This is a genomic window from Bacteroides neonati (assembly GCF_000499785.1).
Taxonomy (GTDB): domain Bacteria; phylum Bacteroidota; class Bacteroidia; order Bacteroidales; family Bacteroidaceae; genus Bacteroides; species Bacteroides neonati.
Genome location: NZ_HG726028.1, coordinates 1 through 179,504, shown reverse-complemented (window position 1 = coordinate 179,504; position 179,504 = coordinate 1). Strand labels below are relative to the sequence as shown.

Below are 179,504 nucleotides of genomic sequence, written 5' to 3'. Positions count from 1 at the left end.
TGGATGCGCTTTTTTATTGAATGCCGGCAGGTATCGTATCAGCCTTCCATGTTTTGTATTTCGACATCTTTTACTTTTCGAAGCAAATCGGATGCAAATATAAAATCGTTTAATCGCTTATTGGTAGAAGTAAAGATATCATCTTTGGTGCCCTCCCACTCTTTACTGCCTTCGTATATATAAATGATTTTCTCACCGATACCCAATACCGAATTCATGTCGTGGGTGTTAATGATAGTCGTCATGTTATATTCTCTCGTGATGTCTTGTATTAACTCATCAATCACAAGAGAGGTTTTGGGGTCTAATCCGGAGTTGGGCTCATCACAAAAGAGGTATTGAGGGTTTAGTGCAATAGCACGGGCTATGGCCACACGCTTTTGCATACCGCCACTTATTTCGCCCGGGAACTTGTCGGCAGCTTCGGTCAGGTTAACACGGTCAATACAGAAACGAGCACGCTGTGTACGTTCGCGAAGTGTATCATTGCTGAACATGTTCAGTGGGAACATCACATTGTCGAGTACCGACATCGAATCAAAAAGTGCTGCACTTTGAAAAATCATTCCCATCTCGCGACGCAATTGTTTCTTTTCGTTTTTGCCCATCGATAGGAAATTGCGTGTATCATAAAGCAGTTCTCCCTTTTCGGGTACCAATAGGCCAACAATGCATTTCATCAACACGGTTTTCCCCGATCCACTCTGTCCGATAATCAAGTTGGTCTTTCCATTTTCAAAAGTGGCATTGATATCCTTTAATACTGCTTTGCCATCGAACGATTTATAGAGTTTTTTTATTTCAATCATCCCATTAAAAGTTTAGTTAATACGAGGTCGGCAAATAAAATCAATACACTACTGGATACAACTGCGTCCGTCGACGCTTTTCCTACTTCTATCGAACCGCCACCTACGGTATAACCGAAGAAAGCCGATACACTAGAGATAATAAAAGCGAAAAAGAGTGATTTGATAATTCCACACCAAACGAACCATTCCACAAACATATACTGCAAACCGTATTCAAGATTGGTTGCTGTCATGATTCCTCCAAACCAACAAGTGGCAAAGGCTCCTATGATTCCGGCAAAGATGCTAAATGTAACCAGGATAGGGATGGTGGTGACCATTGCTGCTATTTTAGGGAGGATTAAGTAATTGGCCGAATTGACTCCCATGATTTCGAGTGCATCGATTTGTTGTGTTACCCGCATAGTGCCCAACTCTGAGGCAATATTCGATCCAACTTTACCGGCCAAAATTAAACACATGATGGAGGATGAGAACTCCAATAGCATAATTTCACGTGTTACATAACCTACAGTCCACCGGGGCATCCATGGGCTTTCGATATTCAGCTTGATTTGAATGGTGATAACTGCTCCGATAAAAAATGAAATCAATAGTACAATTCCAATAGAGTTTACCCCGAGTTGCTCTATCTCGTTTAGGTATTGCCGGAAAAACATGCGCATTCGCTCAGGACGCGAAAATGTACGTCCCATGAGCATCATGTATCGCCCGACCGTTCTTAATGCTTTAATCATATCCTTGTATTTTATCTGCAAATGTACATTATTTCGGCTTATTTGTGCTATATTTGCCGCAAAATAACAAAGATATGGAAGAAAGCAAGATGGTGCTTCGTACCGAAGACTTGGTGAAGAAGTACGGTAAGCGTACTGTAGTAAGCCACGTTTCCATCAATGTGAAACAGGGTGAAATCGTAGGATTGCTGGGGCCGAATGGTGCCGGTAAAACCACTTCATTTTATATGACGGTGGGCTTGATTACCCCTAACGAAGGCCGTATCTTCTTGGACGACTTGGAAATAACTCATTATCCGGTATATAAGCGAGCTCAAACCGGTATTGGTTATTTGGCGCAAGAGGCATCCGTTTTCCGCCAAATGAGTGTGGAGGATAATATCGCTTCTGTGCTCGAGATGACCAAGCAGTCGAAAGAATATCAGAAGGATAAGCTTGAAAGCCTTATTGCCGAGTTCCGTTTGCAAAAAGTACGTAAGAATAAGGGAAATCAACTTTCGGGTGGTGAACGTCGTCGAACCGAGATTGCAAGATGTCTGGCTATCGACCCTAAATTTATTATGCTCGACGAACCCTTTGCCGGTGTCGATCCAATTGCCGTAGAAGACATTCAGCAGATTGTGTGGAAGCTGAAAGATAAAAATATTGGTATTCTGATTACCGACCACAATGTGCAGGAAACACTGAGTATTACCGATCGTGCATACTTGTTATTTGAAGGGAAAATTCTTTTCCAAGGAACCCCCGAAGAGCTATCAGAAAATAAGATCGTTCGAGAGAAGTATTTGAGTAACAGCTTTGTACTTCGTCGTAAAGAGTTTCAATTGTAAAAAGGTGTGTTAGTCGATAAAATCATTTTGTTCCGTCGATAAATGGGTGTTTGATATAAGGTGCTTTATATCTCTTTCTCCGTGAAATAATTCCCCCCGTTTTTTTGATAATTGAAAGATTAACACTAATTTTGCGTCCTCATTATAATTATAGAATAGTATAAATCAAATAAATAATTGTCAGAATGAACGTTTCATTACAAAACATTGACAAAGTAAGCGCGTTGCTTACAGTAAAGCTTGAAAAGGCAGATTATCAAGAGCAAGTAGATAAATCGTTGAAGTCATTTCGCCAGAAAGCTCAGATTCCGGGCTTTCGTAAAGGAATGGTTCCAATGAGTTTGGTGAAGAAGATGTATGGTAAATCTGTTGTTGCCGAAGAGGTAAACAAGCTGCTTTCAGAACAAGTATACGGATACATCAAAGATAATAACTTAAACATTCTGGGCGAGCCGTTGCCTAACGAAGACAAACAACCCGAAATCGACTTTGACACTATGGAAGAGTTCGAATTCTTGTTTGATATCGCTTTGGCTCCTGAATTTAAAGCTGAAATCGGTGCTAACGATGCAATTGACTTCTACGACATCGAAGTGTCTGACGAGATGGTAAACAACCAGGTAAAGGCTTATACTCAACGTAACGGTAAATACGATCAGGTGGCTTCTTACGAAGATAGAGATATGCTGAAAGGCTTGATCGCAGAACTGGATGAGAATGGCAGCACGAAAGAAGGTGGTATTCAAGTAGAAGGTGCTACATTGATGCCTGCTTACATGAAAAGTGACGAGCAAAAAGCAATCTTTACCGGAGCAAAGGTTAATGATGTATTGGTTTTCAATCCGTTCATCGCTTTTGATGGAAATGCTGCTGAGATGGCATCATTGCTGAAAATCGAAAAAGATGCAACAATGGGTGTGAAGGGTAACTTTAGCTTCCAGGTTGAAGAGATCACTCGCTTCGTTGAAGGCGAATTGAATCAAGAAATTTTTGACCAAGTATTTGGCGAAGGTGTAGTAAAGACCGAAGAAGAGTTTCTTGCTAAAGTAAAAGAGGGATTGGCTGCTCAGTTAGTTGCCGATAGCGACTATAAATTCTTGATCGATGCTCGTAAGGCGTTGGTAGAAAAAGTGGGTAAGCTGGAATTCCCCGAAGCATTGCTTAAGCGTATCATGCTTCTTAACAACAAAGAAAAAGGCGAAGAATATGTAGCTGAAAACTTTGATCGTAGCATTGAGGAGCTGACTTGGCACTTAATTAAAGAGCAGTTGGTTAAGGATAATGAGATCAAAGTAGAAGAGAGTGACGTGATCGCTATGGCTAAGGACGTAACTAAGGCTCAATTCGCTCAGTATGGTATGATGACCGTACCCGATGATATTCTTGAGAACTATGCCAAAGAGATGTTGAAGAAGAAAGAAAGCATCGATGGTCTGGTAAGCCGCGTGGTTGAAGTGAAACTGGCTGCTGCACTGAAAGATAAAGTCAAATTGACTCACAAAACGATTTCATTGGAAGACTTCAATAAGATGTTTGAATAATCTTTCGACTTGATAAGGACATAAAGTCACAGAAACACAGAGTTTTTATAAAATTATAACTCTGTGTTTTTTTGTGTCTCTGTGTTCTTTTTTGTTTCTTTGCATTTGCATAATTAATTAAATAAGAAAAGACCCTAACAATGGAAGATTTTAGAAAATATGCAACCAAGCATTTAGGAATGAATAGCATGGTGCTTGACGATGTGATCAGATCGCAAGGCGGATATTTGAATCCTTATATTCTTGAAGAAAGACAACTGAATGTAACCCAGCTGGATGTATTCTCACGTTTGATGATGGATCGTATCATTTTCCTCGGTACGCAGATCGATGACTATACCGCAAATACTTTGCAGGCACAGTTGCTTTATCTTGATTCGGTAGATCCAGGTAAAGATATCTCCATTTATATTAATTCTCCCGGTGGTTCGGTATATGCCGGATTAGGTATCTATGACACCATGCAGTTTATCAGCAGTGACGTGGCTACTATCTGTACAGGTATGGCTGCTTCGATGGCTTCTGTTTTACTGGTAGCAGGAACCGAAGGTAAACGCTCGGCTCTTAAGCACTCTCGTGTGATGATTCATCAGCCGATGGGTGGTGCTCAGGGGCAAGCTTCGGATATTGAGATCACAGCGCGTGAGATTATGAAGATCAAGAAAGAACTTTATACAATTATTGCCGATCACTCTCATACTGATTTTGATAAAGTGTGGGCCGATTCGGACCGTGACTATTGGATGACTGCTGAAGAAGCGAAAGCATATGGCATGGTAGATGAAGTGTTGATTAAAAAATAAAAATGGCAGATTCAAAAACAAATAAAAATAAGTGTAGCTTTTGTGGCCGTTCAGAGAGTGAGGTAGGCTTCCTCATTACAGGAATGAATGGTTATATTTGTGATAGCTGTGCTACACAGGCTTATGAGATTACTCAGGAAGCTATGGGCATAGGCCAAAAGAGCACAGGCAAAGGCACTAACCTAAACCTGAAAGAGTTGCCTAAACCGGTTGAGATCAAGAAATTCCTTGATCAATACATTATTGGGCAAACCGATGCAAAACGTTTCCTTTCCGTTTCGGTTTACAATCACTACAAACGACTTTTGCAGAAAGACGGAGGTGATGATGTCGAGATTGAAAAATCCAACATTATCATGGTAGGAAGTACAGGAACCGGAAAAACATTATTGGCACGTACTATTGCTAAGTTATTGCATGTTCCGTTTACAATTGTAGATGCAACAGTGCTTACGGAAGCTGGTTACGTAGGTGAAGATATTGAAAGTATTCTAACCCGTCTGCTACAGGTGGCCGACTATAATGTTGCTGAAGCCGAACAAGGCATTGTGTTTATTGACGAAATTGATAAGATAGCTCGCAAGGGCGATAACCCTTCTATTACGCGTGATGTAAGTGGTGAAGGTGTGCAGCAAGGCTTGTTGAAGTTGCTCGAAGGGTCTGTTGTCAATGTACCCCCTCAGGGAGGGCGTAAACATCCCGATCAGAAGATGATTCCCGTCAATACAAAGAATATCCTCTTTATTTGCGGTGGTGCCTTCGATGGTATTGAAAAGAAAATCGCTCAGCGCCTCAATACTCATGTGGTGGGTTACAATGCATCTCAAAAATCAGCGGCTATTGATAAAAACAATATGATGCAATATATTGCTCCGCAAGATTTGAAATCATTCGGCCTAATACCCGAAATCATTGGGCGTTTACCTGTATTGACTTATTTGAATCCTTTGGATCGAATGGCTTTGCGTGCTATTTTGACTGAGCCCAAAAACTCAATCATCAAACAGTATGTGAAACTGTTTGAGATGGATGGTGTAGCATTGACTTTCGAAGACGCCGTTTATGAGTATATTGTAGATAAAGCTGTAGAATATAAGCTTGGTGCTCGTGGCCTGCGCTCAATCGTGGAGACGATTATGATGGATGTCATGTTCGAAATACCTTCAGAAGATAAGAAAGAGTACGAAGTGACGTTGGAATATGCAAAAACTCAACTTGATAAAGCGAATCTTGCGAGATTGCAAACAGCTTAAAATCAAATGGTAAGAGTAACGGTGATGTGTGTGCTTATTTTTTCTTGAAAAATATTAGTCGGATTATGCTTGATATTTAAGAAGTTGTTTCTAACTTTGTTAGAGCACTACAATAAAGCTAGTGTTCTTCTTTAGTTAAAATCAGAAACTGAACCAAACAACCTATAAATTAAGATGGCGGGAAAGATTAATTTGACAGAACAACTGAAAAAGTATTTTGGATTTGATAAATTCAAGGGAAACCAGGAAGCAATCATTCATAATCTGCTTGACGGCGGTGATACTTTTGTGCTGATGCCAACCGGTGGAGGAAAATCTTTATGCTATCAGTTGCCCTCATTGTTGATGGAAGGTACGGCAATTGTTATCTCTCCATTGATTGCTTTGATGAAGAATCAGGTAGATGCGATGCGTAACTTCAGCGAAGTAGACGGCATAGCGCATTTTATCAACTCCTCATTGAATAAAGGAGCAATCGATCAGGTGAAGTCGGATATACTGGCAGGTAAAACAAAACTGTTATATGTGGCTCCCGAATCACTGACTAAAGAAGAGAATGTCGAATTCTTGCGATCGGTGAAGATCTCTTTTTATGCTGTCGATGAAGCTCATTGTATCTCCGAGTGGGGGCATGACTTCCGTCCGGAATACCGCCGGATTCGTCCGATTATTAATGAGATTGGGAAAGCGCCACTTATTGCATTGACTGCTACGGCAACCCCGAAGGTTCAGCACGATATTCAGAAAAATCTGGGAATGATTGATGCCAAGGTATTTAAGTCATCATTCAATCGCCCCAATCTTTATTACGAGGTACGTGCCAAAACAGCTAATGTGGATCGAGATATCATTAAGTTTCTTAAGAGTAACCCGGAGAAATCATGTATTATTTATTGCTTGAGCCGGAAGAAAGTAGAAGAGCTTGCTGAAATTCTTAAAGCTAATGGCATTAATGCCCGTGCCTATCATGCCGGTATGGACTCTGCAACAAGAACTCAAAATCAGGATGACTTCCTGATGGAGAAGATTGATGTAATTGTAGCTACCATTGCATTTGGTATGGGGATTGATAAACCCGATGTGCGAACAGTAATTCACTATGATATTCCGAAGAGCCTGGAAGGCTATTATCAAGAAACAGGCCGCGCCGGCAGAGATGGGGGCGAAGGTCAATGCATCACCTTTTATACCAACAAAGACCTGCAGAAGCTAGAGAAGTTTATGCAAGGTAAACCTGTGGCAGAACAGGAAATTGGCAAGCAGCTTCTGTTGGAAACAGCTGCCTATGCCGAATCCTCCGTTTGCCGCCGAAAGACGTTATTACACTATTTCGGAGAAGAGTACACGGAGGAAAATTGTGGAAATTGTGACAACTGTTTAAACCCTAAAAAACAAGTGGAGGCTCAAGAATTATTGTGTGCTGTGATTGAGGCAATCATAGCGGTGAAAGAAAACTTTAAGGCAGATTATATAATAGATATCTTACAAGGTAAGGAAACTTCCGAAGTGCAGGCGCATTTACATGAAGATCTGGAAGTATTTGGTTCAGGAATGGGCGAAGAGGATAAAACCTGGAATGCTGTGATTCGTCAGGCATTGATTGCGGGTTATCTGAGTAAAGATGTTGAGAACTATGGACTGTTAAAGGTAACGGATGAAGGACATAAGTTCCTGAAAAAGCCGAAATCATTTAAAATTACCGAAGATAACGATTTTGATGAAGTAGAAGAGGAAGCACCGGCCCGAGGCGGAGGTTCTTGTGCGGTCGATCCTGCACTTTACTCTATGTTGAAAGATTTGAGGAAGAAGCTTTCTAAGAAACTGGAAGTTCCCCCTTATGTGATTTTTCAAGATCCGTCACTTGAAGCTATGGCGACTATCTATCCGGTTACGTTAGACGAACTGCAGAATATCCCGGGTGTAGGTGCCGGAAAGGCCAAACGTTATGGCGAAGAGTTCTGTAAACTGATCAAACGTCATTGTACCGAAAATGAGATAGAACGTCCCGAAGACTTACGGGTACGCACGGTGGCCAATAAGTCGAAAATGAAAGTGTCTATCATTCAGGCAATTGACCGTAAGGTCGCGCTCGATGATATTGCCCTTTCAAAAGGAATTGAATTTGGCGATTTACTCGATGAAGTAGAAGCAATCGTTTATTCGGGCACAAAGCTCAATATCGACTATTTCTTAGATGAAATCATGGACGAAGATCACCTGTTGGATATTTATGACTATTTCAAAGAATCGACTACCGATAAGATAGAGGATGCGCTCAGTGAGCTGGGCGATGAGTTTACCGAAGAAGAGGTTCGGTTGGTTCGTATCAAGTTTATCTCGGAAATGGCTAATTAAAAAAGCGAAAAAAACTTGCGTGCAAGTATACGGAATGAATAAAAAAACGTATATTTGCACGCAATAAATTTTAAACGCATAGCCCTATGTCATTTATTGCTGATAAGATTGTAATGGACGGATTAACGTATGATGACGTCCTTTTGATCCCCGCTTATTCTGAAGTATTGCCCCGCACTGTCGAACTCTCGACAAAGTTTTCAAAAAACATTGAGTTGAAGGTACCATTCGTGACCGCTGCTATGGACACTGTTACCGAAGCTAAAATGGCTATCGCTATTGCCCGTGAAGGGGGAATTGGGGTCATTCATAAAAACATGTCTATTCAGGAGCAGGCAAAGCAAGTTGCCATCGTGAAGCGTGCCGAAAACGGTATGATTTATGATCCTATCACAATCAAACAGGGATCTACTGTACGCGAAGCCCTCGCTTTGATGGCCGAGTATAAAATTGGTGGTATTCCTGTAGTCGATGACGAGCGTTATCTGGTGGGCATTGTGACCAATCGTGACCTTCGTTTCGAGCGCAACATGGACAAGCATATTGATGAGGTTATGACCAAGGAGAATTTGGTTACGACCAATCAATCGACCGACTTGGAGGCTGCCTCGCAAATACTTCAGCATTATAAGATAGAAAAACTGCCTGTACTTGGCAAAGATGGCAAACTTATCGGATTGGTTACCTATAAAGATATTACCAAGGCAAAAGATAAACCGATGGCGTGCAAAGATGCCAAAGGCCGTTTGCGTGTGGCTGCCGGTGTGGGTGTAACTGCCGATACCTTCGAACGCATGCAGGCATTGGTTGATGCAGGTGCTGATGCCATTGTTATCGATACTGCTCACGGACATTCTAAGGGAGTGATCGATGCTTTGCGTGAAGCTAAGAAGCGTTTCTCGCATATCGATATTATTGTAGGCAATATTGCTACCGGCGAAGCTGCCAAGGCTTTGGTCGAAGCAGGTGCCGATGGTGTAAAGGTGGGTATCGGTCCCGGTTCTATCTGTACCACTCGTGTTGTTGCCGGTGTTGGTGTTCCTCAACTGTCTGCCGTATATGAAGTGGCAAAGGCATTGAAAGGCACAGGCATTCCATTGATTGCCGATGGTGGTCTTCGCTATTCGGGTGATGTTGTTAAAGCACTTGCTGCCGGAGGATATTCGGTGATGATCGGTTCATTGGTTGCCGGAACCGAAGAGAGTCCCGGCGAAACCATCATTTTTAACGGACGTAAGTTTAAATCTTATCGTGGCATGGGATCGCTCGAAGCGATGGAAAATGGTTCGAAAGACCGTTACTTCCAAAGCGGTGAGGTCGATGTAAAGAAGCTTGTTCCCGAAGGAATCGCTGCTCGTGTCCCCTATAAAGGTACGTTGTTTGAGGTTATCTATCAGCTAACCGGTGGTTTGCGTGCAGGTATGGGCTACTGTGGTGCCGCGAATATCGAGAAACTGCACGATGCTAAGTTTACGCGTATCACCAATGCCGGTGTGATGGAGAGTCACCCGCACGATGTAACGATTACTAGCGAATCGCCTAACTATAGCCGTCCCGAGTAAGCATACGGCTCTTTTATACTTTTAGGCACGGATTGTTCAGATGTACGGAGATTCTTTAACGAAGCCGTTTCTTGTCTGTGCAATCCGTGCCTATTTACTTTATGTTTGATACAATTTTTTTTGCTTTCTGTCGTTTAGTAACCATATTATCAAAAGAAATAGCTGCATGAAAATAACCTTGCTTTTATTGATCACCTGCTTCTCGAATTTATTTGCTTCTGCGCAACCAGATCCTGTACTGATGCGGATTAACGGCAAAGACATTCTCCGTTCCGAGTTCGAATACAGCTACAATAAGAGCCGTTCGCTGTCCGCTTTATCCCCCCAACCATCGACTGAGTATGTCGATTCCTTCGTCAACGCTAAGCTGAAAGTAGATCAAGCTCAGAAAATGGGAATTGATACCACCGATGCCTTTCGTCAGAAACTGGCAGGCTATCGTGCAAAACTGGTTCGAACCTATCTCACTGATACAAAAGAGGAGGAGCAAACTGCCCGTCGCCTTTATGATGAAATGAAAACCAATGGGCGTGCCGAACAAGTACAACTCATGCATATATTCAAGTATCTTCCACAAACACTTACACCCAGTCGCATTCGTGAAGCAGATCTGTTGATGGATTCGCTTTATAAGGCGTTGACAGCTCCTGTTCCCGTTCGCTTTTCGGATTGTGTTGCGAAATATTCCGACGATAAGAAACCCTTCTGGGTGGGTTGGTTAGAGACTCCCGAGGAATTTGAGAAAGTCGCTTTTTCTTTGCCAAAGGGGAGTATTTCTCAACCCTTTTATACGCCTCAAGGGATACATATTGTGAAAGTTCTTGACCGGAAAGAGATGCCTTCGTTTACAGAGATGCGCAGTGATATTGAACACCGTCTGGCTTATCGGCAGGAGCGTGATAAAGAGGTTCAAGCCTTGATCTCAAAACTTAAAAGCACATATAATTATACTCCCGTTAATGCTGCTATTGAAGAACTCTTTTCGAAAGGCGAAACGACTCAACCCCTTTTTGCACTCAATGGAAAAACCTTTACCGGGAGTGATTTCAAGCACTTTGCTATCTCTTATCCACGAGCTATTCAAAAACAGTTCAATGCCTTTGTTCTAAAAACAATTCTTGATTGCGAAAACGATCAGCTCGAGCAAAAATATCCCACATTCAATCTTCTCATGCAAGAATACAAAGAGAGATTGCTGTTGTCCGAAATACGGAACCGCGAAGCATGGAATCAAGCGCCCACCGATGAGGTTGCTTTAGCTGCTTATTTCAAAGCACATCAATCGCACTACCACTGGGATACTCCCCGGTATAAAGGCGCTGTGCTTCACTGCATTGATAAGAGAAGTGCGAAATATGTACGCAAAAGACTAAAGAAGTTGCCCCAGAATAAATGGGCTGAATGTGTTGAACAAACCTTTCGAACTTCTTCGGGGATGAATGTGCGGATGGAACAAGGCGTTTTTGCTTTGGGCGATAATCCTTTTGTAGATAAACTGGTGTTCAAGAAGTCGGTTAATTTACCCTCTGTAGAGTCCTATCCTTTTACCGTGGTGGTAGGCCAGAAACAGAAAGGCCCCGATAGTTATAGGGAGGTCTATGAGCAGTTATTAGCCGATTACCAAAACTTCTGCGAGAACCTTTGGATCAAGCGTTTACGCGCATCTGCTAAGGTTGAAATAAACCAAGAGGTTTTAAAAACAGTTAATAATCACTGATGCAATCAATTATTACACTATCTTCGTACCTTAAAACTTAAGTATAATTCAGTTTGACAATGCGAATAACAGGCTTTCTACTGATTTCTCTTCTTTGCTGTGTGTCGTGTGCCGAGAAACAGGATCATGGCGGGCAGACTCCTTTGGTAGAAGTTGATGGAAACTTTCTCTACAAAGAAGACCTGCAAGCAGTGCTTCCGGTAGGGATATCCAAAGACGACAGTCTTCTCTTTGCCGAGCATTACATTCGTAATTGGGCCGAGGAGATGTTACTTTATGCGAAAGCCGAAAGCAATATTCCCGATAACGTTGAGATTGATCGCTTGGTTGAAAACTATCGAAAAGCATTGATCATGCATACCTATCAGCAGCAGCTTATCAGCCAGAAGCTTTCCGAGGAGATTCCGGAACAGGAACTGACCGATTTTTATAATAACAACCAAGAGCTGTTCAAACTTGCCCATCCGCTTGTCAAAGGCTTGTTTATTAAAGTACCGATTACTGCTCCGCAAATAGCCAATGTGCGCAAATGGTATAAGAGTGATGCTCGCGAGGCGGTCGATCATCTCGAGAAGTACAGCCTTCAGAATGCCGTAAAGTACGAGTACTTTTATGATAAATGGGTGCCTATAGCCGATGTGCTTGATCTTCTTCCAATGAAGGAGCCCGATCCCGAGGCTTATGTAAACAAGAACCGACGTATAGAACTGAAAGATACAGCTTTCTACTATTTCCTTCATGTGTCCGATTATCGGGCAAAGGGAGAACAAGAACCGTACGAACTTGCCTTATCAAAGGTAAAAGACATGTTGATCAATAGAAAGCAGATTGATTTTATGAAGCAAGTAAAAAGCGATTTGTATCAACGCGCGATAGATAAAAAGAAGATTATATACAATTATTAAATACAAAGAATGAAGAAGTTTGTGAACTTTAAATTTGTTGTTTTATTTGCCTTAACACTGGCTGCCAGTGTGGCAACATACGGACAGGACAATGTGATTGACGAAGTAGTTTGGGTGGTAGGCGACGAAGCTATTCTGAAATCGGATGTAGAAGAGGCTCGTTTGGCATCTCTTCAGGAAGGGCGTAAATTTGACGGTGATCCGTATTGTGTGATACCCGAAGAGTTGGCCGTACAAAAGCTGTTTCTTCATCAGGCAGTGCTGGATAGTATTGAAGTATCCGAATCGGAGATTCTTCAGCGTGTTGACATGATGACCAATCAATACATTCAGGCCATCGGTTCTAAAGAAAAGATGGAAGAGTATTTTAAGAAGACGTCAACTCAGATTCGCGAAACACTACGCGAGAATGCTCGCAACGGACTCATCATTCAGAAGATGCAGCAGAAGCTGGTAGGCGATGTCAAAGTAACACCTGCCGAAGTGCGTCGTTACTTCAAAGACCTTCCCCAAGACAGTATTCCTTATGTGCCTACTCAGGTAGAGGTACAGATCATCACACAGCAACCCAAGATTCCACTTTCCGAAATTGAAGACGTGAAAAGCCGCTTACGTGACTATACCGAACGTGTGAACAAAGGTGAGATTGACTTCTCTACCCTTGCCCGTCTCTACTCTGAGGACAAAGGGTCGGCTCTGCGTGGCGGTGAACTCGGTTTTATGGGAAAGGGGCAGTTGGTGCCCGAATATGCCAACGTGGCTTTCAACCTGCAAGATCCTAAAAAGGTATCTAAGATTGTTGAGTCTGAATTCGGATTTCACATCATTCAGTTGATCGAAAAGCGAGGCGACCGTATCAACACCCGCCACATTCTTCTTAAGCCCAATGTTGCTTTCAAAGATTTGGCTGCTGCCAGTGCTAAGCTCGACTCTATTGCCGATGATATCCGTGCCGATAAGTTCTCTTTCGATCAGGCTGCATCCGTACTCTCTCACGATAAAGATACCCGCAACAATCATGGTTTGATGCCTAACCCCGAGAATGCTACCTCTAAATTCGAGATGCAACAACTTCCGCAAGAGATTGCCAAGGTGGTCGACAAACTAAACGTAGGCGAAATATCCAAAGCCTTCACGATGGTTAATCAGAAGGATGGAAAAGAGGTTTGTGCCATTGTGAAGTTGAAAAACCGTATCAACGGCCATAAAGCCACTATCTCTGAAGATTATCAGAACCTGAAAGAAATCGTAGTCGACCAACGTCGTGATGAGATGTTGCAAAAGTGGATTCTTGATAAACAGAAACACACCTATGTGCGCATCAACGAGAACTGGAAAAAATGCGATTTCAAATATCCGGGTTGGATTAAGGATTGATTTCTACTAACAGCTTTATAGTTTATATGCTGAAGAAAAATAAGAAAACAAGTTTCCAAAACAGGCATAGATTCCTCCTTGTGGGGTGTCTGTGCCTGTTTGGCGTATGTCTTTTAGGGGCGAGAGATCAGAAACCTACCGATAAAAAGACAAATAAAAAGACCAAAGTCGACCTCTTGCATGCCGATCGCGGACAAGCCGACAAGGCCGCTCGTCCCGATGTTCAGGTATTGATTGGTTCGGTCAAGATGCGTCATGACAGCATGTATATGTATTGTGATAGCGCACTGATTTTTGAGAAAACCAACTCCTTCGAGGCGTTTAGCAACGTGCGTATGGAGCAAGGCGATACGCTGTTCATCTATGGCGATTACCTCTATTATGACGGTATGACCCAGCTTGCCCAATTGCGAGGAAACGTAAAGATGATCAATCGCAACACCACTTTGCTTACCGATAGCTTAAATTACGATCGTCTGTACGATTTGGGTTACTATTTCGAAGGCGGTACACTGATGGACGAAGAAAACGTGCTTACCTCCGATTGGGGCGAGTACAGTCCGGCAACCAAAGTATCGGTGTTCAACCACGACGTGAAGTTGGTCAACCCGAAGTTTATCCTTACCTCGGACACGTTGAAGTATAATACCGACACGAAGTTGGCTACCATCCTTGGCCCTTCGGATATTATGAGCGATGCCAATCATATTTATTCCGAACGCGGCTTCTATAACACCACTACCGGGCAGGCCGAATTGATGGATCGCTCGGTGCTTACCAACGAAGGAAAAAAACTTGTGGGCGATAGTCTTTATTACGACCGTACCGCCGGTTATGGCGAAGCTTTCGAAAACGTGGTGATGAACGATACCATTAATAAAAATATGCTTACCGGCGACTATTGCTATTACAACGAACTCACCGATAGTGCTTTTGCCACGAAGCGTGCCGTAGCCGTTGATTATTCGCAAGGCGACAGCCTGTTTATGCATGCCGATACGCTGATGATGGTCACTTATGCCATCGATACCGATTCTATGTTTCGGGAGATGCGAGCTTACCACAAGGTACGCATGTATCGTACCGATGTGCAAGGCATTTGCGACTCGCTTGTCTACAACTCCAAAGACTCCTGCATGACCATGTATCGTGATCCTGTACTTTGGAACGAAGGTCAGCAACTGCTCGGCGAGGAGATCAAAGTATACATGAACGATAGTACCATTGATTGGGCACATATCATCAATCAGGCACTTACCGTCGAGATGAAAGACTCGGTTCATTACAACCAAATTTCCGGAAAGGAGATCAAAGCCTTTTTCGAAAATGGCGAGATGCGCAAGGTAGATGTCATAGCCAATGTGTTGGTTGTTTTCTATCCTGTCGATGAGAAAGACAGTACGATGATCGGTATGAATACCTCTGAGACCAGTTTGCTCAATATGTATCTGAAAGACCGTAAGATGGAGAAAATGGTGATGAGCCCCAAATCCAACGGCGTGCTTTATCCGATGGATCAGATTCCGCCCGATAAGATGAAGCTGCCTACGTTTGTCTGGTTCGATTATCTTCGGCCGCTAAGTAAAGAAGACATCTTTGTCTGGAAGGCGAAGAAAGCCGGCGAAACATTACGTAAGTCCAGCCGAAAACCAGTATCTTCGTCCAAACGAGAATTAATTAATAAAGGAAAGTAGTTTATGGGAATGTTTAGTAGTATGAAGAAACCGCGTCGTTTCAACCATCAATATATTTATGTTGACGAGCGGAAAGAGAAACTCACCAAGATGGAAGAAGACGCCAAGCGCGATCTGGGCATGCTTCCCGAAAAGGAGTTCTCGCCCGAAGATATTCGGGGCAAGTTCATCGAAGGCACTACCCACCTTCGGCGTCGCAAACAGAGTGGACGCCGCCCGGTTCACTTCGGTGTTATCCTGATCATTATTGGGCTGCTTCTCTTTCTCTGGCATTATCTCCAGACCGGAAGCTGGAGTTTTTAAATTCGATTATTTATGAGCGATATCATTCATTTGTTGCCCGATTCGGTTGCCAATCAGATTGCAGCCGGAGAGGTCATTCAACGTCCTGCCTCTGTAATTAAAGAGCTGGTCGAGAACGCTATTGATGCCGATGCACGTAGCATACATGTATTGGTTACCGATGCCGGTAAAACCTCTATTCAGGTGATCGACGATGGCAAAGGCATGTCCGAAACCGATGCTCGTCTTTCGTTCGAGCGTCATGCCACCTCAAAGATACGCCAGGCAGCCGATCTTTTTGCATTGCGCACCATGGGCTTCCGTGGCGAAGCACTTGCTTCTATTGCTGCTGTGGCGCAAGTCGAACTCAAAACACGTCCCGAAGACGAAGAGCTCGGAACCAAGATTGTCATTGCCGGTTCTCAGGTAGAGAGTCAGGAAGTGGTCTCTTGTCCGCGCGGAAGCAATTTTTCAATCAACAATCTATTCTTTAATATCCCTGCGCGTCGTAAGTTTCTCAAGGCAAACTCAACCGAACTGAGCAACATCCTTGCCGAGTTCGAGCGTATTGCGTTGGTGCACCCCGAGGTCGCTTTATCGCTCTATAGCAACGACTCTGAGTTGTTCAATCTACAACCGTCGAATCTGCGTCAGCGTATTCTGGCTATTTTCGGTAAGAAACTCAATCAGCAATTACTCATGGTCGAGGTCAATACCACTATGGTACAGGTTTCGGGCTTTGTAGCCAAACCCGAAACAGCCCGTAAGAAAGGAGCGCATCAATACTTCTTTGTCAACGGTCGCTACATGCGTCATCCCTATTTTCATAAAGCAGTGATGGATGCCTATGAGCAACTTATTCCTAGCGGTGATCAGATTTCTTACTTTCTATATTTCGAGGTCGATCCTGCCAATATTGATGTCAACATCCATCCAACGAAGACCGAGATTAAATTCGAAAACGAGCAGGCCATCTGGCAAATTATTTCCGCTTCCGTTAAGGAGTCATTGGGCAAATTCAATGCTGTGCCCTCTATTGACTTCGATACCGAAGATATGCCCGATATTCCCTCTTTCGAGCAAGAAACCCTGCCACCACCACCTACGGTACATTATAATTCCGATTTTAATCCCTTCAAGCCAACTTCAAGCAATCCGCGTAGTGGCAGTGCGTCGAGCGGTTTCGGTGGAGGAGGCTTTTCGCATGCCAAAGTCGACTGGGAAGATCTCTACGGTGGGCTCGAGAAAGCCAGTAAACTCAATCGTCCCGAACCTGAAGCAACCGAAGACCCAATTATGGAACCCCTCTTCGAAGCTGCTTTCGAGCCGGTGGTAGAGCGGGAGGTTTCTCCTTCTACTACTTTTTATGCCGGCGAATCGGTGGTTGAGAAGAGCGGACAGCATCTACAGTTCAAGGGTCGGTTTATTCTTACCTCGGTCAAATCGGGGTTGATGCTTATCGATCAACACCGTGCTCATATTCGTGTATTGTTCGATCGCTACATGGCTCAAATTCGCCAGAAGCAAGGTGTATCGCAAGGTGTTCTTTTTCCGGAGATTTTGCAATTGCCTGCTTCCGAAGCTACCGTTTTAGAAGGCGTTATGGACGAATTGGTTGCCGTTGGCTTCGATCTTAGCAACCTAGGTGGTGGTAGCTATGCCATCAATGGTATTCCCTCGGGTGTCGAAGGTCTCAACCCTGTGGAGTTAGTGCACAACATGCTGCATACAGCCATGGAAAAAGGTAATGATGTGAAAGATGAGATTCAGCAGATTCTGGCTCTCACGTTGGCTCGTGCTGCTGCTATCGTCTATGGTCAGGTACTTTCGAACGAAGAGATGAATCGCTTGGTCGACGATCTTTTTGCATGTAGTGCTCCCAACTATACCCCTGATGGCAAAGTAGTGCTCACTACCATTAAGGAGGACGAAATCGAAAAGCTTTTTAGATAGATACTTTCCTATTGCATACGATCTAGTCGTTTGATGATAAAATTATTGTACGTTTAATGATTTAATCGACAAGCGTTTCAAAAGTACGTACTCTTGTATGCCAAGAGTACGTACTTTATCATGCATTGATATACTAGTTATTGGTCGATTAACTACGTACTCTTTGATAGCACGTAATACTCCTTGTCGGTCGCGTCTGTAATGATGCTATAGGGACAATCTATTTCTGCAAGAAGTTTATTTACTCTGTTTATGGCTGTTGTCATGTTACTTAATTGATTCACAGACTTTGGCCATAGTTCTTTAATCTCATTTTTCTTGATTCGATATTGCTCTGCTTTTAAGAATAGCTGTATTATCTGCAACGGCTGCCGAGTGAATCGGACACATCTACTGTTATATCTCACGTATTCATCCTCTATCACCGGGTACTCCGTTTCTTGGTAATTATTGCTTATTTTCATGATAGGGGTAGCCGCTAACAACCTCTTTGCTGCTATTCTTTGGTGTATTTTATAGGTTAATAGGGCGAAACAGATAACGCATGCTAGCAGTATGCCATAATAAAATTCCTTTTTAGAAATGCTATTCCACAGTGTGGGAAACGGATAGTGTACGTAAGCTATATATTCAATTTTCTCCAGTCCATCGTCCATTATATAATTTGTGCGACCATGGATTACCATTGAAGTTGTATCATTTGTTTGTATCGTACATTGCTTAAAATATCCAGATGCAACTATGCGGATAATGCTATTAGCCTTAATGTTTCTTGATAGCAAAAGACTGTCAAATAGTTGTTGAATATGCTCGCTTTTAAGGCTGTCGGTTAGTAGTAAAAAAGATTGTTGAGTTTGAAGTATAGCTGTTGCGGCATCAACAACCTTATATTTATAAGTAAATGTAGTATCTGTTGTTTGAAAAATACGTGTTTCGGTTTTTCCTATATAGTTTGGACGTTGCTCAATTCCTGTAATAAAAATATTTTTGGTTCTTGTTTTCGCATTTTTAGTAACAGCCTCTTCTAAAATGTTACTAATATATTCATTCATAACCACTTTTCTTTTTTGCATATTCACATTAAGTCTATATGCAACACTAGTCCCTATCACTAATAATGCGATGAGAGAAATGATATAAAATAGATATTTTTTGTAACCTTTCATAGAAAGTAGTACAATGAGTTGTTTGACTCTGGCAAAAGTACAAATAATATATTAAAATCCAATTTCTTAATCCATGAATCCAACAGAAACTACATTATCTGCTATTTTCTATCTTTGTGACGTGTTTTGTGACGCTTTTTTTATTTTGTGACGTATCTTGTGACGTAAATGTTTTTTTTAATTGAACTCTTTGCTATATATTTGCCCTCAACAAACTTAAATAATTTATATATTATGAAGACAAAAGTTATTTTCTTATGCGTAGTGGTTTGTGCTGCTTTTTCTATTTATTCTTATGTTGCTAACAATAAGGAAGGTGCTTTGGGAGATTTGGCCTTAATGAATGTAGAGGCCTTAGCAAATGGGGAAATTGGGATGGCGATATGTGTTGGTGATGGATCAGTTGACTGTCCACATTCGAATGTTAAGGTATTATACTACAAATGAAAATATACCCAATCCTTTTCCTCTTACTTTTAGCGTCTTGTGTTTCTTCTCATAAAGACAATGAAACGGTATATAGCTCTTTTCCTCGCGAGAAGAAGTTATATGCGCAGACGATCGAAATTGATACAGCTTTATTTCGTTATCCGTTTCGGGTACGAATAGAGGGTGATAAAGCGATTGTGCTCGATTTGCACGGAACGGATCATTATTGTCATGTTTTTCAATACCCTGAGTTTACCTATTTAAATTCGTTTGGAAAGCGTGGCGATTCTCCCGAAGAGATGTTGTCGGTAGAAAATGTGCGTTATGGTAAGGATGGCTCGGTATGGATATTAGATGCAAATAAAGGTGAACTAGATAGGTTTGTTTTCTCTTCGTCCGGCGATTCACTTCTTCTCGATGAGGTCGTATCGCTGGACAAGAGTTTGCTTCGTGCACTCGATTTTGCACAGCTCGATGAATCCACCTTTGTTATTCCCGATTATTCCGGCGAAACTCGTTTTTGCAAGGTCAACCAAAGGGGACGTCTCGTTGGTAAGAGTGGCACCATTCCTACAACCAATGACGAGGCTTTGTCTAAAGCCCGTCCGGCACTGGCTCAGGCATGGCGTAGCTTTGTCGATTACAACCCCGATAATGGTGTTTTGGCTGCCGTTACTCAGTTGGGCGAAGTGCTCGAGATTTACAACCTGAAAGATAGTACGCACGTTGTTTGTGTCGGTCCTAACGGAGAGCCCGAGTTTAAAATAGCCGATGGCTATGGTGTGCCTACCGGAATTATGGGGTTTAGTGATGTAAAGGTGACTAATCGTGCTATTTATGCCGTTTTTCATGGGCGTACGTTTAAAGAGATCGCTCAGCAAAAAGAAACAATTGTCGACGGTGGTCAATACATTTACGTCTTTAGTTTACAAGGTGAACCCATCTGCAAGTATACGTTAGACCGATATGTCTATGGTATTGATGTGGACGAAGATAAGCAACGCATCACAGCTACCGATGTAAATAATGATCAACCGATCATACAGTTCTACTTCGATTGACTTTAGCAAATATAAACATAAACTGGAGGGAGTGAATGGTGATTTCTCGTATTTGAGGATTGCCTTCACCCCTTTTCTTATATCAGTGAACAGTAATCTCTGCTTTTATGAAAAGAATGATTGGATTCCTTCTTTTAGGAATAATGCTCTTATCCGCCTGCCGCTCTTCGGTGGACGATCGATTAGAAAACGCTCTTGACTTTGCCGGTGATAATCGAGCAGAACTTGAAAAAGTGCTCGTGCATTATAAAAACGACTCCTTAAAACTTCTGGCGGCGAAATTTCTTATCGAAAACATGCCTGCTTATTATACTTATAAAGGCACTCTCTTAGACTCGATGTATATCGCATTGGCTCAATATGCCGATTCTTCGCGCTATGATGAGCATCGTTTTGCCTACCTCAAGCAATTCTCTTGCAAACAATTAGAGCAAGAGTTTGACGCCAAGGTTATTACAGCCACCTATCTCATTGAGAACATCGACTATTCCTTTAAAGTCTGGGAGCAACGCCCTTGGGGGAAATACATTTCTTTCGACGATTTTTGTGAGTTCCTCTTGCCCTATCGTGTCAGCAACGAGCCGCTTACCCATTGGAAGAAAGAGTTGTACGAACGCTTCACCCCTGTGCTCGACTCTTTGTATACGGGTACCGACGTAGTATCGGCCTGCGATGCAATGAACACCTACCTGATAAGGAAAGGGTGGAGTTACTTCTCCGGTTTCAATGGCCCTCATGTATCCGCTCCTTTTCTGGTTGATAAGCGCGTGGGCAGCTGCAACGATCTATGCGATTATACGGTCTATGTGATGCGCTCTGTCGGCATTCCCGTATCTACCGATATTTATCTGTACTCTCCCGAGCTGGCCTATTATCATGCTTGGAACGCTGTTTTAGATACCACCGGGGTAACGACCTCATTCTCTTTCGACGAGCATACCCCCATACGTGGCAAAAACCTGATGCGTAAAAAAGGAAAAGCCTATCGGCTTTGTTATGGGCTGCAACAAACTTCTTGGCATCATTATCTCAAGGATGTATCAGCCCAATATTTCCCGTCCAATCAGGCAAATGTAGCTTGTGAGTTTGTAGAGAACGGAGATCAACGCCCTGTTTGGCTGGCCATCTTTACGGATCATGGTTGGAAGCCCATTGGTGGAGGAGAGTATCTTAACGGAATAGCCCTCTTTCGCGATATCGAACCCGGACTTATCTATATGGCTCTGTATAGCAAAGACGACCGACTTACTACGGCCGGATATCCTTTTAAAATCGATAAAGGAACGGGCAATGTTGTTTATTACCGCCCCGATGGGCAAGCCTCTCGCATAATCCTTACGCGCAAATATCCCTTGACGAAAAACGTCAAAACTTTTATGAAGCGCATGGCTTATGGCCGCTTCGAGGGAGCTAATCGTTCAGACTTCAGCGATGCGGAGTTGCTATATCAGTTGGGAGACGGTGTGAATAAGATCTTTAATGAAGTCCCTATTCAGTCAGCTAAGAAGTATCGCTATGTACGATACCTTTCGGACAAACGCTATCCTGCCGATATTGCCGAAATGTGCTGGTACGAAAAAGGGGGCGACGGGCATAAACTGCCAGGTAAGCTTTTCCATACGGCTGCTTACAACAATACTGATTGTGCAGCCATTCATGCTATAGACGATAATCCGCTTACCTATTTTTCGAGTGCCAAAACCCAAGGATGGATTGGGCTTGATTTGGGGGGAGCTAAGTGCATTGAGCGTATTTCGTATGTTCCTCGCAATGATGATAATTTTATTCGTGTCGGCGATCGTTATGAACTGTTTTACTTTTCGAGCGAGGGTTGGAAGTCACTGGGTTGCCAACGTGCAGATAGTGCCGAACTGATTTATGATAATGCTCCCCGCCATGCTGTTTTCTGGCTTAAAAACTTAACTCGGGGCAAGGAAGAACAGCTGTTTTCGTATTACGACGAAAAGCAGCATTTCAATTATGATACCTATTGAATATGGGTTGAACGGTACGTATAGACACACACACACATATAAACAGACAGATAATGAAACACAAACGTACAATAAGGATTTCAATGCTGATGACTGCGATAGTCGCTTTTGTCTGCTGGGCTGTATTTTTCTATCATACCGGGATGGTAGAACTCAATGATCGTGCAAAGGTTGCGTTTGATCAAGCACTCGAACAGGAGTTGGTCAAGAGGCATACAGAAATAGGAACCATTGATATACATAGCCGCATAAGTCCCGATAAGGTCGAACAGATACCCGAAATCGTTTCTGTACAAAAAGGAACGAATAGAGTGGAATACTCCATTACGCCCGAGAAGCATGCTCGCAATATAACGAAGTCTGCCGATATGCGTGTTTTGCATTCTATTGCTTTAGAGAAAGCACCGATTATTCCCGATTCGCTAAATCGCATCTGGCAGCAAACCTTAACGAAGCTGCATTTAAAGGGTAAAACTGCATTGAAGATTGTTTTTACCGACGAAAACAAGCGCGAAGTGCCTCTGCAAACGAGCAACTATGCCGCTTGGTCACTTACGGATTCTCCGCTATTTCTCTGTTATATAGGCTATGGATGTGAAACAGAGATAACCGGTTTTATTCATTTTTCTTTCCGGACGCTCATCGGTCGGTATGTAGGTGTGCGTATATTGCTCTGTTTAGGGCTTTGTGCTATTTTGTTGCTTTTGACCGATCGTGTGTTTCTGTTGTTCTGTCGCTCTACCGGGTTTAGTTTAAATGCCCGCTACTCGACGGATATCCCCGAAGCGGGAAAAAGAATCTATGGATTCAAAGATGATGTTTTTTATGATGGAGTACAAAGAATCTTGTTTGTAGGTGTAGAGCAAAGGCATTTAACAAAACAAATAGGTTTTCTCTTTGAGGCTTTTTTAAATGCAACTGATTATCAATTGACGAATGATGAATTAATGACGCTATTGTGGCCCAATCAGTCGGGCACTCCCGACAGGCTACATCAAGTTCTCAGCCGAATGCGAAAAGTGCTTATCCCGGTCATTCATATAGAGAGGATATCTCCGAACGGTTATGCATTGATTATCTTATAAAGAATGTACTCCCGATGGAATGGGCTGTTTTTGCATAAATATCTCTTTTTCAGCGTTTGTCAGCCATTTTGTTTGGTAGAATAGGCTCATGCTGTTATCTTTGCTGAACGACTTCTAACCAAATACACTGACACGATGAAAAACTATTTATTTATAATTTTGTATTGCATTCTTTTTTCGTCCTGTGGAGCGAAGAGAGCTCACGATTCATTTGCCTTGCAAGCAACCGACACTTATTTGGATTTCCCTATTGACGAGGAGACGCGTTTGCCTAAGTTCTGTCTGTGGACTTTCGAGGAGAATGGAGTAGAGTACTTAACTTTTAATAGTTATGGAAACCATGTGTTGTTCTATGAGATAGCCACCGGACGATTGGTGAAAAAGGTGAAATACGAAACCGAAGGGAATCATGGTGTCGGATTTATTTATAGCTTTTCCGCAACTGATTTTAATCATATCTATATAGCCGATACATCATTGCCCATAATTTACGTAACAGATTCGACCGGACAGATCTGTTCCAAGATACGATATGACAAGACAAGTCAGGGGATACCGTTAATTCCCACTTTTGCCCATACTATCACGTATTCTCCGATGTGCTTTTTGGGCGACAGCTTGTATCTTTCTCAAGATGGTAATAATCAGTTAGGAGATGATTTTATGCCTAAAAGTCCTCTTGGAGTGATGATTGACAGACATACTCACAAAATCACTTCCACTCCTTTGAAGCACATTGTCACTACTCGCGATGCGAAAGCCCTTCCTTATTCAACCGCAAGCGGAGACAAAGTGAGTGTATGCTATAATGGAACCGATTTCGTTTATTCTAGTGAGTTGACCGATTCCATTTATACACTATCGCGTGATTTTTCAAAGATAGCTAAACACCCGGCAAAAAGTCGCTATATCAAACATCCCGAATTTGAAGTTCTACCATCCGATACCGATATCGACCAATTGATTAAACGAAAGTGTGAGTTGCCATCTTATGGTAATTTAATTTACGATCCGTATCGCGATGTTTATTATCGCTTTGCCTTCCCTAAAGCGGAATTTGGAGCTGAGAAAAACTTTATGGATATCTATCACAATGGGCGCAAACAGTTTTCCATAATTATTTTAGATAAGGATATGAATGTGGTTGGCGAAACGCTTTTTCCCGAATATACGTACAATGCTTATTTGTTGTTTGTGCGTAAAGATGGTTTGTATGTAAGTGCCACCCATTTTAAGCGTCCCGATTTTGATGAAAACAGATTGCGCTTTCAAAAGATTGCATTAGTAAAATTATAGCTTATATGAAAAACAGACATGCTTCACTTCTCATTTTATGTTGCCTACTTCTGTTTGCTTCATGCCACTCGCATCAGGGTGATGATAACAGAGGAGTAACTTATCCCCAATACGTGGCGATATTGAATATTAATCAATCTTTGCAAAAAAAAGAGGCTGTTTTCGAAAAGAGATATCCTTTTATGGACGATGCCAATAAATCCATCTTTGCTGAATCAAATGCCGCTTTTCTGATAAAAGATAATATTAAATGTATTTCTATTGACGAGTGCAATGGCTTGTTGTACGCAGTGTTAATGAATGACCGTATTGTAAAATATAACGTGCAGGTTTTTCTCTCGATTGTTTAACTTTATAATATCATGCCTATGAAATTCGTATATGCATTGGCTGTTTTTTTTCTTCTTTCTTGTAAAGACTCAAAGACTACTGTGGGCAGCACCATTTTAAAAGTCGATTTGAGCGAAAAGAGTGTTGCTATGAGCGAACTGTTCGATAAGATCGTAGTTGTGCCGTTAGAGACAAAAGACAGTTCGTTTATTATTCGTCCCCAAAAAATCATTGTTGATAAGAATGAATACTTTGTTTTTGACGAAGGCATCCCTGCCGTACTCGTTTTTGATGATCGTGGCCGGCTTTTACGCAAGATAGGGAAGAAAGGACAAGGTCCCGGCGAATATCGCGAAATTTATGATGCAGTAGTCAATAGAGCCGATAACCGGGTCTATATGTTGTCTCCTTTTGGTAGTATTTACTGTTATACATTGGCAGGAGAGTTTATTAAAAAGATCGAACTGCCTATGAAAGCTAATTACCAAACGATGGAAGAGTTTGACAAAGAACATTTTGTAACATGGACAATCCCTTCCAGCCTCGAAGAACCGGGAGTTAGCCTTGTTTCGAAAGATTCGGTCAAGGAGGTAAAAGGATTTTGGTACGAAAACCGTATTCTGAATTCTCAGAATCCGAGAGTCTTTTATCAATACGATAAACGTACGTATTTCTCTACTCCGTTTCACAACGAAGTGTATACGATTGGCAAAGATAGCTTGCAGGTATCGTATCGATGGGATTTCGGCAAAGATAATATCGATTTAAAGAAAGCAGGATTTACGTTAACACCCGATAAAGAGCAAGAGGAAGATAAATTACTGCTTCAATACCTGCTTGATTCGACTATTCCTTATATACTAAGCCGGCAACAGCAGAATGATAAGTTTTATTATGCTAAGTTGACCTTCGGTTTCCGGATATGGAAGAATCTTTTTTATCGAAAGAAAGACGGAAAGAGCTTCTTTTTTGAGAAAACAGCCGAAGGCATACCGTTGCGGCCATTGGCATTCAATAATGATTATTTAATTTGTCTTGTCAATAATGACGATTTCGAGAACTATAAACAGGTTCTTCCGGAGGAAGAGTATCGAAAACTCGAGCAACGCCTGGAGGATGATAACCCGTGTTTAATTAAATTCTATTTCAAATAAATAAACAGACAATATGAAGACTAAACCCCGTATGTGCATATACCTACTTCTCCTTTGCGTATGCGCTACCTCTTGCTTTCGTGCAAATAATGGAGAAAAGCGTAGTAATGTCTATGCCGATAGTATTGGGCTTGTGGCGGAAGAGGTATCCATTCCTCCGTCAGATGTGCTGTTGCTGAAATCTTATCCTTTATCTTCTTCCTATCGTGCCGATTCGACCCTTGTTGTAGTGGGTTATAATTACAAAGAGCATGCGTTGGACTTCATTGAATTGAATAGCAAGAAAACGGTTCAATTGAAGTTAAATCAAGAAGGACCAAGTGGAATCACCCGAAGAATCGGTGGGTTATATGTGCATAACTTAGATTCGATTTGGCTTTGTGATGATACCCAGCAAGCCTATTTGATAAACAGCAAAGGAGAGATGAAAAATAAAATAGCCTTGAATGATGGAGAATCCGATGGGGTAGTTGCCGTAATGGCAAACTATGCAATGTCTGTTATCAAATTATATTATAATGAACGGCGACAGTCATTGTTCTATGCTGTCGAGATCGTGGTAAACGATATTCCCAAATTAGTTGTTAAAGAGAGGGCTTTAGACCAACAAAAGCCGGTTGATAGCTACGGACTTACACCGTCTGTTGTCGAGCCGAATATCACCGTCAAAGACTACGGCTATATCTATCGCCCCAATATCAGTTTTACAGACGATTTGATTGTTTATAATTACCCGATAGAGTCTTCAGTATATACGATTGATCTGGATACCGGAGAGCGAAAGACGATTTCGGGTGAGAGCAAATTTACCCCCAACGTAGTTCCTAAGTGCGTCTCAGCACCCACGTATGAGGCAAGAGAATTGTTTGCACTCGAAAATGTATGTTTTCATGAAATAATGCACCTATCTGCATCTGATTTATATGCCCGATTGCATGTGAGTGGAGTCGATACTGCCGATGAAAAAGATCCGGGAAAGTTGAATGCCGGCCGAAAGCTATTGCTAACTCTATTTAACCGTGACTTTGAGATAGTGAACGAGTTGGAACTGCCCTCGCGCAGATATAGTTACTATACCGGGTGGTGTGCATTGGATGAGGGTATACTGATTTTTGTCGATAACATACTCTCCGGTTCAGACGCCTCCGAGGAGTTGATTTTCGATGTTTATAGACCTGTTTAAAATAAAACTATCTTAATACATAAAGTTATGATAAAACAACTACCTAAAGTTCTCTCCCTGTTATTGTATATAAGCATATTGGGAGCCTGTAAAGAAGAGAAACCTCGTACGGTTTTAGAGCTATTCCCTGAATCGCAGTTTTTGACTCAAAAGAAAGATTTTGCGATAAATGAGGACTCTTTGGTGCAGGTAGCGGGGTTGGCATGTGATGGCAAAAACTTGGTTGTCTCCGATGCTCATTCGGGGCATAGTTATACTTTTTTCGATGCCCATTCTGGCGAATACATCGCCCCCTTTGGAGTGATTGGGCAAGGGCCTGCCGAAATACCGGCCAACTCTTATGGCTATTTGTCGAGCCGATGCTTCACGGTATTTAACGACCAAACCGGAGTTGTGATGAAATACAGCCTTGATTCTTTACGCAGTGGCCAGCCAAATGCTTCTCCTGTATGCCTAACCAGATACACTCTTCCTGATGCGCAAATTTCACGACTGATAGCTATTGATGATAGTACTTTTTTGGGGGCAGGAACGTATCAATCTCGCTATCAATACCTGCTCTTCGATAAAAACAGCACTGTAATGGATTGTGGCGTCGATGTATATAATTTGGCCGATAGTGCCTTTAATGTATATACTAAATACCTTGCTAACCAAGGCGTGCTGATTATGCATCCGCAGAAGAAACTATTTGCTTATTCCGTAAATTTCTCGTCGAATATCGACTTCTTTACCATCAAAAACAATAAGATAGAACTGATTGAGTCGTTGCGGTTGGCCGACCCGATCTGTGAGCCCCAAGTGGGAAAGATAGGAGACAATACATTCTATAGTGTAGGGCGTACAGAAAATAGCCAAACCGGTTATATACAGCTTTGCGGCACCACGAAGTATGTCTATGCCTTGTATTCGGATAAAAAGGTGAATGAGAATGGTTGGAAATCAGATACGGTGTTGGTCTTTGACTGGGCCGGCCACCCGGTTAAGAAATATACATTAGATACCACCGCCTATCATCTGGCAGTAGACGAGGAGCGTCAGAGCCTGTTTGCTGTAGTGAAAAATAGCGATGATGGTTGGAGTATCGTATCTTATGCTCTTTAGGCTATCAATTTATTTATTCTTGAAAATACAAAAACACATGAAAATTCAATTATTATCCTTGGCACTGCTACTGGTCGGTTGTAGCGAATCACAGAAAAGAGTATCATTTAGTGAGAGTACCGCAGCCAAATCTACCATTTTCACCGAAGCCATTATCTCCATCCCAATGGATATAAAGAAGAGGGGGGATATCCTTTATGTCAGCGATTTTAATGGCGATAGCCTTTTGTACTGCTACAGTCTTAGCCAAGAGCGTTTTGTAAATAAGATGCTGCCGCAAGGCCAAGGGCCGGGTGAGTTCTTAAGCCCTGTCGAATTCTTTATATCCGATTCGTCTGTCTTTATACATAATCGCTGGCATTTTACGGCACAAAACTATACGTTCAATGCAAATGACTTTTCCATTCGGCCGCAAGGAGAATTGATACATCTGCCCATGAATTTTGATAGAATCTACCCGCTGAGCGAATCGCGCTTTGTAGCTTCGGGTGTTTTTGACGACTGTAGATTCCTTATTTTAGACAACAAGGGCAACGTCATATCCAAATGTGGCAGCTTCCCGAACTATCAAAGCGAAGAAGAAGCCGTACCCAATACGGCTAAAGCCATGTTTCATCAATCGCAGTTCGGCTACCATACCACGCGTAAACGTTTGGCGTGTGCTACAAGCAATGTGCTTGAACTCTGGGACTATGCGCCCGACACCTTAACGCTCCACAAAAGGATGCTATTGGCACCCTATCATTATCTGTTCGAATCCACTCCCGATGGTGTTTATGCCGAAAGCGATAATCCGGATGCCGAACTGGGGGCACGTGGCATTGCTGTTTCCGATAAGTATGTTTATGTATTGTATAATCCCAATACGCATCGCATGCACGAAGAGCACAAAGAAACGCAAAAGAGTGAGATTTGGGTTTTCGATTGGGAAGGAGAACCTGTACGAAAGATTTTAATAGACACTCAGGTACAGTGCTTCTGTGTTGATGAAACGGATACTGCCTTTTACTGTGTTCTGGCTGCACCCGATCATTGCATTGGAGTAGTTCTAATTGCTGGTGAATGAGGTGCAGAAAATACATCTACACTATTGTCGGTTTTTTTAAAATCTTAATCTTATGCATAAAATTAGTTCTGTTTTCTTTTTTACTTTAGCTTCACTCTCTTTGCTCGTTTCCTGCGGTTCTGTTGAGCGAGATTCGTATGTGTTGCAGCCCGGCAAGGACTCATTGGTATTTTCATTGAATCCGCAAACGTCTGTATTCATTAAAGCACTTTTTCCGTATACCGATGAGAAGGGGAATGAGTTTTTGACATTTCAAAATAATGTCGAACCACAGATCTTGGTCTACGATATGAATACGCAACAATATGTCAAGACTATCGCTTTAGAAAAAGAAGGCGCCGATGGTGTGGGTGTTTTCTGTGGCTATTACATTCAATCATGGGATGAGATTTATATTCCCTGTATGATGAGGCATGAGATAGATGTAGTAGATAGCAAGGGGAAAATTCGCCGACGGATACAGTATTCGAAAACCGTTGAAGGCAAACAAACACTTCCGGTTTTAGCATTATCATTTCCATATACTCCTTTGTCTATAATCAATAAGAAGATGTACTTAAGCCAACAAAGCCCGAATCTTAGGTTGGGTAGCCGGACGGTAGAAGGCAGCCCGGTAACCCTTGTTTTAGATACGATCAGCGGTGAGTTAAACGAATTTTCGTTGAGGTTTCCCCCTATTATGACTTCCGAACGTATGCAAGGCAATACGTTGGGTGTTGAGTTTAGCTATAGTCAAGTACTTAATGATACGAATTTCGTCTACTCTTTCTTTTTTGATGAAAAGATTAAAGTTGTCTCTTTGTCGGGCGATGTTTTGCGTACTGTTTCTGCCAAAAGTCGTTATATGGATCAACCGGATCTTTCCAACCAAAATGTTGACTTGGCCTCTCTCCCTAAAATATTATGCCAAATTCCATTTTATGGCAATTTGATTTATGATAAGTACCGGGATGTTTATTATCGGTTTGTGTATCCTGAAACAGAAGTACAACCGAATGACAATGCTATGGATATTTGGCAGTTGGGGCGCAGTAAGTTTTCGATCATGATTTTGAATAAAGAGTTCGAGGTGGTAGGTGAGACTTTGTTTCCCGAAAACACCTATGCCTCCAACCATTTCTTTATTCGCGATGATGGTTTATATTTGAGTACGAGCTTCGTTAAGAATCCCAATTTTAGCGATGATAAGCTTTGTTTTAGACGTATTGAATTGGTGAAACAGCCAACAAATTGATTATTTTCAGATTTGATATTTGCTAATCTAATTAAAACTGAATCAACATGAAAGGATTTTTATTATTTGTATTTTTCTTGCCTCTATTCGGATGTCAGGACAATTTAAAAACAGCAACGAATTATAATGATGCTTCTGTTGTTAAGCTCCAGACAGACTCAATATGCATACCATTAGATTCTGTATCTTTGTCGTCTTACCCCTCTGCTACCTTTATCTATTCTACAAAGGAGAATACGGCTATGTATGCTTTTAATACAAAAACCTGGGCAATTGATGTATTTGATTTTAATAAGAAAGCATTGTCCTATCATAATTGAGTTGGAGAGAGAAGGTGCGAATGGAGTTCCCTATATTGATAATATGCAGGTGTTGTCATCCGATTCTATTGTTTGTTTTGCCGACAATGGATTCTTGATATTAAATAGTAATGGAGAGGTCTTGAAGCGGGAAACGATGAATTATTCGGGAAGTGATTATATCGCGAATTTTGACGTAGGAGCGTTTGCTCAGCCATTTTATAATCGGAGTCAGAATCGTATATATGGTCGACTCATTACATCGAAAGAACCCTATCCGTATCCCGAAGGTCAGCAACTGTTTGCTGAATATAATATCGAAAATCAAACGTGGCGCTTATTACCGATTTATCTACCTTCTTATATGCAGGAGAATTGGCAGCGTATGGGGCAAAATCGTAATTTGAATATGTGGATTTCCGATGACCGTATTTGTTATAACTTTACCTGTTTGTCAGATATTTTTGTTTACAATATTCTAAAACAAAACGGTAGGGTAGCAGGTGGTGAGAGCCGTTTGATACACAGTAATGTGTCTCCTTATAATGGTAATCCACAAAATGAAAAAGCTCGTTGGGAACATTGGATAGAGAATCCTGTGTTTTATACTCCCATTTATGATAAATATAAAGATCTTTATTATAGAATACAGATTGGTGAGCTTAAAGAACAGCTTTCTGAAGCACCGACTCCTTATGATAAGAAAATAGTATTGGCTGTATTTAATAGTAAACTCGAAATAATAGCAGAGCATCAATTGGATAATTACAAATATAACTTTCTGTTTTTTGGAGTTGATAAGGAGGGCTTGATTGTAGGTGGAAATAATCCGAAAGATACGACGGTTGATTTTGAGACTTTAAAATTATATAGGTTGCGAGTTAGTTGACTTTCGGAGAAAATACCCTTCTGCTGATTTATTCGATGAAAAAATAACTTTATGATTAAAAGATCAATCTTATGCATAAAATTAGTTGTGTTTTCTTTTTGACTTTAGTTTCGCTCTTTTTGCTCGTTTCCTGTGGTTCTGTTGAGCGAGATACGTATGTGTTGCAGCCCGGCAATGATTCATTGGTGTTTTTATTGAATCCGCAAACGTCTGTATTCATTAAAGCACTTTTTCCATATACCGATGAGAAAGGGAATGAGTTTTTGACATTTCAAAATGATGTCGAACCACAGATCTTGGTCTATGACATGAATACGCAACAGTACGTTAAGACTATCACTTTAGACAAAGAAGGCGCCGATGGTGTGGATGTTTTCTGTGGCTATTACATTCAATCATGGGATGAAATCTATATTCCCTGCATGATGAGGAATGAGATAGATGTAGTAGATAGCGAGGGGAAAATTCGCCGACGAATACAGTATTCGAAAACCGTTGAAGGCAAACAGACACTTCCGGTCATGGTATTATCATGTCCATATACTCCTTTGTATATAATCAATGAAAAGATATACATAAATCAACAATGTCCGAATCGTAGGTTAGGTAATCGGGCAGTAGAAGATAGCCCGGTAACTCTTGTCTTAGATACGATCAGCGGTGAGTTAAACGAATTTTCGTTGAGGTTTCCCCCTATTATGACTTCTGAGCGTATTCAAGGTAATACATTGGGCTCTGAGTTCGATTATAGTCAAGTTCTTAATGATACGAATTTCGTCTACTCTTTCTTTTTTGATGAAAAGATTAAAGTTGTCTCTTTGTCTGGAGATATTCTGCGTACTGTTTCTGCCAAAAGTCGTTATCTGGATCGGTTCGATCTTTCCAACCAAAATGTTGACTTGGCCTCTCTTCCTAAAATATTATGCCAAATTCCATTTTATGGCAATTTGATTTATGATAAGTACCGGGATGTTTATTATCGGTTTGTGTATCCTGAAACAGAAGTACAACCGAATGACAATGCTATGGATATTTGGCAGTTGGGGCGCAGTAAGTTTTCGATCATGATTTTGAATAAAGAGTTCGAGGTGGTAGGTGAGACTTTGTTTCCCGAAAACACCTATGCCTCCAACCATTTCTTTATTCGCGAAGATGGTTTATATTTGAGTACGAGTTTCGTTAAGAATCCCAATTTTAGCGATGATAAGCTTTGTTTTAGACGTATTGAATTGGTTAAATCGAACGATTGAATACTGCAATAAGACTTTGTAACATGTTTTGTGACTGTTTTTTTCTTTTGTGACGTGTTTTGTGACGTTATAAGTAATTTAAAATAGAAATCTTTATTCTACATTTGCCAAAAGAGGACTGAGAAAACAGAAAGACTAATGAAAATGAGAAAAACGACACGACTTTTAGGTATAGGGCTGATAACGATTTCTTTATTGTTGATTGCTATTTATTTCTATCAAAGAAACGAGGTGGCAATGTGCGCAACGGCAGAAAAACTCTTTGTGCAGGTACTAAAAGAGGAGATACAAAGAAAAGGAAAAGCGTTAGGGCTATTTGTCACCTCCTCGGGTGTATTGACCGATACCCTTCCGCTGATTCTTCATATCACAACCCAAGAGGGGGTAAGAACGTATCGGATAGATCCGAATAAAAGTAAGAAAAATATTTCGCAGCACCTTCAGGAGCGGTCGTGCCATTCGGTTGTTTGTGAAGAAAGCGGCTTTTCTTCCGACACGCTTAATCTGCTTTGGACAAGTAAGCTCGAGGAGCAGTTTGTGTTGATCAAGAGTGCTATACGTGTTTCGCGGACTAATCTAAATGGCCGAGCCTTTTTTGCTGAGACCAAAATGCATGATACTTATCAGCCACCTATTTCCTTTATAGCCTATTTGGGAGATCGATGTGAGATTGAGGTTTGCGGTTTTTTCTTTTATTCATGGTTTACGGTTTTCTTGTTTCATCTTTTCCCGTTTGTGATGATAGTAGGTATAGCTATCACCTTGACGATTCTTTTCTGTTTTTTGTTCCGGGCAAAGAAACGTTTACTTCTGGCACAAATATCGGCGGAGTGCTTAATGGCAGAGCGGGAGCGAGAACAACAGGAAAAATTAGTAAACACGGAAGAGGAAGAAGAAACAACCTCATTGGTCTACATATTAAGTCCGGAACTTGTTTTTGATGCAAGCCAAAGGCAACTGATTTTCAACGGCGAAGTAAGACGGCTTTCTCCTCAAATTTGTACTTTGCTATCTGCCTTTTTGATTGCTCCTGATTATACACTCACTCGTAGTGAGATTAGCGAGCATTTATGGGGTAGTAAGTATAGTGCGAAAGAGAGCTTCCGCACAACTCTTTTTCGCTTGCGCAAAGCACTGAGCATAGATACATCCATTTCTATTCGTAAATTAGATTCGGATCATTTTCAGTTACAACTAGCAAAGTGTAATTATGATCAAATTACTAAGCTGTAACGCTTTGTAACGCAAAAAATGATGCTTTATTGAATCTTTTCTTTAGATTTGTGCTGAACACTTAAACACAGATATTATGAAAACGTTTTTAAAAGTCACTTTTTTCTTGATTGCTGCTGTTTCTCTTAGTTGCTTCTGTGGGCATTGGAACTCCGTGGTAGAATCTTACAATTTAAGCACTGAATTATTGCAAAATGTGGAAGCGTTGGCTAATGGCGAAACTCCTTCTCAAACTGCTTGTATTGGTTCCGGCTCTGTTGATTGTCCGATTATGTCTGATAAGGTAAAATATGTAAGTCAAGGTTATGGCTTTATGTATTAACAGAGTTAACTAACGAGTAAAAAAGGAGTGGAGCGATCCATGTAGGTCTAAAACAGAAGATCGCCCACTCCCGAAAAACCAAAAGAAAGGAGGTTTCTCAAATACAAAGGTAATTATTTTAAGACTTAGAACGAGCGAATGTAGCATTTTCTTTTTCTACGGAACAAGTGGCTTCCCGAAAGAGAGTCACGAACTAATAATTAAATAATTATTTATCTCATAAACAAAACTAAATTATGAGCAAGAAATTTTTTGCGACCCTGATAGTCGCTGTAGTTGCAACGTTTGCAGGCTATAATATATATCAATCACAGAGAACAGTAACTATGTCGGATTTGGCGTTGGCGAATGTGGAGGCATTGGCCAATGGTGAAATTGAGGGGACTAATTGTGAAGGGACATGGAATCAAGAATGTTGTGTTTGTTTTGGTTTACATCATACATATGCAAGACCCCAAACCTCTACAGGAGCTTGTGAACATAGAACTAATTGCTCGCATTATAACTAAAAGTTAATCTTGGATGTATCAGTATTAATGCTGATACATCCGTTTATGAAAGGTTTAAAATATTATGAAGAATACATTACTTATATTGGCCATTTTTTGTTTATTGCCGAGTTGTATCGGGCACTCGAATTTGAAGTATGAAAAAGCTTTGCCTGAATTGCTCAATGAAGATTTAATGACTACGATGCCTGGTAAATTGATTGTCACCGATCAATTTTTGGTATGGGAAGATCCGTTTGCGCGAGATTATTTTGTGCATGTTCATGATAAAATGAGTGGTAATGTAGTGGGGAGTATGGGGGCTGTAGGTGAAGGACCGGAGGAGTTTATAACAGGTGGCATCAGTCTTTCTTGCATTGACAATCGCTTCTTTGCCACAGATGCCAATGGCAATACAAAGGGCTATTTATCGTTAGATAGTTTGATAGATCAGCGAAAGACATTTATTCCTTTAACTGCTCATGAAAAAGAATCGCGACCAACTATGGGAGAGTGGGAAGAGGGTGTCTTTGTAGGAGTGACAGAGGATGGCGACGACTCCTATTGCAAAGCTAATATACAAGGGCAAGAATCGACCTTTGGAGTGTATCCCATTTCTGAGATCAAACAACACTTGGGAGGTGACAAAGCCTATGATGCAGTCGATGGTTTGTTTCTCTACTCTTCTTATTCTATCCCATATCTAGCTCTATATAAAAAGATCGGAAACACATTTGTATTGCAATGGGAGGTTCACCCAGATATTAAAACGTACGAAATAAGTGCGGACAAGATCATATTTGACCGTAAAATTCAAGGAATTAGAGGTGTCTGTATGAGTAAAGATTTCATAATAACATTACAGCGTGATCAATCGATCGACCCCATGGATGAAACGACTGTTGGCAGAGATGCGAGTAAATGCCCTCATACCGTTTTTCTTTATGATTATGAAGGGCATCTGATTAAAATTGTAGATTTAGGTATGCCGATTATGCGCATAGCCGCTGATAGAACAAGTAATGTGCTTTATGCCATTGGTGCGAATCCCGAGTTTGTATTAGTAAAATATGAATTATGAATAAATACGGTTTGATGCTGCTTGTCGGTGTTTGTTTCATATCTCTATTGGGATGTCAATCAGTCAGTGAACCGCCAGAGGTTCGTTATTGTAGCTCTTTCCCTCTCGATACCACTGTTTGTGTGACGGAAATTCCTTTCGCGGAAAATAAAGCCAGCCATACAGTAGTGCAAATGGGAGATAAAGTGATGTCGCATGGCGATTATGGTATGGTTAGCATTTATCGTTATCCGGGACTGCATTTTTTGTATAAGCGCTCTATGGAATGTGATCTTTCTTTTGTAGAGAATGGTCACTATTGTAGTGTTAAGAATGGTGTGGCTGATGTCTTTGAATGGAAAGGCGACTCTTTAGAACAGACTTCTTCTTTTGTATTGTGTAAGTGGTTGCCACGCGCTACAATAGAAAGTATTGGGGATGGAAATTATATTTATGTTGACAATTACGAGTGTAAGGGATTGAATGAATTTCATCTACTAAATAGCCGTACTCAACAGCAAAAATCTAAAGGAGAATACCCGGAATCTCCTAATCGATTTAAGCGCCTCAAGGATTTTAAGATAGCCTATGCACATAGTTTACGAATGAAGCCGGATAAAAGTCGGTTTGTACTGTATTATTGCTTGAATCGCCGTTTTCGTATTTACGAACGAAATGGAACGTTGCTTCATGAGGTTTTTCTCGACTATCCACCGGCCAATGATAAAGTTGTCGATTTATCTTATGAAAGACAATATATACATTTTAGTGGTGCATATACTACCGAAAAGCATATCTACCTTTTGAGTCCGGATACACGTGGACTAAGTAAGGCGAAACCCGAATGCTCCATTTTAGTTATTGATTGGGAGGGCAATCTGGTAGCTAGGTATCGACTGAATACTTATTTATATAGCTTTTTTATAGATGAGGATTCTAAAAAATGTATCGGAGTAGGCTGCCAAAAAGGAGGGGTTTACAGTTTTTTTTCTTTTAAGTTGTTGAACTAGTTTATTTATAATATGAGATATATATGCTCTTTTCTTATTCTAGTATTTTTTTCATGTACTGATACAAGAAAAAATGAAATTGCGACCTTGCTTAATGAGTGGATGCAGAAAGAAATCTTATTTCCTCCTAATCCAACTTTTACTTTACGAGGAAAGGATACAGTAGATAATTTAATATTAAATAAATATAAAATAATAAATTATGTTGATTCGGCTGGATGCACTAGTTGTAAACTTCGGTTGTCTGATTGGAGTCAATTGATGTCTTATGTCGATTCGGTGAGTAATCAATCGGTCCAATTTTTATTTTTCTTTTTCCCGAAAAGTGGGGTGGAAGTTTACCATACACTCAGAACTGAGCGGTTTGCGCATCCTGTTTGTATCGACGAAAATGATTCATTCAATAAACTAAATCATTTCCCGTCCGATATGATGTTTCAAACCTTTCTGCTCGATAAAGAGAACAAAGTAGTTGCCATTGGCAATCCTATTCAGAACCCTAGAGTGAAAGAGCTGTATCTCCAAATCATTATGGGCGACAAAGCCCCCAAAGAAACGGCAAGGATGCAAACAGTCGTAGCGTGCCCTATAGCGATGTTGGATATGGGCGAGTTCGATTGGCGGCAAGAGCAAACGGGAAGTTTTGAACTCACCAATACGGGCAATCACCCGTTGGTGATTATCGATGTGGTTACCTCTTGCGGCTGCACCTCGGTAGTTTATGATAAAGCTCCCACACCGCCCGGGAAAAGCACGGAACTAAAAGTTCGCTATAAAGCCGATCATCCCGAACATTTTAATAAAACGATAACGGTGCATTGCAATGCTGAGGCTTCGCCCGTGAAGCTCTCGATTAAGGGCAACGCTCGATAACCTTCAAAAAAAGATATGCTATGAAATTTAATTGGTTTGCTTTATTCGGTATCATGTTCTTGTGTAGTTGTTGTGTTAACCCACCTAACACTAATAAGACGGAAGAGGCCACTGTTGACTTTGGAAATTTGAACCCGACAAATGCTTCCAGTCTTATGGCTGATTATTCTTATGTTGCCTTAGAGTCGCCCGAAGGTGCCTTGTTTGGCAATATGAATCAAATTGAAATTTATAACGATAAAATATATATACTTGATAATAATAAATCGAATGCGTTGTACGTGTTTACAACCGATGGAAAGTATATCACTAAATTGGAGGGAGTGGGAGATGGTCCCGGCGAATTTATCTCTCCTCACTCCTTTTGGATCGATCGGAGTGGGTTTATCTTTATCTTAGACAGGCAACTAAATCGATTGCTGAAATATCAATTGAGCGATCTGCACTTTCTTGATAATATAGTACTTCCTGCTCCGGCCCCTTTATCTTTTGCTTCGATACCCAATCAGGATTTATATATTTACTATTATCCTTTGAGGAAGAATGATGTGTTCTCAGGGAAGCAGGTCATTATAGCCGATGGCGCCGGCAATGTGGTGCACCAATGCTATGACGGCCTCCCATCGGGCAAAATACTTCACGGTAGTGCTACTAATTTTTATTTATTCAATGATCGTATCAGAATTTATCCGCACTTTAGTAACGAAATCTACGAATTAAGTAATGACTCTTTGAACCGTTGCTATGCTTTTGCATGGGGTGATCTTACACTTCCTCCTGCCGAACTGTTCGAGAAATACACCTCTGATGATATTATGAAAGAAGTGTTGACAGGAGAAAATGACTGGATTAGACTATTGTATGTTTATGAGCTCGAAGAACAGTTGGTTGTGAAATATTATATCAAGAGGGAATTCTATTTGTCTGTCTGGCACAAGAAAACGGATAAAACAATGAATGTGAAGAGCGAAAATATAGTGGATGATTTGGGTATGGGAGGTCGTTTTCCGCTGCCTGTGGCAATTCATCAAGATAAGATTATTGGAGCGATTTATCCGTTTGACGTGGATCGGGAAAAGGTAACTGATAAGCGGTTAATCGCTTTACTGGATAATAACCCTGAAGATAGTAATCCTATACTTGTTTTTTATAGGCTAAATTAAATAGGTGATAATATGTCGAAGCTGTCTTTTTATGTGTTGGTGTACTTGGTCTGATATTAACAATCGTCTCTTGTCAATCGGCAGTGAGTGATGGAGCTGTTTTGAAACCAACAGGCGATTCCATAACCTTTTCGTTGAATCCGAAAACAACCGTTCTGATAAGAGCTCTGTTCTCGTTCGAGGATGAAGAAGGACGTGAATACTTAACTTTTCAGAACGACGAAGAGCCGTGAATTGCGGCTTCCTCCCATACTTAGTTCTTAAGTCGGGGCACTTGAAAGGTGTAGGTTTCTATAAAAAGAATCTGTATCGTTTTGCTTTAGTCAATAAACATTTAAAATAGTTTGTATGAAAAATGTATATTATTTAGTATTAGTTGTATTACTATGTACCTCGTGTAGAAAGAGTGGGGTGGTGTCAGGTAATTATCCAGTGGTAGTGGTCGATTTACGTACTAAAGACGTGCAAAAGGATTCGTCAGCCTTTACGAGTTTTTCGACAGTTAAGTTAGAAGTCACGGATGAATCGCTGTTAGCCGATATCGCTAAAGTAGTATGCCATAATGATAGGGTATATGTATTATCTATGCTAGAGCCAACACTCTTTATTTTTGATAAATCAGGAAAGTATCAATCGAAGCTAGCAAAGGGGCAAGGGCCTGGAGAAGTTACTTTTGTTTCTGATATGGCGGTTTATCATGATACATTATATGTTTTAGATGGGTATCGAAGTATAAAGTCTTATGACTTAGATGGAACTTATATAAAAGAAAAAGCACAGTTTGATTATCCTTATTTTTCGATGTCTTTGACTCCATCTGGAATTTATTTATTGGATCCTAATATCAATAGGAAATCAAATCATAACCTACATTTTATAACTTCTAACGGTGAGGAAAAAACGTTCTTGCCAAAAAATAAATGGTTTAAGGATGTTAGTATTGCTACATACAATTCTATGAGAGATGGGTATATCGTGTGGCCGTTATCAAATATAGTTTATAAAGTGGAGAAAGGTAGTGATGACCTTATCCCTGCTTGTCTCATTGATTTTAAAGGAAAATGGATTGATGGGCAGGAGTATAAGTCGGCTGTTACAAATGAAGAGATGTGGGGAGGGAGTCTTGATAAATATGCTCGTTGGCTGAAGGATTTTATCCCATTGAAGGATGGAGGATTCTTTTTTAGCTTCAAATATGATCAAGATTATTTTGTGAAATATATAAATGGAAGCGTATCGATATACGCCAACTTATTAGCTGGGTTGCCTAAGATGAAACAAGCTGCGGTGGGATCGGTAAATAATTCTTTAATATATACCTATACCCGAGAGGAGTTAAGGGAGTATAAGAAAGAGTTTCCGAATCAAGATAAAGAGATTCTGCGGAATTTATATACATCTGTCGAAGAAGAGGATTTGAATCCAATCTTATTTTTTGTACCAGTTAATTGATGCCTATTCACTCTGTCTGGTTTGATAGTGGATATAAATACGTGTACTGGCCACAGCACGGAGACGTTAATTATGGATATACAAAGTGTGTGGCGGTGATAATTTTTGAATTATACTAATAAAATATGTATGGATTTATGAAGTATCTGTGTGTAATATGGACTTTGATTCTTTGGGTATCTTGTCAAAGAGGAGAGAATATAAAATCTCTTGAGGAGATGTTTGTAGATTCGCAAGAACTTACTCACGAGCGTCCACTATCAGATGATATGGTTTGGGGCAGTCCTGCCTTTTTGCATTATGTTGATTCATCTGTAGTGGTATATGATAATACGCTCGATAGTATCTTTACACTTATTGATGTAAGGAACTCTTACGAGTTCCTTCGGTTTGGCAAAAAAGGGCAGGGCGTGAATGAATTCCTCCAACCATTTTCCTTTCAGAATATTGGTGAAGGATATAGAATGGGAGTATATGACGTTTTTAAGCACTCTTTGTTCTCAATTGATTTAAATGCTGTAAAGGCTAGGGGGAAAGAATCGTTTCCTCTAATTGTTAGAGATAGTATGAATAGTATAAATGTAATTCCTACTATATACAACACTTTCATTGGCATTGGATTTTATGAGAATGAATTATTTAGATTGTTTAATGACAAAGGTTCTCTCAAATCTTTCTTTGAATACCCCTATAGAGATGAGGTGGAGAGGAAGATTCCTAATCGCGTTAGAGGTATGGCTTATCAAGGAACTGTAAAATCTAATCCTGCTATGACTAAATTGGTCTATGCCGTACGTACGGCTCCAATTGTTTTCTTTTATAATATTAATGAAGATGGTATAAACAAAAGATGCCAATATGCATTTGCTTATCCCGAATATAAAACAGAGGTATCACAACATTCCATGTCTGCACCTCAAAGTGCAGAAAACAAAATGGGGTTTATTGACTCTTACGCTACGGATCAATATGTTTACTTATTATACTCCGGAAAGAGCTATAAAGATATGAAGACAAAAGCTTTTGAGGGAAGTGTTATTTATGTATTTGATTGGGATGGAAAACCTGTAAAACGATTGATCTTGGATATCCCAATAAAAATCTTATGTGTGTCGGCCGATAATTCTATTATTTATGGGTTTGCAGATATTCCTGAACCTACTTTCTTAGAGTTTAAAATAAATCAATAATGAATGTTTGGTATACTAACAGTGTTGCCTTGATGAATAGAAAAAGAAGTGGCGCGATCCATGTAGGTCTAAAACAGAAGATCGCTCACTCCCGAAAAACCAAAAGAAAGGAGGTTTCTCAAACACAAAGGTAATTATTTTAAGGTTTAAAACGAGCGAATGCAGCATTTTCTTTTTCTACGGAACAAGTGACTTCCCGAAAGAGAGCCACGAATTAATTACTAAATGATTACTAACCTCATAAATAACTAAATGAGCAATTTTTTTTGCAACTCTGATAGTTGCTGTAGTTGTAATGTTTGCAGGCTATAATATATATCAGTCACAGAGAGCGGTTGCTATGTCGAATTTGACGTTGGCTAATGTGGAAGCATTGGCAAGTAGTGGCGAAGGTGTCTCAAATACCGCTACAGGGTATAAGTTGACAAAATGCTATGACGGTAAAGGAAACTTGAAGGTGCTGTCAATAGTCCTGATGATAAGTGCAAATATAGCAGCGAATGGGGAAAATGTACTCCTTGGTGATATTTCTAAACTAACAATGGATGCTTATAGTGGTATAATACCATAATAAGCATCTATTTAATCAAGAATAAGATGGAAAGATATGTATATGTGTTATTGATTCTTGTTTTGGGAGCATGTCACAAAGGTAAACAAAGAGTTGAAGATAATATTATTATTGATTTGACAGCAAATGTGCAAGACACTTTGCTTTATTCATCGTTTGTAGATTCGCTTAATTATATTAATCTTGAAACGACAGAAAAGTGTTTGATCGGTAAAATTAAAGATGTTATTATAAGTTCTGACCGTATTTTGGTATTAGATGGTAGATTGCCTGTAGTTTGGATTTTCGATAAAGAAGGGCATTATTTATCCAAGATAGATAAGAAAGGAAGTGGACCGGGCGAGTATATGGTTCTTAAACAATTTGATTATGATGAGGAAAATCGTCTGGTTTTGCTACTAGACGTATGGACAAAAAGTATTCTATCGTATGATTTGAATGGAAACTTTGTTAAGAAAATATTTTTAGATATGTACCCGTCTGATTTTGTGAGGCTAACCGATCAAAACTATCTTCTATCACGAGCTTGCGAAACGGATAGTACGGCTGGCTTTTATCTTGTAGACTCTTTGGGACATACGAAAAAGAAATTGCTTAGTAGAAATAAAGACTATTTAAGTTCCTGTAATTTTGATTGGGAGTTTTCTGTTTTTGATGATACAATTTCTTTGATGGCTCCCGACTTGGATAATGAAGTATATCGGTATGTGTCGGGACAGTTCTCACTTGCTTATCCAATTACAATTAAACCCGAACCTACAGAGAAATACAACTCAGAAACTTCTAGTCAGCATATCAAGGACTTTATAAGAACCAATTATATAGAATCATCTAAATGGATCTTTGCATCTTATTGGTCGAGTGAGCGTGGGTTAAGGATATTATTTTATTCGAAGGAATATCATAAGGCTTTAGTTGGTAAAAATACAAAGAATGATATAGATGGTGTTGAGTATAATGGTAAAACGTCGGCATCTGGTAATAATACGCTAACCTTCTGGTGTAAAAATGAAGTGGATGATTTAAATCCGATACTTCAAATACTTTATTTGAAGTAAAAAATATGTAGTAATTGAGGTGCATAAAGATTGAGGAAACGTTAGCAGCATTTTCTTTTTCTACGGAACAAGTGACTTTCCGAAAGAGAGTTACGGACTAATAATTAAATAATTATTTATCTCATAAACAAAACGAAATTATGAGCAAGAAATTTTTTGCGACCTTGATAGTCGCTGTAGTTGCAACGTTTGCAGGCTATAATATATATCAATCACAGAGAACGGTAACTATGTCGGATTTGGCGTTGGTGAATGTGGACGCATTGGCTCAAGGAGAAGGCAGTGATAGCCGCTCCTGTTATGATACATGGAGAAAGGCACCCGATGATGACTCATTGGCTTATTGGGCTTGGATTTGCAGTGAGTGTGAGGCATATTGGTTGTTGGAAGCAAGTAACAAATCTACCTGTTAAAGATGAGAAACAATAGCAATTGGGGAATACTCTTGATATGCCTATTGATAAATGGGTGTATATCGAAAGGGAAGCTGGGTGACCAGCTTCCTAAATTGGTCTCATTAACGGCAGATAGTATTTCGATTCCTCCTGTTTTGCTATCGGTTACACGTTTGTTTGTTGCGAATGATATGTTGGTGACTTATGAACAACGCCGAGATACCTTGTTCTCATTCTGGAGTTTGCCACATTGCGACTATTTGTTCAGTGCAGGAACCAAAGGACAAGGCCCCTACGAGTTCTTAATGCTTGATCGGACATTCAGTGAAACTTCGCAAGGCTTTAAGCTTTTTGAATTGGCATCCAATAAAGTAAAAGAAGTTGTAGTCGATGCGGCTGGTACTTTTAAAGTAGTTGTTGACAAACAACTGAATGTCGAAGAGCGCGGATTAAACCGTTTTCTCTTTCTAGAGAATGGACGTTATTGCTTTATTTCTGATAAGGAAGAGTCTGAGTTTGTTTTATTGGACGAAGAAGAGAATCTAACTTATTTTGGAATCTATCCAGATGGCATTTTGGCGAAAAAAGACGGTGAGTTGAATCGATTTGTTTATAACAAGTTGACCGTAGCTAATCCTAAAGGGGATAAGTTTGCTTCTTTTTATTCTTATATGAAATGTTGTAGAATTTATAATTCGAAGGGTGATATGTTGGCCGAAACGATGGTGGAACGACCTAAAACAATCGAATCAGGCGAAAGGTATGTCTATTATTCTTCTTTCCCTTATGCTGATAATGAATCTATTTACCTTTTAACGAATGAAAAGGATAGCACTGTTTTAGAAGGGTGGAATTGGGAGGGAGTTTTGACTGCTCGTTATTTGCTGGATAAGCCAGTCTATTGTTTGGCGGTGCAATCTAAGCAGAAAAAAGTGTATGCTTTGTGTAAAGATAAGGAGAGTGTAATTTATACGTTTGATATTCCTTGATGTTCTTGTTGTATGAATCCATGCTAAAGTAATAGAAAACCATTAAACGATTATTTATCTCATAAACAAAACTAAATTATGAGCAAGAAATTTTTTGTGACCCTCATAGTCGCTGTAGTTGCAACGTTTGCAGGCCATAATATATATCAATCACAGAGAACAGTAACTATGTCTGACTTGGCATTGGATAACATAGAAGCACTGGCAAGTGGAGAGATAAATCCTAATAAATAAAACGATTACTCTTTTGATTTAGGCAATGAAAAAAATATTGTATTTGTTATTTATAACTATTTGTTGTGGCTGTATGCGTAATTCTGAAACAGAAAAATATCAGAACAAGCGTAATAATATTGTTGATATTCGAGATAGGGTGGAAGAAATAAAGATTGATGATGTTTTGATTGGGGGAAACGCTCAGCTATACTTGATTAATAATTATTTGATAATTAGTGATCCAAGTTCAAATGATAAGCTGATCCATTTGTTTAATAAGAAGAACTTTGACTATTTAATTAGTACAGGATTTAGAGGCGAGGGACCTGAAGAAATTACAAATATCGGACATATCGGAGTTGATGAGGTTCACCGAAAATTTTATGTGAATGACCATGGCAAACAACTTATTTTTAGTTATGATTTGGATAGTGTTCTTCTCGCCTCCAATTATAAGCCCATGATAAAAATGAAAATGAATGAAAAGCAGTTTCCGGATCGGTATCAATATATTAGTGATACTCTATGTTTTGGGCTTATTATTAATACTATAGGCGATTTTGACTTCAAACCAACTGTAGCAGAATGGAATATGTCTACAGGAGAAATAAAGCCTATGAGATATGAGCATTCTGAGATAGAGAAGAAGCGTATTTGTTTTGCTGCATCCATAGAGCATGAAATATATGTTGAATGTTATCATTATCATGATTTAATGACAATTTGCGGATTGGATGGAAACTTGAAATATAATATATATGGTCCGGATTGGGATAACAGAAAATCGAACAGAACACTTTACTATGCAGATATTCTTTTTTGTGGGGATAAAATATTAGTCTCTTATTCAGGAGAGGATACTTTTATTAAGAATCAAAATGGAGGGGTAAAATCCAAATGTCCTACTAAATTTATGATTTTTGATGTGAATGGTAATTATCTTCAGACTTTAGAAACAGGATATGGTATAAGTGACTTTTGCTATGATGATGAAAACAAAAGAATTATAATGAGTGTGGATGATGTAGCTATACAGTTTGCTTATTTTGATATAGATGGGATTATATAGAGATGTTTTGAAATGAAAAGAGAATAAAATCTTATTGTTTTTTTATTGAAAAATGACAAAATGAAAGAATTCTATTTGAAGATTATTAATCTCATAAAACAACTCATATTATGAGCAAGAAATTTTTTGCGACCTTGATAGTCGCTGTAGTTGCAACATTTGCAGGCTATAATATATATCAATCACAGAGAACGGTAACTATGTCGGATTTGGCATTGGCTAATGTGGAAGCATTGGCTTGGAGAAAAATCGGTAGAACACCTATTGTATGAATAATCGTACTGGAATTTGTGCATGGGGCAATGGAGCTGGCTGCTATTGCGGTATGTAATAGTCATTGCTCCGATATATTAATAATGCTGACAACAATCACGCGCCATATAAAGTCTCGGATTGTTATTAGTTTTTTAAACGTTAATCTTATGTGTAAAATTAGTTGTGTTTGCTTCTTTACTTTAGTTTCGCTCTCTTTATTTTTTTCCTGCCGTCAGGAAGAACGAGATCTGTATGTACTGCAACCTAGTACTGATTCATTGGTGTTTTTGTTGAATCCGCAAACGTCTGTATTCATTAAAGCACTTTTTCCATATACCGATGAGAAAGGGAACGAGTTTTTGACTTTTCAAAATGATGTCGAACCACAGATCTTGGTCTATGATATGACTACGCAACAGTATGTTAAGACTATCAGCTTAGACAAAGAAGGTGCCGATGGTGTGGGTGTTTTCTGCGGATATAACATTCAATCATGGGATGAAATTTACATTCCCTGCATGATGAGGAATGAGATAGATGTAGTAGATAGTGAGGGAAAAATTCGCCGACGGATACAGTATTTGAAAACTGTTGAGGGCAAAGAAACGCTTCCGATTATAGCATCATCATTTCCGTATATGCCTTTGGAGATAATCAATAAAAAGATGTATATAAACCAACAATGTCCGAATCGTAGGTTGGGTAGCCGGACGGTAGAAGACAGCCCGGTAACTCTTGTTTTAGATACTGTGGCCAATGAATTAAGAGAGTTCTCGTTGAGGTTTCCGCCTGTTCTTCCTTCCGAACGTACTAGAGGCAATACGTTGGGTGTTGAGTTTCTTTATAGTCAGACCTTTAATGATACGAATTTCGTCTACTCTTTCTTTTTTGATGAAAAGATTAAAGTTGTTTCTTTGTCTGGAGATGTTTTGCGTGCTGTTTCTGCCAAAAGTCGTTATCTGGATCGGTTCGATCTTTCCAACCAAAATGTTGACTTGGCCTCTCTTCCTAAGATATTATGCCAAATTCCATTTTATGGCAATTTGATTTATGATAAGTACCGCGATGTTTATTATCGGTTTGTGTATCCTGAAACAGAAGTGCAACCGCATGACAATGCTATGGATATTTGGCAGTTGGGGCGAACTAAGTTTTCTATCATGATTTTGAATAAAGAGTTCGAGGTGGTAGGCGAGACTTTGTTTCCCGAGAATACCTATGCTTCTAACCATTTCTTTATTCGCGAAGATGGCTTATATTTGAGTACGAGCTTCGTTAAGAATCCCAACTTTAGCGATGATAAACTCTGTTTTCGGCGTATTGAATTGGTTAAATCGAATGATTGAATACTGCAATAAGACTTTGTGACGCTATGTGACGTTAGCAATAGCTTGAAAAAAGTTCTTGATTTTGAAAAAACACCTTCGATGGAATGGGCTATTTTTGCATAAAATTCTATTTGTCAGTGTTTGTCAGCCATTTTATTTGGTAGTAAAGGTCTGTGCGGGTATCTTTGTTGCAAAGCTTTTAAATTAAATACAATAACACGATGAGACAAACCATTTATCTCTTTTTCATAGGAATAGTGGCAATTGCCATTTATACTTCCCCAATTAATTATGGCAGTGTTTGTTTACTTGTAGGTAGCAATTGTAATTGGCTATAATAAAATATCCGGGAAGTTTCTAAAACTTTCCGGATACTTTATCGTAAATATATTAATTGTTTGATGATGAAAAAAATAATTGGATATAGTATAGTTTGCTTACTCCTCATTTCATGCGTTTCTTCTCGAAAGGGTGAATTGAGTGAATTTACTTTAGTTGAGAAAATTGCTTTTCCGATTGATGAGAAGACGTATTATTTCAGTAAGTCTATTTCATCATTCGTTGATGAGAATACAGGAAATGAATATTTCTCATTTGAAAATAGCGAAAAGGGACAGCATGAGATTTTGTTTTATGAAATGGGCTCTCAGCAGTTGGTGAAAAGGATTGAAATACAAGAAGTCGGTCCTAATGCTATTGGAATGTTTGGGCATCGGGTGAAAGATTTGAATCATATATATATCACTTCCTCTGGACAACATGCTATAAGCCTTGTCAATGATAAAGGGGCTATTATGCAATCTTATAATTATACTCAGAGTGATGAGGGTAAACCATTGTCTTTAGTTTATGCAGTAAGCTATTGTCACATGCCCCTAATAATAGATACCTCTTTACTTTATCTACCACAAAGAGTGTTTGGTAATGAAATGAGTGGTGCCGATTGGTTATCTACCCCTTTATGTGCAATCATGGATACTCTTAGTTTCAACATAAAAATACTTCCTCTTAAATACCCTGTGCTGTTTAAACAAAAGTCTCCTATAACTTCATCTGCTGATGTTGGGTATAGTTTCGATTTTGACGGTCAAAATTTTATTTATTCGTTTATGAAAAGCGATAGTATTATTGTCACTTCAGATCATATTCAATCTCGAAGTTATATCTCCAAAAGCCGTTATTTGAATCAGGTAAAATGTATTCCTTATTCCGGGGATGATATTATAACCTGCCAACGAAGTATGTGCGAACAGGAGATGTACTGGCACTTCATGTATGATAAGTATCGGGATGTCTATTATCGATTCGCTCTTTTTGCTTGCGATGTTGATGCTAGAACTGATGTAATGGAATTAGATGGCGTTCGTCAAGAATTTTCTGTTATGGTGCTCGGTAGAGACTTTAAAGTGATCAAAGAGGTGAGATTTCCTAAAGACCGTTATTTGCCTAAAATGTGTTTTATCGGCAAGAAAGGATTATATATCTCGGAAAATAATCCGGCTAATCCTGATTTTGATGAAAATAAATTAGTATTTAGCTGCTTTAGGTAGTAACGATATTTACGAATTAAATAATACTTTTTTTAGATTAAACTTAATATTACCTTAAATCCGCAGTCATATTATTTTCAGAGAATCCAAACACTTGAGGATGAATAACATCCTCAAGGTTTGGTTATGTCACAAGATTCACCTAAATTAGTGCTACCAAACAAACCATAAAGGTACTTGTGCATATGACAACAAAAATAGCCATAAAATCAGATAATATCACTCCTTTTGGGGGTATATTTTACGCAATGGATGAATTTTCTCGTTTAGGACTGAATTCCGTGATCGATAAATCTTTAGGATTACGTTCTTCCTACGCCGGTTACCAATATAGCGAAATTATTTCGAGCCTATTTTGGATCTACTATTGCGGCGGTGACCACATCGAAGATATCGGCAAACACCTTGGCAAACATCTTGAATTACGCCCGGATACTGAAATCCCCAGTCCGGATACTTTATTGAGAGGCATAAAAGAACTCGCAGAATTGGATATCCACTATACTTCCCAAAAAGGAGCAAGCTATGCTTTCAATAAGGCGGAACAGCTTAATAGTTTGATGCTCGATATGCTCCTTCAAACAGAACAACTCAAGCCAAACACGCTTTATAACTTGGACTTCGACCACCAGTTTATTCCCACAGAAAAGTATGACACTCAGTATTCTTACAAGAAAAAACGTGGTTATTTCCCCGGCACGGCAACTATTGGTGGTAACATTGTTGGTGTGGAAAATCGGGCCGCAAACGCAAATGTCCGTTTTCGTCAAGCGGATACGCTCCAACGGACTTTTCGTCGTTTGGCCGATAGGGGAATATTCATAGACCGTTGCCGGATGGACTGTGGTTCTTATTCGGAAGAGATTATCCGTATGACACATGGCTACTGCAACAAGTTCTACATACGAGCCGGCAAATGTCAGTCTCTGTATGAAGAAATGACGAAAATCACAGATTGGAAAAAAGAAGAAATCAACTTCGAGAATTATGAAGTGACCTCCATACCTTTTACTTCCTTTTTGCAAGAAGAAAACTACCGACTTGTTATTCAAAGGCAAAAGCGTAAGGACAACCAATTGGACCTATTTGATGGTGAATACACCTATCGGTGCATCTTAACCAATGACCATGAAAGTTCTGAAAAAGACATTGTACTCTTCTACAATGCTCGTGGAGCCTGTGAAAGAACATTCGACATGATGAATAACGATTTCGGGTGGAGTCATCTTCCCTGTTCATTCCTCAAAGAGAATACAGTATTCCTGCTACTTACAGCCATGGCTAAAAACTTTTATGCTTACCTTATTGAGAAGGTTGCAGCCGTGTTTGAAGATATTGAACCGGTAAGCCGAGTCAAACGATTTATCTTTCGATTCATTACAGTTCCTGCGAAATGGGTAAAGACAGGCAGACAATGGGTACTCAATATTTATTCCGACAAACCATACAAGTTGCTTTGGAGTCCGTAAAAACAACTTTTCGTGGGATTACTTATGCCTTCAGCTAACTGGGGAAAGGGGAAGCTATGCCCTATAACCTGAAATCAAGGAGAAAAGCAGGGGGAAAAGCTACGAGTAGGAACTATTAGGTGAATTAAATCGCTATTTGAATCAGTTATAAATTAGCTGCGGATTTGAGGTATTATGAATATGTGTAGATTAATATACTTTCTTGCTATATTGCTGTTTATCTCTTGCAATGTAGGTGATAAAAAAGTAGAGCTTGTGACAATTGACTTTTCTGGAGAAAGTACACTTCCTGCATCCGATTTATTATCTGTTTCATACGTAAAGTTAGAGACAAATGATAGTTGTATGCTGGGAGTTGTCAGTCAATGCATTGAAATGGGAGGACGTTATTTTCTGTTAGACAACATGATGGCAAAAACTCTTTATGTTTTTGGCTTGGATGGACACTTCTTGCAGCAAATCGGTAAAAAAGGAAATGGATCGGGTGAGTATGTTACCCCCTTTGCGTTTGCTGTTAATGAGCGAGAAAAGACTCTCTCTGTGATTGATATAGAGCAGCAGAAACTAATCTTTTATAGTTTGGACGATTTTAGCTTTTTGTCAGAAAAGAAACTTCCGTTTTATAGTGATAAAATGGAGCAACTCACTAATGGCGATTATGTTTGGTATAACAAGATGGCATCGGATGCTTCGAACTCCTATGTTTTTATAACTGATGGGAACTTTAAAGTAAAGAAAAACTTTCTGCCGATTGATTTTGAAAGCGGCTACTCTATAGGTACTACCCGCAAGTTGTATAAGCAAGGAGATGAGGTTACTTTGTACACCCCTTTCAGCCCTGTATTGTATCGTGTAGAAAGCGATAGCCTATTGCCGGCATATCAGTTTCGGTTTGGAGACGATACGTTGGCGCCGATTGATTTTCTAAAAGAAAAGGCTGCCAATAACTCAAACTATATACCTGCTTTAATGGAATCACATTATGTTGCATTTTATGAGGTGTACGAAAGTGAGCGGTTATTGTGCGTACCCTATTATGTGGATAAACAAATGTATTTTGGGTTTTACGACAAAATGAATCATACTTCGTATCTCTTTACTCAAGATAAAATTCAAACCGACCTTCAGGTAGGTGCCTTTAGCTCGCCAATAGGAGTGAGTAGTGAGGGAGGTTTTATTTCTTTGCTTCGTCCGGGACTCTTGTTGCAATTAATGGAACAAGGCAAGAGTCTGGATGATAATTTGGTAAAGCTGTTGAAAGAGTCTACAGAGGAGGATAATCCTATCTTGTTGCGTTATGAAAGAAGTGTTGACAGGAGAAAATGACTGGATTAGACTATTGTATGTTTATGAGCTCGAAGAACAGTTGGTTGTGAAATATTATATCAAGAGAGAATTCTATTTGTCTGTCTGGCACAAGAAAACGGATAAAACAATGAATGTGAAGAGCGAAAACATAGTGGATGATTTGGGTATGGGAGGTCGTTTTCCGCTGCCTGTGGCAATTCATCAAGATAAGATTATTGGAGCGATTTATCCGTTTGATGTGGATCGGGAAAAGGTAACTGATAAGCGGTTAATTGCTTTACTGGATAATAACCCTGAGGATAGTAATCCTATACTTGTTTTTTATAGACTAAATTAAATAGGTGATAATATGTCGAAGCTGTCTTTTTTATGTGTTGGTGTACTCGGTCTGATATTAACAATCGTCTCTTGTCAATCGGCAGTGAGTGATGGAGCTGTTTTGAAACCAACAGGCGATTCCATAACCTTTTCGTTGAATCCGAAAACAACCGTTCTGATAAGAGCTCTGTTCTCGTTCGAGGATGAAGAAGGACGTGAATACTTAACTTTTCAGAACGACGAAGAGTCTGAGATTCTTGTGTACGACATGAACACTCGGAGACATGTTAAAACAATTACCTTAGATAGGGAAGGAGCCAATGGAGTAGGGGCGTTTAGTGGCTATTACATTCGGTCTTGGAATGAAATCTATATTCCATGCATGATGAAGAGTGAGATAGATGTGGTAAATGAAAAAGGGCATATATGGAAGCGTTTGCCTTATTCTGAAACGGATCAAGGGAAAAGAGCCATGCCATTTGTTGCAGGTACGCGTACTCCCTTAACTACTATAAATCAGAAAATATATATACCTCAATCTCCTAACCTGAGTTTGACTGATAAGGTAATGGAGGATAGTCCGGTAACTCTTATGCTCGACACTGCTACTCGGCAATTGAGTGAATTTGAATTACGGTTTCCTCCCGTACTTAGTTCGGAAGAGTTAAGTCGGGGCACTTTGAGTGTTGAGTCGGCTTATGGGCAGTGCTATGACGGAACTAATTTTTTGTATTCATTCTTTTTTGATGAAAATCTCTTTGTAGTATCTCCCGATGGAAAAATGGAGCGTAAAGTAAAAGCCAAAAGTCGCTATTTAGACCGTATTTATGCAGATAAAAGAGTGCCTTCTGATTTGGGCGATCTAGCAAAAACGTTGTGTGAAATACCTTTTTATGGGGCTTTGATTTATGATAAGTATAGAGATGTATACTATCGCTTTGTGTATCCCGCAACAGAAATGCTTCCGACGGATAAATGCGTCGATGTATGGTTGTTAGGACGGTCTCGCTTTTCTATCATTATTTTGAATAAAAACTTGGAGGTGATAGGGGAAACCTTATTCCCGGATAATGTTTATGCCTCAAAACTGTTTTTTATTCGCAAAGATGGTTTGTACTTAAGCACTTCATTTGTAAAGAACCCCAACTTTAGTGATGATGAATTAACTTTTGAGAGAATCGAAATGATACAATAGTAAAGTATAAATTCTTTTTGTTTGTACTTTTTTATTCTGATTGTCTTGTCAATCATTAGTAAGAGGAACCTTCTAAGGGATAGGGGGATTATGATAAATACCGTATTGGATTATAAATGTTTGAGTCTTGCATATATCGATAATCGTTTCAAGAGAAAGATCTATTTCTATTCGTAATTTAGATTCGGATCATTTTAGTTATAACTAGCAAAGTGTAATTATGATCAAATTGCTAAGCTGTAACGCTTTGTAACGCGAAAAAGGATGCTTTATTGGATATTTTCCTTAGATTTGTGTTAAACATTAAAACACAGATATTATGAAAACGTTCTGAAGAGTCACTTTCGGTTCCGCTCTGTTGATTGTCCTATTATGTCTGATAAGGTATGTAAGCCAAGGTTATGGCTTTATGTGTTAACAAAGTTAACTGACGAATAAAAAAGGAATGGAGCGATCTATGTCGGTCTAAAACAGAAGATCGCCCACTCCCGAAAAACCAAAAGAAAGGAGGTTTCTCAAACACAAAGGTAATTATTTTAAGATTTAGAACGAGCGAATGCAGCGTTTTCTTTTTCTACGGAAGAAGTGACTTCCCGAAAGAGAGTCACGAACTAATAATTAAACGATTATTAATCTCATAAACAAATAAATTATGAGTAAGAAATTTTTTGCGACCCTGATAGTCGCTGTAGCTGCAACGTTTGCAGGCTATAATATATATCAGTCACAAGGAACAGTAACTATGTCGGACTTGGCGTTGGCGAATGTGGAAGCGTTGGCTAGTGGTGAAGGCGGCGGTGTTAAGTGTTGCCCTGATCCAGGTGATGAGTGTAAACTGTCTTCTGGAGATATTTTATCAGATCAAGATGAGTGTTAATACTTTATTTTATTGATAATTGGCTAAGAATGGATGGATATTTATTCTTAGCCAAAATTTGAATATATATACTATGAAGAATTATTTTTTTTATTGTTTTTTTCTGATTCTTACATCTTGTTGGAATACGACGTCTAATAGTTTAATAGAAATTGATGATATTGACTATTCTTTTACAGATAAGGAGTTTGCTAACGTAAAAGAAATCCGAAGTACTTTGTTGAATGACTCTATGGTACATAGACCAGTTAGAATTGCATTGCATGATTCTGTGTTGTTCTCAGTCGACGCGGCTTATTCGGATGGTTTTATTGTTCGTGTATTTTCGGCTGATAATGGGGCGTATCAGGGTTCTTTATTCCACAGGGGTAATGGACCAAACGAAGTTTTATCTGTAGATGATATAACATTCTCAAATGATTACTTTTGGGCGTATGATATAACTAGTCAGAAATGGATCGGAAATGACTTTGGTGATATATTCAATAAAAAAGCGAATACAGATAAAAGAGTTGTAGATTTTAAATCATTATCCTATATGGGAGTTAATGACCCACAATGGATACAAAAAGGTTTTGTTGCAAATAACCTTTTCCAATATAAAGAGCGTTTTAGCTTTTACACTTCTAAAGGTAAAATCATCAATTCGGTGTTTAACCCAAAGTTTCATTTTAAAGAGTCTTTTCCCCCTGCTGTTTTGTCTGATATCTTTTCGACCCATTTAACGGTTACGCCAGATCAGAAAAAAATGATACTTGTCGGAAGATACTTAGATGTTATCGAAATTTATAACACCGACGGACAGTTGATTAAATTACTGAAGGGACCTAAAGAAAATCTTGATTTTAAATTTGACGAGGAAAAATCCATGCAGAATTCTGTGTTGATTAAATCACCCGAAAGTAGTAGGGCTTATTTGAAAGTGAGAGCCACGCAAGAAAGAATTTATGCTTTATATTCGGGAAAAGAAAAGCGTGATAAAGAGCATTATTCTTACTCTAAAAACCTTTATGTCTTTTCGATGGAGGGGGAACCCATTGTTAAGTACTCTCTTGATGTACCAATCATCGATTTTGTAGTCGATGAAGCAAGGCATAAGATTTTTGCTGTGGCGGGTAGTCCGGAATCAGAACTTGTTTCTTTTGCTATGCAGTAGTTTGATATTTTTATTACCTAAGGACGCATTAAAGCGGAGTCTTAGCTTCTCAACACTTCTGACGTTGCATTGCACTAAGCCTATCTGTTTCTTTGTGTTTCGGAATGATTTATATGTGACGAATCATAAACGGTGTAGAATGTTTAGTGATAAGCTGGATAGTCTCTGGAATGACTCTCTACGGCTTGCGATTATTCAAGATGTTTTTATATATGATAAATCATAATAATTTGTAAAATAATGTTTTGTCTATACACCATTGTTGATAAATTATTATTTTTGATTACTGTAGTGCTAATTTAAATAAAATGCATAATGAAAGAAAACCTGATTTGTCTATTATCTTTGTTGTTATTGTGTTCGTGCGATAACAAAAAGCTGGAAGATAACAGAATAGTTGAATCTTTATCGGTGCCGCTGGAACCTGTCTCTGACCATGAAAAACTGTCGGAGATAGCTTCGGACGTACACTATATTTCTCTCGAAACGAATGATAATGCATTAATTGACGCTATTGTTAGGGTGATTCAACAAGATAGTTTAGTCTATGTGGCCGATAGATCAAGGGTCTATAAATACAATCAAAATGGAGGCTTGATTGCCACGTTGTCTAAATCGGGTGCAGGTCCGGATCAATATACTAACATATCCGATTTTGAAGTAGATGCAGCAGGTAATGTTTTTGTGCTAAGCCGCAGCGATAGACGTTTGTATAAATATGGAGCAGAGAATAATCTGCTCGATAAGATCGATTTTGACTGCTGGGTAAGTAATATACGCTTGGCAGGCGAAAATACAATTTTTTTATATGTAGGAAACGAAACTGAAGGCAGTAATAATAGGCAGTTGCAGCAGTTGGATTTATCAACCCATAAAATATCAGCATCGTTCTTAGAGATTGATTCGCGCAAGAGTAAATATATGCACGTGAAGTCTGATAACTATTTCTCCGGAGGTGGTGGAGATACTTGTTCGTATTTTTTTCAGCAGTTTAATGATACCATCTATAAGTTGTCTCCTCACACTGGCCTATCTCCGGCTTTTTATATGGATATAGCGAATAATAATATTCCTACTTCCTTTTTTAATAGAGAATACCGTGATATAATGGACTTCTTTCAGAACGTATCGAAGAATGGCTATGCGTATGGCAGCAGCTTGTTTGCTGAGAATCCCACATCATATTTGTTCTCTTTTTATAAGTTAGGACAGTGTTATATGGCTCTAGTTCCCAAAGGCAGAGAGAATAAAAGCCATCTGTTTAAAGGAATTAAAGATGATGTCCGGTTGTTTGGGTATCCGATTGAACTGAACGACCTGAAAATGTTTATGCAAAGAAATGGTGATCTTATGGTCGTTTTATCGCCTTCCGAAATCTTTGCATATGCAAGTGAGAGATTAAGCAACGAAGATAATGTATTGTTAAATAAGATGTTTAAAAGTAATGATGAAGATCAAAACCCAATCTTACTATCCATTCGGCTGAAATAACAGGGCTGATTGAGGCTTTGTTGTTTTGATTACGGAGTGAAGAATAGGTTTAGTAAATAAAGATAAATTACGATGAGGAAATTATTATTTTTATTAATGATGTGTTGTCTCTTCTCTTGCAAGGAGACAGACAAAGACAGAATCAATCGCTTGGTAAGCGAATGGAGCGGTAAGGAAATTGTCTTTCCCAATGATATGGAGTTTACCTCATTGGGAAACGATACGAATTACTTGTTTAAAAATGAGTATACGGTTATGACGTATGTCGACTCTATCGGCTGCACCGGTTGCAAACTTAAATTGCCTCAGTGGAAAGAGTTAATAAACGAATTGGATTCGATCGGAAATACGTCTGTGTTATTTTTCTTATATCCCAAGAATGAGAAGGAGTTAACTTATCTCTTAAAGCGAGATCGCTTTACACACCCTGTTTGCATCGACGAAACTGATTCGTTCAATAAACTAAATCATTTCCCGTCCGATATGATGTTTCAAACCTTTCTGCTTGATAAAGAGAACAAAGTAGTTGCCATAGGCAATCCTATTCAAAACCCGAAAGTGAAAGAGTTGTATCTCCAAATCATTATGGGAGATAAGGCTCCCCAAAAGACGGCAAGGATGCAAACAACCGTAGTGTGCCCTATAGCGATGCTGGATATGGGTGAGTTCGATTGGAGGCAAGAGCAAACGGGAAGCTTTGAACTCACCAATACGGGCAATCATCCGTTGGTGATTATCGATGCGGTTACCTCTTGCGGTTGCACCTCTGTGGTTTATGATAAAGCTCCCTTACCACCCGGGAAAAGCACGGAACTGAAAGTTCGCTATAAAGCCGATCATCCCGAACATTTTAATAAAACGATATCGGTGCATTGCAATGCTGAGGCTTCGCCCGTGAAGCTCTCGATTAAGGGAAATGCTCGATAAACTTTAAAGAAGATATACTATGAGACTTAACCAATTGCTAAAATATCGATTGAACGACCTGCATTTCATGAATAAATCGTTGTATCTATTGCTATGTGCCTTTTGCTGGGGTTGTTCGCAGACCTCTAATGTAGAGAAGCATCAAAATAAGCGCGACAACATCATCAATGTGCGTGATAAAGTAAATGAGATCGTTATAAATGATGTTTTGATAGGTGGTGTTTCACGTTTCTATTTAATGGATAAGTACTTACTCATAGGCGACTCCCGATCTGTAGATAAAAAAATACATATCTTCGATAAAGAAAATTTTAGCTATTTGCGTAGCGTTGCTGATATGGGGCAAGGTCCCAATGAAATCACTATTATGGGGCATATAGGAGTTAATGAGAGTCGTCGTGAGTTCTATGTATCAGATCATGGGAAGCTAAAGATTTTTAGTTTTAACTTAGACAGCGTATTGGCTGACCCATTCTATACGCCACAAGTGAAAGTGGAAATGAACGAACGACAGTTCCCTGATGATTATGTGTATATAAATGATTCTCTATGCATAGGTCGTATCATTGAACCCATCGGGAATAATAATTTTAAGCCTTCTGTTGCCAAATGGAACATGGCTACAGGAGAAATAGTTCTTATGAAGTATGAGCATCCTGATATTAAAAAAAAGCGTATGTCCTTTGCTATCTCCGTGGAACATGGGCTATATGTTGAGTGCTATTCTTATCACGACTTAATGAGTATTTGTACGCTTGATGGAGAACTAAAACATAACATCTATGGTCCGGAGTGGGATAGCGAAAGAGGTAGGATTAGTCATTATGAGGCGAGTGTTTTTTGCGGTGATAGGATTGTGGCGGCTTATTCCGGTAAAGAAACGTTCATAAAGGGCGTGAATGGTGAAATCAAATCAAATTTACCAACTAAACTTCTAGTTTTTGATCTCAATGGTGATTATATCAAAACCTTAGAAACTGAATACCATATAAGCGATTTTTGTTATGATGAGGAGAATCATCGTCTCATTATGGGGTTCGATGATGAGATGCAGTTTGCTTATTTAGAATTGGATGGATTAATCTGAAAACGATGGTTGCAAAATTGAAATCGAATGAATAGAAAAAGATTGATGCGTATGAAGGGTGTAAAGTGGAAACGAATAGTAGATCGGGTACTGGATAAGGGATTGACCTTGTTCTGCTGGGCAGGTGGATTGTTTCTGCTGTGGAGTGTGATGCAGGTGTTCTGCTTTACCTCTTTCAAAATACCTTCGGACTCCATGGAGCCGGGATTGATAGCCGGAGACTTTATTATCGTCAATAAGCTAAGCTATGGAGCGCGACTTTTTAATGTATTGGATGCAATAGATAAAAAAGAGATAAAGATCCGCCGCCTACCGGGAATAGGAGAGATTGAACGAAATGATGTGGTGGTGTTTAACTTTCCTTATCCGGCACGTTGGGATAGCATTGGTTTCGATGTGATGAAGTATTACGTGAAGCGTTGCATTGCACTGCCCGGTGATACGTTCGAAATACGAAAAGCTCAGTATAGAGTGCGTGGAGTCGAGATGCCCTTAGGAAAAACAACGAGTCAACAAGAATTGTACAGAAGGCTTGTTTCAGACCGGGAATCTTTGCCCTTAGAGTCTATTTTGAAGGGATACCCTTACGACTCGATTATTGGCTGGGATATTCAGGAGTTTGGTCCGATGTATATCCCCAAGCAGGGAGCAGAAATAATGATGAACCGAACCAATACTGTTTTGTACAAGAACCTCATTGAATGGGAACAAAAACAGAAATTGATTTGCAGAGAGGGAGCTTTCTTTTTGGGAGACAAGGAGATTAAGACCTACCGCTTCTGCCGGAACTATTACTTTATGGCGGGAGATAAAACAGTGAACTCGCAAGACTCTCGCTATTGGGGATTGCTGCCCGAAGAGTTTATCGTTGGAAAGGCCTCGTTTGTGTGGAAGTCGAAAGAACCGGATACGAGCCGTATGAGATGGAACAGAATAGGGAAAAGGATAGAATAGGAAAGATGAAGATACAACGAATACATATACTGGTGCCTATAAAAGACAGCAAGCAAATGTTTATGGAGAAGTGATGTAAGCAGTTGTTTCTGTTAAAGCAAGAAAAGTATAAACAGGTTTGAAAGGAGCGGATAGTGCCAATCTGTCTAAAATATAACGACTTCCGCTCCTGGAAAACCTCAACACGAAAGGAGGGAGATCCGATGCAAACTTAAGAAGAAAAAATGAAGGTGGCAAATCTATTTGCTTTTCCGTTGAAAGGATATATACGGATAAAAAGAGTTAACTAATAGAATACTAACCCATAAAAAGAAAAAGAAATGGGAAAGAAATCTTTTGCAATACTATTTGTTGCTGTAGTTGCAATATTTGCAAGCTACAATATTTATCAATCACAGCGGGCCGTTCATCTGTCTGATTTGGCATTAGCTAATGTGGAAATGTTGGCATATGGAGAAATGTTACCTGAGGTAGATATTACTTGTGATTCCGGGTCCTCAGGCAGATGTTTCAAAATGGGCTATCAGAATGGGTTATATGGAGTGTGTTATTTTTACTGTAATCCTACAGGGTATCAAAGCGACTATTGTAGCTCATTCTATGTGGGTCTTGTCAACTTCTGCACTGCTATAGGTGGGTATAGACATCAAAAATCGTAATGTGTTGACACTTTATGCTTACAATGGTTATTTAAGTATAGCCATTGTAAGCGTTAAGCGCGATTGAATCATTATTTTATATAAAATCAGAATATATGTTGAATGAATATCATAAAATTGGAGTAAAGCGGCTTATAATATCCACTTTGTGCGTATTGTCTTTATACGCCTGTAAATCTCCAGGTTTGCAGCCTATATATGAGGACTGCAAAAGGGAACGTATTGATTTAGACCAAAAGCAGGAGTTGTCAATGTATGAGTTGTTTTCGGCTATGGAGATTATCCCTTTGGAAACGACTAAAGCGTCTGTATTAGGAAATCCACTCAGAAAGATAGTAGTAAATAAAGGCTTGTTCTATGTTTTAGATTATAAGCAAGACGCTATAGTCGTGTTTGATTCTCAGGGTAAGTATCTCAGAAAAATAGATAAGTATGGTAATGGCCCCGAAGAATATACCCTTTTATATGATTTCGGATTCAATCGTTTTGATGGTAATTTGGAACTCATGTCTGCTGCAGGTTATATAAATGTATATGACAGTTTGGGAGTTACTTATAAACATACCATAAAAGTACCCTCTTATATTCGTGCTGTAAGCTACTTTGCCAATATGGCTCCTGATAGATATTTGTTTTTTAGTACACGGAAAAAAGAAGAGAAAAAGCTGCTGATTTATGATCGAAAAGAAGACAAAATTGTTTCCGAAACCTATAGTATCCCCGAATTTATATTTTTTAATACACCTTATCATCATTCATACAGTCCGTTTTATGTATATGCAGATACGGTTTGTTTTGTACAAAGTTACAATGGAGATGTTTTTTCGATGGGTCAAGACGGAGAGTTGACACCTCGATACTTCTGGGATTTTATGGATTATAATTTTGATATTTCTACTCTTAAAGAAGAACCTATTGAGTTCTATGTAAAGCATCAGAGTACAGTTGGAGCAAACTATGCCACTTCTTTTTTATCGTATGGAGAGAACTCGAAATACTACATAACCAGTTTTAGATTAAGAAAGAAAATACATCACTTAATCATTGATAAGGCAAATGGGAGGCATTTTGTTTTTAATACCTTTAAAGAAGGAGGAGTTTGTTTTCCTCTTTCCATGGACGAGACTGCTGTCTATTTTTATGCAAGTCCGTCAGAGTTGGATATTGCGGTTAATCCCAATACACTTAATATTGAGAATAAACAGAGGTATGATGCAGTTCAACCTGATGATAATCCAATTATAATAAAATATACCTTTAAATGATGGAAAATAAAATATTGAAAACCGGAGAGTTTGTAATTGTGGTGCTTACTTTTATGGTAGTTGTACTAATCTTGTTTTTTTTGTTGAGTAATAGAACAGAGCAGGATACGTCGAACGAATCTCATCTTCTGATGGAGAGAATGTATATGGAAGATAATGTACGCGAATCTATATTGAATAATGACTTGTCTGTGCAATTGCAAACAGTAAATAGTGATGTGCCCATATTGATTTGCAGTTTCTCTTCACAATCTTGTGGTGGTTGTGTCGATTTTGCCACTAATAAAATAAAGGAGAGTTTTCCCGATTTTGAAAAAAACAATCAGATACTTTTTTTAGCTTCCGGATTTAATACGAAGAAGCATTTTGATGAAAAAAAAATAATGAATCTTGGTGCTGAAAAGTTGGGATTAGAAATTGATAATTCTCTGTATGTGTGCTATTTTATTCTATTTAAAGGTAAGGTGTCACATCTATTTATTCCAGAGAAGAGCTTTTCTAATTATACCGATATTTATTTGGATGAAATAAAAAAACGATATTTTAATAGATAGGGGATCGATACTTGTTATGAAGCAAACGATTAATATACTGTTATTAGGAACCTTGATTTTGTCCGGTTGTTGCTCTTCTGCTAATAGGCGGCTTGATGCTGCGTTGGAGTTTGCCGGTGATAACCGATCGGAACTCGAACAGGTATTGGAGCATTACAAAGACAGTGGCGAGAAGTATAATGCTGCCCGGTTTTTGATCGAAAATATGCCTCGTTACTTTAGTTATGAGGGTGAACGGTTGGATAGTGTAAAGGCTGTCAAAGCCGAAATCATTAAAAAGGGATTCTTGACCGATGAGCAAAAAAACAAATGGAAGGGATTCTCTCCCAAAGAACTGATTCGGGTTTACGATGCAAAAGTGATTAAAGCAGCCTTTCTGATCGATAATATTGATTTGGCATTTTCTGTGTGGAAAGGTAAACCATGGGGGCGGTCGGTCTCTTTTAATGACTTTTGCGAATTTATTCTGCCTTATCGACTGGCAGACGAACCATTGGAGAACTGGCGAAGAACTTATTATGACCGTTTCTCGGCTCTGTTGGACTCTTTGTATCAAGGCAATGATCCGGTAGTGGCTACCGACTCATTGTATGGGGCATTGAAGAAAATTACTTGGAAATACAATCTAAGCTTTAATTTACCGGCTTTGGGTGCTACCTTTTTGCTGAACAACCCGATAGGAGGTTGCAAGGAAGTGAGTGATTTCACTGTTTATGTAATGCGTGCTCTAGGATTTCCGGTGGCTATTGATGCGTATTTGTACTCTCCGGTCAATCGGTATGCCCATTATTGGAATGTATTGCAGGATACCACCGGAATAAATATACCTTTCTGGCTTCTGGATACGAAAGTACAACGAGGCGGAACGGATGGAAGAAAGAAAGGGAAGGTGTATCGTTTGTGCTATGGACTGCAAAAAGAAAAGCTCAAAGGTCTTTTCGCTTCGGAAGAAACTCCTGCGTCTCTGCGAAACGGATATGTAAAGGATGTGACGCATGAGTATTTTGGTAAAAATACATCGGAGATAGAAGTTGATAGCCGGTTATGTGGCGAATTTGTATATCCGGCTGTATTCAGAAAAGAGGGGTGGTACCCCGTAGATGTAGCCGAACATCATAACGGGAAGGCAACGATACGCAATATTGAACCGGACGTAACCTTTATACCTTTGAGCAGTAAAGATAGACGTGTAAGGGCAGTGGGGTATCCCTTTCAACTCACTGCTTCGGGGGTACGCTCCTTCCGGCCCGATCAACAAAAAACAGAGCGAGTAACGTTGCGACGTAAATATGCACTTCGACGAAAAATAGAGGCTTCTTTAAAGTCGGTAAAAGGAACTTGTATAGAAGGTTCTTCTACGCCGACCTTTCAGCGTGCGGAGCTGCTGCATACCATTACATCTGTGCCTTATCCGTATATGGATAACAACGTGGTATCGCTATGTTCGGCTGCTCCTTACCGCTATATCCGATATTCATCTGCACCCGATGAGCCGATTGACATGGCCGAACTCTCGTTTTACACTGCATCTGCACCGGATGAAAAGATAGAGATGAAGGTATACAGTGCAAGCGATATTCATTTGGATAAAGACCGGGCTAAAGTGGCTAAAATGATCGATGGGGAGCATTTAACCTATTATACCTCGGCTATGAAAGGTGCGAATGTGATTTTTGATTTAGGTCGGCCTCAATCGATAAAGAAGATGGTCTATACACCGCATACCGATGGCAATTTTATCTATCAGGGCGATGAGTATGAATTGTATTATCAGAATGGTGCGCATGGTTGGGTGTCGTTAGGTCGAAAAACGGCAGTCGAGGCTCAGTTGGTTTATGAGAATGTTCCTGTCAATGCATTGTTGTGGCTTACTAACTTGTCGCGTGGAAGAGATGAGCAAGTCTTTTATATAGAAGACGGAGAACAAGTGTTTGTGTTAAATGATAAATAAGTATAAACTGGGTTGAAAGCAAGAAAACCCAATCCAAACTTAAGAAGAAAAAATAAAGCCAGCAAATCAATTAGAATAATATGTCTCTAATTCTAACTAATAAAAATGAAAAAAAATATTCTTTGTTTTGTGATATACGGTTTGTTTGCCGTATTTTTCAACTCTTGCTTGGAATCAGCAACTCCTAAGCTAGATTGTACGGTGGTTAAAGCTATTGATATGTATCCAGATTCGTCTTATTTTTCTCAAATTCAATGTATGCAATTCTATAATGGAAAGGTCTATTTGCTTGATTCAAAACGGAGAGATATAGCTATCTTAGACTCTACTTTACAAACAATTGAAATGATAGGTAGAATTGGTGATGGACCTGAGGATTTTCAAATGCCATTGAAGTTTTATATGGATAAAGATACCTTGTATCTGTTGGATGGGGGGAGTGGAAGTATTAAACTCTTTAATAACAATCAATATATTACTCAATACAAATTACCTTCAGGACTTGACGAACGGTTTGCAAAGAAACAGAACGAACTATACATTCCTAGTGTTACTGATTCTTCTTCAATATTATCGGTTCGTATTCAAAACTCAAACTCGAGTTTTGAATATTGGGGGGAATTAACGGCTTTTGAATCGGGAAAGCAAACCCGTTTAAGAAATAATCGTGAGCTATTACAAGAAGGAAATTTTCTATATGCTGTTTCTGATAATAAGTTTATAGTGGAAAAATATGATTTGAATAATAAAAAAGTGTTTGAGTGTTATGACTTTTCGGAAGTTGAGTTGATTAAAAGAAATATAAATTTTATAAATTCTCATTCTATTGAAAATTCTTATTATGTATCCATTGAGGATGCATATATAGAAAGAGAGAATCTTTATTTGTTATATTCTACTTTTGTAGATAGCTATAAAACAAATACATTATTGAAAATATCTCTTATGCCCTCTATGAAAATGGTGGGATTATATACTTTACCAAACAAGTGCTATCGCTCTATCTGTGTATCTCCGGATAATTTTCTGTATGCGTTTAGTACAGACTGTATTATAGAAAAGATTAAATTAGATCATTTTTGAATCTATAATTCTAACTTTTAAATAAAGCCAATGAAAAAAATAATAGAACTTAGAACCTATCTTGCATATAGTTTAGTGGTTATAGCCATAGCTTTGGTGCTTGGGGGTGTTTGTGTAGAGAATACCGGGTTGCCTGCCGGAGAGATGGCTGCGCAATGGGATTGGTTTGCCAAAACCGGGATACTGTTTACCGTATCTGTCTATCTTGCGTTCATTGTCTATTCCAAAGAACGTAACCTATCTGTTGATTTTTACCTAGCTGTAGTCTGGGTGCTTATTCTTTTGGGAGCTTGGGAGGCATTTGTGGGCATACGTCAGTTATATGGATTTTCTTATTCCAATCATTCGTTATATAAGATGACCGGAAGTTTCTTTAACCCCGGACCCTATTCTGGATATCTGGCCATGGTGTTTCCACTTTGTTTGAGCGAATGGCTGAGGCTGAAAGAGAAGAGTAAACGGATGTGGTTCGAAACAGGGCAGCTCTACATAGCCGGTAGCACGATGGTGTTGATTCTGTGTGTGCTACCTGCGGGAATGAGTCGATCGGCTTGGTTGGCTACTTTTCTTTCGAGCCTTTGGGTATGGGGGATGCACTGCGGGTGGTTAAGCAAATGCAAACGGCTCTGGAAAGAGCATCCCAAGCGGATGGTCGGTTTGTGTGTGCTTGCTCTGTTCTGTGTGCTGTTGGCTATGGGAGGTACGTTTTACCTCAAAAAAGACTCGGCAAACGGTCGGCTATTTATGTGGAAGATAAGCTGTAAGGCTATTGCACAACAACCGATTACGGGTTATGGACAAGGACGTTTTGCCGAAGCTTACGGTACGGCACAAGAGGCTTACTTTGCCAAAGGAGGCTATTCGGAACAGGAAGAGCTGGTGGCAGGTAGTCCCGAATATGCCTTTAATGAATACCTGCAACTAGCGGTGGAACATGGTATACCGGTGTTGTTGTGTGTATTACTTTTTATTGGATTTTGTTTGTGGCGAGGTATTGCACAAGGAAGAGTCGGTACGTGTAGTGCAGTTTTTTCATTGCTGGTGTTTGCTTTTTCTTCCTATCCAATGCAATTGCCGATTTTTATCATTACATTTGCTTTTCTACTAGCAGCTTGTGTAGTAGGACGTTCGCGGATCGCATTGGGGGTATTTGCATTAGTGATTGGGCTTGCTGCCACCGTATATTATAGACAGAATGGGTACGAGGCTTCCAACGAGTGGGCACGTAGCCGGATACTTTACCACTCCGGAGCCTATGACGGAGCAAAGGCACAATACACCAAGCTATATCCCGAACTCAAAACAAGACCCACATTTTTGTTTGAATATGGGCATTGCCTGCATAAACTCAACGAGTACGAGGCCTCGAATAAAATATTGAAAGAAGCGGCTACCCGAAGTTGTGATCCGATGATATTTAATATCATAGCCAAAAACGAGCAACTGCAAGGACGGTATGCAAGTGCCGAGGGGTGGTTAAAGCGATCTGTCAATCTGCTACCGGGGCGGATTTATCCATACTATTTGTTGGCAAAACTCTATGCTGAGCCTACATTCTACCAACCGGAGAAAATAAAACAGATGGCAACTGTGGTGCTGACGAAAGAACCGAAAGTACAATCCACTGCAGTAAAGGAGATGAGAGAAGAAATGAAGAAATTGCTTAAAGATGTGGGTATTTGAGATAAGGGCTATATTGATTAAAGACACATTAAATGTAGAGTATTATGAAAAGAGTTTTATTTGTAATTTTATTATTTATTCTGATTGGCTTTGCTGCTTTGAAAGGTACTATGCTTCAAGTGAATAGCACTTTGACCTTAGCCAATATAGAAGCTCAGGCTTTTGGAGAAGGTGGGGGAGAAGCTGGTGGAGATGAAAACTGTAGAACTAGTGTCTCCTATAGTGAAATGACTCAGAAATGTGATAGACGGGAACAAACTATTAGAATCACAATGACTTACAGCTGTGAAGGAAGTGGCTCTGGTATTTGCAATAGTGGAAGTGTTCATTATTATTATGATTGTAATGGTGTTGAAATAGGAAAAACTGATAATGTTGGAGTAAAATCCTGTAAATAGATGCCTTATGGGATATGAAAAACTCTTTCGGAAACTGTTGTTACTATTATGTCTCCTTCTATGCTCTTGTGCTACGGAGAGAAGGAGCAAATTAACTAGTGGAACTGGGTTTATAATAGATCTTGATACTGTTTTGTCAGTTAAAGAATTACGTACTTCCGATGTCTTTAAATCAGTTAAGGCTGTAATTCTGAAAAATGATAAGACTCTACTTGGGAATATAGATAAAATGCAGACGTATGGAGATAATCTCTTTATTTTGGATAAAAATATAGCTAAAGGAGTATATGTTTTTAATAAGAATGGAGATTTTATTCGTAAAATAGGAAGTATAGGCATTGCACCGTCTGAATACATGTCATGCGATGATTTTGCTGTTAATTGCATTGATAATGAAATTTATATTTATGATTCTTATCAAAAAGAGTTGCACAAATATGATTTGGCATCAGGTTTATATTTAACTTCTACTAAACTAGCTAGAAATATATATTTTGATCGGATATTATTTAATAGTGGTCGTTTGTATGCTACCAATGTTTCCTTTGACCCTAAAGTAAGTAAAGATTCATACTTTTTGTTACAACAAATAGATACATCTACCGGAGGTTTAGTTGATCAATGGATGGATGTTGCCCAATACAATAGAGGCTGGAAAGGTGGATTCTTTCATGTGAATGCATTTTATTATGTAAATCAACACACAGATTTATTTATACTAGGATTTATGGATTCTATTATGTGCATTAATGATGGTATTATTGCACCATATCTTACTATAAAGAGTAAAGATGTTATCCAAAAAGAAGATTTGCAGCAAGATATCAATCTCTCTATTGACCCTATTGCTAGAGGCAATGATTATATGCGCTTGATACGACGGTTCAAAAAGGAGAATAAGATTTATAAGATAGACGAAATCTTCGAGTATAGAAATACGTTGCATTTAAGTTATAGTAAACAGATAAGATATAGCATACAATATAATAAAATATCGAATACTGTTTCTGTTTTTGATAGGACTAAAGATGACCTATTATTTAAAAAAATACCTATGAATTACCAAAGTCCTGTTTTCTTGGGAGCTGATGAACAAGGTGTTTATTATTGTGTCAACCCAGACAATTTGCAGGAAATGAAACATTTTGCTTTAATGGGAAATACTTTGTCAGAACGTTTGGTTAATCAAGAGCAATTGGTTACACTTAATGAAGACTCGAATCCTCTAATTCTATATTATGAATATAAAGAATAACCATTGGATATTGGGGCTAAATATATGTATTATTGCTCTAATACTGTTTGGCGCTTATAAACAAGCCCAAATAAAAGAGTGTACTCTACGGTTATCTTTACTCCAAGAACAGTCAAGAGAAAATTTGAAAAGATTAATAAACCACATGAGTGTGAATGTTGGCGTATCTATTGATTCCTTAGAAGGAGGCCTTCATCCTTATAAAAATAAACTAATTTATCGGTTTTCTGAGGATATGTGTGATGAATGTATAAATGAAGATATAAAGGCATTAATGAGATCAAATATAGGGAAGGATAATGTTTTTATGCTTCCGACTTATCATTTGAGTCGAAGTAACGCCATTTTATTAAATAATAAATTGGCTCATTTTAGTCATGAGAATATTTTGTTCTATAAATGGCGGTTTCCTATTCATCGGGAGACAGGACTTGAGCAACGTTATTTTGCTTTTGTAAACTCAACTGGAAATATGACATCTGTATTCTTTCCAATTAAGAATGGAGAATTGTTTACCGATTTGTATCTTGAATTGATAAAAGAAAAATTAAAATAGTAAATATAAAATAGAATGAAGACACATACCAAAATCTATCTGCTATGCCTATCATTGGCTATGCTGACATCCTGTTCAGAGAATAAAAAAGGAGAGACAACAGAAGCCGGAGTATCTACAGTACTGCCTGACGCAAAGAATGAGGTTGCAGTTGTAACCCTAAAAAAGCAACCTTTTCATCACGAACTGGTGAGCAACGGCAAGGTAACAGCACGGGGGCTGGCCGATCTGCGCTTTGCCAGTAGCGAAGTGGTAGCTCATATCTATGTGAAGAATGGTGATCGGGTACAGCGTGGACAAAAGCTGGCGGAGTTAGACAAATTTAGGCTGAGCAATAAATTGGCGCAAGCAAAAGACGGGCTCGAAAAAGCACGATTGGAGTTGCAGGACGTGTTGATTGGACAAGGCTACTCGATGGATGAGGCAACCAAAGTCCCTGCTGAAACCATGCAACTGGCCAAAGTGAAGAGCGGATACGACCAAAGTAAGATACAATATGAACTGGCAAAATACGAAGAAGAACATGCTACGCTCGTGGCGCCGTTTGATGGTACGGTAGCCAACTTGTTTGCCAAACCGCACAATATAGCTTCGACTGCCGATGTGTTCTGTACCATTGTAGATACACAGGGAATGGAAGCCGACTTTACAGTGCTCGAGAATGAATTGGCACTCATCCAAAAAGGAGATAAAGTAGTGATTACGCCTTATGCGAATGCACAAGAGATGTATGAAGGCAGTGTATCGGAAATAAATCCGCTGGTCGATGATAAAGGCATGGTAAAGGTACGTGCACGAGTGAATGGAAAAGGAAAGCTGTTTAGCGGAATGAATGTGAGGGTGAGTGTGCGCAGATCGTTGGGCAGTCAGTTGGTAATACCTAAAAGTGCGGTGGTGCTACGTTCGGGCAAACAAGTGGTGTTTACACTCAAAAATGGAAAATCGATGTGGAACTATGTACATACGGGGTTGGAAAATGCAACACAATATGTAGTCTCGAATAAAGCCGATACCGGAGTAACCGACGGACTATTGGAGGGAGATACGGTGATTGTAACAGGAAACCTCAACCTGGCACACGAAGCAAAGGTACAACCCACTAACCTGTAACACACCTATGATTAAATTTCTAATACAACGGCCCATCGCGGTACTGATGGCATTCACAGCTTGCTTTATTGTGGGGCTGCTGACTTATTTTACCTTGCCGATATCACTGCTACCCGATATCGCTATTCCGGAAATAACGGTTCAGGTATCTGCTACTCATACATCGGCACGCGAACTCGAAAACACAATCGTAAAACCCATTCGGCAACAACTCATTCAAGTGGCAAGTCTCAAAGACATGACAAGCGAAACGCGTGACGGAACGGGTATCATCCGGTTGAAGTTTGACTATGGAACGAATACCGATCTGGCGTTTATCGAAGTCAATGAGAAGATCGATGCGGCTATGAATTATTTGCCCAAAGGCGCAGACAGGCCGAAGGTAATCAAGGCGAGTGCCACGGATATACCGGTCTTTTACCTGAACCTGACACTGAAGAGTGACAGTGCGTATGGTACAACCGACCAACAGGCTTTTTTGAATCTCTGTGAGTTCTCGGAGTCGGTGATTAAGCGACGCATCGAACAACTTCCCGAGGTAGCTATGGTAGATGTCACGGGAATGATTGAACGTCAACTGCAAATAGTACCCGATGCCGATCGATTATCCATGTTGGGATTGTCGATTAAAGATATTGAAACAGCATTGGCGCAGAATAATGTAGAGCCCGGCAGCATGACCGTGCGCGATGGGTATTACGAATATAACATCAAGTTCTCTACCTTATTGCGTACGGCAGAGGATGTGGAGAATATCTATATTCGCAAAGAAGGGCGCATCATTCAACTGAAAGAGTTTTGCAAAGTGGCCATTGTACCTGCAAAGGAGAAAGGAGTATCGGTCTCTAACGGTAAGCGGGCGGTAACGCTGGCTATCATAAAGCAGGCCGATGAGAATATGGACAATATGAAGGAGGCCCTCACACAAACAATGGATTACTTCAAGCGGATATATCCCAATATTGAATTCAGTGTGAGTCGCAACCAGACGGAATTGTTAGATTTTACCATCTCGAACCTAAAACAAAACCTATCGTTAGGATTTCTCTTTATCTGTATCGTAGCTGTGCTCTTTCTAGGCGATATAAAATCGCCGCTTATCATCGGACTGAGCATGGTGGTATCCATTGTAATTAGCTTTCTCTTCTTCTACTTCTTTAAGATGTCGCTCAATATCATCTCGTTATCGGGGCTCATTCTAGCATTGGGAATGATGATCGATAGTTCGATTATCGTGACCGAAAATATTTCGCAATACAGGGAGAAAGGGTATTCGCTGCGAAGAGCCTGTGTGGCGGGTACAAGCGAAGTAATAACCCCCATGTTGAGTTCTTCGTTAACAACGATCTCCGTATTCATTCCTCTGGTGTTTATGAGCGGTATTGCGGGAGCCATCTTTTTTGATCAGGCTTTTGCGGTAACGGTGGGCTTGCTGGTCTCTTATTTTACGGGGATCATGCTGCTGCCCGTGCTTTATATGCTGGTATACCGCACAGGCATACGAACGAGGAGGTGGAAGATTTTCTCTGTGAAAAACTATAATCCGATTAAAGAGCATACACTCGACCGCTTTTATGACAGTGGAGTCAATTGGGTGTTCAGACACAAAGTGCTGAGTGTTGCCTTTTGCTTGATATCATTGCCGCTTTGTGTTTTCTTCTTTTTCTTCATTGATAAGGAACGAATGCCGGAGATTGATGAGAACGAGTTGATTAGTCGTATTGAGTGGAACGAGAATATTCATGTGGCAGAGAATCAACGACGGGTAGATAACTTGTTCAGGGAGCTGAAGGGGAGTACCGTTGAGCAAACTGCTTCGGTGGGACAACAGGATTTTATTCTCAACAGAGAACAGGAATTATCATCATCCGAGGCCGAGTTGTATTTTAAGACGGAGACAGCCAACGAGGTGACTCCTTTGCAAAAGGAGGTTTTTCAATGGTTGAAACAGAACTATCCTACCGCTGTAGTTTCATTCTCACCTCCCGAAACGGTATTTGAAAAACTCTTTGTAACGGGAGAACCCGATATAGTCGCCGAACTTTATGCCCGTGATAAGAACCATGCTCCTCAAGCCGATTCTTTACGTATATTGGAGCAAATGCTTGCCCGACAGGCAGGTATTTCTCCTACCGGTATTGCTTTCGAGAACCAATTGGACATGAGCATCAATAAGGAGAAACTGCTACTGTACGGAGTATCGTACGATGAACTGTATCGCATACTGAAAACAGCTTTTAAGGAGAACAGTGTGGCCATGCTACATTCCTATCAGCAGTACTTGCCTATCAATATTGCCGGTGATGAGAAAACCGTCAACCGGGTGTTGCAGGAAACCTTGATACAGACGCAACCCGGTGCTGGCGGACAGGTGAACCACATACCGCTTAGCGAACTACTACAGGTAAGACCTGCCGAAGACTTGAAGAGTATCACCGCCGGACGAAACGGAGAGTATATACCGTTTAAATTCTATGATGTAACGGCGCCCGAGGCATTGATGAACCAAGTGAAAACAGAGATCAATGCTACAGGCAAGTGGGATACGGGCTTTTCGGGCAGCTTCTTTTCGAATCGGAAGATGATGGATGAGCTGGTGGTGATTCTGTTCGTATCGCTTCTGCTCATGTACTTCATTCTGGCAGCACAGTTCGAGAGCTTTCTGCAACCGCTGTTGGTGTTGGTCGAGATTCCCATCGATGTAGCCTTTGCATTACTGCTCTTGTGGCTATGCGGGCATACATTGAACTTGATGTCGGCCATTGGCTTGATTGTGACGTGTGGTATCGTAATCAACGACTCCATCTTGAAACTGGATGCCATCAACGAACTCCGCAAACAGGGAGTACCACTACTCGAAGCCATTCATGAAGCTGGTAAAAGGCGGTTGAGACCTATTATAATGACCTCGTTGACCACCATTTTTGCTATGGTGCCACTGTTGTTCTCGTTCGATATGGGTTCGGAACTGCAAAAGCCCCTCTCCATAGCGATGATTGGTACGATGGTCGTCGGAACTGCGGTGAGTCTGTTTATCATCCCGCTATTGTATTGGTTTATTTATAGAAAAAAAGAGATGTTATGAAGAAAAGATACGGAATAATAGGGGCAGCCTTGTGCTGCTGCCTGATGATGCAGGCACAACAACGGATAAAACTTGATTTGCAGGAAACCATTGTGCTGGCAAATGATAGTTCGTTGGAATCGTTCAGAAAACAAAATATGTATCTGTCCGGTTACTGGCAGTATCGCACGTATAAGGCAAATCGGTTACCGAGTTTGACGTTGAACATGACGCCTGCTCAGTATAACCGCGATATTACCAAACGTTATGATTCGGAACAGAATCTCGATATCTACCGGAGCCAACAGTCATTTTATGCTCGCGGCAATCTGGCCATACGGCAGAACTTCGACCTCACTGGAGGTACGTTCTTTGTAGATTCCGAACTGGGCTATATGCGTAGCTTCGGAGAGCGGGCTACTACTCAATTTACCAGTGTGCCGGTGCGACTGGGTTATGCGCAAAGTTTGGTAGGCTATAATGCCTTTAAGTGGGAGCGGCGCATCGAACCGTTGAAATACGAAAAGGTGAAGAAGGAGTTTATCTACAACGCAGAACAGGTATCGGAGCAGGCTACTACTTATTTCTTTGGATTGGCTATGGCACAGGCAGAGTATAATTTGGCGAAAGAAAACAGTGTTTCGAGCGATAGGCTTTATCGGATTGGAGTACAACGACATAAGATTGCTGCCATTTCGCAAGCCGACTTGTTGACACTGAAGTTGGATGTGGTCAATGCACGCAACACCCTGCAACATAAAGCGAGTGCCTTGAAGCGCGCTATGTTCTCTTTGGCTTCTTTCTTGAACTTGGATAAAAATACGATCATTGAGCTGGAATTGCCATCCCGCCCGGGAGAGATAATGATACCTGTCGATGAGGCTGTAGCATGGGGGCGTGATAACAACCCTAAATTACTCGGATTGAAGCAACAAGTGTTGGAAGCCGAACAAACGGTAGATAAAACGAAGAAGGAGTCGCGCTTCAATGCCAGTGTGAATGCCAGTATCGGATTCAATCAAGTGGCCAATAGCTTTGGAGATGTCTATCATAAACCCATGCAACAAGACTTGGTATCGATCAGCCTTGCCATTCCATTGATTGATTGGGGCGTGCGTAAAGGGAAATACAACATGGCCCGCAACAATCTCAACATCGTTAAGATCTCTTCGCGGCAAGATGAAGTAAGCATGGAAGAAGAGGTCATTATGACGGTGAACGATTTTAATATTCAGCAGAGTTTAATTTCGAGTGCGGAAGAGGCACTCGACCTCTCGATATTGGCTTATAATGAAACCCGGCAACGATTTATCATCGGTAAGGCCGATATCAACAGCCTCACCCTTTCGCTCAACAGGCAGCAAGAGGCGCAGCGCAACTACATCTTGTCGTTGCAAAACTATTGGCTGAATTATTATAAGATACGAAAACTAACCTTGCACGATTTTGCAACGGGCGTTTCGTTGGTCGATAAGTTTGATTTTAACGGAGGAAGGTTGGTGAGATGAAAGCTTCGTCCTTTACATTGATTGTAGCCTTTATCTGCGTAGCCTTGGTAGGGTTGGCATTGATACCCCTGCTTCCTGTTAAGCTGAACCCTTCTCGTACGTTACCCGGCTTTACGGTCCGCTTCGGTATGCCGGGCAATTCGGCACGTGTAGTAGAGATGGAAGCTACCAGCAAACTAGAGGCTATGTTGGCTCGTATCAAAGGTATCCGAAATATATATTCTACCTCGGGCAATGGGTGGGGAAACATAACGATTGAACTCGATAAGCATGCCCGTCCGGATGTAGTGCGTTTCGAGGCATCTACAATCATCCGGCAGACTTGGCCGTTGCTACCCGATGGGGTGACCTATCCTTATATTCAAATGAAACGTCCCGATGAAAATGCTTCGCGTCCTTTCATGTCGTTTACTTTGAATGCACCTTCTACACCGATCCTGATTCAGCAGTATGCCGAAGAACATATCAAAACCCGATTGGCACAGATACCGGGTATTTATAAGATTGAGCTGAACGGTGCCACTCCGATGGAGTGGAGGCTAGAGTATGATAGTGAGCAGTTGCGCCACTTAGGTGTCAGCATAAGTGAGATTCAACAGGCAGTGAGTCGCTACTACCAGAAGGAGTTTCTGGGTACTTATGATACAGAGTCGGGGGCAGGTACGAAGCAGTGGATACGCTTGGCTTTGGTACCGACCAGTCAAACCAATGAGTTCGATGCAGCGGACATAGCCGTTAAAGTAACGGATGGGCGAGTCATTCGACTGAACGAGCTGGTACAGGTAACACGTGTTGAGGAAGAGCCACAAAGCTATTACCGTATCAATGGTCTCAATTCCATCTATCTGTCGCTGACTGCCGAGGAAACAGCCAATCAACTTCAGTTAAGTAAGCAAGTCAAACAGGAGATAGACCAATTGCAACGAGTGCTTCCGGCCGGATATGAGATACATGCCAATTATGACGCAACCGAATTTATTCATGAAGAACTCGATAAAATTTACTTGCGTACGGGGCTTACCGTACTCATTCTACTTTTATTTGTACTGATTATTACGCTCAACGCACGCTATCTTTTCCTTATCGTAGTGAGTCTGAGCATCAATCTGGCCATTGCCGTGATCTTTTACTATCTGTTTGGTTTGGAGATGCAGCTTTATTCGTTGGCAGGTATTACCGTATCACTCAATTTGATACTCGACAATACGATTATGATGGCCGATCATTTGTTGCATCGAAAGAACCGAAAGGCCTTTCTCTCTATACTGGCAGCCACACTAACCACGGTAGGCGCATTAGTAATTATCTTTTTCCTGGATGAGAAGATACGCCTGAACTTACAGGATTTTGCTGCCGTAGTGATTATCAATTTGATTGTCTCCTTATTTGTAGCCCTGTTCTTTGTACCGGCTATGATTGATAAGATGGGGCTGAGGAAAAGGAAACGACGGTTTAGCCACAAGCGGTGGGTAGCAGCTATGCGACGATTTATACGGCGGTTTCCCGTTTATTTTACCCGGTTCTATGGCTGGTTGATCGGTATTCTTTGTCGGTGGCGGTTTGCCGTGTGCATACTGCTACTACTTTTGTTCGGTTTGCCTGTATTTCTACTACCCGAGAAGCTCGAAGGTGAGGGAGAGATGGTAGCACTCTACAATAAAACAATCGGGTCGTCTACTTATAAAGAAAAGGTAAAACCGATCGTTGATAAAGCCTTGGGAGGCAGTTTAAGGCTGTTTGTGCAGAAAGTATATGAAGGAAGCTACTTTACGCGCAATGAAGAGGTCGTATTGTATGCCAATGCCAATCTGCCCAATGGAAGCACGTTGGAGCAAATGAATACACTGGTGAAAAAGATGGAAACGTATCTGAGTGAGTTTAGTGAAATAAAGCAGTTTCAAACATCGGTTTACAGTGCACGCCGTGGCAATATCAGTATTACCTTTAAGAAAGAACATCAAAACAGCGGCTTCCCTTATACCCTGAAAGCGAACATTATCAGCAAAGCACTTCAATTGGGAGGTGGTAGTTGGGGCGTTTATGGCTTGCAAGACCAAGGGTTCAGTAATGATGTGCGCGAAGGGGCCGGTTCATTTCGGGTGAAGATGTATGGTTATAACTACGACGAACTGTATCAATGGGCCGAGCGGTTGAAAGAGAAACTGTTGACGCACAGACGAATCAAAGAGGTAGCCATCAACTCCGAATTCTCTTGGTGGAAGGATGATTATCAAGAGTTTTACTTTCAGCTGAACAAAGAACGAATGGCACAGGAAGATATTGAAGCCAATACGTTATTTAGCCTGATGCGACCGATCTATGGTAAGAATATGGAGATTGGTGCGGTCGTGGCCGAGAATGGAGTAGAGAAGATCAAGCTCTCTTCGAAACAGTCTCACGAGTATGATATATGGGCCATGCAGTATTTTCCTTATGGCACAACGGATAAGCAACATAAATTATCGGGTTTGGCAACTGTCGAGAAAGGGCAGATGCCCCAGCAGGTAGCCAAAGAAAATCAGCAATACCGGTTGTGTTTGCAATACGAGTATATCGGATCTTCCGAGCAAGGTAATAAAATACTGAAACGTGATTTAGAAGAGTTTAACACCCTTCTGCCTATGGGGTATAGTGCCGAGTCGGATAGCCAGAATTGGTCGTGGGGGCAAAAGGATAATAAACAATACTTGCTATTGCTGGTTGTTATCGCCATCATATTCTTTACAACCAGTATTTTATTTAACTCATTGAAGCAACCATTGGCTATTATCGGAGTTATTCCGGTGTCGTATATCGGAGTGTTTCTTACCTTTTATTGGTTCAAACTTAATTTTGACCAAGGAGGTTTTGCCGCGTTTGTGTTGCTTTGCGGTATCACGGTGAATGCCAGTATTTATATACTGAATGAGTACAATTCCATTCGCAGACGTTTGCCCCGAATGAGCTCAAGACGCGCATATACCAAGGCTTGGAATGCAAAGGTGATCCCAATTTTCCTAACGGTCGTTTCCACTATTCTAGGTTTTATCCCTTTTATGGTGGGAACAGACAAAGAGGCTTTCTGGTTTCCATTGGCGGCAGGTACTATTGGTGGGCTATTGATGTCTATCGTTGCTGTGTTTATCTTCCTACCGGTATTTGTACTAAAAAGGAAATAGACGAAACCATTTTTTTTAATATTTTCAGAACCTTTTAGTGTAGCTCGTGTTATTTAAACAGTTACAATAGTAAAAGACATAATAACAACTTAACTATTTTAGGTATATGAAAAAAATTTTAATGCTGCTGGCGTTTGCCGGCGTTGCTTCTGCTGCAGCTGCGCAGCAGGCTACTGTTACCGAAGTTGAAGTTATCCAAGTGAAGGATAAATATCAAGTGATAACCAATCCATTCTGGGATAATTGGTTTATTTCTCTTGGTGGTGGTGCTTCTGTTTTGTTCGGTCACGAAGATCATGCTGGTAAGTTTACAGATCGTATTAGCCCCACATTAAATGTTGCCGTTGGCAAATGGTTTACTCCGGGTCTTGGTTTACGTTTACAGTATAGCGGATTACAAGCAAAAGGCTATACCTATAACAAAACAGCTCCTTATGTAACAGGTGGTGTTATTGGCGATGGTTATTACAAGCAGAAGTTTGATTACATGAATCTTCACGGTGATGTAATGTTTAACCTCAATGCCTTATTTGGAGGATACAACTCACAACGTGTATACGAAATCATTCCTTATTTGGGTGCAGGTTTTGTTCATAACTACACCTCTCCAGAGCGTGAAGCATTTGCTGTAAATGTAGGTTTGATTAACCGTTTCCGCTTGTCGAGTGCTCTTGACCTTAACCTAGAGTTGAGCGCTATGGGTACCGAAAGCAAATTTGATGGCGAACCTATTGGCAAGCACGATTTCGACGGAGTTGTCAGTGCAACACTTGGTTTGACCTATCGTTTCCCTGCTCGTGGATTCAATCGTCCTGTACCACAAATTATCTCCGAGCTTGAACTTAGCAATATGCGTCAGATGATGAATCAGATGGCAGCTGCTAACCTGAGCTTGCAACAACAACTGGCCGATGCACAAAACAAGCCTACTGCAGTTGTAGAACAAGAGAATGTAACTGTTGATGCCAATATTGCTCCTCGTACTGTATTCTTTACGATCGGTTCGGCAGCACTTTCTCCTCGCGAAGAGATGAACATTAAGTTCTTGGCCGATAGAATGAACGAATTCCCCGACATGACTTACACAGTATACGGATATGCCGACTCTGCAACAGGTACTCCTGCTTTCAACAAAGAGTTGAGTATGAAACGTGCACAAGCTGTTGTTGATGTATTGGTTAAGAAATACGGAATTGCTGCTAACCGCTTGAAAGTTGATGCAGGTGGTGGTGTAGATAAATTCGGTAAACCGGTTTACTTGAACCGCGTTGTATTGGTTGAATCTGCTAACTGATAAGTAGACACTATAATCTGAGAAAAAGAGGGTTCACTTCATTGCGAAGTGAACCCTCTCTCTTTTTTAAAATTTCCGAATCTCTTTTAGTATGTGCGGAAACCGATGATTTCGCGTACTTCTTTGATCGTTTTGGCTGCACTCTCATGTGCTTTCTCGGCACCTTGGCGGGCAATCTTGTCCAACCATTCCGTGTTGGCCGAGTACTCAACAATGCGCTCGCGTATCGGAGCATTGAAGGCGGCAATATCTACAGCTAACTGTTTCTTCAAGTCTCCGTAGCGGATAGAGCAATCGTTCCACTTTTCGTTGAAGAAGTCGTAGGTCTCTTTTGACGATACAATATCAAGAAACGTGAAGAGGTTTTGTATCACCTCCGGTTTCTCGCTATTAGGAGCGGTAGGACCTGCATCGGTCACTGCTTTCATCACTTTCTTACGAATGGTTTCTGCATCATCCATCAGGTAAATACAGTTTCCTTCAGATTTTCCCATCTTGCCCGATCCATCCAATCCGGGTATTTTAACTGCTTTGGCAGCCAGCGAGAAAGAGGCCGGTTCCGGGAAGAAGTCTACCCCGTATACCGTATTAAAGCGACGGGCAAACTTGCGAGCCATTTCCATATTCTGCTCCTGATCCTTGCCTACCGGTACTTTGACCGCTTTATGAATCAGAATGTCGGCAGCCATCAGTGTCGGATACGTCAGCAAACCTGCATTTACATTATCGGGTTGCTTGCGTGCTTTCTCTTTGAAGGTGGTACAACGCTCCATCTCTCCCAGATAAGCATTCATATTCAAGTAGAGGTACAGTTCGAGCACCTCTTTCACATCGCTCTGTATATAGATAGTGGCTTTATCGGGGTCTATTCCGCAAGCCAGGTATTCGGTCAGAATGGTGCGTGCACTGTTCACTATGTTTTCAGGTTTGGGGCGTGTCGTTAAAGAGTGCCAGTCGGCAATAAAGAAATAACAATTATATTCGTTCTGCATTTGCAGAAAACTTTTCACTGCTCCAAAATAATTGCCCAAATGCAAATTGCCTGTCGGGCGAATTCCACTAACAACTGTTTCCATAAAAATTCTGTTCGTTAATAATTTCGTGCAAAATTACACAAAATGATTCGAATATCTTTGCTATGTTCAAAATAAGTCTTTACTTTGCACAAATTTTAAAGTAGCAATGAATCAACAGGAAATCAGAAGTCGGTATTATCTTCAATCGGATGTCTTTCATCCCGAATCTGCTGGCTTCTTCCCCTATTTCCCAAAAACGATATTTTGTTCTTTGGTAATGCGTTAGTCCTTTTTAAGGGTAACGCATTTTTTTTGTGTGTATACGAAAACAACCACTTATTATAATATATAAAAGAAGAAATGGAAAAGGAAATGAAAAAAGTCCTTGTCTTAGGTTCAGGAGCACTTAAGATAGGACAAGCCGGAGAGTTTGACTACTCTGGTTCGCAGGCACTGAAAGCCTTGAAAGAAGAAGGTATCAGTTCGGTATTGGTCAATCCGAACATCGCAACCATTCAGACTTCCGAAGGAATTGCTGATAAGGTTTATTTCCTTCCCGTTAATACCTATTTTGTGGAGGAGATTATCAAGAAAGAACGTCCGGATGGTATCTTGTTGGCCTTTGGTGGACAAACGGCGTTGAACTGTGGTACGGAACTCTACATGCAAGGCATTCTTGATAAATATGGTGTGAAGGTGTTGGGTACCTCGGTGGAGGCTATCATGTACACCGAAGATCGCGACCTTTTTGTGAAGAAGCTTGATGAAATTGACATGAAGACTCCCGTCAGTCAAGCGGTAGAGACCATGGCCGATGCCATTGCTGCTGCCGAACGTATCGGCTTCCCGGTTATGGTTCGCTCGGCTTATGCCTTGGGCGGATTGGGTAGTGGTATCTGCGAGAACAAAGAAGAATTCCTGGCATTGGCCGAAAGTTCTTTTGCTTTCTCAAAGCAGATCCTGGTCGAAGAGTCGTTGAAGGGATGGAAAGAAATCGAATTCGAAGTGATTCGCGATGCCAACGACCACTGTTTTACGGTGGCAAGCATGGAGAATTTCGATCCGTTGGGTATTCACACCGGAGAGTCTATTGTAGTTGCTCCTACCTGCTCGCTCGATGATGTAGAGTTGACCCTGTTGAAAGAATTGTCTACGAAATGTATCCGTCACCTAGGCATTGTGGGCGAATGTAACATTCAGTACGCGTTCAACTCCGAAACCGATGACTATCGTGTGATTGAGGTCAATGCTCGTCTGAGCCGTTCGTCTGCCTTGGCATCCAAAGCAACCGGCTATCCGTTGGCGTTCGTAGCTGCCAAGGTGGCTTTGGGCTATACCCTCGATCAGATTGGCGAGATGGGTACTACCAACTCCGCTTATGCCGCTCCACAACTCGATTACTATATCTGTAAGATTCCCCGTTGGGATTTGACTAAGTTTGCCGGTGTATCGCGCGAGATTGGTTCGAGCATGAAGTCGGTAGGCGAAATCATGTCTATCGGTCGCTCCTTCGAAGAGATTATTCAGAAAGGATTGCGTATGATTGGCCAAGGCATGCACGGTTTCGTGGGCAATGACGATCTTGTATTCGACGATCTCGACAAGGAACTCTCTTGTCCTACCGACCTGCGTGTGTTTGCCATTGCTTCAGCCATGGAGGCGGGATACAGCATCGACCGCATTCATCAGCTAACTAAGATCGATCCTTGGTTCTTAGGCAAATTGCAGAACATTGTCGATTATAAAAATAAGCTCTCGCAATACAACAAGGTAGAGGAGATTCCTGCCGATGTATTGCGCGAAGCCAAAATACTTGGTTTCTCCGACTTCCAGATTGCCCGCTTCGTACTTAACCCCGAAGGTAATATGGAGAAAGAAAACCTGATGGTACGTGCCCGTCGCAAAGAGTTGAACATCCTGCCCGCAGTGAAACGCATCAACACCATCGCTTCCGAACATCCCGAACTGACTAACTACCTCTACATGACCTATGCTACCGAGGGTTACGATGTAAACTACTACAAGAACGAAAAATCGGTCGTTGTACTCGGATCGGGTGCTTACCGCATCGGTTCGTCGGTAGAATTCGACTGGTGTTCGGTCAACGCTGTGCAAACGGCTCGTAAGCTGGGATACAAATCGATCATGATCAACTACAATCCCGAAACGGTATCGACCGATTATGATATGTGCGACCGCCTTTACTTCGACGAACTATCGTTCGAGCGTGTGCTCGATGTGATCGACCTCGAACAACCCCGTGGTGTGATCGTATCCGTAGGCGGACAAATCCCCAACAACATGGCCATGAAGCTGTATCGCCAGTCGGTGCCTGTATTGGGAACCTCTCCACTCTCTATCGACCGTGCAGAGAATCGCAATAAGTTCTCGGCTATGCTCGATCAGTTGGGCATCGACCAACCCGCTTGGATGGAACTTACCAGCTTAGACGAGGTGAAAGGTTTTGTCGAGAAAGTAGGCTATCCCGTCTTGGTTCGTCCGTCGTACGTGCTTTCGGGTGCTGCCATGAATGTTTGCTACGACGACGAGGAGCTGGAAAACTTCTTGCGTATGGCTGCCGAGGTATCTAAAGAATTCCCTGTAGTGGTTTCTCAGTTCCTCGAAAACACCAAAGAGATCGAGTTCGATGCAGTGGCTCAAAACGGCGAGGTGATCGAATACGCTATTTCCGAACACGTAGAGTTTGCCGGCGTACACTCGGGCGATGCTACGTTGGTGTTCCCCGCGCAGAAAATCTATTTTGCTACGGCTCGTCGCATCAAGAGAATCAGTCGCGAGATTGCCAAAGAATTAAACATCTCGGGTCCGTTCAACATTCAGTTCCTGGCGCGTAACAACGAAGTAAAGGTCATTGAGTGTAACTTGCGCGCATCGCGTAGCTTCCCATTCGTATCGAAGGTACTGAAGCGCAACTTCATCGAAACAGCTACTCGCATCATGCTCGATGCACCGTATACCCGCCCCGATAAGTCAGCATTTGATATTGACTGGATCGGCGTAAAAGCTTCGCAATTCTCTTTCTCACGCTTGCACAAAGCCGACCCTGTACTAGGTGTCGATATGTCTTCTACCGGCGAGGTAGGTTGTATTGGCGACGACTTCTCCGAAGCACTGCTCAATGCAATGATTGCTACCGGCTTCAAGATTCCCGAGAAAGGTGTGATGTTCTCTTCGGGCGCAATGAAGTCGAAAGTCGATCTGCTCGAAGCCAGCCGCATGTTGTTTGCCAAGGGATATAAGATTCATGCCACTGCCGGAACCGCTGCTTTCCTTAACGCACATGGGGTAACTGCACATCCGGTGTACTGGCCCGATGAGAAGCCCGGTTCGGAAGACAACGTGATGCAGATGATTGCCGATCATAAATTCGACCTGATCGTGAATATTCCGAAGAATCACTCGAAACGTGAACTGACGAATGGCTACAAGATTCGTCGCGGAGCCATCGATCATAATATTCCATTGATTACCAATGCTCGTCTGGCAAGTGCCTTCATCGAAGCATTCTGCGAGTTGAAGCAGGAGGATATCCAAATCAAGAGCTGGCAGGAGTATAAGTAATTGCTTTTTTACATACTGTAAATACAAGAAGCCCGAACATTCAGTAATGAGTGTTCGGGCTTCTGCATTAGGTACACTTGCGGTTATTCTTGTCTTGGAGTGCATGATGGGTGTATGCTTGTGGCATGAACATATATCTTTTGCTTGTACAACATGGGGATGTTGTTGTATATAACATGCGGATGTTGTTGGATGAAACATGGGGATGTTGTTGAAGCCAAATAAGTGCTCTTTAAGGTGAGTCTGTTATAAATTATATCATTTAACTATTTGTAATCTTTTAATGATAAGGTTCTTAGATGAGTGGACTGTCTTTGAAAATGAAGTGAAATTTAAAAAGCAGTATTGATGTTTGCGAGGATGGTTTACTGGAACGAATAGAAAAAAAGCCATTGTCAACAAGATATATTCCCGATCTTTTTGTAATATTGCAACAGACAGGTGAATGGCAACTTTATTTGGATAAAGTGCTTGTTATTTATACTTAATTGTATGGGATAGACCAATGACACACGACATTTTCTGGGTAAGCTTAATCTAAGTGAAATATGAAAAGACTAAAGTACATTATTTTATGGCTGTTGTTGATTGTGATGGCCGGTTGTCAAAACAACAAAGGAGATCGCTTTTGGTTGTCTCAAGCAGCATCTTGTATAGAAACCTATCCGGATAGTGCGTTATTGCTTCTCAAGAAGATTTACGATCCTAAAGTGCTTTCTAGTCGACAGCAAGCAGATTATTGCTTGTTGCTGACTCAGGCTATGGATAAGAAAAATCTGCCTATAACAACCGACTCATTGATAAAGGTGTCAGTAAGTTATTACGAGCGGCAGGCTGAGTCTTTGAATAAGGGTAAAGCCTTTTTCTATTGGGGGCGTTTCTATAGTGAGGCGAAAAAGGTGGTCGAAGCCCAGCGCTGTTTTCAAAGAGCAAAAAAGGTGCTTGATGCCACCGAAGATTATAAATACCGAGCATTGTCACGTGCGCAGTTGGCTCGATTGTATCTGTATCAAGATTTGTATCAAGATGCACTGCGACTGAACAGGGAGTCTTTATCTTTGTTCAGGTTATTAGGCGATTCTTCTATGCTACCTTATGCACTACGTGATGTGGGTAGATGCTATCTTTTAAAAGGATCTTTAGATAGTGCGTCCTTTTATTATCAGGATGCTATTGATGTAGCACTTCAATTGAATGACCATAAGAAGTATTCGGGTATCAATGCTGAGTGGACAGGTGCTCTCTGGCGCATGGGAAAATCAGATAATGTAGAGAAGGTGTTACTTCAATCATTATCTTCCGTAAGTGATAAGTATCCGATTTACTTTAATTTAGGCAGCTATTATCTTAGTAATAATTCATATCAGCAGGCTGAGTTCTATTTACTGAAAGCAACTAAAAGTTTCCAGCCTTATACACGGTTGGCAGCTTATAAAAAGCTGCGGGATTTAGAAGTTCGTGACTTCAATTTGCCTTATAGCCGTCAATATGAAATAGTGTCAGACTCCTTGACTAACATCCGATTATCTTCTGAAATGAAGGAAATCGAAGAAAAATACAAAAATGAACGCTTGTTGAAGGAAAACCTACTGTTGTATAATGCGAAACTTTATACTACAGTACTGAGTCTTAGTGCGATTTTGATACTCATCGGTCTATTCGTCTTTGTGTATTGCCTCTATCGTCGGGAGAAGCGTATAAGAGGTAATAAAGAGAGAACTTTTGCGCGACAAGTGAATGAAAATGAGTATCAAATAAAGCAATTGCTTGATGCGCGTAAGGTTGCTTTGCAGAAAATAAGTGCGTTGCAGCAGTCGGTCGATGGTAGCTCTATTGAATTGCAGAAAGAAGAGAAGCGAGTTTGTGAGTTAAAGATTCAAATAGAGCAACTTCAATCTCAAACTGAAATATATATTAACAATAATCGGAATCTTTTCCATGCTAACAAGCAAATGAAGCATGCGCTATCTCTTCTCAAGATTTCCGATCCGGATAAAAATTTAAATTACCACAGTGCTTTGCATATCCTTATTTTGGTATTAACCGAGCCTAATTACAGTGCGTGCGACCAGTTAACATCAGAGGATTGGTGCTCTTTCTTTGACCTTATTGATTTAATACAAGGTGGCTCTTTGCGAAAGAGGCTTCCGGCGAAGGAAGCCTTTTCTGATATTGAATTATGTCTTTGTTATCTGGTTCTTATAGGGGTTAAGCAATCCAATCAAACATTGTTTTTGGGTGTTACCATGGATGCGCTTGTCAAGAGGAAACAGCGATTAAGGGCTAAAATTGGTTTTGATAGCTCAACACCTTTTGATAAACTGATTCTTAATCTTTAGTTTTAGCTCGCTTTATAGTCTCATTTGTCCACCTTTTTTATAGGCTTTTTTTGCTAATAGTTAGATTGCCAGTTATTTATGTTTTTGTTATTTGTCCAGCTTCTTTTTTGATTTTATTGCTTTAAAGACGCTATCTTTGTTTAACCAAACTTTAAAAGGACATGCATTATGAAACACTTTATTTTTGTATTAACCATTTTGTTATTGATACCTTTGCGCATCTTTGCGTTATATAGTATGGTTGATTTTGCTACAGTGTCAGTTTGTTCACCAGATAACTGTATTAATGTAGAATTGAAAAGAAGTTTTGAGAATACAACGAATAGGTCACTTCCAGTAATGCCGATCATTGCATCTATTTCTGAAAACAACTTACTTAATATTGAGCTCACATCACTTTCTAGCGATGTTTCTATACAGATAATAACCAAATTCGGTGTGATATATGATGAGTTTATTCATGCTGGCAACAGTCTTTTTCATCTATATCCCTTGTTGATTCTGTTCATGGAGATTATAAAATAGAATTTAAAGATTTAACAGGAGGTTTTATGTATGGATATTTTGCGATTTTTTAATGTTGGGTGTAGCTTCTCTTGGTTCGGAACTTTCAGAAGCTTGGCTAGAGGCTACGAAAGAACGTGCTTACATCTGAAAATATGATTTATGTCGATTTTATTTGTCTGATTTTTAGGTGATTGTGATTGATGTTTTTAAGTAGTATCTAAAATCGTTTGTATTTTTTTGCAGACCATACGTATGGTTTGAATTCCAGATAAAAAGCCCTCCCTTGCCAGGAGAGCGATTTTTCCGATGAGACCAATCAACACGATGTATCATTAAATTGAATAAGAAAAGGCAACGCAAAAAGACTAAAACACGGTAGCTCTAATTTCTAACGGGTTTAGATTCTGTAGTTATCGGAAGTCTTCTGAAAATACAATAATATGAGTAAGGAGATGTAGCTGTCGAGCTATATGAAACTAAACAAAAAAAACTTATTGTTAACTTTCTATCTTCTTTATGCAGATGGATTTAAATTATACAACTATGTTAGAAGTATTGAATTTACAAGAAATGAATGAAATCAAAGGTGGAGTTTCAAAAGAAGAGTATTGCCAAACTTTGATTAATATTGTAATGAGCAACGATTTAAGTGAAGGTGCAATGGAAGGGGCTCGTCATGGCTATAACAAGCATTGTCGTTAAAATAGTTTGAGGGGATGTGTCGAAATGATGCATCCTCTTTTATTAAACTTTTTCAAAATATGAAATATTACTTATTCATAGTGATAGTATGGTTTGGTTTTCATGATTTATATAGTCAAAAAAGACTGGACAACGCTCACATAAAGTGTCAATACAGGTTTTTATATACAAAAGATACATTATCACAGAAAAAAAATGATGATTTACTTATTCTTCAAATAGGAACCACAATAAGCAAATGCTATAGTCACTACAGCAATCAGGTTGACTCCATACTGGCTATGCCAAATTATTATGAGATAATGCGAGAACATCTTAATAATGCATTCTCGAAAAAAAAGATTAATACCAATGATTATCCTCATAAACGGATGAAAACCTACGTTTATAAAAACTATCCGCAAAGAAAAATGACAGTGACGGACGGGCTTTCATTGCAGGATTACATTTATGAGGATGAGTTGAATGCGCAAGACTGGCAGATTTCTGATAGTATAAAAACTATTTTGGATTATCCTTGTCAAAAAGCGGAATGTACTTTTCGAGGCAGACAGTGGATTGCATGGTTTGCGCCCAATATTCCTGTCAGCGATGGGCCGTGGAAGTTCGGCGGTTTACCGGGATTAATAATGGAAGTATATGACCTAAAACAGCAATATTATTTCACTATGATAGGGTTACAGAAAGTGGAGAAAGAGCCTATCGTGTTCAGCCAAACATACGTGGGAAGTAAGAAGTTTGAGAAAACAAATAGAAAGGATTTCTTGAAAGCTCAAAAACGTTATCTAATGGATATGAGTGGATATATAGAATTGGAAACTGGGATTGACTTGGGAAGCAATAGCCCACAAAAAGTGATGCGCTATGACCTGATTGAATTGGATTATAAATAGGTATTCTATGCTTGACTTTTTGTGTTATAAAAACTGGGTGAAATGCATAAAATGATTGTTATGTTAGTGGCTATTGGAATTAGTTTTGTATATGGCAAAGCTCAACAGGTACTTGGGGAAGCATCTCTAAAATGTAGTTATACGCATACTTATCTAAAAGATACACTCAACAATATTCAAAGTAAAGATTTGCTATATCTTCAGATAGGAAAGACTCTTTCTAAGTGTTATAGTTATTACACTTTTCAGAGTGATTCGTTGAGTCAGGCTAAAGATGGATCAGAAATAAGGCGTCAGCTTTTAAAAAAAGCTATAGCAGATGCAAAAGGAGGCATCCCTCAAGGCGGGTTTCCTTACAAACGTATGAGAACTTATGTCTACAAAAACTATCCGCAAGGAAAGATGACAGTAACGGATGGTATATCTACCCAAGACTACATCTATGAAGATGAATTAAATGCACAAAACTGGCAGATATCAGATAGCGTCAAAACCATTATGGATTATTCCTGTCAAAAAGCAGTATGTAACTTTCGGGGCAGACAGTGGACCGCTTGGTTTTCAACTGATATACCGATCAGTGATGGCCCGTGGAAATTTGGCGGTTTACCCGGATTAATCCTGGAGGTTTATGATAAACAGAAACAATACCATTATTTTATAAATGGATTGGAAAAGGTAGAGGGAGAACCTATTATTTTCAGTAAATCGAATACAGGTAATAAAAAGTTCGAGAGAACAAGCCGGAGAGATTTCTTGAAAGCTCAAAAGCGTTATTTACTCGATATTTACGGATATATAGAATTGGAAACCGGAATTGATCTGGGAAAGAATAATTCACAAAAAGTAATTCAATACGATCTGATAGAATTGGATTATAAATAAATCAGGATGATGGAATTAAACAACTATTTTGTTCCGCTGGTTCTGCGACACTTACAACTTATGGGTATTAAATGTGATCCCAAAGAGTTGCAGTTGGTGTTGCAGTCAGCCCCATCTTTTCCATCCATACTATCCATCGTACAGGCATGTACCTATTTTGGATTAAAGACAACTGCATACCGGGCGGATTATACTGCCCTCACAAAAGCAACAACACCTGCTATAGCCCATATCAAAGAAGATAGCACAGACCGGTTTATATTGGTCAATATAGTTTCTGAAATAGAAGTCACTTATTACGATGCTTTTCTCAACAAAGAAATAAAGATCGCCAAGGATGATTTTTGTACATTATGGGATGGCATTATTGTCCTGTCAGAGAAAACAGAGAATAACATCTTTCATAAACCTGTAAGTAGGCTGACTGAATATGGTATTGTATTGGCTACCTTATGCTTCGTTTTTGGAACGCTTGTAATAAATCCGCTTCCTCTACAATCGTTTCTATTCTTTAGTACCTTATTAGGACTAAAAATAGTAGGAATTTGGTTTACTGTTGGTTTGCTTATGCAGAAGTCGAAAGGAGCTTATTCTGTTTTTGACACATTTTGTCACGCGGGTGATGCATTTGACTGTACAAAGGTGGTTGAGTCCAAAGTCTCTAAACTATTTAATAACGTCGCATTGGCTGATATAGGATTTGTCTATTTTTCGATGGGAATTATTCTATTATGTATCGCTCCTTTTTCCGGCATCATGATTCCTGTTCTACAACTTTTATTCTATTTATCCGTTTGCAGCACTCCTTTCATCTTATTTTCTATATTTTATCAAAAGATCGTCGTAAAAAAATGGTGTCTACTGTGTCTGGGTACGATGTTTACCCTTATATTTGAGGTGATACTTTTCTTTTTCTTTCCAATTAAAATCTTTTCCGGAGACCTTGTTTTGGTAGCCCGAACGCTTTTTTTCTCATTCTTCATTAGTATAGGAGTTCTGTTTCTAATGAAGCGTATTGTGGAAAATCAAGCAAAGGTTTTCAATACAAGCAAATCTGCCTTGCAATTAAAAAGGACTCCTCTTATAATCTCAGCTGTTTTTAGCGGGCAGAAAATCATACCGCAACAGATGAATGACAGTCTGACCATTGGATATGAGGAAGCTCCGGTAACTATTACTACTCTTCTAAACCCGATATGCAATCCTTGTAAAAATATCGCAGTTGAGATAATCAATTTACTGGAAACCTATCCTTCATTTATCCAATGGCATATCAGGTTAGACGGTATGATAGCTCCTGAATATGATAACCTGAATAAGCCACAACTTTATCTTTTTGACCTTTTCAGGCAAAATGGTAACACCGGAGTTCGGTTAAATATCATTAAAAAATGGTTTAAAATACAGTCTATTAGTAAGCTGTTCAAAATCTATCCTCTGGATAATATTCCTGAAGAAACCATTCATCTTTTCTCCGAACATCTGAGAAACAATGATAAATTAAAAGCCGAAAAAGTACCCTCTATTTGGATAAATAACCGTGTATTTCCTAAAGAATATTCTCTTAGGGATATTCCTTTTTTACTGACGGATCTAGGCATTCTGCTAAAATCTACAATATAAGAACATATGAACATATCTTTAAAATGGTTGTTGACTGCTGTCTTTTTCTTCTGTACATTATATATAGAAGCCCAGCAAGTCGTCTTATCGGGAAAAGTTACTGATAAATCAACAGGTATCCCTCTATTCAATGTGTTGGTTACAGTACGCCCTATCGGAGAGAGTAAAATTGTAAAATATGCCCAAACATCACAGGATGGGAAATATGAGATAAAACTTGCATCTTTTCTCGAAAACCATACTTTACACTTCTCCATGATGGGATATGCATCACAGACAATTGGGGTGTCCGGTAACCGTTCCCTATATGATGTCCGGTTATCGGAACAAGTTACTGAATTAAAAGAAGTCATTGTTAAAGCCCCCGGTATTCGTCAACGAGGAGATACGATTTCTTATATGGTCTCCAGTTTTGCCGATGTCCAGGATAAGTCATTAGCTGATGTGCTGAAGAAAATGCCGGGTATCGAGATTGAAAAAAGTGGGGCAATAAAATACAACGGGGTGGCTATTAATAAATTTTATATTGAAGGGAAGGATCTGTTAGGAGGGCAATATGGCTTGGCAACCAATAATGTGCATCAGCAAGATGTGGGAAGCGTTGAAGTGATGGAAAACCATCAACCGATAAAAGCGTTGGAAGACATCTCATTCTCTCAAAATCCGGCCATTAATATCCGGTTGAAAGAAGATGCTAAAGCACGCTGGGTAGGAACAGCCAAAGTAGGTGCCGGTTTTGAACCGTTTCTCTGGAGTGCGGAATTATTTGTGATGCGCTTCACAGCTAAGACACAATCGCTGAATGCTTATAAAACCAATAATACGGGAATAGACGTCACACAAGAAACAAAAACCTTTTCCATAGATGAGATTATGAATCAGTTCTCAAAAAATTACCGTTTGGAAAACTACATTAATGTGCGCCCCGAAAACCTGACGGATATAGATGCCAACCGGGTTCGTTTTAATAAATCCCACATGGTAAGTACAAATAACCTTTGGGGCTTGAGTAAAAACTACGATTTGACTTCCCAGATATCTTATACAAATAACAGGGTGAATTCCGATAATTTCTCAAAAACCACTTATTACCTGAAAGAATCGACGATTGTAACGGATATAGGAGAATCGACGACCTCTAAACAAAACTGCTTATCGGCAGATCTCGTATTAACGGCAAATACGTCTGCCTATTACTTAAAGAACAAGCTGAATGCAGATTTGCTATGGGATGATATTGATATGGGCATTACGGGGACATACCCCAATACCCAATCTGCATCTGTCCCTCACCATCGATTCTCTAATGATCTGGAAATGTTAAAACGATCCGGTAACAAAACATATACGTTGAACTCCTACAACTTATATCAATTCAAGCCACAGTATTTAAATGTAACAAGGGAGGGTAAAATACTGAAACAGAATGTTAGCTCTTCTGCGTTTTACACGAATACCAATACATCAATGGCTTTCTTTGTCAAGCCCGTAACTATAGCAATAAAGATGGGAATTATCGGTGTGTTTCGTTCAATGGAAAGCGAGTTGACCGGCGTACCCGATACACTTGGCATAATGAATAATGATTTATCAATGAATTACATCAATTTATATGTATCGCCGGAATTGGAGTATAAAAAAGGCGGGCTTGAGGCGAAATTCAATATGCCGGTTTCACTTGCCCCATACCGTTATCACGATAAGATTCAGGAATTAAAAGATTCTGATACTAAATTTCTTCTATCCCCGAGCCTTTACATACGTTATCATTTTACCTCCCGCCTATCTGCTTCGGTGTCGGGCAGGTTGGCACAAAGTCCTGTGGAAGAACAGCAATTTTACAGTGGACTATTATTGCAAAATTACCGGAACTTTTCCCGTGGACTTATAGACTATAATACTGCAAATCAAAAAACTACAAGTTTGAATGTCACTTATAAGAAGCCCTTAAGTGCTTTTTTTGCCAATGCAGGTGTGATCCGGTCATGGAACGAAACCAAACGTACTTCAAACCGTTCTTTTATAGGTGATTACATATTGAATACATTTATGCCCCAGAACAATAACTCGGATGTGTGGATGCTGAACGGTAGTGTTAGCAAGGGGTTGGATCTTATTAACGGAATGGTATCAATACGCTCATCATACATGGGTTATAATGGCTCCATACTCCAAAACGGGATTAATACACCTTATTCATCGAAGATATGGAATATTACTCCTAAGATCAATTCAAAAATTGCTAAATGGTGCAACTTTTCGTATGAATTCAACTATGAGAGTAACCGTTTGGATGTGAAAGACACGGATTTTAAGTCGTCATCCGAAAGTATTTCACAGGTATTATCCTGTAATTTTATTCCCGGAGAAAAATATCATATACAACTTAGGGGAGAACACTACTACAATAAGATGCCAAACAATGTCTCCAAACATCTTTTCCTTGCCGACGCAGAGTTTACCTATAGTTTTGCCGGCGGATGGGAACTGAATCTTTCCGTGAAAAATATATTTAATCAGGATAAATACGGGTACACAGTGTACGATGGTTTAACAAGTATGAATAAAGAATACAAAATACGTCCGCGAAATTTTCTGGCTAGCGTATTTTTCAGATTTTGACAACTAGAGAAAATAGCCTATGACATTCCCCTTCATAAAACAGCCTGATGCGATGGATTGCGGCCCGGCCTGTCTTTGCATGGTCGCGAAGTATTATGGTAAAAATTATACGTTGGAGCATTTGAGAAACAAATCTTTTATCGGTCGGGACGGTGTGTCCTTGCTTGGAATCAGTAAAGCTGCCGAAATAATTGGATTTCATACTGTTGCCGGCAGGACTACATTCGATAACCTGATTAAAAAAGCAGCTTTTCCCTATATCGTCCATTGGAATCAGGAACATTTTATCGTTCTGTATGGTATTAAAAAGAAACGAGGTGAATACATTATTCATATCGCTGATCCGGGAAAGGGCTTACTGACTTATACCCAAAAAGAGTTCTGTGAACATTGGGCAAGCACAAGAACGAACGATGAAGAAAAAGGGATTATTCTTCTTTTAGAACCTACTCATTTATTTTATGAACAGGAAGGGAATAGCATTTCGTCTGAAGGCCGTTTCCGCTTTTTAGCCAAATACCTATTAAAGTATAGTCGTTTTTTCGGGCAGTTAATACTGGGACTATTAATTGGTAGTTTGCTACAACTTATCTTTCCTTTTTTGACACAAGCTGTCGTTGATACAGGTATACAAGGAAAAGATATTCATTTTATCTGGCTAATACTTATGGCTCAAATGATGCTTCTTTTCAGCCGTACAGCCATCGATTTTATCCGTCGTAAAATACTCCTGCATATCAGTGTACGCATCAACGTTTCACTTATCTCGGATTTTTTCATTAAACTGATGAAATTACCCATGAAATTTTTCGATACCAAACTTACGGGTGATTTGTTGCAACGTATTGAAGACCATCGGCGCATAGAGAATTTTCTTACAAACCAGACGATCAATGTGTTGTTCTCAGCCTTTACGTTTATCATTTTCTCTGTTGTTTTGTTTGTATATAACACACCAATATTTACGGTATTTCTTGCCGGGAGTATCCTATATGGTATATGGATCATGGTGTTTCTTAAAAAAAGGCGGACATTAGATTATAAAGTGTTTGAAAAGGAGGGCATTAACCGAAATGTTGTGTACCAGCTGATAACCGGTATGCAGGAGATCAAACTACAGGGATGTGAACAACATAAACGCTGGGAATGGGAAGACATACAAGCTGATTTGTTTGATGTAAATATACAATCACTAAATTTAAGACAAACACAAGAAGCCGGAGGTGTTTTTATAAATGAATTAAAAAATATTTTTGTCACAGTATTAGCGGCAACAGCGGTAATCAATGGGAACTTAACATTGGGTATGATGCTTGCGATTCAATATATAATCGGTCAGTTGAATTCTCCGGTTGAACAAATTATGAGTTTTATCTACCAATGGCAGGATGTTAGTATCAGTCTGGATAGGGTGAATGAAATTCATTCGTTGGATAATGAAGAGAACAAAAACCGCTCTGTCAATAGCTTACCTCTGGAGTCTTCGATCAGAATAGAGAACCTTTGTTTCAAATATGACGGGGCACTCCCCTTTTATGTACTCAATAATATATTTCTTGAGATACCTAAAAATAAAGTAACTGCAATTGTAGGTGCTAGTGGTAGTGGAAAAACTACACTTCTGAAATTACTATTGGGGTATTATATGCCAGACGAAGGGAAAATCAATATTGGTTCTACAGCATTTGAAGAAGTAAACCTTTCGTGGTGGCGTATGACTTGCGGAGCAGTCATGCAGGACGGCTACCTGTTTTCAGATACCATTGCGCGTAATATTGCAATCTCAGAGGATGAAATAGATTTGGAAAGATTGCGTCATGCAGCTTGTGTTGCAAATATAGCGGATTATATAGAAGCCTTACCACTAGGGTATAATACTAAAATTGGGCAGGATGGGCAGGGAGTCAGCCAAGGACAAAGGCAACGTATCTTGATTGCACGGGTAGTATATAAGAATCCTACTTTTGTGTTCTTTGATGAAGCGACTAATGCTTTAGACGCAAAGAATGAAAGGATGATTGTAGAAAATCTCGAAGAATTTTATAAAAATAAAACAGTTGTCGTAATCGCGCACAGATTGAGCACAGTAAAGAACGCTGACCAGATTGTAGTACTGGATGATGGATGTATTGCCGAGGTAGGTTCACACGAGGAGCTTGCTAAAAGACAAGGAAAGTATTATGAGTTGGTTAAGAATCAGTTAGAATTGGGGAGCTAATATGGAAAAAAAAGATAAATCGATAGAACTTAGAAGTGAGAAAGTCCGGAATATTATAGGACAAGTACCTTCTGCATTAGTTCGTAGTGGAACTTTGATTATTTGTATTGTCTTAGTGATTTTATTTGTTATTTCAATATTTGTGCCTTATAGAGAAACTATTTCTGTACAGGTAGATATTAAAACTTATCCGGAAGCCCATTTTATTCATTCATCTGAGGCTGGTTTTTTTCTGTCGGATTCCATACTCGCAACAATACATACAGGTTCTACCATTGGATATATTATTGGCAAAAGTTCTACAAAAAAGATAATAAGCCCGATCACAGGTGATATTTTAATGAATACCAATAATCAAGCATATATTGATAAAGGGGGATTGCTGTGTATGATTATCCCGAAGAATCATATTTGTTATGGCATTACAGAAATTGCGATAGAAGATTATGACAAAGTGAAACAAGGAAATAGAATTATAATGACTTTAGGTAAGGGTAGTACGATAAATGGAGTGATAGAAAAGAGATACCCTCTTTCAGATAATCAATACAGTCATAAAGTAAAGATTAAATTTGAAAAAGACACATTGGAAGATAAGTTGGCTATTAGCACTATTAAGAATGCTAAAATCATTCTTAATGATGTTTCAATTTTAAAGAAATTTGTCTCTTCAGTTGGCATGAATAAATAATGGATTTTACTGATGCACGGAATGGAAGGCTCTATCCACAGAAGGGTGTAAATAATAACTTAGGTCTTACAGATACGAGTTGTTTTTTATCTTTAACGCAATTAACTTATGGATAATGTTATTTATTACGTCTGTGCTGTGTATAGATGATTGAAATGTTTTATAAAATAATAACTTAGCGATGTTGTGTATTCTCTTTTTGTTTTGTAATATTGCAACAGTGTTGATATGTTGCTAATAATCAGTTGTTAATCTTAAAGTGTGGCATGAATGGTTTTTGACCCAAAGATACCAATAAATATGATTAACTTTACAAAGAAGTTGTTCTGTATGCTAGCCATCGCTTTATGCTCTTGGCTCACTCTTTCAGCTCAAATAAAAGGACGGGTCTTAGATGCACAGACAAATGTACCATTGATCGGAGTGAATGTTTATTTGACGCCAAACAGAGGATTGGCTGCTACCAATGCAGCTGGCGAGTACATATTGCTTGAGTCGGATTTACAGGGCTCGGCAGATTCTATATCCTTTTCACACATCGGTTATTTTACTCAAAAACTGTCTAAACAGAACTTGCATGACAATGATTACCTGGTTCTTCTTGTTCCGTCTACTCAAAGACTGGGTGAGGTTATCGTTGAGGATAAAATGCCACTCTTAAAATCGTTTATAAGTTTTGAGAAAATGGCTTCCATGCCCCATGGCTTATCATCATTTGGGAGCACGTTGTACGGTGGTAAGCTGTATGTTACCGGTGGAGATGCCTCTTACGTGCAGGTTGTTGCTAACAACGGGAATGAACCTTCCTCTAAACTGGCTACATGGTTCTATAGTGATAGATTGTATATATATGACGTAGAAACCGATTCGTGGGAAGAAAATGCGGTTAAATTAGATAAGCGTGCTTACCACGCCGCCCACTATTACGATGGCAAGCTCTTTATTTTGGGTGGTAAGCGATTCTCGACTAGTAAAAGGATAGAATACTTAGATGAGAAAATAGAGATGTTCGATTTGAAAACCGGTAAGTTATTGGTGGAGAAACATACTAACCCGCATCAAGCGGTGAATTTTTCTTCTTTTGTATACAGGGATAACATCATTGTGATGGGTGGTTCGATTGCCATGTACCAAAACGACCGTAAGGTGTATTCAAAAAAAGCGCATCTGTTCAATCTAAGAACAGGTTACTGGTATGAACTTCCAGATATGCCAACAGCAAAAGAAGTACATGGAATAGTGATCGGGAAAACCATTTACCTCTTTGGAGGGTATAATGGGGTAAGTTTGAAAAGCATTGATACTTATGATGTGGAGCGGGGAGTTTGGAAAACCGTTGGCGAACTAGAGTTTCCGGTGACTTATGCTTCGGTGGCAACCGATGGGCACATGATTTATATCTTGGGCAGTAATACCATTCAAGAGTACAATATGGAAACAGGGCAAGTTAAAGCCTTCCAGATAGAGCTGCCCACTGAGGGTGGCAGAATGTTTTATGCAAAAAACAAATTGTATGTTTTGGGAGGAAAAGTGAATCTTGAGAATCCCGAAAGTGTTGAACGATCGTCCTGTTTATATAGCATCTCGATGGACGAATTTAAGAAAACAGATACTTGTAAAAAATAATAAAATGATACCTTATGAAAGTAAAAGAAATTTTGATTCTTCATTTTTTTCTCTCTTATGTGGTTTGTTCAATGGAAGCCTCTCATCGTTCTGCTTTATTTTCTGAAAAGTCAATGAAGCAGAGTGATTCAATTCCCGTCTGTTTTATCGATGGAAGCTCGATTAGTTATAATGAAATGCTTAAACTACGCGAACAGACCGATAGCATAAGGACGTATATGTATGAAAGGGGTAGAGAGTCTATACAAAACTTTGGTGAGCAGGCAAGGAATGGTCTCTTTCTGTTAAAATCGATTAAATAAATATCCGTATGAACAGATTTTTTTCTTTTGTAATGCTGTCAGTAAGTTGCCTGATCTCATTGGCACAATCGAATTCGTTTTATTTGCAAGGAACGGTAGATTCCAGTCTTAATGGGAAGCCGATTATGCTATTTACCTTTAGTTGTTTGGATATAAATGAGATAAGTAGCGTAGATACTACAACGGTTAAAGACGGAGCTTTTTATTTTGAAGGGATTCCTTGTCTAAATAACATCTCTTTGGTCTCCATAGGTAACTACCCGAACAAAGTATTGACTGGTGAGGTTGTGTTGGAAAGTGGTTATATTACTATGAACCTTGATTCGGTATGCCGTATTGGAGGTACGAAGTTGAACGATTTATATCAACAGTATAAAGACTCATGCTTACGAATAAGTGATTTATATAAATCAGATTTTCAGTTGTTTAGTAATAAGGAATTTGCCTATATACATCCGTTTATAAAGTCCAATATCAGGAATGCTGTTGGGCGCACTCTTTTTGAACAACAAGCTTTGGGTATGTATACTTTGAAGAACTTTAACTCTCTCTATGAATTGGCAGATGATACTCTTAAGAAGCAAGAAAGAGTAATGCAGGCACTCAAACACTATAAAAAAAGAGCAGAAGTGGAAGACCGTTTGAATTCGTTGATAGGACAGCTATATCAAGATTTCTCGTTTATATCGATTGATGGCAAGGAAGAAAAACTATCAGACTATGTTGGGCAAAGCAAGTATTTGCTTGTTGATATTTGGGCTTCTTGGTGTGCTCCTTGTAAGGCTGAAATGCCGGCTTGGAAAAAGTTGCTGGAGAAACATAAAGAGAAAGACGTGATGATTCTCGGGGTATCGATTGATGTAAGTAGAAAGGCTTGGGAAACTGCAGTAAGGCAATTGGATACACCTTGGAAGCAGTTTGTTTGTCAAAAAGATAAAGCGGTATTAGATGAGTTTTACAAACTTCAGGGAGTTCCCCATACGATTTTGATAGATCAGGATGGGAAAATAGTGGGTTCGAAGTTTAATGCTTATTTATTGGATGCATGTTTCGTACAAGGCGTACTAAAATAGATTATTGGTAGAAATAACGAACAATGAGGGCGTATCGGCCCAAGATGCTAGAAAGATAAGGAAGTGTATGTCAGGAAATCTTCATGTTTTGCCAAGGGGCTATGTATTGCAAGCATATCCGGCAGACTTTTTAATGGAACTGAATGAAGCAGGTAAACTAAAAGTGTAGAGAAGGTGTTAGCAGCCTTTCATTAAGGGAATCAGCGAAACACTCATTAGGAAAAGTATTTCGCTGAACCATTCTTTTGGAGAATCGACTTATTGGAGCTATTGATAGCTCATGCGAAATAGGCCATTAATAAGAGATCACCTTGTCTACCACAAATTTTCTGCTTGCTTCGCCATCTTTCAGCTTATATTGTATCTGGCGCGTTCCACCTGTGGGATTTGCATTGGTATCATTCTCCTTATATATAGGAAAGCGCTGACAAAAGGAAAGTTCGACAATGGCAAATTCATCGTGTCCCATATACCCTTTGCTTGCTTCGGGATTGTCGGTTATGCTTGGGAAAGAGATTTGGCTCATAGACTTTCCATTATTAACCGAATAGCCGATCACCATGCCGTAGCTGCCGCTACCCACTGAGTTCAAATAGACCAGTACTTCGGGATATCCGTCGGCGTTGAGGTCGCCTATTTCGGCATTGGTTACTGTGTAACCTTCGATGTTTTGTGTTACTTTGCTGTTGTCGACTGTCAGTCCGATGGGTTGAATGGTAAGTTCGTTGTTCTGAGCCGTCACATCAAAAGAGATGTCTTGCAGCGATAGTACTTTATCAAAGCTTCTTTGGTCAATCTGTTTTTCGTCCAATGCCCCTTCTATTTTAGTGTATTCGCCTGCCAGACTAGCACCACCCGAACAGAAGAAGTAGAGTAGGTTGCTGTCTGCTTCATTCTCGGCAGCAATGGTCAGCTTGTTGCCAGCTAAGGTAAACAAGATACCTTTGTCTTCATATACGGCTTTCAGTGTGTCTTTACCTGCTAGGGTGGCATCGGCATCAAAACGGCAAGTCGGTTTTTTGATATCGGAACGGGAGCGAACAGCTACGTGAGCCGTCGAGTCGGTTAGTGCTGTGATGGATACGGCAACCCAATCGTAGCCTTCGCTGCGTTTATCGTATCCATCAGATACGTAGTTGCCCACCAATGCCTCGCTAGTGGCTCGCGGAGACTCTTCTTTTTTACTTGTTTTGCTGCTACAGCCCCATAATAAGAGGATTAGAACGGTTAGTAATAATAGACTCTTTTTCATACTTTTGCTTTGATCTTTAAAGTTATTCATAAATCATCTTTTTGGTGGTTCCCCCATCGATTGTAATATTCTCGCCATTGATGAAGTTATTCTCTTCGTGACAAAGAAAGAGGCACATACGAGCAATGTCTTCGGGCTTACCTACCCTGCGCGAAGGATGCTGATCGTGGTCGCGTTGTGTTAGTGCTTCGTAGTGATTGTTCTCAATCCAGCCGGGAGCAATCGAATTGACGGTAATGTGGTATTCGCTTAATGAGATAGCCAATGCATGAGTCAAAGCGTAAATACCTCCTTTGGATGCTGCATATCCTTCGCTGCCAGATTCGCTCATTAAGTAACGAGTGGAACTGATATTGATGATTCTTCCATAAGAACGTTGGTGGGGTTTCGTTTGTTTAGCCCGGTGTATGGCTAGTAGACGGGAGGTGATAAATACCGGTCGCAGGTTGATGGATAGAATTTCATCGAACATCTCGACACTGGTTTCAATGATGGGTGAAAAACGGCTAACGCCTACATTGTTAACAATAATATCAATGTCTCCCCAAGTGAACAGTAGCTGATTCATGCATGCCTCGAGCTCTTCTTTGTGACTGACGTCTACTAGAAAGAAGGTGGCACCCGATTCCTCGGAAAGCTTTTCTCCTTCAGTTTTATTACTATCACAGAAGGCTACCTGAGCGCCTTCTGCGATAAATGCGTTGACAATAGCCCGGCCAATGCCTTGAGCACCACCCGTGATAAATACGTTTTTATCTATCATCGTTTGTGTAGGAGGCTCAATTAATAGACTTTTTCTTGTTTAAGAATATAATGCTCGGCCAGATCTCCTGTAACGGGTTGCTTATCGGCTTTCAACATAACAACACGGCCTTCTTCTATTTTGTAATAAGATTCTTCTCCTGTTTTCGTGGTGAGCGTAGCTATGTTTCCTTCTACACTAAAAGTTCCCGATTCGTTGAACTCACCGTCTTTTCTTTCTAGATAGATCATCTGGAGGGTAAAGGTGTGATCTTTGTTTAGTCTCAGTGTGTGTTCAATGCCGGGGCAATCGGCAGCCGGAGTAGTTCCTTTGTATTCTCCGTAATAGTCGAGAGAAGTTTCTGCCGTATGCATATCGACTACTTGTGTACTGTCGGAAGAGGTGCTTCCGCTGGTGTTTGTTTTGCTGCTGCAACTTGCCATTGCCATAAAGCAGAGTGCCATTGTGGATAAATAAAAAAACTTTTTCATGATTTTAATAGTTTTTAGTTAGATAGTGGCAAAGATAGAATAAAATGGTTTATTTTTGCTATGCAAACTATCGAAAATTAAAGACTTACTATGCTGATACTTTTATCTTGTGCCAAAACAATGGCTAGTTCTTACAGAGCTCACTCTTCCTTTGTTAGCACTCCTCTTTTTGAAAAGGAAGCGTCTGAGATTGCTTTCCAGATGTCGCAATATACAGTTGACGAGCTTGAGCGTTTATTGCGTGTTAATTCGAAGATTGCTGTCGAGAACTATCGTCGTTATCAGGCTTTTCATGCCGAAGATACATGCGAACTCCCGGCCGTATTCGCTTATACGGGTATTGTGTTTAAACGACTTGCGCCTACAGACTTTACGGATGATGATTTTCAATATGCACAGGATCATCTGCGGTTAACCTCGTTTTGCTATGGCCTTTTACGTCCAATGGATGTGATTCGTCCATATAGACTTGAGGGGGATGTACGCTTGCCTGAACCGGGTAATGAAACGATGTTTGCGTATTGGAAAGAGAGGCTGACCGACCTTTTCATTGAAGAGATAAAGGCTGTGGGTGGAGTATTGTGTTATCTGGCCAGCGATGAGATGCATGATTTGTTTGATTGGAAGCGTGTGGAAAGGGAAGTAAAGGTTATTACGCCCGAATTTCGTGTTTGGAAAAAAGGGAAACTTGCTACTGTTGTGGTATACACCAAAATGTCGAGAGGAGAGATGGCTCGCTTTATCTTAAAAGAGAGAATCGAAGATGTGGAACTATTGAAGCAATTCGTCTGGGAAGGGTTTGAATTTGATGAATCATTGTCTGATGAGAAGAAGTTTGTGTTTGTAAACGGAAAAACAATATAAAGGATGACTGAAGTAGAAAAGATGCGTAGCGGTTTGCCGGCAGATATGTCGGTTGGCGAGATACAGGTACGTTTTGAACGTGCCCAACGTCTGTTGGCACGTATGCGGGTGATGAGTACCTATGAAACAACTTATCGCGAGTTATTGGAGGAGTTGCTCCCGGGTATTCCTAAGAGTACTATCGTTTGCTCACCTTTTTATTGTGACCATGGCGATGGGGTGAGCTTGGGCGAACATGTGTTTGTGAATGCCAATTGTACTTTTCTGGATGGCGGTATGATCACTATCGGTGCTCATACATTGATTGGGCCGTGCGTGCAGATCTATACACCGCAACATCCGATGGATTATAAGGAAAGGCGCGAGCCTAAAGAGACCGCTTACCCTGTAACCATTGGCGAGGATTGTTGGATTGGAGGTGGAGCTGTCATTTGTCCGGGAGTGACTATTGGCGATCGTTGTGTTATTGGTGCGGGCAGTGTGGTGACGAAGAATATTCCCGATGATTGCATAGCTGTAGGCAATCCGGCTAAAGTAATCAAAAAGGCATAAAAAAAAGATTATTGTTTTAGTGGTTGATAATCAGTGTGTTTTTTGTTTTTGTTGTTTTTTTATTGAAAAAAAGTTGGTGAATGCTTTGCGGGTTTCAAAAAAAGCTATATCTTTGCATCGCTTTTGAAAAGGAAGTGTACGGGCGCTTAGCTCAGCTGGTTCAGAGCATCTGGTTTACACCCAGAGGGTCGGGGGTTCGAATCCCTCAGCGCCCACCGATAAAACCGTAACACTTCCAATCGCATTCAAAAGGGCGCTTAGCTCAGCTGGTTCAGAGCATCTGGTTTACACCCAGAGGGTCGGGGGTTCGAATCCCTCAGCGCCCACGATAAAAGGTCTTACGAGTTGAATCGTGAGACCTTTTTTTATTATTTGCTTTTTAATGTTAAAAGCTCGGGAAGTCGATGGATGAATTGTTGTCTTTCCTATCTTTGTGCGAAAATCATAAACTCTTAAATAATACTGTACAAATGAAATTGTTCTGCTATTTGCTTTTGTTTTTATTGTTGCCGTTTTCGGTTAATGCTCAGTCAAAATCTACGTTCGAAATTAAGGACGGTCACTTTTACCGTAATGGAAAAGTTACCTCGCTTCTTTCTGGTGAAATGCATTATGCGCGTATCCCTCATCAGTATTGGCGTCATCGCTTGCAGATGATGAAAGGGATGGGCTTGAATACGGTTGCTACGTATGTGTTCTGGAATTATCACGAGCCGACTCCGGGTCAGTGGGATTTTAAAGGTGATAAGAATCTGGCGGAATTTATAAAGATTGCAGGTGAGGAGGGAATGATGGTCATTCTGCGTCCCGGTCCTTATGTGTGTGCCGAATGGGAATTTGGTGGGTATCCTTGGTGGATTCAAAATGTCAAGGGATTAGAGATTAGACGTGATAATGCTGAGTTTCTGAAATATACGAAATTGTATATTGATCGTCTGTACAAAGAGGTTGCCGGACTTCAGTGTACCAAAGGTGGTCCTGTTGTGATGGTGCAATGTGAGAATGAGTTTGGGTCTTATGTATCTCAACGTAAGGATATTCCGCTTGAAGAGCATCGTCGCTACAATGCAAAGATTAAGCAACAGTTGGCCGACGCCGGTTTTGAGGTTCCTCTCTTTACCTCGGATGGAAGCTGGTTGTTCGAAGGTGGTGCTACAGAAGGAGCTTTGCCAACCGCTAATGGTGAAAACAATATAGAGAATTTGAAGAAGGTAGTGAATCAATACCACAATGGCAAAGGCCCTTATATGGTAGCCGAATTCTATCCGGGATGGCTTTCTCATTGGGCAGAACCTTTTCCGCAGGTAGATGCTTCGGGTATTGCTCGTCAGACAGAGAAATATCTTAAAAACGATGTTTCTTTCAATGTATATATGGTACATGGTGGTACGAATTTTGGTTTTACCAGCGGTGCTAATTATGATAAGAAGCGAGATATTCAACCCGATTTGACTAGTTATGACTATGATGCGCCCATAAGTGAGGCTGGGTGGGTAACTCCTAAATACGATTCCATTCGCAATGTGATTAAGAAGTATGTTGGTTATACGGTACCCAAAGCTCCTGCGGCTATTCCTGTAATCGAAATTCCTTCTATTAAATTGACTAAAGTGGCAAATGTGCTTGCTTTTGCAGAAAAACAGAAGGCGGTGTCTAGTGATTCGCCTCTTACCTTTGAACAATTGAATCAAGGCTATGGTTATGTGTTATATACCCGCCATTTTAATCAGCCGATTAGTGGTACACTCGAAATACCGGGTTTGCGTGATTATGCCGTAGTTTATGTTGATGGCGAGAAAGTGGGTGTGCTGAACCGGAATACGAAGACCTATGAGATGGAGATTGAAGTACCCTTTAATGCGGAGCTTCAGATCTTGGTCGAGAACATGGGACGTATTAATTATGGCAGTGAAATAATACATAACACAAAAGGAATAATCAGTCCGGTTAAGATTGCCGGAGCGGAGATAAACGGTGGATGGGAAATGTATCAATTGCCGATGAGTGAGGAACCCGACTTGGCAAAACTGAAAGGAGATGTATACGAAAATACGTCTGCGAATATGAAAAAGCTGGCTAACTGTCCGGTAGTGTATGAAGGTACTTTTGATCTCAATGAAACGGGAGATACCTTCCTTGATATGGAGAATTGGGGAAAGGGTATCGTATTTGTTAATGGGAAAAATATAGGTCGCTATTGGCATGTTGGTCCACAGCAGACTCTTTATCTACCGGGAGTGTGGTTGAAGAAGGGTAGTAATAAGATTGTAATTTTTGAACAATTGAATCTACAACCTAAAACGGAGGTTAGTGCAGTGAAAACTCCGGTGTTAATGAAACAGATGTAGGAATGAGAGGTATTACATTGTTAATTACTCCTTTTAAAGGTCATTTTTGTAAACTTTCTACCCCCTTTATGCCTTATTACTCAGGAAAAAGGTTTAATTTTGCAACTTGATAATTATCCAAACGACATATGAAACTTGATTTACTTACGGCCATTTCTCCGATTGATGGTCGATATAGAGGCAAAGCTGAGGCTTTAGCTGCTTATTTTTCAGAATTTGCATTGATTAAATACCGTGTGCAGGTAGAAGTTGAATATTTTATTGCGCTGTGCGAACTTCCATTGCCACAGCTTGAAAATATAGACAAGGGTGTGTTTGAAGCATTGCGGAATATTTATCTGAATTTTTCTGAGGCAGATGCCGAACGTATCAAAGCAATAGAAGGTGTAACCAATCACGATGTGAAAGCCGTAGAGTATTTCTTGAAAGAGGAATTTGATAAACTGGGAGGGCTGGACGAATATAAAGAGTTTATTCATTTCGGACTGACGTCGCAGGATATTAATAATACGTCGATTCCTCTTTCGGTAAAAGAGGCTTTGGAACAGGTTTACTACCCGCTGATTGAGGAACTTATTGAGCAGTTGAGAGCTTACGCAACGGATTGGGAAGCTATACCGATGCTTGCTAAAACACATGGGCAACCAGCTTCTCCTACTCGCTTGGGTAAAGAGGTGATGGTGTTTGTGTATCGTTTGGAACGTCAGTTGGCGATGTTGAAAGCTTGTCCGGTGACGGCTAAGTTCGGTGGTGCAACAGGAAATTACAATGCACATCGTGTGGCATATCCAAGTTATGATTGGAAGGCGTTTGGAGACCGTTTTGTTGCTCAGAATTTAGGATTGGAGCGCGAAGCATATACTACCCAGATTTCTAATTATGACAACCTGTCGGCAATCTTTGATGCAATGAAACGTATCAATACGATCATGATTGATATGAATCGCGATTTTTGGCAGTATATTTCGATGGAGTATTTCAAGCAGAAGATCAAGGCGGGCGAAGTGGGTTCGAGTGCCATGCCTCATAAAGTGAATCCGATTGACTTTGAAAATGCCGAAGGTAATTTGGGTATGGCAAATGCCATTTTAGAGCACTTGTCTGCAAAGTTGCCTATCTCTCGTTTGCAACGCGATCTTACCGATTCGACCGTGTTGCGCAATGTGGGTACTCCGTTTGGGCATATCGTAATTGCTATTCAGAGCTCATTGAAAGGCTTGCGTAAATTGTTGCTCAATGAGCCTGCTATCAGTCGCGATCTGGATAATTGCTGGAGTGTTGTGGCCGAGGCGGTACAAACAATCTTGCGTCGTGAAGCATATCCGAATCCGTACGAGGCGTTGAAGGCGTTGACCAGAACCAATCAAGCCATAACAGAGGAGTCGATTAAGACGTTCATTGAAGAACTGGACGTAAATGAAGAAGTGAAAAAAGAATTAAGAATGATTACCCCGCATAGCTATACGGGAATTTAATAGAGTGTGTAAAGAAAGGCCGTGAGGCCAAAGTCTAATTTTATTCGAATAAAGAAAATGAGCACAGAAAATGAAGAATGGCGTGCTAACTCCAATGAAGAGAACGCCGGCCGTGATGGTAACAGATCGTACAACAGAGAAGGTGGATATAACCGTCCGTCTTACAATCGTGAAGGTGGCGATCGTCCGTATCGTCCGAGATTTAACAGCAACAATGAAGGTGGCGACCGTCCTCAACGTCCTTACGGTGAGCGTCAGTCGTATGGTGACCGTCCGTCTTATGGCGACCGTCCTCAGCGTCCTTCTTACAACCGTGAAGGTGGTGACAGACCTTATCGTCCTCGCGTGAACAACGGCGAGGGTGGAGATCGTCCTCAACGTTCTTATGGCGACCGTCCGTCTTACGGGGATCGTCCGCAACGTCCTTCTTACAACAATCAGGGAGGTGATCGTCCTTATCGTCCGCGTTTCAATAACGGCGAAGGCGGAGATCGACCTCAACGTTCTTATGGTGACCGTCCGTCTTATGGCGACCGTCCTCAACGTCCCTCTTATAATAATCAGGGAGGTGATCGTCCATATCGTCCGCGTTTCAATAACGGCGAAGGTGGCGACCGTCCTCAGCGCTCTTATGGTGATCGCCCTTCTTATGGCGACCGTCCTCAGCGTCCTTCTTATAATAATCAAGGCGGTGATCGTCCTTATCGTCCACGCTACAACAATGAAGGTGATGGTCGTGCGCAAGGATTCTCTCGTCCCGTACGTCGTACCGGTGATTACGATCCCAATGCGAAGTACAGTAAGAAAAAACAAATCGAATACAAAGAGCAGTTTACCGATCCTAATGAACCGATTCGTTTGAACAAGTTCTTGGCCAATGCGGGTGTTTGTTCACGACGTGAAGCCGATGAATTTATCGCAGCAGGTGTTGTGACCGTAAACGGTGAAGTAGTAACGGAACTCGGAACCAAGATTAAGCGTGTTGATATCGTGAAATTCCATGATGAAACCGTTAGTATTGAGCGTAAAATCTATGTATTGCTGAATAAGCCTAAAGATTGCGTAACGACTTCGGATGATCCTCAAGCGCGTTTGACGGTTATGGATTTGGTGAAAGGTGCTTGCAATGAGCGTATTTATCCGGTAGGTCGTCTGGACCGTAATACAACAGGTGTACTGTTGCTTACCAATGATGGCGATTTAGCTTCTAAGTTAACGCATCCGAAGTTCTTGAAAAAGAAAATCTATCATGTGTATACCGATAAAAATGTAACGAAAGCCGATATGGAACAGATCGCTGCAGGAGTTCAACTGGAAGATGGAGAGATTCATGCCGATGCTATCAGCTATTCTGATGAAATTAAACGCGATCAGGTAGGTATCGAAATTCACTCAGGAAAGAACCGTATCGTTCGCCGTATTTTTGAATCATTAGGATACAAAGTTGTTAAGTTGGATCGTGTGTTTTTTGCCGGTTTGACAAAGAAAGGTTTGCGTCGTGGCGAATGGCGTTATCTTACTGAGCAAGAAGTAAACTTCCTGCGTATGGGAGCTTTTGAATAATAAATAAAAAACAATGAAGAGTGAGGCAGAACTCACTCTTCACTGCTATATAAATAATGCATTTAAAATAGTTTTATGGAAAAGATTAGTAGAACAAAAATAGCCGACCTGATGAAGCGCGAAGATTTTGGTGCGACGGTCAATGTGAAAGGGTGGGTTCGTACCCGTCGTGGAAGTAAACAAGTTAACTTTATCGCACTGAATGACGGTTCTACAATAAATAATGTACAGATAGTAGTTGATCTGGGCAGTTTTGACGAAGAGATGCTGAAGCTCATTACCACCGGCGCTTGCTTGAGCGTGAATGGCGTAATGGTCGAATCGGTTGGCTCTGGACAAAAAGTAGAAGTGCAGGCTCGTGAAATCGAAATACTAGGTGCTTGTGATAATACTTATCCGCTGCAGAAGAAAGGACACTCTATGGAGTTTCTCCGTGAGATAGCACATTTGCGTCCTCGCACCAATACCTTTGGTGCTGTCTTTCGCATCCGTCATAATATGGCCATGGCTATTCATCAGTTCTTCCATGAAAGAGGATTCTTCTATTTCCATACCCCCATTATTACAGCTTCAGACTGTGAGGGTGCCGGACAGATGTTTCAGGTAACTACGAAGAATCTATATGATTTAAAGAAGGATGAAACGGGAGCTATCATTTATGATGATGACTTTTTTGGTAAACAAGCCAGTTTAACTGTTTCGGGACAATTGGAAGGAGAATTGGCTGCTACGGCTTTGGGTTCTATCTATACGTTTGGACCTACGTTCCGCGCTGAGAACTCCAATACTCCCCGTCACTTGGCCGAATTTTGGATGGTTGAACCCGAAGTGGCTTTCAATGATATCCAAGATAATATGGATCTTGCCGAGGAATTTATTAAATTCTGTGTTCAATGGGCTATCGACCATTGTGCCGATGATGTGAAATTCCTCAATGATATGTTCGATAAGGGATTGATCGAACGCCTTCAAAGTGTGTTGAAAGAGGATTTCGTGCGCTTGCCTTATACCGAGGGAGTTAAGATTCTGGAAGCAGCCGTAGCCGGCGGTCACAAGTTTGAATTCCCTATTTATTGGGGAGCTGACTTGGCTTCGGAACATGAACGCTACCTAGTTGAAGAGCATTTTAAACGCCCGGTTATCTTGACTGACTATCCGAAAGAGATCAAGTCTTTCTATATGAAGCAAAATGAAGACGGAAAAACAGTACGTGCGATGGATGTACTCTTCCCGAAAATCGGCGAAATCATTGGTGGCTCTGAACGTGAAGCCGATTATGATAAACTGATGACCCGTATTCATGAAATGAATATTCCGATGAAGGATATGTGGTGGTATTTGGATACTCGTAAATATGGAACGTGTCCTCATTCGGGTTTTGGATTAGGCTTCGAGCGTTTGTTGCTTTTTGTAACCGGTATGACGAATATTCGTGATGTAATCCCCTTCCCGCGTACACCCCGTAATGCTGAATTTTAAGTTCGATTTTGTCGACTAAGATATCTTTTTTGAAACCTGTATCGTTCTCGGATGATGCAGGTTTTAATTTGTTTAGAGCATTGTTTTCCTCTTGTCAGTCAATTCTATAAATCCAAAAAAAGAGGGAAATAGTTTGCCAATTCAAAGAAAAGCCGTACTTTTGCAAGCCGATTATTATCACAAAAGGATAAGAGATTAATTCATAGCAAGTTAATCTTCCTTTGTCCGGGGAAGATTAATGGGCGGTGAAGATCATTTTTTTAGTAGTAACATTTAAAAAACAAATCAAGAGTGGATACTTTAAGTTACAAGACCATTTCTGCAAATCAGGCAACTGTAACCAAAGAATGGGTTATCGTTGATGCTACCGACCAAGTACTTGGTCGTTTGGGCGCAAAAGTTGCGAAACTGTTGAGAGGTAAGTATAAACCAAACTTTACTCCTCACGTAGACTGCGGTGATAACGTTATCATCATTAATGCAGATAAAGTAAAATTAACTGGAAACAAATGGAACGATAGAGTTTATTTGTCTTACACTGGTTACCCCGGTGGTCAAAGAGAGATTACTCCGGCTCGTTTGCAGGCAAAACCTAACGGTGACGAAAAGTTGCTGAAGAAAGTAGTAAAGGGTATGCTTCCTAAAAATAAATTAGGTGCACAACTGTTGGGCAATATGTATGTTTACGCAGGTAGCGAACACAAACATCAAGCTCAGACCCCTAAGTCAATTGATATAAACTTACTTAAATAAGATATAATGGAAGTAGTAAATGCATTAGGCAGACGTAAACGTGCGATTGCACGCATATTCGTAAGCGAAGGTACAGGAAAGATTACTATCAACAAGAGAGATCTTGCAGAGTACTTCCCTTCAACTATACTTCAGTATGTAGTTAAACAACCATTGAACAAACTTGCTGTTGCTGAAAAATTCGACATTAAGGTAAACCTATCTGGTGGTGGTTTTACTGGTCAGTCTCAAGCTTTGCGTTTGGCTATCAGCCGCGCATTGGTGAAGATGAATGCTGAAGATAAAGCAGCGCTTCGTGCTGAAGGCTTCATGACTCGTGATCCTCGTTCTGTTGAGCGTAAGAAACCAGGTCAGCCAAAAGCTCGTGCAAGATTCCAGTTCAGCAAGCGTTAATGCTGCCTGAACCAGGATATGTTTAGCATCTAAACTACTGGGACTCTTATTGATTTAGGCTACCCAGCGGTTGGTTTAGAAAAAACAAAAAAGAAAGTAAACGAATTAAAGAAAAACAAGATGTCAAGAACAAATTTTGATACATTATTGGAAGCCGGTTGCCACTTCGGACACCTTAAAAGAAAGTGGAACCCCGCTATGGCTCCTTATATTTTCATGGAACGCAATGGTATTCATATCATTGACCTCCACAAAACTGTTGCAAAGATTGACGAAGCTGCTGAAGCTTTGAAACAAATTGCAAAATCAGGCAAGAAAGTCCTTTTTGTTGCTACTAAAAAACAAGCCAAGCAGGTGGTTGCTGAAAAAGCTGCCTCTGTGAATATGCCTTACGTCATCGAGCGTTGGCCGGGTGGTATGTTGACTAACTTCCCTACAATCCGTAAGGCAGTGAAGAAGATGACTACTATCGACAAGTTGACTGCTGATGGCACTTATTCAAACCTTTCTAAGAGAGAAGTACTTCAGATCTCTCGTCAACGTGCTAAGTTGGACAAGACTTTAGGATCTATCGCTGACCTGACTCGTCTTCCGTCTGCACTGTTTGTAATTGACGTAATGAAGGAAAATATCGCTGTTCGCGAAGCTAATCGTTTGGGTATTCCTGTGTTTGGTATCGTTGATACAAACTCAGATCCTAACAACATCGATTTCGTAATTCCAGCTAATGATGACGCTACTAAGTCAATCGAAATCATCCTCGAAGCTTGCTGCAACGCAATGATCGAAGGTCTGGAAGAAAGAAAAGCTGAGAAAGTTGATATGGAAGCAGCTGGTGAAGCTCCTGCTAACAAAGGAAAGAAGAAACCTACTAAAGCAAGACTCGACAAATCTGACGAGGAAGCAATCAATGCGGCTAAGGCTGCTGCTTTCATCAAGGAAGACGAAGAGGCTTAATATACAAGGAATGTGCCAATTTGCTAATGTGTCTTTGTGCCCTTGGGTACAGACATTTTAATTGGCAGATTGGCACATTTTGTTTATCCACACTATTATTCATTTAAAAAAATAAGATATTATGGCTGTATCAATGGCAGATATCACCCACTTGCGTAAAATGTCAGGTGCTGGTATGATGGATTGCAAGAACGCTTTGACTGAAGCTGAGGGAGATTTCGACAAAGCAATGGAAATTATTCGTAAAAAAGGACAGGCTGTAGCTGCAAAGCGTTCAGACCGTGACGCTTCTGAAGGTTGCGTTTTGGCAAAGGGCGATGGCAAGTATGCTGCAGTAATCGCCTTGAAATGCGAAACTGACTTCGTTGCTAAGAATGCTGACTTTGTTGCTTTGACTACTGAGATTTTGGATTTGGCTATTGCTAACAAATGTGCAGATATCGAAGCTGTAAAAGCTTTGCCAATGGGCACAGGTACAATTGCTGATGCTATCACCGATCGTAGCGGTATCACTGGCGAGAAAATGGAATTGGATGGTTACGGTGTAGTAGAAGGTTCTACCACTGCATTCTATGTTCATCCGGGAAATAAACTGGCTACTATCGTAGCTTTCAACCAAGAGGCTGAAGCACAAGTTGCTCACGATATCGCAATGCAAATCGCTGCAATGAATCCGGTTGCAATCAACCCTGAAGGTGTTCCTGCCGAATTGCTTGAGAAAGAAAAGACAGTAGCTGCTGAGAAGGCACGCGAAGAAGGTAAACCTGAGAATATGATTGAGAAGATCGCTATGGGTCGTATCAACAAGTTCTACAAGGAGGCTTGTTTGCTGCAACAAGAGTTCGTGAAAGACGGTAAAATGACTGTAGCTGAATACTTGGACAAATCTAGCAAAGGTTTGACAGTAACTGCATTCAAACGCTTTACTCTGAACGCTGAATAATCAGTAATTTAACTATAGCTTACACAAATGGCCGCTTGGATAATATAATCTAAGCGGCCATTTCGTTTTGTATCCTTTGGAGTGAATGAAATAGAAATACTTTTAATAGAGTTGTATCCGGGTCAGCCCACCGGTTTTGTTTGAGTAAATCCTTCTTTTCTAAGTAGTTCTACTATTTTGAGTTTAAAATCACCTTGAATGATAATTTCATTATCTTTGGCTGCACCACCCACGCCACATTTCGATTTCAGCAGTTTTCCCAATTCCTTTAGTTCATCCTCAGTACCCACAAAACCGGTTATGAGTGTAACGACCTTGCCTCCTCGATTTTTACGATCCAGTTGTACTCGTAGCTTTTGTTGCGAAGGGGGTAATGTTACTTGTTCGGGTTCCTCCTCGTTTTCATAACCAAAATCAGGATTGGTGGAATAAACCACATTTAATCTGCTTTTCCAATCGTTCGTTTTCATATACGGTTTCTGTTTAATAGAGTTCAAAAATAATATTTTGCATCGAGTCTTGCAATTTTTTGCCTCTTTTGTCGTCTAATATATATGTTGAATGACATCGATGAACGAAAATATGAAATATTACTTCCTCTTACTAATATCTTTACTGCTTTCCTTATCTGCTTTCTCGCAAGTGTTTAAAGGAAGAATAACCGATATCAAAGGCAATCCTGTGCCTTATGCATCCATCTATCTGACTGAATTGAAATCTGGTTTCACGACCGATGATAACGGTTACTTTAAAGCGACAGTCAAAGAAGGTGTTTATACTTGCGAGGTCTCTTCGATTGGATTCACCGGGCAGAAGTTCACTCTTCGGATGTTGCCCGAAGGAATTAGTCGAGACCTGGTGTTGCTCGAAAGAACATACGAGCTGAGCGAGGTTCGTGTAACAAATGGTGGAGAAGATCCGGCTTATTCTATTATGCGGCATGTGATAGCCAATGCACCTTATTATCGAACGCAAGTGAAAAGCTACACAGCCGGTACTTATCTGAAGGGAACGGGCCGTGTGAAAGAGATACCAGCCATTCTGAAGCTGTCGAAAGAAGTGCGTAAAGAGTCGAAAAAGGTATTAGGAAAACTGTTTGTGATGGAAGATCAGCGTGAAGTACACTTCACTGCTCCTGCTACTTGGAGTAGCCGGGTGAAAGCTTACTCCAACTCCTTCCCGAAGAATATGAAGGTAGATATCGATATGGTCAATATAAACTTCTATGCACCTACACTGTGGGGTAAGCCCTCGCCGTTGACTGCCGGTGCTTTTTCCTTTTATCACTTTAAGCTTGTTGGTTGCTATGTCGAAAACAATCGTGTGGTAAATAAGATTCAATTGCTTCCTCGCAAAGGCAATCCGAAACTGCTTTCGGGATATCTTTATATTATTGAAGAACTATGGTGTGTGTCGGCTGCCGATCTATCCATGAAAGCGAGTGGGTTGCGCGCTACAGTCAAAGCCGTTTGCCAAGAGGTGAAACCTTCGGCTTACCTACCCACTTCCATCAGTATGGAGTGTACAATCGATGCTTTTGGAGTAAAAGCTAACGCCTCTTACCTTGCGGCTATTCATTATGCGAAGGTAGAGGTGAATGAACATAGGCTTACAGCTCAGGAGCAAGTACTGCAGCAGTCATCGTCGGTTGCCTCTGCTGCTCCAAACAAGAAACAGCAAAAACTGATGCAGCAGATAGAGAAGCTCTCTTCGAAAGAAGAACTGACTATCCGTGATGCCTATCAGCTATCTAAGTTGGTATCCCGCTCTATCGAAGAGAAAGACACGCTTCGGTCTAAGCATAAATTTGAACGTAAGGCAGTCGTACAACGTTCGACCGTACAAGTAGACTCTCTGGCTGATAAGAAAGATTCGCTCTATTGGGCTACGGTGCGTAGTGTACCACTTCGTCCCGAAGAATTGGAAAGCTATAAGCGCAAAGAGTTGCAAATACACCGCGAGGACTCCTTACGTAAACCCGATAGGCAGTCTGATGGGAACGGTTCCCTATCTGTCAAATCCGATGGTAGTTTATTTTCTATGCTCCTTCTGGGACGTACTTTTCAAACTGACTCTAAAAATGCGTGGATTAAATTATATGGTTTACCCGGTTATACTCCCGAATACAACTTTGTAGATGGTCTTTGGGTAGGAGCGAAGCTATCTGCCGGTGTCAAATTCTCTCCTGCTTCTTCGCTTCGCTTCACTCCGGCAGTCTATTATACCACAGCCCGCAAATCGGTAGTGGGTAGTGGAGAATTCGTTTTAGATTATGCACCCCGGCGGTTAGGAATACTTCGCTTAAGTGGTGGTGTGCTTTCGGCCGATTACAATGGAGAAAGCGGTGAGTCCCGCTTGATTAATGGTGTTGCTAGCTTGCTCTTTGCACGCAACGATTTGAAACTGTATGATCAGCGTTTTCTTACCGTTAGCAATCAGATTGAACTCGCTAATGGCCTGTTGCTATCGGGCGAGCTTAGCTGGCAGAAACGCCAAATGCTTGACAATCACGTTGCGCACAGTATCTTCGGAAAGCAGGCGAGAACAAATATCCCTTCTTCCGATGGCTTTGTTCCGATGCCTCAGAATCAGTTGTTGAAAACATCCTGGCTACTTCAATATACACCGGCACATTACTATCGTATGCGGCAAGGTCGAAAAGTGTATGAGGACGCCCGCTTCCCTACCTTTACGTTGGGCTACGAACGAGCCTTCCCATTGAGTGGGAGTCTGTTATCTCCTTCGTTTCATCGGATCGAACTGTCTGCTTCACAGCAGCTTGAGTTCGGTTTGTTTAACTCGCTCTCCTGGTCGGTCAATGGAGGTACTTTCTGGGGACGGAATAAGATGCAGTTTCCCGATTATAAACACTTTGCATCCACTCACTTGCCTGTGACCGAACGAAAGTTTGATGATGGCTTTTTCTTGCTCGATAGTTATGCTTATGCCACTACCGACTCCTGGATACAGGCCGGGCTAAGCTGGCAGACACCTTATTTGCTCCTAAAGCATCTTCCGTTTCTCCGCAAGAAATCGTTTGATGAAGCATTACATCTTCGTTCGTTGCTGGTGCATGGTCGAAAAGCTTATACCGAAGTGGGTTATTCGGTCGGATTTGCCAATTATGCGCGTATGGGTGTATTTACCGGATTTGATGGCTGTACATTCCGTTCAGTGGGGCTCTCCATCTCTCTTCCGCTGTCTGTATTCATAGGTAATCGGTAGGTTTCAGGTTTCTATCCTTTATAAAATTCTGCACGATGAACGTGTCAATTCGGAAAAAAGATGTAATTTTGTACATCGCTAATGTCAAAGCATGTAAGAATAAGAATGAATCGTCCCATACAGCATAAAGAAATTGCGAAAGTACCGGAACCTACGTTGCGTAGATTGCCGTGGTATCTCTCGAACGTAAAGTTGCTGAAGAAAAAAGGCGAACGTTACGTGTCTTCCACTCAAATATCCAAAGAAATAAATATCGATGCTTCACAGATAGCTAAGGATCTATCGTATGTGAATATTTCAGGGCGTACCCGTGTGGGTTATGAAGTCGATACGCTGATTACAGTCCTCGAGAACTTCTTAGGTTTTACCAACATACACAAGGCTTTTCTTTTTGGAGTAGGTAGCTTGGGCGGTGCTTTATTGCGCGACTCAGGTCTTACTCATTTTGGGCTCGAGATAGTAGCTGCCTTTGATATTAATCCGGCTTTGGTGGGAACGAGTATTAGTGGCATTCCCATTTACCACACCGATGAGTTTGTGCAAAAGATGAAAGAATACGACGTGAATATTGGCGTGCTTACGGTGCCTATCGAGATAGCCCAATGCATTACCGATGTGATGGTATCGGGCGGTATCAAAGCTGTCTGGAACTTTACGCCTTTCCGTATCCGTGTTCCCGAAGATATTGTTGTGCAGAATACCTCTCTTTACGCTCATTTGGCTCTGATGTTTAACCGGTTGAATTTTAATGAAATAAAATAATGAAGATTATAGCAGTAGGCATGAACTATGCCCAACACAATAAAGAACTCGGACATACCTTAGTCAACAAAGATCCGGTTATATTCATGAAGCCCGATTCGGCTTTGCTGAAGGATGGCAAACCTTTCTTTATTCCCGATTTTACCAACGAAGTGCATTATGAAACCGAATTAGTTGTACGCATCAATCGACTGGGGAAGAATATAGCCTCTCGTTTTGCGCATCGGTATTATGATGCCGTAACCGTTGGTATTGACTTTACTGCACGCGACCTGCAAAGGCAATTTCGTGCCGAGGGTGGTCCTTGGGAACTTTGTAAAGGTTTTGATAGTTCGGCTGCTATTGGTACTTTTGTTCCTGTCGAGGAGGTGGGTGATATACAACAGCTGAACTTCCATCTAAACATCGATGGACAACAAGTGCAACAAGGCTGTACGGCTGATATGCTTTTCCGGATAGATGATATTATCGCTTATGTAAGCCGGTTTGTTACACTGAAAATTGGTGATCTTTTGTTCACCGGAACTCCTGTCGGTGTAGGCCCGGTCAGTGTGGGGCAGCACCTCGAAGGCTATATCGGTGATGAAAAGCTACTCGATTTCCACATCCGTTGAAGCGAAAGACTAACGGAAGAGGTTTCGGGACTTAGTTAACTATAAAAAATAACTTGAAATGAAGATACGCGTTGGTTTTGGTTTTGACGTCCATCAGTTGGTCGCAGGCCGTGAATTATGGTTGGGTGGTGTGCGCATTGAACACGAGAAAGGGCTGTTGGGACATTCGGATGCCGATGTGCTGATACATGCTCTTTGCGATGCATTGCTCGGGGCAGCCAATATGCGTGATATTGGATTCCACTTTCCCGATACCGCAGGTGAGTATAAAAATATCGATAGCAAAATTCTTTTGAAACAAACCATCGCTTTGATTGCAAGCAAAGGATATCAGGTGGGAAATATCGATATGACGATTTGTGCAGAGCGTCCCAAACTCAAACCATTTATTCCCTCCATGCAAGATACTCTTGCCGAGGTCATGGGTATTGACGTCGATGATATCTCCATCAAAGCAACCACTACCGAGAAGTTGGGCTTTACCGGTCGCGAAGAAGGTATCTCAGCCTATGCTACCGTATTAATCAATCATCTATAATAGCTATGTTTACACTACGCACCTTTTACCTTTTTATCGTATCGTTATTCTCCTGCATTTTCTGCTTTGCCCAGTCGCCCGTATTGTCATTTAACCCAAAGGGTACATTCAAGATCGTACAATTTACCGATGTGCATTATCAATATGGCAATAAAGCATCCGACGCTGCTTTGGAGTGTATCAACAGGGTACTCGATGCAGAACAGCCCGATTTGGTTGTTTTTACCGGCGATGTCATTTATGCTAAACCTGCCGATAAGGGAATGATTAAAGTAATCGAACAAGTCTCAAATCGTAAAATACCTTTTGTTCTTACCTTTGGCAATCACGATGACGAGCAAGGCATGCCTCGTGCGCAGCTATATGATCTGATCCGACAGATGCCTTATAATCTTTTGCCCGACCGTGGCAGTGCGTCTTCTCCCGATTATGTTCTGACAGTAAAAAGTTCTTCAAATAGCCAGAAAGATGCTGCGTTGCTTTATTGTATGGACTCACAATCTTACTCGCCGATTAAAGGTGTTTCCGGATACGCATGGTTTACTTTCGATCAAGTAAACTGGTATCGCCAGCAGAGTGCCTCTTATACTGTTCGCAATGACAATCAACCGTTGCCGGCTATTGCTTTCTTTCATATTCCATTGCCCGAATACAATGAGGCGGCTGCCAATGAGAATGCGATTCTTCGTGGAACACGTATGGAAAAGGCATGTGCCCCGCAGCTAAACACCGGAATGTTTGCTGCCATGAAAGCATCGGGTGATGTGATGGGTACTTTTGTCGGCCACGATCACGATAATGATTATGCCGTAATGTGGAAAGACATTCTATTGGCTTACGGTCGATACACCGGAGGCAACACCGTTTATAATCATTTGCCTAATGGTGCCCGTGTTATTGAATTGAAAGAAGGTGCACGTACGTTTACTACTTGGATTAATCTAAAAGAAGGAATTGTTGACCATACTGTTTATCCGGATAGCTATGTCAAGGATGATTGGAAGAAGCGTTGACGGATAGATGCGATACACCGTTTTTGCAAGTGTATTCGGGTTATCTTTAACCTATATGAAATGTATGAGAGAGCCTTTTTCTCTGTGTTAAATTGTTGTTTTTATTTGATTAAGTCTAAAGGTATAAGTACCTTTTCAGAAATAATTTTGTATATCTTTGCGTTTATATACAATATGATAAGATGAAAACGATTGTACACTTTGTTTTTCTAGTTGTTCTCTTCTCGTTTATTTGCTGTAGTTGGCGCAGTACACAATTGCCAGAATTGCTTCGTGCGGATTCATTAATGGCTACATCTCCCGAATCTTCCTTGAAACTTTTGCAAAGTATGTCATTATCCGAACTGAATGACGCAAGTTCGCGAGCATGGTATGCACTGTTGATAACTCAGGCGCGTGATAAGAACTACCTTATTCATACGGATGATTCGTTGATTCGTATGGCGGTAGACTATTATGATATGCGGGGGGCTGACGTCACATTGCAAGCCAAATCTCACTATTACTTAGGGAGAGTATATCAGGATAGAAGAGAAGATCCCAAAGCTGTTCGTGAATTTTTGACGGCTATGCCCTTGGCTAAAGAAGCGAAGGATGAAGAATTATTATGTATTTTGGATGGGAATCTGGGGTATCTTTTTTATCAACAAAGCATGTACGAGCAGGCCGATTCGCTTTATCAGCAAGCCGAACGATTGGCTGTGCAGCGTAATGATTCTGCTAGGCTGGTAGTAGCACTTTCTATGTTGGGCGATATTGGTATTGCCAAAGGGCAATCAAGCTATGTTTCTGCCGAAAACTACTTATTGCGTGCTTTGGCCATTGCTAAAGATCAACAGAATGTATATTTGAAAAGGACAGTAATTAACTCTTTGAGCATGTTGTATAGTCGAATGAATAATACCGATGAAGCTCTGAGGTTTGCTAGGTTAGGGCTTTCTCTTGAAGTAGATAGCAAGGATTATTCTAATTATTACCTGATTCAAGGTATGATTCTCAGCAAAAAACTGCAATATGACTCAGCTACTGTTTATTTAAAGAAAAGTTTGCTGTCTGATAATTACTATGTTAAAACAGGTGCATATATGTGTCTTTCGGATGTAAATCGTAAGCAAGGAAAGGTGGCCGAGGCGCTTCAAATGGAAGATTACTGCAATGCTTATAAGGACTCTGTAAAGCGGTTAGAGCAGCCGGTCGAAGTGATGGCTTCGGTGAAGGATGCAATGATGCGGCAAACCGTTCAGCATTACGAGTCTTTTTTGCATCGTTACCGATACTATGTTTATGTATTGGGTGCTGCATTATTATGCCTTGCCTTGTATTTGGCGTACAAACGGAGACGGTTTCGGCAAGAAATGAATACATTGGTACAAGAACATTCGACTCTCCAATCCCACCTCTCCTCGCAGACAGAGAAGTTGGAAATGGAGCTTCGACAAAAAGATCTTGAATTGACCGAGCTGTACGAACGTTATGGACAATTGGGAGACACGAAAGAGGGTGCTGATAATCAAGAGGCCGCCATTCTTTTGATGGAGCAGATGAAAGTTGTAAATAAGGAAAAAGAGAGACTCTTTCGGGAAGTTCTCAAAGAATCATTTATTTACAGACGGCTAAATGCACTGATTGAGACCAATTACAATAATCCCGATGCCATGGAAAAACCCACTGCGGCAGATTGGGAAATCTTGAAAGCTGAAATAAACCGGATTACAATTGATTTTACCGGTCGCCTCAGTCGTAAGTACGAACGTCTGACGGATAACGATGTCTGCTTCTGCTGTTTGGTGAAAGCCGGATTTAAATATTCGAAGATTGCATTGTTGTTGTGCTGCACTGCAAACGCTGTTTATAAACGGCGTCTTTTTATTCAAGGTAGAATGGGGGTATTTTCGCCCGAAGTCACTTTAGAGTCATTAATTGAAGAGGTATAAGTTGAATTTTTCATATTCATACTACACAGTTGACTTTTTAGTATTTCTATTACTTTCTGATTTTCAGTCAATTATGCGTTTTATTTTTAACTGTATACTACACAACTTTCTTAGGTGGATTTTATTATATTTGCATTTGTCGATCACTTGTGTTTAACTTAAAATTATATATGGCGATGAAGAAAATTGTATTATTGGTTGCCCTACTTATCGGGCAGATGTCATTTTATGTACAAGGAGCAAGTATGAAAGCAGAAGCAGACAGAGAAGTACCTTTAAAAGCAATGAAACCCGGCCAGCCGGGGAGTATAATGCGTAGTATTACTCAAAAACCAGCTATCGGACGAATTTGCGATGGAGTACTTACAATTGATTTTCTATCTCCTGTAAGTAGTATAACTATAACCTTAACAAATTTATTAACTGGTAAGATTGTTTATTGGGATGCTTTTGAGATGGCGGGCAATGTGGTGATTGATTTAACTAGCGAAGAATCGGGAACGTATCAAGTGAATTTAAACTCACCACACTGGTGTCTGCAAGGTCAGTTTGACCTTTAGTAGTTTAAACAGTTTCAATAGAAGTCTGAATAAGTTGGGAGTACTCGTATGAGAAATACTCCCAACTTTTTTTATGTTAATTCATTGATTTTTAGTATGATATGGTTTGTTTTCTGAATGGGATTCATAGCACTTTTCTTCGTTTGTAAAAGATCTATTTTAACAGTATGTTAATTACGTACTCTTTGATACCAAAACTACGTATTCATTAGTATCAAAACTATATACTCTTGTGTGGCAATAGATACGAAGCACATAAATCCATTAACATTGTTAAAGACACTTCAAACGATATTATAAACATACGCTTGTCGATTTGCGGAGAATCATGTACATTTGCAAAAATCGAACTTTTAGAGCGGAATGAAAGAACCCAATAAGCGAGTACTGGTAGGTATGAGTGGTGGCATTGATAGTACGGCCACCTGTCTGATGTTGCAAGAGCAAGGATACGAGATCGTAGGAGTAACCATGCGTGTTTGGGGCGATGAACCTCAGGATGCCAGAGAGTTGGCGGCACGAATGGGGATTGAACATTATGTGGCAGATGAACGTATCCCGTTTAAAGATACCATTGTTAAGAACTTTATTGATGAGTACAGGCAGGGGCGCACGCCCAATCCTTGTGTCATGTGCAATCCGCTGTTTAAGTTTCGTATGCTGACCGAGTGGGCCGATAAATTGGGTTGCGACTGGATTGCAACCGGTCATTATTCGCGTTTAGACCGGCGCAATGGCAAGATTTACATTGTGACGGGCGACGATGAAAAGAAAGACCAGTCCTATTTTCTCTGGCGTTTGGGGCAGGATACACTTAAGCGGTGCATCTTTCCATTGGGCAACTTTACCAAGCTTAAAGTACGCGATTATTTGCGCGAGAAGGGATACGAAGCCAAATCGAAAGAGGGCGAAAGCATGGAAGTCTGCTTCATCAAAGGCGATTATCGTGATTTTCTTCGCGATCAATGTCCGGAACTCGATGCCGAGATAGGCCCCGGATGGTTTGTTAACTCCGAAGGCGTAAAACTAGGACAGCACAAAGGTTTTCCCTATTATACCATCGGGCAGCGCAAAGGACTGGAAATTGCACTTGGCAAGCCTGCTTATGTGTTGAAGATAAATCCGCAGAAAAATACGGTCATGCTTGGAGAGCCCGAACAGTTGCGTGCCGAATATATGTTGACGGAGCAAGACAATATCATCGATGAGCAGGAGCTTTTTGCCTGCGAACAGTTGACTGTTCGTATCCGTTATCGAAGTCGCCCCATTTCTTGTCAAGTCAAACGATTGAACGATGGTCGCCTGCTGGTTCACTTTCTGGCAGAGGCCTCGGCTATTACTCCGGGACAGTCGGCCGTGTTTTACGATGGCTCTCGCGTACTGGGTGGTGCTTTTATCGCTTCCCAAAGAGGTCTTGGATTAGTCATCTCCGAAAATGAATAAACCCATATAACTGAGTTAACCATATAGAAAGATACCCCATTCATGAAGAAGTTTATCGCACCTATACTCTTTGCCTTTGTCGCCATTGGAGCATCGGCCCAACAGGATACATTGAAATATCGTATTCAGCTGACCGATAAAGCAAAGACTACCTATTCGCTTTCCCGTCCCGAAGAGTTTCTATCGCCAAAATCGATTGCGCGCAGGCAGAAACAGCACCTTGCTATTGATTCGACAGACCTACCCGTATGTAGGGTTTATGTCGATGCTATTGCCCAAAAAGGGGTGAAGGTGATTACGCTTGGAAAGTGGGAGAACTTTGTAACCGTATCGTGCAACGACTCGACGGTGATGAACAGGATTGCCCGTCTACCTTTCGTGCGTAGTATCGAAAAAGTATGGATGGTTCCGCAGTCCAAAATAACGTCAGTGCCCCCCAAACGCGATTCGTTAATAAACACACCGGTCAAAACAGATAGTTTGTACGGCCCGGCTATTAGCCAGATTCAGATGAGCCATGGCGATAAACTGCATGATGCCGGTTTCAAGGGGCAGGGAATGACTATTGCAGTCATCGATGCCGGCTTTCATAATATGGATCGCATCAAAGCGATGCAGAACATACGCGTGCTGGGTACAAGAGATTTTGTCAACCCCGATTCGGATATTTATGCCGAGAGTAGTCACGGCTTGAGTGTGCTCTCTTGTATGGCAATGAATCAACCTCATATCATGGTTGGTACGGCGCCCGAAGCCTCTTACTGGTTGCTTCGCAGCGAAGATGAAGCAACGGAGCATCTGGTCGAGCAGGATTATTGGGCAGCTGCTATCGAATTTGCCGATAGTGTAGGAGTCGATGTGGTGAATACCTCTTTGGGGTACTATACCTTTGATGATCCTTCGAAGAACTACAGATACCGCGACCTTGACGGACATACGGCACTAATGTCGAGACAAGCCTCGAAAGTAGCCGATAAAGGAATGATTTTAGTATGTAGCGCGGGCAATGCAGGAGCCGGCTCGTGGAAAAAGATAACACCTCCGGGTGATGCAGACCATGTACTGACCACAGGTGCTATTGATAAGAAAGGGTTATTAGCCTCTTTCTCGTCGATAGGCAATACGGCCGACAACCGGATAAAACCCGATGTTGTGGCAGTAGGTCTGGGATCGGACGTAATGGGTACCGATGGTATCATACGTCGTGGCAATGGTACCTCTTTTGCCTCGCCCATCCTTTGCGGTATGGTTACCTGTCTTTGGCAGTCTCGTCCGGAGCTGACTGCGAAAGAGGTAATCGAACTGGTGCAACGTTCGGGCGACCGTTCGAAGTTTCCGGATAATATTTACGGCTACGGTGTACCCGATATGTGGAATGCTTATCAAACAACCCGATGAATCAACACCCGTTTTCTCTGCTGGAACTTAATGCGTTGGTCAAGCGAAGCTTGGAACAATGCCTACCCGATGAATATTGGGTGCAGGCGGAGCTGAGCGATGTCCGTTCGAATGCAACCGGGCATTGTTACCTAGAACTCATCCAAAAAGATCCGCGTAGCAACAACCTGATTGCGAAAGCTCGTGGCAATATATGGAACAATGTGTACCGATTGCTGAAACCTTACTTTGAGGAGGCTACCGGACAACTTTTCACATCGGGTATCAAAGTGCTGATCAAAGTAACCGTTCAGTTCCACGAACTATATGGCTATAGCCTGACCGTACAAGACATCGATCCTACTTATACGCTGGGTGATATGGCTCGTCGCCGTCGAGAGATTTTGTTGCAACTGGCCCAAGAAGGTGTACTTACCTTGAATAAGGAGTTGGAACTACCCGAACTGCCGCAGCGTATTGCCGTCATCTCATCGGCTACTGCTGCCGGGTACGGTGATTTTTGTCATCAGTTACAAAACAACCCGTATCGATTTTTCTTTTATACCGAACTGTTTCCGGCACTGATGCAGGGCAGTCAAGTCGAGGAATCCGTTCTCGCTGCCCTCGATCGCATCAATGCCCGGATAGCCGATTTTGATATGGTTGTTATTATTCGTGGGGGAGGAGCAACCTCCGATTTGTCTGGTTTTGATACCTATCTGCTGGCCGCCTCTTGTGCACAATTTCCTCTACCTATTATTACGGGTATCGGACACGAACGTGACGAAACAGTGCTCGACTCCGTAGCGCACACACGCGTAAAAACGCCTACGGCTGCTGCCGAACTGCTGATTAATCTGATGCACGAAACGGCCGTTCGCTTAGCCGACTTAGCTACACAATTGGAGCAGCGTACGTTGGCTCGTTTGGAGCTCGAACGTCGTAAATTATCTACGAGTCAGTCTCGTATCTCTTCTTCGGTCGGGCTGTGTTTAAGTGATGCCCACTATGCTTTGCTTACGGTAGGCAAAGAGTTGAAGCGTGCATCTATAACGCTGCTTTCGCATCAAAAACACCGGCTCGAACTTCTTCAGCAACGTGTTTCCGATGCTTCGCCCGATAAACTACTGAGTAGAGGATACAGTATCACGCTCAAAGAAGGCAAAGTAGTTACCGATAGCTCTCAACTACGAGCGGGCGATGAGTTGACTACCCGCCTGTATAAAGGAGAGGTTACTTCTATAATCAATCATAAACCGTTAAAATAGAAACTAAATATATGCCAGTAAAAAAAGAAACATATTCTCAGGCGATGGAACGCTTGGAGAAGATTGTCCGCCAGATAGATGCCAATGAGTTAGAGATAGATGCATTGGGAGAGAAAATAAAAGAAGCCAATGAGATTATTGCTTTTTGCAAGAAGAAATTGACGAAAGCCGATGTGGAAATTGAAAAATTACTGCAAGAAAAGAGGAAGTCTGAAGAATAAAAGTTATTTTTGTTGCTTAAACAGAAGATGAAATAACTAATACATAATAACATGCAAGAAATAGATTGGGCCAATTTGTCGTTCGGATATATGAAGACAGATTACAATGTGAGAATCAATTTTCGTAACAATGCCTGGGGTGAGCTTGAAGTGAGCAGCGACGAGCATTTGAATATGCACATGGCAGCCACTTGTCTGCATTATGGACAGGAAGCTTTCGAAGGCTTGAAAGCCTTTCGCGGTGTAGATGGCAAAGTGCGTATCTTCCGTTTGGAAGAGAATGCTGCACGTTTGCAATCGACTTGTCAGGGTATCATGATGGCCGAACTGCCAACCGAACGTTTCAAGGAAGCGATTCTTAAGGTAGTGAAACTGAACGAACGTTTCATTCCGCCCTACGGAACAGGTGCATCCCTTTACATCCGTCCGTTATTGATTGGTACCGGTGCTCAAGTAGGCGTTCGTCCGGCCGATGAATATATGTTTGTCGTGTTTGTAACACCTGTAGGCCCTTACTTTAAAGGCGGATTCTCTACGAATCCTTATGTTATTATTCGTGAGTTTGATCGTGCTGCTCCTCATGGAACCGGTACTTTCAAAGTGGGAGGTAACTATGCAGCCAGTTTGCGTGCCAGCAAGAAAGCCCATGATTTGGGATATGCTGCCGAGTTCTATCTCGATGCTAAAGAAAAGAAATTTATCGATGAGTGTGGTGCTGCCAACTTCTTCGGTATCAAAGATAATACGTACATCACTCCGAAGTCGAGCTCTATTCTGCCCTCTATCACGAATAAGAGTTTGATGCAGTTGGCCGAAGATATGGGAATGACAGTAGAGCGTCGCCCCATTGCCGAAGAGGAGCTGAGCACCTTCGAGGAAGCCGGAGCTTGTGGTACAGCGGCTGTAATTAGCCCCATCGAGCGTATTGACGACTTGGAGAAAGACAAGTCTTATATCATTGCCAAAGATGGTAAACCGGGACCTGTCTGCACCAAGCTTTATAATAAACTTCGTGGTATTCAGTATGGCGAAGAGCCCGATATGCATGGTTGGATTACGTTTGTAGAATGAATTTAGACAATAACCAATACTTATTGATATGCTTAAGGAAAATTCAACGTTACGTTTAGAGGCGCGGAATGCGCTGTCTGGGCAATGGGTGATGGCGGCTTTGGCGGCTTTGGTCTTTTCGGCAGTTTTAGGTGTGCCTGCTGCTGTTCCATTTGTTGGTCCTATTGTGTGCATTTTATTGTTGCCGGTCAAATATGGCTTTTCAATACTTTTCTTGAAAAGGTATCGGGGCGAAGAGTTAAATATCGGTTCTTTGTTCGATGGCTTCAATGACTATGGTCGTATCTTGGGAACGGTTCTGCTACAAGCTGTTTACACTTTCTTGTGGTCATTACTATTGGTTGTTCCCGGTATAATTAAGTATTACTCTTATGCAATGACTCATTATATTTTGCTCGATCAGCCCGAATTAAGATATGAGGCTGCCATCGATCAGAGTATGAGACTGATGTCGGGCAACAAGATGAAACTATTTCTGCTTGATCTTAGTTTTATCGGTTGGGTCTTATTAAGTATACTGACTTGCGGTATTGGTATGTTCTGGTTGAGACCTTATGTAAGTACATCACGTGCTGCTTTTTACGAAGATCTTAAGAGTAATCTCCAGACTGTCGTATAATGAAATAAAGTTAATCAATTACTAAAGAAAAAAGGAGCCCGTGATACATACGGGCTTTTTTGAGTTTTATGGGAAAAAATAAATTAGAGAAGTTTGCCGATATGGCAAGTTATCCGCACGTGTTTGAGTATCCTTACTCCGCAGCGGACAATGTGCCTTTTGAGATGAAGGGCAAGTGGAATGAAACGTTCTTTAAGAACGATCATCCGATTGTGTTAGAACTGGGTTGCGGACGCGGCGAATATACAGTGGGGCTGGGACGTATGTTTCCCGACAAGAATTTTATAGCTGTCGATATCAAAGGTTCACGTATGTGGACCGGAGCTACCGAGGCTCTTGAAGCGGGTATGACCAATGTTGCTTTTTTACGGACAAACATTGAGATCATTGATCGCTTCTTTGCCGAAGGCGAAGTCAGTGAAATATGGCTCACCTTTTCAGACCCGCAGATGAAGAAAGCCACGAAGCGTCTGACCTCGACTTATTTCATGAATCGCTATCGTCGTTTCCTCAAACCTGACGGCATTGTACACCTCAAAACGGATAGTAACTTCATGTTTACCTATACTCGTTATATGGTCGAAACCAATAAGCTTCCAGTTGAGTTTATTACCGAAGACTTGTATCACTCCGATCTGGTTGATGATATTTTAGGAATCAAAACCTATTATGAACAACAATGGCTCGATCGTGGTTTAAGTATTAAGTATCTTAAGTTCTTGCTTCCCCAACAAGGCGAGTTGCACGAACCCGATGTAGAAATTGAACTCGATTCGTATCGTAGCTATAACCGTAGCAAACGAAGCGGATCACAAACCAGTAAATAAAATGACTTTATATCCAAAACAAATACTCGATGCATTGGCAACAGTGCGTTATCCTGGTACCGGAAAGAATCTGGTAGAATCAGGTATGGTCGACGATAATATTCGTATCGAGGGAATGAAAGTTTCCTTCTCTCTTATTTTTGAGAAGCCAACCGATCCGTTTATGAAGTCGGTTATCAAATCGGCCGAAGCCGCTATTCTAACTTATGTAAGTAAAGAAGTGGAGATAGCCGGCAATATCAGCGTGGTTACCGTACAAACAGCACGTCCTAAAGTGGGCAAACTGCTGCCACAGGTGAAAAATATCATCGGTATCTCTTCCGGCAAAGGAGGTGTAGGTAAATCTACCGTATCGGCCAACTTAGCTGTATCTTTGGCCAAACTTGGTTATAAAGTGGGTTTGCTCGATGCCGATATTTTTGGCCCTTCAATGCCTAAGATGTTTCAGGTAGAAGATGCCCGTCCGCATTCCGAACATGTAGATGGACGCGATATGATTATTCCGGTTGAGAAATACGGTGTTAAATTATTGTCTATCGGCTTCTTCGTCGATCCCGATCAAGCTACATTGTGGCGAGGTGGTATGGCAAGTAATGCCTTGAAGCAGCTTATCGGAGATGCTCTTTGGGGTGATCTTGATTATTTCCTGATCGATCTTCCTCCCGGCACAAGCGATATCCACTTAACGGTGGTACAAACCTTGGCTATGACCGGTGCCATTGTGGTAAGTACTCCGCAAGAAGTGGCGTTGGCCGATGCCCGGAAAGGCATTAATATGTTTACCAATGAGAAAGTAAATGTACCCATTCTTGGTCTGGTGGAAAATATGGCTTGGTTCACTCCGGCCGAATTGCCCGAGAATAAGTACTACATTTTCGGTCGTGAAGGTGCAAAGAAACTGGCCGAAGATATGAATGTTCCCTTACTGGGGCAAATTCCGATTGTACAGAGTATTTGCGAAGGTGGAGACAACGGAACACCTGTGGCTTTGAATGAAGACTCCATTACAGGTCGTGCATTCTTATCATTGGCTGCGGCTGTGGTTCGTCAGGTAGATCGCCGCAACGTAGAAATGGCTCCTACTCAAATAGTAGAGATGCATAAATAGTAAACCTTTTCCAATAATAATGATGATTCATCGATTTGCTAATGACACTTCATACAAGTGGGCTAAGCAAATCGATGAATCATCGTTATTGTCGGAGAAGTTATAAAAAGGATGTTTTGTCCATTGGAGTTGTTTTAAAAAGGGATAGTATTGATGGGTATTATCTTGTCGGACAATGTTGTCTGTTGTACTAGCGGTTGAATTTGTGTCGATTCGTCGGGCCAAGGACACGGCTTACCTGTTGCTTTAAATGAGGGGCGCTGCCCGTCTACCTTCCGCAGATACTTTCCCAATTCCTTTGAGAGGCGCTTCGTTATGTCGGGATGTGTTGCAGACAGATCGTTCTTTTCGCCAATGTCAGTAGGAATATTATAGAGCTCTTTCCGCCCGCTTTCGTAGAAATAAATCAGTTTCCAATCTCCACTGCGTATGGTACAAGTGGGACCGATACCGGGGCCTTTGTTGCCCCATATATTCGGGCAATTCCAGTAGAGGTTACGTTTCTTAGAAGGGTCTCCCGACTGAGTTAGTAGTGGCATGAAGCTGATACCGTCAATCGGTTGTACGGTTTTGTACTTCTTTACTTGTGCCATTTCAAGTAGGGTAGGGTAGAAGTCTTCTATCTCCAAATAGCTGTCGCACTTGGTATCCGGTTTTACTACTCCCGGCCAACGGACAATCATCGGTTCGCGTATACCTCCTTCATATGCCGAACCTTTACCGCTTCTTAGAGGAGCGTTTTGGGTATGTATTTCACCATCACGTATGGATGAATCGCTTGAGAAGCCTCCGTTATCGCTCATAAATAAAACGATTGTGTTATCGGCTTCTCCGTTTTTATCGACCCAGTCGAGTAAATCGCCCAAGCTTTTATCCATGCCCTCAATTAGTGCCGCATAGGCTGCTTCGTGATCGGGCATTCCTTTCTTTTTGTATTTATCATAGAAACGCATATCCTTATCGATAGGGATGTGGACGGCATAGTGCGACATATACAGGTAAAAGGGCTGTTGCAATTGTTTGGCATGATCGAGTGCTTTGATGGCTTCGATTGTCAAGGCCTCGGTAGCAAACGTAGAGGTGCCCCAGTATTTCTCCAATCCCGGAATAGACATCAGAGAGGTTGCTTTACCATCCTTGGTGTGTCCGTAATTCTGTTCACCCAGATAACTGGCTAACCCACCTGCAGCATGTCCGGTAATATTGACTTCGAAGCCCAGATGAAGGGGACTTTCGCCCGGTGTATCAAGTGCACCAAAATGGGCCTTACCACAATGGATGGTATGGTATCCGCTGTCTTTGAGTAATTGTACAAAAGAGGTGGCGTAGTAGGTGTTCGGAATACCCTTAACCTGACAAATACCATTGTAATTCCACTCGGGTAGTTCGAGTATATCGCTTTTCATATCGGTCGTCTCCCCCTTTTTTAAAGTCCAGTTGGTAACCCGATGACGGGCTACATTTGTTCCTGTTAACAAACTGCAACGGGTAGGCGAACTGATACTGGAGGCATAAGCTTGTGTAAACATCATTCCCTGCCGGGCAAGGCGTTCCATATTGGGTGTTTCGTACAGTTCGTTAAAGCGGGTTTTCTGTGTCCAGAAAGGGAGTGAAGTGTCTTGCCAACCCATGTCATCGACCATGAAGAGGATGATGTTAGGACGTTTATCTGTTCGCTCGGGTTGAACTTTATCTTGCGCCTGCATCTGGGTTATGGCCAATGGTGCAAGTGCGATGGTAAGCCATCTGTCTGTATTCATTAGAGTGTATGTTATCGGTTTTTATAAATGGTTATTTTTTGAGGAGTCTGTATTTGAATACTTCTTAGCTCTTGCTTATCGAGGGTCTCTACCCATACTCTTAATATACCGGGCGAAAGTACTCGAAGAGTTAACCGGTCATTGCTGCGTGCGAGAATCTCTACGGTTGCCGGTGACAGGTATTTGTCTTGTAATCCGACCACTGCCCAACCATTGCGTATGGGACATAAGTGGAATAACCTGTCTGTGAAGCCATTCAGCTCGATCTGTTTCTCTGTTTTCAACTCTTCTGCTGTTTGCTGTTGCCAGTCGAACAAGAGCACTCTGTCTTCTTTGGGATGAATGGACTTCTCCGTCCCCTCCCGCAGTAGATAATCGGCTTTGTGTATAGTGGCTGATACGGTTGAATGTGCGTTTGATGTATTTAGGTTATAACAAATCAGTGCGACTGCTTCGTCGCCGGTTGGTGCAAATACGCGATAAGCTTTGCCATCCATCAACGGGTTGATTAATATTGATTCGGGGGTGGGAACGGCCGGTGCTACCGGACGAAATAACTTTCCGTCTGTATCTATCAACGGTAAGATATTTTCTTTAGCAAACATTTCGGGTGCATCTGATAAATAGACCGGTCCGCCCGAGATAGCTTTGGAACGAGCCATCAGGGAACCGCAGATACTATCCGAAGAGTGGAACATATCGTGATCGGGCCATATGCTCTGCCCCTGTAAAAGGGTGTTTGCATACGATTGAAACAGGTGCGACTTAGCCATATCCTTATTGTATTTCTTGTAATCAATGCTGACTCGGGCAACAGAACTGTATCGGGTATGATCTGTATTCAAGATATTCTGAGCCATACAATTCATTAATCCGACCTTTTGTCGGTGTGTCTGCTCTTCCAACGCCTGATTACATGCTTTAGCCTGATGGATTACTTGAGTACCTCCCATATAGAGCGGCAATGTGAAAGATTGGTTATCAACCTTGATGAAATCGAATCCGTAGTTTTTGAGTGTCTGTACGTAATGCCGGTAAAACTGCTGTATGTGAGCAGTAGAAGGTCCGGGCAACATGCTTTCATTGTGTTCGTACAAAGTATGCTGCATGGCTGTCGGTAACGTATTGTCGGGAGAGATTCCCTGCCAATAACCCGATAAGCTGTGCCATAATCCCATCCATTTAATCTTGTCCTTATTTTTACGGGCTATGATACGTGCAAAACCATTGGGGAAGGAGTTCGATAAAGGCTGCATACTGCTTAGTCGCTCCTTCTTGTCCGACTGAATGGTACCGTCGTCAATAAGTACGTACCGTATCGGAATACCCGATTTCTCAATAACATCCATGTCGCTTATTATTTTCTGCTCGTCAATATCGAAGTGATAATGCTCCCAAGTGCACCATCCCAGATAATTGAAGGCATCAAAATACTTTTTATCCTCTCGAGGTGCTGTTGTTGAAATATTCTTATCGACCATTAAACTCCGGTAGGCATTTTGTACAACACCGTAAACAGAAGTATCTGTCATTGACAGGAGCAGAGGCGTATGGTTGCTAAGTGCATCTTTGCCTAAGGTAGAGACAAACAGTGTAAGTGTACCATCATTATTGATCCGGAACCAACTGATGCTGTTTTCTCCAGCCAGCACTTTGGTAAACAAATAACGTCCGTCGGTAAGTTCGAGTAAGAGTGCATCACCCAACAGAGATGGCCCACCATTTGAAGGGATGCCCGGATAATCTGTTTGTACGATATCTTTCAGTTTGTTAAATGTCCATGGAAGCAAGCGGTTTGTATTATTGGGCCACTGATGATCTCCCGGGCGGAAGTCGCGACTAAAAAAGAGACCTCGTATGTGATTCGGTAACTGGACTCGGTACGAGAGAGTTGTTTGATTGATAGGTATGGCATTCTCATAAAACACAGGAGTGGAAAGTTGGCTCAGATCAATGGTATTCGTCATTTTGAGCGAAGGAATCTCTTGAAATGATTTCCCCTTCGTATAGTCAAAAGTGTTCTGTGCAAATACTGTTGTTGGTATAGCAATAGTATTCGCCAGAAGTAATAAGTAGGTGAATATATTATTTTTCATCATTTGTTTCTATATTAAATACACTGAAATTGCGAATATCAGGCATGGCAACGGATTGAGGTATAACGAGCCGCAATTCCGTCGTCTCTACCGGGGCGAATGATTGAATACGTTTGTTGCCTACTGACTCTCCTGTGCAGATAGTCTGCCATTTTCCACCAACTTTGGCTTCTATTTTATACTGACGAACGCGTTCACCGTTGGCCATGTTTTCTTGGATGATACAGTAGTTTACCCGTTGTTTTTTAGCTAGTTTAAGCGTCAGATTTTTTTTGTTTCCGGCTGTAGAAGCCAGTGGCGTATCAAAGCGACGTTTGATTTCATTGCCCATCTCTTTGAGGCGTTGTACGTCACCCTTAGGTAATAGACCGCTCGGATCGGGAGTTAGACCGATGATGAGAGTGGCATTTCGTCCGACTGATTTTTCATATTTGTCCATCAATACACTCAATGGATAGAGGTTGTTTTCATCATCGGGTTCCCAAAACCATTCGTGCCGTCCGTTGGCTCCTCTAAGTGGCATGTCGGCCATGGCAGGTACCCAATACTTTCCATCTTTATCGCCTCGCTTCAATAATTCAAGTAGGTTGGCATCACCATCCAGTTTCTTGTGGTGTGAGCACGGAACGGGGAAAGTAGACCAGCAAGGATATTCTACCGTTCCGCTTTCTGAACCTCCCCAACGAAAGTCGGCGCGATCAATGTTATGATAAAAGAGGCAATTAGGCTGATATTTATTGACAATAGGTTCCACGTTGGGACCTTCGCCCCGCGGATCATCGGCTCCCCCATCAAACCAAATCATGAACAGATCACCGTAGCGTGTGCAAAGTTCGGTTACCATCTTTTCGCAGAGCCGCTTATACCACTCCTGTCTGTTTTTGGCAAACTCTCCTTCGCCTTCGGCTTTGAAGTTATGGATACCTAGCAGTGAATTCCATCGAATGCCCACGTAGATACCTGGTTGTATTCCGTATTTACGGCAGGAGTTAACGAAGTCGCGTACAACGTCTCCCTTCCCGTCACGCCATTTAACAGCTTTAAGGCAATAGGGATTTACATCACTTTGCCACAGTCCGAATCCGGTTTCATGGGTAGCGGTAAGTACGGCAAATTTACATCCTGCTTCTTTGGCGGCTAGCACCCATTGATCAGTATTCAATTCTGTAGGGTTGAATATGTTGTAATCTTCGATTGGATTGATGCGGTTGTTGCCCTGCCCGTAGCGAATGCCATCAAATACGTGAAGGTCGTAATGGAATACAGCGCCCAGTTCGGCTTCGTGCCATTTTAACTGATGAGGTGCCGGTACGGGATAAGTGAGCCCTGTTGGGGATGCTGTTTGTGCACTACTCCACAAACTAGTGAGGAAGAAAGTGGTAAGAAGTAAAGTCCGAACCATAGTTTTAAATTGATTATAAGTTGTCGTTTTGATTATCATACAAATTAATGACAGAGATTGTCAGAGATGAAAGAGAATGAAAGGCATTAAACTTTTTAATACTTAGTTGCTAAGTGTTTAATCAAGCAAATGGCCTTTCATTCTAAAAATAGTTTGTGTCGTTTCTATTTTGTCATTCTGATTGGAGTCAAGCTACCAATGGTCAATAATCGTTCCCGGCAGATCCTACTTCGATACTCCATCCCGGGTTTTGATAGATGATTGAAGTTGAGGGATCTCCTCCTTTTTCGGGAGTACTTAAGCGGAAGTGGTTGAAAGGAATTGGCTCCAGATAGTTAGCTGTGGTAAAATTGTAACCTTTGTAAGCTATGTTATTGGCTCTGACCTCCATTGGACGAAGGTATTTTACCGACCTTCTCGATACGTTGGTTTTGTCGGGAGCTACTCCAGGATCTCCCTCGACAACTAATAATGACTGACCACTAGCGTTGACGTATGATTTATACTCTTCATCCCAAAGATTGAAACCTTCTATATGATATTCTTTCATTCGGTCTAATGAGCGCCAACGATAGATATCCATCTTGCGGAACCCTTCGGCTATTAATTCGCAGCGACGTTCGCGGCGGATGTTATACAACGTGGCATCGACAGGTGCGTTACCCGAATATACAGCTAGATCGTTCTCTTTGCTGAGGTCTGTTCGGTTGATTGTGTTGGTAAAATCCTCGTCTACTCCTGCCCGTTTGCGTAAAGCTTTCCAATAAGCAATACTTTTGGCGTCTAACCGATTATTAAGTACATAGTCTGCTTCCAGGTAGTTTAAGTATGCTTCGGCCGATCTGAATACCGGACAGGCTGTAGTAGAGGGAAGATTGATACTGTAGGTTGTAATATCCAATCCTTTGCGGATGCAATATCCGGTCGTCGAAGATTTCGATTTATCTGTATCCAAAATGGGTGCTTGTGTAAAAATCCGTTTGGGAGATGCAATCAGTGTCTCATCTGGTATAATCATTGATTGTACCAAGCGTTCATCACGGTTTTGGCGTACTTTTGTAACTGTAACATCGCCCTGATAAGTGCTTCCCGTAGCATAAATAGGCAATCCGTTTTTCATAAGGAAGCTTTCTACCAATGAGCGGGTGAAGCCTGATGCACCACCTCCTCCATCTTGTAAATATGTATTTACGTGGTGCTGTATTTGCTGTGCATTATCGTACTTTCTCCATAAAAGTACCTCCTTTTTTGAAGAGAGGTCATAGCTGTTGAACATCGAAGCATAGTCGCCCAATGGATGTGCATCGGCTACTATTTGTGCTTCTTTCATGGCCTCACCAAGGAAATAACTTATTTCGGTATTGGCATCATAGGTGAAATCTTTCAGGTAATCAGATTTTTCTCCGGGCCAGTTAGGACCTTTAGGAACTCGGGCTGTGCCTGCATGATATTTCTCCCAAGTGCCTTCAAATAGAGCAACACGAGATTTCAGCAAGCGGGCCGACATTTTGTTAAGGCGATTGGCTTGAGGAGCAACATCTTTCAACATCTCAATCGCTTTATCCAGATCTTCGAGAATAAATCGACCTACTTTATTACGTGGTTGGCGCTTGTTGGCCTCTAGTAAATCGTTGTAATTATCCGTCAATATTGTTGTCACGATTGGGCAATCACCTACCCGTTGTAGCTTCAAGAAATATAGGTAAGCGCGAAAAAAGTACATCTCGCCAATGTAGTGACGAATATTGGCCTCGTTTCCAATAATTTTCTTTGCTTCATACTTCGGGAGTACTGTTGCGAGAAAATAGTTACAATCGCGAATACCTTGAAAGTCCCATACATCATCGTCGCTGCCCGATTCTACTCGTAGTTCTCCTTTTACAAAGTTTTTATTGAAAGTGGTTCCTGCCTGATTATCGCTGTTGTTATCTAGCGAGAATATGCCCAAGTCCCAACTCTGATTTTTGTGTGAAGGCAGTATCTCATACTTACCTGCTCCAAATGTAGCCAGTTCATTTTCCGAACTTAAATAGGCTGAGGCCGTTACTGAGGACAGCGGCTCTCTATCCAGAAAATCGTTGCATGATGTTTGTACAAGCGTCATAGCGCTTAATAGCAAACAGGGTATATAAGAGTATTTCTTTTTCATTTTGTCTTATTTTTTTAGAATGTTACATTAAATCCGGCCGAAAGAGTACGTGTAAGCGGATAGATCTTTCCGGCATTATTCGCCCGTGTATTTTCATTGTCATCTCCCCAGTTTCCATTGATGGCTTCGGGATCGAATGTTTCGAACATTTTTGTCAACGTGAATACATTGTCGGCAGAGAAGTAAACACGAAATTTAGAAAGACCGATTTTGCTGACAAGGTTTGTGGGCAAGGTATATCCTATTTGTATGTTTTTCAAACGCAGATAAGATGCGTCTTGCAGGTAACGGCTTTGCGGCTTGATGTTTTTGCTACCGGCAGCAAAATAGGGTTTAGGAAGATAGCCATCTGTGTTTGCTCCCATTGGGTCACCTTCGGGACGGAAGAAGTCTTCGTTGGCTTTGAGTCCCATAATGCTCCACATTTCCACATTGGCTCCCCATAGATAACTACTTGATACCCATACGTCACGCTTCATCACTCCTTGGAAGAAGCAGCGGAAATCAAATCCTTTATAATCAGCTCCTAAATTGATTCCGTATTGGTAACGCGGGGTACTGTTTCCTATCACTTTGCGGTCACCCGGGTTATCTACCGTATTATCGCCCGACGAGATACCCGGCTTACCATCGAGGTCTTTGTACATGATGTCTCCTGCACCCCATGCCGAGCCTAATTTCGACTGGTCATTATTGGCCAGATGTGCTTGCATCTCTTCATCTGTTCGGGCAATACCAATGGTTTCGTATCCCCAGATTTCACCCAGCAACTGACCTTCATAATAGGTAGAGAGTGATTTGGATGCATTCGGATATTTAGTTACTTTACGGGTCGCATCAGAGATATTGAATCCTACGGTATAGCCAACTTTTCCAATCCTGTCGTTCCAGTTAACAATAAGCTCCCATCCGTTTGTTTGCAGTGAAGCATTGTTCACACGTGGCAGATCACCGGGTTTGATACCGATAATGGCTGATTGTTCTTCGGGAGGCCCTACCATATCGTCGGTTTTACGTATAAAATACTCGAATGATCCTGTCAACCTATTGTTAAACATGCCAAAATCGAGACCGATATTCGTACTGGATACCTTTTCCCAAGTTAGCAAATCACTGACCATAAGCGGTGCGGTAGCTGTAGTGGGTTTGGTGTTATCAATAATCCATCCTCCTTCTTTCAGTTTCAGTGGTTGCGTGGGATAGAACGGATAGAATGACTCTGTGTTCTGATTTCCCAGTTTACCCCACGATATACGAGGTTTGAGGGTGTTGACTATATTAGTTAATGGCTCCCAGAATTCTTCCCGGGCAACATTCCATCCTGCAGAAAATGAAGGGAATACATTCCATCTTTTATCACGCAAAAAGCGAGAAGAGCCATCGTAGCGGATATTAGCCTCAAGTAGATAACGACTGTCGTAATCGTAATTTAACCGACCGAAGAAACCGGCTGTAGCCCAATCTTTCAGGTAACCGGAAGTGTAGTCTTTTCCCATAGCTGTATCGATAGCCGGCACAAGGTCTGAAATGACATCATCTCTGCGAGCCATGAACTCATTAATCTTGTAAACTTCCGAGTTGAAACCAGCCATTACTTTGAAGGTATGTTTAGCTAACTGATAGGTGTAGTCAGAGAACAAGTTGATAGTGGTCAGTGTAGTACGCTGTGCTTGTTGTTTGGCATACGATGATCCCGGTCCTAGTTTATCATTGAAACCTTCGGGAATAGGATTCCCTTTGACATCGTGCAAATAGATCTTTGCCACGTTTTCTTGCCATACAAAGTTTTCCAAGCGATGACTGATCTCGGCATTGATATTCCAATTCTTAAGTGGGGTAAACAGGGCCGTTCCTTGTAAGTCGATGGCATCTTTTGTCCGGTTGTGCCGGCCTCCATCTTGTAGGTTCATGATTTTGGCATTCCGTAGATAAAAACCATTGTTGTCTTTCAATGGCATGGTAGGCCAATTACGCGCAATGCTATGCAGAAAAAGTCCATCGTCACTCAAATAAGTAGGTCTGTCCAGTTCTTCTCGTATGAAACGCATATTTAGTCCAACTTTCAGCATGCTGTTGATTTGTGATCCGATTTTCGAGGCTACATTGATGCGCTTGAAGCTATCATCGCTGAAGCGTAAGTTTCCTCCTTGATTAAGAAAACCTCCTGAAACATAATAATTCAGCTTGTCTGTACCACCGCTAATGTTTAGGCTGTGGTCCTGTGAAAAGGCATTGTTCTTGTAATGTGTTTTCAACCAGTTTACATTATCCCTTAAATCCGCAGTCATATTATTTTCAGAGAATCCAAACACTTGAGGATGAATAACATCCTCAAGGTTTGGTTATGTCACAAGATTCACCTAAATTAGTGCTACCAAACAAACCATAAAGGTACTTGTGCATATGACAACAAAAATAGCCATAAAATCAGATAATATCACTCCTTTTGGGGGTATATTTTACGCAATGGATGAATTTTCTCGTTTAGGACTGAATTCCGTGATCGATAAATCTTTAGGATTACGTTCTTCCTACGCCGGTTACCAATATAGCGAAATTATTTCGAGCCTATTTTGGATCTACTATTGCGGCGGTGACCACATCGAAGATATCGGCAAACACCTTGGCAAACATCTTGAATTACGCCCGGATACTGAAATCCCCAGTCCGGATACTTTATTGAGAGGCATAAAAGAACTCGCAGAATTGGATATCCACTATACTTCCCAAAAAGGAGCAAGCTATGCTTTCAATAAGGCGGAACAGCTTAATAGTTTGATGCTCGATATGCTCCTTCAAACAGAACAACTCAAGCCAAACACGCTTTATAACTTGGACTTCGACCACCAGTTTATTCCCACAGAAAAGTATGACACTCAGTATTCTTACAAGAAAAAACGTGGTTATTTCCCCGGCACGGCAACTATTGGTGGTAACATTGTTGGTGTGGAAAATCGGGCCGCAAACGCAAATGTCCGTTTTCGTCAAGCGGATACGCTCCAACGGACTTTTCGTCGTTTGGCCGATAGGGGAATATTCATAGACCGTTGCCGGATGGACTGTGGTTCTTATTCGGAAGAGATTATCCGTATGACACATGGCTACTGCAACAAGTTCTACATACGAGCCGGCAAATGTCAGTCTCTGTATGAAGAAATGACGAAAATCACAGATTGGAAAAAAGAAGAAATCAACTTCGAGAATTATGAAGTGACCTCCATACCTTTTACTTCCTTTTTGCAAGAAGAAAACTACCGACTTGTTATTCAAAGGCAAAAGCGTAAGGACAACCAATTGGACCTATTTGATGGTGAATACACCTATCGGTGCATCTTAACCAATGACCATGAAAGTTCTGAAAAAGACATTGTACTCTTCTACAATGCTCGTGGAGCCTGTGAAAGAACATTCGACATGATGAATAACGATTTCGGGTGGAGTCATCTTCCCTGTTCATTCCTCAAAGAGAATACAGTATTCCTGCTACTTACAGCCATGGCTAAAAACTTTTATGCTTACCTTATTGAGAAGGTTGCAGCCGTGTTTGAAGATATTGAACCGGTAAGCCGAGTCAAACGATTTATCTTTCGATTCATTACAGTTCCTGCGAAATGGGTAAAGACAGGCAGACAATGGGTACTCAATATTTATTCCGACAAACCATACAAGTTGCTTTGGAGTCCGTAAAAACAACTTTTCGTGGGATTACTTATGCCTTCAGCTAACTGGGGAAAGGGGAAGCTATGCCCTATAACCTGAAATCAAGGAGAAAAGCAGGGGGAAAAGCTACGAGTAGGAACTATTAGGTGAATTAAATCGCTATTTGAATCAGTTATAAATTAGCTGCGGATTTGAGGTTATCGTTGGCACGTGTATGAAGTTCCCAGTTAATACCATCGGGCTTGGGCACAGTTGTTGTTGTAATCTCTCCCCGTTGATAGGCTAGAATACGGGCAACGGTTTCATCGTCAAAGATGGGACCGGCTCCTTCATTAGCCGAAGCACGGTTCATATACTGCGAAAAGGTGTATGAATCCATCATATCGGGCAGGTTAATTGGCGACCCCCAGCGTAAGTTGTTATTGTAGGTAACCATTGTTTTTCCTTGTTTACCCGATTTTGTCGTAATTAAAATAACTCCGAACGGTGCACGTGATCCATATACAGCGGCTGCCGCTGCATCTTTGAGCACTGAGATGTTTTCAATATCGTCAGGGTTTAAGGCGTCCATGTCACCGGCAATACCATCGATAAGTACAAGCGGGGAACTGTTAGAACCCGCACCAATGGTACCACCACCGCGAATATCCACATTCATGCGACTGCCCACTTGTCCACCGTTCTTACTCACATTGAAGTTCAATCCGGGTACGGTGCCTTGTAAGGCTTGTCCGATAGTAGATACCGGCCTTGCTTCGAGTTGTTTCGTATCTACACTGCTCACTGCACCGGTTAAGTTAACCTTTTTTTGTGTACCGAATCCAACTACTACTACTTCATCTAGTGTTTGAGAATCCTCGATCAATGCTATTCGAAGTGAAGTTTCGGTTCCCGTAAGGGTTAGCGTTTGCGGTTGATAGCCAATGTAAGAAATGGTCAGAACACTCCCTTTATTGAGATTCTTTAGTGTAAATTGCCCATCCATGTCTGTGATGGTTCCATTGCTGGTTCCTTTTACAAGAACACTCGCTCCGATAATGGGTTCGTTGAGTTTCTTGTCAATGACTGTGCCTGTGATGTTGAACTGTTGTGCATAGATGTTGGTAAAGCAGAACAGCAAGGCAATGAGAAGAGAAAAATTGTGTTTCATCATTGAGTTACTTTTTTTAAAGTTAATAATTGGTTTTCATCGTTTCAATACTATGGTGCAAAAATATATTTTGTTGGTATGTTTTGGCGTTGGTGTTTTGTGCATTAACCGTTGGCGTTTTATGCAAAAGAATGTTTTATCGTTCTTTCAATAGCTTCTGAATGGTATTTACTTGAATGTCGAAAAAGTTTTCAGTAAAAGTGTATGTATTCTTTCATTATTATATTTATTTTTGTATCTCCAAACCCTTCTAATCTTATGTGGATGAAAAAACGCGGCTATCTACTAATCATACTATTATTTCTGCATTACTTTTCCGGATACGCTTCGATGGAAAAGGATTTTCAAGTATTGACTATGCAAAATGGGTTGGCTGATAATACCATTCATGCCATCCATAAAGATAAAGATGGTTTTATGTGGTTTGCTACGAATAACGGATTGAGTCGTTATGACGGAACACGCATCAGAAACTTTAAATTGCCATCCGATCAGCAACGTATTAGAAGGGTACTGGAAACCGCCGATGGTATGCTATGGGTACAGGCCGATGCCGGCTTGTATGGTTTTGATAGAGCGCAGGAGTGCTTTATACAATCCATCAATGCGGCTAACCGTGAACCGATAAATGTTTTTCGTATTTTATCCCAAAACGATTCTTTGCTTTGGAGCATCTCCGACAATAACTTACAACTATGGAAATACCATTATGTGCGCAACAATGACAACCATATTGTTAAAATAGCATTGACTCTTCAACAAACCTTTTCGCATCTTTTTCCGGTCAACAGCCCCATAGCTGCTTTTTGTCATTCGAAAGATGGGAAAAGCCTGTGGCTAACCACTCATTACGGACGATTGGTTCAGTTTGACATAGCTACCGGGCATTATAAAACACTATTGAAAGACCCTATCAGCGGATCTGCCACTTCTGTAAGAGAGATATGCGAAGACCACGGTTGCCTCTGGATCTCTACTATAGCACAAGGATTGATTCGTTATCAACCGGTGTCAAAACGGTTGGATCAATTCACGTACAGCGAACGCGGAAGTAGTACCAATCTGTCGCATAGCGATGTTTACTCCTTCATATCGCTAGACAGTCATCGTAATTTGGCTGCTACCTGGAACGGGTATACCGTATTGGATTTTGAGAAGAATGAATCACCCTACTTTACCACCACCATATACTCCAATACTTTTTCTCAGCTTTACCGCAACATCGAAACCCGTATGATTGCAGCATATTACGATCCGCAAGGAATTTTATGGATTGGCACAGAGGGCGGTGGAGTCGTTATCTCTGATTTTCGCAAACAGTTTTATCACCACTATCATCAAAATCGGCACAATGAGATTTGTGGAATGACGGCCGATAAAGATGGCTTTATCTGGCTTGCCACCTTTCATAAAGGTATTATGCGGAGCGAAGAGCCGATAGACTCTTTGCGAAAGCCAATGAAATTTTCTGTAGTCAGCGACCCCGTTATTGAGGCGAAGAAGACAGTGCTTGCCGTGGTGAAGGATCGTAACGGCTATTTGTGGTTTGGCAATGCTGATGGTACACTGACTTATTATGACCCGTTCTCAAAACGTTTTCAAGTCTATCCGTTACTATCTATTAACGGACAACGGATAAATGGTGAGGTTTGGGGCGTCTTTGTTGATAGCCGCGAACGATTTTGGGTAGTCGGCAGCAACGGTGTGTTGCTGTTTGATCGTGAAACGAAGCAGTGCAAAATGGTCTCTACACGCTTGCCCGGCGAAAAGCATGAACCTTACGTACGAACCATTACCGAAAGCAAAGATGGCTCGATATGGATCGGCACCTCAGTCGGTGTCAGACGTCTTGTAGACTTTAACGGAACGAAGCGGGGCATTGTCATCGGCAATTACGAATCTCAATGTAAGCAAGAAGTACGTAGCGTACGATCATTGTTGGCATCGACCGACGGGAAGATTTATGTAGGCTATACGGATGGTCTGGGCGTAATTTCTCCCATTACCAATAAAATGACTTCTTTCTTTACAACAGAAAATGGTTTATGCAGCAACTTCATTGCCTGTATAGCCGAAGATGCTCACGGACGAATTTGGCTTGGTACCAACTCCGGCATTTCACGTTATAGCCGTCACCAAAATCTGTTCTATTCTTATTATATATCGGGAAGTAACCGCTCGGTTCTCTTTTATAATAGAAAACTGTTCTGGGGTAATAATAAGAGTCTTACTTACTTTAATCCAGATGATATACGCACTAACTATGCTTTGGCCGGTAAACCTTTATTTACCGATATTGAGGTTAACAACCGTCCGGTTCAAATCGGCGAAGAGATAAACGGGCAGGTCATCTTGCATACCGGCATCTCTTATGTCGATCGGTTGGAACTATGTTATGCCAACCGCGATTTTGCTCTTTCATTCAGTGATTTGCCTTATTTAGAGAAATCGCACAAGTACGCTTACCGTCTGTCTCCCTATCAAAAGAAATGGATCATAACTGACGATGGCAATAAAATAGCCTATACCAACATTCCTCCCGGTAATTATCAGTTTGAAGTGAAAAGCCTGATTCCTGATGATAGTGAGTTGCAACGGCGCAGTAAAATCACTACATTGCCCATCACTATACGTCCACATTGGAGTCAAACAGTATCATTCAAGCTCATGATGGGCGTGCTGCTTTTGTTGGTGCTGTATTATTTTGTACGTCGTTTCAAACGCAAACAACGGCAGTTGGAGCATGAGATGCAGATTGAAAGCCAACTGCTTATAACGAAACAAGAACGCGAGCAGGAAAAGCAGATTCGTTTGGAGCGTGAGCGATTTTTCACCACAGCAGCCCACGAATTACGTACTCCGCTAACACTGATTCTATCGCCTTTGCAAGAATTGCTATACCGTGTGTCAAAAACAGATCGAAGCTATGAACGCCTGACCACTATCTACAACAATGCCTGCTCGCTACACACCTTGGTCGACCATCTTTTGTATGTGCAAAAGATAGAAGCAGGTATGGTTAAGTTGCAACTGACACAAATTGACTTAACCACCCTAGTCCAACAGGTTGCCTTCTCGTTCGAAGCCATTGCCACTACCAAAGAAATTTGTTTCAAAGTAGTGTTACCAGCCCGGCCAATCAATGTATGGATAGATCGATCCAAAATAATCTCTGCCATCAACAATCTCTTGTCAAATGCCTTGAAATATACATCGAACGGTGGTGCTATAGAGATTAATTTGTTTGAAAAAGAGATGGATGGAAAGAGAACTGCTGTTCTTTCCATATCCGATACAGGAGTGGGTATTCCTGCAGATCTTCAGCAACATATTTTCGATTCGTTTGTTACGGGCGAAAGTACTCCTACCATGTCGACCAAAGTAGGTATCGGACTTTATATCGTTAAGCATACCATTGATTTGCATCATGGTATGGTTAAGGTCGACAGCGAGCCTGGTCGGGGCAGTATCTTTACTCTTTATATTCCGACGGGCAAAGAACACTTTATCGAAGATATTTACGAAACGGTATTATCCGATTCTATCGAGATAGAGCCCTTTAAATTACCCATCAAGTGTATCCCCTACGAAGAAAGTCGGTCGATGCAACGCAAACATACTCTATTGATTATCGAAGATAATAGCGAAATAAGAGCCTATATCTGCAGTTTGTTTCGAACTAAATATACCCTTTTGGAGGCGACCAATGGGGAAGAAGGGCTAACATTGGCCATAGAAAAAGTACCCGACCTTATTCTTTCGGATGTGATGATGCCTGTGATGGATGGTTTTGAGTGTTGCAAGCAAATTCGTTTACATCGTAACACTGCTCAAATACCTATCGTTATGTTAACGGCCAAAGCAGAAGATGCCGATGTACTACAAGGTTCCAAACTAGGAGCTGATGATTACATCATGAAACCTTTCAATCCCGAAATACTCAAAATACGGGTAGAGAATCTAATAAATCAACGTGAACAGTTAAAACAAATTTACACAAAATCCTTGATGCTAAAGCAAGAGAAGTATTCCGAAAGTAACTGCGATGCTTTAGATGAAAATGAATTCATCACTCAGGTAATTCAGCTGATCGAAGCCAATCTATCAAACGAGGCATTCAGCGTCACTCTTCTGGCCGATTTAATGAACCTCAGCCAAACCACCCTCTATCGAAAAGTGAAGCAACATACGACTTTATCGGTAATTGAAATCATCCGTAGCATACGTATGACAAAAGCTGCTTCTCTAGTTATTGAGAAGAAATATACTATTCAAGAAATTGCTGAGATGGTTGGTTTCAATGATCTCACTACTTTTAGGCAGCACTTTATCAAACAGTTTGGTGTGCCCCCATCCAAATATGGGGGCTAAAGAGCTAGGCAGATTGTATATACATCAATACGTTACCTTTATTGATAATTTGAATGTTTGTTCACAGGTGATTTGTCTGTCAATGATATTCTACTGTTTATCTAATGCTTTCAGCAACTCTGTTTTCATGGTATCAACACCGGGGAAACCGGTGACTTTATAACTGATGCTCCCATTACGATCGACAATGATATAAGTAGGAACACCGCTAATTTTAAATTCGCTCATTAAGTACTTCCATTGTGCATCGGTTACGCGGAAGTGTTCGCCATGAATGTCGGGTATCATATTTTCCCAGAGTTTTAATGGCGATGTTTCGCCTGTTAAGTACAGATAAACAATCTCTTTATTTTTTAGTTCTTCTTTCAAGGGTAGTATCGCTTTATTGGCCATACGGCAGGGACCACACCATGTTGCCCAAAAATCGACTAATATTACCTTCTCTTTGAATTTGGAAATGATAGAGGCAAAAAGATCTTCATTTGTCACTTCGCCCACTTCATTTATCTTGTATCCGGTTTTCTTTTTATTTTGTTCTATCTTATTCAATAGCTCTGTGTTTGCTGTTTCAACAATCGACTGATAACTTGTCGGTAGTGAAGTGAGCAAGGCTTTCTGTTGGTCATTTAACGGGTTAAAATCAAGAATATTTTTGTAGATACCTGCTGCTGTTGAAACGTCAAAGAACGGACCTTTGTCTGTTCCCAGCATGTTTGGCAATTGATCTTTTATTCTGCTTAATGTATAAACCGTATACGTATAATTATCGCTTAACAGTGCTTTTGGAGTATTGATGCTTGTCAAATCTTTCAAATCGTTGAAGTAATCGGCAGGAAGGTCTTTTTGTAGTTTACTAAAATAGGTTTGCGCCTGTTCTTTCGTGATCTCCTTTTTATAGAGTTTAGCTTGAGTAAGCATATTCGAAACAAGTATAAGCGCTTGTGCGGCATTCATGTCGTTTTCAATGAGTAGTAGTTGTTTGGTTGCTGTGCTATGTGGCAGCGATTCGATTTTCTGTTGTAAATCGGCATGTTTGCCCATGATATAGGCTTTGTATGCGTTAGCATCCATGTTAGCCACCTCTTTCACCATGGTTTCACTCTTTGATAGGATGGTTGGCAATGTGTTGATATTCAACTCTTGTGCCACACCGGCTAGTGGGCCATTGATGTAAACAGCCTGCCCATAAGGTTTCTCATTCTTACGTAGTTTCGATTGTTCACGACAAAGTTCGCGCAGATTGATAATTAATTCACTGGTTTCTCCTGGTGCTAAGAAAAACTTAAGCGACTGCCCGAATAAGTAGATCGAAGCAGGGGTAATTCCCATTATAGTTGTTTCAAGTGCAAATGTTCCATCGCTATTAATCTTTACCGGCATACCCTGCGAAAATCCTTTGATAGGTTCGGATATGTTTACATTTAATCCGCTGATCATTTCCGGGCGATAATCCAATAATCTTCCCTTTAGAATGGCAGTGCCAGTGATCATTCCCGGGTCGGGAAGGGAGGTCTTTTTATCTACTTTATGCGTGATGGCATTTTGGGGAAGTGCTAAAGATGGTAATCTGTTGTTTTTGAGTTGAATACCGTAGATGTGATAGGAGTTCGGTACGTCTCCTTCAGAGAAATCAACAGAAGTAACTCCCTGGGGAAGAGGAGGAAAGATTAACTGGAAAGTAGCTTCACCAGAATCGGACATCCATAACTCTTTATCGAGAGTAATGCCAACACCGCTACGCAACGTATATTTCTTGCCATTATTGCCTTTTAAAAAACTACCCGAAGCTACTTTGATCCAATATTTGGGTCGATAAAATGCTTTGATGTACAAAACGGTTGCCGTATCACTTAGTACTACTTTATCTATTTCTATCGTGCTTGAACTCCATGCTACGAAGGGTGGTTGTTCAATCACTTTTTCTTTGGTTTGTGCATAGACAATCGAACAGAGTAATAGACTGATGATTAGTGTTATTTTCTTCATATTTGTACTGATTAGTTGGTTATGGCAAATGTAGAAAAAGTATTTTACTTATTTGTTTTTTGTTACAAGAAATTGTATAGCTGAGTCGATTTATGTTATTTTTGTGATACCGGTATCGGTGCAATCGCCTTCCTTGCTCCTCACTAAGCGAAAATTATTTCATTTGGTGAGTAGCCTGGCTAGTTGTTATCACGAATGAAGGATGACTGCGTGTACAGTGCTATCCTGTTTAGTGACTGAACATCACGGGAACGGTGTATTTAACCGATACTGGTTTTCCGTTGATTTTTCCCGGTGTCCATTTAGGCATTGTAGATATAATGCGTAGAGCTTCTGCATCCAACCATGGATCAAGGCTTTTCGTGATTCGCGGATGGGCAATTGTTCCATCTTTCTGAACTATAAATTGAACAATGACACGTCCGATATCATGGCATATCACTTCTTCACGAAGGATAATTTTTCTGCGAAGATAAGTCATTAGAGCCTGCATGCCATCGGGGAAGCTGGGCATTGGTTCTGCCACTTCATACACGATGTCATCAGCACTTGTCGCTTCATTGTTTGAAATCGTATCTTTTGGTGCCTTCTTCTTGTCTTGTGGTGGTGATTTTTCGACTATTACTTTTGTCAAAGCAAGTGGAGTAGGCATGGTTCTAGCTTCTTCATAAGTCTTGTTCTCTACATTTTGTAAAACTACTCTGCTATTACTTTTCGTATTCCGTGCCACTGTTTCTGTTTGGCTGCAAATCATCAACACGGTGGGCAATGAAATAAATAATAGATATTTGATTCTTCTTACTTGCTTCATTTTTTTCTTGTTGATCATCTTCTTTCTGTTTTTGCTGATTAATAGGTTACAACAAATGTAAAAAAAGAATTTTAACTAGCGATTAATATTCTATAAATAAAAGAGTTTGTAGACTAACTCCGTTCTTAGATTGTCTGTATCGACACAATTTCTTTTTTTCTTGCTCACTAAACATAAAACTTTCATTCATTGCATAACCTGGGTCGTTGTTTCAATGAATGAAAGTCTTAATGAAGACTGTATAAACAGTGTTACTTTTTCGCTTCAGTCGGTACGGCTTCTGGCTTTTGTAGTCTGAAGGCAATGGGCAGTGAATACCGAACCCTTACCGTCTCTCCTCTTTGTTTGCCGGGTACCCATTGAGGCATTCGACTCACTACCCTGATAGCTTCTGCATCTAATGATGGTGATACACTATTCACGATATGAGGATGCGTTACTTTTCCGGTTTCGTCCACAATCATTGATACGATAACGCGACCTTGTATATTGCTTTTTTGAGCTTCAACCGGGTATTTGATACTCTTCCCCAAATACGCCATCAAAGCATTTATTCCGCCAGGATATTGGGGCATTTCTTCTACTACCTCAAATACGGTTCCCTCATTGGTTGGCTTTTCATCGGCAGCATAAGAAACTACTGTTACTTCCGGAAGCTTACTCTCTTTAACCTCTTTCGCAGCTGTACCCTTGCCGCCGAATGGTTTAAACATCACCGGAACAGTGTATTTAACCGATGCAGGTTTTCCGTTCACTTCCCCGGGTATCCATTTAGGCATAATCGATACAATGCGCATGGCTTCTGCATCGAGTTCCGGATCAACTCCTTTCACTACGCGAGGATTGGTAACTGTTCCATCTTTCCGTACTATAAATTGAACGATGACACGCCCGCTTATATTCTCTTTCATCGCTTTTTCGGGATACTTTATGGTTTTGTTGATGTAAGTCATCAAAGCTTCCATGCCTCCTGGGAAGTCGGGCATTTTTTCGGCCATTCCATGAACTTTCTCATCATCCTCCTTGGTCTCTTCCTTCGCTTTGGTGTCTTTTGACACCTTCTTTTTGTCTTGAGGCGGAGTCATTTCGGATGTTTCGGTTGTCAAAGTTGTTGAATTCATTTTTTCTACAGCTTCTTCATTAATCTTGTTCTCTACGTTTAGTATCACTTCTTTGGCAATGCTTTTCGTAGTTCGTGCCACTGTTTCTATATTACTGAAAATCATCAGTAAGGTGGCCAGGGGGATAAATAATAGGTATTTGGTTCTTCCAATTTCCTTTGTTCTTTTCTTGTTCATCATTTTAATTCGGTTTTTTAAAGGTAAAACATTGAAACTATTTGATAAATTTGCTGCAGCCTTTTGATGTGCCAGCCCTAGAAGATGGAACTGGTATGATTGATAATCGCGTCCGGTTTGTATCACCCGATGGTCGGCTAAATATTCCAAATTGTTTCGAACTTCGCGCTTCATGAGCCAAGCAAAAGGGTTAAACCAGCATGCGATACAGATTAACTCACTCAAAATAACATCGATGGAGTGATATTGCCGTGCATGAGTAAGTTCGTGGATGAGGATTTCGTCGAGTTCTTCCTCTGTATGCGAGGTTGGGTGTACGAATATCCAGTGAAAAAAAGAAAAAGGACTAGATGCGTGAGGAAGTTCATAGATGAAGATGTCGTTTATCATACTACGGCGGCTTTGAACTCGCAAACGGATTATACTACTCAACTGGAGCAGGAACCGGATGCAAAGGAGAAGAATGCCACTTATGTATAGATAGCCCAAGGAATTGATGACCACCTCTTCCCAATCGATTACCTCGGAAGCGGTGACAGTAGGGGTATATTCGGGCCAGGCGGCGCTAGCATATAAATCGACCATAGCCACTATGGGTTCCTGGTTCTTAATCCAATCTTGCAGATTTAGTAATGGATAAAGGAATGATAGGATGAAAAAGCCAAACAAAGCAGTTCGGCGCCAAGTAAAGAAGGTATCTCTATAAAAGAACAATCTGTAGAAGGCGTAAAATAAAGCAATTCCTGCGTTCACTTTAAGGAAATAGACCCATTCTGGATTCATAATATACAATGTTTAGTGACTATTCTTCTTTTCCTTTCTCAATCATGTCGATAATCTCTTTGAGCTCCGTGGCCGATATCTTTTGATCGCGCGCAAAGAAAGAAACCATTTCTTTATACGAGTCGGCAAAATAGTTGCGTACCACTCCGCTCATAAAAGTACGTTTGTATTCGCTTTCTTTGATGGCGGGGCTATATTTGTAGGTGTTTCCAACGCGACGAGTAGTTAGGTATTTTTTTCGCTCGAGGTTTTTTACGATCGATGCAACAGTTGTATAAGGAGGTGCAGGTGGTTGAAATTTGGCCACAATGTCTTTAACAAAACAACTATTCAGCTCCCAGATGTAAATCATTACTTCTTCTTCTTGTATTGTTAGCTTTTCCATATATTTATTGTTTAATTTTGATTACACGACAAATCTACGAAAGTTTCGTAGTAAATCGATAAACAGGTGGTTAAATAATGTAAATACCAAAATAGTATTTTTAAATACTGATTTAATCTAATACGGATGTGGTAGGTATAGGAGTAGTGATGTTCAATATATTTATCTCTATTAAAATTATTAGTATATCCCATGCAGTGAAAGTACGTACTTAACGTATCGTTAATATACTATTTAACAGTGCGTTAATAACGTACTCTTCGATGTAAAAAGTACGTACTTCTTTAAGTGTAAGTATATCAGTCTGTTATGTTATTGAAATGGGCTTTTATTGCTTTCGTTTTTGCTTTTTGATTGTTTTAATATGTAAATATACCGCATCTGTATCTTTTGGATTGTGGTTTCCATTGGTCATGTAATAGATATCATTATGTTTCCTGAGCGTTTTTGTGAAATGACCCTGATTATTGAAATCAAACTCAAACACTATCTCCTTTCGATGTATTCTGTTTGAAATGGAGTTTATCGAATAGTCTATTTTTTTTAATTGATAAAAAAGTATATTGCTATGGTCGAGTTTGTAGATCTATATCCTACCTTATGCGAGCTTTGCGAATTGCCCATACCCGAAAAACAGTTGGATGGAACTAGTATTGTTCCTGTGCTTAATAATCTGAGGAAAGAGTGGAAAACTCCTGTGTATATTCAATGGAACGGTGGGGATAATGCCGTGAGTAAACGATTTAACTATGCCGAATGGAACAAAGCCGACGGTAGCGGAAATCGAATGCTTTTCGATCATCGACTCGATAAGCAAGAGGATATAAATAGAGCCGAAGAGCCGAAGTACAGCACTGTCATTCAATCTCTCTCTTCTTTCTTGAAAGAGAAAAAGGAAAAGAATCAATAAACAGTAAGACTGTTTGCTAGCCTTGCCCTTCTTAGCACCGTGATAAAGCTCATGGTGCTAAGAAAATTATTTGTTTTGTTCCTTCCTCTCTTTGTATCTTTCAATTACATGTTTACGACTCATTATTATCTGCCAGCGATAGACAAAACAGGTTGTGAGAAAATAGAAGCCGGCTTGTAACCAAAGAGCATGATACTCGGTTGATACTTCGCTCAGTGTAGCTCCCATATTGTTGATACGCACAAATCCATTGATGCCGAATGTGGAAGGGAAAATGTAAGAAAAATACTTCCAAAATGCGGGAATAGCTGCCCCCGGCCAGGATATACCGGAAATGAAGAGTAGTGGCACCGATGTAAATACAAAAATCAACATGCAAGTTTCGCGATTGCGGATGGCAATCGAGGCAGTCATCGCAAAGAAAATGCAAGCAGCCAGATAAGGGAGCATGAACAAGGCCAATGTGCTGGGTTGTCCGATCTGGTTGAGGCTGAATATACGAGGTACGACGCAGAGTACATAAACCGCTACCAGAGCATATACCATAAAATAGCTCAATCCTTTACCGAAAACAATTCGCAATGTTCCGCTATAGTGGCGGTTAATGGGCACGAGGTCTTTGAAGCGATTATTTTCCCGCGCTGTTCCTGCCGAGAGCCCGATACCTAATAAAAGTGTTTGCTGTATTAATAAGATTAATACGGCTGGAATTAAAAAGGCAGCAAAGCCATTCGTCGGGTTAAACATAGCCACGTCTTCGTATTCGATAGGATAGGCGGTGATCTCGTCTTGCCGGTTGGTGGTATTGCCTGCCCGCTCAATCTTTATGTTTTGATTCATGTCGAGCGATACGGCTGTATTGGCCAATAACATACTCTTATAATAGAGTAGTCCGCTCATATCGCAGTAAAGACTTACTTGTGCCTGCTTGCCACGGGCAATATTGCTGCTAAAATCGGAAGGGATATAAATAATGCCATAGGCCAAACGGTCTCTGAGCATTAGTTTCGCCTCTTCCATATCGTTGCAATAGGCTACAACCTGAATGTCCGGAGTGGCATCTACTTTGCGTAGATACTCTCGGCTGAGTGAGGAACGGGAGTTATCAACTACTACAGCGGGAACTTCGCGCACTACTTCGTTGGTATAGATGAAGCCGTAAATCAACGGATATACCAAGGGCACCAGAACGAAGAATATCAATACACCTTGGTCGCGAAAGGTGGTACGAAACTCCCGTTTCCAGATGTAAAACAAGTCGCCAATGCCTTGTGCTATGTTATTTTTGAATGATTTATCTTTCATCAGGGTACGTATTTATAGTATATCAATGTTTCCTTTAAGCGATTAACCACGAAGAAAGGAAGCATCATAAAGATGAGTAAAGCCATATAGTTAGGCCATGAATAGATCATACTGTATCCGTTGAGTGCCTGATCTACATAGATAAGGAAGTAGTGGCGCAACGGAAAGAGAACACTGAGTCCTTGCAACACCGGGTTCATTGCCATCACCGGAAAGGAGAAACCCGAAACGGAGAACGACAAGACGCCCCACAAGGAGGCAAAGCTGAGGCCCAGACGCAACGTAGGTAATGTTCCTATCATGACAATACCACAACATTGTGATGCCAATACGAGGCAGAGGGTGGCCAATATCATCGGAAAGATACCGCTATTGCACGGGAAATGCAGAAAGCCATACAGGTATACATTGTAAAAGATGCCCATAATAAAGAACACCACGGTGTGTGGTAGTAACTTACCTGCCAAGGCTATGTAAATAGAATTATTGCTCATACGCAACCATTCGCGCGCTGTGCGGTTTTTGATTTCTACACCAATGGAATAGACTGTTACCATAAAGATCAACAACATCAACACACCCGGTACCAATGTGTTGCATAGGTATACCGAATAATTGAGCCATGGGTTTTGCAGCGGATGTGTATCGATAACAATGGGCTGCAAATAGGCCATTGCTTGATCTTCGGTTGCTCCTTTTGCATAGAGCACCGAGCGGGCGGCAGCACCTGCGGCCAATTCGCCCATCATCTTCATGTCCTTAAACAGCAATGAACCGGCTATGAGGTAGGAGTTGTTGGTGTAAAATGATAACTTCGGCTGACGTTGGCTTTGCGCATCGGCCGATAGTCCTTTGGGAATATAGAAGAACCCGTAGATTTTTCCTTGCTGCATGGCAATGCGTGCTTCGGTCACATTCTCGTAGTGTGCTACTACGGCTGTTTGACCGAAAGCATCCAGGTTGCGGATGATGCTGCGTGAAGTGGCACTGTTGTCTAAGTCGACTGCACCTACGGGAAGGTTGGTAGGCAGTCCCGAGCTCATCAGTGTTGTGAAGAACACGTAACAGAACAAGGGGGCAACCACCATGCAAAAAAGGTACAGCGGACGAGATACGAGACGACGACATTCGCGCTTCATAACCATCCACAGAGCTACATATTTCTTTTCTCTTTTTTTCATCACTTTTTAATAATCACCGACATTCCGGGGCGTAAACCTACTACCTTCTCGAGCGGTAGCGCTCTTACTTCAAATGTTTTCAGATCGAACTGGCCGGTTGTTTTGGTTGCTTTCCAAGCGGCATAAGTGCCAAGGTCTTTCATATAGTTCACTTTCAGACGTATGGTCTTATTGTCGAGTGCCGGTACGATGGCTTCAAACTCGCTACCCATGGTCAGGTTTTTGAGTAGGTCTTCGCGTACGTTAAATGTAACCCACATATCGTTCATCACTGCGATGTTCATGATGGGTGCGCCGGTTCCTACCAGTTCGCCTACTTTAGGAAATATTTCCGAAACCTCTCCGGCTGTTTGTGCGATGAGGTAGGTTTCTTTGATATAAGATTGCACTTCGGCAACGGCTCCTTTGGCACGATCTACCAAAGCGGCAGCAGCCATCTTATCTTCACGCTCGGCACCGTTCTTGGCCATGGTATATTGCGCTTTGGCAGCCTTCTCGGTAGCAATGGCAGCATCTCGTTGAGCGGTAATCTCGTCTAACTTCTGTGCCGGCATGACTCCTTGCTCAAAAAGATTCTTAATTCTCTTATAAGATTTCTCGGCTATCTCGACTCCGGCTTTTGATTTTTGCCACATCTCATAAGCCGTTTGAATCTGTTCGCTACGTGCTCCCTTAATGGCTTTGTTGCTCTGTGCTTGTGCGGCAGCTTCGGCCGCTTGAGCTTGTTCCATTTTTGCCATCACTTCGGGCGCTTCGAGTATGGCAAGCGTATCGCCTGCTTTGACGCTTTCACCCTCTTTTACCCGGAACTCTAAAATACGTCCGGGCACTTTGCTCGATACGCGATACTCAGTGACTTCGGCTTGTCCCTGAATAATTTCTGGACCTTTTCGAAGCATGAAGAAGCCTACTACTGCAACGAGTGCAATAACCCCCAATAAGGTAAGAAAAGCAAGCAGCATATTGCTGTTTTGTGATTTTTGTGATACCATTGTTATCTATGATTTTACGATTAGCGATTGAGTTTAACTTTCGGTTATTTCAGAGTACCGAGTGACTTTTGCAAGTAGATTTCTGTTAGTTTAACGTCTATTTGGGCGTCAATCTTATCCGATTGTGCCGATAGCCAGGCGGTTTGTGCCTCAAGTACGTTGCTGGTTGCAATCACCCCCTCTTCAAAGCCTAGTGTGGCATAACGTAGATTCTCTTCGGCTTTCTCCATGTTCTTCGTTGCCATCGACAGCTTTTTAGCTGCTTCGTTTACTTTGAAAGCCGATTGGTTTACTTGCAATTCTATCTTCTCTTTAGCATCTTCTAATTGATACTGCGCAATGCGTGCTTCTGCCTTGGCGGCTTTTACTTTATATGTTCCTTCGCCCCAATGAAAGATGGGGAGTTGCAGCATGACACCTACATTCCACATACCTTTGAACTTGTTCTCGAAACCGTTGAATACCGACGGGTTCGTTACCATATAGTTGCCCATCAATGCTAGCGAGGGTAGGTGCTCCGCACGTACTACGTTAACCTTTTGATGATAGATTTTTGTGGCTAACTCCAAGCTGCGAATCTCGGGGCGATTGGCATAAGCTTCGGCCATATCGAAACTGGGGGTGACGACAAGAGTCGGAATGTTTTCCAATTTCTCATCGGCCAGAGTGATCGGTGTGCTTAAGTCAATGCCACATAGTTGACAAAGCAACATCTTTGACAGGCTCAATCCGTCTTCTACTTTGGTCAGGGTCATTTCGGCCTCATTTACCTTTACGCGTACCGACAATCCGTCGGCCTTGGTAGCCACTCCTTCGTTAATCATCTTTTCCACATCGCTGTCAAGCTTTTGCAATAGCTTTAAATATCCTTCGGCAAGGCGTTTTTTGCTAGTGAGCGAAACGACTTGCCAATAGGTCTGATCTGTACTTAATATGACTTCCTGCATACCCGAGTTGTGCTGTTCGCGAGCCAATTCTTCGGCATATTGCGTAATCTTATTGTATGCCCTGATTTTGCCTCCCATATACAAAGGCTGTGTCAGTGTCAGCGCTCCTGCATATACATTACGCGTATCGGTTCGGAAGGCATCGACAATGGAGTTTCCTGCTTCGTTCAGTGCAGGTACCATCGTACTACCCAGTTGTGAGAGAAGAGGAGCTAATTCGGGATGTAGCTGCCCGATCACCTGCGAGGCTTGTTGCAGTGGTCCGCTAAGGCTTGTTCCGAGTCCCGATAAAGCTCCCTTTTGAGCATCATTTAGCAATGAAAACTCTTTCTGATTGCGCATATAAGCTCCCGTGCCCGATAGGTTGGGCAAATAATTGGTGAAAGCTGCCTTTCGCTGATAGTGAGCTGCATTGATTTTCTCTTGGCCAATCAATAGCTCTTTGTTGTTGGCAATAGCCAACGCACGGCAACTATCTAAGCTGAGTGTGCTTTGTGCCCGTAGTAAAATTGTAGTGCTTAATAGAAATGTCAGGATGAATACTTTTTTCATTGCATCTTATACATTATAAAGGTGATACTTCTTTTAAAAGAACAACGTAATGTTGTGTTTTGTTGTTGGTTTCTTGCTTCTTCGTTTTTTCTGATTCAGAATAAATGATTGCATAAACAACGATGCAAATGTATGGGCTTTCAAGCAAACCTCAAAATGTTTTAAAGTTTTTTTTATAATTTACGTTTCAACCTGCTATTACGATTTCAGATGCATGTGAGGGTATATAGTGAACTTATACTATTTGTCACTATATACTAATTTTTTCTTTTTATGTGCCTTGACATTCACTACATGAGTTTTTCCTTGTATTTTGATTGTTATTTGCTGAGAAATTTGGCTGTTTAGTGTAACTTTAATAAGTTGACCATTCTTCCATTCAGCATCTACCTCTATCCCTCCCCTGGCTTTTAAGCCGCGAAAAGAACCATCCTTCCATGAAGTAGGAATGGCCGGTAGCAGCTCAATACAATTGTCGTGACTTTGAATCAGCATTTCTCCGATCCCTGCGCATCCACCTAGATTACCATCTATCTGAAAAGGAGGGTGTGCACAGAATAAGTTAGGATATGTGCCGCCGCCATGAGCCATTGTTACATTGGTTTCAAGTGTTGGAGTCATTAAACTCTTAAAGAGCTTATAAGCTCTTTCCCCATCTTTTAGCCGAGCCCAAAAGTTTACTTTCCAGGCACGCGACCAACCGGTTCCTTCATCACCTCTTCGCTCCAGTGTTGCTTTGGCTGCTTTAATCAGTTCGGGTGTTTTTTGTTCGGTAATGAGGTTGGCAGGATACAGTCCAAATAAATGTGATACATGCCTGTGATGAACATCGGTCTCTTCATAATCTTCTAACCATTCTTGTAAATATCCACCTTTTTTGCTGATTTGCATCGGTGGCAAATGTTTCAATGTGACCGAGAGTTGATTGGCCAACATTTCATCTATCTGTAAAATCTGACTGGCCTGAATAACGTTGTTGAATAATTCGGTAATGATTTGAACATCCATTGTAGGTCCCATACAAATATATACCGGTTGGTTTGTACCGGGCATTTTAAAACTATTCTCGGGTGATGATGACGGAGCGGTAACCAACCAACCATGTTTTTTTTCTTTAATCATTGTTGATAGAAAGAACTCCGCTGCTCCTTTGAGTATTGGATAAATAGCTTCCAGATATTCCTTGTCGAGTGTGAAAGCATAATGTTCGAACAACGGTGAACAGAGCCAAGCACCGCCTGTATTGGTTGATCCCCAAGAGGCATGTTCGGCGGGAGCAGTAAAATGCCAAGGGTTTGTTATGACATGTGCAACCCATCCCTTAGCTCCATAGAAGTCATGTGCTGTTTTTTCTCCTGAAGGTACCAACTCTTTAACGAATTGGGCAACAGGCAGTAAGAACTCTGATAAATTGGCAACTTCGACGGGGAAATAATTCATCTGCACGTTGATATTCAGATGATAATCGCCATTCCACGGTGTTTGTATAGTGTTGGCCCATAGCCCTTGTAAGTTTAATGGTAATGAACCTACGCGTGTGCCGGATATAATTAGGTAGCGTCCAAATTGAAAATATAGAGCTGCCAAAGCAGGGTCATCCTTTTTCTGGAAAGCCTCCAGGCGTTCGGTGATAGAGGGATAGTTAGGTGTTTTACCTAAATCAAGATGGACTCTGTTAAACTTCTCTGCGTATGCTACTTGATGAGCCTTTAGTACTGAACTGTAAGATTTTGCTTGAGCACTATTAAGTAGCTCTTCGGCCTGTTTATCGAAACGGCTATTCCGGTAGTCTGTTGTAGCTGATACATAAATATAAGCTATGGTAGCTTCTCTGACTTGTAGCTGTTGTTTGTTAACCGACAGTTTAGCCCCATCGGCTACTACATCTGCCAAAGCTATATATTTCATTCCTTTTCCATCGTTACCGTTGTTGAGTGTACCGCTCATACAGAGAGTCTGATCACGGAACGACACAAGTCCTTTTTCAGGTCGTTCAAGGGTCAAATTAAAATTTAGACTGTTCCTTTTGCTGGCCGATAATTTAATCATAATCACGTCTTGGGTCAAAGAAACAAAGTATTCGCGTGTATACTTTACTTGGTTGATTGAGAAGGAGGTGGTAGCAAGAGCCTTTTCAATAGAAAGATTGCGTTTATAATCGCTAGGTACCATGTGTGTGTCAGTGCAGTTAGGATAATAGTAGTCTAAACGCAGATTACCTAGCGTTTGAAAGCATCCATAACGTGCATTGGCTCCGTTGCCTTGTGCCGATCCTTCGCCTTTGCATTTGAAGTATTGGTGCATCTCTTTTTCAGCCTCTTGATTTTTTTCTTCAAGCAATAATTGCCGTATAATGGGTAATCGTTGCAATGCCTCAGGGTTACTTGTGTCTTCTTCACTGCCTGACCATAGGGAGATTTCATTCAGAGTGATGTTCTCTTGAAATACTCCTCCATCGGGCATGGCGCCTAGGCGCCCGTTACCCAACGGAAGTGATTCTTCCCATATTGTTCCCGGAAGTGTATAGCTCAAATTGAGGTTCGACGTGTTTGTTTGCGCATTACAGGGAATGCTGGCTACACTCAATATAAAAAGTTGAAGGTAAATAATCAGTTGTTTCATCTGTGTTTTCTTTAAGTTAGGATTTATTTGGAAGAGGGTGTTCCGCCTATTTTTACTTCTGAGAGCCCTCCTGCTCCTTGGGTAAATCGAATACGGACAGAACGTATGTTATTACCCAAGTTTCCTTTAAATATCTGTGTTTTTGTTTCAGGTAGAGCCTTATTACCCTCTGCGATTTGTTGCCAGGTTTTGATATCGGAACTGACTTCTACTATGTAGCGACAGTTAGTACCCAGTGGGAAGATTAACTGAATGGTGTTCAAATCGTATGAAGCCTCCAAATCAACTCTCCACCAAGGATTCTTGTCTGTAATATTGGCAAACCAAGAGCTCTGTTCATCACCATCATTGGCTAATCCTTTGCTCGATAGCTCGGATGTTGAGCTTACGGCAGACGGGCGGTTCTTTGCCAGCAATAGTTCTCCGTCACCCGTCATCGGTGTTTTGTCGACAAGGTGAAATCTTTTGTAAGGGAGTGAGGCTGTTGTGGGCTTTCCTTCACTTTCCCAAGTAGGTGTACCTAAGGTGACAATTTTTAATGTTGTTGTGGGTAGCCCTTGTGCTGTTGCCTCTATGATGGTTGTACCAGCATGGTAACTGCGGAATTCAATGGCTGCCATCCCATCGCGTATACTGATATCAGAAGCCTCTTTATCGGATGGAGGCATAAATTGTATACTATTACCTGTGGGGAAAGTACCCGGCCCTGATTTTATACGCAACGTAACCGGAATTTCATTGGAAATATGCTGCCCTTTGTTATCAATGATTGTAATCAAAATTTGTGTATCATCTGTTCCATCGGGTGCTGATAAAGTCATCTTATCTGCTGTTAATTTGATGCGACTTGGTATACCTGGTTGTGCCCATTGTGGTTCTGATGGAGTGGATTTTCCTTTTGCATAAGCACTTTGGTACCAGTACCAAGCCCGTTTGGGAATACGGAAATAATCGACTAGTCCCATTGTAGCAAGACCTTCACCACCTACGGTTCCGTGATCGAATCCACACCATATAATCTGTCCGCCTCGCCATTGTGGACGGTTAAAACCATCTTCAAGATCTCCCCATCCTGGTGCAAACTTTCCTGGTCGATGAGTTGTTACACTTCCATATTCGGATACCATACTGGGTACCCCGGGTGCAGCAAACGTAGCACCGTCTCCATTGTAAAAGGCTATTTGGTTTTTGCCTAATTGATCTAATCCTCTTCGTTGGCATCCTCCTATAGCTACCAAGCGCGTTGGATCCCATTTATGAACACTGTCAGTAGCAGCATTCAGTAATGCTTTCATTCGTTTTTCGGTAGGGTCGTCTGTAAAAAAAGCTTCATTTGACAAACTCCAAGCTGTGATTGAGGGGCTGTTGCGGTGGATCAAAATCAGTTCTTTGAGTTGGCTTAATACACTTTGATCGAATGCATCTTGATCACTTGGATGAGGAGGGTAACAACTCGACGATGGAGTACTCCATCCAAAGCGATCTCCGGAGCTTCCTCCCATTCCCCAAAAAGCATTTTCGGGGAAGAAAAGTATACCCAGTTCGTCACATGCTTTAGAGAAAGCAGGATCGTGTGGATAATGCGAACCACGGATCGTGTTAAAGCCTGCCTCTTTCATCAATTTTACATCTCGATAAAAGCCGGTATTGGTTACGGCATCTCCCCATCCGGCATGGTCTTGGTGCACATTGGCACCCAATAAATAAAGGTGCTCGCCATTGAGGAAGAACCCTTTATCTGCTGTCCACTCAAACCAGCGGATACCGAAAGTAGTTTCTGTGCGATCTGTTTCTTTACCGTCTTTTAGTATGGTGCTGATAGCTGTGTATAGATATGGAGTGGTAGGATGCCACAATTGAGGAGATGAAAGGGAAGGCAACTTTTGGCTGATAATTTGATTAGATCGGGCAGTCAGTGTTGCTTTACTTTCTGTTTTGGTTACGACGACTCCTGCAGGTGAAACAATTTCGGTACGCATTACAAGGGTTTGGGGTTCAGTACTACGATTATTAATTTCAGTTTGCACCTCTATTGTAGCTGCTTGTTTGGATACGACTGGAGTTGATACGGCTGTTCCATTCCAAGCTATATGTAGCGGATTCTTAATATGCAAATAAACATCCCGATAAATTCCACCACTGAACTGATGATCTCCTGCGCGTGGGGCAACACCGGCTTTCCAGATATTGTTTACCCGAACGGCAAGCAGATTTTTACCTAGCTTCATAAATGGAGTCAGGTCGTAGTTAAAACCGGTGTATCCACCCACATGTTCTCCTATCTTCTTTCCGTTTAAGAAGACTTCACACTGTATAAAGACACCTTCGAATTCGATGCTAATCTGCTTGCCTTTCCATTGCGGAGGCATTACAATTTCTTTTCGATACCAGCCATATCCGCTATAGACATCTTTCCACATAAAATAAGGGATTGAAAAGGAGTGAGGCAAATGAGTGCTTATCCATTCGTTGTCTGGAAACTTATTTTCGGAAGCCTGAGTGAAATCACCAAGCGAGAACTTCCAATTTCGGTTCAGATTAATAACCTCTCCCGCAAATAATAAGGACGGGAGCATGCAAACTAACAGCGAAGTTAGGAGGAGCATCTTTCGAATCATAATATCTATATTTAAATTTATAATTAAGTTGAATTACATATTTTGAATGTATTGTTTCGGGGTTACATTCATTTTCTTTTTAAAAATCTCTCTGAAATTTTTTGCATCATTGAAACCGCATTCTGCACAGACAATGTTGATGTTTGTTTTCCCTTCCATAAAGCATTGAACTGCTTTATAAATTCGGTATTCATTGATAAATTCGATTACAGACTTTCCTGTAAGACCTTTTATTTTTTTGTAAAGAGAGGAGTGACTCATCCCTAGTTTTCCGGCGAATAGCATAACATCAAAATCGGTATTAGTAAGGTTTTCGTCAATAATCAACTTACATTTGAACAAGAACTTCTTTTCCTCTTTCGAATAGTTTGTTTTAGAATCTGTTACGAATGAACTGATGTGCATTGATTCCGACTGAGATAATAGATGTTCAATGCGCTTTCTAAGATAGCGCATTGAAATCGGCTTCGTGAGATAAGCGTCGGCACCGTGTTCAAAAGCAGCTAACATATCATCCTCTGCTGTTTTTGCAGTAAACATGATAACGGGAGTTTGAACAATGGTGTTATTATTTCGCAACGCAGTAAGAAACTCTAACCCATTCATCTTTGGCATCATGATATCGCAGATAATTAAGTCAGGGCATGTTTCTTTTGCTAGGGCTAGCCCATCCACTCCATTGTATGCTTTGATGATCTTGTATGAATCTGATAAAGATCGATCTAGCATTTCAACAGCCTCTTTTTCGTCATCAATAACCAAAATAATAGAGGGGGCTGTAGGGTTATGAATAGCTGCTGTTATCGGTACCTTTATCTGCCTTTCGGATTCTTTATCTGTTATTAAAGGAGATAAATGTAATTGGTTTTCAATCTTTTTTTTGGGAATGCTGAACTTAAACGTAGAGCCCATCTGCAGCTCGCTCTCTACCGAAATAATTCCTTCGTGTAATTCAACTAAGTGTTTAACGAATGCCAGACCTATGCCATCACCACTTACACAACTATTGCTATCTACCTGAAAAAAGCGGTTGAATATAGATTCGTGATGCTCCTTTTTGATCCCGATACCATTGTCTTCGACTGCAAACAGAACTGCTGCATCTGTTTCATCAATGTGCAAAATGATTCTTCCCCCCTCGGGTGTATATTTCATCGCGTTTCCAATTAGATTGACTAAGATCGTTTCGAGCTTTTCATGATCGAATGTCAGGTGTATATCGAGTGTGGATGGCATGAAGAGTAAGGCGACACCCTTTTGCTCGCATATAGCTTCAAAATCGGTTGCAATACTTTTACAGAAAGTTACTACATTTGAGCTTTTGAGCTCCAAAACGAGTTTCCCTGCCTCTAGTTTCCGGAAGTCAATGATTCGACTGATGAGCTTGTTTAAACGCATACAGTTGCGATACATGGCCGAAAGATAGGCTTTGGGTATATAAACAGATGTTTTGTCGGACGAGATAAGTTCTTCCAAAGGTGCTGTAATCAGAAAGATAGGAGTACGCAGTTCATGCGTGATGTTAGTAAAGAAACTTAATTTTGCTTCGTTGATATTTTTAAGAGTATTCTTTTCGATCTCTTTGAGCTGCAGTACGTGTTTGTTGTTAAGCTCGTGTTGATAGAGCCAAAAGAGTAGTGCAAGCACTCCAGGAAAAAGTAGTATCCATAAGATGATGGCCGGAAAACTTTTCCACCAAGGTGGGGTAATGATGATACGGAATGATGAATATTCATCATTCCACTCTCCAAGGCTATTGGTTGCCCGTACACAAAATTCATATTCGCCAGGCGAGACATTGGTGTAAGATGCTTTACGCTCTTGTTGTGCTTGTTGCCATCCCTTATCAAAATTCTTAAGATAATATGAGAACTGTATTTTCTCAGGCGAGATCAACTCTGCTACAGAAAAATGGATGGTAAAGAAGGTTTTATCATAAGGCAATTTGACTTCGGATGGATGAATTCTGTAAGTATCCTCCATCTTTACCTCACCGTTGTATAATTGGAAATCTGTAAAGAATACAGGTTTAAACTTCTCCTCGTATTTAATCTCGGATGGGCGAAAAGCGACTAAGCCCTTAGTGGTGCCGAAATACATAACTTCGGATTCTTGATAAAAGGCATTGAAATTAAATTGAGTTGACGATAAATTGTACTCTTTTCCAAAGCGAATAAAGCGTTCTGTCTGTTGATTAAAACGAAACAGACCATCGTAAGTACCTAGCCATAAGTGCCCGTTTTTATCCTCGCCTATACTGACTACGTTTGGGTTGCTTAATCCGTTTTCTTTTCCGTAAATAGTGACCGTTTCATTGATTTCGTCTAGTTTACTTAATCCCGAATAGGCACTGCTAAACCATACCTGATGCTGAGAGTCGATAAAGACATAACGTACTATATTGTTAGGAATAGCCATTTTATCACTTTTTTGCTGATAGTGTTTGAGTATATTGCCGGATCTATCTAATTTATATAACCCGTAAAAGCTACTGCTTACCCATATATAATCGCCGTCAAAAGCAATTTCTGAGGTATATTGAATGTTGTTTTTTTCAAGGGTAAACACTTCTTTTTCCTTATCGAAACAATAGACACCCTCTTTACCACCTATCCACAAGTATCCTTTCTCATCACTCTTGATCACCCATATCTGATTCTCTTCTGCTGTAGGAATATCGTATGATCGAAAAGAGTGGGTCAATATATCGAATCGATTTAACTTTCCGCCGAAAATACCGAGCCAAATATATCGCTTATCGCCGGCAAGAGAGAGGACATTGTTGCCTGTAATCCGGCTGTTCTCTGTGGTATAAGCAACAGTTTGTCTTGTGTTGAAGTTGCATACATTCAGACCTCCACCGTCTAATCCGATATAAGTTGTGCCAGTGGGGGCTTCGTAAATGGCTGTTACGAAATTATGTGTCAGTTGTTTTTTCTCCATACCGTATGTTGTAAACCATTCATTGGGGCTATTAGAGTAATTAATTCCTCCCCGATGTGTTCCTACCCACAAAGTATTGTCGTTATCAACATAGAGCGAGTAAATAGCATCACTACTGATGTTACTGTTTTCGGGAATGTATATCTCTTTGGTTTCGTTACGTTGATAAACAAGTCCCTGCCCGTCGGTTCCGAATAAAATACCTTGATTGTATGAAACCATTGATTTTACATTTGCAGGTACGGTGGCAGATGCCGTTTGCAGTCGATTGTCTTGTATTTGAAAGGCTAGTGTGGAGTGATTCAGTCCATAACCAACATAGATTAGATTTTTGTTCGAATCATAGAACATCACATCAGCTTCATGCGCTATTTTGTTATCGATACGACTGATGATTTTTCTTGTTTTAGTATGAATCAAAACAAGCTCACTCCCATTGTGTGCTAGTATATAGCTCTTTTTATAAGGTATGATATAACTCCATTTGTCTTCTGCAGAAATGTTGCATTGCTTGAAGGTACGTTGATTGCTTAGTTGCAAGAAATGATCGGCCAATGCGTAGAGTTGTCCATCTTGGGAGAAGATAGTATGAACATATCCTGTAATCGGTTTTTCTTGTTGAGAACCATTCTGTTGAACACAATCATAGAAACATTGATCGGTAAAGGAGAAGAAGAATAATCCATATTCTGAGCCGACAAAAATGCCATCGTTGGTTGGTTGTAAACAGGTGATCTGATTTTTTGATAAAGATGATACGTCGTTAGGATCGTGTCGGAATACGGTAAAACGTACGCCGTCAAATCGACATAAACCGTCGAATGTGCCAAACCACATGAATCCGTTTTTATCTTGGGTGATACACTTCACCGTATTATTAGACAGATTATTGGACGTGTCCAGCACCTTGAAGTTTCTCGCATTGCACCATACAGGAATCATCAATAGGATGGTGAAAAGTAATATATGTATTTGTTTTATTTTCATATTTATTTAAAGATAATTTACATGTTTCGTTGCTATGAGTTGTTTATCCGAGATTAGTTCGTTCAAACTCCTATAGTCTGCATCCAATATTTTCAAAATATTCTGGTGAATGGTAAATGTTTCTTTGTTTTTTGAGTGAGCAAAGGCTACTGGATAATCTCTATCATCGGCTCCAGGCGAAGCAAATATGCATGCACCTAAATTATTTGAAAATAAATTGATAAGCTGATTTGGTGCATCTCCAAACCCGAGGTTGGCTGCCAGCTTTAACCGGCTGGACGATGAATAGAGTGAATAGTAGGCCTCGAGAGTCTCTGTTGGTTTAGCCACTAGCTTAGAGGGATAAAACCGGTAGGTGCTATTCTGTAAAAAAACGGTAATTCCGTATTCGTTAGCCAAATAGATAAAGGCTGACATACCATTTAGGATACTCTCTTCGGGAGTTCTGCCGAACTCTTTTTGCCACATCTCAGGGCGCATGTGAGAACCAATAATGACCTGCTGAATACCAGCAGCTTTCATCTTTTCAAAAACCCGTCGATATATATATACCGAACGGGTATATGAGTGAGTTAACTCTTCCAGAAAGGTTATGTCGGGATAATTATTGATCTCTCTGGTAAAATCGACAATCAGTTCCATACCGGTAGCCTGAATGGATTCGGCCTCTGCTTTACATAATTCAATGTCGCGTGACGATAAATAGGTGGCATCAATCTTCACACCACCAAAATGAGAGAAATAGAGAGGATTTGAAGCCAGTTCCTCAATCAGACTCTTTTTGTTTTCATGGTATGAAAAATAATAAGTTTTGTTTGCTGGAGCGACCTTACCTATTAACTCTTTGCTAAGGGTAGGGGGGGAGGAGATAGAGGATGTTTTTGTTCCATCTTCAGGACGCTGGGATAGAGTTCTTCCCATGATTGATAGGGTACTTCCAATACAATGCATTCCGCTTGTTCCGGTGTATGTATGATGCGAGCTGTCGTGTAAGGAGCAAAAGTTTTGCCGATAGCCTCTCTTGTATTATTACTCAAGGTAGAAGGTACTAGTAGATAGGATATATGCTTGGATGCTTTCAGGGTGTTGACCAGTTTGCTTAATAGCTTAGTATCTCGTTGAAGCGCATCTTCGAAGTTCTGATCGAATGTGATGAGAAATTCTAATTGTTTTAGGTTATACCACCAAGCATCTTCACTGAAGGCAAAATGATCAATGTCGGTTGCAGCTGTCCAATTGATTTTAACCCCTGAAAAATGATCAAAGAAGGTAGGCATGCTTTGTAGGTGTTCCGACAGACCCATCAGAGAACTAACCGATAGGAAGTGATTATATATCCGTTTCTCGACAGTTACCTTGGGGAGGTATGTTACTTGTTGTGTATCCTCATCGACCGTAATACGAAACAGTCTGGCATCGGCTGCTGTTATAATGGATGAACCGGGAGCTCCGGACGATTGTTTCTCAAATCCCTCGGGAAAGTAACCGGCTTCTTTACTCAAGTCACGAATGGGATACAACTCTTCGATATTCCGAATGTTTCCTGCGTGACACTGTATGTTGAACGATTGGGGGGTGAGGCTGTGGTTGTAAATTCCGAGCAAATAGGTACCATTGCCTTCGATATTGGTCACATACCCAAGTGAGTTGCCTACCGAGAAAAGACGTGTTGATTTGAAAACAGAATCTAGGTATGTTTGCAGTTGTGTATCCATTTGCTTGTTAGGTAGTATACCCATTTTAGTACCATGTAATACCGATAGTTGCCCTTTTTGAATGGGGTAATGCATCACCTTGAATGAAGTGCCGGATAGGGGTGAGACTGTTTGTGGAAATAGTTTTTGAGCATTACCGATGGTTATAATAACCTTTCCGCCTTGATTCATATAGCGAGTCAGTCGATCGGCTACTTCGGCTGTGTTCGTAGATAGCTCACCGCCTATAACGACCATTGCATACCGATTTAAGGCCGATACATTGGCATCTGAGAGGAGCACGTCCAAGGCGTCTCCATAAGGTGTATTGCATAGACCGGCATATTCGTTTTTATGTAATCCGGACTGGTCATAGTCCTGATAAAACATCTTGAGTAACTGATGGGTCAGAAAGTCACCTGTTTGATAAGGCAGGAATCCCCAGACTTTATACCGATCCTTGAACGGTTCATTGGGTGTCATCCATCCCGAGAAAAAGTCAAGCATTAGTGCTATGGGGGTGTACTGTGGACCCGGATTGGGATGTTTTTCTACAAACGTCTGCATATCTGTCTGCATTTGGCCTATCGGGCTTAGTCTCTCTTGTTTTGGCTTACCTTGATAAACCGATCCTTCAAACCCAAGTATGGCTGAGTTGTATTGATACTGTGATAGTAGCATGCGCTTCATCCAAGCTAGGCTATTTCCTTTTTGCGGGTTTGAATTTTGTGTGTTATGTTGATACGATTTGTATCCCCAAGTATTAAAGACCGATATGTCTCCATACCAAAGCAGTCCGTATTGTTTGGATGCTCCTCGTATAAATGCGTAGTGTATTTGATCATTGCTGGTATAAGTTTTGTTTTGGCTCTCTGCTCCTGCGCAAGTGATGAAACCCTCTTTTATAGGGTAGTGCCAAAACCATTTAACGGATAACATGCTGATTATGTCACCTTGTTCGCGAGCTGCTTTTTGCATATACTTCATTGCCCGGATATATCTCTGGCTTTTGTTGTCAGACATCGGATAGTCAATTGATCTGCAATCGGCCCAATACCGACCATCTTGTTCACCTAAATCAAAACCGAGGTAGCGATCTCCCAATACTTCTTTCATCATGTCTACTTTCCATCTTTCGACACGAAACTGGCCAAAATTTTCTTGTGGTGGTGTTCCCGGTCCGAAGGCGTTAATATTAAACAGGTAGTATCCTCCTTGCTTTAGTCGGTTAAGAGTTTGTCTTAATGCTCCAGGCTCCATTAGAAAATGAGAAAAGTTGGGTCGTATGACGCGTCCTTTGGCTATCCAATATGGAGGGGTTTCTTCAATTACGCCAAACTCTTTTCCCCATCCTCTGCCACCTACAAACTGTACTTTGTGCTCGAATGTATTCCAGCTGGGTGTTGTAAACGGCCGACGTGTATAATCAGGATACTCCTCCGGATTCACTCCATACGGATAGAGTCTGATCATGCTGCTACTTTCGGTTGTTGATTGTTGTGCCATAAGACAACCGGTACATAGTTGCAGTATCAAAAGAGAGAGTATGAGGAACGTAAAGGTTTTCATATTTGTAGAATAAAAATGGAGAGAGAAATTAAAATAGGTTCACCACGAAGTAACAAGCAATGAAATTAAAACGTTGTTTCTCCGTGGTGAGTATTCACTTATCCTGAATACGTAAATCTTACTATTCACTTATGGCTTTGGGCGATATGTATTCGATCGCGAAATTGTCAATGTAGGTAGGGCCTTCTCCATAAGGTTCTACTTTGAGATTGAACTTGACTCCGGCGTTAATCAAACCGACAGAATAATTGTAGTGAGTCCACTCTTCTGTATTGGTCAGATGTTCAGTGCGACCTCCCATATCATTCACATTGGGTATCATCCAGAAACCTCCACCGCTTCTTTTCACCATCAATCCTATTTTATAATGGCCTTGTTTGAGTGAGCCACCCCAGTCACATAAAAGTTGTATCTTTCCGGTTTTCAGTAACAGCGCTTGTTTGCCTTCGAATACTGTTTGGGCTGTTATTTCTGGTTTTCCTTCTGTATAATAAGCCATCCTGTCCGCACGGAATGTCCACGGTGCAATGACCGAACTAAGAGGTAAATCTTCGTACGTATCTAGAAAATAATAAGATTTTTTACCTACTGCGGTCGCAGCAGTCAAGGATGTTCCGTTACTGTTGACCGAGAAAACCCGATACGCACTCTGGACGCTGACAGCTGCTTTGTAATCAGTAAAGGTATTTCCCACAAGATCTTTCGCAATTAACTCTGTGCCCCGATAAATACTAAATGTTTGAGCAAAGCGTCCGCCTTTCCATTCAAGTACACATCCTTCGTAATTTGTTGTAGAGGCTGTTACAGCGATAGGGGCGCGTGGCAGAGTCCCATCCGGTAGGCCTGAGTATCCCTCAGCTGATGCGTATTTGCTTGATCTCCATCCTTTTTCATTCTTCGCATAAATACGGTATTCGACCAAAGTATCGGGTGCAAAAGCATCTTCGTAGGATTCGCCGATTAGGCTGTCGGCAATTACGGATAGGCCTCTTACCAATACATAATAGGGGGCGTCCGGAACTTTGTCCCATTTTAAGAATACAGAGGTATCACCTTTTGTCGCAGTCAACTCTCGTGGAGCTGCTGGGCGATTCAAGTTGTATGATTCATCTTTATTACAGCTTATATATATGATTGAGCATGAGAGTAGAATGGTTAGATAAATTATTTTTTTCATGGTTTGGATACTATTAAAGATTAATAACCAGGGTTATTGGGCAACAAATTGGGATTGACGTCAATCGCTCTTTGTGGTAATGGCCATAGGTAGTGGTTGGGTGCAATAAAGAGTTTTGTTGAGCCAAAATCATATTTTTCGTCTGATTTAATGGCGTTAATAACTTTTTCGGCAATGCCCCAACGACGGATGTCGAAATATCTTAATCCTTCATACGCAAATTCCCATTTTCGTTCGTCTTGTATGGTCTGGCGCATTTCTGTTTGTGATTGACCTCTTTTTACTCTCGCAATGCCGGCTCTGTCTCTTACTTGATCCAGGATGTCATAAACAGAGTTGTCAATTTCATTCAATTCTGTTTTAGCTTCTGCATACATCATCAGTACATCTGTATAGCGCAATAAGATAAAGTCTGATTCGTCCTCTTGTGTCCAGTCTGATTTGACACTTTCATTCATGTATCCCTTATCCAAATTCATCGGATAATCTTTAATCATATCTTTGCTGATGCTGGCTACCATTTTTACCTCGAAGGGTAGTCCGTTGACCGTGGATATACCTGCAATGTAGTAGGTGCTTTCGAAGCGAGGACCTCTGTTTTTCCATGGATTTTGAGCATCGAATACACTTGATTGGGTAGATGCTAGTCCATCCGTCATCGGATACGAATCAATATACTCGGGAGTGAGTGTTATACTTTCCCAACTTCCATTCATACTACTGGTAGGTAAGCCGGGCACTTTCCCGCCAAAGGGTGTGTTGAATGTAGATCCTTGCTTAAATCCACCTGCGGTATATTTCAAGCTGAAAAGTATCTCGGGGTTGTTCTCATTGTCATTAGCAAAAATCTTTTCATATTCGGGCAAGAAGTCAATGTATTTAGAACCAGCGGCTAAAGTCATCAGTTCTTGTGCTGCTGCGACGGTGCTTTTATAATCTTTATTATAGAGCAATGCTCTCACTTTCATACCCATGGCAGCTTGTTTGGTGGCTCTTCCCCATTTCCCACTGTAAGGTTTTTCGTTCAGGTTGGTAATGGCTATTTCTAAATCGGGAATAATCAACTTGGTTGTCAGCTCATTAACATCCGTGCGTGGTTGTTTGGCGTCTGCAGGGGCCAAAACTCTACTTATCATAGGTACAGCCCCCCAGAGGCTAGTTAATCGAATATAGCAGATTGCTCGCACAAAGTGTGCTTGTCCATGTACCTCTTTTGCGAAGTCGGCACTCAGTAAGGACGCATTTTTGTCTAGTGCTTCTATAATGGTGTTAGCCCAGTTGATGGTTTGATATAGATTTCCCCAGATAGCATCGAGTCTATCCGTATTCGGGTAGAGCTTTCCTCGTGAAATGTCGTACCAAGGGTTAGTCCAACTAAATTTGTAGAACATGGCATCAGCACAAACCTCCCAATAGAGATTGCCTGCATAGGCTCCTCCTAATGCATCGGGATCAAGTGGTCTTAATTCCGAATATAGTCCGGTGATGGCCAACTCAAAATCATTGGTAGTCTGAAAGAAGGCATCTTTTGATACGGCATCCTCAGGAGTTAAGTCCAGCAGCCCTTCACATGCAGTGAAACTGGTAATGGTGGCAAGTAAAAGGAGTTTTAAATATTTATTTTTCATATTCGTTCTTATTTAAAAGGTTAAGTCAATACCGATTTTATAGGTGGCTGCTTGGGGAATGCCGCCGCGCTCACCACTTTCGTTGGTTCGTTCCGGATCAAATCCATTGTAGTTGGTCCAGGTATATAAATTCTGACCACTGATATAGAGGCGGAGTTTGTTCAAGTGTACTTTCTTGAAAAAGCTAGCCGGAAAGTCATAGCTTAACGTCACATTCTTAAGTCGCAGATAAGATCTGTCCATCAAGAAATAGGTATTGTAATTGTCCGTATTCGGTCCGTTGTCTGTCCATAAGCGGGGCGTGTCGTTGGTTGGATTGTCTGGTGTCCATCGATTTAGCCAGTGTGATCCGAAGTTTGAACCTTGAAAGGTGGGGTAGTAGTACTCGGCAATACCATAAGAGTAAGCATCTGCTAATCCTTGAAAGTCGGCTGATAGCTGGAATCCTTTGTAGCCAAAAGAAAGATTACCTCCGAATGTCCATGATGGATATTGTGTACCTTTAATCTGTCGGTCATAAGCATCGATAATACCGTCGGGTACACCGTTTGGACCGCTAAAGTCTTCGAAAATCAAATCACCCGGTGCTGCTCCTACTTGATGCGGTGTGTTGTCCACCTCTTCCTGTGTCTGGAATATCTTACCGGTCCATTTTACCAGATAATAGGAGTTGATGGGGGAGTTGCGTATTAGTATTTTGGTGCCGCTAATGTGTCGGTCTGTCTCACCGGTTAGCTCTGGATTAATCGAAAGTACATTGTTCTTCACATAAGAAGCATTACCGCCGATAGAGAAGTTGAAGTCGTTGATTTTCTTCTGGTAATTAGCTGATAGTTCAAAACCAGTGTTTTCTACCGAGGCTAGGTTTGTCATAACAGAGCTGAATCCGGTCTCGTAAGGCAATGGCGTATTGTAAAGAATATCGCTAGTTTTCCGGTAGAAGTAATCTCCTTCAATCGTCAATTCTGAATTAAATAAGTGTAGGTTGAAACCTAGGTCAGTTACAGTAGTAGACTCCCAACCGATATTCGGGTTTCCGTAGGTTGAGGCTTTGGCACCTGTGTAAACTGTGTTTCCATATACATAATTGGCATTATTGTACGAAATTTTAGCAATGTATGGAAAATCATCGCCCCACCCTTGGTTACCAAGCATACCCCAAGAGGCTCTTAGCTTGAGGAAATTGATAACGGGTATTTTTTTCATGAACTTTTCTTCGGTAATAATCCACCCGCCCGATAGGGAAGGGAATACGCCGAATCGATTGTTCTTTCCGAAACGAGATGATCCGTCTCGGCGCACGTTGAATTCGAATAAGTATCTGTTGGCATAGTTATAGTTTAAACGGCCAAACTGTGAGATACCTACGTACGGTGAAATTTCACTACTGTTGGCTACAGTTGTTGGGTCGCCAGCCTGCAATACGTGGATGTAGTTAGATTCAAACTGCCCTCTTGAGGTACTAAATCTTTCGTATTGAGTCGATTCATAACTAATTGCCGCCATGATATGGAATTGATGATCGCCCCATTTTTTACTGTAATCAGCTTGTAGGTAGGGGTTTATTCTGTACTTTCTTGACGACCACATCTCCAAGCGACCATATCCATAGAACCCAGCTAGATCGCTTCCATCATATTTAGGATCGGCCATGATCTCTTTGTAACGCCAATTCTTAGCTGTGGGGCGTCCATACCATCCTTTATAGTCGTACAACGACACGGTTGCATTGAAATCACCTTTCACCTTGAGGTTCTTCAATATTTCCCATTCCAGATACATGTTTCCGACAATGTTGTTGCTCACTTGCCGGATGTCGTTCGATAGCATATTGGCCAATGGGTTTCCACCTTGTACCTGTCCCACGATACCCAATTGCTTCGTATCGGGTAGTCCGAATAATCCGTCATCCGTATAAGCTGGATTCATTGGTGTACCGCGCATCACATCGAGGGCAAATACATCTGTTACACTTCCGTTGGGCGTACGCTGATTGCCATAGGTATAACCGATGTTAGTTCCTATTTTCACTTGTGGAAAAATCTCTGAGTTGATGTTGAGGCGTGCGGTGATACGCTCATAGTCGCCATTTGCAATAATTGAACCTTGATTCAAGTAGCCAAGAGACATGTAGTATTGGGTTTTCTGTGTACCTCCTCTGGCGCTGAGGTTGTATTCTTGTGTTGCTCCTGTTTTAAATAACTCGTCGAACCAGTCAGTTGAGCAGGCTTCTCTATAGCTAGGAGTACGATATAGCTCGATTGCTTCATCGCTAAAGGCTTTTGTTCCGCCTGAGTTCATGCGCGCTTCATTCATCAGCATCATAAACACTTCGGGGTCTGTGACCATATCCGGTTTACTTTGTTTGGTAATTTTAGATTGCGCATATGAAGCATTGAAGTTGAATATTGCTTTTCCGTCAGCCCCACCTTTTTTGGTCGTTACTAATACAACACCATTGGCTGCCTGCGAGCCATAAATAGAGGCAGATGCCGCATCCTTTAGTACGGATATATTCTCGATATCAGTCGGGTTGAGCATATCCATATTATCGGATATCACCCCATCAATCAATATCAAAGGTTTGGTATTGTTGAGGGTACCTAAACCACGAATGGTGATTTGAGCACCATCAGCCCCGGCAATGCCTGTAGCCTGTGCGATGTGTACACCGGCAATCTTTCCGGCCAAACTTTGAGAAGCACTGGTGATGGGCTTATTCGCAATGGCTGAAGATTCGACGGTGCCCACTGCTCCTGTGAGGTTAACACGCTTCTGCACACCATAACCTACCACGATGACCTCTTCGAGCAATTTAGCATCGGGATCAAGTACAATTTTGATATGTGATTGATTCTTAACCGGCACTTCTTTCGACACGAAACCTAAATAAGAGATTTGTAATACAGCGTTTGGGGTATTTACTTGAATAGAGAAACGTCCGTTTAAATCGGCTATTTCTCCTTGCTTGGATCCGAGGAGCCTAATCGCTGCTCCGATAAGTGGCTCGCCATCGGTCGAAATAACCTCTCCGGTTACTTTTCGCTCTTGTGCGTTTGCTGCCACGCATGTGATAAACATGAGTAAGAACAATAAGTGTTTTTTCATAAGGGTAACTTTTTGGGATTGTTAATTACGGCTGCAAATATAGTGCTGCTGACTAAAAAAGAAGGGGCTGTTTTCGTATTTTAAAAGGCATTTTTCGTATAGTAGAAACAAATAGGGGCTTCTCAACCTATTTCGGTTCGACTTCAGTTAGCTCTGATGCTTGATGGCCAATCAATATGGGGTGGGAGTGGGGGCTTCTTTTCGAAAGGTAATAATCTATATTGTGTGGGTGGGATTCTTTACATGCGGAAGTGATGAATTTCTTTTGTAGATTCCAATGATTGCTTATATCTATTGGATCATAAGCTGTTAAAGGAATGTGCTCTTTGGGTGGGCAAGAGTACGTACTTGATGGAGCAATAACTAGTATACCCATACACCAATATATACGTACTTTTGCACACAAAGAAAAGATATTGTATAGAGCTATCTACAAGTCTATGACAACTTAATTTATAAAGGCGTTTTAAAACAGCTGTCGTTTTATGTTGAATGAGATAAAGCTTATTCCAGCGTAAATGGTTGCGAACCGATCAAGGTGCCGTCGGCAAAGATGTCTACCCGGTAGGTGCCGGCATACAAGAATTCTTCAACGTTCCAGAATACGGTAATTGGCATTTCTTCCCCTTTATATTCGATATACTTCTTGATCGAATAACCCAGTGTACGGTTTTCGTAAGCGAATGTGTTGGACGGATTCTTGGTGAGCACATCGTTGTCCGGTTTGGTGATGCGTATATATAAAGTACGTTCGCCTGTTTCGGCCGTGATGTTTTTCACAATGGTGAAGCCAATCGCAAACTTAACTACATCCTTGACCTTCTTCACCTTCTTGTCTCTTTTATTGCGCGGATCTATCCAGATATTGGTGGCATCGAGTTGTGCGGCGAGACTGACTTTCTTGCTCAATCCTTTTTTTTCTTCCGAGAGGTTGCTTATCTGCCGTGATGCGGCATTGAACTTCTGTGTCACATCGGCAATCACTTGCTTCTGTTGTACCGTAAGACGGTTGAGTGAGTCTATCTGGTTGATGTATCCGATCATAATTTTGCGTAATGATGCCAACTCTTGTTTAAGTCTGCGTATCTCAGTGGCATTACTACTTTTTACTGTGCGAAGTTCCTCGAGTAAGCGCTGTGTTTTCATCTGTTCGCGATCAAGTAGTGTCGCTAATGAGTCGTTTGCCACGGTCATTTTTAATTCATCATACTGTTGTGCGAATTGTGTGTATTCACTTTCCAGATCTTCTTTCTCTAGCTGGAATTCTTGAACTAATTCTCGGTTGGTCTGTTTCTCTGCCAATAATAAATAGGTAATACCGATAATGGCAATTACAAGAATAGATACGGCAACTATCAGCAAGGTTTTCTTATTCATACTACTTTGTTGGGGATTGAATGATAATTTGGCTGCAAAAGTAATCATTTCGCCACAGAGTATCATAGCCTTTGATGGAGTTTTTTTCTTTTAAGAAAGACTGGTGTGTTTCGGCTTGCTCTATACTGCTTGTTTGTTTAACTAAAATTATTATGGAAATATTTCTTTAATCTCGATTATCGTTGTATTTTTGTAGGCATAATTGTAACGAAACAAATTATCAACATTTTAAAATATTAAGTATTATGTCAAAAGTAACCGTAGTAGGCGCAGGTAACGTAGGTGCTACATGTGCAAATGTACTTGCTTTCAATGAAGTAGCAGACGAAGTAGTAATGCTGGACGTGAAAGAAGGTGTTTCAGAGGGTAAAGCAATGGATATGATGCAAACAGCGCAACTGTTGGGCTTTGATACTACCATTGTGGGTTGTACCAATGATTATGCCAAGACTGCTAATTCGGATGTAGTGGTGATTACTTCGGGTATTCCTCGTAAGCCGGGTATGACTCGTGAAGAGTTGATTGGTGTAAACGCAGGTATCGTGAAAGCAGTAGCGGAAAATGTATTGAAATTCTCTCCCAATGCTATCATTGTAGTGGTTTCTAATCCAATGGATACCATGACTTATTTGGCGTTGAAGTCACTCGGTTTGCCTAAAAACCGTATCATTGGTATGGGGGGGGCTTTGGATAGCTCTCGTTTCAAATACTTCTTGTCTCAAGCCTTAGGTTGCAATGCTAACGAAGTAGAAGGTATGGTTATCGGTGGACACGGCGATACTACTATGATTCCTTTGGCTCGTTTTGCTACTTATAAAGGATTGCCTATCTGCAACTTTCTTTCTGCTGAAAAGATAGATGAAGTGGTAAAATCAACTATGGTTGGTGGAGCTACATTGACAGGCTTGTTGGGAACTTCTGCATGGTATGCACCAGGTGCGGCAGGAGCATTTGTTGTTGAGTCAATTCTTCACAATCAAATGAAGATGATTCCTTGTTCAGTGGCACTTGAAGGTGAATATGGTGAACATGATCTTTGCTGTGGTGTACCTGTAATTCTGGGTAAGAATGGTATCGAGAAAATCGTAGAACTTCCTTTGAACGAAGAAGAGATGGCTAAGTTTAAGGCGAGTGCTGAGGCTGTTCGTAAAACAAACGCTGACTTGAAAACAGTAGGAGCTCTTTAATTTACTGCTTCTATTATTAAATAAAAGAGGTCGTTTCATCTAGGTGAAACGACCTTTCTTGCTTATATTGATTAGAAGCTTTTTCTATGGACAAAGGTATTGGGGTGATTGCCACGTGGTGTGTTTCTAATTGTTCTTGACGATATTGTTTGAAAATACGCGCGCGTATATATTATAATGTGTTCTCTCTTTGCTTTCCTTTTCTCCCTTCCTGACTTATGTTTTATAACACATCTCTCATTCAGCCTATTACAACTTAATTTCCTTTTTATTCGAAATAAAAGGTGTTTAAGTTTGGCTTGTATGGGTAAAAAGCCTACTTTTGCATCCGCTTAGCAAGAGAAGCTAAGCCTTGAAAGATTGACATTCTGTTTAAAAGCTCGCAGAGGCTTTTCTTCCTTTCGCAAGAGAGACGACAAGAGAAGCGCACGAGACGAAAAAGAAAACAAAAAGACTTCTCAAAAGTTTTGATGTTTAAAAAT

The 179,504-nt window shown here is 41.0% G+C and carries 135 protein-coding genes, 2 tRNA genes and 5 pseudogenes; 111 read left to right on the top strand and 31 right to left on the bottom strand.

All coding sequences use genetic code 11. From position 1 onward, the window contains the following. Positions 1 to 38: 38 nt before the first annotated feature. Entirely contained in the window at positions 39 to 809 is a 771-nt protein-coding gene (locus tag TY03_RS20270) for an ABC transporter ATP-binding protein (protein ID WP_042373323.1), read from the bottom strand. Continuing rightward, a complete protein-coding gene (locus TY03_RS20265) occupies positions 806 to 1,549 on the bottom strand; it encodes an MlaE family ABC transporter permease (protein ID WP_042373321.1) in 744 nt (247 codons plus the stop codon). Before TY03_RS20265 ends, TY03_RS20270 begins: the two co-directional genes overlap by 4 nt. Before the next feature lie 74 nt (positions 1,550 to 1,623). On the opposite strand from TY03_RS20265, the gene lptB reads away from it, so the two are divergent. From lptB to mutL, 12 genes are all read left to right on the top strand, one after another. Continuing rightward, complete coding sequence (lptB, locus tag TY03_RS20260; RefSeq protein WP_042373319.1) at positions 1,624 to 2,379, top strand: LPS export ABC transporter ATP-binding protein; 756 nt, start codon at positions 1,624 to 1,626, stop codon at positions 2,377 to 2,379. A gap of 185 nt (positions 2,380 to 2,564) precedes the next feature. After that, a complete protein-coding gene (gene tig / locus TY03_RS20255) occupies positions 2,565 to 3,920 on the top strand; it encodes a trigger factor (RefSeq protein ID WP_042373317.1) in 1,356 nt (451 codons plus the stop codon). A 140-nt stretch (positions 3,921 to 4,060) separates the two neighbouring features. After that, complete coding sequence (gene clpP, locus TY03_RS20250; protein ID WP_042373315.1) at positions 4,061 to 4,723, top strand: ATP-dependent Clp endopeptidase proteolytic subunit ClpP; 663 nt, start codon at positions 4,061 to 4,063, stop codon at positions 4,721 to 4,723. A gap of 2 nt (positions 4,724 to 4,725) precedes the next feature. Beyond that, on the top strand, positions 4,726 to 5,976 hold the full coding sequence (clpX, locus tag TY03_RS20245) for an ATP-dependent Clp protease ATP-binding subunit ClpX (protein ID WP_042373314.1): 1,251 nt from the start codon (positions 4,726 to 4,728) through the stop codon (positions 5,974 to 5,976). 174 nt (positions 5,977 to 6,150) lie between these two features. Further along, positions 6,151 to 8,331, top strand: coding sequence for a DNA helicase RecQ (gene recQ, locus TY03_RS20240; protein WP_042373312.1), 2,181 nt, complete (start codon positions 6,151 to 6,153; stop codon positions 8,329 to 8,331). An 86-nt stretch (positions 8,332 to 8,417) separates the two neighbouring features. After that, positions 8,418 to 9,893, top strand: coding sequence for an IMP dehydrogenase (gene guaB, locus TY03_RS20235; RefSeq protein WP_042373310.1), 1,476 nt, complete (start codon positions 8,418 to 8,420; stop codon positions 9,891 to 9,893). A gap of 166 nt (positions 9,894 to 10,059) precedes the next feature. Beyond that, positions 10,060 to 11,610 (top strand): peptidylprolyl isomerase, encoded by a 1,551-nt coding sequence (locus tag TY03_RS20230; RefSeq protein ID WP_042373308.1) that lies wholly within the window; start codon positions 10,060 to 10,062, stop codon positions 11,608 to 11,610. 59 nt (positions 11,611 to 11,669) lie between these two features. Continuing rightward, positions 11,670 to 12,515, top strand: coding sequence for a hypothetical protein (locus tag TY03_RS20225; protein ID WP_042373306.1), 846 nt, complete (start codon positions 11,670 to 11,672; stop codon positions 12,513 to 12,515). Positions 12,516 to 12,524: 9 nt separating this feature from the next. Then, entirely contained in the window at positions 12,525 to 13,892 is a 1,368-nt protein-coding gene (locus tag TY03_RS20220) for a peptidylprolyl isomerase (RefSeq protein ID WP_042373304.1), read from the top strand. A 26-nt stretch (positions 13,893 to 13,918) separates the two neighbouring features. Further along, positions 13,919 to 15,586, top strand: a complete 1,668-nt coding sequence (locus TY03_RS20215) for an OstA-like protein (protein WP_042373301.1) — start codon at positions 13,919 to 13,921, stop codon at positions 15,584 to 15,586. A gap of 3 nt (positions 15,587 to 15,589) precedes the next feature. Continuing rightward, positions 15,590 to 15,889, top strand: coding sequence for a hypothetical protein (locus TY03_RS20210; protein WP_042373299.1), 300 nt, complete (start codon positions 15,590 to 15,592; stop codon positions 15,887 to 15,889). A gap of 12 nt (positions 15,890 to 15,901) precedes the next feature. After that, a complete protein-coding gene (gene mutL / locus TY03_RS20205) occupies positions 15,902 to 17,821 on the top strand; it encodes a DNA mismatch repair endonuclease MutL (protein ID WP_042373297.1) in 1,920 nt (639 codons plus the stop codon). A 152-nt stretch (positions 17,822 to 17,973) separates the two neighbouring features. On the opposite strand, the gene TY03_RS20200 is transcribed toward mutL, so the two are convergent. Then, positions 17,974 to 18,873: a hypothetical protein gene (locus TY03_RS20200; protein WP_148335740.1), complete on the bottom strand. Its 900-nt coding sequence runs from the start codon at positions 18,871 to 18,873 to the stop codon at positions 17,974 to 17,976. 348 nt (positions 18,874 to 19,221) lie between these two features. On the opposite strand from TY03_RS20200, the gene TY03_RS20195 reads away from it, so the two are divergent. The 55 genes and pseudogenes from TY03_RS20195 to TY03_RS19940 all read left to right on the top strand — a co-directional run bounded on the left by TY03_RS20195 (position 19,222) and on the right by TY03_RS19940 (position 79,903). After that, positions 19,222 to 19,434 (top strand): NVEALA domain-containing protein, encoded by a 213-nt coding sequence (locus tag TY03_RS20195; RefSeq protein WP_042373371.1) that lies wholly within the window; start codon positions 19,222 to 19,224, stop codon positions 19,432 to 19,434. Next, complete coding sequence (locus TY03_RS20190) at positions 19,431 to 20,477, top strand: BF3164 family lipoprotein (RefSeq protein ID WP_042373294.1); 1,047 nt, start codon at positions 19,431 to 19,433, stop codon at positions 20,475 to 20,477. The genes TY03_RS20195 and TY03_RS20190 overlap by 4 nt, the downstream gene beginning before the upstream one ends. A 107-nt stretch (positions 20,478 to 20,584) precedes the next feature. Next, a complete protein-coding gene (locus TY03_RS20185) occupies positions 20,585 to 22,471 on the top strand; it encodes a transglutaminase domain-containing protein (protein WP_042373293.1) in 1,887 nt (628 codons plus the stop codon). Positions 22,472 to 22,524: 53 nt separating this feature from the next. Continuing rightward, positions 22,525 to 23,556, top strand: coding sequence for a hypothetical protein (locus TY03_RS20180; RefSeq protein ID WP_148335739.1), 1,032 nt, complete (start codon positions 22,525 to 22,527; stop codon positions 23,554 to 23,556). A 135-nt stretch (positions 23,557 to 23,691) separates the two neighbouring features. Continuing rightward, positions 23,692 to 24,852: a DUF4221 family protein gene (locus TY03_RS21665; RefSeq protein ID WP_052332581.1), complete on the top strand. Its 1,161-nt coding sequence runs from the start codon at positions 23,692 to 23,694 to the stop codon at positions 24,850 to 24,852. Between the two features lie 5 nt (positions 24,853 to 24,857). Further along, positions 24,858 to 25,202 carry a hypothetical protein gene (locus TY03_RS20170; RefSeq protein WP_042373288.1) on the top strand — a complete coding sequence of 115 codons (345 nt, stop codon included), beginning with the start codon at positions 24,858 to 24,860 and terminating at the stop codon, positions 25,200 to 25,202. An 18-nt stretch (positions 25,203 to 25,220) separates the two neighbouring features. Further along, positions 25,221 to 26,336 carry a 6-bladed beta-propeller gene (locus tag TY03_RS20165; RefSeq protein WP_042373368.1) on the top strand — a complete coding sequence of 372 codons (1,116 nt, stop codon included), beginning with the start codon at positions 25,221 to 25,223 and terminating at the stop codon, positions 26,334 to 26,336. Between the two features lie 13 nt (positions 26,337 to 26,349). Then, a complete protein-coding gene (locus TY03_RS20160) occupies positions 26,350 to 27,519 on the top strand; it encodes a DUF4221 family protein (RefSeq protein WP_042373286.1) in 1,170 nt (389 codons plus the stop codon). A gap of 27 nt (positions 27,520 to 27,546) precedes the next feature. Beyond that, on the top strand, positions 27,547 to 28,623 hold the full coding sequence (locus TY03_RS20155; RefSeq protein WP_042373284.1) for a BF3164 family lipoprotein: 1,077 nt from the start codon (positions 27,547 to 27,549) through the stop codon (positions 28,621 to 28,623). A 37-nt stretch (positions 28,624 to 28,660) separates the two neighbouring features. Further along, positions 28,661 to 29,689, top strand: coding sequence for a TolB-like 6-bladed beta-propeller domain-containing protein (locus tag TY03_RS20150; RefSeq protein ID WP_042373365.1), 1,029 nt, complete (start codon positions 28,661 to 28,663; stop codon positions 29,687 to 29,689). A gap of 52 nt (positions 29,690 to 29,741) precedes the next feature. Further along, on the top strand, positions 29,742 to 30,923 hold the full coding sequence (locus TY03_RS20145; RefSeq protein ID WP_074434222.1) for a DUF4221 family protein: 1,182 nt from the start codon (positions 29,742 to 29,744) through the stop codon (positions 30,921 to 30,923). A gap of 246 nt (positions 30,924 to 31,169) precedes the next feature. Then, a complete protein-coding gene (locus tag TY03_RS20135; protein WP_081713148.1) occupies positions 31,170 to 32,111 on the top strand; it encodes a DUF4221 family protein in 942 nt (313 codons plus the stop codon). A 71-nt stretch (positions 32,112 to 32,182) separates the two neighbouring features. Then, complete coding sequence (locus TY03_RS20130; RefSeq protein ID WP_042373278.1) at positions 32,183 to 33,361, top strand: DUF4221 family protein; 1,179 nt, start codon at positions 32,183 to 32,185, stop codon at positions 33,359 to 33,361. Between the two features lie 138 nt (positions 33,362 to 33,499). Further along, positions 33,500 to 34,594 carry a winged helix-turn-helix domain-containing protein gene (locus TY03_RS20125; RefSeq protein ID WP_042373275.1) on the top strand — a complete coding sequence of 365 codons (1,095 nt, stop codon included), beginning with the start codon at positions 33,500 to 33,502 and terminating at the stop codon, positions 34,592 to 34,594. A 76-nt stretch (positions 34,595 to 34,670) separates the two neighbouring features. Next, entirely contained in the window at positions 34,671 to 34,916 is a 246-nt protein-coding gene (locus tag TY03_RS20120; RefSeq protein WP_042373273.1) for an NVEALA domain-containing protein, read from the top strand. A gap of 236 nt (positions 34,917 to 35,152) precedes the next feature. Then, positions 35,153 to 35,425: an NVEALA domain-containing protein gene (locus tag TY03_RS22115; RefSeq protein WP_074434220.1), complete on the top strand. Its 273-nt coding sequence runs from the start codon at positions 35,153 to 35,155 to the stop codon at positions 35,423 to 35,425. Positions 35,426 to 35,489: 64 nt separating this feature from the next. Beyond that, positions 35,490 to 36,485 (top strand): hypothetical protein, encoded by a 996-nt coding sequence (locus tag TY03_RS20115; protein ID WP_148335738.1) that lies wholly within the window; start codon positions 35,490 to 35,492, stop codon positions 36,483 to 36,485. Beyond that, complete coding sequence (locus tag TY03_RS21660) at positions 36,482 to 37,474, top strand: hypothetical protein (protein WP_052332577.1); 993 nt, start codon at positions 36,482 to 36,484, stop codon at positions 37,472 to 37,474. Before TY03_RS20115 ends, TY03_RS21660 begins: the two co-directional genes overlap by 4 nt. Positions 37,475 to 37,486: 12 nt before the next feature. Beyond that, on the top strand, positions 37,487 to 38,347 hold the full coding sequence (locus tag TY03_RS20105) for a DUF1573 domain-containing protein (protein ID WP_042373271.1): 861 nt from the start codon (positions 37,487 to 37,489) through the stop codon (positions 38,345 to 38,347). Positions 38,348 to 38,367: 20 nt separating this feature from the next. Next, positions 38,368 to 39,510: a 6-bladed beta-propeller gene (locus tag TY03_RS20100; protein WP_081713147.1), complete on the top strand. Its 1,143-nt coding sequence runs from the start codon at positions 38,368 to 38,370 to the stop codon at positions 39,508 to 39,510. Positions 39,511 to 39,858: 348 nt separating this feature from the next. After that, positions 39,859 to 40,962 (top strand): 6-bladed beta-propeller, encoded by a 1,104-nt coding sequence (locus tag TY03_RS20095; RefSeq protein WP_042373267.1) that lies wholly within the window; start codon positions 39,859 to 39,861, stop codon positions 40,960 to 40,962. A gap of 137 nt (positions 40,963 to 41,099) precedes the next feature. Beyond that, positions 41,100 to 42,152 (top strand): BF3164 family lipoprotein, encoded by a 1,053-nt coding sequence (locus TY03_RS20090; RefSeq protein ID WP_042373359.1) that lies wholly within the window; start codon positions 41,100 to 41,102, stop codon positions 42,150 to 42,152. Positions 42,153 to 42,447: 295 nt separating this feature from the next. Then, entirely contained in the window at positions 42,448 to 42,723 is a 276-nt protein-coding gene (locus tag TY03_RS23140) for an NVEALA domain-containing protein (protein WP_042373265.1), read from the top strand. 26 nt (positions 42,724 to 42,749) lie between these two features. Further along, positions 42,750 to 43,781, top strand: coding sequence for a 6-bladed beta-propeller (locus TY03_RS20080; RefSeq protein WP_042373263.1), 1,032 nt, complete (start codon positions 42,750 to 42,752; stop codon positions 43,779 to 43,781). Positions 43,782 to 43,921: 140 nt separating this feature from the next. Next, positions 43,922 to 44,194, top strand: a complete 273-nt coding sequence (locus TY03_RS20075) for an NVEALA domain-containing protein (RefSeq protein ID WP_042373259.1) — start codon at positions 43,922 to 43,924, stop codon at positions 44,192 to 44,194. 2 nt (positions 44,195 to 44,196) lie between these two features. After that, positions 44,197 to 45,165 (top strand): TolB-like 6-bladed beta-propeller domain-containing protein, encoded by a 969-nt coding sequence (locus TY03_RS20070; RefSeq protein ID WP_042373257.1) that lies wholly within the window; start codon positions 44,197 to 44,199, stop codon positions 45,163 to 45,165. Positions 45,166 to 45,243: 78 nt separating this feature from the next. Continuing rightward, positions 45,244 to 45,375: pseudogene (locus TY03_RS22110) on the top strand (NVEALA domain-containing protein); the annotation flags it as partial. Positions 45,376 to 45,424: 49 nt separating this feature from the next. Next, positions 45,425 to 46,450 carry a 6-bladed beta-propeller gene (locus tag TY03_RS20065; protein WP_042373255.1) on the top strand — a complete coding sequence of 342 codons (1,026 nt, stop codon included), beginning with the start codon at positions 45,425 to 45,427 and terminating at the stop codon, positions 46,448 to 46,450. Positions 46,451 to 46,560: 110 nt separating this feature from the next. Further along, positions 46,561 to 46,689 (top strand): annotated as a pseudogene (locus TY03_RS22105) (NVEALA domain-containing protein); the annotation flags it as partial. 183 nt (positions 46,690 to 46,872) lie between these two features. Continuing rightward, the gene (locus TY03_RS20060) at positions 46,873 to 48,051 is read left to right on the top strand and encodes a DUF4221 family protein (RefSeq protein WP_042373253.1); all 1,179 of its coding nucleotides are present in this window, start codon (positions 46,873 to 46,875) and stop codon (positions 48,049 to 48,051) included. A 383-nt stretch (positions 48,052 to 48,434) separates the two neighbouring features. Beyond that, entirely contained in the window at positions 48,435 to 49,583 is a 1,149-nt protein-coding gene (locus tag TY03_RS20055) for a DUF4221 family protein (RefSeq protein ID WP_042373250.1), read from the top strand. Positions 49,584 to 49,768: 185 nt separating this feature from the next. After that, positions 49,769 to 51,052, top strand: coding sequence for an IS1380 family transposase (locus TY03_RS20050; RefSeq protein WP_042366226.1), 1,284 nt, complete (start codon positions 49,769 to 49,771; stop codon positions 51,050 to 51,052). 255 nt (positions 51,053 to 51,307) lie between these two features. Then, a complete protein-coding gene (locus TY03_RS20045; protein ID WP_222860410.1) occupies positions 51,308 to 52,378 on the top strand; it encodes a 6-bladed beta-propeller in 1,071 nt (356 codons plus the stop codon). After that, positions 52,350 to 52,697, top strand: a complete 348-nt coding sequence (locus TY03_RS20040; protein ID WP_042373246.1) for a 6-bladed beta-propeller — start codon at positions 52,350 to 52,352, stop codon at positions 52,695 to 52,697. The genes TY03_RS20045 and TY03_RS20040 overlap by 29 nt, the downstream gene beginning before the upstream one ends. Before the next feature lie 12 nt (positions 52,698 to 52,709). Next, positions 52,710 to 53,873 carry a DUF4221 family protein gene (locus tag TY03_RS20035; RefSeq protein ID WP_042373244.1) on the top strand — a complete coding sequence of 388 codons (1,164 nt, stop codon included), beginning with the start codon at positions 52,710 to 52,712 and terminating at the stop codon, positions 53,871 to 53,873. A 652-nt stretch (positions 53,874 to 54,525) separates the two neighbouring features. Beyond that, positions 54,526 to 54,750: an NVEALA domain-containing protein gene (locus tag TY03_RS20030; protein WP_042373242.1), complete on the top strand. Its 225-nt coding sequence runs from the start codon at positions 54,526 to 54,528 to the stop codon at positions 54,748 to 54,750. A gap of 73 nt (positions 54,751 to 54,823) precedes the next feature. Then, on the top strand, positions 54,824 to 55,906 hold the full coding sequence (locus tag TY03_RS20025; RefSeq protein WP_042373240.1) for a BF3164 family lipoprotein: 1,083 nt from the start codon (positions 54,824 to 54,826) through the stop codon (positions 55,904 to 55,906). 315 nt (positions 55,907 to 56,221) lie between these two features. Beyond that, complete coding sequence (locus tag TY03_RS20020; RefSeq protein WP_042373238.1) at positions 56,222 to 57,397, top strand: 6-bladed beta-propeller; 1,176 nt, start codon at positions 56,222 to 56,224, stop codon at positions 57,395 to 57,397. A 72-nt stretch (positions 57,398 to 57,469) separates the two neighbouring features. Beyond that, positions 57,470 to 58,324, top strand: coding sequence for a DUF1573 domain-containing protein (locus TY03_RS20015; protein WP_042373236.1), 855 nt, complete (start codon positions 57,470 to 57,472; stop codon positions 58,322 to 58,324). 67 nt (positions 58,325 to 58,391) lie between these two features. After that, positions 58,392 to 59,411, top strand: coding sequence for a 6-bladed beta-propeller (locus TY03_RS20010; protein WP_042373234.1), 1,020 nt, complete (start codon positions 58,392 to 58,394; stop codon positions 59,409 to 59,411). A gap of 27 nt (positions 59,412 to 59,438) precedes the next feature. Beyond that, positions 59,439 to 60,365, top strand: a complete 927-nt coding sequence (gene lepB / locus TY03_RS20005; RefSeq protein ID WP_230202011.1) for a signal peptidase I — start codon at positions 59,439 to 59,441, stop codon at positions 60,363 to 60,365. Between the two features lie 320 nt (positions 60,366 to 60,685). After that, positions 60,686 to 61,024: an NVEALA domain-containing protein gene (locus TY03_RS23085; RefSeq protein WP_074434217.1), complete on the top strand. Its 339-nt coding sequence runs from the start codon at positions 60,686 to 60,688 to the stop codon at positions 61,022 to 61,024. A 95-nt stretch (positions 61,025 to 61,119) separates the two neighbouring features. After that, positions 61,120 to 62,289: a 6-bladed beta-propeller gene (locus tag TY03_RS20000; protein WP_081713143.1), complete on the top strand. Its 1,170-nt coding sequence runs from the start codon at positions 61,120 to 61,122 to the stop codon at positions 62,287 to 62,289. Further along, on the top strand, positions 62,286 to 62,843 hold the full coding sequence (locus TY03_RS19995) for a hypothetical protein (RefSeq protein ID WP_148335736.1): 558 nt from the start codon (positions 62,286 to 62,288) through the stop codon (positions 62,841 to 62,843). Before TY03_RS20000 ends, TY03_RS19995 begins: the two co-directional genes overlap by 4 nt. A 16-nt stretch (positions 62,844 to 62,859) precedes the next feature. Then, complete coding sequence (locus TY03_RS19990; protein ID WP_042373229.1) at positions 62,860 to 64,794, top strand: hypothetical protein; 1,935 nt, start codon at positions 62,860 to 62,862, stop codon at positions 64,792 to 64,794. A 105-nt stretch (positions 64,795 to 64,899) separates the two neighbouring features. Then, complete coding sequence (locus TY03_RS19985) at positions 64,900 to 65,877, top strand: 6-bladed beta-propeller (protein WP_042373228.1); 978 nt, start codon at positions 64,900 to 64,902, stop codon at positions 65,875 to 65,877. Between the two features lie 30 nt (positions 65,878 to 65,907). Continuing rightward, a complete protein-coding gene (locus TY03_RS19980) occupies positions 65,908 to 67,560 on the top strand; it encodes an O-antigen ligase family protein (RefSeq protein WP_042373226.1) in 1,653 nt (550 codons plus the stop codon). Between the two features lie 44 nt (positions 67,561 to 67,604). After that, positions 67,605 to 67,958, top strand: a complete 354-nt coding sequence (locus TY03_RS19975; protein ID WP_042373224.1) for a hypothetical protein — start codon at positions 67,605 to 67,607, stop codon at positions 67,956 to 67,958. 7 nt (positions 67,959 to 67,965) lie between these two features. Further along, positions 67,966 to 69,213, top strand: coding sequence for a 6-bladed beta-propeller (locus tag TY03_RS19970; protein WP_042373222.1), 1,248 nt, complete (start codon positions 67,966 to 67,968; stop codon positions 69,211 to 69,213). Continuing rightward, positions 69,197 to 69,769, top strand: a complete 573-nt coding sequence (locus TY03_RS22260; RefSeq protein ID WP_081713142.1) for a hypothetical protein — start codon at positions 69,197 to 69,199, stop codon at positions 69,767 to 69,769. The genes TY03_RS19970 and TY03_RS22260 overlap by 17 nt, the downstream gene beginning before the upstream one ends. A 15-nt stretch (positions 69,770 to 69,784) precedes the next feature. After that, positions 69,785 to 70,879, top strand: a complete 1,095-nt coding sequence (locus tag TY03_RS19960; RefSeq protein ID WP_042373220.1) for an efflux RND transporter periplasmic adaptor subunit — start codon at positions 69,785 to 69,787, stop codon at positions 70,877 to 70,879. Between the two features lie 7 nt (positions 70,880 to 70,886). Then, positions 70,887 to 73,964: an efflux RND transporter permease subunit gene (locus TY03_RS19955; RefSeq protein WP_042373218.1), complete on the top strand. Its 3,078-nt coding sequence runs from the start codon at positions 70,887 to 70,889 to the stop codon at positions 73,962 to 73,964. Next, positions 73,961 to 75,451, top strand: coding sequence for a TolC family protein (locus tag TY03_RS19950; protein ID WP_042373216.1), 1,491 nt, complete (start codon positions 73,961 to 73,963; stop codon positions 75,449 to 75,451). Before TY03_RS19955 ends, TY03_RS19950 begins: the two co-directional genes overlap by 4 nt. Next, positions 75,448 to 78,609: an efflux RND transporter permease subunit gene (locus TY03_RS19945; protein WP_042373214.1), complete on the top strand. Its 3,162-nt coding sequence runs from the start codon at positions 75,448 to 75,450 to the stop codon at positions 78,607 to 78,609. Before TY03_RS19950 ends, TY03_RS19945 begins: the two co-directional genes overlap by 4 nt. Before the next feature lie 106 nt (positions 78,610 to 78,715). Then, positions 78,716 to 79,903 (top strand): OmpA family protein, encoded by a 1,188-nt coding sequence (locus tag TY03_RS19940; protein ID WP_042373211.1) that lies wholly within the window; start codon positions 78,716 to 78,718, stop codon positions 79,901 to 79,903. Between the two features lie 86 nt (positions 79,904 to 79,989). On the opposite strand, the gene trpS is transcribed toward TY03_RS19940, so the two are convergent. Next, complete coding sequence (gene trpS / locus TY03_RS19935) at positions 79,990 to 80,979, bottom strand: tryptophan--tRNA ligase (protein ID WP_042373209.1); 990 nt, start codon at positions 80,977 to 80,979, stop codon at positions 79,990 to 79,992. 300 nt (positions 80,980 to 81,279) lie between these two features. Here trpS and carB point away from each other — a divergent pair, with 300 nt between their 5' ends. The 13 genes from carB (at position 81,280) to TY03_RS19865 (ending at position 99,982) form a co-directional block, all read left to right on the top strand. Next, a complete protein-coding gene (gene carB / locus TY03_RS19930) occupies positions 81,280 to 84,501 on the top strand; it encodes a carbamoyl-phosphate synthase (glutamine-hydrolyzing) large subunit (protein WP_042373207.1) in 3,222 nt (1,073 codons plus the stop codon). Between the two features lie 548 nt (positions 84,502 to 85,049). Then, the gene (locus tag TY03_RS19925; RefSeq protein WP_042373205.1) at positions 85,050 to 86,840 is read left to right on the top strand and encodes a tetratricopeptide repeat protein; all 1,791 of its coding nucleotides are present in this window, start codon (positions 85,050 to 85,052) and stop codon (positions 86,838 to 86,840) included. 168 nt (positions 86,841 to 87,008) lie between these two features. Then, positions 87,009 to 87,365 (top strand): DUF3244 domain-containing protein, encoded by a 357-nt coding sequence (locus TY03_RS23235; protein WP_074434215.1) that lies wholly within the window; start codon positions 87,009 to 87,011, stop codon positions 87,363 to 87,365. 525 nt (positions 87,366 to 87,890) lie between these two features. Then, a complete protein-coding gene (locus TY03_RS19910; protein ID WP_154663611.1) occupies positions 87,891 to 88,049 on the top strand; it encodes a hypothetical protein in 159 nt (52 codons plus the stop codon). A 59-nt stretch (positions 88,050 to 88,108) separates the two neighbouring features. Further along, positions 88,109 to 88,942, top strand: a complete 834-nt coding sequence (locus TY03_RS19905) for a GLPGLI family protein (RefSeq protein ID WP_187374017.1) — start codon at positions 88,109 to 88,111, stop codon at positions 88,940 to 88,942. 42 nt (positions 88,943 to 88,984) lie between these two features. Continuing rightward, entirely contained in the window at positions 88,985 to 89,827 is an 843-nt protein-coding gene (locus tag TY03_RS19900) for a GLPGLI family protein (RefSeq protein ID WP_081713141.1), read from the top strand. 6 nt (positions 89,828 to 89,833) lie between these two features. Next, positions 89,834 to 91,450 (top strand): vitamin K epoxide reductase family protein, encoded by a 1,617-nt coding sequence (locus TY03_RS19895; protein ID WP_081713140.1) that lies wholly within the window; start codon positions 89,834 to 89,836, stop codon positions 91,448 to 91,450. A gap of 6 nt (positions 91,451 to 91,456) precedes the next feature. Then, positions 91,457 to 94,072 carry a carboxypeptidase-like regulatory domain-containing protein gene (locus TY03_RS19890; protein WP_042373192.1) on the top strand — a complete coding sequence of 872 codons (2,616 nt, stop codon included), beginning with the start codon at positions 91,457 to 91,459 and terminating at the stop codon, positions 94,070 to 94,072. A 19-nt stretch (positions 94,073 to 94,091) separates the two neighbouring features. Beyond that, on the top strand, positions 94,092 to 96,290 hold the full coding sequence (locus TY03_RS19885; protein ID WP_042373190.1) for a peptidase domain-containing ABC transporter: 2,199 nt from the start codon (positions 94,092 to 94,094) through the stop codon (positions 96,288 to 96,290). 1 nt (position 96,291) lies between these two features. Continuing rightward, positions 96,292 to 96,981 carry a hypothetical protein gene (locus TY03_RS21655; RefSeq protein WP_052332572.1) on the top strand — a complete coding sequence of 230 codons (690 nt, stop codon included), beginning with the start codon at positions 96,292 to 96,294 and terminating at the stop codon, positions 96,979 to 96,981. 300 nt (positions 96,982 to 97,281) lie between these two features. Further along, a complete protein-coding gene (locus TY03_RS19875; RefSeq protein ID WP_042373189.1) occupies positions 97,282 to 98,607 on the top strand; it encodes a Kelch repeat-containing protein in 1,326 nt (441 codons plus the stop codon). A 14-nt stretch (positions 98,608 to 98,621) separates the two neighbouring features. Continuing rightward, a complete protein-coding gene (locus tag TY03_RS19870; protein WP_148335735.1) occupies positions 98,622 to 98,909 on the top strand; it encodes a hypothetical protein in 288 nt (95 codons plus the stop codon). A gap of 8 nt (positions 98,910 to 98,917) precedes the next feature. Further along, complete coding sequence (locus TY03_RS19865; RefSeq protein WP_081713138.1) at positions 98,918 to 99,982, top strand: TlpA disulfide reductase family protein; 1,065 nt, start codon at positions 98,918 to 98,920, stop codon at positions 99,980 to 99,982. Positions 99,983 to 100,277: 295 nt separating this feature from the next. On the opposite strand, the gene TY03_RS19860 is transcribed toward TY03_RS19865, so the two are convergent. From TY03_RS19860 to TY03_RS19850, 3 genes and pseudogenes are all read right to left on the bottom strand, one after another. Then, on the bottom strand, positions 100,278 to 101,264 hold the full coding sequence (locus TY03_RS19860) for a PliI family lysozyme inhibitor of I-type lysozyme (RefSeq protein ID WP_148335734.1): 987 nt from the start codon (positions 101,262 to 101,264) through the stop codon (positions 100,278 to 100,280). Next, a pseudogene (locus TY03_RS19855) lies at positions 101,257 to 101,988 on the bottom strand (SDR family NAD(P)-dependent oxidoreductase); the annotation flags it as partial. The gene TY03_RS19860 and the pseudogene TY03_RS19855, both read right to left, overlap by 8 nt. Before the next feature lie 29 nt (positions 101,989 to 102,017). After that, positions 102,018 to 102,467, bottom strand: a complete 450-nt coding sequence (locus tag TY03_RS19850; protein ID WP_042373185.1) for a copper resistance protein NlpE — start codon at positions 102,465 to 102,467, stop codon at positions 102,018 to 102,020. A 90-nt stretch (positions 102,468 to 102,557) separates the two neighbouring features. Between TY03_RS19850 and yaaA the strand changes: the two genes are divergently transcribed. The 12 genes from yaaA to tsf all read left to right on the top strand — a co-directional run bounded on the left by yaaA (position 102,558) and on the right by tsf (position 113,794). Continuing rightward, entirely contained in the window at positions 102,558 to 103,331 is a 774-nt protein-coding gene (gene yaaA, locus TY03_RS19845; RefSeq protein WP_042373184.1) for a peroxide stress protein YaaA, read from the top strand. A gap of 3 nt (positions 103,332 to 103,334) precedes the next feature. Continuing rightward, the gene (locus TY03_RS19840; RefSeq protein ID WP_042373182.1) at positions 103,335 to 103,883 is read left to right on the top strand and encodes a sugar O-acetyltransferase; all 549 of its coding nucleotides are present in this window, start codon (positions 103,335 to 103,337) and stop codon (positions 103,881 to 103,883) included. A 140-nt stretch (positions 103,884 to 104,023) separates the two neighbouring features. Further along, a tRNA-Val gene (locus tag TY03_RS19835) sits at positions 104,024 to 104,098 on the top strand. A gap of 36 nt (positions 104,099 to 104,134) precedes the next feature. Then, positions 104,135 to 104,209 (top strand) — tRNA-Val (locus TY03_RS19830). Between the two features lie 144 nt (positions 104,210 to 104,353). Continuing rightward, positions 104,354 to 106,231, top strand: a complete 1,878-nt coding sequence (locus TY03_RS19825) for a glycoside hydrolase family 35 protein (protein ID WP_042373345.1) — start codon at positions 104,354 to 104,356, stop codon at positions 106,229 to 106,231. A gap of 128 nt (positions 106,232 to 106,359) precedes the next feature. After that, entirely contained in the window at positions 106,360 to 107,706 is a 1,347-nt protein-coding gene (gene purB / locus TY03_RS19820) for an adenylosuccinate lyase (RefSeq protein ID WP_042373180.1), read from the top strand. Between the two features lie 57 nt (positions 107,707 to 107,763). Next, positions 107,764 to 109,269, top strand: coding sequence for a pseudouridine synthase (locus tag TY03_RS19815; RefSeq protein ID WP_042373178.1), 1,506 nt, complete (start codon positions 107,764 to 107,766; stop codon positions 109,267 to 109,269). Between the two features lie 75 nt (positions 109,270 to 109,344). Continuing rightward, complete coding sequence (asnS, locus tag TY03_RS19810) at positions 109,345 to 110,748, top strand: asparagine--tRNA ligase (protein ID WP_042373176.1); 1,404 nt, start codon at positions 109,345 to 109,347, stop codon at positions 110,746 to 110,748. 291 nt (positions 110,749 to 111,039) lie between these two features. Then, positions 111,040 to 111,501: a 50S ribosomal protein L13 gene (gene rplM, locus TY03_RS19805; RefSeq protein WP_042373173.1), complete on the top strand. Its 462-nt coding sequence runs from the start codon at positions 111,040 to 111,042 to the stop codon at positions 111,499 to 111,501. 6 nt (positions 111,502 to 111,507) lie between these two features. Further along, the gene (gene rpsI / locus TY03_RS19800; protein ID WP_042373172.1) at positions 111,508 to 111,894 is read left to right on the top strand and encodes a 30S ribosomal protein S9; all 387 of its coding nucleotides are present in this window, start codon (positions 111,508 to 111,510) and stop codon (positions 111,892 to 111,894) included. A gap of 120 nt (positions 111,895 to 112,014) precedes the next feature. Further along, a complete protein-coding gene (rpsB, locus tag TY03_RS19795; RefSeq protein WP_042373170.1) occupies positions 112,015 to 112,851 on the top strand; it encodes a 30S ribosomal protein S2 in 837 nt (278 codons plus the stop codon). Positions 112,852 to 112,972: 121 nt separating this feature from the next. Then, complete coding sequence (gene tsf / locus TY03_RS19790; protein ID WP_042373168.1) at positions 112,973 to 113,794, top strand: translation elongation factor Ts; 822 nt, start codon at positions 112,973 to 112,975, stop codon at positions 113,792 to 113,794. Between the two features lie 122 nt (positions 113,795 to 113,916). On the opposite strand, the gene TY03_RS19785 is transcribed toward tsf, so the two are convergent. After that, positions 113,917 to 114,264: a translation initiation factor gene (locus TY03_RS19785; protein ID WP_042373166.1), complete on the bottom strand. Its 348-nt coding sequence runs from the start codon at positions 114,262 to 114,264 to the stop codon at positions 113,917 to 113,919. Between the two features lie 91 nt (positions 114,265 to 114,355). Between TY03_RS19785 and TY03_RS19780 the strand changes: the two genes are divergently transcribed. The 15 genes from TY03_RS19780 (at position 114,356) to TY03_RS19710 (ending at position 130,374) form a co-directional block, all read left to right on the top strand. Then, entirely contained in the window at positions 114,356 to 117,019 is a 2,664-nt protein-coding gene (locus TY03_RS19780) for a DUF5686 family protein (protein WP_230202010.1), read from the top strand. 99 nt (positions 117,020 to 117,118) lie between these two features. Next, positions 117,119 to 117,781, top strand: a complete 663-nt coding sequence (locus TY03_RS19775) for a redox-sensing transcriptional repressor Rex (protein ID WP_187374020.1) — start codon at positions 117,119 to 117,121, stop codon at positions 117,779 to 117,781. Then, positions 117,781 to 118,395, top strand: coding sequence for a fumarylacetoacetate hydrolase family protein (locus TY03_RS19770; RefSeq protein WP_042373162.1), 615 nt, complete (start codon positions 117,781 to 117,783; stop codon positions 118,393 to 118,395). The genes TY03_RS19775 and TY03_RS19770 overlap by 1 nt, the downstream gene beginning before the upstream one ends. A gap of 58 nt (positions 118,396 to 118,453) precedes the next feature. Beyond that, positions 118,454 to 118,933, top strand: coding sequence for a 2-C-methyl-D-erythritol 2,4-cyclodiphosphate synthase (ispF, locus tag TY03_RS19765; RefSeq protein ID WP_042373160.1), 480 nt, complete (start codon positions 118,454 to 118,456; stop codon positions 118,931 to 118,933). Positions 118,934 to 118,938: 5 nt separating this feature from the next. Further along, entirely contained in the window at positions 118,939 to 119,946 is a 1,008-nt protein-coding gene (locus TY03_RS19760) for a metallophosphoesterase family protein (RefSeq protein WP_042373158.1), read from the top strand. Between the two features lie 182 nt (positions 119,947 to 120,128). Then, positions 120,129 to 121,880, top strand: coding sequence for a tetratricopeptide repeat protein (locus TY03_RS19755; protein ID WP_042373156.1), 1,752 nt, complete (start codon positions 120,129 to 120,131; stop codon positions 121,878 to 121,880). A gap of 176 nt (positions 121,881 to 122,056) precedes the next feature. Continuing rightward, entirely contained in the window at positions 122,057 to 122,440 is a 384-nt protein-coding gene (locus tag TY03_RS21650) for a DUF3244 domain-containing protein (protein WP_187374016.1), read from the top strand. A gap of 363 nt (positions 122,441 to 122,803) precedes the next feature. After that, positions 122,804 to 123,883: a tRNA 2-thiouridine(34) synthase MnmA gene (mnmA, locus tag TY03_RS19745; RefSeq protein ID WP_042373154.1), complete on the top strand. Its 1,080-nt coding sequence runs from the start codon at positions 122,804 to 122,806 to the stop codon at positions 123,881 to 123,883. A 42-nt stretch (positions 123,884 to 123,925) separates the two neighbouring features. After that, positions 123,926 to 125,281, top strand: a complete 1,356-nt coding sequence (locus TY03_RS19740) for a S8 family peptidase (protein ID WP_042373152.1) — start codon at positions 123,926 to 123,928, stop codon at positions 125,279 to 125,281. After that, the gene (xseA, locus tag TY03_RS19735) at positions 125,278 to 126,528 is read left to right on the top strand and encodes an exodeoxyribonuclease VII large subunit (protein ID WP_042373150.1); all 1,251 of its coding nucleotides are present in this window, start codon (positions 125,278 to 125,280) and stop codon (positions 126,526 to 126,528) included. The genes TY03_RS19740 and xseA overlap by 4 nt, the downstream gene beginning before the upstream one ends. Positions 126,529 to 126,539: 11 nt before the next feature. Beyond that, positions 126,540 to 126,749 (top strand): exodeoxyribonuclease VII small subunit, encoded by a 210-nt coding sequence (gene xseB, locus TY03_RS19730; protein ID WP_042373148.1) that lies wholly within the window; start codon positions 126,540 to 126,542, stop codon positions 126,747 to 126,749. A 51-nt stretch (positions 126,750 to 126,800) separates the two neighbouring features. Next, positions 126,801 to 127,820 carry a branched-chain amino acid aminotransferase gene (locus TY03_RS19725; RefSeq protein ID WP_042373146.1) on the top strand — a complete coding sequence of 340 codons (1,020 nt, stop codon included), beginning with the start codon at positions 126,801 to 126,803 and terminating at the stop codon, positions 127,818 to 127,820. A gap of 28 nt (positions 127,821 to 127,848) precedes the next feature. Further along, positions 127,849 to 128,439 carry a DUF975 family protein gene (locus TY03_RS19720; RefSeq protein WP_042373145.1) on the top strand — a complete coding sequence of 197 codons (591 nt, stop codon included), beginning with the start codon at positions 127,849 to 127,851 and terminating at the stop codon, positions 128,437 to 128,439. Between the two features lie 68 nt (positions 128,440 to 128,507). Next, the gene (gene trmB, locus TY03_RS19715; protein WP_042373142.1) at positions 128,508 to 129,266 is read left to right on the top strand and encodes a tRNA (guanosine(46)-N7)-methyltransferase TrmB; all 759 of its coding nucleotides are present in this window, start codon (positions 128,508 to 128,510) and stop codon (positions 129,264 to 129,266) included. A 1-nt stretch (position 129,267) separates the two neighbouring features. Continuing rightward, on the top strand, positions 129,268 to 130,374 hold the full coding sequence (locus TY03_RS19710; RefSeq protein WP_042373140.1) for an Mrp/NBP35 family ATP-binding protein: 1,107 nt from the start codon (positions 129,268 to 129,270) through the stop codon (positions 130,372 to 130,374). A gap of 212 nt (positions 130,375 to 130,586) precedes the next feature. Here TY03_RS19710 and TY03_RS19705 read toward each other — a convergent pair. From TY03_RS19705 to TY03_RS19685, 5 genes and pseudogenes are all read right to left on the bottom strand, one after another. After that, positions 130,587 to 132,134 (bottom strand): annotated as a pseudogene (locus tag TY03_RS19705) (sulfatase); the annotation flags it as partial. 11 nt (positions 132,135 to 132,145) lie between these two features. Then, on the bottom strand, positions 132,146 to 134,230 hold the full coding sequence (locus tag TY03_RS19700; protein ID WP_042373338.1) for a Sip1-related alpha-galactosidase: 2,085 nt from the start codon (positions 134,228 to 134,230) through the stop codon (positions 132,146 to 132,148). Continuing rightward, complete coding sequence (locus tag TY03_RS19695; protein ID WP_042373333.1) at positions 134,220 to 135,632, bottom strand: alpha-L-fucosidase; 1,413 nt, start codon at positions 135,630 to 135,632, stop codon at positions 134,220 to 134,222. The genes TY03_RS19700 and TY03_RS19695 overlap by 11 nt, the downstream gene beginning before the upstream one ends. A 202-nt stretch (positions 135,633 to 135,834) precedes the next feature. Next, on the bottom strand, positions 135,835 to 137,781 hold the full coding sequence (locus tag TY03_RS19690) for a RagB/SusD family nutrient uptake outer membrane protein (RefSeq protein WP_042373138.1): 1,947 nt from the start codon (positions 137,779 to 137,781) through the stop codon (positions 135,835 to 135,837). Positions 137,782 to 137,795: 14 nt separating this feature from the next. Beyond that, positions 137,796 to 140,069, bottom strand: coding sequence for a SusC/RagA family TonB-linked outer membrane protein (locus TY03_RS19685; RefSeq protein WP_052332570.1), 2,274 nt, complete (start codon positions 140,067 to 140,069; stop codon positions 137,796 to 137,798). 115 nt (positions 140,070 to 140,184) lie between these two features. Between TY03_RS19685 and TY03_RS19680 the strand changes: the two genes are divergently transcribed. After that, positions 140,185 to 141,468 (top strand): IS1380 family transposase, encoded by a 1,284-nt coding sequence (locus TY03_RS19680; protein WP_042366226.1) that lies wholly within the window; start codon positions 140,185 to 140,187, stop codon positions 141,466 to 141,468. 166 nt (positions 141,469 to 141,634) lie between these two features. Here the strand turns inward: TY03_RS19680 and TY03_RS19675 are convergent. Then, a pseudogene (locus TY03_RS19675) lies at positions 141,635 to 142,591 on the bottom strand (carboxypeptidase-like regulatory domain-containing protein); the annotation flags it as partial. A 264-nt stretch (positions 142,592 to 142,855) separates the two neighbouring features. On the opposite strand from TY03_RS19675, the gene TY03_RS19670 reads away from it, so the two are divergent. Beyond that, positions 142,856 to 146,962 carry a two-component regulator propeller domain-containing protein gene (locus TY03_RS19670; protein WP_042373329.1) on the top strand — a complete coding sequence of 1,369 codons (4,107 nt, stop codon included), beginning with the start codon at positions 142,856 to 142,858 and terminating at the stop codon, positions 146,960 to 146,962. Between the two features lie 90 nt (positions 146,963 to 147,052). Here TY03_RS19670 and TY03_RS19665 read toward each other — a convergent pair whose 3' ends face one another. The 4 genes from TY03_RS19665 to TY03_RS19650 form a co-directional block, all read right to left on the bottom strand. After that, entirely contained in the window at positions 147,053 to 148,948 is a 1,896-nt protein-coding gene (locus TY03_RS19665) for a TlpA family protein disulfide reductase (protein ID WP_042373133.1), read from the bottom strand. Positions 148,949 to 149,177: 229 nt separating this feature from the next. Further along, positions 149,178 to 149,777, bottom strand: coding sequence for an energy transducer TonB (locus tag TY03_RS19660; protein WP_052332569.1), 600 nt, complete (start codon positions 149,775 to 149,777; stop codon positions 149,178 to 149,180). A gap of 233 nt (positions 149,778 to 150,010) precedes the next feature. Then, entirely contained in the window at positions 150,011 to 151,840 is a 1,830-nt protein-coding gene (locus TY03_RS19655) for a M56 family metallopeptidase (protein ID WP_042373132.1), read from the bottom strand. A gap of 19 nt (positions 151,841 to 151,859) precedes the next feature. Then, positions 151,860 to 152,225: a BlaI/MecI/CopY family transcriptional regulator gene (locus tag TY03_RS19650; protein WP_042373130.1), complete on the bottom strand. Its 366-nt coding sequence runs from the start codon at positions 152,223 to 152,225 to the stop codon at positions 151,860 to 151,862. Positions 152,226 to 152,793: 568 nt separating this feature from the next. Between TY03_RS19650 and TY03_RS19645 the strand changes: the two genes are divergently transcribed. Beyond that, the gene (locus TY03_RS19645) at positions 152,794 to 153,135 is read left to right on the top strand and encodes an alkaline phosphatase family protein (protein ID WP_148335733.1); all 342 of its coding nucleotides are present in this window, start codon (positions 152,794 to 152,796) and stop codon (positions 153,133 to 153,135) included. Positions 153,136 to 153,201: 66 nt separating this feature from the next. Here TY03_RS19645 and TY03_RS19640 read toward each other — a convergent pair whose 3' ends face one another. From TY03_RS19640 to TY03_RS19580, 13 genes are all read right to left on the bottom strand, one after another. Next, a complete protein-coding gene (locus TY03_RS19640; protein ID WP_042373126.1) occupies positions 153,202 to 154,440 on the bottom strand; it encodes an ABC transporter permease in 1,239 nt (412 codons plus the stop codon). Next, complete coding sequence (locus TY03_RS19635) at positions 154,440 to 155,621, bottom strand: ABC transporter permease (RefSeq protein WP_042373124.1); 1,182 nt, start codon at positions 155,619 to 155,621, stop codon at positions 154,440 to 154,442. The genes TY03_RS19640 and TY03_RS19635 overlap by 1 nt, the downstream gene beginning before the upstream one ends. Next, the gene (locus TY03_RS19630) at positions 155,621 to 156,613 is read right to left on the bottom strand and encodes an HlyD family secretion protein (protein ID WP_042373122.1); all 993 of its coding nucleotides are present in this window, start codon (positions 156,611 to 156,613) and stop codon (positions 155,621 to 155,623) included. Before TY03_RS19630 ends, TY03_RS19635 begins: the two co-directional genes overlap by 1 nt. Before the next feature lie 44 nt (positions 156,614 to 156,657). Beyond that, entirely contained in the window at positions 156,658 to 158,112 is a 1,455-nt protein-coding gene (locus TY03_RS19625; RefSeq protein ID WP_042373119.1) for a TolC family protein, read from the bottom strand. 240 nt (positions 158,113 to 158,352) lie between these two features. Next, positions 158,353 to 160,734: a glycoside hydrolase family 95 protein gene (locus TY03_RS19620; RefSeq protein ID WP_042373117.1), complete on the bottom strand. Its 2,382-nt coding sequence runs from the start codon at positions 160,732 to 160,734 to the stop codon at positions 158,353 to 158,355. A gap of 23 nt (positions 160,735 to 160,757) precedes the next feature. After that, positions 160,758 to 163,352 (bottom strand): glycoside hydrolase family 2 protein, encoded by a 2,595-nt coding sequence (locus TY03_RS19615; RefSeq protein WP_042373116.1) that lies wholly within the window; start codon positions 163,350 to 163,352, stop codon positions 160,758 to 160,760. 33 nt (positions 163,353 to 163,385) lie between these two features. Continuing rightward, a complete protein-coding gene (locus TY03_RS19610; protein ID WP_081713135.1) occupies positions 163,386 to 167,282 on the bottom strand; it encodes a hybrid sensor histidine kinase/response regulator transcription factor in 3,897 nt (1,298 codons plus the stop codon). Between the two features lie 6 nt (positions 167,283 to 167,288). Further along, positions 167,289 to 168,203: a hypothetical protein gene (locus TY03_RS19605; protein ID WP_148335732.1), complete on the bottom strand. Its 915-nt coding sequence runs from the start codon at positions 168,201 to 168,203 to the stop codon at positions 167,289 to 167,291. After that, on the bottom strand, positions 168,119 to 170,545 hold the full coding sequence (locus TY03_RS19600) for a hypothetical protein (RefSeq protein WP_148335731.1): 2,427 nt from the start codon (positions 170,543 to 170,545) through the stop codon (positions 168,119 to 168,121). Before TY03_RS19600 ends, TY03_RS19605 begins: the two co-directional genes overlap by 85 nt. 121 nt (positions 170,546 to 170,666) lie before the next feature. Then, the gene (locus TY03_RS19595; protein WP_042373111.1) at positions 170,667 to 171,722 is read right to left on the bottom strand and encodes a fibronectin type III domain-containing protein; all 1,056 of its coding nucleotides are present in this window, start codon (positions 171,720 to 171,722) and stop codon (positions 170,667 to 170,669) included. A gap of 20 nt (positions 171,723 to 171,742) precedes the next feature. Further along, positions 171,743 to 173,350, bottom strand: coding sequence for a RagB/SusD family nutrient uptake outer membrane protein (locus tag TY03_RS19590; RefSeq protein WP_042373110.1), 1,608 nt, complete (start codon positions 173,348 to 173,350; stop codon positions 171,743 to 171,745). 12 nt (positions 173,351 to 173,362) lie between these two features. Then, positions 173,363 to 176,458 carry a SusC/RagA family TonB-linked outer membrane protein gene (locus TY03_RS19585; RefSeq protein WP_042373108.1) on the bottom strand — a complete coding sequence of 1,032 codons (3,096 nt, stop codon included), beginning with the start codon at positions 176,456 to 176,458 and terminating at the stop codon, positions 173,363 to 173,365. A gap of 504 nt (positions 176,459 to 176,962) precedes the next feature. Then, positions 176,963 to 177,835 (bottom strand): hypothetical protein, encoded by an 873-nt coding sequence (locus TY03_RS19580; protein WP_042373106.1) that lies wholly within the window; start codon positions 177,833 to 177,835, stop codon positions 176,963 to 176,965. 245 nt (positions 177,836 to 178,080) lie between these two features. Between TY03_RS19580 and mdh the strand changes: the two genes are divergently transcribed. Beyond that, entirely contained in the window at positions 178,081 to 179,022 is a 942-nt protein-coding gene (mdh, locus tag TY03_RS19575) for a malate dehydrogenase (RefSeq protein ID WP_042373104.1), read from the top strand. Positions 179,023 to 179,504 lie beyond the last annotated feature (482 nt).

What these genes read in the sequence shown, in the direction of transcription:
- TY03_RS20270 (WP_042373323.1), bottom strand. Translation starts at nt 809, where the DNA reads ATGATTGAAATAAAAAAACTCTATAAATCGTTCGATGGCAAAGCAGTA.
- TY03_RS20265 (WP_042373321.1), bottom strand. Translation starts at nt 1,549, where the DNA reads ATGATTAAAGCATTAAGAACGGTCGGGCGATACATGATGCTCATGGGA.
- lptB (WP_042373319.1), top strand. Translation starts at nt 1,624, where the DNA reads ATGGAAGAAAGCAAGATGGTGCTTCGTACCGAAGACTTGGTGAAGAAG.
- tig (WP_042373317.1), top strand. Translation starts at nt 2,565, where the DNA reads ATGAACGTTTCATTACAAAACATTGACAAAGTAAGCGCGTTGCTTACA.
- clpP (WP_042373315.1), top strand. Translation starts at nt 4,061, where the DNA reads ATGGAAGATTTTAGAAAATATGCAACCAAGCATTTAGGAATGAATAGC.
- clpX (WP_042373314.1), top strand. Translation starts at nt 4,726, where the DNA reads ATGGCAGATTCAAAAACAAATAAAAATAAGTGTAGCTTTTGTGGCCGT.
- recQ (WP_042373312.1), top strand. Translation starts at nt 6,151, where the DNA reads ATGGCGGGAAAGATTAATTTGACAGAACAACTGAAAAAGTATTTTGGA.
- guaB (WP_042373310.1), top strand. Translation starts at nt 8,418, where the DNA reads ATGTCATTTATTGCTGATAAGATTGTAATGGACGGATTAACGTATGAT.
- TY03_RS20230 (WP_042373308.1), top strand. Translation starts at nt 10,060, where the DNA reads ATGAAAATAACCTTGCTTTTATTGATCACCTGCTTCTCGAATTTATTT.
- TY03_RS20225 (WP_042373306.1), top strand. Translation starts at nt 11,670, where the DNA reads ATGCGAATAACAGGCTTTCTACTGATTTCTCTTCTTTGCTGTGTGTCG.
- TY03_RS20220 (WP_042373304.1), top strand. Translation starts at nt 12,525, where the DNA reads ATGAAGAAGTTTGTGAACTTTAAATTTGTTGTTTTATTTGCCTTAACA.
- TY03_RS20215 (WP_042373301.1), top strand. Translation starts at nt 13,919, where the DNA reads ATGCTGAAGAAAAATAAGAAAACAAGTTTCCAAAACAGGCATAGATTC.
- TY03_RS20210 (WP_042373299.1), top strand. Translation starts at nt 15,590, where the DNA reads ATGGGAATGTTTAGTAGTATGAAGAAACCGCGTCGTTTCAACCATCAA.
- mutL (WP_042373297.1), top strand. Translation starts at nt 15,902, where the DNA reads ATGAGCGATATCATTCATTTGTTGCCCGATTCGGTTGCCAATCAGATT.
- TY03_RS20200 (WP_148335740.1), bottom strand. Translation starts at nt 18,873, where the DNA reads ATGAATGAATATATTAGTAACATTTTAGAAGAGGCTGTTACTAAAAAT.
- TY03_RS20195 (WP_042373371.1), top strand. Translation starts at nt 19,222, where the DNA reads ATGAAGACAAAAGTTATTTTCTTATGCGTAGTGGTTTGTGCTGCTTTT.
- TY03_RS20190 (WP_042373294.1), top strand. Translation starts at nt 19,431, where the DNA reads ATGAAAATATACCCAATCCTTTTCCTCTTACTTTTAGCGTCTTGTGTT.
- TY03_RS20185 (WP_042373293.1), top strand. Translation starts at nt 20,585, where the DNA reads ATGAAAAGAATGATTGGATTCCTTCTTTTAGGAATAATGCTCTTATCC.
- TY03_RS20180 (WP_148335739.1), top strand. Translation starts at nt 22,525, where the DNA reads ATGAAACACAAACGTACAATAAGGATTTCAATGCTGATGACTGCGATA.
- TY03_RS21665 (WP_052332581.1), top strand. Translation starts at nt 23,692, where the DNA reads ATGAAAAACTATTTATTTATAATTTTGTATTGCATTCTTTTTTCGTCC.
- TY03_RS20170 (WP_042373288.1), top strand. Translation starts at nt 24,858, where the DNA reads ATGAAAAACAGACATGCTTCACTTCTCATTTTATGTTGCCTACTTCTG.
- TY03_RS20165 (WP_042373368.1), top strand. Translation starts at nt 25,221, where the DNA reads ATGAAATTCGTATATGCATTGGCTGTTTTTTTTCTTCTTTCTTGTAAA.
- TY03_RS20160 (WP_042373286.1), top strand. Translation starts at nt 26,350, where the DNA reads ATGAAGACTAAACCCCGTATGTGCATATACCTACTTCTCCTTTGCGTA.
- TY03_RS20155 (WP_042373284.1), top strand. Translation starts at nt 27,547, where the DNA reads ATGATAAAACAACTACCTAAAGTTCTCTCCCTGTTATTGTATATAAGC.
- TY03_RS20150 (WP_042373365.1), top strand. Translation starts at nt 28,661, where the DNA reads ATGAAAATTCAATTATTATCCTTGGCACTGCTACTGGTCGGTTGTAGC.
- TY03_RS20145 (WP_074434222.1), top strand. Translation starts at nt 29,742, where the DNA reads ATGCATAAAATTAGTTCTGTTTTCTTTTTTACTTTAGCTTCACTCTCT.
- TY03_RS20135 (WP_081713148.1), top strand. Translation starts at nt 31,170, where the DNA reads ATGCTTTTAATACAAAAACCTGGGCAATTGATGTATTTGATTTTAATA.
- TY03_RS20130 (WP_042373278.1), top strand. Translation starts at nt 32,183, where the DNA reads ATGCATAAAATTAGTTGTGTTTTCTTTTTGACTTTAGTTTCGCTCTTT.
- TY03_RS20125 (WP_042373275.1), top strand. Translation starts at nt 33,500, where the DNA reads ATGAAAATGAGAAAAACGACACGACTTTTAGGTATAGGGCTGATAACG.
- TY03_RS20120 (WP_042373273.1), top strand. Translation starts at nt 34,671, where the DNA reads ATGAAAACGTTTTTAAAAGTCACTTTTTTCTTGATTGCTGCTGTTTCT.
- TY03_RS22115 (WP_074434220.1), top strand. Translation starts at nt 35,153, where the DNA reads ATGAGCAAGAAATTTTTTGCGACCCTGATAGTCGCTGTAGTTGCAACG.
- TY03_RS20115 (WP_148335738.1), top strand. Translation starts at nt 35,490, where the DNA reads ATGAAGAATACATTACTTATATTGGCCATTTTTTGTTTATTGCCGAGT.
- TY03_RS21660 (WP_052332577.1), top strand. Translation starts at nt 36,482, where the DNA reads ATGAATAAATACGGTTTGATGCTGCTTGTCGGTGTTTGTTTCATATCT.
- TY03_RS20105 (WP_042373271.1), top strand. Translation starts at nt 37,487, where the DNA reads ATGAGATATATATGCTCTTTTCTTATTCTAGTATTTTTTTCATGTACT.
- TY03_RS20100 (WP_081713147.1), top strand. Translation starts at nt 38,368, where the DNA reads ATGAAATTTAATTGGTTTGCTTTATTCGGTATCATGTTCTTGTGTAGT.
- TY03_RS20095 (WP_042373267.1), top strand. Translation starts at nt 39,859, where the DNA reads ATGAAAAATGTATATTATTTAGTATTAGTTGTATTACTATGTACCTCG.
- TY03_RS20090 (WP_042373359.1), top strand. Translation starts at nt 41,100, where the DNA reads ATGAAGTATCTGTGTGTAATATGGACTTTGATTCTTTGGGTATCTTGT.
- TY03_RS23140 (WP_042373265.1), top strand. Translation starts at nt 42,448, where the DNA reads ATGTTTGCAGGCTATAATATATATCAGTCACAGAGAGCGGTTGCTATG.
- TY03_RS20080 (WP_042373263.1), top strand. Translation starts at nt 42,750, where the DNA reads ATGGAAAGATATGTATATGTGTTATTGATTCTTGTTTTGGGAGCATGT.
- TY03_RS20075 (WP_042373259.1), top strand. Translation starts at nt 43,922, where the DNA reads ATGAGCAAGAAATTTTTTGCGACCTTGATAGTCGCTGTAGTTGCAACG.
- TY03_RS20070 (WP_042373257.1), top strand. Translation starts at nt 44,197, where the DNA reads ATGAGAAACAATAGCAATTGGGGAATACTCTTGATATGCCTATTGATA.
- TY03_RS20065 (WP_042373255.1), top strand. Translation starts at nt 45,425, where the DNA reads ATGAAAAAAATATTGTATTTGTTATTTATAACTATTTGTTGTGGCTGT.
- TY03_RS20060 (WP_042373253.1), top strand. Translation starts at nt 46,873, where the DNA reads ATGTGTAAAATTAGTTGTGTTTGCTTCTTTACTTTAGTTTCGCTCTCT.
- TY03_RS20055 (WP_042373250.1), top strand. Translation starts at nt 48,435, where the DNA reads ATGATGAAAAAAATAATTGGATATAGTATAGTTTGCTTACTCCTCATT.
- TY03_RS20050 (WP_042366226.1), top strand. Translation starts at nt 49,769, where the DNA reads ATGACAACAAAAATAGCCATAAAATCAGATAATATCACTCCTTTTGGG.
- TY03_RS20040 (WP_042373246.1), top strand. Translation starts at nt 52,350, where the DNA reads ATGAAAGAAGTGTTGACAGGAGAAAATGACTGGATTAGACTATTGTAT.
- TY03_RS20035 (WP_042373244.1), top strand. Translation starts at nt 52,710, where the DNA reads ATGTCGAAGCTGTCTTTTTTATGTGTTGGTGTACTCGGTCTGATATTA.
- TY03_RS20030 (WP_042373242.1), top strand. Translation starts at nt 54,526, where the DNA reads ATGAGTAAGAAATTTTTTGCGACCCTGATAGTCGCTGTAGCTGCAACG.
- TY03_RS20025 (WP_042373240.1), top strand. Translation starts at nt 54,824, where the DNA reads ATGAAGAATTATTTTTTTTATTGTTTTTTTCTGATTCTTACATCTTGT.
- TY03_RS20020 (WP_042373238.1), top strand. Translation starts at nt 56,222, where the DNA reads ATGAAAGAAAACCTGATTTGTCTATTATCTTTGTTGTTATTGTGTTCG.
- TY03_RS20015 (WP_042373236.1), top strand. Translation starts at nt 57,470, where the DNA reads ATGAGGAAATTATTATTTTTATTAATGATGTGTTGTCTCTTCTCTTGC.
- TY03_RS20010 (WP_042373234.1), top strand. Translation starts at nt 58,392, where the DNA reads ATGAATAAATCGTTGTATCTATTGCTATGTGCCTTTTGCTGGGGTTGT.
- lepB (WP_230202011.1), top strand. Translation starts at nt 59,439, where the DNA reads ATGAATAGAAAAAGATTGATGCGTATGAAGGGTGTAAAGTGGAAACGA.
- TY03_RS23085 (WP_074434217.1), top strand. Translation starts at nt 60,686, where the DNA reads ATGGGAAAGAAATCTTTTGCAATACTATTTGTTGCTGTAGTTGCAATA.
- TY03_RS20000 (WP_081713143.1), top strand. Translation starts at nt 61,120, where the DNA reads ATGTTGAATGAATATCATAAAATTGGAGTAAAGCGGCTTATAATATCC.
- TY03_RS19995 (WP_148335736.1), top strand. Translation starts at nt 62,286, where the DNA reads ATGATGGAAAATAAAATATTGAAAACCGGAGAGTTTGTAATTGTGGTG.
- TY03_RS19990 (WP_042373229.1), top strand. Translation starts at nt 62,860, where the DNA reads ATGAAGCAAACGATTAATATACTGTTATTAGGAACCTTGATTTTGTCC.
- TY03_RS19985 (WP_042373228.1), top strand. Translation starts at nt 64,900, where the DNA reads ATGAAAAAAAATATTCTTTGTTTTGTGATATACGGTTTGTTTGCCGTA.
- TY03_RS19980 (WP_042373226.1), top strand. Translation starts at nt 65,908, where the DNA reads ATGAAAAAAATAATAGAACTTAGAACCTATCTTGCATATAGTTTAGTG.
- TY03_RS19975 (WP_042373224.1), top strand. Translation starts at nt 67,605, where the DNA reads ATGAAAAGAGTTTTATTTGTAATTTTATTATTTATTCTGATTGGCTTT.
- TY03_RS19970 (WP_042373222.1), top strand. Translation starts at nt 67,966, where the DNA reads ATGGGATATGAAAAACTCTTTCGGAAACTGTTGTTACTATTATGTCTC.
- TY03_RS22260 (WP_081713142.1), top strand. Translation starts at nt 69,197, where the DNA reads ATGAATATAAAGAATAACCATTGGATATTGGGGCTAAATATATGTATT.
- TY03_RS19960 (WP_042373220.1), top strand. Translation starts at nt 69,785, where the DNA reads ATGAAGACACATACCAAAATCTATCTGCTATGCCTATCATTGGCTATG.
- TY03_RS19955 (WP_042373218.1), top strand. Translation starts at nt 70,887, where the DNA reads ATGATTAAATTTCTAATACAACGGCCCATCGCGGTACTGATGGCATTC.
- TY03_RS19950 (WP_042373216.1), top strand. Translation starts at nt 73,961, where the DNA reads ATGAAGAAAAGATACGGAATAATAGGGGCAGCCTTGTGCTGCTGCCTG.
- TY03_RS19945 (WP_042373214.1), top strand. Translation starts at nt 75,448, where the DNA reads ATGAAAGCTTCGTCCTTTACATTGATTGTAGCCTTTATCTGCGTAGCC.
- TY03_RS19940 (WP_042373211.1), top strand. Translation starts at nt 78,716, where the DNA reads ATGAAAAAAATTTTAATGCTGCTGGCGTTTGCCGGCGTTGCTTCTGCT.
- trpS (WP_042373209.1), bottom strand. Translation starts at nt 80,979, where the DNA reads ATGGAAACAGTTGTTAGTGGAATTCGCCCGACAGGCAATTTGCATTTG.
- carB (WP_042373207.1), top strand. Translation starts at nt 81,280, where the DNA reads ATGGAAAAGGAAATGAAAAAAGTCCTTGTCTTAGGTTCAGGAGCACTT.
- TY03_RS19925 (WP_042373205.1), top strand. Translation starts at nt 85,050, where the DNA reads ATGAAAAGACTAAAGTACATTATTTTATGGCTGTTGTTGATTGTGATG.
- TY03_RS23235 (WP_074434215.1), top strand. Translation starts at nt 87,009, where the DNA reads ATGAAACACTTTATTTTTGTATTAACCATTTTGTTATTGATACCTTTG.
- TY03_RS19910 (WP_154663611.1), top strand. Translation starts at nt 87,891, where the DNA reads ATGTTAGAAGTATTGAATTTACAAGAAATGAATGAAATCAAAGGTGGA.
- TY03_RS19905 (WP_187374017.1), top strand. Translation starts at nt 88,109, where the DNA reads ATGAAATATTACTTATTCATAGTGATAGTATGGTTTGGTTTTCATGAT.
- TY03_RS19900 (WP_081713141.1), top strand. Translation starts at nt 88,985, where the DNA reads ATGCATAAAATGATTGTTATGTTAGTGGCTATTGGAATTAGTTTTGTA.
- TY03_RS19895 (WP_081713140.1), top strand. Translation starts at nt 89,834, where the DNA reads ATGATGGAATTAAACAACTATTTTGTTCCGCTGGTTCTGCGACACTTA.
- TY03_RS19890 (WP_042373192.1), top strand. Translation starts at nt 91,457, where the DNA reads ATGAACATATCTTTAAAATGGTTGTTGACTGCTGTCTTTTTCTTCTGT.
- TY03_RS19885 (WP_042373190.1), top strand. Translation starts at nt 94,092, where the DNA reads ATGACATTCCCCTTCATAAAACAGCCTGATGCGATGGATTGCGGCCCG.
- TY03_RS21655 (WP_052332572.1), top strand. Translation starts at nt 96,292, where the DNA reads ATGGAAAAAAAAGATAAATCGATAGAACTTAGAAGTGAGAAAGTCCGG.
- TY03_RS19875 (WP_042373189.1), top strand. Translation starts at nt 97,282, where the DNA reads ATGATTAACTTTACAAAGAAGTTGTTCTGTATGCTAGCCATCGCTTTA.
- TY03_RS19870 (WP_148335735.1), top strand. Translation starts at nt 98,622, where the DNA reads ATGAAAGTAAAAGAAATTTTGATTCTTCATTTTTTTCTCTCTTATGTG.
- TY03_RS19865 (WP_081713138.1), top strand. Translation starts at nt 98,918, where the DNA reads ATGAACAGATTTTTTTCTTTTGTAATGCTGTCAGTAAGTTGCCTGATC.
- TY03_RS19860 (WP_148335734.1), bottom strand. Translation starts at nt 101,264, where the DNA reads ATGAATAACTTTAAAGATCAAAGCAAAAGTATGAAAAAGAGTCTATTA.
- TY03_RS19850 (WP_042373185.1), bottom strand. Translation starts at nt 102,467, where the DNA reads ATGAAAAAGTTTTTTTATTTATCCACAATGGCACTCTGCTTTATGGCA.
- yaaA (WP_042373184.1), top strand. Translation starts at nt 102,558, where the DNA reads ATGCTGATACTTTTATCTTGTGCCAAAACAATGGCTAGTTCTTACAGA.
- TY03_RS19840 (WP_042373182.1), top strand. Translation starts at nt 103,335, where the DNA reads ATGACTGAAGTAGAAAAGATGCGTAGCGGTTTGCCGGCAGATATGTCG.
- TY03_RS19825 (WP_042373345.1), top strand. Translation starts at nt 104,354, where the DNA reads ATGAAATTGTTCTGCTATTTGCTTTTGTTTTTATTGTTGCCGTTTTCG.
- purB (WP_042373180.1), top strand. Translation starts at nt 106,360, where the DNA reads ATGAAACTTGATTTACTTACGGCCATTTCTCCGATTGATGGTCGATAT.
- TY03_RS19815 (WP_042373178.1), top strand. Translation starts at nt 107,764, where the DNA reads ATGAGCACAGAAAATGAAGAATGGCGTGCTAACTCCAATGAAGAGAAC.
- asnS (WP_042373176.1), top strand. Translation starts at nt 109,345, where the DNA reads ATGGAAAAGATTAGTAGAACAAAAATAGCCGACCTGATGAAGCGCGAA.
- rpsI (WP_042373172.1), top strand. Translation starts at nt 111,508, where the DNA reads ATGGAAGTAGTAAATGCATTAGGCAGACGTAAACGTGCGATTGCACGC.
- rpsB (WP_042373170.1), top strand. Translation starts at nt 112,015, where the DNA reads ATGTCAAGAACAAATTTTGATACATTATTGGAAGCCGGTTGCCACTTC.
- tsf (WP_042373168.1), top strand. Translation starts at nt 112,973, where the DNA reads ATGGCTGTATCAATGGCAGATATCACCCACTTGCGTAAAATGTCAGGT.
- TY03_RS19785 (WP_042373166.1), bottom strand. Translation starts at nt 114,264, where the DNA reads ATGAAAACGAACGATTGGAAAAGCAGATTAAATGTGGTTTATTCCACC.
- TY03_RS19780 (WP_230202010.1), top strand. Translation starts at nt 114,356, where the DNA reads ATGACATCGATGAACGAAAATATGAAATATTACTTCCTCTTACTAATA.
- TY03_RS19770 (WP_042373162.1), top strand. Translation starts at nt 117,781, where the DNA reads ATGAAGATTATAGCAGTAGGCATGAACTATGCCCAACACAATAAAGAA.
- ispF (WP_042373160.1), top strand. Translation starts at nt 118,454, where the DNA reads ATGAAGATACGCGTTGGTTTTGGTTTTGACGTCCATCAGTTGGTCGCA.
- TY03_RS19760 (WP_042373158.1), top strand. Translation starts at nt 118,939, where the DNA reads ATGTTTACACTACGCACCTTTTACCTTTTTATCGTATCGTTATTCTCC.
- TY03_RS19755 (WP_042373156.1), top strand. Translation starts at nt 120,129, where the DNA reads ATGAAAACGATTGTACACTTTGTTTTTCTAGTTGTTCTCTTCTCGTTT.
- TY03_RS21650 (WP_187374016.1), top strand. Translation starts at nt 122,057, where the DNA reads ATGAAGAAAATTGTATTATTGGTTGCCCTACTTATCGGGCAGATGTCA.
- mnmA (WP_042373154.1), top strand. Translation starts at nt 122,804, where the DNA reads ATGAAAGAACCCAATAAGCGAGTACTGGTAGGTATGAGTGGTGGCATT.
- TY03_RS19740 (WP_042373152.1), top strand. Translation starts at nt 123,926, where the DNA reads ATGAAGAAGTTTATCGCACCTATACTCTTTGCCTTTGTCGCCATTGGA.
- xseA (WP_042373150.1), top strand. Translation starts at nt 125,278, where the DNA reads ATGAATCAACACCCGTTTTCTCTGCTGGAACTTAATGCGTTGGTCAAG.
- xseB (WP_042373148.1), top strand. Translation starts at nt 126,540, where the DNA reads ATGCCAGTAAAAAAAGAAACATATTCTCAGGCGATGGAACGCTTGGAG.
- TY03_RS19725 (WP_042373146.1), top strand. Translation starts at nt 126,801, where the DNA reads ATGCAAGAAATAGATTGGGCCAATTTGTCGTTCGGATATATGAAGACA.
- TY03_RS19720 (WP_042373145.1), top strand. Translation starts at nt 127,849, where the DNA reads ATGCTTAAGGAAAATTCAACGTTACGTTTAGAGGCGCGGAATGCGCTG.
- trmB (WP_042373142.1), top strand. Translation starts at nt 128,508, where the DNA reads ATGGGAAAAAATAAATTAGAGAAGTTTGCCGATATGGCAAGTTATCCG.
- TY03_RS19710 (WP_042373140.1), top strand. Translation starts at nt 129,268, where the DNA reads ATGACTTTATATCCAAAACAAATACTCGATGCATTGGCAACAGTGCGT.
- TY03_RS19700 (WP_042373338.1), bottom strand. Translation starts at nt 134,230, where the DNA reads ATGAAAAATAATATATTCACCTACTTATTACTTCTGGCGAATACTATT.
- TY03_RS19695 (WP_042373333.1), bottom strand. Translation starts at nt 135,632, where the DNA reads ATGGTTCGGACTTTACTTCTTACCACTTTCTTCCTCACTAGTTTGTGG.
- TY03_RS19690 (WP_042373138.1), bottom strand. Translation starts at nt 137,781, where the DNA reads ATGAAAAAGAAATACTCTTATATACCCTGTTTGCTATTAAGCGCTATG.
- TY03_RS19685 (WP_052332570.1), bottom strand. Translation starts at nt 140,069, where the DNA reads ATGACTGCGGATTTAAGGGATAATGTAAACTGGTTGAAAACACATTAC.
- TY03_RS19680 (WP_042366226.1), top strand. Translation starts at nt 140,185, where the DNA reads ATGACAACAAAAATAGCCATAAAATCAGATAATATCACTCCTTTTGGG.
- TY03_RS19670 (WP_042373329.1), top strand. Translation starts at nt 142,856, where the DNA reads ATGAAAAAACGCGGCTATCTACTAATCATACTATTATTTCTGCATTAC.
- TY03_RS19665 (WP_042373133.1), bottom strand. Translation starts at nt 148,948, where the DNA reads ATGAAGAAAATAACACTAATCATCAGTCTATTACTCTGTTCGATTGTC.
- TY03_RS19660 (WP_052332569.1), bottom strand. Translation starts at nt 149,777, where the DNA reads ATGATCAACAAGAAAAAAATGAAGCAAGTAAGAAGAATCAAATATCTA.
- TY03_RS19655 (WP_042373132.1), bottom strand. Translation starts at nt 151,840, where the DNA reads ATGAATCCAGAATGGGTCTATTTCCTTAAAGTGAACGCAGGAATTGCT.
- TY03_RS19650 (WP_042373130.1), bottom strand. Translation starts at nt 152,225, where the DNA reads ATGGAAAAGCTAACAATACAAGAAGAAGAAGTAATGATTTACATCTGG.
- TY03_RS19645 (WP_148335733.1), top strand. Translation starts at nt 152,794, where the DNA reads ATGGTCGAGTTTGTAGATCTATATCCTACCTTATGCGAGCTTTGCGAA.
- TY03_RS19640 (WP_042373126.1), bottom strand. Translation starts at nt 154,440, where the DNA reads ATGAAAGATAAATCATTCAAAAATAACATAGCACAAGGCATTGGCGAC.
- TY03_RS19635 (WP_042373124.1), bottom strand. Translation starts at nt 155,621, where the DNA reads ATGAAAAAAAGAGAAAAGAAATATGTAGCTCTGTGGATGGTTATGAAG.
- TY03_RS19630 (WP_042373122.1), bottom strand. Translation starts at nt 156,613, where the DNA reads ATGGTATCACAAAAATCACAAAACAGCAATATGCTGCTTGCTTTTCTT.
- TY03_RS19625 (WP_042373119.1), bottom strand. Translation starts at nt 158,112, where the DNA reads ATGAAAAAAGTATTCATCCTGACATTTCTATTAAGCACTACAATTTTA.
- TY03_RS19620 (WP_042373117.1), bottom strand. Translation starts at nt 160,734, where the DNA reads ATGAAACAACTGATTATTTACCTTCAACTTTTTATATTGAGTGTAGCC.
- TY03_RS19615 (WP_042373116.1), bottom strand. Translation starts at nt 163,352, where the DNA reads ATGATTCGAAAGATGCTCCTCCTAACTTCGCTGTTAGTTTGCATGCTC.
- TY03_RS19610 (WP_081713135.1), bottom strand. Translation starts at nt 167,282, where the DNA reads ATGAAAATAAAACAAATACATATATTACTTTTCACCATCCTATTGATG.
- TY03_RS19605 (WP_148335732.1), bottom strand. Translation starts at nt 168,203, where the DNA reads ATGGGAAGAACTCTATCCCAGCGTCCTGAAGATGGAACAAAAACATCC.
- TY03_RS19600 (WP_148335731.1), bottom strand. Translation starts at nt 170,545, where the DNA reads ATGAAAACCTTTACGTTCCTCATACTCTCTCTTTTGATACTGCAACTA.
- TY03_RS19595 (WP_042373111.1), bottom strand. Translation starts at nt 171,722, where the DNA reads ATGAAAAAAATAATTTATCTAACCATTCTACTCTCATGCTCAATCATA.
- TY03_RS19590 (WP_042373110.1), bottom strand. Translation starts at nt 173,350, where the DNA reads ATGAAAAATAAATATTTAAAACTCCTTTTACTTGCCACCATTACCAGT.
- TY03_RS19585 (WP_042373108.1), bottom strand. Translation starts at nt 176,458, where the DNA reads ATGAAAAAACACTTATTGTTCTTACTCATGTTTATCACATGCGTGGCA.
- TY03_RS19580 (WP_042373106.1), bottom strand. Translation starts at nt 177,835, where the DNA reads ATGAATAAGAAAACCTTGCTGATAGTTGCCGTATCTATTCTTGTAATT.
- mdh (WP_042373104.1), top strand. Translation starts at nt 178,081, where the DNA reads ATGTCAAAAGTAACCGTAGTAGGCGCAGGTAACGTAGGTGCTACATGT.